Source organism: Treponema sp. OMZ 855 (assembly GCF_024181145.1).
Classification (GTDB): domain Bacteria; phylum Spirochaetota; class Spirochaetia; order Treponematales; family Treponemataceae; genus Treponema.
The window spans coordinates 1,092,945-1,323,630 of the sequence record NZ_CP051194.1 but is presented as its reverse complement, the minus strand read 5'-3'; the positions used below and the strand labels follow the sequence as shown (position 1 = coordinate 1,323,630).

At 45.7% G+C, this 230,686-nt stretch carries 186 protein-coding genes and 1 tRNA gene (2 of these 187 only partly in view); 100 read left to right on the top strand and 87 right to left on the bottom strand.

What is annotated here, in order from left to right:
* From E4N65_RS05940 to E4N65_RS05855, 18 genes are all read left to right on the top strand, one after another.
* Positions 1-1,598, top strand: partial view of a formylglycine-generating enzyme family protein gene (locus E4N65_RS05940; RefSeq protein ID WP_253674762.1) — the 3' portion only. The gene continues 514 nt to the left of window position 1, outside the view; 1,598 of the gene's 2,112 nt are visible here — the last part of the coding sequence; its start codon lies beyond the left edge, outside the window; the stop codon is at positions 1,596-1,598.
* A gap of 402 nt (positions 1,599-2,000) precedes the next feature.
* On the top strand, positions 2,001-3,725 hold the full coding sequence (locus tag E4N65_RS05935) for a proline--tRNA ligase (protein WP_253674760.1): 1,725 nt from the start codon (positions 2,001-2,003) through the stop codon (positions 3,723-3,725).
* Positions 3,726-3,913: 188 nt separating this feature from the next.
* Complete coding sequence (locus E4N65_RS05930) at positions 3,914-4,543, top strand: DUF2715 domain-containing protein (RefSeq protein WP_253674752.1); 630 nt, start codon at positions 3,914-3,916, stop codon at positions 4,541-4,543.
* A gap of 101 nt (positions 4,544-4,644) precedes the next feature.
* Positions 4,645-5,229, top strand: coding sequence for a Maf family protein (locus E4N65_RS05925; RefSeq protein ID WP_253674750.1), 585 nt, complete (start codon positions 4,645-4,647; stop codon positions 5,227-5,229).
* 135 nt (positions 5,230-5,364) lie between these two features.
* Entirely contained in the window at positions 5,365-6,249 is an 885-nt protein-coding gene (gene rpsB / locus E4N65_RS05920) for a 30S ribosomal protein S2 (protein ID WP_044016267.1), read from the top strand.
* Positions 6,250-6,331: 82 nt separating this feature from the next.
* Positions 6,332-7,168, top strand: coding sequence for a translation elongation factor Ts (gene tsf, locus E4N65_RS05915; RefSeq protein WP_253674748.1), 837 nt, complete (start codon positions 6,332-6,334; stop codon positions 7,166-7,168).
* 9 nt (positions 7,169-7,177) lie between these two features.
* Positions 7,178-7,732, top strand: a complete 555-nt coding sequence (gene frr / locus E4N65_RS05910; protein ID WP_044016270.1) for a ribosome recycling factor — start codon at positions 7,178-7,180, stop codon at positions 7,730-7,732.
* Positions 7,732-8,412, top strand: a complete 681-nt coding sequence (gene uppS, locus E4N65_RS05905; RefSeq protein WP_253674746.1) for a polyprenyl diphosphate synthase — start codon at positions 7,732-7,734, stop codon at positions 8,410-8,412. The genes frr and uppS overlap by 1 nt, the downstream gene beginning before the upstream one ends.
* Positions 8,409-9,257, top strand: coding sequence for a phosphatidate cytidylyltransferase (locus E4N65_RS05900; protein ID WP_253674744.1), 849 nt, complete (start codon positions 8,409-8,411; stop codon positions 9,255-9,257). The genes uppS and E4N65_RS05900 overlap by 4 nt, the downstream gene beginning before the upstream one ends.
* A gap of 75 nt (positions 9,258-9,332) precedes the next feature.
* Positions 9,333-10,481, top strand: coding sequence for a 1-deoxy-D-xylulose-5-phosphate reductoisomerase (dxr, locus tag E4N65_RS05895; protein ID WP_253674742.1), 1,149 nt, complete (start codon positions 9,333-9,335; stop codon positions 10,479-10,481).
* A 263-nt stretch (positions 10,482-10,744) separates the two neighbouring features.
* Positions 10,745-12,097 (top strand): site-2 protease family protein, encoded by a 1,353-nt coding sequence (locus E4N65_RS05890; protein WP_253674740.1) that lies wholly within the window; start codon positions 10,745-10,747, stop codon positions 12,095-12,097.
* A 10-nt stretch (positions 12,098-12,107) separates the two neighbouring features.
* The gene (locus E4N65_RS05885) at positions 12,108-12,779 is read left to right on the top strand and encodes a CpXC domain-containing protein (protein ID WP_253674738.1); all 672 of its coding nucleotides are present in this window, start codon (positions 12,108-12,110) and stop codon (positions 12,777-12,779) included.
* Positions 12,763-14,892, top strand: coding sequence for a WD40 repeat domain-containing protein (locus tag E4N65_RS05880; RefSeq protein WP_253674737.1), 2,130 nt, complete (start codon positions 12,763-12,765; stop codon positions 14,890-14,892). The genes E4N65_RS05885 and E4N65_RS05880 overlap by 17 nt, the downstream gene beginning before the upstream one ends.
* A 55-nt stretch (positions 14,893-14,947) precedes the next feature.
* Positions 14,948-15,577 carry a TetR/AcrR family transcriptional regulator gene (locus E4N65_RS05875; RefSeq protein ID WP_253674735.1) on the top strand — a complete coding sequence of 210 codons (630 nt, stop codon included), beginning with the start codon at positions 14,948-14,950 and terminating at the stop codon, positions 15,575-15,577.
* Between the two features lie 147 nt (positions 15,578-15,724).
* Positions 15,725-18,118 carry an efflux RND transporter permease subunit gene (locus tag E4N65_RS05870; RefSeq protein WP_253674733.1) on the top strand — a complete coding sequence of 798 codons (2,394 nt, stop codon included), beginning with the start codon at positions 15,725-15,727 and terminating at the stop codon, positions 18,116-18,118.
* Between the two features lie 92 nt (positions 18,119-18,210).
* Complete coding sequence (locus E4N65_RS05865; protein WP_253674725.1) at positions 18,211-18,996, top strand: outer membrane lipoprotein-sorting protein; 786 nt, start codon at positions 18,211-18,213, stop codon at positions 18,994-18,996.
* Between the two features lie 496 nt (positions 18,997-19,492).
* A complete protein-coding gene (locus tag E4N65_RS05860; protein WP_044016293.1) occupies positions 19,493-20,008 on the top strand; it encodes a hypothetical protein in 516 nt (171 codons plus the stop codon).
* A gap of 92 nt (positions 20,009-20,100) precedes the next feature.
* Complete coding sequence (locus E4N65_RS05855) at positions 20,101-21,675, top strand: DUF1302 domain-containing protein (RefSeq protein WP_044016295.1); 1,575 nt, start codon at positions 20,101-20,103, stop codon at positions 21,673-21,675.
* 85 nt (positions 21,676-21,760) lie between these two features.
* Here E4N65_RS05855 and E4N65_RS05850 read toward each other — a convergent pair whose 3' ends face one another.
* From E4N65_RS05850 to E4N65_RS05840, 3 genes are all read right to left on the bottom strand, one after another.
* Positions 21,761-24,049, bottom strand: coding sequence for a methyl-accepting chemotaxis protein (locus E4N65_RS05850; protein WP_253674723.1), 2,289 nt, complete (start codon positions 24,047-24,049; stop codon positions 21,761-21,763).
* A 64-nt stretch (positions 24,050-24,113) separates the two neighbouring features.
* Positions 24,114-26,102: a transketolase gene (gene tkt, locus E4N65_RS05845; RefSeq protein ID WP_253674721.1), complete on the bottom strand. Its 1,989-nt coding sequence runs from the start codon at positions 26,100-26,102 to the stop codon at positions 24,114-24,116.
* 15 nt (positions 26,103-26,117) lie between these two features.
* The gene (locus E4N65_RS05840; protein WP_253674719.1) at positions 26,118-27,119 is read right to left on the bottom strand and encodes an AAA family ATPase; all 1,002 of its coding nucleotides are present in this window, start codon (positions 27,117-27,119) and stop codon (positions 26,118-26,120) included.
* Positions 27,120-27,265: 146 nt separating this feature from the next.
* On the opposite strand from E4N65_RS05840, the gene E4N65_RS05835 reads away from it, so the two are divergent.
* On the top strand, positions 27,266-29,059 hold the full coding sequence (locus E4N65_RS05835) for an InlB B-repeat-containing protein (RefSeq protein ID WP_253674711.1): 1,794 nt from the start codon (positions 27,266-27,268) through the stop codon (positions 29,057-29,059).
* Positions 29,060-29,452: 393 nt separating this feature from the next.
* Here E4N65_RS05835 and E4N65_RS05830 read toward each other — a convergent pair whose 3' ends face one another.
* From E4N65_RS05830 to E4N65_RS05805, 6 genes are all read right to left on the bottom strand, one after another.
* On the bottom strand, positions 29,453-30,592 hold the full coding sequence (locus E4N65_RS05830; RefSeq protein WP_253674709.1) for a vWA domain-containing protein: 1,140 nt from the start codon (positions 30,590-30,592) through the stop codon (positions 29,453-29,455).
* Positions 30,593-30,611: 19 nt separating this feature from the next.
* Positions 30,612-32,492: a RelA/SpoT family protein gene (locus tag E4N65_RS05825; RefSeq protein WP_253674707.1), complete on the bottom strand. Its 1,881-nt coding sequence runs from the start codon at positions 32,490-32,492 to the stop codon at positions 30,612-30,614.
* Positions 32,476-33,486, bottom strand: a complete 1,011-nt coding sequence (gene prmC, locus E4N65_RS05820) for a peptide chain release factor N(5)-glutamine methyltransferase (RefSeq protein WP_253674705.1) — start codon at positions 33,484-33,486, stop codon at positions 32,476-32,478. Before prmC ends, E4N65_RS05825 begins: the two co-directional genes overlap by 17 nt.
* Before the next feature lie 4 nt (positions 33,487-33,490).
* A complete protein-coding gene (gene prfA, locus E4N65_RS05815) occupies positions 33,491-34,558 on the bottom strand; it encodes a peptide chain release factor 1 (RefSeq protein ID WP_044016311.1) in 1,068 nt (355 codons plus the stop codon).
* A gap of 90 nt (positions 34,559-34,648) precedes the next feature.
* Positions 34,649-35,545 (bottom strand): ankyrin repeat domain-containing protein, encoded by an 897-nt coding sequence (locus E4N65_RS05810; protein ID WP_253674703.1) that lies wholly within the window; start codon positions 35,543-35,545, stop codon positions 34,649-34,651.
* A 38-nt stretch (positions 35,546-35,583) separates the two neighbouring features.
* Positions 35,584-36,816, bottom strand: a complete 1,233-nt coding sequence (locus E4N65_RS05805; RefSeq protein WP_253674701.1) for a cation:proton antiporter — start codon at positions 36,814-36,816, stop codon at positions 35,584-35,586.
* Positions 36,817-37,361: 545 nt separating this feature from the next.
* Here E4N65_RS05805 and E4N65_RS05800 point away from each other — a divergent pair.
* The 5 genes from E4N65_RS05800 (at position 37,362) to E4N65_RS05780 (ending at position 46,719) form a co-directional block, all read left to right on the top strand.
* The gene (locus E4N65_RS05800) at positions 37,362-38,042 is read left to right on the top strand and encodes a DUF4912 domain-containing protein (RefSeq protein WP_044017343.1); all 681 of its coding nucleotides are present in this window, start codon (positions 37,362-37,364) and stop codon (positions 38,040-38,042) included.
* A gap of 79 nt (positions 38,043-38,121) precedes the next feature.
* The gene (locus E4N65_RS05795; RefSeq protein ID WP_044016317.1) at positions 38,122-39,693 is read left to right on the top strand and encodes a 1,4-alpha-glucan branching protein domain-containing protein; all 1,572 of its coding nucleotides are present in this window, start codon (positions 38,122-38,124) and stop codon (positions 39,691-39,693) included.
* Between the two features lie 10 nt (positions 39,694-39,703).
* Positions 39,704-40,447, top strand: coding sequence for a 2,3-diphosphoglycerate-dependent phosphoglycerate mutase (gene gpmA, locus E4N65_RS05790; RefSeq protein ID WP_253674699.1), 744 nt, complete (start codon positions 39,704-39,706; stop codon positions 40,445-40,447).
* 20 nt (positions 40,448-40,467) lie between these two features.
* Positions 40,468-43,350, top strand: coding sequence for an excinuclease ABC subunit UvrA (uvrA, locus tag E4N65_RS05785; RefSeq protein ID WP_253674697.1), 2,883 nt, complete (start codon positions 40,468-40,470; stop codon positions 43,348-43,350).
* Positions 43,351-43,371: 21 nt separating this feature from the next.
* Positions 43,372-46,719, top strand: coding sequence for an LPS-assembly protein LptD (locus E4N65_RS05780; RefSeq protein WP_253674695.1), 3,348 nt, complete (start codon positions 43,372-43,374; stop codon positions 46,717-46,719).
* A gap of 116 nt (positions 46,720-46,835) precedes the next feature.
* On the opposite strand, the gene E4N65_RS05775 is transcribed toward E4N65_RS05780, so the two are convergent.
* The 4 genes from E4N65_RS05775 to loaP all read right to left on the bottom strand — a co-directional run bounded on the left by E4N65_RS05775 (position 46,836) and on the right by loaP (position 51,322).
* Entirely contained in the window at positions 46,836-47,585 is a 750-nt protein-coding gene (locus E4N65_RS05775; RefSeq protein ID WP_044016327.1) for an ABC transporter ATP-binding protein, read from the bottom strand.
* 210 nt (positions 47,586-47,795) lie between these two features.
* Complete coding sequence (locus E4N65_RS05770) at positions 47,796-49,235, bottom strand: C69 family dipeptidase (RefSeq protein WP_253674693.1); 1,440 nt, start codon at positions 49,233-49,235, stop codon at positions 47,796-47,798.
* A gap of 51 nt (positions 49,236-49,286) precedes the next feature.
* Positions 49,287-50,783 (bottom strand): polysaccharide biosynthesis protein, encoded by a 1,497-nt coding sequence (locus tag E4N65_RS05765; protein WP_253674676.1) that lies wholly within the window; start codon positions 50,781-50,783, stop codon positions 49,287-49,289.
* Positions 50,780-51,322, bottom strand: a complete 543-nt coding sequence (gene loaP, locus E4N65_RS05760; protein ID WP_253674674.1) for an antiterminator LoaP — start codon at positions 51,320-51,322, stop codon at positions 50,780-50,782. Before loaP ends, E4N65_RS05765 begins: the two co-directional genes overlap by 4 nt.
* Before the next feature lie 135 nt (positions 51,323-51,457).
* Here loaP and E4N65_RS05755 point away from each other — a divergent pair, with 135 nt between their 5' ends.
* The gene (locus tag E4N65_RS05755; RefSeq protein WP_253674672.1) at positions 51,458-53,533 is read left to right on the top strand and encodes a methyl-accepting chemotaxis protein; all 2,076 of its coding nucleotides are present in this window, start codon (positions 51,458-51,460) and stop codon (positions 53,531-53,533) included.
* A gap of 119 nt (positions 53,534-53,652) precedes the next feature.
* Positions 53,653-54,591 (top strand): AEC family transporter, encoded by a 939-nt coding sequence (locus tag E4N65_RS05750; RefSeq protein ID WP_253674664.1) that lies wholly within the window; start codon positions 53,653-53,655, stop codon positions 54,589-54,591.
* 158 nt (positions 54,592-54,749) lie between these two features.
* Here E4N65_RS05750 and sdaAA read toward each other — a convergent pair whose 3' ends face one another.
* Together sdaAA and sdaAB are read right to left on the bottom strand one after the other, a co-directional pair.
* Positions 54,750-55,688, bottom strand: coding sequence for an L-serine ammonia-lyase, iron-sulfur-dependent, subunit alpha (gene sdaAA, locus E4N65_RS05745; RefSeq protein WP_253674662.1), 939 nt, complete (start codon positions 55,686-55,688; stop codon positions 54,750-54,752).
* Between the two features lie 12 nt (positions 55,689-55,700).
* Entirely contained in the window at positions 55,701-56,363 is a 663-nt protein-coding gene (sdaAB, locus tag E4N65_RS05740; protein WP_253674654.1) for an L-serine ammonia-lyase, iron-sulfur-dependent subunit beta, read from the bottom strand.
* Between the two features lie 255 nt (positions 56,364-56,618).
* On the opposite strand from sdaAB, the gene tpiA reads away from it, so the two are divergent.
* From tpiA to E4N65_RS05705, 7 genes are all read left to right on the top strand, one after another.
* Complete coding sequence (gene tpiA / locus E4N65_RS05735; RefSeq protein ID WP_253674652.1) at positions 56,619-57,368, top strand: triose-phosphate isomerase; 750 nt, start codon at positions 56,619-56,621, stop codon at positions 57,366-57,368.
* A gap of 72 nt (positions 57,369-57,440) precedes the next feature.
* Positions 57,441-57,800, top strand: coding sequence for a hypothetical protein (locus tag E4N65_RS05730; protein ID WP_044016346.1), 360 nt, complete (start codon positions 57,441-57,443; stop codon positions 57,798-57,800).
* Positions 57,801-57,955: 155 nt separating this feature from the next.
* Positions 57,956-58,873 carry a nucleotidyltransferase family protein gene (locus E4N65_RS05725; protein WP_253674650.1) on the top strand — a complete coding sequence of 306 codons (918 nt, stop codon included), beginning with the start codon at positions 57,956-57,958 and terminating at the stop codon, positions 58,871-58,873.
* 311 nt (positions 58,874-59,184) lie between these two features.
* Positions 59,185-60,261, top strand: a complete 1,077-nt coding sequence (locus E4N65_RS05720; protein ID WP_044016350.1) for a methionine ABC transporter ATP-binding protein — start codon at positions 59,185-59,187, stop codon at positions 60,259-60,261.
* Positions 60,258-60,965, top strand: coding sequence for a methionine ABC transporter permease (locus tag E4N65_RS05715; protein ID WP_253674648.1), 708 nt, complete (start codon positions 60,258-60,260; stop codon positions 60,963-60,965). Before E4N65_RS05720 ends, E4N65_RS05715 begins: the two co-directional genes overlap by 4 nt.
* A 196-nt stretch (positions 60,966-61,161) precedes the next feature.
* The gene (locus E4N65_RS05710; protein WP_253674646.1) at positions 61,162-62,085 is read left to right on the top strand and encodes a MetQ/NlpA family ABC transporter substrate-binding protein; all 924 of its coding nucleotides are present in this window, start codon (positions 61,162-61,164) and stop codon (positions 62,083-62,085) included.
* Between the two features lie 83 nt (positions 62,086-62,168).
* Positions 62,169-63,362, top strand: a complete 1,194-nt coding sequence (locus E4N65_RS05705; RefSeq protein ID WP_253674644.1) for a M20 metallopeptidase family protein — start codon at positions 62,169-62,171, stop codon at positions 63,360-63,362.
* A gap of 25 nt (positions 63,363-63,387) precedes the next feature.
* On the opposite strand, the gene E4N65_RS05700 is transcribed toward E4N65_RS05705, so the two are convergent.
* Positions 63,388-63,999 (bottom strand): hypothetical protein, encoded by a 612-nt coding sequence (locus tag E4N65_RS05700; protein ID WP_253674642.1) that lies wholly within the window; start codon positions 63,997-63,999, stop codon positions 63,388-63,390.
* An 82-nt stretch (positions 64,000-64,081) separates the two neighbouring features.
* Here E4N65_RS05700 and E4N65_RS05695 point away from each other — a divergent pair, with 82 nt between their 5' ends.
* On the top strand, positions 64,082-64,813 hold the full coding sequence (locus tag E4N65_RS05695) for a hypothetical protein (RefSeq protein WP_253674640.1): 732 nt from the start codon (positions 64,082-64,084) through the stop codon (positions 64,811-64,813).
* A gap of 184 nt (positions 64,814-64,997) precedes the next feature.
* Here the strand turns inward: E4N65_RS05695 and E4N65_RS05690 are convergent, their stop codons facing one another.
* Together E4N65_RS05690 and E4N65_RS05685 are read right to left on the bottom strand one after the other, a co-directional pair.
* Positions 64,998-65,339, bottom strand: coding sequence for a HepT-like ribonuclease domain-containing protein (locus E4N65_RS05690; protein WP_044016358.1), 342 nt, complete (start codon positions 65,337-65,339; stop codon positions 64,998-65,000).
* A complete protein-coding gene (locus tag E4N65_RS05685) occupies positions 65,329-65,652 on the bottom strand; it encodes a nucleotidyltransferase family protein (RefSeq protein WP_044016361.1) in 324 nt (107 codons plus the stop codon). Before E4N65_RS05685 ends, E4N65_RS05690 begins: the two co-directional genes overlap by 11 nt.
* A gap of 157 nt (positions 65,653-65,809) precedes the next feature.
* Between E4N65_RS05685 and E4N65_RS05680 the strand changes: the two genes are divergently transcribed.
* Entirely contained in the window at positions 65,810-66,928 is a 1,119-nt protein-coding gene (locus E4N65_RS05680) for a lipid II:glycine glycyltransferase FemX (protein WP_253674632.1), read from the top strand.
* A gap of 15 nt (positions 66,929-66,943) precedes the next feature.
* Positions 66,944-69,145, top strand: a complete 2,202-nt coding sequence (locus tag E4N65_RS05675) for a DUF4954 family protein (RefSeq protein WP_253674624.1) — start codon at positions 66,944-66,946, stop codon at positions 69,143-69,145.
* Between the two features lie 462 nt (positions 69,146-69,607).
* On the opposite strand, the gene E4N65_RS05670 is transcribed toward E4N65_RS05675, so the two are convergent.
* From E4N65_RS05670 to E4N65_RS05650, 5 genes are all read right to left on the bottom strand, one after another.
* Complete coding sequence (locus E4N65_RS05670; protein WP_253674622.1) at positions 69,608-70,387, bottom strand: outer membrane lipoprotein-sorting protein; 780 nt, start codon at positions 70,385-70,387, stop codon at positions 69,608-69,610.
* Positions 70,388-70,461: 74 nt separating this feature from the next.
* Positions 70,462-71,796, bottom strand: a complete 1,335-nt coding sequence (locus tag E4N65_RS05665) for an ABC transporter permease (protein WP_253674620.1) — start codon at positions 71,794-71,796, stop codon at positions 70,462-70,464.
* A gap of 34 nt (positions 71,797-71,830) precedes the next feature.
* The gene (locus tag E4N65_RS05660; protein ID WP_253674618.1) at positions 71,831-73,363 is read right to left on the bottom strand and encodes an ABC transporter permease; all 1,533 of its coding nucleotides are present in this window, start codon (positions 73,361-73,363) and stop codon (positions 71,831-71,833) included.
* An 84-nt stretch (positions 73,364-73,447) separates the two neighbouring features.
* Positions 73,448-74,200, bottom strand: a complete 753-nt coding sequence (locus E4N65_RS05655) for an ABC transporter ATP-binding protein (protein ID WP_253674616.1) — start codon at positions 74,198-74,200, stop codon at positions 73,448-73,450.
* 50 nt (positions 74,201-74,250) lie between these two features.
* On the bottom strand, positions 74,251-74,739 hold the full coding sequence (locus E4N65_RS05650) for a hypothetical protein (RefSeq protein WP_253674614.1): 489 nt from the start codon (positions 74,737-74,739) through the stop codon (positions 74,251-74,253).
* A gap of 230 nt (positions 74,740-74,969) precedes the next feature.
* On the opposite strand from E4N65_RS05650, the gene E4N65_RS05645 reads away from it, so the two are divergent.
* The 5 genes from E4N65_RS05645 (at position 74,970) to E4N65_RS05625 (ending at position 83,383) form a co-directional block, all read left to right on the top strand.
* Positions 74,970-76,031 carry a flagellar motor switch protein FliG gene (locus E4N65_RS05645; protein WP_253674613.1) on the top strand — a complete coding sequence of 354 codons (1,062 nt, stop codon included), beginning with the start codon at positions 74,970-74,972 and terminating at the stop codon, positions 76,029-76,031.
* Positions 76,019-79,075, top strand: a complete 3,057-nt coding sequence (locus E4N65_RS05640; protein ID WP_253674611.1) for an insulinase family protein — start codon at positions 76,019-76,021, stop codon at positions 79,073-79,075. The genes E4N65_RS05645 and E4N65_RS05640 overlap by 13 nt, the downstream gene beginning before the upstream one ends.
* A gap of 103 nt (positions 79,076-79,178) precedes the next feature.
* Positions 79,179-80,993, top strand: a complete 1,815-nt coding sequence (locus E4N65_RS05635; RefSeq protein ID WP_253674609.1) for a DNA topoisomerase IV subunit B — start codon at positions 79,179-79,181, stop codon at positions 80,991-80,993.
* A gap of 116 nt (positions 80,994-81,109) precedes the next feature.
* Positions 81,110-82,345, top strand: a complete 1,236-nt coding sequence (locus tag E4N65_RS05630; protein WP_253674608.1) for a M20 family metallo-hydrolase — start codon at positions 81,110-81,112, stop codon at positions 82,343-82,345.
* Positions 82,346-83,383 (top strand): KamA family radical SAM protein, encoded by a 1,038-nt coding sequence (locus tag E4N65_RS05625; RefSeq protein ID WP_371921828.1) that lies wholly within the window; start codon positions 82,346-82,348, stop codon positions 83,381-83,383.
* A 478-nt stretch (positions 83,384-83,861) separates the two neighbouring features.
* On the opposite strand, the gene E4N65_RS05620 is transcribed toward E4N65_RS05625, so the two are convergent.
* The gene (locus tag E4N65_RS05620; protein WP_253674604.1) at positions 83,862-89,477 is read right to left on the bottom strand and encodes an alpha-2-macroglobulin family protein; all 5,616 of its coding nucleotides are present in this window, start codon (positions 89,475-89,477) and stop codon (positions 83,862-83,864) included.
* A gap of 599 nt (positions 89,478-90,076) precedes the next feature.
* On the opposite strand from E4N65_RS05620, the gene E4N65_RS05615 reads away from it, so the two are divergent.
* The 5 genes from E4N65_RS05615 to pth all read left to right on the top strand — a co-directional run bounded on the left by E4N65_RS05615 (position 90,077) and on the right by pth (position 93,046).
* Entirely contained in the window at positions 90,077-91,198 is a 1,122-nt protein-coding gene (locus tag E4N65_RS05615) for a leucine-rich repeat protein (protein WP_253674602.1), read from the top strand.
* Positions 91,199-91,583: 385 nt separating this feature from the next.
* Positions 91,584-91,781 carry a type II toxin-antitoxin system VapB family antitoxin gene (locus E4N65_RS05610; protein ID WP_253674600.1) on the top strand — a complete coding sequence of 66 codons (198 nt, stop codon included), beginning with the start codon at positions 91,584-91,586 and terminating at the stop codon, positions 91,779-91,781.
* Positions 91,778-91,948, top strand: coding sequence for a PIN domain-containing protein (locus E4N65_RS05605; RefSeq protein ID WP_253674598.1), 171 nt, complete (start codon positions 91,778-91,780; stop codon positions 91,946-91,948). Before E4N65_RS05610 ends, E4N65_RS05605 begins: the two co-directional genes overlap by 4 nt.
* 12 nt (positions 91,949-91,960) lie before the next feature.
* Positions 91,961-92,413 carry a D-aminoacyl-tRNA deacylase gene (dtd, locus tag E4N65_RS05600; RefSeq protein WP_253674596.1) on the top strand — a complete coding sequence of 151 codons (453 nt, stop codon included), beginning with the start codon at positions 91,961-91,963 and terminating at the stop codon, positions 92,411-92,413.
* A gap of 15 nt (positions 92,414-92,428) precedes the next feature.
* A complete protein-coding gene (gene pth, locus E4N65_RS05595) occupies positions 92,429-93,046 on the top strand; it encodes an aminoacyl-tRNA hydrolase (RefSeq protein ID WP_253674594.1) in 618 nt (205 codons plus the stop codon).
* A gap of 233 nt (positions 93,047-93,279) precedes the next feature.
* Here pth and recA read toward each other — a convergent pair whose 3' ends face one another.
* The 3 genes from recA to E4N65_RS05580 all read right to left on the bottom strand — a co-directional run bounded on the left by recA (position 93,280) and on the right by E4N65_RS05580 (position 96,033).
* Positions 93,280-94,614, bottom strand: coding sequence for a recombinase RecA (recA, locus tag E4N65_RS05590; RefSeq protein ID WP_253674592.1), 1,335 nt, complete (start codon positions 94,612-94,614; stop codon positions 93,280-93,282).
* A 328-nt stretch (positions 94,615-94,942) separates the two neighbouring features.
* Positions 94,943-95,608, bottom strand: coding sequence for an ABC transporter ATP-binding protein (locus E4N65_RS05585; RefSeq protein ID WP_253674590.1), 666 nt, complete (start codon positions 95,606-95,608; stop codon positions 94,943-94,945).
* Between the two features lie 38 nt (positions 95,609-95,646).
* Positions 95,647-96,033 carry a DUF4418 family protein gene (locus E4N65_RS05580; RefSeq protein WP_253674588.1) on the bottom strand — a complete coding sequence of 129 codons (387 nt, stop codon included), beginning with the start codon at positions 96,031-96,033 and terminating at the stop codon, positions 95,647-95,649.
* A 215-nt stretch (positions 96,034-96,248) separates the two neighbouring features.
* Between E4N65_RS05580 and E4N65_RS05575 the strand changes: the two genes are divergently transcribed.
* From E4N65_RS05575 to tsaD, 3 genes are all read left to right on the top strand, one after another.
* Positions 96,249-96,322: transfer RNA gene (locus tag E4N65_RS05575), tRNA-Pro, on the top strand.
* Between the two features lie 218 nt (positions 96,323-96,540).
* A complete protein-coding gene (locus E4N65_RS05570; RefSeq protein WP_253674587.1) occupies positions 96,541-98,016 on the top strand; it encodes a divergent polysaccharide deacetylase family protein in 1,476 nt (491 codons plus the stop codon).
* A 44-nt stretch (positions 98,017-98,060) separates the two neighbouring features.
* Complete coding sequence (gene tsaD / locus E4N65_RS05565) at positions 98,061-99,074, top strand: tRNA (adenosine(37)-N6)-threonylcarbamoyltransferase complex transferase subunit TsaD (protein WP_253674585.1); 1,014 nt, start codon at positions 98,061-98,063, stop codon at positions 99,072-99,074.
* Here tsaD and E4N65_RS05560 read toward each other — a convergent pair whose 3' ends face one another.
* The 12 genes from E4N65_RS05560 to E4N65_RS05505 form a co-directional block, all read right to left on the bottom strand.
* Positions 99,075-100,073 (bottom strand): helix-turn-helix transcriptional regulator, encoded by a 999-nt coding sequence (locus E4N65_RS05560; RefSeq protein ID WP_253674583.1) that lies wholly within the window; start codon positions 100,071-100,073, stop codon positions 99,075-99,077.
* Between the two features lie 87 nt (positions 100,074-100,160).
* A complete protein-coding gene (locus E4N65_RS05555; protein WP_044016411.1) occupies positions 100,161-100,847 on the bottom strand; it encodes a hypothetical protein in 687 nt (228 codons plus the stop codon).
* Positions 100,828-101,937 (bottom strand): WG repeat-containing protein, encoded by a 1,110-nt coding sequence (locus tag E4N65_RS05550; protein WP_253674576.1) that lies wholly within the window; start codon positions 101,935-101,937, stop codon positions 100,828-100,830. The genes E4N65_RS05555 and E4N65_RS05550 overlap by 20 nt, the downstream gene beginning before the upstream one ends.
* Positions 101,938-102,010: 73 nt before the next feature.
* Positions 102,011-102,244: a hypothetical protein gene (locus E4N65_RS05545; RefSeq protein ID WP_044017355.1), complete on the bottom strand. Its 234-nt coding sequence runs from the start codon at positions 102,242-102,244 to the stop codon at positions 102,011-102,013.
* Between the two features lie 381 nt (positions 102,245-102,625).
* A complete protein-coding gene (locus E4N65_RS05540) occupies positions 102,626-103,414 on the bottom strand; it encodes a leucine-rich repeat domain-containing protein (protein ID WP_052185550.1) in 789 nt (262 codons plus the stop codon).
* Positions 103,415-103,426: 12 nt separating this feature from the next.
* The gene (locus E4N65_RS05535) at positions 103,427-103,834 is read right to left on the bottom strand and encodes a leucine-rich repeat domain-containing protein (RefSeq protein ID WP_253674574.1); all 408 of its coding nucleotides are present in this window, start codon (positions 103,832-103,834) and stop codon (positions 103,427-103,429) included.
* Positions 103,834-104,388: a leucine-rich repeat domain-containing protein gene (locus E4N65_RS05530; protein WP_253674572.1), complete on the bottom strand. Its 555-nt coding sequence runs from the start codon at positions 104,386-104,388 to the stop codon at positions 103,834-103,836. The genes E4N65_RS05535 and E4N65_RS05530 overlap by 1 nt, the downstream gene beginning before the upstream one ends.
* Before the next feature lie 37 nt (positions 104,389-104,425).
* Entirely contained in the window at positions 104,426-106,714 is a 2,289-nt protein-coding gene (locus E4N65_RS05525; RefSeq protein ID WP_253674570.1) for an AAA family ATPase, read from the bottom strand.
* 93 nt (positions 106,715-106,807) lie between these two features.
* On the bottom strand, positions 106,808-107,170 hold the full coding sequence (locus tag E4N65_RS05520) for a hypothetical protein (RefSeq protein ID WP_253674560.1): 363 nt from the start codon (positions 107,168-107,170) through the stop codon (positions 106,808-106,810).
* A 24-nt stretch (positions 107,171-107,194) separates the two neighbouring features.
* Entirely contained in the window at positions 107,195-107,407 is a 213-nt protein-coding gene (locus E4N65_RS05515) for a hypothetical protein (RefSeq protein ID WP_253674559.1), read from the bottom strand.
* Between the two features lie 257 nt (positions 107,408-107,664).
* The gene (locus E4N65_RS05510; RefSeq protein WP_253674557.1) at positions 107,665-109,380 is read right to left on the bottom strand and encodes an ABC transporter ATP-binding protein; all 1,716 of its coding nucleotides are present in this window, start codon (positions 109,378-109,380) and stop codon (positions 107,665-107,667) included.
* A gap of 129 nt (positions 109,381-109,509) precedes the next feature.
* A complete protein-coding gene (locus tag E4N65_RS05505; protein ID WP_253674555.1) occupies positions 109,510-110,523 on the bottom strand; it encodes a helix-turn-helix domain-containing protein in 1,014 nt (337 codons plus the stop codon).
* Positions 110,524-110,832: 309 nt separating this feature from the next.
* On the opposite strand from E4N65_RS05505, the gene E4N65_RS05500 reads away from it, so the two are divergent.
* The 6 genes from E4N65_RS05500 to hydA all read left to right on the top strand — a co-directional run bounded on the left by E4N65_RS05500 (position 110,833) and on the right by hydA (position 117,903).
* Complete coding sequence (locus tag E4N65_RS05500; RefSeq protein WP_044016429.1) at positions 110,833-111,435, top strand: MptD family putative ECF transporter S component; 603 nt, start codon at positions 110,833-110,835, stop codon at positions 111,433-111,435.
* The gene (locus tag E4N65_RS05495) at positions 111,435-112,175 is read left to right on the top strand and encodes an energy-coupling factor transporter transmembrane component T (protein ID WP_253674553.1); all 741 of its coding nucleotides are present in this window, start codon (positions 111,435-111,437) and stop codon (positions 112,173-112,175) included. Before E4N65_RS05500 ends, E4N65_RS05495 begins: the two co-directional genes overlap by 1 nt.
* A gap of 12 nt (positions 112,176-112,187) precedes the next feature.
* Positions 112,188-113,648 (top strand): ABC transporter ATP-binding protein, encoded by a 1,461-nt coding sequence (locus E4N65_RS05490; RefSeq protein WP_253674551.1) that lies wholly within the window; start codon positions 112,188-112,190, stop codon positions 113,646-113,648.
* A 216-nt stretch (positions 113,649-113,864) separates the two neighbouring features.
* On the top strand, positions 113,865-115,052 hold the full coding sequence (locus E4N65_RS05485; RefSeq protein ID WP_253674549.1) for a dicarboxylate/amino acid:cation symporter: 1,188 nt from the start codon (positions 113,865-113,867) through the stop codon (positions 115,050-115,052).
* A 3-nt stretch (positions 115,053-115,055) separates the two neighbouring features.
* Positions 115,056-116,348 (top strand): L-cysteine desulfidase family protein, encoded by a 1,293-nt coding sequence (locus E4N65_RS05480; RefSeq protein ID WP_253674547.1) that lies wholly within the window; start codon positions 115,056-115,058, stop codon positions 116,346-116,348.
* A gap of 151 nt (positions 116,349-116,499) precedes the next feature.
* Entirely contained in the window at positions 116,500-117,903 is a 1,404-nt protein-coding gene (gene hydA / locus E4N65_RS05475; protein WP_253674546.1) for a dihydropyrimidinase, read from the top strand.
* A 511-nt stretch (positions 117,904-118,414) separates the two neighbouring features.
* On the opposite strand, the gene E4N65_RS05470 is transcribed toward hydA, so the two are convergent.
* Together E4N65_RS05470 and E4N65_RS05465 are read right to left on the bottom strand one after the other, a co-directional pair.
* Entirely contained in the window at positions 118,415-119,107 is a 693-nt protein-coding gene (locus tag E4N65_RS05470) for a TPM domain-containing protein (protein ID WP_253674538.1), read from the bottom strand.
* Positions 119,108-119,134: 27 nt separating this feature from the next.
* The gene (locus E4N65_RS05465; protein WP_253674536.1) at positions 119,135-119,743 is read right to left on the bottom strand and encodes a LemA family protein; all 609 of its coding nucleotides are present in this window, start codon (positions 119,741-119,743) and stop codon (positions 119,135-119,137) included.
* A gap of 338 nt (positions 119,744-120,081) precedes the next feature.
* On the opposite strand from E4N65_RS05465, the gene E4N65_RS05460 reads away from it, so the two are divergent.
* From E4N65_RS05460 to E4N65_RS05450, 3 genes are all read left to right on the top strand, one after another.
* Complete coding sequence (locus tag E4N65_RS05460) at positions 120,082-120,735, top strand: TetR/AcrR family transcriptional regulator (protein ID WP_253674534.1); 654 nt, start codon at positions 120,082-120,084, stop codon at positions 120,733-120,735.
* Between the two features lie 184 nt (positions 120,736-120,919).
* Positions 120,920-122,656 (top strand): ABC transporter ATP-binding protein, encoded by a 1,737-nt coding sequence (locus E4N65_RS05455; protein WP_253674532.1) that lies wholly within the window; start codon positions 120,920-120,922, stop codon positions 122,654-122,656.
* A gap of 165 nt (positions 122,657-122,821) precedes the next feature.
* Positions 122,822-124,540, top strand: coding sequence for an ABC transporter ATP-binding protein (locus E4N65_RS05450; protein ID WP_253674531.1), 1,719 nt, complete (start codon positions 122,822-122,824; stop codon positions 124,538-124,540).
* A gap of 47 nt (positions 124,541-124,587) precedes the next feature.
* Here the strand turns inward: E4N65_RS05450 and E4N65_RS05445 are convergent, their stop codons facing one another.
* From E4N65_RS05445 to folD, 4 genes are read right to left on the bottom strand one after another with little or no spacing between them, the layout of a single operon-like run.
* Complete coding sequence (locus tag E4N65_RS05445) at positions 124,588-125,286, bottom strand: GntR family transcriptional regulator (RefSeq protein WP_044016458.1); 699 nt, start codon at positions 125,284-125,286, stop codon at positions 124,588-124,590.
* A 57-nt stretch (positions 125,287-125,343) separates the two neighbouring features.
* On the bottom strand, positions 125,344-125,952 hold the full coding sequence (gene ruvA / locus E4N65_RS05440; RefSeq protein ID WP_253674522.1) for a Holliday junction branch migration protein RuvA: 609 nt from the start codon (positions 125,950-125,952) through the stop codon (positions 125,344-125,346).
* Positions 125,953-126,003: 51 nt separating this feature from the next.
* A complete protein-coding gene (locus E4N65_RS05435; protein ID WP_253674513.1) occupies positions 126,004-126,720 on the bottom strand; it encodes an IMPACT family protein in 717 nt (238 codons plus the stop codon).
* The gene (gene folD / locus E4N65_RS05430) at positions 126,720-127,634 is read right to left on the bottom strand and encodes a bifunctional methylenetetrahydrofolate dehydrogenase/methenyltetrahydrofolate cyclohydrolase FolD (protein WP_253674511.1); all 915 of its coding nucleotides are present in this window, start codon (positions 127,632-127,634) and stop codon (positions 126,720-126,722) included. Before folD ends, E4N65_RS05435 begins: the two co-directional genes overlap by 1 nt.
* Before the next feature lie 91 nt (positions 127,635-127,725).
* Here folD and murG point away from each other — a divergent pair, with 91 nt between their 5' ends.
* The 3 genes from murG to E4N65_RS05415 are packed head-to-tail and all read left to right on the top strand — an operon-like array spanning position 127,726 to position 130,648.
* Positions 127,726-128,850 carry an undecaprenyldiphospho-muramoylpentapeptide beta-N-acetylglucosaminyltransferase gene (gene murG, locus E4N65_RS05425; protein WP_253674509.1) on the top strand — a complete coding sequence of 375 codons (1,125 nt, stop codon included), beginning with the start codon at positions 127,726-127,728 and terminating at the stop codon, positions 128,848-128,850.
* Entirely contained in the window at positions 128,847-129,335 is a 489-nt protein-coding gene (locus E4N65_RS05420) for a CvpA family protein (RefSeq protein WP_253674507.1), read from the top strand. Before murG ends, E4N65_RS05420 begins: the two co-directional genes overlap by 4 nt.
* Positions 129,336-129,349: 14 nt before the next feature.
* Positions 129,350-130,648 (top strand): hypothetical protein, encoded by a 1,299-nt coding sequence (locus E4N65_RS05415; RefSeq protein WP_253674505.1) that lies wholly within the window; start codon positions 129,350-129,352, stop codon positions 130,646-130,648.
* 55 nt (positions 130,649-130,703) lie between these two features.
* Here E4N65_RS05415 and E4N65_RS05410 read toward each other — a convergent pair whose 3' ends face one another.
* Positions 130,704-131,432, bottom strand: coding sequence for an adenylate/guanylate cyclase domain-containing protein (locus E4N65_RS05410; protein ID WP_044016474.1), 729 nt, complete (start codon positions 131,430-131,432; stop codon positions 130,704-130,706).
* Positions 131,433-131,546: 114 nt separating this feature from the next.
* Between E4N65_RS05410 and E4N65_RS05405 the strand changes: the two genes are divergently transcribed.
* A complete protein-coding gene (locus tag E4N65_RS05405; RefSeq protein ID WP_253674503.1) occupies positions 131,547-132,785 on the top strand; it encodes a CapA family protein in 1,239 nt (412 codons plus the stop codon).
* Between the two features lie 34 nt (positions 132,786-132,819).
* Here the strand turns inward: E4N65_RS05405 and dnaB are convergent, their stop codons facing one another.
* The 5 genes from dnaB to rpsF all read right to left on the bottom strand — a co-directional run bounded on the left by dnaB (position 132,820) and on the right by rpsF (position 136,109).
* Positions 132,820-134,145, bottom strand: a complete 1,326-nt coding sequence (dnaB, locus tag E4N65_RS05400; protein ID WP_253674501.1) for a replicative DNA helicase — start codon at positions 134,143-134,145, stop codon at positions 132,820-132,822.
* Between the two features lie 142 nt (positions 134,146-134,287).
* A complete protein-coding gene (gene rplI / locus E4N65_RS05395) occupies positions 134,288-134,872 on the bottom strand; it encodes a 50S ribosomal protein L9 (protein ID WP_253674499.1) in 585 nt (194 codons plus the stop codon).
* Positions 134,873-135,008: 136 nt separating this feature from the next.
* Complete coding sequence (rpsR, locus tag E4N65_RS05390; protein ID WP_044016481.1) at positions 135,009-135,320, bottom strand: 30S ribosomal protein S18; 312 nt, start codon at positions 135,318-135,320, stop codon at positions 135,009-135,011.
* Between the two features lie 12 nt (positions 135,321-135,332).
* Positions 135,333-135,812, bottom strand: coding sequence for a single-stranded DNA-binding protein (gene ssb, locus E4N65_RS05385; RefSeq protein ID WP_253674497.1), 480 nt, complete (start codon positions 135,810-135,812; stop codon positions 135,333-135,335).
* A gap of 15 nt (positions 135,813-135,827) precedes the next feature.
* A complete protein-coding gene (rpsF, locus tag E4N65_RS05380; RefSeq protein ID WP_044016487.1) occupies positions 135,828-136,109 on the bottom strand; it encodes a 30S ribosomal protein S6 in 282 nt (93 codons plus the stop codon).
* A 521-nt stretch (positions 136,110-136,630) separates the two neighbouring features.
* On the opposite strand from rpsF, the gene E4N65_RS05375 reads away from it, so the two are divergent.
* The 4 genes from E4N65_RS05375 (at position 136,631) to E4N65_RS05360 (ending at position 143,545) form a co-directional block, all read left to right on the top strand.
* Positions 136,631-137,923, top strand: a complete 1,293-nt coding sequence (locus E4N65_RS05375; protein ID WP_253674495.1) for a CobW family GTP-binding protein — start codon at positions 136,631-136,633, stop codon at positions 137,921-137,923.
* Between the two features lie 176 nt (positions 137,924-138,099).
* The gene (locus E4N65_RS05370; RefSeq protein WP_253674493.1) at positions 138,100-139,479 is read left to right on the top strand and encodes an MATE family efflux transporter; all 1,380 of its coding nucleotides are present in this window, start codon (positions 138,100-138,102) and stop codon (positions 139,477-139,479) included.
* A 122-nt stretch (positions 139,480-139,601) separates the two neighbouring features.
* Positions 139,602-141,482 (top strand): adenylate/guanylate cyclase domain-containing protein, encoded by a 1,881-nt coding sequence (locus E4N65_RS05365; protein WP_253674484.1) that lies wholly within the window; start codon positions 139,602-139,604, stop codon positions 141,480-141,482.
* Positions 141,479-143,545, top strand: coding sequence for an adenylate/guanylate cyclase domain-containing protein (locus E4N65_RS05360; RefSeq protein ID WP_253674482.1), 2,067 nt, complete (start codon positions 141,479-141,481; stop codon positions 143,543-143,545). The genes E4N65_RS05365 and E4N65_RS05360 overlap by 4 nt, the downstream gene beginning before the upstream one ends.
* A gap of 143 nt (positions 143,546-143,688) precedes the next feature.
* On the opposite strand, the gene ispH is transcribed toward E4N65_RS05360, so the two are convergent.
* From ispH to ftsH, 5 genes are all read right to left on the bottom strand, one after another.
* Positions 143,689-144,597 (bottom strand): 4-hydroxy-3-methylbut-2-enyl diphosphate reductase, encoded by a 909-nt coding sequence (ispH, locus tag E4N65_RS05355; protein WP_253674480.1) that lies wholly within the window; start codon positions 144,595-144,597, stop codon positions 143,689-143,691.
* A gap of 29 nt (positions 144,598-144,626) precedes the next feature.
* Entirely contained in the window at positions 144,627-145,799 is a 1,173-nt protein-coding gene (locus E4N65_RS05350; protein ID WP_253674478.1) for a cysteine desulfurase family protein, read from the bottom strand.
* Complete coding sequence (locus E4N65_RS05345) at positions 145,796-146,872, bottom strand: 3-dehydroquinate synthase (RefSeq protein WP_253674469.1); 1,077 nt, start codon at positions 146,870-146,872, stop codon at positions 145,796-145,798. The genes E4N65_RS05350 and E4N65_RS05345 overlap by 4 nt, the downstream gene beginning before the upstream one ends.
* Before the next feature lie 26 nt (positions 146,873-146,898).
* The gene (locus tag E4N65_RS05340; protein WP_253674461.1) at positions 146,899-148,839 is read right to left on the bottom strand and encodes an alpha-amylase/4-alpha-glucanotransferase domain-containing protein; all 1,941 of its coding nucleotides are present in this window, start codon (positions 148,837-148,839) and stop codon (positions 146,899-146,901) included.
* Between the two features lie 149 nt (positions 148,840-148,988).
* Positions 148,989-150,881, bottom strand: a complete 1,893-nt coding sequence (gene ftsH / locus E4N65_RS05335; protein WP_235619813.1) for an ATP-dependent zinc metalloprotease FtsH — start codon at positions 150,879-150,881, stop codon at positions 148,989-148,991.
* Between the two features lie 434 nt (positions 150,882-151,315).
* On the opposite strand from ftsH, the gene E4N65_RS05330 reads away from it, so the two are divergent.
* From E4N65_RS05330 to E4N65_RS05320, 3 genes are read left to right on the top strand one after another with little or no spacing between them, the layout of a single operon-like run.
* The gene (locus E4N65_RS05330) at positions 151,316-152,968 is read left to right on the top strand and encodes a PP2C family protein-serine/threonine phosphatase (protein WP_253674459.1); all 1,653 of its coding nucleotides are present in this window, start codon (positions 151,316-151,318) and stop codon (positions 152,966-152,968) included.
* Between the two features lie 18 nt (positions 152,969-152,986).
* Complete coding sequence (locus E4N65_RS05325) at positions 152,987-153,331, top strand: STAS domain-containing protein (RefSeq protein ID WP_044016499.1); 345 nt, start codon at positions 152,987-152,989, stop codon at positions 153,329-153,331.
* 14 nt (positions 153,332-153,345) lie between these two features.
* Entirely contained in the window at positions 153,346-153,885 is a 540-nt protein-coding gene (locus tag E4N65_RS05320; protein WP_253674457.1) for an ATP-binding protein, read from the top strand.
* 429 nt (positions 153,886-154,314) lie between these two features.
* Here the strand turns inward: E4N65_RS05320 and E4N65_RS05315 are convergent, their stop codons facing one another.
* Genes E4N65_RS05315 through ltaE form a run of 4 tightly spaced genes read right to left on the bottom strand, consistent with a single transcriptional unit; the run spans position 154,315 to position 157,833 of the window.
* Positions 154,315-155,154: a hypothetical protein gene (locus E4N65_RS05315; protein WP_044016503.1), complete on the bottom strand. Its 840-nt coding sequence runs from the start codon at positions 155,152-155,154 to the stop codon at positions 154,315-154,317.
* Positions 155,129-155,830 carry a hypothetical protein gene (locus E4N65_RS05310; protein WP_044016505.1) on the bottom strand — a complete coding sequence of 234 codons (702 nt, stop codon included), beginning with the start codon at positions 155,828-155,830 and terminating at the stop codon, positions 155,129-155,131. The genes E4N65_RS05315 and E4N65_RS05310 overlap by 26 nt, the downstream gene beginning before the upstream one ends.
* Entirely contained in the window at positions 155,830-156,798 is a 969-nt protein-coding gene (locus E4N65_RS05305) for a cation diffusion facilitator family transporter (RefSeq protein ID WP_253674456.1), read from the bottom strand. The genes E4N65_RS05310 and E4N65_RS05305 overlap by 1 nt, the downstream gene beginning before the upstream one ends.
* The gene (ltaE, locus tag E4N65_RS05300; RefSeq protein ID WP_253674447.1) at positions 156,799-157,833 is read right to left on the bottom strand and encodes a low-specificity L-threonine aldolase; all 1,035 of its coding nucleotides are present in this window, start codon (positions 157,831-157,833) and stop codon (positions 156,799-156,801) included.
* A gap of 146 nt (positions 157,834-157,979) precedes the next feature.
* Between ltaE and E4N65_RS05295 the strand changes: the two genes are divergently transcribed.
* From E4N65_RS05295 to E4N65_RS05275, 5 genes are all read left to right on the top strand, one after another.
* Positions 157,980-158,396: an iron dependent repressor, metal binding and dimerization domain protein gene (locus E4N65_RS05295; RefSeq protein WP_253674439.1), complete on the top strand. Its 417-nt coding sequence runs from the start codon at positions 157,980-157,982 to the stop codon at positions 158,394-158,396.
* 150 nt (positions 158,397-158,546) lie between these two features.
* Complete coding sequence (locus E4N65_RS05290) at positions 158,547-159,497, top strand: metal ABC transporter substrate-binding protein (protein WP_253674437.1); 951 nt, start codon at positions 158,547-158,549, stop codon at positions 159,495-159,497.
* Positions 159,498-159,581: 84 nt separating this feature from the next.
* Positions 159,582-160,460 carry a metal ABC transporter ATP-binding protein gene (locus E4N65_RS05285; RefSeq protein WP_253674435.1) on the top strand — a complete coding sequence of 293 codons (879 nt, stop codon included), beginning with the start codon at positions 159,582-159,584 and terminating at the stop codon, positions 160,458-160,460.
* Positions 160,461-160,748: 288 nt separating this feature from the next.
* Positions 160,749-161,579, top strand: coding sequence for a metal ABC transporter permease (locus tag E4N65_RS05280; RefSeq protein WP_305879868.1), 831 nt, complete (start codon positions 160,749-160,751; stop codon positions 161,577-161,579).
* 173 nt (positions 161,580-161,752) lie between these two features.
* Entirely contained in the window at positions 161,753-162,616 is an 864-nt protein-coding gene (locus tag E4N65_RS05275) for a metal ABC transporter permease (protein WP_044016519.1), read from the top strand.
* Between the two features lie 7 nt (positions 162,617-162,623).
* On the opposite strand, the gene E4N65_RS05270 is transcribed toward E4N65_RS05275, so the two are convergent.
* The 6 genes from E4N65_RS05270 to E4N65_RS05245 all read right to left on the bottom strand — a co-directional run bounded on the left by E4N65_RS05270 (position 162,624) and on the right by E4N65_RS05245 (position 169,508).
* Entirely contained in the window at positions 162,624-163,073 is a 450-nt protein-coding gene (locus E4N65_RS05270; RefSeq protein WP_044016521.1) for a 2-thiouracil desulfurase family protein, read from the bottom strand.
* 76 nt (positions 163,074-163,149) lie between these two features.
* Positions 163,150-165,642, bottom strand: coding sequence for an ATP-dependent Clp protease ATP-binding subunit (locus tag E4N65_RS05265; RefSeq protein ID WP_253674433.1), 2,493 nt, complete (start codon positions 165,640-165,642; stop codon positions 163,150-163,152).
* Between the two features lie 13 nt (positions 165,643-165,655).
* A complete protein-coding gene (locus E4N65_RS05260; RefSeq protein ID WP_253674432.1) occupies positions 165,656-166,756 on the bottom strand; it encodes an ATP--guanido phosphotransferase in 1,101 nt (366 codons plus the stop codon).
* 1 nt (position 166,757) lies between these two features.
* On the bottom strand, positions 166,758-167,264 hold the full coding sequence (locus E4N65_RS05255) for a UvrB/UvrC motif-containing protein (protein ID WP_253674430.1): 507 nt from the start codon (positions 167,262-167,264) through the stop codon (positions 166,758-166,760).
* Between the two features lie 107 nt (positions 167,265-167,371).
* Positions 167,372-168,823: a sigma-54 interaction domain-containing protein gene (locus E4N65_RS05250; RefSeq protein ID WP_253674428.1), complete on the bottom strand. Its 1,452-nt coding sequence runs from the start codon at positions 168,821-168,823 to the stop codon at positions 167,372-167,374.
* 25 nt (positions 168,824-168,848) lie between these two features.
* Positions 168,849-169,508: an HlyC/CorC family transporter associated domain-containing protein gene (locus E4N65_RS05245; protein WP_044017378.1), complete on the bottom strand. Its 660-nt coding sequence runs from the start codon at positions 169,506-169,508 to the stop codon at positions 168,849-168,851.
* 102 nt (positions 169,509-169,610) lie between these two features.
* Here E4N65_RS05245 and E4N65_RS05240 point away from each other — a divergent pair, with 102 nt between their 5' ends.
* Positions 169,611-170,801, top strand: a complete 1,191-nt coding sequence (locus E4N65_RS05240; protein WP_371921827.1) for a two-component system sensor histidine kinase NtrB — start codon at positions 169,611-169,613, stop codon at positions 170,799-170,801.
* 3 nt (positions 170,802-170,804) lie between these two features.
* On the top strand, positions 170,805-172,181 hold the full coding sequence (locus E4N65_RS05235; RefSeq protein ID WP_253674424.1) for a sigma-54-dependent transcriptional regulator: 1,377 nt from the start codon (positions 170,805-170,807) through the stop codon (positions 172,179-172,181).
* Positions 172,182-172,229: 48 nt separating this feature from the next.
* On the opposite strand, the gene E4N65_RS05230 is transcribed toward E4N65_RS05235, so the two are convergent.
* The 4 genes from E4N65_RS05230 to E4N65_RS05215 form a co-directional block, all read right to left on the bottom strand.
* Positions 172,230-175,079 carry a hypothetical protein gene (locus tag E4N65_RS05230; RefSeq protein ID WP_253674422.1) on the bottom strand — a complete coding sequence of 950 codons (2,850 nt, stop codon included), beginning with the start codon at positions 175,077-175,079 and terminating at the stop codon, positions 172,230-172,232.
* Positions 175,080-175,095: 16 nt separating this feature from the next.
* Positions 175,096-175,926: an HAD family hydrolase gene (locus E4N65_RS05225; protein WP_253674421.1), complete on the bottom strand. Its 831-nt coding sequence runs from the start codon at positions 175,924-175,926 to the stop codon at positions 175,096-175,098.
* A gap of 79 nt (positions 175,927-176,005) precedes the next feature.
* On the bottom strand, positions 176,006-177,670 hold the full coding sequence (locus tag E4N65_RS05220; protein ID WP_253674419.1) for an SPOR domain-containing protein: 1,665 nt from the start codon (positions 177,668-177,670) through the stop codon (positions 176,006-176,008).
* 19 nt (positions 177,671-177,689) lie between these two features.
* Positions 177,690-178,184 (bottom strand): hypothetical protein, encoded by a 495-nt coding sequence (locus E4N65_RS05215; protein ID WP_044016539.1) that lies wholly within the window; start codon positions 178,182-178,184, stop codon positions 177,690-177,692.
* Between the two features lie 222 nt (positions 178,185-178,406).
* On the opposite strand from E4N65_RS05215, the gene E4N65_RS05210 reads away from it, so the two are divergent.
* The 3 genes from E4N65_RS05210 (at position 178,407) to E4N65_RS05200 (ending at position 180,413) form a co-directional block, all read left to right on the top strand.
* Positions 178,407-178,745: a ferrous iron transport protein A gene (locus E4N65_RS05210; RefSeq protein WP_253674410.1), complete on the top strand. Its 339-nt coding sequence runs from the start codon at positions 178,407-178,409 to the stop codon at positions 178,743-178,745.
* Complete coding sequence (locus tag E4N65_RS05205) at positions 178,742-179,854, top strand: 4-hydroxybutyrate dehydrogenase (protein WP_253674408.1); 1,113 nt, start codon at positions 178,742-178,744, stop codon at positions 179,852-179,854. The genes E4N65_RS05210 and E4N65_RS05205 overlap by 4 nt, the downstream gene beginning before the upstream one ends.
* A 67-nt stretch (positions 179,855-179,921) precedes the next feature.
* Positions 179,922-180,413: a DNA-deoxyinosine glycosylase gene (locus E4N65_RS05200; RefSeq protein WP_253674406.1), complete on the top strand. Its 492-nt coding sequence runs from the start codon at positions 179,922-179,924 to the stop codon at positions 180,411-180,413.
* 90 nt (positions 180,414-180,503) lie between these two features.
* Here E4N65_RS05200 and E4N65_RS05195 read toward each other — a convergent pair whose 3' ends face one another.
* Positions 180,504-181,493: a hypothetical protein gene (locus E4N65_RS05195; protein WP_253674398.1), complete on the bottom strand. Its 990-nt coding sequence runs from the start codon at positions 181,491-181,493 to the stop codon at positions 180,504-180,506.
* A gap of 169 nt (positions 181,494-181,662) precedes the next feature.
* Here E4N65_RS05195 and E4N65_RS05190 point away from each other — a divergent pair, with 169 nt between their 5' ends.
* Together E4N65_RS05190 and E4N65_RS05185 are read left to right on the top strand one after the other, a co-directional pair.
* Complete coding sequence (locus E4N65_RS05190; RefSeq protein ID WP_044017386.1) at positions 181,663-182,439, top strand: exodeoxyribonuclease III; 777 nt, start codon at positions 181,663-181,665, stop codon at positions 182,437-182,439.
* Between the two features lie 84 nt (positions 182,440-182,523).
* On the top strand, positions 182,524-183,036 hold the full coding sequence (locus E4N65_RS05185; protein ID WP_253674396.1) for a hypothetical protein: 513 nt from the start codon (positions 182,524-182,526) through the stop codon (positions 183,034-183,036).
* On the opposite strand, the gene E4N65_RS05180 is transcribed toward E4N65_RS05185, so the two are convergent.
* The 4 genes from E4N65_RS05180 to E4N65_RS05165 all read right to left on the bottom strand — a co-directional run bounded on the left by E4N65_RS05180 (position 183,017) and on the right by E4N65_RS05165 (position 187,722).
* On the bottom strand, positions 183,017-183,421 hold the full coding sequence (locus E4N65_RS05180; protein ID WP_044016562.1) for a YbaN family protein: 405 nt from the start codon (positions 183,419-183,421) through the stop codon (positions 183,017-183,019). The two genes, E4N65_RS05185 and E4N65_RS05180, sit on opposite strands and share 20 nt — an antisense overlap.
* 9 nt (positions 183,422-183,430) lie before the next feature.
* The gene (gene lptB, locus E4N65_RS05175; RefSeq protein ID WP_235619814.1) at positions 183,431-184,162 is read right to left on the bottom strand and encodes an LPS export ABC transporter ATP-binding protein; all 732 of its coding nucleotides are present in this window, start codon (positions 184,160-184,162) and stop codon (positions 183,431-183,433) included.
* Between the two features lie 176 nt (positions 184,163-184,338).
* Complete coding sequence (locus tag E4N65_RS05170) at positions 184,339-185,055, bottom strand: LptA/OstA family protein (RefSeq protein WP_253674394.1); 717 nt, start codon at positions 185,053-185,055, stop codon at positions 184,339-184,341.
* A 48-nt stretch (positions 185,056-185,103) separates the two neighbouring features.
* Entirely contained in the window at positions 185,104-187,722 is a 2,619-nt protein-coding gene (locus tag E4N65_RS05165; protein ID WP_253674392.1) for a heavy metal translocating P-type ATPase, read from the bottom strand.
* A 110-nt stretch (positions 187,723-187,832) separates the two neighbouring features.
* Between E4N65_RS05165 and E4N65_RS05160 the strand changes: the two genes are divergently transcribed.
* Positions 187,833-188,435, top strand: a complete 603-nt coding sequence (locus E4N65_RS05160; RefSeq protein ID WP_253674390.1) for a hypothetical protein — start codon at positions 187,833-187,835, stop codon at positions 188,433-188,435.
* Between the two features lie 134 nt (positions 188,436-188,569).
* Here the strand turns inward: E4N65_RS05160 and ygfK are convergent, their stop codons facing one another.
* The 6 genes from ygfK to E4N65_RS05130 all read right to left on the bottom strand — a co-directional run bounded on the left by ygfK (position 188,570) and on the right by E4N65_RS05130 (position 196,746).
* A complete protein-coding gene (gene ygfK, locus E4N65_RS05155; RefSeq protein WP_253674388.1) occupies positions 188,570-191,599 on the bottom strand; it encodes a putative selenate reductase subunit YgfK in 3,030 nt (1,009 codons plus the stop codon).
* Positions 191,600-191,726: 127 nt separating this feature from the next.
* On the bottom strand, positions 191,727-193,052 hold the full coding sequence (gene ssnA / locus E4N65_RS05150; protein ID WP_253674381.1) for a putative aminohydrolase SsnA: 1,326 nt from the start codon (positions 193,050-193,052) through the stop codon (positions 191,727-191,729).
* 140 nt (positions 193,053-193,192) lie between these two features.
* Positions 193,193-193,927 carry an alpha/beta hydrolase gene (locus E4N65_RS05145; RefSeq protein WP_253674379.1) on the bottom strand — a complete coding sequence of 245 codons (735 nt, stop codon included), beginning with the start codon at positions 193,925-193,927 and terminating at the stop codon, positions 193,193-193,195.
* On the bottom strand, positions 193,890-194,831 hold the full coding sequence (locus tag E4N65_RS05140) for an ABC transporter substrate-binding protein (RefSeq protein ID WP_253674377.1): 942 nt from the start codon (positions 194,829-194,831) through the stop codon (positions 193,890-193,892). Before E4N65_RS05140 ends, E4N65_RS05145 begins: the two co-directional genes overlap by 38 nt.
* Positions 194,832-194,936: 105 nt before the next feature.
* Positions 194,937-195,701 carry an ABC transporter ATP-binding protein gene (locus tag E4N65_RS05135; RefSeq protein WP_006189453.1) on the bottom strand — a complete coding sequence of 255 codons (765 nt, stop codon included), beginning with the start codon at positions 195,699-195,701 and terminating at the stop codon, positions 194,937-194,939.
* A gap of 1 nt (position 195,702) precedes the next feature.
* Positions 195,703-196,746: a FecCD family ABC transporter permease gene (locus tag E4N65_RS05130; protein ID WP_253674375.1), complete on the bottom strand. Its 1,044-nt coding sequence runs from the start codon at positions 196,744-196,746 to the stop codon at positions 195,703-195,705.
* 278 nt (positions 196,747-197,024) lie between these two features.
* On the opposite strand from E4N65_RS05130, the gene E4N65_RS05125 reads away from it, so the two are divergent.
* From E4N65_RS05125 to rsmG, 4 genes are all read left to right on the top strand, one after another.
* The gene (locus E4N65_RS05125) at positions 197,025-198,251 is read left to right on the top strand and encodes an SPFH domain-containing protein (protein WP_253674373.1); all 1,227 of its coding nucleotides are present in this window, start codon (positions 197,025-197,027) and stop codon (positions 198,249-198,251) included.
* A gap of 276 nt (positions 198,252-198,527) precedes the next feature.
* The gene (locus E4N65_RS05120) at positions 198,528-199,676 is read left to right on the top strand and encodes a TFIIB-type zinc ribbon-containing protein (protein ID WP_253674371.1); all 1,149 of its coding nucleotides are present in this window, start codon (positions 198,528-198,530) and stop codon (positions 199,674-199,676) included.
* On the top strand, positions 199,670-200,596 hold the full coding sequence (locus E4N65_RS05115) for a TPM domain-containing protein (protein ID WP_253674369.1): 927 nt from the start codon (positions 199,670-199,672) through the stop codon (positions 200,594-200,596). The genes E4N65_RS05120 and E4N65_RS05115 overlap by 7 nt, the downstream gene beginning before the upstream one ends.
* A gap of 120 nt (positions 200,597-200,716) precedes the next feature.
* Positions 200,717-201,409: a 16S rRNA (guanine(527)-N(7))-methyltransferase RsmG gene (gene rsmG, locus E4N65_RS05110; protein WP_253674367.1), complete on the top strand. Its 693-nt coding sequence runs from the start codon at positions 200,717-200,719 to the stop codon at positions 201,407-201,409.
* Here rsmG and E4N65_RS05105 read toward each other — a convergent pair.
* The 4 genes from E4N65_RS05105 to E4N65_RS05090 all read right to left on the bottom strand — a co-directional run bounded on the left by E4N65_RS05105 (position 201,406) and on the right by E4N65_RS05090 (position 205,819).
* Positions 201,406-202,155, bottom strand: coding sequence for a biotin--[acetyl-CoA-carboxylase] ligase (locus tag E4N65_RS05105; RefSeq protein WP_253674366.1), 750 nt, complete (start codon positions 202,153-202,155; stop codon positions 201,406-201,408). The genes rsmG and E4N65_RS05105 overlap by 4 nt on opposite strands.
* Positions 202,152-202,802 (bottom strand): 3'-5' exonuclease, encoded by a 651-nt coding sequence (locus tag E4N65_RS05100; protein WP_044016589.1) that lies wholly within the window; start codon positions 202,800-202,802, stop codon positions 202,152-202,154. Before E4N65_RS05100 ends, E4N65_RS05105 begins: the two co-directional genes overlap by 4 nt.
* A complete protein-coding gene (locus tag E4N65_RS05095; protein ID WP_044016591.1) occupies positions 202,802-204,559 on the bottom strand; it encodes a phospho-sugar mutase in 1,758 nt (585 codons plus the stop codon). The genes E4N65_RS05100 and E4N65_RS05095 overlap by 1 nt, the downstream gene beginning before the upstream one ends.
* 207 nt (positions 204,560-204,766) lie before the next feature.
* Positions 204,767-205,819, bottom strand: a complete 1,053-nt coding sequence (locus tag E4N65_RS05090; protein WP_044016593.1) for a hypothetical protein — start codon at positions 205,817-205,819, stop codon at positions 204,767-204,769.
* A 108-nt stretch (positions 205,820-205,927) separates the two neighbouring features.
* On the opposite strand from E4N65_RS05090, the gene E4N65_RS05085 reads away from it, so the two are divergent.
* Positions 205,928-208,783 (top strand): penicillin-binding protein 1A, encoded by a 2,856-nt coding sequence (locus E4N65_RS05085; protein WP_253674867.1) that lies wholly within the window; start codon positions 205,928-205,930, stop codon positions 208,781-208,783.
* Positions 208,784-208,807: 24 nt separating this feature from the next.
* On the top strand, positions 208,808-209,299 hold the full coding sequence (locus E4N65_RS05080; RefSeq protein ID WP_253674364.1) for a deoxycytidylate deaminase: 492 nt from the start codon (positions 208,808-208,810) through the stop codon (positions 209,297-209,299).
* A 296-nt stretch (positions 209,300-209,595) separates the two neighbouring features.
* Here the strand turns inward: E4N65_RS05080 and E4N65_RS05075 are convergent, their stop codons facing one another.
* Positions 209,596-210,966: a PALP domain-containing protein gene (locus tag E4N65_RS05075; protein ID WP_253674362.1), complete on the bottom strand. Its 1,371-nt coding sequence runs from the start codon at positions 210,964-210,966 to the stop codon at positions 209,596-209,598.
* Positions 210,967-211,064: 98 nt separating this feature from the next.
* On the opposite strand from E4N65_RS05075, the gene E4N65_RS05070 reads away from it, so the two are divergent.
* From E4N65_RS05070 to E4N65_RS05015, 12 genes are all read left to right on the top strand, one after another.
* Complete coding sequence (locus E4N65_RS05070) at positions 211,065-213,830, top strand: tetratricopeptide repeat protein (protein WP_253674360.1); 2,766 nt, start codon at positions 211,065-211,067, stop codon at positions 213,828-213,830.
* Between the two features lie 19 nt (positions 213,831-213,849).
* The gene (aroA, locus tag E4N65_RS05065; protein WP_253674359.1) at positions 213,850-215,319 is read left to right on the top strand and encodes a 3-phosphoshikimate 1-carboxyvinyltransferase; all 1,470 of its coding nucleotides are present in this window, start codon (positions 213,850-213,852) and stop codon (positions 215,317-215,319) included.
* A 27-nt stretch (positions 215,320-215,346) separates the two neighbouring features.
* The gene (locus E4N65_RS05060) at positions 215,347-216,660 is read left to right on the top strand and encodes a sodium-dependent transporter (protein WP_253674358.1); all 1,314 of its coding nucleotides are present in this window, start codon (positions 215,347-215,349) and stop codon (positions 216,658-216,660) included.
* Positions 216,661-216,879: 219 nt separating this feature from the next.
* Complete coding sequence (locus E4N65_RS05055; RefSeq protein ID WP_253674357.1) at positions 216,880-218,391, top strand: phytoene desaturase family protein; 1,512 nt, start codon at positions 216,880-216,882, stop codon at positions 218,389-218,391.
* On the top strand, positions 218,372-219,388 hold the full coding sequence (locus E4N65_RS05050) for a phytoene/squalene synthase family protein (RefSeq protein ID WP_253674356.1): 1,017 nt from the start codon (positions 218,372-218,374) through the stop codon (positions 219,386-219,388). Before E4N65_RS05055 ends, E4N65_RS05050 begins: the two co-directional genes overlap by 20 nt.
* 1 nt (position 219,389) lies before the next feature.
* Positions 219,390-220,847: a DUF92 domain-containing protein gene (locus E4N65_RS05045; protein WP_253674354.1), complete on the top strand. Its 1,458-nt coding sequence runs from the start codon at positions 219,390-219,392 to the stop codon at positions 220,845-220,847.
* Between the two features lie 151 nt (positions 220,848-220,998).
* Positions 220,999-223,947: a chromosome segregation SMC family protein gene (locus E4N65_RS05040; protein WP_044016613.1), complete on the top strand. Its 2,949-nt coding sequence runs from the start codon at positions 220,999-221,001 to the stop codon at positions 223,945-223,947.
* Positions 223,916-224,260 (top strand): hypothetical protein, encoded by a 345-nt coding sequence (locus E4N65_RS05035; protein WP_044016615.1) that lies wholly within the window; start codon positions 223,916-223,918, stop codon positions 224,258-224,260. The genes E4N65_RS05040 and E4N65_RS05035 overlap by 32 nt, the downstream gene beginning before the upstream one ends.
* Positions 224,257-226,152 carry an outer membrane protein assembly factor BamD gene (locus E4N65_RS05030; RefSeq protein WP_044017394.1) on the top strand — a complete coding sequence of 632 codons (1,896 nt, stop codon included), beginning with the start codon at positions 224,257-224,259 and terminating at the stop codon, positions 226,150-226,152. Before E4N65_RS05035 ends, E4N65_RS05030 begins: the two co-directional genes overlap by 4 nt.
* A gap of 244 nt (positions 226,153-226,396) precedes the next feature.
* Positions 226,397-226,996, top strand: a complete 600-nt coding sequence (locus tag E4N65_RS05025) for a DbpA RNA binding domain-containing protein (RefSeq protein ID WP_044016617.1) — start codon at positions 226,397-226,399, stop codon at positions 226,994-226,996.
* A complete protein-coding gene (gene lptC / locus E4N65_RS05020; protein WP_253674353.1) occupies positions 226,997-227,554 on the top strand; it encodes an LPS export ABC transporter periplasmic protein LptC in 558 nt (185 codons plus the stop codon).
* A 206-nt stretch (positions 227,555-227,760) separates the two neighbouring features.
* Positions 227,761-229,491 (top strand): YifB family Mg chelatase-like AAA ATPase, encoded by a 1,731-nt coding sequence (locus tag E4N65_RS05015; RefSeq protein WP_253674351.1) that lies wholly within the window; start codon positions 227,761-227,763, stop codon positions 229,489-229,491.
* Between the two features lie 13 nt (positions 229,492-229,504).
* Here the strand turns inward: E4N65_RS05015 and pbpC are convergent, their stop codons facing one another.
* On the bottom strand, positions 229,505-230,686 hold the 3' portion of the coding sequence (pbpC, locus tag E4N65_RS05010; protein WP_253674350.1) for a penicillin-binding protein 1C. 1,140 nt of this gene lie beyond the right edge of the window; only the last 1,182 of its 2,322 coding nucleotides appear in the window; its start codon lies off the right edge, out of view — the gene reads right to left on this strand; its stop codon occupies positions 229,505-229,507.

Below are 230,686 nucleotides of genomic sequence, written 5' to 3'. Positions count from 1 at the left end.
TTGCAAAAACGAAAATACAAAAATATAAGCCTCATTATGAGCTTAAAAACTGGCGTCTTAGTAATGCTTTAGGGCAGGTTTTGGATGACAGCTATATAACTTCGTTTAATGCCAATACTACCGTCTTTATAGAAACAAAATCGGTAGATATACAGCTTACCATTAAAGGAGAGCATGTCGATATAACTTCTCCTGCCGAAATGTATGTACCCAAGGGCACAAAATGGAGCGAAATAAAAACCAGAGTTATGGATAAAGTTAGTCAAAAACCCGGTTTTGTTATACTTGCATGGAAAAAAGGCAGTAAAACCGGTATCGAATTTTACGATGACTTTCAATTTAGAGGCAAAACGACGATATACGTCGAAGCAAGACCGACAAATGTTACCATCAGGATAAAAGGAGACGGTTATGTTCAGCTCGGTGCGTCGCCTACCATCACAAAGCCATATGGCGTAAAATGGCGAGAAATAAAAGACGAAGCACAAACTAAGATATCCTGTAACCCAGGCTATGTGTTTGCTACATGGAAAAAAGGCAGCACAACCGGAAAAGAGCTGTTTGACATTGATGATTTTGAAGAAGATACCGACATATATGCGATAACACAACAAGTTCCCGTTCCCGACGGTGTAAAGGTAACGCCTCCTACAGGAGGTATTACCGGGCATGCCATTTCGTATACCTTGCCAACCGCCGACGCTTCATGGAAAGGCGTATTTATCAATGGACGCACAGTCAATTTAAATGCCTACACTATAGGTAAATACGAAGTTAGTGTGCAAATATGGAATGAAGTGTGCGAATGGGCTCAAAGGAACGGTTATTTGTTTGAATTTGACCCTAAAAACGACGATACTCCTACCCAAGCTAATCAGCCGATGGCAAACATAAGCTGGACTGACTGCATAGCGTGGTGTAATGCGTATACCGAGATGAAATTCGGAAACACGGAACAGTGTGTATACCGCGACGGATCGCCATCGGGGAAGGTCATAACACAGGCTTTTCATGGTGATAAAGCATATTGCGATTTTTCCAAAAAAGGATTCCGTTTGCCGACGGAAGCCGAGTGGGAATACGCTGCCCGCTGGCACGGTACTGACAGTACCAATGCCGAAAGCTACGGCGCTGTCTATCTAACCAATGTGAATTCGGCAAGCGGTGCAACAAAGCCAATCGGCTTTGAGGGTATGGCAATGCCGTCCGATGAAAGCTATGAAACCTTAAGCGCAGAAACTACTCGTGTTGCAGTTTTCAATAAATGGTGGAACGGCACTGGATTTGCATCACAAAGTCCCTCCGTTACTGGTAGAGCAAATGTCGGAGACAAACCTGCCAACAAATTGGGACTTCACGATATGAGCGGTAACGTTGCAGAATGGTGCTGGGATTTATATACAACCATAAATGCAAGTACCGAAGCATATCCTACCGGTCCTTTTCCGGACTATGAGACACAACGGGTAGTACGCGGCGGCAACTGGTCTGAAAGTACCGGACAAGCTGTATACGATTGCATGACCGGCAAGCGAAAATCAAAAGGTTCCAGTGGAGCTGATCCTATCAGAGGCTTCCGCTTAGTCTGGCAAGAGTAGCCGGTAGTCATTTCCCAACGCGGACAGTTTGTTCGTGTGTGCAGGGATTCCGTATGTTTTTATTCGTGCGGAATCCCTGTCAGCCTCTATATGCTCTACTTTACATAAAAAAAGAAATTCTATATGCTTCCACTCTGGTTTAAGGCAGTGAGGTATCAGGGCAACCGTATCGGAGATATTTCAAGCGGTTGCATTCCTTATTGTGCGAAATTTTTCTAAAATTTCGCACAGTTTATTTTAGAAGAAGGGTAATCACATCAGGTATATACATAAAAATCGCAGAATAATATAGGCTGGGCGACCATTTGAGCCGTGAAGCGGCGAAACTCTGGTTGAACGGCCTATATTATTCTGCGGGGTTGTAAAAAGAGTCTGATGAGATTACCCTGAGTGAGGCATAGTGTGAAAAGATCTCAAACGTTTATTCCCACATTACGGGAAATACCTGCGGAAGCAGTCGTTGTCAGTCATCAATTATTATTACGCGCCGGAATGATCCGTAGATTGGGGAACGGGCTGTTTAATTATCTGCCGCTCGGTTTACGCGTGTTCAGAAAGGTTGAAAATATCGTACGGGAGGAAATCGACGCTACCGGATGTTTGGAGTGTAAAGCTTCGGTTGTCGCTCCGGGCGAGATTTGGCAAGAGTCCAAGCGCTGGTACACGATGGGAGACGGGCTTTTAAGGATGAAAAACCGCCTCGGTCAAGATCTCGTTGTCAGCCCGACAAACGAAGAATCGTTTACCGCCCTGATGCGGTACGAGCTCGGTTCGTACAAGGATTATCCGCTTTCCGTATATCATATTAATACAAAATACCGGGATGAAATTCGTCCGCGCTACGGGTTAATGCGCGCCCGTGAATTTACGATGAAGGATGCGTATTCCTTTCATACAAACGCTGACTGTCTTGATAAAACCTATCGTGCATTCGGCGAAGCATACGAAAAGATATTCCGCCGTTTCGGTTTAAGTATTATACGGGTTCGGGCGGACTCCGGTTCTATGGGAGGCAGCGGCTCCGAGGAATTTATGATTGAATCTGCCATCGGGGACGACACACTCATCCTCTGCCCGCAATGTCGCTATTCTGCAAACGAAGAAAAGGCTGCCTGTGCACCCGATCCCTACACCGAACTTCCCGAAACAGCGGAAAAACGTACGAAGCTGCCGACACCCGATGCCCGCACAATAGAAGAATTAGTTGCGTTCTTGCACACTTCGCCGAAAGCATTCATCAAAACCTTAATCTATCGTGTAAAGGATTCCGAGGTTATCGACTCGGAGTTTGTTGCAGTGTGTATCCGCGGTGATTTGGAAGTAAACGAAGCAAAATTAACGGCGGTACTCAAGGCCGCGGAAGTTGAACTTGCCTCTAATGCGGATGTTGAAGATATTACGGGTACCGTAGTCGGGTTTGCCGGTCCTGTCGGCTTAACCAAGGCTCCCGTATTGGCTGACGAAAGTGTCATGCTGATGCATGATGCCGTTGCGGGTGCGTTGGAAAAAGATATGCACTATGTTCATGTTGAACCGAAACGGGATTTTACTCCCGCGATGGTGTGCGATGTCCGTGTTGTAAAGGCAGGCGATCTTTGCCCCTTGTGCAAAACACCGTTTTACAGCAAAAAAGGCAATGAGCTTGGACATATCTTCAAACTCGGTACAAAATACACTGAAAGTATGAATATGACTTACCTTGACGAAAGCGGTCAACAGCAGTACCCTTTAATGGGGTGCTACGGTATCGGTATCGACCGTGCTCTGGCATCGATTATCGAAGAGCATCACGATGATAACGGAATTATCTGGCCGATGAGTGTTGCCCCGTATCATGTCGGTATTGTACCGATACAATATGAAGGAACCATGAAGGCTGTTGCTGACCGGCTGCACGATGAACTCACAGCTCGCGGTATTGAGGTATTGCTGGATGACCGTGTAGAACGTCCGGGGGTTAAGTTCAAGGATATGGATCTTATCGGCTTGCCTATCCGGCTTGTTATCAGCGATAAGAAACTGCCTGATATTGAATTTAAGTTCCGTTCGGATAAAGAGTCGATGAATATGCCGCTTGAGGGTGTTATCGATTATGTTGTGCAACGCGTTCAGCGCGAATTAAAGTAGGTATGGGGTGTCTCTCTGATCTAAACGAATTGGGGTGTCAGAGAGTACCGCATTATAGTAATCATAAAACTCTAAGGAGGGTTGTGTTATGAAAAAGACGATTTTATGTATGTGGTTTAACACTTATGGCGCCGCTCGTGTTTTCCGATGGGGTCGGTTTTTCGGCACAAGTGAGTCCTGTCGGATTTATGAATTTTAATGTGTGGACAAAGTATGATAAAAATACTATCGCCGATGCCCATGCAAAGGTGAAAAATCTATTCACTGGAGATAAATTCTTTCACGACGGCTATAATATGTATGCCTTAGGAGTAGATCTCAGTATGAGTGGTGCATATCTTACACTGAATGTGGGACTTCCCAAAAAAATTAGTATCAATGATATAAAAAATTTTGGGGATACATTAAGAGGCAATTCATTTATTTTTAACGGGCAGCTTGGCTATGGGGCTACTTTCTTTAAAGACCTCCCTGTCAATTTATTTGTTGGGGGTGGTGTAGGATTTGATGTCATTAAAACAACGAGAGATATTCCGGCAGGAATATTAGATGCCGCATCATGGACAGAAGACCGCCTCATTGCTTTATTGGGACTCGGTCTTAATGTCGGGGTAAGTTTTTACTTTCTGCCTCATGTAGGTGTTTTTGCAGGCGTTACGGATAATCTCTCGTTCATACAGATATCTAACCAACGCTATTATACAAATACTAATGCTAGTATTTACTTCAAGAATGGTGCTAAGGATATTAAAAAGATGACATCCGGGCTTTTGGCAAACAATTTTACCGCACGGTCAGGAATTGCTTCTAAGCTGTAGAGACTCCTTGGGCAATATCTTTGTTGCATTGTGTTTGTGCGCTTAATTCGAATTTCTTGTCCTGCTTGTCTTTTTATTCTTCCTTTCGTATACTGTTGTGAATGGAACCGATTATTCTTGCATCAAAGTCACCCCAGCGGCAGGACATCCTTAAGCGTTTAAACATTCCGTTTATCAGTATCCCGTCGGAGGCCGATGAATCCATCGCCTCCGATCTTCCTCCCGAAAAAGCAGTAGAACAGATCGCATTGCGGAAGGCTGAAGCAGTGCTCCGTTCGCCGCTAAAAATCAATACACCGTGGATTATATCTGCCGATACACTTATCTTTTCTAATGGTACGCACATGGGTAAACCTGCCAATATTGATGATGCCCGTAAGATGCTGCAATCGTATTCAAATACGGCACATAAGGTTATAACGGCGATTTGTTGCTATGACGAAAAATTACAGCACATTTCAACCCGAATCAGTAGTTCTCACGTATTTTTTAAGACATTATCAGAGGCTGAAATCGATTGGTACCTGAGTACCGGGGAATGGCAGGGGGCTGCAGGAGGATACCGTATACAAGGAACCGCAGCTTGTTTTATTACAAAAATAGAGGGTTCATACAGCGGAATTGTAGGCTTGCCTATTTATGAATTATATGATATTTTGACCGAACACGGCTACAGTTTTACCTAAGAACAGCAGCCGTGCAAATATCCTAAAATGCAGAGGAAAATTTCTAAAATCTCACTACGTTTTCAGAAACGCCTTGAATGCATTTTTAGAGAAATAGAGAAGGATGGGCTTAAAAAAGCTCGTGAAGGAGTAACCATGGCAGTAGTAACCATGAAAAACCTGCTTGAATCCGGTGTTCATTTCGGACATCAGGTAAAGCGCTGGGATCCGCGAATGAAAAAATACATTTTTGCGGAACGGAACGGTATCCACATTATTGATTTGCAGAAAACCATCACTGCAATCCGTGAGGCGTATGACGCGGTACGGAAGACAACCGCAGCAGGAAAATCTGTCTTATTCGTTGGAACTAAAAAACAAGTACAGCAAACCATTGCAAAAGAAGCTGAACGCTGCGGTATGTTCTATGTTAATAACCGCTGGCTCGGGGGAATGCTGACAAACTTTTCTACCATCAAAAAAAGCCTCGCTCGTCTTAAGAAAATCGAAAAAATGGAAAACGACGGCACTTTTGACAGCCTGACTAAAAAAGAAGTCGCCGTGCTGCAGAAAGAAAAAGCCAAGCTCGAAAAGAACCTCGGCGGTATCAAAGAGATGAAAGATCTCCCGGGCATTATCTTTATCATCGATACACGGAAAGAAACTATCGCAATCAGCGAAGCCCGCCGCATGGGAATCCCGATTGTTGCAGTAGTTGACACAAACTGTAACCCCGAAGGTATCGACTATCCGATTCCGGGTAACGATGATGCTATCCGTTCGATTTCTTTGTTCACTCAGATTATTGCCAATGCCGTTATCGAAGCTGATAACGAAAGCGGTCTCAAGATTATCGAAAATCTGCAAGACGGAGAGGAAGGATTCAGTGATTCCAATATCGATCCGTATCAAGATCGTGAAGATGAAGAGATTACCGATTATTCCAACTATACCCCTTCAGAAAAGAACGATCATGAAGAAGATTCGGATGACGGAAGCAGTTCTTTAATTGATGAAGATGAACTGTACGGCGACCGCTAAAAAACGTATAACCTGCCGCTGAAAGATGTGCATACTTTCGGCGGCATCTTACTATGCACAAAGATTTAAGGAGAAAACAGTTATGGAAATAAAAGCATCTGACGTAAAGGCGCTGCGCGAAAAAACCGGCGCCGGTATGATGGAATGTAAAAAAGCTCTGCAGGAATGTAACGGTGATGCAAAAGAGGCTGAGAAATTCTTAAAAGAAAAAGGTCTTGCTGCTGTTGAAAAGCGGGCAAGCCGCGCAACCAGCGAAGGTATCATTGTTGTTAAAACCGCCGATTCTAAAGCGGTAATGGCCGAATTAACCTGCGAAACCGACTTTGTCGCAAAAAATGCCGATTTTATCGCGGTCGGTGATAAAATTGTAGAAACTGCTCTTGCAAAAGGCTATACCGATGTTCAAAAAGAATTGAGCGATATGGTGCTAGACCTTGCGACTCGTGTACGCGAAAATATGGGCTTACGGCGCTTAACTGCCGTACAAGCAGGCAGCGATGAATACATTGCGCATTATGTTCACTCCGACAAAAAGACCGGCGTTATCGTCATGTTAAAATCCGATAAGACCGACGTATTTGCCGACAAAGTATTTCAGGAATTTGCGTATGACTGCTGCCTCCATGCAGCGGCATTTACCCCGCTCTATGTAAAGAAAGAAGATGTCGATGCTGCCTATATCGACGAGCAACTCGAAGTATTCCGCGGACAGGTTGCCGAATTGCAGAAGCCTGACAATGTAAAAGAAGGAATCGTAAAAGGAAAGCTGAATAAGCATTTAGCCGAGATATGCTTCCTTGAACAAGCCTTTGTTAAGGATGATAAGCTTTCCGTGACGGCAAAAATGAAAGAAGTCGGAAAGCAGCTCGGTGCGAATATCAGTCTTTCAAAGCTTGTATTGTGGCAGCTTGGCCAATAGAGGGCGGATATGAGCGATATTCATAGTGTCTATGAAGAAAAAATGAAGAAGTCGATTGCGGCGTTAAAAGACGATTTTAACGCCCTTCGGACAGGCCGCGCCTCTGCTTCTTTGTTCGACAAGATACGGGTGGACTGCTACGGGGAATCGACACCGCTCAATCAAGTTGCGGGTATCTCCATTCCTGAAGCGCGCTTGGTTGTTATTCAGCCGTGGGATAAATCGTTGTTGGGAGAAATCGAAAAAGCTATCCTAAAATCGGAACTTTCGTTAAACCCTGCCAATGACGGTAAACTTATCCGCATTGCGATTCCGCCGCTTACCGAAGAACGCCGGAAAGAGCTTGCAAAACAAGCGAAAAACTTTGCCGAACAATGTCGTGTAGCGATTCGCAATATTCGGCGTGACGGTATTGATGAGGCAAAGAAGCAGCAAAAAGACGGTTTGTTGAGCGAGGATGCCTTAAAAGCAGCCGAAGAAAAATTCCAAAAAGCAACGGATGCTCATATCAACGATATTAATAAGCTCCTTGCAGAAAAAGAAAAAGAAATTATGGAAGGTTAATGACAGTGCAGCATATTGCCGTCATTATGGACGGCAACGGGCGATGGGCTCAGCAGCGGGGGTTAGCTCGTACAAAAGGACATCGAGAAGGATTGGAAGCAGCAAAGCGGATTGTCAAAGCTGTTGCCGATTTGCATATACCATACATTACTCTGTATGTGTTTTCGACGGAAAATTGGAAACGCACGGAGGAAGAAGTCGGTTTTTTGATGGGGCTCATTCAACAACATCTCCGTGCGGAGCTCGCCTTTTATGCTGCAAATAATATTAAAGTGAGACATATCGGTGATGCAGCGGCGCTGCCGCGTGCAATTCAAACAGAGATTACCGATATAGTGAAAAAAACGGAACACTACACGGGAACAACGATGCAGCTTGCCATCAACTACGGTGGTAAAGATGAAATTATCCGTGCAATAAAAAAACTGAGCATCGGAGAGCTTGAAACCCTTACGGAAGATTCCTTTGAACAGTTGCTCGACACAGCCGGTGTTCCCCCTGTAGATCTTGTTATTCGTACCGGCGGAGAAAAGCGTTTAAGTAATTTCTTATTATGGCAAACCGCGTATGCTGAATTTTACGGTACGGATGTTTTGTGGCCGGATTTTACGCCTGCCCATCTGATGGAAGCATTGGACGCTTACAGTAAACGTACACGGCGCTTCGGAAGGATCGTATGAAAAAGATTATTGAACGGATAATAATGTTTGTCGTCGGCTTGCCTCTTGTAATCAGTTCGGTATATTTTTTGCCGTATCAACATTTTTTGGTGTTGCATCTCGAAATATTTATTGCTACGGCGCTTTCGATCATAGAAATCCGTACTATGTTTTCCCGAAAAATTGCCGTATACTCGATACCGATTGTTTTATTTGCCGGTATGCTTATTCCCGCCGCTGCATATTTTTTTATACTTGGGCTTTTATCCCGCGTTGGGATGGTTTTGGTTGGTATCGGCGCTCTTTATTTTATATTTTTTGTTGAAACTTTTTATTCTTTTTCAAAACCGTTTGAAAAAAGTATTCAGCGTGTGTGTTCTGCCGTATTTATTGTTTTTTATCCCGGAATTTTGGTCATGTTTCTATCAGCTATGACACGCTGGCCGGACGCTTCTAATATTATCGCAATGTTTTTACTGATGGTTTTTTCCTGTGATTCGCTTGCGTGGCTCTTTGGTATGTTGTTTGGGAAGGGAAACCGTGGCTTTGTACCGGCAAGTCCGAATAAAAGCATCGTAGGTTTTATCGGCGGGGCTGCCGCTGCAACTGCGGTCGGCTTTCTTGCCTTTAAGCTGTTCCCTGCTGACTTTGGGAAGAGTCTCAGCGGCTCTTTGTTAACGGGGTTTTGTACCGGTTTGGCAGCTATCATCGGGGATCTTATCGAATCTATTTTTAAGCGTTCTGCTGAGGTAAAAGATTCCGGAGCGCTCATACTCGGACGCGGTGGAATCCTCGACAGTGTTGATTCTATTTTACTTGCTACACCGGTATTCTATCTTTGCTATCGATTTTTCATTGGGGTGTAAAAGCATCTTTAAAAGTTCGGCATCTCGGAAAATGAACCATCTGTTTTTAGATGCCTCATGATATAGGGCAAAATAATGAAAAAAATAATCGTGCTCGGAGCGAGCGGAACAATCGGACAAAATACTATCGATATTATACGCCGGTTTTCAGACCGTTTTGAACTTGCCGGTGTTTCCGTGCACACCAAGACCGATGTATTGGATGCCTTACGTGCCGAATTTCATTTCAACGATTTTACAGTAACGGATTCTGCCGTTAGTATTTGGTATGATGCAAAGCATCGCAGTCTTGAACGGTTTCTTACCGAAACTCACGCCGATATTGTGGTGAACGGTATCGCGGGCGCAGTAGGGTTACAGGCGTCTCTCATTGCGGTTAAGACACACCGGACACTCGCTCTTGCGAATAAAGAAAGTATTGTGATGGCGGGGCATCTTTTGCAACAAGAAGCCGAAAAGTATCATTCACTCATTATACCGGTAGATTCCGAACATTCAGCCATTTACAGTTTAATACAAGCACACGGGCGGGAGGCTATTGAACGCTTGATTATTACCGCTTCCGGCGGTCCGTTTAGGACATGGACGAAGGAGCGTATTCAAGAGGCGACATTACAGGATGCGCTGAAGCATCCGACATGGACGATGGGCGCTAAGATTACCATCGATTCCGCTTCGCTTGCCAATAAGGCTTTGGAAGTAATCGAAGCGGTGCATCTTTTTGATATTCCTGCCGACCGTATTACCGTTGCGGTGCATCCGTCGAGTATTGTACATTCGATGGTACAGCTTACCGGCGGTGAAATCTATGCGCAGCTTTCTCCGCCCGATATGCGCAATCCTATTTTTGCTGCGCTGAGCTATCCTGAAGAGCCGCCGCCTTATCTTGCACCACTCGATTTTACCAAGCCTGTAGATCTGCACTTTGAACCGCCACGGACGGAGGATTTTCCGATGCTATCGCTCGGGTTTACCGCCGCCCGTAAAAAGGCAGGATATCCGATAGCATTCAATGCCGCCAATGAACAGGCGGTCGCGGCGTTCTTGGACGGTAAGCTGCGTTTCGTTCAGCTTGCGGAGATTACCGCACAGGTGATGCAGGAAGATTGGAGCGCCGCACCGAAGGCTATAGCGGATGTTATGCGCATCGACGAATCCGCCCGCCGCCGCGCAGACGCCTTGATACAGTTTATTTTAGAAGAGAAGGGAAAACGAATCAGATAAATAAATAAGAATCGCAGAATAAGTGAGTTTATGTCTGGTAAAACAAACTTTTTCGTTAGCCTTTTGAGAATAGTGGTACTGGATACAAGGCGCGAACAAAAATAAAGCGCAGGCGTACTTGTTGTATGTTGAGCATTTATTTTTGTGTAGCAACGAAGTAGACGGTATGCATATTTTCAAAAGGGAAGGTTGAACAACCCTATTTATGCTGCGGGGTGTAAAAAAAATAACCTGATGCGGTTACCCTGCGAAGGACTATATAGATGTTAAAATTTTTGATCGGATTGCCGGTGCTCGGCATTGTCGTATTTATCCATGAGCTGGGGCACTTTATCGCTGCTAAGCTCTGTGGAGTGTCGGTAGAAAGCTTTTCCATCGGCTGGGGGCCGGTACTGCTGCATAAAAAGTTCGGTGCGACCGACTACCGGCTGTCGGCGATTCCCCTCGGCGGCTATTGCGGCATGAAGGGCGAACACGCGTTTAGAGAGGCATACGAAAAAAAACTGCCCAGTGTTCCCAAGGAAGAGGGGAGCCTTTTTGCCGCGCACCCTTTTAAGCGGATACTGATAGCGTTTGCGGGACCCTTTGCCAACCTCTTGCTTGCCGCCGCCGCACTTGCTATGATAAGCGGACTCGGCAGGACATACTACACCACTGATAACCGTATCGTGCCGGTGTACCGCCTCGATTCGAGCGATCAATCGCCTGCGCGGACAGCCGGTCTACAGATAGGCGATCGTATTCTCAAAATCAACGATCAAAAGACAGCGAACTTCGCTGATATTCAGCAGATTATCGCGCTTCATCCCGAAGAATCGCTCACAATGCTTATTGAACGGGGCGGCGAACAGCTCAGTATGACTATACGCCCTGATTTGAATAAAAAGACCGGTGCGGGGCAGGTCGGTATTTACCGTTATGTGCCGCTCGAAGTTGCATCTGTACGGAAAGATTCCGCTGCCGATTTAGCAGGAGTAAAAGCAGGCGACCGTATCACCGGCATTGACGGGACGGCGCTCGATAATCAGATGGCGCTGATATACTTTTTCCGCGACTATACGCAAAAGACCGCGCTTTTTGAGCTTATCCGCAACGGAGAGCGGATTGAGCTACCGGTAAACCTTGTCCGCACGGAAAACGGCAGTGTCGATCTCGGTTTGAATTGGACATATATCACCGTAACCGAGAAAGGAACCGGTTTTATTGCCAGTGTGCGCCAAGGGATAGTGCAAACCGGAGAACTGACGGCTGTTACGCTGAAAAGCCTCGGTCTTTTGTTTAAAGGGGTGAGTATGACCGAAGCGGTTGCGGGGCCGGTACGAATCAGTTCGATGATCGGCGGTCTTGCAGCAGACGGCTTTAGTGAGAATGTACGGGCGGGCTTTGTGAATATCGCTGAAATTGTCGCGGTAATATGCGTGTCTCTCTTTTTAATGAACCTTTTGCCCATTCCGATTCTGGACGGCGGATTGATCTTTACCGCCTTTGTCGAATGTATCGTCCGCCGACAAATACCGCCTCGCATTTTATATTACCTACAGTTTGTAGGATTTGCCTTTATCGCAGTGCTTTTTTTCTTTGCGCTCTGGGCAGATATCTTATATATTATGAAATAAGGAAAAAACTATGCAAAAAATTACTTGTAAGTGTGACTGTTCGTTTGATGTGGAATATGAAAAAACAATCGATCTTGATGCCCGCCCCGCAATCAAAGAAGATATAAAGAAAGGGGCTTTTTTGTCTTTTATCTGCCCATCCTGCCATTCAAAAGTCAATATCGAGCTTGAAACGGAATTTGTATGGAAATCAAAAAAAATAACGCTATTATTTGTACCCGAAAAGAAGCGTATGGAATGTCTTGCTTTTTGTGCAGGTGCGGTTCGAATCGATGCCGAAAATAATAAAAAGTTAAAGACTGAATTTCTGAAAAAAGGACAAACACCCGTTATCGGTTACCCTGAACTTGCCGATCGGATTGCCGTACTCGATTCCGGCTTAGACCCGGAAATTGTGGAAGCGGTAAAATTCTTTTTGCTGGATAACGGAAAGAATATTAAGGGTAAGCAAATTCAAATCCTGTTTGAAAAACTCCACGATGATACTATTGAATTTCATGTGCATGGCTTACGGGAAAAAGAAGTTGCAGTAATGCGTATTCCTCTGAATCTTTACCGTTCGATTGAAGCGGATCGTAAAGCGAAAAAGCACAAAGAGGTATTTCAAGCCTTATGGCTCGGTCCTTATCTTTCTTATAAGAATATTCATGCCGAAGGAGATGATCATGATACGGCAATTTAAACGATTTTCGTTTTTGTTCCTGTTTATATGCTTTCTTGCAAGTGCAGCAGCTCAGACAACCGGCAGTATCCTGACATCTCCAGGAGATTCCGAATCTGAGACCTCTGAAATCGAACAAACTGCTCCCGATGAACAATCGAAACCTGATTCTTTAGAATCGGATGATACTGCATCTCCTACCGATAAAAACACTCCTGATACGGAAGATTCTCATAACCCTGAGTCAGAGGCTGAATCCGATTCTGATGACAACATCCCTAATACGCAAAAAAACGGAGTACGGGGGCAAGACCCTTCTTTAAAAAACAGTTTGGAACGGGCACGCATTGCTCATCGATTTGAGGGGGGCGTAACTGCTATTGCCGATTCTTCCGTGACGCGTTCTTTTTTTGCTGCAGGAAAAGACGGTTTTATCACTCGGTTTTCGTATGGAACAATGAAACCTGAAACGTGGCAGGTTTCGACCATGCCGGTAAAGCGCATTGCTGCACATCCTAAAAAAGCGATGGTTGCCGTCTATGAAACAGACGGTTTCAGCATTCATAAAATTTCTCTTTGGGATTGGCAAACAAAAAAACAGCTGTATGCAAAACGTTTTGCCAGCTCAGTCCTCTCCCTATCGTGGTCGGCGCAAGGGACATATCTGTTTATCGGAACTGCCTCGACGGAAGGTATTACGGTTCTTGATATCAACGGAAATGTAAAAAAAGTGTATCCGCGTCCGCCGGGAATTGTGCTGCTTGCAGCAACGGGGCCGAGTGAAAAAAGCATTGTAACGTATGGGGAGACCGGCAGGCTTGTGTATGCCGATATTGCGAAAAAATCTATTCTTACCCAATACGAGACAGAGGATCGGTTGGAAAGTCCTGAGCTTATTAAGAATTACACGCAGATTATCGGCTATAAAAACGGGAATGTCGTAGTTGTGAAAGCTGCTTCAGGTGAGGTACTGGAAAACTATCCTGCGCGTTCGGCGTTGTTTGCAGGGAAAATTACGGATAGCTTACCGGTGTGGATTGAAAAAGGCGATACGCGGCAAACATGGCATTTATCTCAGGGGAATAAGAAATCTCCTGCTTTTAGCCTTCCGTATCCGGCCGCTATTACAGCTGCCAGGCATGTTGACTCGACGGTTGTCATCGGAACCGATGACGGTAGACTATACCGGTTAAAGCAGAATAGTGATGCGGCAATTTCGCTGACGGAGTTGAATATCGACACTTCAATTCAAGTGAGCGATATATGCACAAAGGATTCCAAAATCTATATGCTGAGCGGTTCGACGCTCTATGCCGCTGCTTCTCCGACGGATAAGCCGGAGCCTGTCATCCAATCCGTTTCGGGAGAACGGTGTACGGTATACGGCAACGGGTTTTTATTTTGGTCTGCAGAAAAAAATGTGCCGCTCTATTATGCAGAAGAAGGTCAAATACCTGCTATTCTCTACCGCCCGCGGGAACGGCTGAATTCGGTTTCGGTTTATAAAGATACTATCGCGGCGGTACGGGCATTTAGCGGGCTGGTCTTACTGGATGGTAAAAGCGGTGCGCAGTTATTTACGTATCAAGCTGCCGGATTGCAAGATGCCGTACAGGTTGACGATACCTATGTGCTTATCACTAAAAGTACCGGCGGTATTATCCGCCAGCCGCTCCTTCTTATCGATATTAGGACAGGGGAAACCATTCCGCTTAATATGGACGGAGACATTGCGTTTTCTGCACAGGCAAATAATAAAGTAAAAAATACGTTTTCCTGTTTTCGGTTAAAAACAGAGAAGGCGGCTCAGACCGATTTAATGACCATGAAGATCGATACGGTACATCCCGCCCGCAGCAGTTTTACCGCGGCACTGTCATACGGGGATGAAAACTTACACGCTTCACTCTACGATGACGGATACGCAGTGCTGACCAACCTCGGGAAAAATCAGCTGAGTTATTACGATAAAAGGCGGCGAACGATTCGGCAGCTTCCGCGGGATTACGCCCTTCCTCGTAAAGCGCTGATGACGGATACATACATTGTCAGTGTGAACTATGACGGTTCCCTTTCATGGTTCAACCGCCGGACGATGCAGCTGTTGCAGCATAAAACGCTGAGTGAGGATTGAGGTTAAGAAAGTTGCCCTCTTAACAATTTGCAAACGGCAATCTATACTATCAGTAATGAAAGAATCGAAAAAAAAGCACGATACTTATACTGAAATTCTCAAAAATGCAGAAATAGAGTTTTTGCAAAAAGGCTTTGAAAAAGCATCCATGCGTTCCATCGCAGCAATGACGGGAATAACGGCAGGTGCTTTGTACAAACACTTTCCGTCAAAGGCTGCAATTTTTGAAGCGCTCGTGCAGCCGCTCATTGCACAAACGTTAAGTATCGGCACCGATTTTTCCGAAACCGTAGTAGAGCTATTCAAAACAGAAAATGGGGCAGCGATAAAAGAAGTTATACGCACATCGATATGGAATTTGTATAATCTTGTTTATAGCCGCTTTGATGAATTTAAACTGTTGTTTAACCGTGCGACAGGAACAAAATACGAAAATATCCGCCATGAATTTGTAATGGCGGATGTTACAGCATGTAAAAAATGTATCACCGATTTTAAAAAACATGGAATCAATATCCGGCCTTTAAGCGACGATCAGCTTCATTTGATTTACAGTACTGCCTTAACACCATTTTTTGAAATTATCACCCATGAGTATTCTTACGAAAAAGCTCAAGGATTTATCGATATATTAACTGATGTCATGTATTTCTGCTGGAATAAAATTATGCAGCCGGAAATATGATCAAGGTAATGGCCTCAGATTGTTTTAACGGATCCGAAGAATAACTAAATCGCAAATTCAATCATACCTATTGACAATTCCTAGGGGAATCTTATACTGAAATAGTAAACAGTGTTTACTATTTCAGTATTGTAAGAGGTTCATGGCATGAAACTTGAAGGGATGCATCTATTCTTTAAAAAGATTGCAAAGTTTCAATTAAAATACCGCTGGCTCTGTTTGGTTCTGCTTGCGACTGTAACGGTTGCGGGGCTTATAGGCGTAAAAAGTTTTAAGGTCGGCTCGGCTGATGAAGACGAGTTTTTAACCGTAAAAGAAAGCACAAAAAAGAATGATGCGCGGTTTAAGGAATTGTTCGGCAGTAACGATTCGATCGTGCTGCTCTTTGAATCAGACGATGTATTTAAGCCGGAGGTGCTCCAAGCGATTAAAGATATCGGCGCGGAACTTTTGGAAAAAGTACCGTATGCGGATTCCATCACTTCGATTACCGATACGGATATTACCGTTGGTACGGACGAAGGCATAGAAATCACCAATCCGTTTCGGGACGGTATTCCTTCCGATCCTGCCGCATTAAAAGCTGCCAAAGACTTTATCCTTTCGCGTAAGTCGATTGTTAATAAGCTCGTAACACAGGATGCGACGGAAACATGGCTGGTACTGTCGCTCAAGGCGACACCGCCTGAAGAAGTCTGGAGTAAAACTTCGACAACGGCGCCGATGTACGTTATCGGAGAAGCGGCAATCGACATTGTTACCGATTCTAAATATCATAGCGCCGCGTATACGATAAAACCTGCGGGGCTTCCCTATACCGAAACGGAAGAAAAAGTAGTGATGGGACAGGAGACCACAAAAAGCGTGGGCTTGAGTTTTCTCTGTATGATTATTTTGCTCATCATATTTACCCGCTCTCTCCGCGGAACAATCGTGCCGCTATTTGCGACTTTCTTCGGTATTACCACGGTGCTCGGCATTATGGGCTTTTTGCACATTACGGGAAAGTCCGAGATGATGTCTGTGCCGATTGTGCTTGCGATGGCGCTTTCGGTCGGTTATTCAATTCACCTCGTCAATTCATTCAAAACGAGTTTTTATGCAATCGGCAAACGGAAAGAAGCCGTTATCGATTCTATTGAAAACACCGGCTGGCCGCTCTTTTTTACCGTGGTTACAACCGTTGTTTCGGTTCTGTCGTTTTTAACGACTGACCTTAAGCCGATGCGCTGGATGGGGGCCGCAAGCGCCGCGATGGTGTTTGCCGTGTATGTCTATGTCAGTGTTCTTATTCCTATTTTGATGAGTTTCGGCAAAGATATTGAAGCCGGTAAAGATTCGGCAAATGCTCATACAAAAAGAGCTGTACGTGCGCAAAAATTGGATAAATGGTTTGAACGGTTCGGACATTCCGTTATCAAAAGACGCAAAGCGATCATGGTTGCATTTACGCTCATCACTGCGGCTTGTATTCCAGCGTTGTTTAAAATCGATGTCAATATGGACAGCTTTAAATTTATGGGCTTGCGCATTCCGTATATTAAGCGTCTTTATGAAATTACGCAGTCGCAGCTCGGCTCTTATTTTAACTACAATATTATGCTTACCTTTGATGAAGATGATGCGGTTAAGAATCCTGATGTACTTAAAAAACTTGATGAGCTGAGCACACTTATCGGAACCTTTAGACTCACAAAATTGAATAACGGTGTACCGAAAATATTTTCGATTTTGGATGTGGTCAAAGAGATGAATCAAACGATGCACTCCGATGATCCTGCGTTTTACACGATTCCTGATGATGAAGAGTTGCTCGCCCAGCTGCTGTTCTTGTACGAAATTTCAGGAGGTCAAACTTCACGTTGGGTTGACGAAGAATTCCGTACACTCCGTATGTCGATTGATGTTGCCTCGTATGATGCAAACGAGCTTGCGGCAAATCTGAAAACTATCGAGCAAACATGCGCGGAACTGTTTCCTCAAGCGGATTGCCATTTAATCGGAGCTGCCGTGCAATTTGCAGAATTGAACAATAAAATCGTATTCGGCGAATTGTATTCTTTTTTAACTTCGCTCGTTGCGATTGCAATATTAATGATGCTTGTGTTCGGCAGCGTTAAGATGGGACTGATCGGGCTTATCCCCAACATCTTCCCCGTTATTGTCATCGGTGCAATTATGGGCTATCTCGGTATTTCGCTGGATCTTATGACGATGGCAATTATGCCGATGATTCTCGGTATTGCGGTTGATGACACCATTCACTTTACCAACCACACCAAATATCTTTTTGACAAAGAGAAATCTTATGACCGTGTAATTTTCGAGACGTTTTATTCCATCGGAAAGACACTTGCGATGACAACGATTATTTTGTCTGCAACATTTTTAGTGTATCTTACGTGTAAGATTGATGCGATTCTACGTCTCGGTGTATTGGCTGCGGTCGGTCTTCTGTCTGCGCTCGCCGCCGACTATTTGATGACGCCGGTATTGATTTATATCAGCAAACCGTTTGGAAAAGAGGAAACTAATGGGTAGTGCGTAATTGATAATTGGTAATTAAAGCGATTTACGTGCAGCAGTAATTACCAACTACGCATTACAAATTACCAATTAAAAGAGGAGCATATATGAAAATTATAAAACACGTAATCGCGCTGACTGTATTTGCAGCGATGGCCGTAAGCCTTGCATTTGCACAAGAGTTGACGGGTAAAGAGATTATGCAAAAGGTTGATAAACGCGAAAAAGCTGCAACCGATTCGTTTACGATGCGAATGACGCTCATCAATTCCGGCGGAAAAAAACGGGTACGCGAAGTTACTGCATATTCAAAAGATTACGGCAGCGAAAAGAAAACGGTGATGGTGTTTATGCTGCCTGCCGATGTAAAGGGCGTTGGCTATCTTTCTTTCTCGTATGATGATGCTTCGAAAAACGATGACCGCTGGCTTTATATGCCTGCGCTTAAAAAGGCGAAGCGCATTTCCGGCTCTTCAAGTCAGGACTATTTTATGGGTACCGATTTTACCTACGATGATATAAGCGGGCACAAGATCGACGACTACACGTATACGCTGCTTGCGGAAGAGACTGTTGACGGGAAAAACTGTTGGAAAGTTGAATCGGTTCCGGTAAAAAAATCGATGTACTCAAAGTATGTTTCCTGGATTGATAAGGAATCGCTGGTGCAGGTAAAGGCGGAATTTTACGATGAGCAGGGCGCGCTGCTGAAAGTGCTTACGGTAAGCGGTATCGAAAAAAAAGACGGTTTTTGGACTGCGGGCAAAATGGAAATGAATAATCTGCAAAAAAAGCACACAACCGTTATCGAAACGCTCAAGCACGAATTCAACAAAAACATCCCCGATTCGTATTTTAGGGTGAACTCATTAGAAGAAGGGAAGATTAGGTAATCCTTTTGAAATATGCGGGGCATCTGCGTTGTCGCTTAACAAAAAACAGTCCTCGACGTACAAAAAGTACGCCTGCGGGTGTTTTTTGTACGCTCCTAGCATCTGCACCGCCTATTTCAAAAGACTGACGGAAAAGCTATGTACCGTGTGTCGCTACTGAAAATCCTCAACGTATCAGTACCGCCACGGATGGCGGTGGTTCTAATCAGTAACGTGTTTGCCTTGCAAACACGTAGGTAAAAAATGTACAGGGATGTACATTTTTTACCGTGCCTGCGGTTAATTTTTTCTCGCGCCTCGGATCTACACCGTCTATTTTCAAAAGGCTTACGGAAAGGGTTATTTTTTATATGCTGCTACTGAAAATGTTCAATGTATCAGAAGCGGCACGGACGCCGCTGGTTCTATGCAGTAACAAGTTTGCTTGCAAACTTGCAGCTCAAAAATGTACACGGATGTACACTTCTGGACAGGTTTTTTCAAAAAGAGGTTTTCAATGGATATAATCAGGGCAGTATTGGATGGTATAGCGATGGCTGCCATATTTAACGGTTCGGCGGCGGCTCTTGTAATAGCAAACCCGAGATATTTGATGGATTCATATCCTAAGGGGATTCAAAAAGCTGCTCCTGAGCCAATGAATAAGAAAGAAAAACGGGTAAATAAAATATTTACGGTGATAGTAATGGGAGCGTGCTGGCTTTATGGAGTAATAAGTGCATTGCATGGCGGAATTCATACGTTTAGGGCATTGTTTTGGACTGCATATATTCATTGGATTGTTGTGAATTTCGGCGATTTTTTCTTGTTGGATTGTCTTTTATTCCAAAAGTGGACTAAGCTGATTGTCATTCCGGGAACGGAAGATCATCCAACCTATCAAACAAAAAATTGGATGAAGGTTATCGGAATACCCGAACATTTTTTATTGTGGCCGTTTATAATGGTTCCACTTTTTTCTTTAGTTCAAACAGGTATTGTAATGCTTATACAATTTTTGTTTTCTTTCTAAGGCTTACATGGAAAGTACATTGAGAAGCGGGAATACGGACAACCGGTAAATTGATAGGATACAACTATTGAAAAAAAAGGAGTAATGACAATATGAGTATAATACGGAAATACGGACAATCATTCTTGTTAGGCATTACATTTTGTACGCTGTTTTTTGTATTGACGTTTCCATGCAGTGCGCAGGAGGCTGCAGGTGTAGACGGAAAGGCAGGAACAGCTCAAGCAGCGGATTCGTCTCCCGGTACCGGCTCTGAATTACAAACCGCTGATGACATAGTCGGTGATTCAACAGATGATGAATTTTCTACCGATTTGGAAGATGACACTGCAAAACCTGTCTTTACAGTAAGCGGCAAAATTGAAACGCTGCACGGAGTGCGTTGGAACGGTGCTGAAAAGAAGCTTGAATACGGCGCGTCCCGTTCTATCGCACAGATAAAAGGTGAGGTCTCTGCCGGTTCTTCTTATGCGGTTATGTCCGCCGCTACCGAATACAATTATCGTAATCCTGCGCGCACGGGCTTTCGGCTGAACGAAGCGTATTACCGCTATTCCGGCGATATCTGGGATATCAGTGTCGGGCGGCAGGTTATTGCGTGGGGACAGGCTGACGGATTTAGACTCACCGATGTGTTAAGTGCGCGGGACAGCTCGGAGTTTATCGCCTTTAGCGGCGATGATGCGCGGCTTCCGTCGGACAGCGTCCGCCTACGTTTTTTTCACGATCTGTTTACGTTTGAAGCGGTCGCCGTGCCGTTTTTTACGCCGAACAAGCTGCCGCGCTTCGGCTTTGAAGAGGGCGCCAAAGACGGGCTGTACTACATCGACACGCCGGATACTTTTAGTACGCCGTTCGGAACAGTCCCTGTTCATTATACAAAAACGGAAAGCGCAAAACCAAAGATGTTTACCGACACGGAAGCCGCCGCCCGTTTCTCCTTCTTTTTGCCCGGCATCGATTTTTCCGTTTCAGGCTTCTACGGCTGGGATAAGATACCTGAGTTTATGAAACGGGGTGAATGGGAAGGGCAATTAGCTAATCCTTCGCTGCCTTTTCATCCTATTCTGAATAAGTTTATCCCTGCAAAGGAAAAAGCGGAGCTGATTCTTGATACTTGTTATAATCGTATCTGGATGGCTGGATTTGATGCGGCAATTCCGGCAGGTGATGTAACAATACGTTTGGAAACAGCTTTGGTGGGAGACCGTAAGTTTGAGCCAAAACAAGCAAATTTGATAAAGGGTATTACATTTACGGATCGTGCAATGCATGTTCAGTTTGATCAAGCAATAAAAAAACACCAGCTGCTGATGCTCGCCGGCATTGACTGGATCAAGAGTTCGTGGACGCTGAGCGCTCAGTATTTTGAAGACCTCATCCTCAATCATAAAAACGATATAGAGCGGCCGATGCACAAGGGCTTTGTCAGCCTCAATGTAAGCAAAACATTTTTGCGCGATACGCTCAAGCTTTCGGCAAGCGGCGTTATCGATATAAACTACGGCAGTACATCCAGCACCTATTCGGTTAGCTATGCCCTCACCGATAATATCAATTTTGCACTCGGCGGGGATGTGTACACCAAAGGCTACGACGGCAAGGGCGACTTTGCGGCCTTACACAAGATCAGCGCTCTATGGTTGAAGGGAACGTTTACGTGGTAGAACATGGGCATCTCGTAAAAAATGATCCGCCCTCCGCAAAGCCGATAGGCTTTCAGTTTTTAAGGGATGCTTTCATTCATCTAAGCTATTCATTCATTTGGATGTTGTTCAGATGATCGGTGTGTGTAATCAGTGCATTGAGCGTACCGATTGATTCGCTCGTTTCAGCTTCTACCCCGCGTGTTGTCTGAACTGCATCATTGAGGCTTTTGATATTTGTGAACATAGCCGCGATTTCCGTATGTACTTTTTCGGTCGCTTGCAATAAGTTGGTAAAGCTTTCATTGATTTTATTTCTGAGTTCGGCTACTTCCGCTTGTTCCTCTTGTACATCAATGGATTGATCCGCCAGCGATTGCATAGCGCTGTTCATTTCTTCGGCCTGTACATCGACGTCTTTTAAAAACGATGAAATATCTCCTAATATTGTCTGAAAGTTATTGACCTGCATATTGATATTTTCAAAACTTTTTCGCAACACATCCGAAGCCTCTGCGGAATCTTTAATGCTTTTATTGATGTGCTTTAAAATCTTACCGGTATTATCGGCCTCATACGCGGAGTTTTCTGCAAGTTTCCGTATTTCATCGGCAACGACCGCGAAGCCTTTTCCCGCTTCTCCGGCATGAGCGGACTCTATTGCCGCGTTCATTGCCAATAAATTCGTTTGCTCTGCAATGGCGGTAATAATTTGGTTTGTCTCCAGTAGACTTTCCGAGCTTTCGTAAATAGCATTGATGATATCCGTAACCGTTATCAAATGATGTTTACCGGCATCGCTTGCTTCGCGGATGTATGAAAAATTATGATTTATTTCGTTGAATTTTTCCGTTAGTCCGTTAGTAGCATTGTTCAACTGCTTAATCTGTGTTACCGTTTCTTCTGCCGCATCCGATTGCCGTTCAATTCCTTGCCGCATTGTATTCAAAAAAGCATTAAAGCTGTCGGTTGCATTTTGCGTACTCCGAAGTTGATTGCTTTGCTCGGATATTTCAGATCTTAACGTTTGAACTTGAAGCGATAATGCCTGCATTGCCTGTTCTGCTCCGTCCATGTTTTGTGACAGAACCGTCTCTTGCCGCTGCAGTTTATCGCTGGTGTGTCTGATCTCATTAAATAAAAGTGTTTTCTGCTTGTCGGAATCCGACAGTTGTATTTTTATCTCCTCGCTTTGACGATTGTAAATGTGCGTTTTCCATGCAAAACCGAACGCCTGCGCTAATAAAAATGCGGAAAAACCGAACGGCAATAAATTTCCTGTAGGAACGAGCATCATACTATAAAATAAATCGTTTAACGTGAAAATTGTCAGAATGATAATACCGATAACAATAAATATTGCTCCTTCCCGTTTACGTATGAGCAGCTTGATGATCAAATAAATGACATAGACGATAATCATAACAATCACTAATTGATGAACTTGTATGAGTTTTCCGTAGATATAAGACGGTGTTACACAAATAAACGCTGAGTACCCCAACGCCTCAATCATAATGATACGGTTAATAATTTTATGAGTATCTTTAGGATAGAGAGTCGCAAAATAACCGACTACGGAAAAGCTGAGCAATGCAAAGGTAAGGTAGTCGATTTTAGTATCGATATTCCATGATAAAGAAGAAAAGAGGATTCTAAAGACGGGTCCTTTTACCATGTTGCGGAGAACGACGAGAATACTGAAGAACACAAACCATAAGACGCTTTTATTATCAGGTTGAAATAGATAGAGCGCAAGATGATACAGAATAATTGCGACACCAAAGCCGAACACGAAAATCTCAATAAAAAGGAATGCTAAATTGGCACCGTCGGCTTTTGTCTTTGTCGAAAACTTAATGGTTTGGTAAATACCGCCGCGCGAATGGAAAAAGTTTGAAACTTGAATAGCCATGCATACTTCGGTTATGTCTTTCGGAATATAATAGAGAATATTTGCTTCGCCGCGGATCGATGTTTCTCGTGAAGACCCGACTTGTCCTGAATGGTCTTGCAGCTCTCCATTTACATAGAGACTCCATGCGGAAACTGGAGAAGAAAACTGTATTGCTAATTCAGGATGCCGTTCCGGTAATAAAATCTGTAGAGTATAAGTACCGTATCCGAACGCAGACATCTTTGTTCCGTCGGATAAAACGGTTGTGCTCCATTCTTTAGGAGATTCGATAAATACCGTAGGGTTACGTACATCTTCCGGTGAAGAAAGTAACTGACGATTATAAAATCCCATCTTACCGCTTATTCCGATACTTTGCGCGTCATTGAAGTTGTTCCGGCGGAGATCAAGTATTCCGTTTTGAATGGTTTCGGTAAAAGCAGGTGCAAAGCATATACTCAAGACTAAAAGCGCTGTAAGTTTTTTTATATGTTTCATTATCTCTCTCCTTTTAAGTTTACCAAGACTGCATAGGGTGAGCAGCCTTGGTAATCCTTTGCTTCTATTCTTTGATACGGGCGGCAAGCGCTTGGGCGGTAAATCCGAGATGTTCCGCAACTTTTTTTGCGGGTCCTGATTCGCCGAAACGTTCTATTGAGAAAATATCTTTCTCCGGCGACTGTACCCAGCCTTCCCAGCCCTGTTTAACTCCGGCTTCTGCAACCATTACACGGACGGCACTGCTTCCCACCAACTGCTCTTTATATGAAGATATTTGTGCTTCCAGAAGCTCTTTCGACGGAACGGAGACTACCCGTACTTTTTTCGGGGCGGCAAGCTGAGCGGCTTCGCAGGCAAGGCTGACCTCGGAACCGGTTGCAAGTACTGTTACATCGGGCGTACCGTCGGTGCCTTTTACGATATAGCTGCCGGCCGTTTTCATCAGAGCTTTCCACTGAGGTTCGGCTTTTTCCAGTATGGGCAGATTCTGACGGCTCAGTATTAAACAGACCGGCCGGTCTTTCTGCTCAAGCGCAATTCTCCATGCGACGGCGGTTTCTTCCGCATCGGCAGGGCGGAGTACCAACAGATTAGGAATGGCGCGGAGACTTGCGAGCGTTTCCACCGGCTGATGGGTTGGGCCGTCTTCGCCGACAAAGATGGAGTCGTGGGTTAATACAAAAATAGAAGGGATGCGCATCAGTGCCGCGAGCCGGAGCGCAGGGCGCAGATAGTCGGAGAACACGGCAAAGGTTGCGCAGAAGGCGCGAAAACCGCCGTGCAGCTGAATACCGTTGGTAATCGTTGCCATCGCGAATTCTCTGATACCGAAGTGGATATACCGTCCCTGCGGTGTTGCGGCGGTAAACGATTGGGTATCCTGCAAGGCGACCGCATTCGGTCCCTGCAAATCCGCCGAACCACCGACGAGATTCGGGAATGCCTTTGCAAAAGCGTTCAGTGCGGTTTTGGAAGCTGCCCGCGTCGCAATCATCTCATCTTTTTTAAAGACAGGATCGGCAACACCGTCGAGTACGGCTTGGTCGATACCGCCTTGTACAAAGCTGCGATCCCATTCTTTGCGCTGCTCGGGATAGGCAGCACTCCACGCGGCAAAGCGGTTATTCCAGTCCGCTTCCGCTTGAGCAAATTCCTTTTGCCGCTCTTCAAAATAACGGTAGGCTTCGGGTGCAACAAAGAACTGTTCTGCAGGATCAAGCCCCAGCGTCTTCTTTGCCTGCGCCAGCTTCTCTTGACCGAGCGGCGCTCCGTGTGCGGCGGCGGTTCCCTCAACGGCGGGCGCTCCCTTTCCGATTACCGAATCAAGTATGATAAGCGAGGGACGGGAATCTTTCTTCGCCTCCGCAGTGAGTTTTTCTATATCGCTGTAGGAATACATCGAACCGTGCAGCACCTGCCAACCGTAAGCCTCGTACCGCTTTGTAACATCTTCGGTAAAGGCGATATCGGTTGAACCGTCTATCGTAATATTGTTTTTATCATAGTATACAATGAGCTTACCGAGTTTCAGCGTACCGGCAAGGCTCGATGCTTCGGAAGAAACGCCTTCCATTAAACAGCCTTCTCCCACCAGCGCATAGGTGTAGTGATCGACAATGCGGTACTCTTCGGTGTTGAACCGCGCTGCAAGCATCGCTTCGGCAATCGCCATACCGACTGCGGTAGAAATGCCCTGACCGAGCGGCCCGGTGGTGGCTTCGACGCCGGGGGTGAGGCCGTATTCGGGATGCCCTGCGCAGCGGGAACCGATCTGCCGGAACGAGCGGATATCGTCGAGCGAAAGATCGTAACCGGCAAGATGCAGCGCGGCATACAGGAGCATAGATCCGTGTCCTGCCGACAGTACAAACCGGTCGCGGTCTACCCATTGGGGATTTTTCGGATTATGCCGTAAAATTTTTGCATACAGCGCCGCTGCGAGTTCGGCGGCTCCGAGCGGAAGCCCGGGATGGCCGGAATTGGCTTTTTCGATTGCATCAATTGAAAGGCTCCGTATCGAAAGTGCTACGGCGTCAAGTTCTTTATTCATAGTTCCTCCAATATGTTACGGCTGCGGAATAAGTTCGAGCAGCTCGGCGATAATTTCATCTGCACTGATATTTTCCGCGCTCGCTTCATACGAAAGTTTTAAGCGGTGGCGCAGAATAGGGTAGGCGAGAGTCTTTACGTCTTCGGGCAGGACATAGTCACGTCCGTTCAAAAATGCCCGTATTTTTGAACACCGATAAAGGGCGATACTCGCGCGGGGAGATGCCCCGACGGTGATATAGCTAAGGTAACTGCCGCGGGGCAGCTCTTCCCGTTTTTCGATAATGGGACGGGTTGCCGTAACCAACGCGATAATGTATTCCTGTAAACCTTCGGTACAGCGGACGGCTTCGACGCCTCTGCGGATAGTATGGAGCATATCGACGGAAAGAATTGCTTCGGTTTCGGGTGTTTGCATTTTTTTTACCGAAGCGGTGATATTCTCGCTTTTTAGCATGATGATGAGTTCATCTGCCGGTTTAGGGTAGGGGACAAAAAGTTTAAACAGGAAGCGGTCGAGTTCGGCTTCGGGAAGGGGATAGGTACCCTCCTGTTCAATCGGATTCTGGGTTGCAAGCACGAAGAACGGTTCGGGGAGGGGATAGCTCGTTTCGCCGATGGTAACCTGACCTTCCGCCATCGCTTCAAGCAATGCGGATTGAACCTTTGCCGGAGCGCGGTTTATTTCGTCAGCCAGTACTGCGTGCGCAAACAGCGGCCCCTTTCGTACTGAAAAACGATGTGCGGTAGAATCAAAGATGAGCGTTCCGGTGAGATCGGCAGGCAGCAAGTCGGGCGTGAACTGGATGCGTTTGAAACTTAATTGAGAAAGTTCCGCGAATGTTCGTACCGTTAAGGTTTTGGCAAGGCCGGGCGCACCCTCCAGCAACACGTGTCCTCCTGCAATATAAGCGACGAGGATATCGTCAATCAGCTGTTTCTGCCCGATAACTGATACGGCCATTTGTTTTTTAAACGCAGCAATCCGCTGCATCGCTTCGGTTTGTAAACTCTCCATAATAAAGAAGTGTACGCATATTTTTCATTCTATGCAAGATAATGTAATTCTGTAACTTCTTATAATCTTATTCCTTGTGTGTAGGCTGCATTTTACTTTTAATCATATTGATAGTGTTAGAAAGATCGATTTTAAAGGAGCCGCGTGTGAAAAGATTTTTTTCCCTTGTTTTTATTCTTGCCGGTGTGTTTATAATTGCCGGCTGTCGCAATCCTTCTCTGAGGGCGTATACGGTTACCTTTAATACGCAAGGCATTGGTACTGCTCCGGCGATGCTTACGGTTGCGGAAGGGAGTAAGCTCACCGCAGCGCAAATACCTTCGCCTACGGCTATCCCCACAAATAAAAGCTTTGACGGCTGGTTTAAAGACCCTGCCGGTGCACAGCCGTGGAACTATAATAGTGATACCGTTACAGCGGATATTACGCTCTATGCAAAATGGAGTGATGTTCATTTTACCGTAAGGTTTGATACGCGTGGACTTACCACTCCACCGGCTCCGGTAACTGTTATTAAAAATCATACTATTCCTGCAACTGATATACCGAATCCTACGCACCGGACATGGAATTTTTCCGGCTGGTATAAAGATAAAAATTGCAATACTCAATGGAATACGGCCTCCGATACCGTTACGGCAGATATAACGCTGTACGCAAAATGGACTCCTAAAAGTCTTTTAAAAAAGGAGTTATGGGAAAGTAAGAAAACTGAAGGACTGACAAACTATTTTCGAATTCCGGCATTGGCGCAGACAAAAGACGGGACGCTGATTGCCGTTACGGATTTACGGTACAATCATACTGCCGATATAGGCAGGTTCGGGCCTAATGGGGAGTGGAATCAACACTCCGATATCCATCGCGTGGATGTAATGGTTAAACGCTCTACCGATAACGGCTTGACATGGGATAGCAGCAGTACAAAAATTACAAATACACCGGATAATCCCGTGAAATACGGTTATGGAGATGCCGCTATCGTGGCAGATAGGGACTCGGATAATGTACTGATTATTTGCGCTCATGGGGACACCCGTTACGGAGATTATACAGCAGGAAATGCAAGTACACGGCTTAAAGTCGTCAGGATTCGTTCCTCAAACGGAGGCAGAACCTTTACATCGCCTGAGGATATTACGACTTCCATTTACGGTTTAAACGGTAATTGGGGAACGCTCTTTTTCGGTTCCGGGAAGATTATGCAGTCTCGCAAGATAAAAAAGGGTAGTTATTATCGTATTTATTCAGCAATTTTGATTACAGATACGGCAAAGCACCTCTTCGGAAATGCCGTATTGTACTCCGACGATTTCGGTGAAACATGGCAGGTTCTCGGTGATGCAACGGTGTCGCCGATACCGAACGGTGATGAAGCCAAGGTTGAAGAGCTTCCCGACGGTAGAGTATTGCTTTCAAGTCGCACTGAGAACGGACGTCTTTTTAATATCTTCACTTATATAAATGAAGGAACCGCAAACGGGCATTGGGAAAATGCTCAAAGTATGCCGCTCGAAAATGAACGCGGTACGAACGGTGAAATATGTATTATAAAGGTTCGTAAAGCTGATACGAAAGCTCCGGTATATCTTGCATTACAGTCTATTCCTTTATCCTCAAAACGGCACCTCAAGGGAGGACCTGAACCGAATATCCGTATGGATGTAGGCATCTATTGGCGCGTAATAGAGGAGAATATCAGCCTTTCGGCATTGGCAGACAGTACCAAGTGGAAAAAATATCAAGTATTTACCGGAGAGAGCGGGTATTCGACAATGGTAATGCAGCAGGATCACCGGATCGGCTTCTTATATGAGAAATATGATCATGATGTTACTTATTCTACAGATATGAATGACGTATACGATATCCGCTATGAAAGTTTACCTATCAGTACCATTACTAACGGCGAATTCGAAGCGGCCTTTTTAACGGAGTAGCAACATAGTTTCCGTAAGCCTTTTGAAAATAGACTGTCCAGAAGTGTACCTCCGTGTACACTTCTGGACGCGAGTTTTTGTATCGCAAAAACATCGCTGCTGCATGGAACCACGGACATCCCTGTCCGTTCTGATACGTTGAGGATTTTCAGTAGCAACATAGTTTCCGTAAGCCTTTTGAAATAGACGGTACAGATACAAGGAGTTAGGCAAAAAAGTACCGCAGGCGTATCTTTGATACGTTGAGGACTTTCAGTAGCGGCACGGATGCCGCTGGTTTATATCAGAAGTGATGTTTCGGCTGCTGCCGAAACTCACAGTCAAAACTATACACGGATGTATAGTTTTGACGATGCGACAACGCAGATGTGCCGTATATTTCAAAAGGTTGGTCTAGTAGGTCTTATTATGCGGCAGTATAATCGGGAATAGTTTTACATCCTTTGCCTTTGCCGCTTCGATAACGCCCTCTTTCGTAATTGAACCTTGGGGGCGGGGATGGGGCGGGGCATCGCCGATAAGGATCAGTTTACGGTCAGTATCCGCATCGGTGCGCCATTCAAGGTCGAGTCCCGCATCGATGCCTTCGTAAACCGCTTCGGGGATGTCGCGGCCGCCGAATACGCTAAAGCTCTTGAGCGCAGCGGAAAAACGATCGATATCCGAGGTAAAATCGGATGCGGTTTTAGTCAAAAAATCATCATAGTAGTCCTTATAAAGGACAAGCCCTATCCGGTATGAATCATACTTGGGAAGTATCTTTTTCAATGAGATTGCAAGCAGCTCTCTGACTTTTTGTATATCATCCTTCATACTTTCGGTTGCATCGATGACAAATACCACATCGAGGTTTTTGTGCTTCTTCGGTGTCAGTATTACTTCAATCGACGGCATAATACCGTCAACATTTTTTGAATAGATCAGTTTATTGCCGCTCAAGCGGGCAAGTTCCGAAAAAGCCGTAGCAGCGGGTTCGCTAAAAGCAGGATCATGCACTTCCTTAATCGATTTTTGCGTTACGCGGAGGACGAAGGGATTATCGCTAAAAGAGCCGGTATAATCGGCATACGGCTTTTCAAATGCGCGGATATTAAAAAACGTGCCGTCTAATACCTGCACTTCGCCGTGTCTGTCCCATTCATAGCCGTAACAGATAATGTATGGTACCCAGATATGAAACGCTTCGCCGAGCGGCGTATCTTTTTCGGGACTGGAGTCTATCAGGCTGTAAAGCCGCTTTCCGCGGGTATCCAGCTCTTTGCCGTTCAGAATACGCTTTTCATCTCCGTTAATGCTGTTGTATTGGAAATCGCGGTATGCAAAGTTATCGAGCCGATTTTGAGGATCCTTTGTCGTTTCCGTCATTAAGATGGAAGCGATATCGGGCTTTTTTCGAATATAAAAGTGATATCCGGCGCCCTTGGGGTCTTGAATAACCGCGAGATCGCTTTGGTCAAGCTCTAAATCTGCCCCGAATACGGGAAACAGGAAGCCGATAAGCGCAATAACCGTAATAATACCGTTCTTTTTCATACCTTTAATATCGAACGGATTACTTATGCGGCTTAATTTTTTTCTGCATTTTTTCGGGATTTTTCTTTTTGCTTTCTTTTATATCCCACTCAACGTCGATGAGGCGGGCTTCCAAATCAGGAATTCTTTTGAGGTTGATACAGTTTTTTCGATGGATGATAACACCTCTGCCGTTGGCAACATAGCCGCAAATCGAGGAATCGGAGGTCGGCTTGCAGCACCCTGCAAAACGCACCGGAAAGTTGGTAGAACCGCCAATGCGTATCCGCAATGCGGGGTTTTTTTGAGGATCCTTTTGAGCTGCTTCAAGTTCTCGTTTTGCCGTTTCAGCTTCTTCCGGTGTTTCTTTGGGCGGCCGCGGCGCTTCTTTTGCCGAATCTTCGGTAATATCCGTTCGCTGTCCTTTTTCTTCTTTTTCAGTGTGAAGGAGGTTTTCGTGCAATTGGAGCCATGCGCGGATTTTTTGGCGAGCCCGCGTTGTATGGGCGTTTTCGTACTGGTTATGCGTGGGATGCGCATTCGGATGCGTGATAACCTCTACCACTTGCGTGTTTTTGAGCGGACGGGAAAGCGGGATGATGGCGCCGTCTGCCTTCGCGGACACGAGCTTTTCCCCTATCGACGAATGGATACGGTAGGCAAAATCGACGGCGGTTGCACCGGCGGGCAGCTCGATAATATCACCCTTAGGAGTAAACACAAAAATAGAATCGCTTAATAAGTCGCTTTTCAGTTCCGCGAGGAATTCTTCATTATTAAAACGCTGCTGCGCAAGCGACTTGACCTGCTGCACAAAAGATAATTCCTGCTCGTTCGCTGTTTTGTTCTTGCTGTGTTTTTTATACACCCAGTGGCTTGCAACACCGCGCTCGGCTATTTCGTGCATTTCGTGCGTGCGGATTTGGATTTCTAAGGTTTGCCCGCCTTTACAGATAACCGTAGTGTGGAGACTTTGATAGCCGTTCGCTTTCGGCATCGCGATGTAGTCCTTAAAACGTCCTTCAAGCGGCTTCCACACCGTGTGCATCAGGCCGAGGATGGTATAGCACTCGTTCACGGTGGTGCATAAAATCCGCACTGCGAGGAGGTCGTACAATTCATCCGCCGCCTTGTTCCGCTTTTTCATTTTTTGATAGATAGACCAAAAATGTTTGGCGCGGCTTTGCACCTTAACCTTGATTCCCGATTTTTCCATCGTTTGATAGATGGTTTTTTCGGCACTCTGCAAAAAGGCTTCCCGTTCTTTTTTCTTTGCTGCAACAACGGTTTTTATCTGATCAAAGGCTTCGCGGTTGATGTATTTGAGGCTTAAATCTTCAAGCTCATTTTGAACGGTGGAAATACCCATCCGCTGGGCAAGCGGCGCCCAGATTTCACTAATTTCGCCGGCGATACTGCGCTGCCATTCCGCAGGATATTCGGAAATATACCGAATCTTATCGAGCCGGTCGGCAAGTTGGATAATCATAACCCGTAAGTCACTTACGAGGGAAAAGAACATCTTGCACACGGTATCGGTATGTTCTTTGCTTTTATTATACAACTTCACATCAGAGAACTTTGCCGCCGCATTCAGAATATCCGCTACCGTATTCCCGAATTGAGCGCGCAGTTGCTCATCCGGTAACGTAAAGCTGCCGTCTTCGCTGTAGAGCAGCGCGCAGATGATACTTTCGGAATCCATTTCAAGCGCGGCAAGGTTGTGCGCCATGCGCAGCGAATGAGCGGCATCGTGCGGAATGGGGGCGTCTGCAGCCGTATCGGATATACGGTTTGTAAGCAAAAGATTCCACGCCGCGGTAATCCGTGCAGCGTCTTCCGCGTTTTCCGCTTCCGCATAACAGGGATACTGCGCAAAAAAATGTTCAAGACTGCTTAAGTTTTCAACTTTTTGTATCATCGTATACGCCTTCGATTAGTCTGTCTTGGCCTGCTAAGTCCTGATGGATACGAATGTCCGAAAAGCCTGCGGTTTCAAAGAGCCGACGGGCGGCTTGGGCATGGTATTCTCCTACCTCGCTTAACAGGACTCCGTTGCGGTTTAGGACAGTACGGGTATTATTTGTCAAAATCCGTATAAAATCAAGACCGTCGGATCCGCCGTCGAGGGCTAATGCCGGTTCATTCCGGCCGTCTTTGAGCAGTTCCTGCGTCAGTGCAGAGGGGACATACGGCGGATTGGCAGCGATGAGGTCGAAGCGGAGATATTCGGCACTCAGAGGTGGTGAGGATGTTCTATCGGCACCTTTGGGAAAGGGGGTTGTGCCCAATTGCAACGATTCTTCAAAGCGGGTGATGGTTTCCGGCAATGCGTGCATATCTCCTTCGATGATGTGCAGCCGCCTTTGTGTTTCAGCCGACAGGAGCTGCTGTGCATTGCGGCGGGCTATGGCGAGGGCGGCGGGAGAAATATCGGCGGCAATGCAGCAGAGATTTCGTATGCCTTCAGCTTCAAGCGTATGTAAAATGGATATTGCAACGCAGCCCGATCCGGTGCAGGGGTCGAGTATGAACAAGGTTTGATCCTGCCGGAGAGCCGCCGTTTTTTCTCTTATGACGGTGAGGCTCCGCTCTACCAGCAGTTCGGTGTCGGGCTTGGGGATCAGTACATCGGGACTCACGTGGAAGGGAAGCCCCCAAAAGTCTTTTTCGCCGGTGATATAGGCAATGGGTAAACCGGTGCAGCGCCGCTCTGCCGCCGCGTAAAAGACTTCCCGTATTGGAGAAATATCGGTGTCATCATGGGCAAAAAGCCATGCCCGCGGCTTATTAAGGAAGTGCTGCAGCAGGACGTCCGCATCAAGCGTTAAAGACGAGCGTGGCTGCGTTTTCAGTATTGTCGACTGCATAAACAAATCGACGGCGTAGCGGCGGGCATCGGCGACGGTAAACATCCGGTTATGCTTGGGCTTTCATCATTTGCTCGCGGGCGGCAATGCAGAGCGCTTCGACGATTTCATTGAGGTCTCCTTGCATAATCGCATCGAGCTTGTAGAGAGTTAGATTAATCCGGTGGTCGGTTACGCGGTTTTGCGGGTAGTTGTAGGTACGGATGCGCTCCGAACGGTCGCCCGAACCGACTTGATTTTTCCGATCTTCCGCCCGCTCCGATTGCTTCTTCGCTTCTTCCATATCGTAGAGGCGGCTCCGCAAGACGCGCATTGCCTTCGCCTTGTTTTTAATCTGGCTCTTTTCGTCTTGACAGATAACGACAAGACCGGTCGGGATATGGGTAATCCGCACGGCGGAGTCGGTTGTGTTGACGCACTGACCGCCGGGACCGCCTGCGCGCATAACGTCGATGCGCAAATCTTCCTGCTTGATAACGATTTCCGTTTCTTCCGCTTCGGGTAAAACCGCAACGGTTACCGCACTCGTGTGGATACGCCCCGAGCCCTCCGTTTCCGGTACGCGCTGTACGCGGTGCACACCCGATTCATAGCGAAGGCTTCCGTACACATATTTGCCTGAAATGGACAGCGTTACTTCTTTAAACCCGCCCAGCTCGGTTTCATTTGAGGAAAGAATTTCGTATTTCCAGTTTTTCAATTCCGCATAGTGCGTGTACATTTTTAACAGATCCGCTGCAAAGAGTGCCGCTTCTTCTCCGCCGGTACCGCCGCGTATTTCCATAATGATATTTTTTTCTTCGAGCGGGTCGGGCGGAATGAGCAACACTTTAAGGTTGTTCTCGCTTTGCTCCAGTTGAGCTTCAAGGTTATGGAGCTCCTCCCGCGCCATCTCTTTCAAGTCATGGTCGGTTTCTTCCTGCATCATTGCGCGGGTTTGTGTAATGTCTTTCTCCAGATGGAGATACTGTGCATATTCTTCCATTAGCTTTGAAAGATAGGCATGTTCCCGCATCACTTCTTTGTAACGGCTTTGGTTTTTGATCAACGCAGGGTCTTGTATTTCTTCTTCCAGTTCTTTCCAACGAACCGATAAGCTTTCAAGTTTTTCTTTCATAATAATTCACCTTATCACACACTTTTAGCCGAATAGAACGGCTGATTTTTTTGAAGGACATTGATATTGATAGTGCCGGATTAGACGTAGCTAAGGCTGCTGCATAGCTTCTAAAATCTCTTTATTGTGAAACAGCTTTGCATATCCCAACGCGGACATACCTAAATGATCGGAAATATTCCAATCTGCCTTGTGCTTGATGAGGGTCTGTACCATTGGGACATCCTGCCTGCCGACGGCAAGTATTAATGCCGTTTGTCCATCCTTGCTCTGAATGTTTGTATCGGCATTTTTTGAGAGCAGTAATTCTGCAGTCTTTAAATCGCCGATTTGAGCGGCTTCCATCAATGCCGAATAGGAACGGTCTTCGGCACGGAGATTTATCTCTGCTCCATAGGTGAGCAGGAGTGTGGTAATCTCATAGTGTGTATTTCTGACGGCAAGCGAAAGTACCGGAGTACCGCGCGTGTCCCGCTGTGAAGCACTGAATCCGGCCTCCAAAAACAGCTTGACAATTTCGTATTTGCCTTCTTCTACTGCTGTCGTAAAGTTTGATTCAAAACAAGGACAGCCGATATCCAGCAGCTGTTCGCGGGCAAGCCGCTTTCGTTCTACTGTTAGAAAATTCTGCTGCTCTTTAACAAAAAAATCTTCAAATATATCAAGTGCCAACGGGATGATAAATTGTTTACAGTTTTCCGGTAAGGGTAATGACTTTCTCTGTCCCAGCGTTAAGATAGGAAGATGCTTTCCAATACCAAGACCTAAAATGAAAATAAATGCAGGATCTAACGTAGGTGTATTCTTACCGAAAATAAATAAAATATGCGAGGCATCCTGCAGCAGAGCTGCGGGAGAGCATGTATTGTCTTTCCATAACCTTTCGGCTTGACAGTGTTTGACATCGCATTGATGAGATTCAATAATGTGTGCGGCTGCTTCGGCGGTTTTCTTTTCCGCATTTTCATACATAATAACGATTTTCATGATACTATTCGTTAATATATCGTAAAATGGAAATCATTTCAATGATTCTTGATATTCTGAGGTTTAATTGCTCCTGAGCGTATCAGTGCTATTTTTGCAGTTACCGGTCCCATCAACTCATATAACACCGAAGAAGCCAGAATGATATTGAATAAGATGAGACCGTCCTTTTCAGGCAGCATCGCTTTCCCCATAAACGCGAGTCCGATTGCAACACCCGCTTGCGGCATCAGAGCAAACCCCATATTGTCCGTTATCTTCTTATCGATAGACAGTATTTTGCACGATGTGTATGCGCCGATATATTTTCCGATTATTCTGATACAAAAATACGCGACTCCGATAATCCCCGCCGTTACGATAATGGTCAGATCCATATTCATACCGGAGATGATAAAAAAACTGCTCATCACCGGAGGAGAAAAATTATTCATTTGGTCGAATAAGGTTTTATCGTTTGTGCGGTTGTAATACACAGCGCCGCATACCATACAGGCAAGCAGCGGGCTTACCTCGAAGTATGAACAGATACCGGAAATCAAAAAAAGAAATGCGACGGCTAAAATCAGGCGATTGTCAAAGCTCCGTTTTTCCGTAATGAGAAACTCCATACACAGAGCGGTCATGAATCCCAACATCAGCATTGCGGCATTAAGAGCAATCGGCATCACAATACTCATAATATTAAACACATCGCTTTCCTGTGCATTGACGACGGCAACCATGATACTGAACACAAAAAGGCAGACAACATCGTCAAAGGCGGTGATACGCAACAGCAGATCGACAAAGGGGCCTTTACCGTTGTATTCCTTTATCGTCATAATAGTGCTGGCGGGGGCTGTTGCGGTTGCAATCGCACCGAGTAAGAGTGAGAAAGACAGCTTCATTTTAAATACGAATATCATAACAACGGTCACTAAGCATCCCGCTAACAGAGATTCGCAAAGCGTGATAAAAACGACATTCCGGAATTCCTTTCTGCCGTCGCTCCGTTTAAAGTATCTCCCCATATCAAAAGCGATAAAGCTGAGTGCGATAATCGAAATAACGTCCAAGTTGACGATAAAATGCCGATGGATTAAATGCAATCCGCTTGGGCCTATTAAAATACCTGCTAGAATATAGCCGCTTACCTTCGGCAGCTGAATCCTTTTTGTGAATCGAGTGACTAAAAAGCCGCTTATCAATATCAACGCAAAGGATATCAGTATTGTGGTAGGTAAATTGAGACCTTTAACAATGTTGTAAATAAAATCGATTATATCCATCTTTTTGCTCATCTTTGATACGCATAGGTGCGCCGCCGAAAGGGCGATTGTGAATTCAGCGGTGTTCTATACTATAGTATATACCTAAAAGACGCAACCTCCTTTTGAAATAGACGATGCATCTGCGTTGTCGCTTAACAAAAAACAGTCCTCGACGTACAAAAAGTACGCCTGCGGGTGTTTTTTGTACGCTCCTAGCATCTGCATCGTCTATTTCAAAAGGCTTACGGAAAGGCTATTTTATTATGGTCCTACTGAAAATGCTCAACGTATCATTTCCGCCAAGGATGGCGGGGAAATAAATCAGTAGCGAGTTTAGATTTGAGCTAAACTCGTAGCCACAGAATGTATAGGATGTACATTCTGTGGCGTGTCTCCGCTTTATTTTGGCTAGGCTCCTAGCATCTTCAGAACTGCCAAGGATGGCAGTGGTTTTATACAGGAGCGAGATTTGTGTTATGCACAAATCTCGTCGTTAAGCAGTTGTACACGGATGTACAACTGCTTAACAGTCTATTTCAAAAGGCTTGAGTCTTGACATAACGATGAATATTTTAGATGATGCCTCAATGGGTAATGCGGTGAAATTTACCAGATCTTATTTGCAAACACTGTCGACGGATGCTCTTTTTGCATTGGCAGACCAATATGGGCTGTTTTTGTCGTCGGATTTGACCAGGCATCTTTTGATCGGCGAATTGCTCGATCTTGATGACGGTACTGCGAATGATGAATACAGTGGTGATTCCATTGCGGCGTCTGTAAAGCCTCATGAGGCAACCTATAGCTATAATATGACCGAAATACGGGTTATCTTAAAAAATCCGCTGTGGTTTTTTGTCTTTTGGGATTTTCATAAACGCCTTTTTACCGAATTAACGGAAGCGAAAGATTTTTCTTTTTTTTCACTGCGTGTACATTCCCTCGATCCTGAGAATACTTCAAAATCATTAGACTTTTTTGATATACAGGTACTCAAGGAAGACCGTAGGCACTATGTGCATGTCTCTTTTGACGAATACCTGCATCGTATCGATTTAATGGCTCATTTTACGAACGGCCGTGAGCAGATATTGGCACAATCGAATATCGTCGGCATGCAGCGGAAGAATATTCCACAACGGCTTTGCATTTCACAAAATGCGGTGAATAAGATAATCAGTCTATCGGGATTGGCTGCTTTAAAGAAGTCCCACTTTAGGCATTACCGGCAGGCCTTTAGATAAAAAAGCTTGGGGATGTCTTGAAAGTCGGTTGCTGTTTCGCCATCCCCGTGTTCGAAGAACAGTATATTCGAGGTACCCGATGATTAAAAAGACCTTACTTTTTATTTTTCATGCTCACGTACCGTATATCCGTCATTCGGAAGAGAATGAGCCGCTTGAAGCGACACAGTTATATGAAATGCTATCGTACGGTTTTTTACCGTTTTTACGGATATGCAGCCGTTTGGATGCCGATGCTGTTCCGTTTAAGTGTGCGCTGGTCATTTCTCCGCTTTTGTGCGAAATGCTGAAATCTCCTTTGTGTCAAGAACGGTACGGCGTGTACTTGGATCAGCATATCGTATTTGCACAGCAGGAATTAAAGCGGGCAGCAGGCTCACCTCGGGAAGCTCTTGTACGGCTGTCCCTTGAGTTTTTACAGATGAACCGAGAAGATTTTTATGTCCGTTATAAAAAAAATATTTTGAGCGGAATAAATTCCTTTGCCGCTAAAGGCTGTATTGAACTGCTTGCAACATCGGCGACGCCATGTTTTTTCCCGTTTTATCAGGCTATGCCCGAAGCGCTTACCGTTCAGATTGAACAAGGACTCAGCAGTTTTCGGGAGGATTTTGCAACGGTTCCCGCAGGGTTTTGGCTCCCATCGATGGGGTATGATACGGGGCTGGACAGTATGATCAAGTCGTACGGTATCGATTATACCGTATTGGAAAGCCAAAGTTTCTTATTTGCCGATCGGCCGCCGGTGAATGGTGTCTTTTCTGCCGCGATGGGAGAAAGCGGGCTTTCGTTTTTAGGAAAAGACAGTACCGCATACACCGATATTGCACATTCCGAAACCGGTTTTTATCTGCACCCCGATTACCTCGATACCGATAAAGATGCCGGGTTTGAACTGGATGAACAAGCGCTTTCGCCCCTGTTCGATGTGAAAAAAGGACGGCGTACAACAGGATTTTGTTATCATCGGCGAGGCGGCGGCGACTATGACGCAGCGGCAGGCGCACTGCAAGCGGAAAAAGATGCCGAGCGGTTTCTTGCAAACCGTGATGCGGTATTAACGGAGGCTGCAGAATTGCTTGATATCGATCCCGATCCGCTGTGTTCAGTTTCCGTGCTTCCGCTAAGGTTTCTCGGCAAAACATGGACGGAGGGAATGTGGTGGCTGGAAGCTGTATTCCGCAAACTCGCACAGCGGCATGATATGCAATGCGCTTTACCCGCCGAATACCTGAAAAAAGTGCGGCGGATACAGAGTATTAATCCTTTTTATGCTTCTAACCTGCCGAGCGGATATGCGGATGAACTGATCAACAGCTCAAACGATTGGATGTTTCCCCGTATTCAAAAGGCTACCGAACGGATGATCGACCTTGCCGGACGTTTTCCCAGTGACCAAGGTATTAAAGAGCGGATGCTGAATATGGCAGCGAAAGAGTTGTTGCTTGCCCAATCGACTGATTGGCCGTTGATGGCGGATGCCCAAACCTCTGCCGAATACGCCGCTGCAGAATGCGAGGAGCATCTTGCTGCCTTTACCGATGTGTATGATTCACTCGGTTCCGGCTCGATCGGTACCGATCGGCTGATTAAAAGAGAAAAAGAATATCCGATATTTTCGGAGATGAATTACCGTTTTTTCATATCATAGGGGGTAGAAAATGAAATTAGTGCTTATACGGCATGGCGAAAGTGAATGGAACAAGTTGAACCTGTTTACCGGTTGGACTGATGTTGAACTGTCGGAAAAGGGCGTAGAGGAAGCAAAGGAAGGCGGAAAAGCGCTTGCCACAGCCGGTTTTGACTTTGATATCTGCTATACCTCATACTTAAAACGGGCGATTCATACGCTGCAATTCGTATTGGATGAGCTTGACCGCAACTGGCTTCCCGTCGTTAAAACATGGAAGCTGAACGAACGACATTACGGCGATCTGCAAGGATTGAACAAAGCTGAAACGGCTGAAAAATACGGAGAAGCGCAGGTAAAGATTTGGCGCCGTTCCTTCGATATTGCGCCGCCCGTCCTTGCCGAAAACGATACACGCTGTCCGTATCTCCAAACTGCATACCGCGGCATCGACAAGGCCGAGCTACCGCGTACCGAAAGCCTGAAAGATACCATTGCACGGGCTGTTCCGTATTTCGAATCGGTAATTAAAAGAGATATGCTGGCAGGTAAGCGCGTACTGATTGCCGCCCACGGTAATTCGCTCCGTGCACTTATTAAATACTTCGAGCACCTCAGCGATGAAGAGATTATTCAGGTAAATTTGCCGACGGGCGTTCCGCTTGTCTATGAATTTGATACTAATTTTAATGTGGTGAGTAAGGCCTATTTGGGAGATCAGGAAAAAATCAATGCCAAGATCAACGCCGTTGCGAATCAAGGCAAGGCGAAATAAGCGTTAATTTAATCTTTATCATGCAAGAAAATGAAGTACAGAATCGTGCGCACGTGAATAAACTCATTGTTAAAGGTGCGCGCGAGCACAATCTCAAAAATATCGATGTGGAGCTGCCCCGCGACAAGCTCATTGTGGTGTCGGGGCTTTCCGGTTCGGGGAAGAGCTCTCTTGCTTTTGATACCATCTTTGCCGAGGGGCAGCGGCGGTATGTGGAATCCCTTTCGGCGTATGCGCGGCAGTTCTTAGACCGTATGGATAAGCCCGATGTCGATTATATCGAAGGCTTGTCTCCGGCTATTTCCATAGAACAAAAGACCACGCACCGTAATCCGCGCTCGACGGTCGGTACGGTAACGGAAATTTACGACTACTACCGCCTCCTGTATGCCCGAACGGGGCATCCGCATTGTCCGCAGTGCGGGAAAGAAATTCAGGAGCAAACGGTCGATCAAATTATCGATGCGATTATGAGCTGGGAAGACCGTACCCGTGTTCAAATTCTCGCGCCGATTATCAAAGGCAAGAAGGGCGAACACCAGAAGATTATCGAAGACGCCCAAAAGGCGGGCTTTCTCCGTGCGCGCATCGACGGATTGACGGTTAATTTGGAAGACGGTATTAAGCTCGATAAACAAAAAAAACATACTATAGAGATTGTCGTCGACCGTATTCAGCTGTCCGCCGATGCCCGCAAACGGCTTTCGGAGTCGGTAGAGACTGCGTTGGAAAGTTCCGGCGGAACGTTGATAGCGTTGCGGCAAAAGACAGCGGATGACCCGATAACGGAAGTGTTCTTTTCGCAAAAGAATGCCTGTCCCGACTGCGGTATTTCGATGCCGGATTTGCAGCCGCGCCTTTTTTCGTTTAACAACCCTTACGGCGCCTGCCCCGAATGTACCGGTCTGGGGCATAAGCAGCGTTTCGACTTTAAGCTGATGGTTCCCGACACCTCGCTGTCCTTTAACGAGGGGGCGTTCTTGCCCTATAATCCCGATTCTGCGTGGAACCGCGCCCGTTTTGAGTCGCTTGCCCACCGCTTCGGTTTTTCACTCGACACGCCGGTAAAAGATTTATCAAAAAAAGATTTAAAGATTATCATGGACGGCTCCGGCCTTGAACCGATTGAATTTGTGTACGAACGGCAGGACGGGTCGGGTAAGTCAAAGTACCGCCGTCCGTGGCTCGGTATCTATGCCGATATGCAGCGCCGCTATAACGAAGCGTATTCGGCAGCGCAGCGGGAATCGTACGAAAAATATATGGCGGTTACGACGTGCGAGCACTGCGGCGGTAAGCGTTTAAAGCCCGAAGCCTTGGCTGTTACCGTCGGCGGTAAAAATATTTACGAGTTAAGCAGCCTTTCCGTCGGCGATTCAATTACGTTTTTTGAAAAGCTCAAGCTGACCGCTACGGAAAAGACTATTGCACACCAGATTTTAAAAGAGATAACCTCCCGCCTCCAATTTATGAAAAACGTGGGGCTTGACTATATTACCCTTGAACGGAAGGCGGCGACGCTGTCCGGCGGGGAATCGCAGCGGATACGGCTTGCGACCCAAATCGGCTCCAGCTTAATCGGAGTGCTGTACATCCTTGACGAACCGTCCATCGGATTGCACCAGCGAGATAACCAGCGGCTGATCGATACGCTGCTGTACCTGCGCAACCTCGGCAATACGCTCATCGTAGTAGAACACGACGAGCAAACCCTCCGCGTTGCCGACTACATCGTAGACTTAGGCCCGGGTGCAGGGGTGCACGGCGGCGCTGTCGTAGCGGCGGGTACACCCGACGAGGTGATGCAGGTAACGGAAAGCCTTACCGGTCAGTACCTTGCGGGAACGCTCTGCATGGACCTTCCTGTAGAACGGCGGAAAGGGAACGGCTCCTTTTTAACTTTGCAGGGTGTAACCGAGCATAATTTAAAGAATGTTTCGGTTTCCATTCCGCTCGGAGCCTTTACCTGCATCACCGGCGTTTCCGGTTCGGGGAAGTCCACGCTCCTTTCGGATGTGTTGTATCCCGCCGTATCCAATGCGCTGATGCGCAGCGGCTTGCCGGAGGGCGCATACAAAAAGATAAAAGGGCTTGAGCATATCGATAAGGTTATCAATATCGACCAAAGCCCGATCGGCAGAACGCCCCGCTCGAATCCTGCGACCTATGTAGAGGTGTTCACCGCAATTCGTGACCTGTTTGCAAACTTGCCGGAAGCCAAAGCGCGGGGCTATAAGCCGGGACGCTTTTCGTTTAATGTGCGGGGCGGCCGCTGCGAGCACTGTCAGGGCGACGGCGCAATCGCAATCGAAATGAACTTTTTACCCGACGTGTATATCACCTGCGATGTGTGCCGTGGCAAGCGGTTTAACAAAGAAACGCTCGATGTCCGGTACAAGGGGAAGAACATCTCCGACGTGCTCGACATGACCATCGAAGAAGCCGCCGAGTTCTTCGCTCCCGTGCCGCAGATCGCCCGCAAAATGCAGACCCTCCTTTCGGTAGGGCTCGGCTATATCCGCCTCGGGCAGTCGGCGCTTACCTTGTCGGGCGGCGAAGCGCAGCGGGTTAAACTGGCGCACGAGCTTTCCAAGCGTTCGACGGGGAAAACGCTCTATATTTTGGACGAGCCGACAACGGGGCTGCATTTTGCGGATGTTAAACAGTTGATGGAAGTTATTCAGCGGCTGGTGGATCAGGGTAATACCGCCCTAATGATCGAGCACAACCTCGATGTTATCCTGCAAGCCGATCATATCATCGACCTCGGTCCGGAAGGAGGTTCCCGTGGCGGTACTATTATTGCGGAAGGAACGCCGGAAGAAGTTGCCGAAGTGAAAAATTCCTACACGGGGTTTTACATCAAAGAGATGCTTGACCGGCAGCGGCAAAAAAGCTCATAGGTTTTTATAGACAGCCGTATAATGAAAAAGCTGCTTGTTTCCTTTTTTTGCCTTTTTTTATTCATTCTCGCTTCTCCCTATGCGCAGACCGCGAAAGAACCGAAGGTTATTACCATCAATTCCGTGCGCATAATGGAGGTGTTTAAGAAAGAGAATAAGGCGCAGTATCGCACCAATCCGGATAAAAGTGAAACGGCAGGGGAGTCTTCTGCGGCAATAAAGGCTGATGCCGGTCAGCAGTCCGTTGCCGACACACTTCCTGTTACGGAAAGCACGGAATCTCCGGTAGAACAAACCGGCGGCACGGAAAATACATCCGACGCTCAGGTTCCGGTAACAACCGAAGAGGCTCAAAAAGCTATTGAAGGGAAAAAAGATGACATTATTGTCTTTACCGGCGGCGTTTCGGTTTCGGTAAAAGAAGGCTCATCCGTTTCTACAATTGAGTCCGATAAGTTGGTGTACAACCGTTCGGAAAATACGATCGAGGCAGAAGGAAATGTCCGGTACAGCAGGAAGACGGGCGGTTCCGAAGGGGCGGAAGAGTTCACCGGTGAATTGCTGCTCTTCAATATCGATGAGATGGAAGGTATATTCCTCGACGGTACGATTAAACAGGCTCCGCGGAAACAGGGGCAAAATCCTTTTACGATTCAATCGGCAACGGTCGGCCGCGATTCAAGTGGTACAACAGGATTTAAAGATGCCGCACTAAGTACCAACCCCGATCCGGACGAAGAACCGTTGTGGTCTATCCGTGCAAGCCGGATTTGGCTGTTGCCGGGTAACGAGCTTGCGTTTGCAAACGGTTATTTCTCCATTGGAATTGTACCGATATTATATCTGCCGTTTTTTTATCATCCTGCCGATGAAATGGTGGTTCATCCGGTGTTCGGCTTCCGCAGTCGTGAGGGCTATTTTCTTCAAACAACGACATATCTTCTCGGTCGTAAACCGCTTGATACCGATTCAAAAAAATCCGGTTCTTTCTCCAATTTCATGAAAAGTGATAGGCTTAAAAAGCAAGAACGAATCGGTTTGTTTTTTAAGAACCTTGATGAAGATGCGACTGATATAAGCCCTGCCTATATCAAACTCATTGCCGACACCTATTCACAGCTGGGTGGTTTAGTCGGCATAGACGGAAAGATCATCCCTAAAAATACGCCGATTAGCCAACTTGATTTTTCACTTTTTTTCGGAATGTCTCGGACACTCTTTCCGCTGAATAGAATCGGTATTGACGGTATTACACATACTACCTATTATACGAATGGAAAACGGTACTACAATAAAAGCTTTTTTTTAGGAATGCCGCTTCCGTTTCGATACAGGGCGCATATCAATTTCGGTATTTCGCAGGCGCCGTTTCAACTTTCGATAAATGTCCCCTTTGTATCCGACCCTTATTTTAAGAAAGACTTTTTTGATCGATCGGAGGACATGAATTGGTTTAATTATCTTTTGAACAAAGATAAGTTGGCAAAAGGCGCTGATATAGGAATGGAAAGTTCCTATTCGTGGAAGCTTAACGGTTCTATCCGTCCGTCATTTAAGAAAATCAGCCCATGGATTTCTTCATTTAATCTGGATACCGCATCACTGACCGTTAACTTTTCTTCAAAAGAAACAAACCCGCCGGCAACCGGTGAAGAAGCCTATGCACCTCAGCGGGTTTTCTTTTATCCGTCGCTTTTTAAGCCGGAGGGGAAAATCTCAATTGCAGGAACACTATTATCAAATACGCTGTTTAATGAAAAACCGGCAAAAAAGATCCCCGATGTTGAAGGTATCGACCATCCGTTTATAACGAAGGATAAAACATCATCGGATACAGGGAAAACCGAAAACACCGATAAAAAGGAATACTTTGATACCTTTGTTCCGGTGTTTAAGCCGGTATACGGCAAAGAATTCGATCATAGTATTACATATTCACTCACATATTCGGGAGATTTTTCCGCATTACAAGAGACAACCTTTGCTTCTTCACAGTGGAATAAACCCGAAGATATACGTTGGCAGGACTATGAATCGCGCTATTATCAGCTGAAGGGGAGTGCCGGTTTAAAAGGTACGCTATCCTATTCGCAAAATCTTATTACTCTCTCGAGTAACCTTATTATTTCAGGAAATTATCAGCGGCACCCCTGGACACGGGATGTAAGTAAAAAGCCGATTTTAGAGCTCAACAACTTTAAAGCGAATGTGTATACGCTGAAAAACGAAAACTCAGTAACGGTCAATCCTTTTGTGTATAACGATCTATTTAAACCTATATCCTTTAGCTGGAGTATCACGGAAATTTTAGCAAAAAATACGTTTACCGGTTCGTATAGTAATCCTAAATGGGAAACACAGGGGGTAAAGTGGAATAAAGATTTTATCACTGCCCATACGGGATCTGCGGTATTCGGTGTTATACTTGCGGAAAAGTATACGCAAAAAATTACTTTTTCTATGAATCTGCCGCCGCTTTTGCAAGCCTATAGTACTTCACTCAACGTATCATTTCCGTATGGAACATTGACAGCCTCGACAAAGTTGTTCGAAAAAGAGAATGTGGCAGATAAATGGGCGTGGGAACCATTTAAGGCAGATGTAACATGGACGCTTCCCCATGATATACGGACTGCCCAAACCTATATCTATAATATCCAAGAGAAGAGCAATGAGCGGCTGCATATCACTTTTGGGTGGAAATATATTTCAGCCTTTTATACCCAAAGTCGCGAAATACCGCAAAAACTTGACCCGTCGTTAAAGACATGGGTTCTGGACGGTACGGAAAAACGATTTATTCCCTTTGCTTTGGGCTTTTCGTTTTCCAATACTTCCAATCCCTTTACTATTTATGCATGGAAAAACCGTATCAAAATACAGCTTGGATTGTCGTCAACCTTACAGTTTAATTTAGTCCGCATTACGGATAGCTATTTTACGTTTGCACCTAAGATTATTTTTAATATCCATGAATTTTGGGATTTTTCTTTCGGTTCATCAAGCAGGAATGATGTCATTGCACGATATTTTCAAAAAGCACTCAATTTACCGATTGTTATTCCCGGCAATACCAATGTACTGACCGATTTGGTTGAGTCATTTTATTTTTGGGATACATCAAAACGGGAAGCATCAGGATTTAAACTCCAATCGCTGGATATAGGCCTTACCCATTATCTTAAAGATTGGACATTAAAATTCAATTGTGAAATTAAACCTCAGTTAAAGAATGTAGGCGCCCGTAAATATTATGAATTTAGTCCGACAATCACTTTTGCGGTCGAGTGGAAACCTATCGGCGATATTAAAGTTGAAGCAAAAAAGAAAGACGGAAAATTCTCCGTTGAGCGTGGCGAACTACAATAGCGCATCTCTAAGGGCAGTATTGTGAAATACACCGTCACAATAGCGCCATCAGTATAGCATTTTGAAATTCGGCAGGTATCCGAAAAAACGCTCCGGATTTTCAGGTACCTGCTGTTTTACGAAGAAGCAGCGGGTGAAGTGCCTCTTTCCGTCATCATAAGGAACAGATGCTCAAGTGAATCGTTTGTGCCGCGCTGTGCTTGCAGTTCAGACAGCGACCCGCAAAACAGCATCCGCCCCTTGTTGATAATCGCAAGTTTGTCGCATACCTTTTCGGCAATTTCCATGATATGCGTGGAAAAAAACACCGTCTTTCCCGAATCGGCATAGCTCCGCATTAGGGTTTTCAGGCGGAACGCGGATTGAGGGTCAAGCCCGACGATGGGCTCATCCAAAATCCACAATTCCGGCTGATGGATAAGGCTTGCCGCAATGAGCAGCTTTTGCTTCATGCCGTGTGAAAAACTCGCGATGCGCGTGTTCAATACCGTATCGATTTCAAAAAGCGCGGTATACTCTGCAATCCGTTTCTGCCGCTCTTCGGTTGAAACACCGTACACATCCGCGACAAAGTTGAGGTATTCAAGCGCCTTAAACTGCACAAACACTTCGGGATTATCGGTTACATACCCGATTTTCCGCTTTGCTTCCAGCGGATATTTCAGTATATCGGTACCGCCGATGAGAATATCCCCCGAATCGGGCGCAATGACACCGGTGAGCATTTTGATGGTCGTCGTTTTTCCCGCCCCGTTCGGCCCCAAAAAGCCGAAAATCTCCCCGCTTTTCGCCTCAAAAGAGAGATTATCAACCGCCTTTTCCCTTGACCGTCCATACGTCTTTGAAACATTCCGTATCGTAAGCATATTTTTACCTTCCATTTGTGCAAAATTTTAGATAAAATTTTGCACAATTTTTTTCAGAAAAAGGGCAAACGCATCAGAGAAATAGACAAAATTGCAGAATAAATAGGATGTGAGACCATTTGAGCCGTGGAACGGCGAAACTCTGGTCGAATAGCCTGTTTATTCTGCAGGGCTGTTAAAAAAACAGTCTGATGCGTTTGCCCTGAGTTTTTACAGGTTTTTATCCATTTTGAAGCTGAGCTTTGAGTAGTTAAACGATTCCAGCATCAGCTGCGCGATCAGGTCTTTGGTCTTTTTAATGACGTAAGCGGCGGTCTTTTCGTTTTCCGCGGTGAGGAATTCGGTCAGTTTTTCTCCGGTTAGGGCTTTGCCTGCTTCGGTAACCTCGTGAACGCGTTTGAACCCGTAGGTTTGCATCTCGTTCAGATAGGTTGTGTTTGCTTCGCGGAACGCGGGATAGCGGCTTTCGGTGAGGAATCCGAGGATTTTAAACAACCAATACGCATTTTCGAGCGAAACGGTCGCCGTCTTTTTTTTGTAGATTTTCGGCGTGTCGTTGATGTTGGTAAAAAACGGCACATAGGGGGTAAAGGCGGTGGTGCCGAATGCGAGCCACTGAATAGCGGCCATGCCTTTCGGTACGCGGGAACGCAGCTGGAGAATATGGGATTCCGCCGTGCGGGAAAGGGAGATGCCTCTGAATTGTGTTTTTTCGTAGTCGGTTCCCGCCTTGCCGAGCGGATCATAGACGGTTTCGTTGTAATGCGAACTCAAGATATACTGCACATCTTCTACCGAAATCAGCCTGCTCGCCTTTCGTATAAACGGGATATCGTTGGATACGGGGCTTTGCTCTATTTCGGGGTTTAAGTATTTTTGTGCAAACCATGCGCGCGGCGTGTTGTACACACGGTCTTTCTCGGTTGAAGTGCCGAAAATATGCCGGAAGTTAAAACCTTCGCGGTCGGGATTGAGCTTATGCGTATTGACAAATGCCTGAATGCCGTCCGCCCACATAAAATCACGCTCGTTTGAGAAATCGATGGTTTCGATACAGACCTGATTAGGTGCGACGGCATAGCAGTCGTCGGGGATGCGCTGCGCGACCCAGTAATGTCCGCACGGGATTTCCATATACCATGCTTCATCCGCATCGGCAAACAGGATCCCGTTGCCTTCCGCCGAACCGTACTGTGCGATGAGCTTACCTAAAAAGGCAACCCCTTCCCGCGCGGAATTGATAAACGGTGCTACGATGTTGTGGATAGCATCTTCTCCGATACCGTCCGGTACGAGCGGATCGAACGCAAGCACGCGCGGATTGCCGTATACGCTTTCGGTGGAGCTGACGGCAATATTCTTTTCGTTGATGCCTGCTTCTCCGTATTCGCCTTCCTCACCCTTCAGCAGCTGAAATGCCTGAGGCGTAGAAGTGCAGCGGAGCGCCTTCTCCGGCAGCGCAACGGTAACGCCGGTGTTCTTCGACGTATAAGTACGGTTTTTTACCTCGCTTGCGGGCATCACGGTGAACAGCTTAACCGAAACCGCTTCGTGAAAGTCCTCGTTACGGGCAATCATCACCGAACCGTCAACTGAGGCCTTTTTACCGACCAGCACGGTGGTACAAGCCTGATGATGTGTGTTATTCATATAATGTAATCTCCTATAAAACCTTTTAGATTTAATGTGCGAGAAATGTTTTTACTGCGCATCCCTAAGCGACTGACATGCGTCGCAGAGGATACGCGTCAGGTATTCTTTATTCCGATAAAGCTCCGAGTCACCCGAAGGACAGCATACGGGATACAGGGCTGTAAGCAGTTTGCCGAGAGTGCTGCTGTCGTATTCTTCACGGTTTTGGAGACGGAGAATTTTCGGATACTCGGTCGGCTCAGTGTACTCCGTTTCGGAAGTGAGCGGCTCTTCCAACCGTTCTCCCGGACGTACCCCGATGATTTCTATCGGTATGTCTTTTTCCGGTTCGTAGCCCATGTACCGTATCAGCTGACGGGCGGTTTCCAGAATATTGACCGGTTCGCCCATATCCAGTAGGTATGACTGCCCGTTGATGCCCACTCCGCCAGTCTGCAATACGAGTGAACAGGCTTCCGGTATGGTCATAAAAAAGCGCATCATATCGGGGGAGGTTACCGTTACGGGGCCTCCTTTTTTTACCTGTTCGACAAAGAGCGGAAAAATCGAGCCGCGCGAACCGAGTACGTTTCCGAACCGGACAAACATATAGGCATAATCAGCGCTGCCGTATTTTTCTTTGACGCGCGCGGCGGCTTCAAGTACCATCTTCTCGTTGAGCATCTTCGAAACCCCGTAAATCGATACGGGATTAACCGCCTTATCCGTCGAGATAAGCACAAAGCGTTTTACGCCGTTTTCGATACAGGCGTCGAGCAAGTTCTTGGTGCCGAACACGTTGTTTTCGATGACGGCGACGGGGTTCGCTTCCATCAGCGGTACGTGTTTGTAAGCCGCCGTATGAAAGACCGCATCGCAGCGGAGCTTCCCGATAATATACCGCATATACTCCCGGTCTTTCAGCTCGCCCACGATAGGCACAATCGTCGCCTTATCGCCGACACCTTCTTCTTGTAAGAGGTGTAGTTCTTTATCGATCTGGTAAATTGAGTTTTCTCCATGCCCGAATAGATAGAGCCGCTCAGCACCGCCTGAAAGGAGCTGTCGCGCCAGTTCGCTGCCGATGGAGCCGCCTGCACCGGTAATCAGTACCCGCTTTCCGCGCAGATAGGCAAGGCTGTTTTTTAAGCTGATTTTTATCGGTGTGCGTCCGAGCAGGTCTTGCGGGTTTATCTCCCGTGCTTGTACGAGGTGCGCATTCCCGTCTACAATCTGCGAAATACCGGGCAGTAATTTGATGGTGGTAAATCCTGCCTCTTTTACAATTGCATAGATTTCGCGTAATCGCTCTGCCTTTATACTTGGAATGGCAATCAACAGTTCATCCCGCGCTTCCACTCTGATAAGGCGGGCAACATCTTGAATCGGACCAAGTACCGGAATATCTTCAATTTTAGTACCGATTTTCTGCGGATCGTCGTCAAGGAATGCCGCAACACGGCCGAATACGCCTTTCCGTTTTATTTCGTGGGCAATCATGGTGCCCGCAAGCCCCGCCCCGATAATATACACGGTCGGCTGTACTTTATTACTTTGAGCTGTCATCTCTCCCCTCCACCTAAACCGGCAGCTGCCGGCTCTATCACATCAAAAGCCAAATCGATGGGAAAGCTGTCGGTGTACATATCGAGCAGTACCTTAGCCCGTTGCTTTCTTCTATCAACTTTGATAATTTTTCCTTCAAGCCCTTTCAGCGCCCCTTCTACAACACATATCCGTGCATTCGCGTCGAAGTATACTTTAGACGGAGCAGTAACTTCTCCGAATGAAAGAAAATGGCGCAAAAGCGCGAGGTCATTATCGGCAAGCGGCAATGGATTTTGATTATTCGGCAAAAAATGATAAAAATTCGGTGTCTTACGGAGCTGCCAGCAAAGCGGAAGCGATAAGTCAGCGATTTCTAAAAAAATATAGCCGGGAAATACCGGGGCATCAACTTTGTGCCGTATACCTTTCTTTTTAACATACAGTATGCGGCGCGGAAAATAGGCTTCTATTTCATGTTTTTCTTCATTTAATTTCCGTATTGTTTTTAACAGCTCCGGTTCCTTACCTGTTTTTACCTGCACTGCATAATAATCCATAGAGCATTCACTATAGCATAAAAGAAAAAAAAGCTCCATTGGGCGATACAGGGCAATGCCTATCTAGCTATAAAAATGAAAATACGGTACACTCATTCTATCGTCAAATTTTTCTTACTATGCTGGAGAGACTCTATGAAAATACGGACATCAGTTAACCTGTTTTTGGTAACGACGCTTATTATCGCTGTTTGCGGAGCCCTCGCTTTTAGCGTTATGCAAGCAAGGTCATATATGGAAAGTAATTTCTATAAGACCGTACCGTTTATGTTGGATGCTTCATGTTCTGAATTACAGGCAAACCTTGCAGTGGGCTTAGCACGTTCGCAAGACTTAGCGGAAGAACCGTACTTGCTGGATTGGTTTAACAGTTATGAAAAAGATAACGAAAATGGCGCTAAAGTTACCGAAAGACTGATTGATGTTAGTCAAGATGAACAGTTTTCTGCAGGTTTTGCCGCTTCGAATTTAACCGGTAATTACTATGTTGTTGATAGTAATAAACAGGTAAAAAAAGATATACTTACCGAAGCCGATGATTCATGGTTTTTTACCATGATGAAAAGTCCGCAGACGTTATTTTATAGTGTCGATTATAATAAAACGCTCAATAAAACGAATTTTTGGTTTAACGTAAAAGTATTTAATACGGCAGGGGAAGCTATCGGATTTGCCGGTATGGCAGTCGATTTACAAAAAACCGTTGCTAAAATAAATAAATCGCTACCGAGTCCGCAATCATGGGTCGGTATTATTGATAATACCGATACATTATCGCTTTGCTCAAATGCCGACTTTACAAATAAAAAACTGAATAAGGTGATCGGTATTCTTTCAAACTTAACCGGCTACAGTAATCTTCAATACTATGACGATGCTTCGCTCGGCAGAGTGGTTGTTGTAAAAAAACAGCTTGCCAATTTGCCTTATTATACTATCATGGCAGTTCCTGTAAAGGATTTTGCACCGCCGATTTTCGCGATTATGAGCTATTCTCTTTTATGGACGGCCGTACTGGTAATAGTTATGATCGCAGTCAATCAGTTTATGCTCCGCTATTTATTCGGACGATTTATTAAACTCCATGCTATTTTCGATAAAGTTGCAGAAGGTGATTTTACCGTTCAGGCAGCAGTACATTCCGATGAGCTCGGTGCCATCGCGTTATCCATGAATAATGCAATAGAAAAAATCCGTGCTTCTTTTTTGGTTATCACTAATACGGCAAAAAATATGCAAGCGGTTAGCCAGACATTGTCTACAAGAATGGTGAATTCTGCTGCAGCGCTTAATGAGATAACAGGGAATATTGAAAGTGTAAAAGACAGCGTCATGGTTCAGCATACGGAAGTTACTGAAACTGCTGCAAAGATAGATTCTATTGCTCAAACGATGTCAAGCCTTGATTTTCATATTGATAATCAAGCTAAAAGTATTTCCGGCTCATCTCTTACAATCGAAGAAATTATAAAAAATATCCGGACTTTACAAGAACGGGCTGAAAAAAATCTTCAATCGATTAAAACCCTTGAAAAAACAACTCATACCGGTAAAGAGACCGTTGCGATGGTTGTTGAGGTAACAAAGGTAGTAACGGAGCAATCCGAGAGTCTTCTCGATGCTATTACGGTTATTCAAAATACGGCAAGCCAAACAAACCTTCTCGCGATGAATGCTGCAATTGAGGCAGCCCATGCGGGGGAAGCGGGAAAAGGGTTTGCAGTCGTCGCCGATGAGATACGGAAGCTGGCTGAGGAATCGGGTGCTCAAGGTACAAGTATTACTAAGGTTTTGGAAGAACTTAAACATAAGATCGAAAGTCTTAATGGTGCAGGACCGCTGGTAGCGGAGCAATTTGAAAAAATCAGTGCTATGATGGACTTTATCTATCGACAGGAAGACGGCATGATCCGTACCATGAAGGAACAAATGCAGGGCGGTGAAGACGTCTTGAATGTGATTAGTGAAGTGAATGCCATAACATCGAAGGTTAAAGCCGATTCAAATAACATACTTTCCGAAGCTACCGATATTTCAGCCGGTATCAAAAAACTTGCCAACCTGTCTGAGATTATTACACAAAGCATGGCTGAAATGGCAGCCGGAATAGCGGAAGTCAACAATGCAATGCAAGAAGTAAATACTATTGCGATGAATAATCAGAAAAATGCGGCCAACGTTACCGGAGAAATCGGAAAGTTCAAGGTATAAGCAGTATGGGAACCTCTAAAAGACTCAGCTTTTTAGAGGTTTTGTTGAGATTTTTTTGCCCGTTTATCTAAAACGGGTATTCTCAGACAATTTCCAACCGGTAGCGTAAGGAGCATAACATGGGAAGTTTCTTTATAGCATTTAATGCAGTTATGCCGGTCGTTCTCTTAGTTGTTTTCGGCTATTTTCTCAAACAACAAGGGTATTTCAGCAAGACAACGATTGCCCAATTAAATAAGCTCTGCTTTGACTTACTTTTACCGATCGTAACCTTTAATAATATTAGAAAGACAAATTTAAATGAAGTTTTCGATTTGCGCTTCGTTCTGTATGCTGCAGGAAGTATTTTAGTCGCTATCTTCCTGCTTATTATCATTGTTCCCTTATTTGAGAAAGATAAAAAAAAGCAAGGCGTTATGATTCAGGGGACATTTAGAAGTAATTTTGTGATGCTTGGGATTCCCCTTTCTTCTTATATTGCAGGAGAAAACAGCGCGATCTTGGCATCGATGCTTATTATGGTTGTTGTTCCCATCTTCAATGCTGCAGCCGTTGTTATATTTTCAATCTATGGCGGATGCGCCGTCAACAAAAAGAAGCTGATACGAGATGTATTAAAAAATCACATGGTCATTGCCTCTCTTTTAGGAATTATGATGTCCTTGCTGCATCCTCCTATTCCCCATTTTTTCAATAAATCGTTGACGGATATCGGCAAAGTAGGCAGTGTATTTCCCATTATCGTACTGGGTGCAATGCTCGATTTTTCAAAAGTTTCGGCAAATTTTAAAAATCTGATGATTACCGTTGCGGGCAAGCTCATCGGTATGCCATTAATCTTTATTACGCTGGCTGTTTATCTTGGATTTCGAGCCAATGAGATTGTAGCGCTTATCGCGCTTTACGGTTCGCCTACGGCTGTTATTTCAGCGGTTATGGCTGAACAACTTGGCTGTGATCATGAACTCGCTGCTCAAGTCGTTATTTTCTCAACGGTACTATCGTGTATCACTATTTTTGGGATAGTCTTTGTACTGAGCTTTTTGAAGGTAATATAGGGAACCTCTAAAAACCTCAGTTTTTTAGAGGTTTTCCTTAGATTTACTTGCGATGTTTTGCTTTAAGTCATTACAATATAAAGATTTAAAGCAAAACTCGTCGGGCATCTCTAAAAATCTAACCGAGTTTTTAGAGATGCCCTATAGGCTTCCCCTCATCAGTTACCACATGATCCGCATGAGCCGCAGGTATTGCACGGACTGCCGGTAAGCGGTGAGCGCGTACCGAAGACCTGCCGTTCAAAGGCTTGTCCCGTCGGTGTTATTGCTAAACCTCCTTGGGCCGTTTCACGAAGCGATGCCGGAAGTCCGTCGCCGACCCGTTTGAGGGACTCGATGGTTTCATCCACGGGAATTGCGCTTTTGATACCTGCAAGTGCCAGTTCCGCAGCGGTAAAGGCAAGTGTAACGCCGGAAGCATTCCGTTTAATGCAAGGAATTTCTACTAAACCGGCAACGGGATCGCATACCAATCCCAAAATACACTTGAGGGTTATCGCCACAGCATGAGCTGCCATCTCCGGTGTGCCGCCTAAGAGTTCCACAATGCACGCTGCTGCCATCGCGGAAGCAGTGCCGCATTCAGCTTGGCATCCGCCTGAAGCGCCTGCAATCGACGCCTTGTTTGCAACAACCATACCGACAGCTCCTGCAGTAAACAGCGACAGCACTACTTCTTTCTGCGGAATACCGTGTACTTTTAGCAAGGCGCCCAATGCGCCGGGAAGAATGCCGCAGGAACCGGCTGTGGGAGTTGCAACAATTTTTCCCATCGCGGCATTTATTTCGGATACCGCCATTGCCATCTGAATAGCGTTTGACATAAGATCCCCGCAAAGGTGTTTACCTTCCGCAATCGTCTGTTTTAATCGGTATGCATCTCCGCCGGTTAATCCGCTGGTCGATTTAACCCCCGGTTTGCTGCCGTTTTCGATTGCTTCCAGCATGGCTGTCAAGTTTTCTTCCATCCGCCTAATCAACGCTTCTTCCGGCTGTTCAAGCTGTGCTGATTGATCTTCTAATACAATCTCTCTGATACGTTTATGCTGCGCTTCCGCTGTTTTATATAATTCGTTGATTGATTCATAACTAAGCATAGAGGACTCCGTTTAAAATGGTCTAACAAAAATCACCTTGGTAACACCAGGTATTTTTTCGATAGCGGCTTGCAAATCTTCTCCAAGGGAGCGTCCGTCAATCTGTAATGTCATGATTGCCGTTCCACCCTTTTTGTCCCGTGCAAGATTGAATTTGTAGACATTGAGTTTATACTGTGCCATCAGTGCAGTTACGGCGGCGATCATTCCCGGTATGTCATTGTGTACGACGATAATCGTTGGGGATTGACCGGTGATTTTTACCTCTCTGCCGTCTATGTGGGTAATAACAATGTTGCCGCCGCCGATGGATGCTCCCTGCACACACACGGTTTTGCCGCTTGCATCGGTTAAGGTGATTTCCGCTGTATTCGGATGAGCGTCGGGAATGACCGTCGGCTCAAAAGTAATAGTAAGACCGGTTTCTTTGGCAATTTGTAAGCTCTTTTTGATACGCTCATCATCGGTCTGCATACCCATAATTCCGGCTGCCAGTGCCCTGTCGGTTCCGTGCCCTTTGTATGTCTGCGCAAAAGAGCCGTGCAGTCTGATATATGCCTTTACTGCTGGGGCGCCGAGCAGCAGCCTGCTCATTAAGCCGATTCGTACCGCCCCTGCCGTATGAGAACTGGAAGGGCCGATCATGATGGGGCCGATTATATCAAATACATTCATCGCATCATCCTTCTTTTGCTTATTAAACCTGTTCGGAAACTTCCGTTTCGGGACAGGTTTATTATAACCGAGAATATATAATAAAAAAAGTCCTGATTCTGTTTGTGCTGCGCATGATAGAACGGCGGAACAGGCAGAACGATACCCTTTAATAAGCTGTAAAGGTGCGGTATAATGAAATATCTAGAAGTTTTTATAGGAGATATGATAAAAAGCATCGCCTAAAATTGCGTCGATGCTTTTATAGGAGAAGGTATGCGTAGATATTTTATTGCGGGTAACTGGAAGATGCACAAAACAAAGGAAGAGGCCGTGGATCTGGCAAAAGGTGTGGTAGAGGCCGTCAAAGGAGGAAAGCACAAATATATGATAGCTCCTTCCTTTACTGCCCTTGATGCCGTTTCTCAGGTAGTAAAAGGGACGAATGTTTTGCTTGGTGCGCAGAATATGAGTACTGATGAGCAAGGCGCTCATACCGGAGAAGTGTCCGTATTGCAGCTTAAAGACCTTGGTGTACAGGTTGTTATTCTCGGCCATTCGGAACGGCGTCATATTTACGGCGAAACCGATACGATGATCAACAAAAAGGTTCGGCTTGCATTGCAGCACGGGCTTGAAGTGATCCTTTGCGTCGGTGAATTGCTCGAAGAACGCGAAGCAGGTCATGCAGAGACTGTCTGCGCAACTCAAACCGAAAAAGGTTTGGAAGGTGTAACCGCCCAAGAACTGGCACGGGTAACCATTGCGTATGAACCCGTATGGGCAATCGGTACCGGAAAAACGGCAACCCCGGAGGATGCCGATGCGATTCATGCACATATCAGATCCGTCATTGCAAAGCTATACGGAAAGGCTGCTGCCGATGCAATGGTCATTCAGTATGGCGGTTCGATGAAAGCTGAAAATGCAAAGGCCTTACTTGCTAAAGAGAATATCGACGGAGGTTTAATCGGCGGTGCCGCACTTAAAGCAGACACCTTTGCTCCGATCGCTCTATGTGAATAACGCGGAACCATTGCAAAGAACGATTTTTCCGTATATACTAAACTTGTTTATTACTTTATAGGAGGATCTATAATGAACAAGAAAATACTTGCGCTGTGCGCATTTATGTTGCTCGCTGTTGTCCTGTCTGCGCAGACCATACAGCCTAAAAAGCAAAAAATAAAGGTTGAAGGGCGTGCAAATGCCAACCTTTATATGACCGAAATTTATAAGACCGACAACTGGGCGGAATACTATTGCGTATATGAAGAAGATAAGAACACTTTTGACGAAAATGAAGCTGAAAAGGTCATGTATGAATTCTTTTCAAATTACAAACGGGATAAAGGTTTTTCTTCCGTCGAAGTTGAAGATTTGAAAGGCGCTACCACCGGTAAGACAGTAACAACGATGGAAAAACGTGTTATTTTCCGTCACGTAAACAAGCGGTAAACAGACAAAAACCTCTAAAACTGTGAGGTTTTAGAGGTCGCCTTTAGCCTTATGTGCATTTAGAGTGCTTTTATAGTGTGATTAATGAACTTTTGAAACGCTGATTGATCCTGCAATGGGTTAATCGGCGTTTTCTTTTACGGAGGTACAATAGAATGAAACCTACATTATTGGTTTTAGCAGGAGGAATGGGGAGCCGTTACGGCGGCGTTAAGCAAATAGATGCGGTGGGAATGCATAATGAAACATTGCTGGATTATGCAGTCTACGATGCCATGCATAACGGTTTTGGAAAAGTAGTATTTGTTATTCGAAAAGATATTGAAACAGATTTCCGCGCCCGTTTATTTGACCGGATTGCACGTAATTGCGATGCAGAATACCTGTTTCAATCCATTGATTCACTGATTGATCCTAAAGAACTCCCGCAAACGGTAAACCGCAAAAAGCCGTGGGGTACCATTCACGCCGTACTGTGTGCGGAGAATTCTATTAAAACGCCCTTTGCCATTATCAATGCAGACGACTATTACGGACGCAAGGCATACAAAACGATGGCTGAACATTTGTCGACATTGGATACTCATTCTCCCAATCATGCGATGGTCGGTTATATTCTGGAGAATACGATGAGCGAATCCGGTTCCGTATCTCGGGGAGTATGCAACGTTGAGAACGGAATGCTGGTTTCTATGAAGGAACATACCAAGATTTCTTACGGTGAAGAAAACGGTAAACGGGTAATACTTTCTCAGCTCGAAAATGGAGTAACACATCTGACCGGCAAAGAAACCGTTTCTATGAATCTCTTCGGCTTTAGTCTGAAAGCATTTGAAGGTTTCCATGCATTCTTTGAAGAGTTTATTAAAAAGAATATCGCAAGCGAAAAAGCCGAATGCCTCTTGCCGGAAGGAGCGAGTATGCTGGTTACGAAGGGGCTCGGAACAATCAAATGTTATACCACCGATGAACGATGGTTCGGTATGACCTATCCCGAAGACCGCGAAATTGTAAAAAAAGAAATAGCGCAAAAAATTAAAGAAAACTATTATCCCGAATTCTTGTGGAAATAAAATAAGTTTAAATATAGATCGTATTTAAACCGATTTCCTTGACGCTCTTGTAAGCTGTTGTGTTATAACAACTTGTAAGAGCGTTTTTTATTTTCTGTTAATGTGTTATGGTATTTTTCTTACAACAAGAGATGTCGGAAACGATTTTTCTACGGATTTGTATATAAAAATGTATGCAGATATTCAATTTTCGGTATGCCGATATTGACGCGGTAACTGATAGCTTTTTACATAAATATTACCACCGGATTGTAATCGACTGTTGACAGTATTAAATAAACGAGCTATGGTAGACACCTACGGCGGTGTATATGGTAGAGTTGAAAAATCTTAATAAAACATATTATCTTGCGAACCACACGGTTGAAGCAATTAAAGATGTATCGCTTACTGTAAATGACGGTGAGGTCTTCGGTGTTATCGGTTATTCCGGAGCCGGAAAGTCCTCCCTGGTGCGGTGTATCAACTTGCTCGAAGTGCCGGACAGCGGAACGATTACGGTAAACGGTACTGCCGTTACATGGGAAGAAAACGGAGCCTTTAAGCGTCTTTCAAACCATGATATGAAACAGGTGCGGAAAAAGATCGGTATGATTTTTCAGCATTTCAATTTGCTGGATCGGTCTACCGTTTTTGATAATATTGCATATCCGCTCAAGTATTCGGGATTGTCTAAGGAACGAATACGGGATCGTGTACATGAGTTACTCGAACTGGTCGATCTTACCGATAAAATACGGGCATACCCGGCTCAACTGTCGGGCGGACAGAAACAGCGGGTTGCTATTGCTCGTGCCCTTGCCAATAATCCGAGTTTACTGCTTTCGGATGAGGCCACGAGCGCCCTCGATCCTGAAGCGACCGAATCGATTTTAAGCCTGCTAAAAACGCTGAATAAAAAGCTGAATCTTACCATTATCCTTATTACCCATGAAATGGCGGTGATTAAATCTATTTGTCATAAAGTTGCCGTGATGGAAAAAGGAAGGGTTGTTGAACAGGGTGATGTATATTCCATTTTTGCAGCGCCTGAGCAAGATATCACGCGAAAATTCATTGCTTCTCAGTCATCCCTTTCTAAAATCGGCGCCATTGCATCTTCCGCTCACCGCCTGATCGACACCGGTGCCGGCAGCCGCTTGGTTAGATTGCAGTTTGAAAAAGATGTTGTCGGAGATGCGCTGATCTCTGAAGTGTCTCGAAAATACAATGTAAATCTCAGTATTGTACTTGCGAATGTTGACCTTATTCAGGGTGTACCGCTTGGAGGCATCGTTGCGGTTATACAGGGCGACACATCAAATGTCGATAACGCACTTACCTATTTTCGCAGTAAAAATGTCAAAATATTTGAATATGCAAAAACTGATATATCGGAGGAAGTGTGATCGTGGAATTTCTTGAGCAGTGGTGTCCCAATCTTTATGCCTATTGGTATCGTTTTTTAGATAATTGCCTCGCAACCTTCCAGATGTTTCTTATTTCTGGAAGTATTTCATTCGTATTCGGAATGTTTTTCGGCGTCTTGCTTGTTGTGTTTAAGAAGGACGGCATAAGAGAAAACAAAATCCTCTATACCGTTATCAGTATCATTATCAATGTATTCAGATCTATTCCATTTATTGTGTTGCTTGTATTTTTAATTCCGTTTACCCGAGCGGTTGTGGGTACGGCAATCGGTGTAAAAGGAGCTGTTATTCCGTTGATTTTCGGAACCGTACCTTTCTTTTCGCGTCAGGTTGAAAGCGCCCTTGAAAATGTGAATCCGGGAAAAGTTGAAGCTGCCCGCAGCATGGGAAGCGGTACGGCCGGTTTGATTTTTCGAGTGTATCTGCATGAATCGGTTCCTGAGCTCATCCGTGCGGCAACGATTACGGCTATTTCGCTCGTAGGTTTGACCACAATGGCAGGAGCTGTCGGTGCAGGCGGACTGGGAGACTTTGCCATCAACTATGGTCAGGGCTTAAACCACGCCGACATTATCTACGCCTGTATCATCGTATTACTGCTTTTTATCTGTTTTTTACAGTTTACCGGCTCTTTTTTCGCCAAAAAGACGACAAATAGGGGATTGTTTAAAAAGACGTATTGATAATAGACCTGTTCGATAACTGCGTTTCCGAACAGGTTTACTCTGTGACAACAAGGAAGCAGGGAATAGCACGAACTGCACCCCTGAATGAAGAAGGTTATTAAAGGCTCTTTGGCTTTTAGAATATTGGGTATCTTCTCAAAATTTAGAATATGGATTTTTAGAGGCTCCCTATCACTTTTATAGGAGGATTTTTATGAAAAATGCGAAAAGACTCATAGGTATACTTTTTGTCGGTATCATGCTTGCGGGCGGACTTTTTGCCCAAAAGGCGGGCGTAACAACCGTCAAGGTTGGTGTGTGCGGATCTTCAAATGATCAGTGGAAGGCGGTTCAGTACCTGCTCGATCAGGAAAAGACCAATATCAAGATTCAGCTGGTAGAATTCAGCGCTTATAATCTGCCGAATGAGGCGCTCAATTCAGGCGATATTCATCTTAATGCGTTTCAGCATAAGGCCTATCTTAACAATGAGATTGCAAAAAACGGTTATAAGCTCACTGCAATCGGTGATACGCTTATTGCGCCGCTGACCCTGTATTCTAAGAAGTATAAAAGCCTCGATGAGGTAAAAAAGGCTGCGGGTACTAATGGAACCAAAAACGTTAAACGCAAGGCTTTGCAATTTGCTATTCCGAACGACGGCACCAATATGAGCCGCGGAATAAAGCTGCTGGAATCCGCAGGGCTGATTGAAGTGAATCCTGCAGCAGGGTATACGCCTGAGCTGAAAGACATTACCAAGTATGTGTATAATGTTGAAGTAGTTCCGCAGGCTGCCAATACGTTGCCGCAAACGCTCAACGACTATGCCGGAGCGACCATCAACGGAACCTATTCCATTCCGGCAGGTTTAATTCCTTCACGGGATGGGTTGATAATCGAAAAGCAATCCGAATCCGGCGGTAATCCGTATGTCAATGTTATTGTAGCCCGTACAAATGATAAAAATAATGCCGTTTATGCAAAAATCGTGCAGCTGTATCAATCTCAAACACTGGCAGAATATGTCCTTGCCAAGTATAAAGAATCTTTTTTCCCGTCATTTGCTTATAACAAGGTGAATGCGGACACCGCTGCAGCGACGATGAAAAAAGTTGATGCTGCGGTGCGGTGGTAACCGGCTGCTCAATGCCTAAGGTAGCTGTTTAAGACTCACCGTGAGTTTTAAACAGCTGCAATGCGTTATGGGAGAAAGATAATATGAACAAGACTGAACAGGAGTGCATCTCGGCACATATCCGCGAGGATCATCCGTACATCGTTGCATTACGGCGCTATTTCCATCAGCATCCGGAAATTGCAAAAGAAGAGTTCCATACTGCCGAACGGATTGAAGCTGAACTCGATAAGATCGGTCTTGCTCATAAGCGGGTCGGAGAAACGGGGGTGTATGCGGAAATTCAAGGGAAGCAGCCCGGCAAGACAATCGTGCTCCGTGCCGATATTGATGCGCTCCCTATTCAGGAAATGCATACCTGCGAATACACGTCAATGATTCCGGGACGTATGCACGCTTGCGGGCACGATGCGCATACCGCATCGCTTATCGGAGCGGCACGGGTTCTTAATGCGCACCGAGATCTATTTGTCGGAACCGTTCGTCTGACCTTTCAAGCAGGTGAGGAGATCGGATACGGTGCACGGGTCTTTGTCGATAGCGGCTATCTTGACGGTGCCGACCGTACGTTCGGTATCCATGTCGCTTCGGATGTGCCGGTCGGTTCCGTGGTTGTGATGCCCGGGCCGAATAATGCGAGTGTTGATTGGTTTAAGATAACGGTACACGGCGCCCCCGCACACGTATCAACCCCGCAGCTCGGCGTGGATGCCGTCTACATTGCAAGCCAGATTGTTACGGCGCTTCAAGCCCTCGTTACCCGCTGTACCTCACCGATGGATAACGTACTTATCGGGGTAGGAAAGATAACTGCGGGTGATGCCTATAACATTGTAGCGCAAAAGGCGGAATTGGAGGGAACCATTCGGGTATTGACGCCGGAGATACGGAAACAAATGAAAGAGCGGCTTGAAGCGCTTGCGTCACATAGCGCAGCCGCTTTCGGCGGAACCGTTACGGTCGAGTGGAAGGATTTTACCTCTCCGCTTATCAATGATCCTACGGCTGCCCGCGAGGTACAAGCTGCCGCGATTGCTGCTTTCGGGCACGAAAAGGTGATTACGCAACGGAAACCCAGCCTCGGCGGAGATGACTTTGCCGAATATATCCTTAAAGTTCCCGGTGTGTATGCATATATCGGCAGCGGAAATGCCGCCAAAAAAGAAACGGTCGCCGCTCTTCATGATTCTATGTTCGATATCGACGAAGATTGCTTAACGGCAGCGGTAACCTTATATGTGTCCTATACGTTAGACTACCTGAACGGAACCGTGTGAAGTAAATAAAACATACTTCAAAGCGCTACTGTCGAAGCATCATTTGTTCCCGCTCGATTTGTTCCATCTCTGCCGCATATACGCTATTCAGCTCGCGGTATTCATCGGCAAGGGAACCGCTGATGAGCCGCAATAAAGTCATGCGGTGCGGTACTTGTTCATACAAAAAACTATTAAATTCTTCCAGCTTGCTGTCCGTATCGATGGAGGCAAGATTTTCGCAACCGGTAAGAAAGGTGTGCGTCATATACAGGATGCGGGCAACGGGATCGGCAAATTGATAGCATTTACGTCGGTTTTTCCCCGCAGCTGTTTTTAGTGCATCTTCGGCCTCCACCATTTCACGGAAAAGTTTTACCGCTTTAGTATTTCCTGCCCGTTTAATGATTTCGCGCATTTCTTTTGATTGTTCTTCTGCCGGCAGCGGTTTAATACCGCCGGATTCCGTTTTTTCTGTCAACAATGAGTTTGCAGGTTTTTGCGGTGCAATATAGTTTGAAAGTTTGACAAAAGGGATTGTAAAGGAATCGGCAAGCGACCGAAGTTGTTTGATCTCCTTTTTTGATAATACAAAGGTAAAAATAACACCGATTATCATAACGGCAAAAGCAAGATGTACCGGATTGAATTGCAGCATAAATCCTCCGTATCTTTTGTACCGCAGTTCCGTTGACTCGTCAATAGAAACCTGCTACGCTGATCGAGGGGATGTATATAAAATGAAACAAAATAAAACAAATACCCGTGCGCGGGGCGGGGTTACGGTTATCTGTTTTCTAGTAATGCTTATCGGACAGTTCTATCTGTTACGTAATGTAATTCATACAGAGTCTTTTTCTTTTATTATGATGCCTTGGAGCGCCGAACTTTTTTTTGCATTGGTTTTGATTGCAGCGATTATCTATTTGTTTATTCAGCCAATGGGATGGTACACCAAAAGACGGCTTGCTGCGGCGTTTATACTCCTTATTGCATATAGTGCGCTTACTATTTCCTACTATGAGGCGTTTAAAACCGCTTATCTTACCGGTGCTTCTTTTGAATATGCGAGCAGTGCAGGCGGACTTGTCGGACTTAAATTAGTACTTGCAGTTGTCGGTGTGACGGCAGGCATCCCCGTTGCGCAATCCATCGATGGCAGAGAATATGCAAAACGCCTCCGCGAAAAGGTGGAAAAAAATAATGCTCAACTGACAAAAGAAACCGCGAGCGGTGCCCAACAAGATTTAATCCGTACAATCAATAAATTAAGAGAGACAATGTCCCCGGAGGAATTAGCCGCTTTCTTAAAGGAATTAAAGAGTGCCGATATCGAAACCGTCTGCAATTCCGCTACTCCCGTTGATATTTCTTCTGCCCCAGCGGATTCCGATGCTACTTCTTTGTGCTCCGCATCGGAAGCACAAACACCGCTTGCAGAAAAATGGCGCGGATGGGGCGGAGGAGTGTAAACGGATGGAAAAATGCAAGACTATGCATCCTTAGCTTATAGGCTACATCTTGTCAAGTATATACAGACTCAAAAACAGTCTTTATTTGTGCCTCTGGATGTTTATGTTGCACTTCCGCTCTTCATGGCGAAAATGATATGTCGAGAAATATTAAAATCAGCGGGAAAGAGTTTGAAGCAGGGCGCTAGATAAAATTTTTCGATTTTATCTGCTGCATTAACTCAGGAATTGATTCCGATGCAATAAGCCAAATTCGATCTGTTAAGATTTCCCCGTAATCATGAACGATTTTGTTTCTTAATCCAATAATTTTTGTCCAAGGAATATCTTGATTTTCTTGCATAAAATCTCTGGAAAGATGATTTGCGGCTTCTCCAATTATTTGTATTAATCTTTCAATTGCTAATCTTTTGATACGATTGTTTACAAAACTATTATGATTTTCGTCTTTTACAATATCAATTATTTCTTGTGAATACTTTAATATGTCGTAAATATAACTTTTATCGCGCTCATTATGCAACATAAAGAGGTTCCCGAGAATTCATGATTGCTTCTCTTCTATATGGATTTACTAAACTGGCGGGTTCTACAATATCAACATTTCTTTTTGTGATATTTTGAAGATAGTCTTGTATATCAAGTATATCAAAAAGTGATATTTCCTCAGAATTTCTAAATTCTATAAGAAAATCAACATCGCTTTTGCTTGTAAAATCATTTCGTATTGATGACCCAAATACAGATATTTCTTTAACATTATACTTAGAAATTATATATTCTAAATCTTTATGGGTCAAATAGATTCCATTGTTTGAAAGCTTTTCAAAGACTGTCATTTTCTTTCCTTTCTAAAGATACCACATCTTTATCAATATCGCAATATGAACTTAATTCCTTTGGGCAAAACCACCTTCAATCCTTTGACAAAAGCTCCATTTTCCGCTATCGTTCCTTCCAACTATGAATACATTGACGATAAAAGAATGTACCGATATGACGGTGAAAACTCCTGCACAGCATTTTTTGCAGAGCCGCTTTTGGGCGGAATTTAAAAAGGAACAAGGTTGGTCATATCGGCAATATGAGGTGCATAGTCCTGGTACCCGTTCTTTTTTACTCACGGTTTTATTGCGGCAATTGAATCCCTTCGGCTTTCTTGCCTATATTCCGATGGGTCCGTCTATCCTCATTACGAATGATTCACATCTCCCCGAAACGGTGGAAAGGCGGAGGCTTTTTCTGGTAAACCTTGCGGAAAAGCTTGTCCCCTTGCTGCCTGCTTATGTTTTTTTAATTCGCTTTGACCCTCCGTGGGAATGCGCAATGAGAAGCGGAAACACACAGGCATTCTCTCGCCAAGATTTTCCGCTTATTCCCTGTACGGGCGGAAAAACACCGTGCAGTCTGCGTAAAGCAGCTTCCGATATTCAGCCGCCGGATACCGTTCTGCTTGATTTACAACAACCGCTTGACATACTGCTTTCTCATTGTAAACCTAAGTGGCGCTACAATATCCGGCTTGCCGAAAAAAAAGGTGTACAGGTTCGCTGTTTTCCCGGAAGCCAAGCCGAAGACGTAATACCGATCTTTTATCGGCTTTATCGTGAAACTGCTGCGAGGGACGGTATTGCCATTCATAGCGAAAACTATTACCGTTCGCTTTGCCGGCTTGCTGAGAACGGTACATTCGATGCCGAGCGTATTCTTATTTCAATCTATATCGCTTATTTTGAAGAAAAACCGCTTGCTGCGATTATCACACTTTTTTCTCCGAGCGGAGCCGTCTATCTATACGGTGCTTCTTCAAATGAACACCGCAACCTTATGCCGGCATACCTGCTGCAATGGCAGGCAATCCAAGATGCACAAAAGTACGGGTGTCCATCCTATGATTTTTACGGGATTCCGCCAACCGACGATTCGAACCATCCTATGTACGGCCTGTATCGGTTTAAAACGGGATTCGGCGGGGCAATTATCCATCGGGTGGGAACACTTGATATTCCGGTACGAGGCTTCCGCTATCATCTCTACTCGTGTGCCGAACAGTTGCGGGCATTCTGGTTTAAAACCCTCAAAAAGAAGCTTCGCGTTCACAGCCGAAAATCGTAGCGCTTGGAGGAATCTGTGCCGGTACGCGTTATAACATCGGATGACTTTGGGGTCAATTTTGTCAATAAATCTTTTCTTACTTCCGGACGGGACGAATATACCGTCCGTTTTATGCAGAATCCTGCCGAAAAGCATAGATGGCGGCCACTTACCTTTAACGAAGTTGAAACGCTCATTAAGAACGGAAACACCTGTACTAATTGGAATACCTTTTTGGTGGAAGACCCCTTTACGCCATCGCTCATTAAAAACTCGCTTTTTGCGGGATTGGTGAGGATTTCCTCTTTAACCGAATGCTATCTGCGTTACCATGATTTTATTGTTCCCGCCGGGATTACCAACAGCAAAATTATCTCCTGCGATATCGGAGCGAACTGCGCCGTGCACGACTGCGCCTATCTTGCGCACTATATTATCGGGAATACCGTCATTTTAAGCAGAATAGATGAGATGGCGGCAACCGATCATGCCAAATTCGGCGAAGGGGTCATTAAAGACGGGGAAGATGAAGCAGTCCGCGTTACAATCGATGTGATGAACGAAGCGGGCGGACGGGAAATTCTCCCCTTTGCGGATATGATTTGTGCCGATGCGTTTATGTGGGCGCGGTACCGCGATGATGCAAAGCTGATGGCGCAGCTGAAAAAGCTGACGCAGGATTCTTGCGATTCAGCCCGCGGTTATTACGGTACCGTCGGCGATAACGCAGTAATTAAAAGCTGTAGGATTATCAAAGACGTTCGGTTCGGCGAGGCGGTCTATATTAAGGGCGCCAATAAGTTAAAAAATCTGACCATCCGCTCTTCCGCAGAAGAAGCGACGCAGATCGGGGAAGGGGTTGAGCTGGTTAACGGGATTATCGGATACGGCTGCCGTGTGTTCTACGGCGTTAAGGCAGTGCGCTTTGTGCTCGGAAATAACTGTACGCTCAAATATGGCGCCCGCCTCATTCACTCCGTGATGGGAGATAATTCAACCATTTCCTGCTGCGAAGTGCTGAATGCATTGATCTTTCCCTACCATGAGCAGCATCATAACAACTCATTCCTTATCGCTGCGATGATTCAGGGGCAGTCCAATATGGCGGCCGCCGCCACGGTAGGTTCAAACCACAATACCCGCGGCAACGACGGAGAGATTATCGCCGGTCGGGGATTTTGGCCGGGACTTTCCGCAACGCTCAAGCATAACTGCCGATTTGCATCCTTTGTGCTGTTGAATAAAGGCAATTATCCTGCCGAACTTGATATTCCTTTCCCGTTCAGCTTGGTCAGCGATAATCTGCGGGAGGACTGCCTCGATATTATGCCTGCCTATTTTTGGATGTATAATATGTATGCGCTTGCCCGCAATAACGATAAATTCAAGAAACGGGATAAACGAAAGACTAAGACACAAAAGATTGAAACCGAGGTGCTTGCTTGCGATACCGCCAGAGAAATTATATATGCGATGGAATTGCTTGAACACATCTTTGAAACGGCATGGACGGCGGCAGGAAATCAATCCGAAAGTGCTCAAAATCTTTTAGCGCATAAACGAGACGAGCTAAAAAAACTGCCCCTCACTGCCGAAAACATCGAACATTCCGACCGTCCGGTGAAAATTCTGCACGGCGTTGATGCATGGTATGCGTACCGCGATATGCTCGTATGGTACGGGGTAACCGTTTTGGCAAAATACATCGATGAAACCGGTGCCGGCGGTGAGGTGTTTAGCCGCAGTGGTGTATGCAGCCGGTTCAATCTTCAAAACGGAACAATCCCGTGGGTCAATGCAGGCGGGCAGCTGATACGCGAGGACGAATATGACCGTCTCCGCAGCAGGGTTGGGGCAGGGGAGTTCAATTCGTGGCACGCAATCCACGCCGAATACGACCGGCTCTGGGAACGGTATCCCTTTGACTGCGCAGAACATGCCTACAGCGTACTCTGCCGGCTCACCGGAGTTTCCGCCCTTACCGGATCACACTGGCAAACCTACCTTGACGAAGCGCTCCGCTTGAACCGCTACATCGAAGCGCAGGTTCTTATCACCAAGAAAAAAGACTACACCAATCATTTCCGCGATATTACCTACCGGAATAGGGCGGAGCGGGATGCCGTACTCGGTCATGTGGAAGACAACGCCTTTGTGCAGCAGTCCAAGCTGGATGCGCAGCGGTATGCCGAACTCTTTGCACGGGTAGGGGAGCGTCTCAAGTTATTGAGCGATTAGCTGCCGATACGTAGTTTATTGAACATACCGCGGTTACACAGCTTACGGAGACGGGGCCTTTTACATCGCCCTCCGATACCGACTTACCGTCAGTAGTCCAACTGGGCTTACAGAGTCAAAGTAAAAGACAATAAGGGACTCGTTTCTGAAACACTTACTACAGGTATCGCTCATTATTGTACTAAAGCAACCATGCGTCTGACAGCGATTATGATTGAAGATGCTCTACGCATAAAAAAAGAGGAAATAAGGATATAAAGCAATTTGTAAACTAAATAAATTTTGAGCCGGCTACTGTTTAACACCACCGCCATCCGTGGCGGTTCTGCTCCTCCAGCGCGTTTGCAAATAGACGGTACAGATACGAGGCACGAGCACAAATTAACCGCAGGCGTATCTTTGATACGTTGAGGATTAATTTGTGCGCAGTAACGAAGTAGATGTACCGTATATTTGCAAACGTTAATTGATTTTTTCCAAGTAAGCCTTCGTAAACACCACATCCGGTATGTCGGAGGTATCAAAATCGGAGAGTATTTGCGTGGTCTTTTCGCCCTTATTGATTTCGTTAATATAGATGGATTGAGCAGGCCAGTTGAAATTACCGATTTTGACGTATTTAGGCAGGAGCGTGGTGCGCATCAGCCGTCCGCTTGAGCCGTAGCTTTCGATTTTTAAGATAAGTGGATCAGTTTTACGCACGTAATATTTTTCCTGCGCATACCGCGCGTCAGAAAGAAGAGTCTTGAGCGTAACTGCATATACATCAAACTTACCGAGTTTTGATGCTGCTATATCGGTAATTTCGTAAGTCTTTCTAAATTCAGACCGTTTATTAACATCCGAAACACTTGCGTCGGAATCCCCGATAGCGCGCTTAAGCGAAGAGTGGGTAAATTGATGCGAGGTAGGATCATACACCCAGAGGTTATTCTTTTCCTGCATATAACCCGTTCCCTTATCCGCCTCAGGCGCAAGCTGCACAAGCGTGGTTTGATCTTTTGTATCACGCCGGAACAGTTTATACTGCTGTGCAGATTTCGGTTCGTTCGGTTTTTCGATAATGAGCGAAAGCGTACAGGTTATATCTTTATCAAAGTTACCTGCTTCGTACTGCTTTTCCAAAATACCGTACATCTCTTCCGTGCTCGGTATTTGTGCCGAAAGCGAGAGCGGCAGTGCACACAAGACCGCAGCAAAAAACACTATGGCATATTTTTTTATCATTGTCGTGTAATTCATTATATTCTCCTCTTAATAAATGCGAGATTCGTTTTTCCGCTTACACGCGGGGATGTTCACGGAATATATCCCGATTACTTACTCGACCGCAAGGCTTCCGCCGGAATCATGTTGGCAGCACGGATTGCAGGGCTGAGCGCTGCAAGAATTGCCAAGAAAGCTGTCAGCAGGAACTTTAAGCCAATAACTATAGGCGATAGTATCCACAAGAAATGCCCGTTTGTGGTGAGCATACTGAGTACCGAGTCAATCGATATGGGGATGAGGCTGATAATCAGCATAACGAGCAGTGCAAGCACAAAGCCCGCTGCGGCGCCGATAACCGAAAGAAAGCCTGCCTCCGCAAGAAATAAAAGGCTCACCTTACCTCTGCTGACACCGCAAGAACGCATGGTGCCGATTTCGCCCTTCCGCTCATGCACCACCATCCTGAACGTATTGGAAATACCGATCATCGTAACGAGCAGCAATACCAACAGCACACCGAGACTGACCCACTGTATCGTCTGAGACAGCGTTACCATCTGCGGCGCAAAATCATAGAAAGTCATAACGGCGTATTTCGTTCCGTCCCACTTTCCTTCATTCAACTGCCGCAGCAGTTCCTGCCCGGGAGAGGTTGGGTTAAACTGCGCCGCCAGTTCACGGCTGGTAACGGGACCGTATTCGGCAAGGCGCCTTTCAAAAATGGCAGCAACGGCATCCTGCTGGTTTTCATCTCTCAAGAAAATACCGAACTGAGCAACACACCCTTCGGGAATTTCGGCAATTTTATTGAGATAATCGAAGTTCGCATAAAACTGTATTTGATCAAACTGACTTTGATCTTGATAAATGCCCGCGATTTGAAATTCCGCAACCGTTGCCTGCCTGCTTAACGTAGTCATTTCATAAAGGATAACATCATTCAAAGCGACATTCAGCGCTTCGGCGGTTTTTTGAGGGATAAAAAGAGCGTTTTCTATGTTTACGTTCTCCCATCCGCCTTCTTTAAACGCGAAACTGTTGCGCAAGGCTTCTTCCTCATCGAATTTGCAGCCTGCAATTTGAGCAGTCAACTGATTCCCTGCAAAAATCAGCGTGCCGTAACGCTGTGCACGTACAGTTGTATACAATGCATCAATTTTTTCTTCTTTGATGATTCTATGCACAAGCTCAACACTTTCGGGAGGAAGGTATTCATTCGCCTTATCATCTTCTGTCTTGTCCGCTGCCTTTTCTGCCCCGGTTACATAGACATGCCCGCCGATAATCTTTGCAATCTGATATTCCAAACTCTTACGTGCACCTGCCGACAGTCCGTCGATCAATGTTACAATAAGAAACGCAAATACAATCGCAATAACCAACAACATACTGCGCCGTTTTTGCCTATTTAAATTCCGAAATGCAATCTTTAATATATTCATAATCTTTCCTTACAATACCTTCATTAACAATACCTTATTTGTTGATGGCTTCCAATGGGCTGATCTTTAATGCAAGTCCAACCGGATACCAATTTGCAATTACTCCGGCGGCAAGCATAGCCGCAAGTGTACTCAATACTGCAACCGGCGAGATAGCTGTCTGGATTTTATAACCGCCGAACATAACAGCCATCGTTTCATTCGGAAGTCTGATTCCCAACGCATTAAAGATGAACCCTGCGATAATCGCAAGAGCAATCCCGCATATAGCCCCAACGCACGAAAGTAAAAACGACTCCGTATAAAAGAGCCGCCTGACAAAGGAACGCTTTGCTCCGATGGCACGCATCGTACCGATTTCTGCCGTCCGCTCCATAACAGAAACGACAAGCGTATTCATAATGACGATAAGCACCACAACGGCAAGCAATACCAGCACCGCGATCATCAGCGTCCGTGTCATCTTAATCGCAGCAGCATACTGCACCAATGCTTTATCCCACGGAAGCGCTTGTGCTATAAGACCTTCTTCTGCAAACCATTTATTCAAATCTGTAATCACCCGGGATGTTTTTGAAGGATCCTTCAGCTTAACCGTTACAAAGTGCCATGCATCGGTGTCCGCCATATTGAGCTGATTGCGCAGCTCCGTACTGCCTAAAATATTTTCCAAATCTTCCGCAGTCGCTTTTTTTTCAGTGATGCTTTTCGCCTCTTCGGTAACACCGACTGCATCATCGGAGAACAAGTCGTCTTCGCTTTTCTCTGCAAGGCTGAGATCGATTGACTGAGGAATTTCCGTAACGGTACGAGCCCCCATCGTTACGCCTGCAAGCATACGCGCACTGTTGATATCCGTATAAAGCACATCTTGAACCGCCGTATCGGGATGTGCAAAGGTAAAAAAGCCGCTCACCTTTATTTTGCGCAGCTTTGCTTTTTCTCCAAAGCTCATCACCACAACTTCATCTCCAACATGCAATTCCCGTTCATAATATTTCTCGTACTTTTCTTTTACTTTTGGCGGCAATAAGATAAATTCTGCATCATCCGAATCAGGAAATTCACCTTCATACACCTTAATTGTCTCGAATGTTTTTTTATAGGAAGAAGACTCAATACCGAGTGTCGTAGCATACGGCATATACGCAAAGTTTTCGCTCTTAGGTTCCCACATATCCGGTAGGTCAGCCGGACGCAGCATACCATACCCGACAACCATTCCCCGCGTAAACACAGAAGCTTCCGGCATGTCATGTAACTTTGCCTCAATTTTTTCTATCTTTGATAAATACGGCATCGAAGGCAGCTTACCCGTGTTGACATTTTTATATGCACCGGTAATTGTTACAAAGACATCCTTATCAGCCGGTTTTCCGGTAATAAAAATATCGCCGCAAAAGTCGCTCTCGCATACATTCTTTGCCTGCCGTTCCGCGAAGTTCAGTATACCAAGCCCCAGCACCACCAAAAAGCTGCCGAGCCCGATCAAAATCATAATAATCAGCGTCTTTGTCTTATGCGAAAAAAGATTTTTCAACGCCAACTTAAAAATCGTTTTATTCATTATATCCTCTTCAATTTAATTCATAATCATGCAAATACTGCACTTCCGTCGGATAAATCATAATTACCCATTACCCATTACTAATTATCCATTAACCTTCGTGTCCTCGACGACATTTCCGTCTAAGATTTTGATGCGGTGGTCGGTCATATTGACAATTTTAGCATCATGGGTGGAGAAGATAAAGGTGGTATTAAACTCGCGGCTCATGTCCTTCATCAGTGCAAGAATCTGATCGCCGGTTTTGGAATCGAGGTTTGCAGTGGGTTCGTCGGCAAGCACCAATGCAGGCTTGGTAACCAAGGCACGGGCAATAGCAACGCGCTGCCTCTGACCGCCTGAAAGTTCATTCGATTTATGGTGCGTCCATTCGCTCAATCCGACCTTTTCGATGAGGTGCTCAATCCATTCCTTGCTCTTTTCTTTGCTTTCTTTTGCCTTACCGAACAAAAGGGGAAACTCGATATTTTCGTATACGTCCAAAACCGGAATCAGGTTAAAGGATTGAAAGATAAAACCCAGATACTCGTGGCGCAGCTGAGTGATCCGCTTGTCGAGCTTCGGCGGAATTTTTAAGCCCTTGTTTTTCCGTTTGGAAAGAGAGGCAAAGTCTTTTTCCTGATAAATTGTTTCTCCATTGATGATCAGCTCGCCGGAGGTCGGCGTGTCGATCAACCCAATCATGTTGAGCGTGGTGGATTTCCCCGAGCCGGACGGTCCGGAAATGGAAACAAATTCTCCGCTATCGATGGAAAAATTAATTCCCTTAACAGCTTCTACCAAAACCTTCCCTAAGGGATAGGTTTTGCGCAAATTCTTAACTTGTACAATGGCCATATATAATCTCCTAAATAAATAGACAATGTTGTGAGTGATATTACGATGCGCTATTTACTATCGCTTTCCGTTTCAATAGGTATCGGTTTGAGTAATTCAGACATTTCCGCATGGTATTTTTGCACGAGTTTCAAGTCGTCCGGATGAATTCCGAAAGGGATTGCGCCGTATTCGGAATTCAAAACGGCATAGGCAATCACCGTAATTTGCAATAGCCCTGTTTTTCCATCAAGTCCGTACTTACGGAAAAGCGCTTGCAATTTTTTTGGCGCCGGATTCTTTTTAAGAAAAGCTGCTGCTTGATTGGTGTCTTCTCCAAGTGCATCCCTAAAGGCTTCGACCCATTGAGCTTCCGTAGAATTCTCATCATTTTGAAAGGCATTGATACCTTCAAGCAGCTTGTCATGATTTTTGATAAATCCCTTCACGGCTTTTTCAGTTAAAATCGGTTTTACCTGAGACGTTTGCGTCTGTGCGTATAATCCGGTCATCGTGAAAACAACGAGCAGCAGTCCTGCTGTGATACTGTTTTTTGTCATATTATCTCCTACGTGGTTAACTATTGTAAACATAAGAAGGTTGAATACCGTTACGAAAAAATATGGTGTATTCCGTCTTTTATATGTGGCATCTGATGGAATCACTGTCTTACGAGCTCCATATTTTTTGAGATATTTAGGATAATGAGTTTGTAATATGAGGTCAAGTATAACGTCAGTAAAATGCGATGTTGATACTCGGTTGTTTTTCCATTATATTGGGAGACAGTATGAGTGATCTGGAAAGTGAGATACGGCGGCGCGGGCTGATAAAGGTAGCAAGTGAAGACGCTCAAAAAGAGAGTCCATACCGCCGCGTTGCAAAGTTTTTATATTTAATCGGAGAGGCGCAGGCGGCAAAGGTACTGCAAAAGCTCACCCGCGAGCAAATCGAAAAAGTAGTAGCGGAAATGCTGACCATCCGCTATGTCGACAAGGACGAAGCCGCCTATATTTTAAGCGAATTTACGGCGCTTTATAACGAAGCGAAGAATTCCGTTGGCGGCGTAGAAACCGCTCAAGGAATTCTGACGGCGGCTTTCGGCGGGGAAAAAGCGCAGGAGATTATCGAGCGGGCAATACCGCCGGCTGCCGAGCGGCCGTTCGATTTTTTGGACGGTATCGACGGAGAAAAACTCAAGCGGCTCTTAGCGGACGAAATGCCTGCAACACAGGCGCTCGTGCTTTCTCAACTGGAACCGAAAATAGCGGCCGCCTATATTACCGGCTTAAACGATGCGGAAAAAAAAGACATCGTGCTCCGCCTCGCGCGGCTTAAAACCATCAGTCCTGAAATTTTGCAGACGGTAAGCACTTCGATGCGCGAAAAGTTTACCCGCATACGGACAGGCTCGGCTACCGAAGCAATCGACGGTCGCGCGGTACTTGCCGCTATTTTACGGCGCAGCGATTCCGAAACGGAACAGTTTATTTTACAGAACATCGCAGAGGCCAATCCCGAACTTGAACAAAATATCCGCGAACGGCTTTTTACTTTTGAAGATGTGCTCATTGCGGACGACCGCTTTTTACAGAAAAAATTATCCGGTATGGAAAGCTCAGTAATTGCTGCATTGATTTCTTATAAACCGGAAGTCTTTGTCAAAAAAATCCTCAATAATATTTCTAAAAACAGACAGCAGTTCATTCTTGACGATCAGGCGTCGAACCCTGTTTCCGTGCGGGAATGCCGCGAAGTTACCAATCGTTTTTTACAGGAATTGCGGAAAAGCTGGGAAGACGGCGAGCTGCTCTTATTCGGAAAGGACGGAGATGACGTATGGATAACCTAATCCACGGGTTTAAAATTATTTCAAAAACAGCGCTTGACGAAATGCAGGCGGAGGGTATTCTTGCGCAGCATTGCGAAACCGGACTTGAAGTTTATCACATTCATAACGATGACAGCGAAAATTTATTTGCGTTTGCTTTTATGACCCCGCCTGAAAACAGTTCGGGCGTTGCGCATATTCTGGAACATTCGGTACTCTGCGGTTCAAAAAATTATCCGCTGAAAGATCCTTTTTTAATCCTTTCCAAGCAGAGCGTTAAAACGTTTTTGAATGCGATGACATTCCCCGATAAGACCGTGTACCCTGCGTCGAGCATCCTTGAAAAAGATTATTTTAATTTGATGTCGGTGTACGGCGATGCGGTGTTTTTTCCGCTGCTCAAACGGGAAACCTTTGAACAGGAAGGTCATCGGCTTGAACGAGATGAAAACGGAAACCTGTACTTTTCCGGCGTGGTGTTAAATGAGATGCGCGGCGCGTATGCGGATTTCGATTCCGGTGTAGACCGTGAACTGCGGCATTCTCTCTTGCAGGGGACGGTGTATGCACACGATTCAGGGGGCTTTCCGCCCGATATCGTCAAGCTCAGCTATGAGGACTTTTGCGCTTTCCATAAAAAATACTATCATCCGGTAAACTGCAAGGTCTTTTTGTACGGTAACATCGAAACCGAAAAACAGCTTGCCTTTTTGCAGGAACGCTTCTTGAGGTTTTTTGAATCGGCGGAAAAGCCGCCGCTCATTCCGGCTATTACGCCCTATCCCTCACCCCGCGTGTTTTCGGCAACGGCGCCCGCAGGAGAAGGAAAAAATCCCGACAAGCTCACGGTAACGATGAATTGGCTGTTGCCCGAAAGCGCCGACATCGACCGGCTGATGGACTGTATGTTTTTGGAAGAGCTGTTGTTGGGACATGACGGAGCGCCCTTGCAAAAGAAACTGCTCGACTGCCCCTTTGCGGAAGATGTGTATCCGTACAACGGCGGGCAGGCAGACCTGAAAAACATCTGCTTTACGCTCGGTCTTGCAGATATCGATAAAAGTGCGGAAGGGCAGTTTGAAGCCTTCATCCTTTCCGGCCTTGAAGACATTGTCCGGAACGGTTTTGAACCTCAGCTGATTGAAACCGCGCTCAATTCCCTCGATTTTTATAACAGAGAAATTACCCGTTCAGGCGGCCCCTTTTCGCTGGTTTTGATGCGGCGGGCGCTCCGCGGCTGGATACACGGTTTTGCGCCGGAGGCTTCGCTCCGTTCCATACCTGCTTTTCAGCGGCTGAAACAACGGCTTTCCCAAAACCCGCATTACGCTCAAGACCTCATCCGTACATTGCTGCTTAATAATCCCCATCGGACAACCGTTTCCGTACGGCCGGATATTCACTTTTGCGAGAACATCGATGCGAGGCTTGCTCAAGAAGCGCACCAAGCGGCGCAAAGCCTCGGCAGCGTAGAACACCATTCGGGTTCCGCCGAACAGACGGCCGCAACCGTTAGCGGGCAAAAAGCGGATGCGAATACGGGGCTTGATACCAATGCAGTGACCGATGCCCAAGCGCAACATCTTATTCCGCATATTTCAAAAGAGGAGCTGCCGCCGGTTGAACCGCCGATACCCGAACGCCTCGAATATTTCGGCAAGGTTCCCGTTATCATCCATGAACAGCCGACAAACGGTATCACCTATATGGACATCGCAGTTCCCGTCGATTCGCTTTCGGCGGAGGACTATACATACTTGACGCTCTATACGTCCGCGCTTTCCTCGATGGGAACAAAAACGCAGAGCTGGGATGCCGTTGCGGCGGAATTCGCTTACCTGACGGGAGGCTTTTCCGCGGTTACCTTTTCCGCAGGCAGACACCGGACGTCCGAAGCCGCGGTATTTTTCGATAATGCGCTCCGCACGGAAGATGTAGTGGACAGGGACTGGATTTTTATCCGCTCTAAAATGCTGCCCGAATATATCGAACCCGCGGTAAACCGTATTTTTTCGTATCTTAACGATATTTCTTTTGCCGACGAAAAGCGGTTGAAGGATGTTTTTATTCAGCTGAAAAATGATCTTGATCCGCTGCCATCGTATTCGGGGCATACGTTGACCGCGCTGTACGCGGCTTCTGCCTATTCCGGTTCAAAACGGGCGGAAAATCTCTGGATGGGAATTCCGCAGCTGCGTTTTCTGCGCGGGCAGTATGCGGCGCTGGAACAAAGCCCGGCGGCAATCGGCGAGCTTGCCCGCAAGCTTGAAGAAATACACCGCAAACTGATGCGCGCCGGCCTTATCGTGAAGGTGTGCGGAACTGCTGCCGATGTAAGCGTTATCAAAAAAGCGCTCACTTCCCATTTACCGCGGTTTGATTTTCCGCACCGCAGTACCGGCGGCTTTAGAACCGAAGCCTTTGAAAAACCGGCGGCGCTTTCGGCCTTTCCCAGCGCCGTGCAGGTAGGATTTGCGGCGCAGCTTCTGCCGGTTACGTTCGATGAAACAGAATACGGTGCTGCTATCGTTTATGCCCAGTGGCTTGAGACGGGGGCATTGTGGGAGGCAATCCGCGTGAAAGGCGGCGCGTATGGCGTTTCGGCATATCCCGATTCCGCAACGGCGCTGTTTACGATGACTACCTACCGCGACCCTGTGCCGCTTAAATCCTTGCGCAGTATACGGGATTGTATCGAAAAGAGCATCGCGGCTCCGCTTACCGACTCCGAACTGGAGGCCCTGATTACCGGCACGTACAGCACAGCGCTCCAGCCGAGAACCCCTGCGCAGAGAAGCGCGGCGGCGTTCTCGCGTCTCTTAAACGGGATAACTCATCAAGCGCGGATGCAAACAATCGAAGGTATTATCTCTTGTACGCAGGAACGTATGAATCGGCTTGCCGAGCGGCTCGCTGCAAGCGTATCGGGAAGCGCCGCGCTTTCGGCAACGACGGCGGAAGGTATATCCGGCGGTACCGCTGCAGTAATCTGCTCCGACGCGGCGCTCCGGCAAACGGCAGACAGCGCAGGGCTTCCGCCGCTCAGCATTATGCCCTCAATTTAAGGATAAAATGTATATGTGCGCAGCATGCGCACGGCTAAAAACTTTTTCGGATTTTCACCATCTTATCCTACAAAAGTTTTATGGGAGGAAAATTTAAAACAACATGGCTGCAAAGAATACGTATGATGAATCGAAAATAAAGACACTTAGCTCATTGGAGCATATCAGGCTCCGCACCGGTATGTATATCGGCCGGCTCGGAAACGGATCGAACCCCGATGACGGTATTTACATCCTGTTAAAAGAAGTGCTCGACAACTCCATCGATGAGTTTATCATGGGAAATGGGGACCGTATCGAGGCGCTGTTGAAGGACAACAAAGTTACCGTGCGGGATTACGGACGTGGTATTCCGCTTGGGAAGGTTGTAGAATGCGTGTCGGTCATCAACACCGGTGCGAAGTACAATGATGAAGTCTTTCAGTTTTCGGTGGGGTTGAACGGCGTCGGCACCAAGGCGGTGAACGCACTCTCCGAATATTTCCGGGTAGTTTCCATCCGCGACGGGAAATACGCCGAAGCGGTGTTTGAGCGGGGGGTGCTAAAGCACGAAAAACAAGGAGATGCCAAAAAAGGGATTAAGAACGGTACGCTCGTGGAGTTTATTCCCGACAGGGAAATATTCGGCGACTATACATTCAACCTCGACTTTATCGAAAAACGGATGTGGAACTACGCCTATCTGAACGCCGGTCTTACGCTCACCTTTAACGGCGCTTCATACATATCGGAAAACGGCTTACTCGATCTGCTCAATGCGGAAATCGGCGAAGAGACGCTTTACACGATTGCTCACTTTAAGGAAGCAAAGCTTGAATTTGCTTTTACCCACACTAACAACTACGGCGAAACCTATTTTTCGTTTGTCAACGGGCAATACACCTCGGATGGCGGCACGCATCTTTCCGCCTTTAAAGAAGGCTTGCTGAAAGGTATTAACGAATACTACCGCAAAAACTACAAGAGCGAGGATGTCCGCGAAGGTACCTGTGCGGCGGTGGCGGTTAAGGTGCAAGCGCCCGTGTTCGAAAGTCAAACGAAAAATAAGCTCGGTAATACCGAGGTGCGGCCGTGGATTGTCAACGGTACAAAGGCCGCTGTGGTTGAATGGCTGCAAAAAAATGCCGAAGCCGCGCGGAAGCTGGAAGAAAAAATCCTCGCAAATGAGCGGCTGCGGACAGAGCTGAACAGCGTTAAAAAAGAAGCGAAGGCTGCCGCAAAAAAAATTGCAATGAAAATTCCGAAACTGAAAGACTGCAAGTTTCACCTTGGGGATAAGCAGTACGGCAATGAGTCGATGATTTTTATCACTGAAGGGGATTCGGCTTCGGGTTCAATGGTTTCGAGCCGCGACGTCCTTACGCAAGCGCTTTTTTCGCTGCGCGGTAAGCCCGAAAATATGCACGGCAAAAAACGCGCCGCCATCTACAAAAATGCGGAGCTCTACAATATGATGATGGCGCTCGGCATCGAAAATAGCCTTGAAAGCCTCCGCTATAATAAGATTATCATCGCAACCGATGCCGATAACGACGGCTTTCATATCAGAAACCTTTTGCTCACCTTTTTCCTCACCTACTTTGAAGAGCTGGTGTTGAGCGGACGGATTTTTATTTTGGAAACGCCGCTTTTCCGGGTGCGCACCAAAAAAGAAACCTGCTATTGTTATTCGGAAAAAGAGCGGGATGCAGAAATGAAGCGGCTCGGCGCAGCGGCGGAAGTTACCCGTTTTAAGGGATTGGGAGAAATAAGCCCGAGCGAATTCGGTCAGTTTATCGGGAAGGATATCCGCCTGTTACCGGTCAGTATTCAGACCGTGAAAAAGATCCCTGGCGTTCTTGAGTTTTATATGGGAAAAAATACCCCCGAACGCAAAGCCTTTATTATGAAAAATCTTCTTGCGGAAGTCGATGCGTAGAGCGATCGATCTTCTTGTTTGCAGAATCGCCGCCAATATGATATAGTAGAAGCCTCTTTTGAGAGTGCTTTACTCTTTTGAAAAGAGTTTAATTTCATTACGTATGTGGAGGTTGTATGTCAAATTTTTTAACCGTAAAAGATTTTATTGCTCAACAAAAAGATAAGATGATTGAGCTTGAACGGCTTTTGTGCTCCATTCCTGCCATGGCTCCGGAGTCGGACGGTGACGGGGAATTGAAAAAATGCGAAGCGCTGGAAGCGTATTTAAAAAAGCTCGGCTTTACTCAATTTGAACGGTTTGATGCACCCGATACGCGGGTATCTTCCGGTATCAGACCTAACCTTGTCGTTACTATTCCGGGCAAAGATGATTCAAAACGGGTTTGGATTATGGCGCATACCGATGTGGTACCTCCCGGCGAGCTTTCAAAATGGGAAAGCGATCCGTGGGTACTGAAACAGGACGGTGATAAAATTATCGGGCGCGGTGTAGAAGATAACCAGCAAGGATTGACCGGAGCGGTATTCGCCGCTTATGCATTTCTTGCATTAAAGATTCAGCCTGCCCACACCGTAAAATTGTTGTTTGTTGCTGATGAAGAAGTGGGATCGAGATACGGCGTTATCTATCTTTTGAATAATCATCAGCTATTTAAGCCGCAGGATATTATCGTTGTCCCTGATGGGGGAGATCCTTCGGGTGAGACAATTGAAGTTGCGGAAAAGAACCTGTTGTGGTTAAAGGTTGTAGTGCATGGAGTGCAAACGCACGCCTCACGTCCCGATTTAGGAAAGAATGCGCACATTGCGGCGGCGGATTTGGCGCTTCGGTTGAATGCACTGGAAAAAGTATTTTCAAAGCAAGACAATTTGTTCGAACCGCCGTATTCGACCTTGCAGCCGACAAAAAAAGAAGCGAATATTCCGAACATCAATACCATTCCGGGCGACGATGTGTTTTATATGGATTGCCGTATCCTTCCTTGTTACACTGTTGCGGAAGTGATGGAGAAGATAAAAGTCGAGGCGAGTGCAATAGAAGCAAAGTACGGCGTACAGGTTGAGCTTATTATTGATGATTCGGCGGAATCTCCTGCAACGCCTGTTGATGCCGAGGTTGTTACGATGCTGTCAAAAGCTATCGAAAAAATACACGGCAAAAAAACGCAAACCATCGGTATCGGCGGAGGAACCGTTGCCGCTCCGCTCCGTCAGGCAGGCTTTAACGCCGTCGTATGGAGTACGCTCGACGATATGGCGCACCAACCGAATGAATACTGCATTATGAAAAACTTAATTGACGATGCACAGGTACTGGCGGCATTGATGTACGGAGTCGATGCGCTGTAAATGTGTGACGGAGGTATGAGCGCAGAACAATCCGATAACTGGCGGAACGAGAATTCCGCCGATACGGTTATCCGCTTGCCGGAACATATTTCGCCGGCGTTTAAAGCCTTGATTACCTCCGCAGAACCTGCCGCCGCTGCTGCGCTGCGTCGGCAGGTTCTTTCCTCCGACGACGAACAGGTCGTGTCGGAGGAAGAGCGGGGCGACCCGCTCGGCGAGGCGCGCTATTGCGTTACCCCGTATCTGGTACACCAATATCCGAACCGCGTGCTGCTGTTGAGTACCGGCCGCTGCATCTCGTATTGCCGGTACTGTTTCCGGCGTGAATTTACCGCCCGTTCAAGCGGCTTTATTTCCGATGAGCAAATCGGAGCGGTAACGTCATACCTTAAAGCACATCCCGAAGTACAGGAAATTCTGGTTTCGGGCGGAGACCCGATGAGCGGCAGTTTTGAGCAGATAAAACATCTGTTGGAATGCCTCCGTTCCGTTCGTCCCGATTTGCTGCTCCGCCTATGTACCCGTGCGCCAGTCTTTGCACCGGAGCTTTTTACCGAAGAGCTTATGGCGCTCCTCCGTTTCGTCCGTCCGCTCTGGGTGATTGCACATGTAAACCATTCGGCAGAACTCGGCACGGCGCAGCGGCAAGCCTTAACCCGCTGTATCGATTCGGGGATTCCGGTGCAAACCCAAACCGTATTGCTACGCGGCGTTAATGATGACGCCGCCGTTCTTGCGGAGCTTTTCCATGCGCTGGTATGTATGGGGATAAAACCCGGGTATCTGTTTCAAACGGATTTAGCACGGGGAACAGCGCATTTTCGCGTACCGCTTGAAAAAGCCGCGCTTATATGGAAAGCATTACGTAAACGCCTTTCCGGTTTATCGTTACCGCAATTTGCAGTCGATTTACCGAACGGCGGCGGAAAATTCCCGCTTTCCGCCCTACTGCTCTATGAAGATATTGTCTCCCCGTTAAAAGACGGCCGCTTTTCGGCACGGGGTATCGACGGAAAGAGCTATACTTATCCGAGGTAGGGGGCACTTTTGAAATATATGGCGCATCTACGTCAAAACTATACATCCGTGTATAGTTTTGACTGTGAGTTTCGGCAGCAGCCGAAACATCACTTCTGATATAAACCAGTGGCATCCGTGCCGCTACTGTAAGTAGTCTTCAACGTATCAGAACGGACACGTGGCGGAGATGATATGTTGAGAATTTTCAGCAGCAGCATATCGTAAAACATACTTTCCGTAAGCCTTTTGAAATAGACTGTCCAGAAGTGTACATCCGTGTACACTTCTGGACGCGAGTTTTTGCTGTGCAACAACATCACTGCTGCGTAGAACCACGGACATCCTTGTCCGTTTTGAAATTACAAGGCGCGAACACGTAAGCCTTTTGAAATAGACGATGCAGATGCTAGGAGCGTACAAAAAACACCCGCAGGCGTACTTTTTGTACGTCGAGGACTGTTTTTTGTTAAGCGACAACGCAGATGTGTCGTCTATTTCAAAAGGACACTTTGAGACCCGGATATACCGCCCTAATCTTATTATCGTACATTGCTTGCGCATGGATAGCCGGTATAAAGTACTCTCCTTTATAGGCAACCGTTGCATAGAACTTGTAGGTTACCGAATCCCTACGCGTTAAATCAAAGTAGGTATACACGACATCGTCTCTGATGTCCTGATAGGCAAAAGAATCCGAACCGTCGCTGCTGTCCAAGGCTATCCGGTCGTTACTGATTTCCCAGCAGGTTGGAATCGGGAACGTCAGCGCGATATTTTCAATCTTTTTTGCCATCCGGTTATCGACGCTTATTTTGATGACGAATGAATCGCCTACCTTTAAATCCGCGGGAGAAATCCTGTCGCCGTCGGAATCGGTATACCGGACATCAAGGTCGATATTTTCATTCTGCCGCTGTTCCGTTCCCGGTATGGACATACCTTCTGCGGTTAAAATGCCGTAGAGAATCGCTTTTCCGGTGTTCATTACTTCGATGGTCTGTTTGTCCGCCGTTCCCGCAGGCAAGGTTTCGATAATCGAGGCGTTTTTAAGCTGTCCCTGCCGCGCCGCGCCGTTTGCCGTAACGGTATAACTGCACGAGGCTGCATCGCGGTTTTTGTAATAGGGTAAAAGCGAGAATAGGAGCCATGCGGTCTCTTGCGTACTGCACCAATCATCGGAGGAAAGCACGGATGCAACTTCGCGGGCTGCTTTCGCTGCCTTTACATCATCCTGCAGCAGCGTACATACCATCAAATAGAGCGCCTGTATGCGGGTGGACGAACCGAAAGAGCCGCCGGTATACCGGTAGGATGTCTCCTGTTTAGTCAACGCGCCCAATGCATCTGCAAATACGTCTTCCGCCGTGTCATCCCTGCCTGTAAGCGAGTATGCAGCTGCCAATAGCAGCGAACCGGAAGCATCAAGCTGTTCATTTTTCAACCGGTTCATTGCGCCGATATTCGGGCTGCCTGCAAGCGCAAGCGAGAAGAGCCGGTATGCCTGTATTTCAGCCGAATCTTCACTATAGGATTCCCATTCCGCCGCGGAAGAAGCAAGCCAAGCGGTCAGCGGTTTTTTAATCGAATCGGGTACCGCATAGCCCTGCTTTTCTGCCTCCGTTAAGAAGTGGAGCGCATAGCTCGAACCCCATGCGGACGGCGCGCTGTTGCCCGGCCAGTATGCGAAAGCTCCCGATGCGGTTTGATACTGAGGATAGCGTTCGATAACCGATTGAATATGCTTTTGAATGCGCGTCTTTTCCTGCGGCGACAGCTGTACAAAGTCTGCGAGATACAGCTGCGGGAAACTGCCGGAGGTAATTTGTTCGATACATCCGTGCGGATACCGAATCAGGTAGTCGAGCCGGCTTGCTAAATTGAGCGCCGGTATGGAAGAAAGCTCCATCGAAAGTGTTGTCGAGCTGACCTCTCCCGGACTTTGCACGCTCACAATCGTTGTCTCCGAAGGTTTCAGCGTAAACGGTGTACGGTAGGTAACGGGAATACCGCGCGCTTGCACCCCTACCGGCGTTACCGACTGAGCAAAACCTTTGTCCGTTTTTACGGCGGCGGTGAAGTCGGCTGTACCGGCCGCTTCCGTTTTTACTGTGAACGTAACAGTCATATCCGAAGATGCGGGTACCTTTACGGTTTTTTCAGCGTTAAAGGACGGAATGGCGCCTTTTGTATTCAAGGTGATTTTTGCATTTTGTGCAGAGTCTGTCCCGTTGAATACCGTAACGGGTACATCGATACGCTCGTTGACACCGAGTGTGCGGGGGAGCGCGGCCTGTATCATAAGGTCGGCCTTTACGGGAACGGTCTTTTCCGCAATACCGTAAGCGCCGTTAAAGCCTGCAACCGCAATCGCCCGCACGGCTCCAACATACTCAGGCATATCGAACGAAAGCTGCTTCTTTTCACCGGCGGCGATCGTAAAGGGGCCGAGGTATTGCACAACCGGTTTAAACCGATTGCTGCCCCGTTCACGGTTATCGACAAGGTCTTCGGAACCGCCGATTGCAAGCAGCGTTTCAAGCTTTCCGCTGTAGGCGTTCATAACATACTGATATAAATCCCAGCTCGAAAGCTGCGACGCTTCTTTCTTATAGAATTCGCGTCTCAGCTCCGGTCCGTGATAGTTCGTTAATCCCAAAAGCCCTTCATCGACAACAGCCAGCGTGAATGTCATCGGTTTTCCGTTTTGTTCGGATACGGAGATAATCGCTTTTTCGTTGGGCGCATAGACGGCCGGAGCGGTAATCACCGGATTGAGTTTCGTGGCGGGATTATCGACCATCACCGGTACGATACCGTAAAGGCGGATCGGCAAACTGTTCGCCGTTTGCAAGTGTTGCTGCAATACCGTGATATGCACGTACACATTCGGCGCCATCGCTTCCGTCAATTTCAGTTTATACACCGTGGTATCTTTGGCGGTTTCGAGCCAATCCTGTTTGAGAATTTCGCCGTTCTTTTCTACCGTAACGAGCGCTCTGTTTCCGGCGCTTGAGGCAAACGAAACAGAAGCGGTTTCGCCCGTGCTATACTGCCGTTTGTCGGTGACGAGCGTAACCATCGCCGCGCTGCCCGAACCGTTTTCTTGAGCGCGTCCCGCCCATCCCGGCCAATCGATATACACGATTTTTGCCGCACTGTGTCCGTGCAGCCCGTCGGAAACCGTAACGAGGTACCGTCCCCATGAGGGATATTTTATTTCAAACTGAAAGCTCCCTTTTCCGTTTGTAACGGGTACCGAGCCGCGTACAATTTCATAAGACGAGTTGCTGGAGACATACGTTGCGTCGGTGAGGGCGTCTTTTTCCCACCACCACTTCCAATCCAATTTATGAATCGTATATGAAAGCTCCCCTGAGGAAACCGGCTTACCGTCTTGGTCTATAAGCAGTACATCGGCGGTATGTTGAACATCGGTTAAAAGCATTCCCCGTGCGGCATCTCCTTTCGGCAGCCGCAGACCGACATAGCGGCTGTACGGCGAATACGGGAATGAGCTTTGCTCGGTGGAAAAGGCTCCCGACGGTTCAAAGATGCGGCTGACAAAATGCGCCTGTAGTTTTCCCGGTACCGGATCATCTGCGCCGATGGTGAAATGCTCGCTGAATGTTGCCTTTGAGGCGCTATTCAGTGTTCCTTCCCAAATGGTTGAGCGGCCCAGTTCCATTTCTACCGACGGATTGGTAAAGCTGAAATCGGAATAACCGAAATTATCCGGCGCAGAGGTAAAGAACACGGCAACGTCTGCGTTGTAATTGGGCGCCGGCGCTCCGTGCAGCCATGCCCCCGAAAGCGTAAAGTTGTTCGTACCGCTAGTAAGCATTTTTTTCTCAGGTTCCAGTTTAACCGACAGGCGGTTCGGGACGACCGTTTCAATGCGGAGTGGCCGAGTCCATTCCTGTCCGCCGATTTTTACCTTGGCTTGCCAGAGACCGGTTACCGCTCCGGCGGCAGTTTTTGTTTCCACCGGATAAAAGCCGTTTACCGAATGTGTTAGGAGGCGCGACTCCGTTACCCGTCCGAGCGGGTCGGAAAGTTCAAAAGAGACCGGAATATCCGCCGGCAGGGTTTTCTGTAAATCCTGCAGCACAAAGGTAAGATAGAGCGGATCACCCGGCCGCCATACGCCGCGTTCTCCGTAAATGAATCCCTTTACGCCGCCTACGGTTTTTTCGCCGCCGGTTTCAAAATGACTGACGCTTAATCCCGTTCCGGCTCCAATTTTCAAATATGAAGTCTGTCCCTTATAGCTTGCCGCGATGAATACTGCCTTGGAAGCGTCTTCGAGTACTGCGGAGCCGTTTTTATCCGACCGGAGTTCGGCATTTTTTGAGCCGACATACGAATAGCAAGTAATTTCCGCTCCGCTGATAGGCTGCGCCGTTTTGATGTCGGCAACGCTGACGTACAGTTTCCCGCTCGTTGTCTTTTTTGCCATAATGCCGACATCTGAGATAAGAATATTCCGCTTTATCAAATTCTTACTATTAAAACGAGGGATATAAAAGGCCGGATGATAGGGGTTATTTTTATTTGACCAATAAGTATCCCGCTCATCATAATCCAAATCTTCCCAATAATTCCAGAAACTCTTTTCGTCGGGTGGCAAATCCGCTTCGATCATATCGGGAGGCTGCGGCAGCGAAGCAAACGCTTCATCGGCATCGGAGGGAATACGGTATTTGATATTCTTTTTTCTGAATGAAATGCGTATTTGAAACATCCCATGAGGATATTTTTTTGTGAGCGCCGACATATCAATTCCGCGCGGAATGTATTTATTCTGCATCGAATCGTCCCACTCGAATGAAACATTTTGCGTCCACACCGGTTCGCCCACACGGTACAGTTCATCGGTTCCGTCCAATTCGTTGACCTGCAAGAATTGAATGATGTTATGATCGTAAATAGCAAAAGCTTGTATTAAAAGACCGCTCACGTTCCGTGTTTCGATCGGCAGTACCGTCCCCTGTGATGACGGTAAGATAGTTCCGTCGGTCATAAAACGCACGGACGGCAGTTCCCAATTATCCGAAAGAGTGATAGTCCGCGCTGCGGCAAGGTAGATACCGTTCGAGCTTTTAATCCCGTTTGAAATGCGGATAGTTCTGATATTCCGCCAATTTGAATCGTCATAAATCGTCAGTACGTTACCTCTGACTGATACATTGACATCATCGCTCCGAGAACCGTCTTCATTGTGAGTCGAAATAAAATCCTGGATATCCTGGGAAGCGTCGAGTCGACCTGAAAAACTCACCAGTATGGTATTCTTTTTTGAAGTATTGATATCGATGATGGAAAATTCGTCTTTTGCCGGAATATCGAATGATTTTGTGCCTGCAAATGCCGCATCCTGTTTTTTCGACAAACCGAGCTTCCGCCCCTGCCACGAAACCGATAAGCTCCGCGCCCGTTTTTTAATGCCGATATTTTGGATAAAAAATTTCCACACTTTTCCCGACGAACCTTGTTCCCATTGCATTGGGCAGGAGCTTCCCCAAAAGCCTCCTGACTTTGCCGAAACACAGTGCCGGATGGTATCCGCGGTAACGGGAATGTCCGTAGTGATACTGCCGCTGAGCGAATAAGCATCCTCATCTTGATTCAGTGTTAACGTATCCAGCGTGACTTCATAGGAAGGGGTGTCTGCTAAAAACACATGGCGGTATGTACCCTGCGCCGTCTCCTTCCCGAAAAGCTTTGCACAGTCTGCGGATAAGATGATTTTACGGCTGGAAGGGTAGGGAGCTGACGGCGTAAACACAACCGTTTTGCTGTCTTGGAGTTCCCATGTCCCCGTCTGCCGGGGAGAAAACTGCAAAGCCTGTTCAGGTTCGCAGATAACATCGCAGGCAAAGCTGACAGCAATAGGAGCAAGCCTTCCGATATTGGTCGGAGAAATCGCCGTAACGAATTCCTCCGTTCCGCTGTCCGCAGCCGTTTGCCGCTTATCGGCGCATCCGGTAAAGCTCATAGCTGCGAACATAAACATTGCAGCGAGACACAGTGCCGCGGCAATGGGTATACGTTTTATTTTTTTGTTTTTGACGTTTCTTGTCAGTATGTAGGAAAAAAGACCGATATGTTTCATAGTACGCTCCCTAAAATAGATAATAAATCAAATCTATTCAGCGGTCAATTACGGATTTCGTATGTGTATGCAGGTACTCAATTTTTTTTCTTGCGTTTTCGGGTTTTAGGCTCTATAATAATACCTATGTTGAGTCGCAGAATTGGATTATCACAGTATAAAAATCTTATTTCCAAAGCGGACACCATATCGGCGCAAAATCGGTATACAGGGCTTGACACACTCATAGTCGGTAATACAATTCTCACAGTTCACAGTTCACAGTTCACAGTTCACAGTTCACAGTTCACAGTTCACAGTTCACAGTTCACAGTTCACAGTTCACAGCTCACAGCTCACAGCTCACAGCTCACAGCTCACAGCTCACAGCGAATCTTATTTAGATAGTTTTGTATATTTTAATCAAAAACATTCTAATTTTTTCTCATCGGTAAAGGCAAAATGGAATCATCCAATCCACTTTTTTCAGTTTGTATACATCATCAATAGAGCTTTGTATCGGAATGCCTCGCAAGCGATTTGGTTCGATACCGGATAATTATCTGCTATTCCTTCGATTATTTTGTAATTACGTAATATTTTATTTATAGGAGAAAAACATGAATATGCATATACATAAAATGGGCAAACATTTGAACTGGTTTGCAGGAGTGTTGATGTTTGCCATTGTCTTTACGCTAACAGGCTGTAAACCGATTAATGGACACGATACGAAGAAACCTGGTGTCCCATCTACGCCGGAGACCTTTTCATTAACGTTTAGTGCAGGAGAGTATGGTACTTTGAAAGTAAAATCTGATGGTATAGCAGAGGGTTCTACAAGTCCAATAAACATAGAATTTGGCAAGACCGTTGAATTTACGGCAGTCCCGTCTTCCGGATATCAGGTAGATCTGTGGACGGTAACACCGTTAGGTGCTCTGATGTCAGATGGAAGGCAGGGAGATACAACTGCAAAAGTAAAAATTACCGCAAATACAATAGTGGGTATTACGTTTAAGCCTGTATATACACAAGTCCCATATACCGACTTGGATAATTGCCTTAAAACGATAGAACCTGCACATGACGGTATCTGTTACATCGAAGTAACCGGTCTTACAAAAGATGATCTAAAGTACAATTCGGGCGGTGCAAGTTCTCAAGTAAATGCAAGCCCCCTGGGAGAAATGCTGAAAAAGTACAGTCAAAAACGAATCGCCTTAAAATTCGGTGACACACCAATATCCGGTCTTACAGATATGGACTGTTGTTTTTACGGATGTGCAAATCTGGTAGAAGTGTCAGATATTCCCTCAGGTATTTCTAATATGCAAGGTTGCTTTATCGACTGCACGAGCCTTGAAACAGCACCGATTATCCCTGCAAATGTCATAAATATCAAAGAATGTTTTGCTGGATGTACCAGTCTTAGTCGTGTACCGGTAATTCCTCAAAATGTTCAGCGTATGGGTGAATGTTTTTCTGGATGTATCAGTCTTGTCAGTGTGCCGGTAATCCCCGCAACGGTTGAGAAGATGAAGGAGTGTTTTAATAACTGCACAAAGCTTACTGCTGTTACACTCCAGTGTAATTACAATGATAAGTTTGAAAATGTTTTTCAGAATTGTACCGGTTTAACAGCGGGTAGTATAAAGGTCCCGACCGATCAACTGCAAATGTATAAAGATCATGCAGACGAACTGGGGGCGCAGGCAGAATGGTTTACAAAGGATGAATGATCCGCTGTAGGTTTCCATATGACAGGGCAGCCGAAGTACAAAGAAGCCAGACGGTTGCCCTGCCATGATATACGACCGCAACGGGACAGGGATGCCTGAAAAGTTGCTTGTTTTTTCGACATCCCTGTTGTTTTTTCATCTACGCCTTTACAATAGGCACCCACAGTAAAAGGGGAGGATATCTTTAAAAACTGTAAGTCTATCGGCTTGTTTTGTAAGGAAATTCATTGTTAGATTTTTAGAGGTTCCCGCTAATATATTTTTCTTATTTATTTGTGCAGGCATGTATTACAAAGTATCCGATTTGTTTATACTGATGAGTCGTTTAGACTATCGCTTGCTTCTACACAATGATATGTGTAAAATAGGTACGGAGGGTGATAATGTGGCGACAAATCTTGCAATAAATGAAGAATTACTCAATACCACTTATGAAATCAGCGGGTACAGCACAAAAAAAGAAACGGTAAATACGGCGCTTGAAGAGTTTATTGAACGGCGAAAATCCGAAGAACTCATACAGCTGTTTGGAAAAATCGAATATCATCCTTCTTATAATTACAAGAAGATGAGATCGCGATGAAGTTTGTATTGGTTGACACTTCCGTATGGTCGCTTGTTTGTAGAAAAAAGCGTCTGGATAATAACGATAAAAATTTATCGATACTTACATTAGATAAAGATTTTGAACAGTATCGGAGATATATCGATATTGAACTCGTAAATACGATCGGGAGATATACGGAATGAGGAGCGTGTGATATGCGAGCAGTAATACAGCGGGTACGGTCGGGAAGTGTGGCGATTGAAGGCTTTGAAACGCAGACCATCGGCAAGGGCTTTGTGATTTTGTTGGGGATTTGTCCTGAAGATACTGAGGGTGATATAGATTGGTTGGTTAAGAAAATCGTACAGGTGCGGATTTTCGAAGACGATGAGGGGAAGATGAACCGTGCCCTTGCGGATGTGCAGGGCGACATTTTATTGGTCAGTCAGTTCACCCTGTTTGCCAGTACCAAGAAAGGAAACCGCCCGTCCTTCAATGCAGCGGCGGAGCCTTCGATTGCAATCCCGCTCTATGAATGCTGTATCCGCAAATTGAGCGAAGCGCTTGGCAAGCCGATAAAAACCGGACAATTCGGAGCGGATATGCAGGTGGAAATTCACAACGACGGACCGGTTACGATCATAATCGACACGAAGGTAAAAGAATAATTACAGGTTAAAAAGATGATTTCGTTAATAGCATTTTTGGGAAATGTCGGGCGGGAGTATGAACGCACCCGGCATAACGCAGCGTGGATTGCTGCGGATCGTTTATCTATTTGCAGGGGAATTTCGTGGCAGCATAAATTCCGCGGCTTGTATGGGCGGTTTCCGGCAGCAGTGAGCGGGGGACAGGCTGTCCATGCTTTAAAGCCTGAAACATATATGAATCTATCGGGTGAATCAGTAGGGGAGGCTGCCCAGTTTTTCAAAATCCCCCCGGCGGAAATACTTGTCGTGCATGATGAGCTTGAACTGCCCCCTGCTGCCTTGAGCCTCAAGTGGTCGGGAGGGCTCGGCGGACACAACGGGCTTCGCTCAATAAAGGCGGCACTGGGTACGCCGGACTTTTGGCGGCTCAGGATCGGTATCGGGCGTCCCGGCGGAAAAAAAAGCAGCAGCGCCGATCATCCCGATATTGCAGGCTATGTGCTGTCTCCTTTTTCTCAAGAAGAATTCACCCTGCTGGATGCGGCGCTGCCTCAGCTGGAACCGCTTTTTACCGCACTCATCACCGAGCGGAAGGATCCGCAAACGTTGCTTTCCGCATGGACGAAGGTACTGCCCTGCACATCAGTGTAAGCTCCAAACTCTAACACAGGTCTTCCTTTTGCGTGAAATTTTCCTAAAATTTCACGCATCTTTTCCCTGCAGGAGAGAAATCGCATCAGACAGATAAATAAAAATCGCAAAATAAATAGGCTATGAGACCATTTGAGGCGCAAAGCGGCGAAATTCTGGTTGAATAGCCTATTTATTTTGCGGGGAAATATAGCAAAACAGTCTGATGCGATTACTCTGTGATATCAGGCCGTTCAAAAGAGCTCGTTGTCGCCGTCAAAAGCACTGCCCGGCTTTGATTTATGTGCAGCGGATACTGCTGCAGAATCGGCATCCAAACTTTCAGTTTTGCCGCTAGCGAGAGCTGCTTTTTCGAGCATGGATTTTTTCCCTGCCGGAGCGGTCTGGGCATCGGCTTCTTTATCAGTCTTTGTATCTCCCGGTTTTACGGAAGCTGCAGCCTTTGACGCCCCTGTCTTTGCCGCAGCCGATGCGTCGCCGGTACCGGAATCAGCTTGATCGGTTTTTACAAAACTCGACACGTATTTTTGGTTGGGAAACAGCTGTGCGCGCAAGGTCTTTTCAAGATCGATTGCAACATCGGGATTATCCTCCAAGAATTTTACGGCGTTGTCATGCCCTTGTCCAATCTTATCTTCTTTATACGAGTACCATGCGCCTTTTTTGTCTATCAATTCGTATTTTACAGCGCAGTCCAGCAAGCTGCCGTAGGGAGAAATTCCCTTGCCGAACAGGATTTCCAGCTCAACCTTTCGGAACGGCGGCGCGACCTTATTCTTTACCACTTTGATGCGCACCTTGTTTCCCCATGCTTCATCCTCATCCTTGCCGAGCACCTCGCCTTTACGGACTTCGATACGTACCGATGAGTAGAATTTGAGCGCATTACCGCCGGTGGTGGTTTCCGGGTTGCCGTACGCAATACCGATTTTCATACGGATTTGGTTGATAAAGATGAGAATACATTTTGACCGCGAGATAATTGCCGTCAGCTTCCGCAACGCCTGACTCATCAAACGGGCCTGCAATCCCATGTGTGAATCGCCCATTTCGCCGTCGATTTCCGCTTGCGGCGTAAGAGCTGCTACCGAGTCTACAACGATGACATCCACCGCACCCGATCGGACGAGGTTTTCGGTGATTTCCAAAGCCTGTTCTCCCGCATCGGGCTGGGCGACCCACAGTTCGTCGATATTGACACCGAGTTTTTGTGCATACTGGGGGTCAAGGGCATGTTCTGCATCCACAAACGCCGCAATACCGCCCCGCTTTTGCGCTTCGGCGACGACATGAAGAGCGAGTGTGGTTTTTCCCGACGACTCCGGACCGAATATTTCGATAATTCTGCCGCGCGGATAACCGCCGATACCGAGCGCTTCGTCGAGCAAGATACTCCCCGACGGGATTACTTCGATACCGCTTGCTGCCGTTTTTGTGCCGAGCTTCATCAAAGAACCCTGTCCGAACTCTTTTTCGATTTGTAGACGTGCTGCTTCCAACGCTTTCAGCTTTTCGTCGGCATCGGTAATATTGGTTACCTGATTTATTTCTGATTTTGTTTTTGCCATTTATGGCCTCCATAATTAAGTGCGCTCGGCCGGCGCCTCGTCAGAACATTATCATGACATTCTGCAAAAGTATTTTTTGCTTCCGGCACATTCCGGCTGCCGCATTGCTTCTTATCTTTGTTATATGTCTTTGGTGCGATTTTGGCTTAAAAAAACTGCTGAAAATCACTTTTTTTTAGAAATTTTTACAAAGAATCGAATTTTTTTTCTGACCGATGTGTTTTTAATCGGAAGGGCAGGGCAGCCGACAATACTGCTGCAATGATTTATAAAAAATGCCCGTCAATTTATAGCATAAGACACATAAGAAAGCAATATTATGGGAAAACTACACTTTTGAAAGGGTTCCGGCGTCCATCCGGTAAGTCGTACAATTCGGATCTAAGATATTGGAATCATGCGTTACGATAAGCACGGCAGTTCCAAGTTTGTTTATATCTTTTATAGCCTGCATGACACCGGCTGCCGTTTCCGCGTCGAGATTTGCAGTCGGTTCATCAGCGATGAGCAGCTTGGGCGCATTCATCAGTGCACGCGCAATAAGCATCCGTTTTGCTTCTCCGCCTGAAAGATTTTTCGGCATTTCATCTTTTAAATGAGCTATTCCCATCACTTCCAATAAGCTCAGCGCTCTCCCTTCGGTATCGCCGTCCCGGTTAAATAAAAAAAACGGTACGCGGACATTATCAAGTACCGAAAGATTCGGTAAAGCGCCGAGCGATTGGGGGACAAATCCTATCGACTCGTTACGGTAATAGCTTTTTTCAGTATCGTTCATCGTTGTGATGTCATTATTTTCAAATAAAACAGCTCCCGCAGTCGGTTCTAAAATGCCTGAAATGAGGTTCAGCAATGTCGTTTTTCCCGAACCGGAGCGTCCGACAATAAAGACAAAATCGGAAGAATCGATGCTAAAATCGGCATCTCTAACGGCAAAAAAATCGGAACCGCTTCTGGTAAACGTTCTGGAAAGCTGTTTTGTTTGCAATAACATACCGTAATAATCCTATAATATAGCGAGTATAGTAGAATTTATTTTTTTCTGTTAACGAACAGATATCCGGCATCAATGGCTATCAGCACGATTGCCAGCAGCAAAATGACGGGTTTGGTATAAACGTTACAAGGCATGGTCGCAGTCTTACATGTACCGATAACAACCGTTTGCAATAATATCAGACAAACACCGAGCCCGATATTGGAAAATGCGATACCGATGCGGGAACTCTTGAACAGTAAGAATACGACGCCTAATGCAGCAATTAAACCGCCGAGCATTCGGACAGCCTCGCCCATCCAATGGCACTTCATAAAACCGCCGTCAGCTTTCGGAAAACAGACATGTGCATATCCGAAGGGAGCAAAAAGAACGAGTAAACCGATGATAACGATTAACATTCCTATAATATATTTTTTCATAGTATAACCTCACAAGCACATTAGTAAACCTGTTCGACAACGAAGTTATCGAATATGCCTAGTATATACAGAATACGACAAAAGTCAATCTATGGTTACATTATTCTCCGAATATTCTATCGATTGCTTCAGAACAGAATGTGACGTGATGCAACACAGCGTATTGACATAACGGAACTTTATCGATAATATCTATTTCTGTTATTAAAACAAAACGGGCAATAGCGCAGTTGGTTAGCGTACAAGTCTGGGGGACTTGGGGTCGCCGGTTCAAATCCGGCTTGCCCGATTATTTTCTCTCTTTTATTTCTATCCCTATCATACTTTTATTATATCTTTCCATTAAAACGGCTCTATCTTAAAGTATAGAGATTTATAGCGTATACGATAAATGATTTCTTTACAGAACAAGCTGATAGGCTTGCGGTTTTTAAAGGCTCCGCGATAGCGGCTGCCCTGTACAAATACCGCTTGACATTAAGCCGTACTGTTTTTATGCTTTTGCCTATGCCCGAAAAAGAGAATAAAGTAAAAACAAGCAAAAAAACGTCGCCGAAAAAGACGGCCGGAAAAACCCAATCGAAAACCAAAAGCCGCACAGGCACTACCACTGCAAAGAAAAAGCCGCGCAGTTCAACCGCTCGTAAAAAGCGTTCGATAGTGAATATTATTGCCGCATTGGTGATATTGTGCGTTCTGCTTTTGGGGTTTAATCTTGTTTTAGTATTAAAATTAGTGCCTAATCTTAAAAATTCATTAAAACAGGGTACTGGTACGGCACAAACTCAAGTACAACAGGATAAAACCTCAACCGAACAAAAACGAAACGAACCGCTTACGGCAGCACAAGAACCTTCACCGCCGGTTATCGTGCCGCAGGTTGCTGCGCAAGCACAGCCGCATACCGATTCCGCGGTGCAGCAAAAACGGCAAAACACACCGGCAGCACAGCAAAAAACAGCGTCATCACAGGAGAAAGCGCCGACTGCCAACAAAACAACACCGGCTGCACAACCGGCGCCGCATTCACCTGCTGCTGCATCTGCGCCAGCATCCCATACCGCTTCTGCCGCACAGAAAGATACTGCGAAGAAAGAAAAACCGGTAGTCCATCCGGCTCCGCAAAAGAATCCCATACCGGAGAAATCCGTTGCACCTGATAAAAAAAATACTGCATCGAAAAAAAACACCGTACCCGAGAAACCTGCCGTACCCGATAAGAAAAAAGCCGTACAAGCAGTACAGCCAGTGCAGCCCGCTGCAAAACCGGAAAAGCCGCGCAAGCGTGCCCCTTATGCCGGGAACCTCACCTTTGTGTTCGATGACGCGGGGCATAACCTCGACCAGCTCGAACACTTTTTGCGACTCCCGTTCCCCTGTACTATTGCAGTTTTACCCGGATTGCGGTACTCTAGCGAGTCGGCGCGGCGGATACGCAAGGCCGGCAAACAGGTTATTCTGCACCAGCCGATGCAATCGGTCGATCTGCATATCAATCCGGGACCGGGGGCTGTTACGCCGGGACTTTCTGCGGAGCAAATCAAAAACATCGTCAGAAAAAATCTCGAAGAAATTTGGCCGGTAGCCGGGATGAATAATCACGAAGGCTCACTGATGACGGCGGACGAGGCTGCGATGAGCGCGGTCTTGGATGTCGTAGCGGAAAAACATATATTCTTTTTGGATTCGCGGACAACCGCTCGGTCAGTCGTTGCGAAGGTTGCAAAGGAGAAAAACATGGCCGTCTGGGAACGGGCAATTTTTATTGATAACGATAAAAGCCGCGCTGCAATGGAAACGCAAATTAAAAAAGGCTTGAGCATTGCGAGACAGAAAGGCTCTGCCATCATGATCGGGCATGTCTTTACGATTGAACTTGCAGAGCTTTTAACCGAAATGTATCCTGCACTTATCGAAGACGGATTTTCGCTTTCGGCAATTGCTCAAGTTGCACAAAAAGGCACGGTTAACTTCGGCAACTAAAAGAGGATGTCCAAAGTTAATCATGGAACAATAGGAATAACAGAATGAAGATACTTGGAATAGAAAGCTCCTGCGATGAAACGGCAGCTGCCGTCGTGGAGGACGGACATAAAATCATCAGTTCGGTAGTGGCAACTCAGATACCATTTCACGAAGCATATAAGGGTGTCGTGCCTGAGATTGCGAGCCGTAAGCACACCGAATGGATCTTACCGGTTGTCAAAACCGCTTTGCAGGAAGCGGGTGAAACGTTGCAATCGATAGACGGTATCGCCGTAACCAATCGGCCGGGGCTGATGGGGTCGCTGCTGGTGGGGCTGACCTTTGCGAAAACTCTCGCATGGGCATGCAATAAACCGTTTATTGCCGTAAACCACATGCTCGGGCACCTGTACGCAGCGCATCTTGAGCAGGACATTCCTTATCCCTACCTCGGTCTTTTGGTATCAGGCGGCCATTCGCTTATCTGTAAAGTATACGATTTTGATTCAATCGAAGTGCTTGGTAGTACCATCGACGATGCGCCGGGCGAAGCATTCGATAAGGTTGCGAAGTTCTACGATTTCGGCTATCCGGGCGGCGTAATTATCGACCGGCTGGCGAAAAACGGCGATCCAAAGGCTGCGAACTTCCCGATGCCGGTACTGCACGAATCCGGCCGCCGGTATGACGTGTCCTATTCAGGCTTAAAAACTGCGGTCATCAATCAAATCGATCAATTCTGGAATCCCGGATATGAAAAAACGCCCGAAAATATTGCGGCAGCCTTTCAATCAAGAGCCGTTAAAATATTACTGCGTTCCCTGCTGCGGGCGGTAGAAGACACGGGACTGCACACGATTGTCGCAGGCGGCGGCGTTGCGGCCAATTCGCTGCTCCGTGAAAAACTTGCCGAACAAAAAGGTTTAACGTGCATCTTTCCGCCGCTCAAGCTCTGTACGGATAACGCCGCGATGATTGCCGGCGTAGGCTATCGTTATCTGCAACGCGGAGACAGAAGCACTCTCGATTGTCCTGCAAGCGCCCGTGTCGAAGGATTTAAACGCCGGAAAATATAATTAGCGTATTTCCGCACATCTCTTGCTCCGTCGCACCATAGCCTGTATTTCCGCTTGCCAATCTTGCACAAAATCTTCCGGTTCAAGCGGCTGTGCGTTTGAGCCGTGAGATAAGACCCATTTCAATATCCGGTAGCCTTGCGCTGCGGAAAAGACTATTTCGGTTCTCCCTTCTTCATCATATTCGGTAATTTTTTGATCATCAGCCCATACGGAATCTTTTATTGCGAGACGAGATTCGCCGTAGAATGCAATGCGGTAGGTAACGGTTTCCGGTTCCATAAATGAGCCGAATCTTCCGCCACCGCAGCGGGAGATAAAGTCGTAATTTTCGGGCAGTGTAAAAAGCTCATCAGTGATGCAAAGATGTTCAATACGCGGAATATAAAAAAGCCGTTCCGCTTGGCGTTCCTCTGCATAGCCGAATAGAAAATATCGTCCGTCATCAAAAAGGAGCTGATACGGACGGACACGTCGATGTACCTTCCCGCTATCCAACACGCCGTAGTAATCAAATTCGATCGTGCGGTTTTGAATCATCGCTTGGTAGAGTGCGGTAAATACCGCTTCATCGATAATGGCATAAGGCATCGGCGGAACGGCGATACGGTCAATAAACGATCCCGCTCCTTGCCTTTGAGGAAACGTAATAACATCAATGGCGGCAACGAGCTCTTTGTAGATCGGTGTTCCCTGATATTGCTGCAGCAGCGTTTTTGCAGCAACAAGAGCCGTTACATCTTTTTGCGAAATATTTTGAATCGGCATTTCATATTTTTCGCTGTAATAAAATCCTTTCTTTTGCGCATTATATTCGATGGGTGCATTAAACCGATCCCGCAAAAACGTTATATCGCGGTTTATTGTCGGAATACTGTACTCCAGTTCTGCTGCAAGTTCGGATGCATTAGGAAAGCATTCAGCTTTTATCCGATTATGAATATACGTGAGACGTTCTAACATTTGATGAGTAATTGCACGGTTTGGGTTCTTTTTCATAGCACTATTATAGTAGGAAAGGGGAGATTTTGGAATCTGCAAAAAACGTAAAATGTTTTTGCAGATTCCGGTGCCTTATGGTTGTTTCTATAACTTCAATTCACTCAAATATCGGGAGACATCAAAGTATTTTTTTAAGAATTTATGCCATTCGAGAGGATAATACCCGCTCCTTGTGCCGCTTGTGTGCCTTAAAAAAATCATGTCGATAGATTCACCGTCTAACTCGATTTTAAAATATCGGGGATAGGCCTGATTTATTTTATCATCTCCCCATTTTTCTTGTTTAACAACAAGTCCATCATACTCCAAGCGTGCTAAAAAATTACTCGATTCTACACCCAATGAAATCACCATTTTAGGTTTAAGGACTTTCATCGTTTCAAAAATGATTTTCCAACCGTTTTTAAAATCATCCGCAGTCGGGCGTTCTTCGCTTGCGTTAAGAAGCCGCTGAATAATGACTTGGTAGACAAAGCTGTCAGAAATTGCCGTCATTTCTTCTTTGCTCAGCTCTTCATCATAATCTCTATTCAACAGTGTTTTTTCAAAATTGCGGATAACGTTTGTTCCTTCCTCGCCGTTTTGATGCATACCGATAAAGCTGCGGGTAAAATCGATGCCGTACTCATCAGGACTGTCGCCTGCGCAAAGATAGTGGCTTTCTCCCAATACCATCAGCTTTGTCTGACTTGCGGAATAGTTCTTTCCTATCCACGGCAGCCAGCAAAGATTGTTAATCCGTAAAAGTTGTTCATCGATCTTTTTGTTCATTGTTTTTCTCCTCATATTTTCGTACGACATTTGAATATTCTTGTCTCTTATCTTCTGACCCTAGGATTACTTCACCGTTCTCATCAAAGATAATATCAAATTCGGAAGAATATAAATATTTATCCGACCATAACTGTAGATTTTCTATCGGGATAGTTTTAATCAATTTCCCATCAAAAGAAAAAATATTACCGCCATAAAAAAAATTCTTTCCTAATTTTACAATACCTAAATTGTTAGTAAAATAATCACCTCTTTGAGTTGTTATCTCCGTATTGTCTTGAAGATTTCTAATTGTCAGTTCTTCATCATCGTAAATAAGATAACCATCTCTAAGATAAAAATATGATTCTGGAAAATCAGCTCCGGTTATTTTAAATTCATATACCACATCGCCCTTTTTGTTTATGATAAAAAATGAATTAAATGATTTTCTAATCCATGAATATCCACCGATAAACGGACTAGGCAACTTTGAGTGATGATGACATTTGAATTTTGGCTTTATTGCAATCTTTCCCTGATTATCCATGAATCCCCATTCTTCTTTTGCATTCTGAACAGCAATAAGCCCCTCACTGAAACCATACGTTTCAGGTACGTTACGTACATCTACATAAACTTCAAATAGTTCTTTAAATTCTTTATTTACTGCTATGGTTTTATCATCTGCATACACAATTGCAATATCTTCTGAAAATGGGTAAGCTCTATAATATCTTGGTGAAACAACTTTTCCTTTTTTATTTACAAAATATTTTTCCGCATACCATGTTGTTATTAAACCAACTTCTGAAGAGAAAGGTGTCAATATTGTTATCGGACCTCTCATGCCTGTAGTATCTATATCTATTTTTTTTCCGTCCGGCGTTATATAAAACTTATTTTCCTTAAAATCTTCTGCTATTGCCACGCCATTAATAAATGGCATGACTGTTTTATATTGAGCTTTTATGATAATTTTTCCGTTACGATCAATATAGCCATACGTATCTTTTTTCCATTCATCTTGATACGGAAATAAATCTTGGCTGTAGAGTGTTAAGACTACAGTGATACAAAAATAAAAAATACCGATAATTTTTTTCATACAGAACTCCTATTATTTTCAAAATATATGAACAGTTGGCGAATTTTTTATTACCAACTGTTCAATTTCCCTTTTATAACGCGGGATGGTGTTTCTTATACGGGCTCTTGCTACAGCTGCCGCTTGTCAAACTGAATAATGAAGAATATTTCGTTCCACAAAACTTACAGGTATACTGACTTTTTTCAGCCCCTTCATACAGCTCGTGGTATTTTCCTTCCGGATTACGAGAACAATGACCGGAAGTTAAACTTGAAACGCTTGAATAGTTTGTACCACACCATTTACAATAAAATTTCTGTGCCATAATAATCTCCTTTTGGCATTTATTTTTTGAATTGAATACGTGTAACCTATTTGTTGTTCCTGTACAAACAGCATGTGCTGAATTTACATGAGCCGTCATTTTGTTAACATCGCTCCAATTCAATGAAATCTCTTCCATAATACCCCCCCCCCCCCCCCCCTCAAAAGTCAAGTATGAAAATATTTTTTTGATTCACAAGTGCTGAAATAGTATCTATTGCTCTCAATCTGCGCTTTCCCTTCAATGATTGTCCCAACGACTATACTAATAGCATAGTTAGTCTATCAGGCGATGATAGAGGTAAAAAAATCTTTTTAACAACTGATATTGTTCGATATTGCCACATGGCGGGATTTCAGTCATAGCTTGTTTTCCTTGATTTTATTCGTGCGGAGGGGTGAGTACCTCGCTGCTCAATCGATTTACGACAATGTGTTCATCTTGTATAGAACTGTCAGAATGCTTTAGTAGTTTTTTTACTGCATTGCTTGCAACGATAAACTGTGCGTTGCTTTGAATATTACAAAAGGCATTATTTCCGATTTCGGTAACGCTGTCGGGAATTCTGATAACTCCTAAGCGGCTGCACGCACCAAAAGCTTCCTCACCGATTTGAGTAACGCTGTCCGGTATAGTAATACTTGTTAAACCGGTGCAGCAAACAAAGCTTCTATATTCAATTGAGGTAACGCCTTTTTCGATATTCAATTCCGTTAAACCGGTACAACAGACAAATGCCCACTCGCCAATCTTACGAACGCTGCTCGGAATTTTGATAGTTTTTAAACTGCTGCAACTCTTAAACGCGAGGTTTCCGATTTCGGTAATGCCCTGCGGTATGGTGATAGTGCTTAAATGAGTGCAATTAAAGAAAACACCGATACCGATTTTTGAAATACCACTTCCAATAATAACCTCTTTTAAATCGGTACAATCGCGGAAAAGCCAGTCACCGATTTTAGTAACGTTATCAGGTATAACAATACGTGTGAGACCGCTGCAGCTTTCAAAGGCGTGATGAGCAATTTCTGTAATTGTATCCGGTAATATAAGACTTCCAGTAAGGTAGGCGCTATTTGTTACGCCGATAACTATCCCGTCTGTGATTTCCAGCAACTGTACATTTGATTCTTCTTCAGCAGTAAGCCGTAATGCAGATATCTGTTCCATATTTTCATTATCCTATAAATTCGGATTAACGGTAATTTGTCCGTTCTGTAGATCGCTGCCGCAAGTTTGTAACAGCGCTTTTATCGATTCATTTTTTACGGTAAACCGTGCATCGGGTTTAATATGCGAAAAAGCATCGTATCCGATTTGCGTTAAACACTCGGATTTTATGATTATATTGTCTAACCTTTCACAACTGTCAAATGCACCTTCTCCAATTTCGGTAACCCCATCCGGTATGATAACAGTGGTTACATCAGTACAACCGGCAAGACAATAACCGCCTATTGCGGTAACGTGCTCCGGTATTATGAAAGTCTTTACGGGAGTTGCTTGTATAAGGGTCTTCATATCTTTTGTATAGAGTACATTATCTTTACTACGATAGACCGAATTCGCTTTATCGACGGTAATATCCATTAAGTTTGTGCAATACCAAAAGGTCCCATACCGATATCAGTAACACTGCTTGGTATAATAATATGTGTTAAACTGCTGCAATAGCAAAAAGCTCCCATAGCGATTTTAATAACGCTATCCGGTATGGTAATACTCGTTACGCCTCTACATCGGGAAAAAGCCCCATAGCTGATTTCAGCTACACCATAAGGTATGACCACACATCCTGTTGCAACAGCCCGTAAAAGTGTTTTCATATCTTTTGTATAAAGTATATTTTCTTGACTGCAATAGGCTGGATTATTGGAATGAATGGTAATACTTGTGAGGTTCATGCAGCGGAAAAAAGCGCCGTACCCGATTTGAGTAACGCTGTCCGGTATGGTAATGCTTGTTAAACCCGTACAGCCGCTTAATGCTTTTCTCCCGATTTCGGTAATAGTGTCCGGCAATATAAGACTTCCGGTGAGGTCGTCTCTATTTGTTACTCCGATGAGTATCCCATCCGTTATTCTCAACAATTGTACATTGGCTTTTTCTTCAGCGGTAAGTTGTAATGCAGATCTTTGTTCCATATTGTCCTCCGGTTATGTTCTATACATTACCTATCAGTTATGCATTGATACTAAATCCGATCATTTTTTGTACGCCGTTTTTTTCTTGCTGTATCTGTGCTAATTCAGTAATAATATATTCAGAAGTTATTTTTTCTTGCGGCATAAACCGTGCTTTTCCATAGAGTGCGTTAAAATCTCCCGGAGTAACGGATTGCCATTGGTTGAGCTTTTCTATTTGATCAGCATTAAATGACACATTACGAAAATATTTCATCAACAAAGTTTTTATTCCGTTTGCAGAGAGGGCTTGAAACTCAACCATAATATGAAAGCGGCGCTGCAATGCAGGATCCATGATGCTGCGCATATTGGTAGTGCAAATCAATAAACCGTTAAAGGCTTCTATCTGCATTAAAAATTCATTGACCATTGTCCGCTCCCAAGTATTTTCTGCATTGAAACGGTTAGTAAAAAATGAATCAGCCTCATCAAATAGCAGTATCGCATCCTGTCTTTCCGCTTCTTCAAAAGCCTCTTTAATATTCTGTTCACTTTCGCCAACATATTTTCCTAATATATCAGAGGCTTTTTTTAAAATAAGCTCTTTAGCCAAAGAATTTGCAATATATCGTGCAAATTCTGTTTTTCCGGTACCGCTTAATCCGTAAAACAGCATACGGATTCCGGCGGGAACTTCTGTTTGTGCAGAATCAGCATACGCTGTTGCATTTTTTATCATCGTGAGAATATCATCCGGTTCGATAGAGGTGTTGAGCGCTCCAATATCGTATGTCATCTGTATTTTTCTGCCGGCATGGGAACTACCGTATACAAGCCCGGAATTTGCTTCAAGCGTATTTTTTACATCAATAACGATTTTCTCTTCAGTTTGAGTGCTGCAATGAACACTATTCACCGCTTTTATCATATTATCAATTGAGGCTCCTGTTATACGGTAGTTGTCGCAGAGATCAACAAGTGTATGTAAGACTTTACCGCTTATGTTGCTGTTTTGTAATTTCGACTGTGCAATTTTTTTCAAAAGCGATTTCGGCATTTCATTAAACTTAATTGAATACGTAAAACGCCGCAACGTAGATATGTCAAGAAGATCAGTATAATTAACAATCCACACAACTTTATTAATATTATTATCAAGCATCTTATTTACAATTCCTTTTTGAGTAATGCTTGTGAACATCCTAAAATGCGGCTCTATTGTTTTTAAGATATTTTCAGCTTCGTCAATAACAAGCAGTGTATCTTGTTTAGGAATAGAAAGAATACAATGTAAGCGTTGCAATGCTCTATCTGTATCCAGCTCATTTTTAAATATAAACAGTCGCAGTCCGCTTTCTTTTGCAAGTGTTTTTGCAAATTCCGTTTTACCGGATCCGGGACTTCCATAGAGTAAAATATTTGACGGAAAGTTACTTTTTAGAAATTGTACTGCTAAGTTTGAGTACCCTTTTTTTATAGAGTAGCTATTGAGATTAAAGGCAGCGTTTGTTTTTTCTTCTTTTAATGTTCCGGAAAAAAACGCATCAAAATTTTTATTGTAAATACAATAAATACTTTCGTCTTCGATATACCCGCTATCTTGCATTAACCCGAATGAAATAAGCTTTTTATCATTCTCAAATAAGCTTCTTATTGCTTGTAAAGACGTATTAATACATTTTGCATATAGCGTTATTTTATTTTCTGTATCTTGGAATAATACATCTCCATAAAAATTATAGAGTTCATAGATTGTCTGTGTTCTATATGCTGCCGTAAGCAATACCGCTTCTTGGTGTGAAAGATGTAAGGTATCAAATAGAAATTCAACAGGAGTTATATCATTAAGTATCTTGGTTATCCGTGCTGAAACATTTATTCTCTGAGGAATGCTATACGTATCATTGTTATTTATCTTGGTGGAAAAGAAAATAAGCGCGATAATTTTAGCAAGGTTTTCTTTCTGCATAAAAACACAACGGCAAAGATTTATCGTAAAAATGGAATCGGTCGTAAAATTGTCGATAGCAGCAGCGATTTTCGTATCTTCTTTAAAATTTACATCCAATTTACTCCCGTATTCAAACGGATGATTGTAATTTTTTCCAGGCGTAAATACCGTTAGCTGTTTTTCCTTTATCCCTTTTTGAATAAATGCTTGCACAATTGTTTCAGCTTGTGTTTCTTTTTTTAGACGCACAATAAGTGCCTGTAATAACATCAGTAATGATTTATACTTATCCAGATGTTTGCTATTCGAACATAGATTATAAAGATACCCGGCTACAGCCATACATTCCTGCTTACTTTCATCATCGATAAATCTTATTATATCCGTCTGCATAGTTCCCCTCGCGTTCCCTTCAATAATTGTCCCAACAACTATACTAATAGCATAGTCAGTCTATCAGGCGGTGATAGAGGTGAAAAAATCTTTTTAACAACTGATAGTATTTGAATAGTGTTCGTCTTCTTCATAAATGATATTATTGACGGGAAGCTCAAATTTTTTCTCGATAATTTTTGCATGTTTTATTAAAAAACAATCGCCATGATATACATAATATTTACCAAGTAATATATTATATGAGACTCTGCCTCTTGGTAATTTCCAATACTCATCTCTGTACCTTTTTGGTAAATAGTGCAAATAACCATTTTGTTTTAATTTCTCCCATACATTACTATGGTCTTCTTGAGATAGTAGCCATTCACCATATTTTTGTGCAAATGCAATGTCTGTTTTATCGACATAAAATAAATCAGATAAATCGGGAAGGAGCCAAAATATACCAACCATACTTAATACCAATAGCAGGGCATTTTAGTTGCCTGCTGATTCTCTCCTCTGTTCTAAATTATTTTTTTCGATAGCGTCTTTCAAGAAGTCCGTGAATGTTTTTTTATCATGTTGTTTTTGAAACCAATTCGTATTTTTTTCCGCTCTTTCGAACCGTTTGACCCCAAAAACAGGTTCGATATAATGAGGGCCGCAATTATTAAGCCACTGTTTGCCGCACCAAATAACTTTGTCCATCGATGTTTCTCCTTAAAAATTTAACATACACTAGATTTTCAGTGATTGTCTCAATTAACTAATAGCATAGTCAGTCTATCAGGCGATGATAGGGGGGATAAAAATTTTTAAGCCGGTGTTGTATCTTGATTTTAATGCGGAAAATTGTGAAACAAGAGGTTCTAAATGTTGTGGATGTTGGATGTTTTTTCTAGTTACAAATATCTATAGACAATTTTTCACACACTTTTGCTAAAGCTCCATCATTTCTCTGTCTTTTAGCTCATGTTATTTTGTGCGTTATAGAGGGCAGCATAGACGCCGCCTTTTGCCAGTAGCTCTGTATGCGTTCCTTGCTCGCAAATGCCTTCATCATCAACTACTACAATACGGTCTGCATTGCGGATTGTTGAGAGGCGGTGGGCAATAATCAGCGTTGTACGTCCCTGCGCGAGTTCTTCAAATGATTTTTGAATTTTTATTTCCGTTGCGGTGTCAAGAGCCGAAGTTGCTTCATCAAGTATTAAAATCGGAGGATTTTTTAAAAAGGTTCGTGCAATCGCAACCCGTTGTTTTTGTCCGCCGGAAAGCCGTACCCCCCGCTCTCCGACAAGCGTATTATACCCGTCAGGCATCTGCATAATATCTTCATGGATTTCAGCCCGTTTGGCTGCATGTATTATATCCTGTTCAGAAGCGGCATTGTTTCCGTATGCAATATTTTCCTTAATAGTACCGGCAAATAAGAAAACTTCCTGTTGCACAATACCGATTTGCCGCCGTAAACTGTGCACGGTAATATCCTGTATATTCCGCCCATCGAGGGTAATTGTTCCTGCGGACGGTTCATAAAAACGGGGCAGTAAATTACATAAACTACTTTTTCCTCCACCGGAGGGTCCTACAAAGGCAATGGTTTGCCCTGCTTGTATATCCAGCTCGATGTTTTGTAATACCGTAACCCCATCTTGATACGAAAACGAAACATTATGATAGCGGATATTTCCATGCGCTGAAGTAATTTCTACCGCATTATCATAGTCGATAATACTATCATCTGTTTCCATGAGTTCTTTAAAGCGTTTAAAACCCGCCATACCATTTGCGTATAGTTCAATAAAAGCAGTAAGGCGGCGGATAGGCTGTAAAAATGCACCGGCAAAAAGTGTTGCAGTAATAAGGTCGGTAAGCGTCATCGTCTGCTGCATAATAAAAAAACCGCCGGCGGCAATAATCACCAAATGTAACATTGAAATAAGAAACTCTAAACGACTAAAGAAAAATGCCATATTCCAATAAAAACGTTTTTTTGCCGTATAAAATGCCTGATTGTTTTTTTCAAACCGATCTTGTTCATAGCTTTCATTCGTAAATATTTGTGTTACCCGTATTCCGGAGAGAGCTGATTCAATAGCGGTATTTATGGCAGCCGTTTCTTCCTTTACACGGCGGGATGCTTTCATAATATGTACACGGCAGCGGACAGTGTGAAAAAATGCAATGGGTATAAAGAGCGTCAGGAGTAGTGCGAGTTCCCATCTGATAGAAGCCATAAGAGCCAGCGATCCGGTCAGCGTTAATACAGAAATAAAGATGTCTTCCGGTCCGTGATGCGATAACTCGGTAATTTCAAACAAATCTGTTGTAATGCGGGACATCAGTTGTCCGGTTCTATTGGTATCAAAAAAATGAAACGACTGTTTTTCTATATGGCGAAAAAGATCCCGCCGCATATCCGCTTCAACTTTAACGCCGAAAAGATGCCCGAAATACGTTACAAAATACTGAGCAGCACTGCGGATCAGATATAATCCTATCATTATTACAATAAATGCATAAAAGGCTGCATAGTCAGCCTTGGGTAAAAAATGCTGGATGCTGTATCTGCTTGCCATAGGGAAGATAATATCTACCGCTGCAATAAAAGCTGCACAGCACAGATCGGCAGCAAAGAGTTTCCAATGAGGTTTAAAATATGAAAAGAATAACCGCATACGGCGTATTCTAACAAGCGTTTGAAAAAATGTATAGAAAGTGCATTGGGATTTAGAAAAATCCTCGAGATGTTCGACAACACACATATCGAAGAGGTCTAATACCTCTCCCAAAACCTATCAGCTCGGTCAATGCTCCTTATGAACCGATGCCCGGTATTCCGCCGGCGATTGATGATACCATTTTCGGAATGCACAAGAAAATTTACCGGCATTCGCATAGCCGAGATGTGCTGCAATGCTCCCGATTGACGCTGCCGGTTTAGATAGCAACAAACACGCATGTTGCATCCGTGCTTTTAAAATATACTCACGGGGCGAAAGACCGTAAAGGAGCCGAAATGTCCGGCGGAATTTTGTATGCCCCATAGCTGCTATACTGCATAATTCTTCCGAGCATGGCGGGTTTAGAATGGAGTGTTCAATAGCAAGTCTGACTCGCTCCAATGCCTTGCGTTCAATGGGAGAAAGACAAGCCTTCGTCCGGTTTATAGAAACACTTACTTGTTTCCCATGCCGCTGAACATTTCCTGCAGCAACAGAGAGCAGTTCCCCCACCTTACTTTCATAGTAGAGGCTTGACGTTTCTCCGGAAAGAATCTTGTGCTTAATCTGAAGAAAAATACTGCCGATTTCCGGTGTGTTATAATTACATTCGCACCAAGAAAACAAGGCTGCATACTGTAAGCCGTCAGACGCATATCGGCTTTGCAGGAAAGGAAGAAAGTAATCTTCAAGAAGGAGTACCGATATATAGCGAATGGGAATACCTGCCCGATAGAGCACCCGTCCTTTGGAAGGGCGATTTAGATACAGATTTATTCCTTCTTGGATTACGGCAGTGCGCTTGCCATTTTGAACGAGCCTTACTTCCCCTGATTCCAAATAATACATTTTTATCATTTTATGTTCGATTTGGTATCGGCGTTCCATATCGTGATAGGGAGTCCAGTCGCTGACGGAAAGAAAGATGCCCTCAGCCGGCTGCACCTGATACATGATACCGTGTCCTGCCTTTGCCGGAGGATAGTAGGTATGAATAGTTCCGCATTTTTCATCCGTTTCATTAAAATGGTAGTCTGTCATATAAAAGGAAGCATCTCCCAATTTATGAAATGCCTGCTGCTGATTTTTCTCTGTCACAGATGAGATTCCTCACTTTCAGTAATGTCCCTAAACATCTTTTTTTATGTCCTTAAACGCCGCATATATGGCAATACTAAAAATGATAAATTGATATATAACAATCATTTATCATATATACCAAAAGCTTGTAAGCTTATGAGGGCTGTTTGACAGTGCCTCACCGGATAACTATAGTAGCTCATATTCGTTAGTCGTGTCTAACTAGTAAAACATAGCATATTTTAGTCACGATGCAAACGGGTACGATGGGAAAAGATGAAACATTATTTTTTCCAAATACAAATAGAGTGTGAGGAGGATTTCTCTATGGCAAATGAAATGAGCAAAAAAGGTCTTACAACACGAGACCTGATTACTACCGGAATTTTAGCAGCGCTGTATGTTGTTTGTGCGTTTATCGGCGAGCTGATATTCGGATTTTTCCCCGTGTTGACGTTTCTGTGTCCTTTGTCGATTGCACTGCTTTGCGGACCAGTCTTTATGTTAATTATTGCTAAAGTCCCAAAGCATGGACCTATTTTCATTACCGGCATTTTAGTAGGCGGTGTTTTGTTCGTAACGGGAATGTATTGGCTGATGTGCTTAGCATATATCATTTTAGGAGTAGTAGCCGAATTGGTGGCTGGCTCTACAAATTTCAAAAGCAAGACCAGAAATTTATTTGCGTATATGATTTTTGTTATCAGTCCTATTTTTTCCTATGCAATGCTGTGGATCAATCGTGATGAGTATGTAAACTACCTCGTGAAAAATGGAACGGAACAGGCATATATGGATACGATGATTGCCAACGCGCATCTATGGGTACTGCCTGCTATGATTGCCGGCAATTTGATCTGTTCATGTATCAGCGGAAAATTTGGACAGCACTTACTCAGAAAACATTTTGAAAAAGCCGGGTTGGTGTAATGACTGCACCGTTTTCGGCGGATCTTTTTTGTAAACCACAGCACTTGGATCCCCGAACAAAGTTTTATATGCTGCTCGTCGGTACCGTAGACCTCTTTCTTGCACCGACAGTATATTATGAGGTTGCACTGGTAGCACTCATTACGATAGTCGGATTGAGCTGCGGAGAAAAACGGTTTACTTTGAAAATGACCGGAATATACACATCCCTTATAATCTTATATCATATAGGAATTTATGGGATGACCGGCTGGCTGCAAATCGCCATTGTAACATTTACCTTTTATATTCGGAAGATATTTCCTTGCGCGATGATGGGCGGCATATTAGTTGGAACCACGCAGGTTAATGAATTTATGGCAGCGATGCATCGTATTCATGTCCCTAAGTCTGTCATCATCCCTATGACGGTGATGATTCGATATATCCCGATGGTTCGAGAGGACTGGGGCTTTATTCATGACGCAATGAGAATGAGGGATGTCGCTCCTACCGTGAAAAGTTTGTTGACTCATCCTATTCGTACTGTTGAATGTATTTATGTTCCGATGATGATGTCCGCCCTCAAAGTGGCGGATGAACTTTCCGCAGCCTCTATTACTCGCGGACTGGAAAACCCGAAGCAGAGAAGCTGTATGGCGGATATTCGTTTTACGTGGAAAGATGTTGTGTGTACTTTTGCTTTTACCGTTTTTTTTGTGATTTCTCTCCTATTTATGATAGGCAGGAATCTCGCATAGGATGATTACAGCATGATAGAGATGGAAAAGGTATCTTTCAGTTACCATAGCTCCGCACAAAACGCGAATATATCTGATATTGACGTAACAATTCAAGCTGGAGAATGCGTATTGCTGTGCGGCCGGAGCGGATGCGGAAAAACAACCTTGATTAGATTAATCAATGGTCTTATTCCCTCGTTCTATTCCGGAGACTTATCCGGTTCAGTGTTGATTAACGGAAAGTCTGTGCAGGAAACGCCTCTGTATCAACTTGCGGAACACGTAGGTTCTGTATTTCAAAATCCCCGTTCACAGTTTTTTAACGTAGACACGGACAGTGAAATGGTATTCGGTATGGAAAATCTCGCTTGGACGAGAGAAAAGATGACAGAGCGATTGACCGAAACAATCCGTGATTTGCAAATCGAAGCACTGAGCGGAAGACGGGTTGCAGCGTTATCGGGCGGAGAAAAGCAAAAAGTTGCATTCGCTTCTATCTATGCGCTTTCGCCTGATATTTATTTACTGGATGAACCTTCTTCCAATTTGGATACGGCAGCCATCGAAAGTCTGCGAAAAATAGTGGTATTGTTAAAAAGGCACGGAAAGACTATTGTGATAGCTGAACATCGGATTCATTATCTTAAAGATATCGCAGACCGCATTCTCTATATGGAGCATGGAACGATCCGGCAATCCTTGACATCGGAGCAAGTATGTAGCATTTCAGAAGCTGATCGGTGCACTATGGGATTAAGAACAATGGACTTATCTCACATTTGTATTCCCGATAGAACACGGAACTACGAAAAAAACATATTAGAAATTCAAAATCTCTGTCTTGCACATCATGATCATACCGTACTTGCCGGAGTTAGTCTTTGTGCCGCACCGGGAGAGATTATCGGAATTATCGGACATAATGGTACAGGAAAGTCAACATTTTCCCGTGCCTTGTGCGGCTTACACAGAGAGACTACTGGAACGATTACGTGGAATGGCAAGATACTGAGTGCAAAAGAGCGTTTGCAGCATTGTTATATGGTGATGCAGGAAGTGGGGTATCAACTTTTTGCAGACACCGTGGAAAAGGAGTGCTGTTTCGGTATACAATCTCCGGATTATGAAGCTGCAAAACAGGCGATGGAACAGCTTGGTATTTGGGAGTATCGAGACGCGCATCCCAGCACGCTTTCCGGCGGACAAAAGCAGCGTACAGCAGTCGCGGTAAGCATGGTATGCCGGAGAGACATTTTACTTTTTGATGAACCGACCAGCGGGTTGGATTATGACAGCATGATCAATGTTTCCCGCCTCTTTCAAACCCTCTCTGCTATGGGCAAAGTGCTTTTTGTCGTAACACATGATTATGAATTTTTGATTTCCGCTTGTACCCGTATTTTACACTTGGGGAACGGCGGCATTGTGGGGGATTATGCCATGTCTCCGCAGAACGAAGAAAAACTTAGAGCTTTCTTTTGCTCATCATAGAGCGGTGTATTCGTATCATATCCTAAAAATTGGAAGTATATTTCTATTGCAGAACCGCCAAGGACAGCGGTGATTCCACACAGCTGCGATATTTATCATTTATAATTTGACAAATGGAAAAAAGCAGGTATATAATATTTTCTGTTGTGAATTGACCTGCTTCATGTTAATTGACGGGCAATCACTGTTGTAATTGTAGAGAGGAGGTCTACTATTATGGAAAAACAAAGCGGTAGAAAATTGGGACTGTTACCGCAGCTTGCTTTGGGGATTCTTGCCGGTGTGTTGCTCGGGTTGTTTGTACCCGCTCCGGTGATGGGGATTATTGCGACAATTAAAAAGTTACTCGGTTCGCTGATCTTTTTTGCCGTTCCGCTCGTTATCTTCGGCTTTATTGCTCCGGCTATTTGCGATTTAAAAGCAAATGCGGGGAAAATGCTCGGTGCATTTTTGCTGATGTCATATCTATCTGCGGTCGGCGCATCCTTGTTTTCGACTGTAGCCGGATATATTCTTATTCCGTTCCTGCATATTCCGTCACAGGCTGCCGAATTGGTGGCAGTACCGACGACGGCATTCTCCCTGAATATTCAGCCGATTATGCCGGTTATGACCGCACTGGTATTGGCTATCTTAGCCGGTATTTCGGTTATTTGGACAAAGGCCGCGACGGTTGAAAAACTCTTAAAAGAGATTCAGGCAATGGTGCTCGAAATCGTGAACCGTGTTATCGTACCGGTACTGCCGTTCTTTATTGCGACAACCTTTGCCGAACTTGCATACAGCGGCAGCTTAACCCGCCAGCTTCCGGTATTCTTAAAGGTTATTATCATCGTATTGATCGGGCATTTTATCTGGATGACGCTGCTATATCTTATCGGTGGCGCGGTTTCAAAGCAGAATCCGCTTGAAGTGGTAAAGCACTACGGCCCTGCGTACGCAACCGCTGTCGGTACGATGTCGAGCGCGGCAACCTTGCCGGTTGCATTACGCTGTGCACATAAATCCAGTGCTCTGCCTTCCGATATCGTTGACTTTGCTATCCCGCTGGGAGCGACAACCCATTTGTGCGGTTCAGTTCTAACCGAAACATTCTTTGCGATGACGATATCTCAGCTTCTATACGGCTCGATCCCCCCGGTCGGGACGATGGTTTTGTTCTCGTTCCTGTTCGGCGTATTTGCTGTCGGAGCACCCGGCGTACCCGGCGGAACGGTTATGGCGTCCCTCGGTATCGTTATCAGCGTACTCGGCTTTGATGAAATCGGCACCGGCTTATTGATTGCTATTTTTGCACTGCAGGATAGCTTCGGTACGGCATGTAACGTAACAGGCGACGGTGCGCTTGCACTTATTCTGCGCGGTATTTTTTACAAGCCGGACGGAACGGTAAAACAGGCGTAAGGTATGGAACTTACGGACTTTGACTGTAGTCAGTTCATTGTGATCCTTCAAGAAGAGTTGGTTCCTGCACTCGGCTGTACCGAACCGATTGCCATAGCGTATGCGGGCGCTCACGCCCGCGCTTTGCTCGGTGCCATTCCAGACCGTGTGTGCATCAAAAGCAGCGGTAACATTATTAAGAACGTAAAGAGCGTTACCGTGCCCAATTCGGGTAACATGAAAGGTATTCCGGCGGCGGCGGCAATCGGCATTATCGGCGGCAATCCCGATAAGGGACTTGAGGTTCTCGCCGACATAACCGAATCCGATATCGCGCGCACCAAGGAATTTTTAGAAAAAATTCCTTGTAAGGTTTCCTTGTTGGATACGGTCGCTTCTCTGCATTTTATTGTAGAAGTTTTTGCCGGCGCCGAGAGCGCATCGGTTGAGATTATCCATCAGCATACGAATATCGTGCGTACAACCAAAAACGGAAAAGACGTGTTATCCGTTCCGTTTGATCCTACAAGTGCAAATGCCGCGTTGACCGACCGGTCGGGATTGTCGGTAAAAAAGATCCTTGAGTTTGCCGATACGATAGACCTTGACCGCGTCCGCCCGATACTCGAACGGCAGATCGACTATAATACCCGCATCGCGCAGGAAGGGCTGGAGCACCGCTACGGTATTAACGCGGGTGCGAATCTTCTGAAGGCTGCTGAAGCGGAGCAGGCCGTTACCCTAAAAATCCGTGCGCAAGCCGCCGCTGCCGCAGGTTCCGATGCCCGTATGAGCGGCTGTACATTGCCGGTCGTTACCAATTCGGGCAGCGGTAATCAGGGCTTGACTGCTTCGTTACCGGTCATCGTGTTTGCCGAAGAAAAAAAGCTCCCGCACGACCGGCTGTTACGCGGTCTGTTGGTCAGCAACTTGATTGCGATTCATCAAAAGACGCGGATCGGACGGCTTTCCGCCTATTGCGGAGCTGTCAGTGCTGCGTGCGGAAGCGGAGCTGCTGTTACGTATCTTTCAGGCGGAAGCTATGAACAGGTATGCGAGACAATCACCAATACTCTTGCGGTTGTGTCGGGAATTGTCTGCGACGGCGCCAAGCCCTCGTGCGCTTCGAAGATTGCCTCATCGGTCGATGCGGCATTGAATGCGCATTATCTTGCAATGCAGAACCGAGTGTTTGAACCCGGAGAAGGTATCGTAAAAGGCGATATAGAAAAGACAATCGCCGGTGTAGGCGCCGTTGCTGCCGACGGTATGCGGGAAACCGATAAGGTCATATTAAAAATCATGGTGGAAGACTAGCGCTTACACCGATTATGCGCCGGGGACGTTCCGAAAGCAACCGATTTTCGCGGGACTTTCTAAAATTGCGTTTTTAGAAGATTGCCGTGAATTTCATTTGTGATCGTCTCCCGGCATTTTTACAGGCGATTTGTAAATGGAGGTTTACTATATGAAAAAGACATTGATAACGAGCGGTACGCTCGTAACCGAAAACGATACGTTTAAGGCGGATATTGCGATAACCGGTAGCAAGATAACCGGAATCGGGCATTTTAATCCCGTCGATTTTGATACCGTGTATGAAGTTCCCGGCTGTTATGTCATGCCGGGGCTGATCGATGCGCATACGCATCTTGAGTTGCAGCAGTCTCCGCAATACCGCGCCGTCGATGACTTTTACACCGGTACCGTTGCAGCAGCTTGCGGCGGTACGACCTCCGTTATCGATCATATCGCATTCGGTCCCGCCGGATGTAATCTGCATTATTCCATAGACCGATACCATGAGCTTGCAAAAAAAGCGGTTATCGACTACGGCTTTCACGGTGTTATTCAGCATGTGGATGATGCAATTTTGCAGGAGCTATCCGGCATCATTAAAAATGAAGGTATTACGAGCTTTAAGGCCTATACGACCTACGGATTTAAAATTGATGATACGGGCTTTTACCGCTTGCTGCAAACCGTGAAAGAAGCAGGCGGTATTTTAACCGTGCACTCGGAAAACGATTCACTTATCAACTATCTCCGGTCAAAATTTGTAAAAGAAAATAAAATACTTCCTATCTACCATGCACGCAGCCGCCCTAACGAAACGGAAGCCGAGGCTGTTTCCCGCCTTATTCATTTTTCGGAAATGGTGGAAGATGCGCCGCTGTACATTGTGCACCTTTCTACGGGAGAGGCGCTGATCAGCGTCGTAGAGGGACGGCAACATGTTAATCGGCTGTTTGTAGAAACCTGCACGCAGTATCTGACGCTTTCGGAAGAAAAATACGGAAATGAGGACGGCAGTCCCGATGATCCTGAAAATATCGAAGGGCTGAAATATATTATGGCGCCGCCCTTGCGCAGAAAGCAGGATATAGAAGCGCTCTGGATCGGACTTGCAAACGGCGATATCCAAGTCGTTGCAACCGATCATTGTCCCTTCTTATTAAAAGAAAAGATGGACACCAAGGGCGATTTTACCAAGGGGCCGGGCGGCGCTCCGGGTATCGAAGAGCGGGTGCGGATTATTTTCTCCGAAGGCGTACAAAAAAAGCGGATTTCGTTGGAGCGCTTCGTACAGGTGATGGCGGCAAATCCTGCCCGCATCTTCGGTATGTATCCTCAAAAAGGCTGCCTCCTGCCCGGCGCCGATGCCGACATTACGATTATCAATCCGAATGCGGAAGAAGTGCTGACAAAGAAAAACTTGAAAAGCGCCTGCGATTACTGCACCTATGAAGGAATGAAGGTGCAGTGCGCAATCGATTCTGTATTCAGCCGTGGAGAGTTAATCGTAAAGAATAACGAATTTTTAGGTGAGAAGGGTAGGGGACAATTTATCTTTAGAAAACCGCCGTTTTAAATGCGACAGCTCCTCTCCATCCGTGTCCGTTTTGATACGTCGAGGATTAATTTGTGTGCGGCACGAAGTAGCTGCACACTTTCCGTAAGCCTTTTGAAATAGACTGTTGAGCAGTTGTACCTCCGTGTACAACTGCTCAACGACGAGATTTGTGCGTAGCCCAAATCTCGCTGCTGGTTATCACCCCGGACATCCGTGTCCGTTCTGTAGATGCTAGGAGCCTAGTCGAAATAAAGCGGAGGCGTACTTGTTGTACGTCGAGCAGCGGCACGGACGCCGCTCGTATTAAACAGAAACAAGTTTGACACCGGTCAAACTTGTGTTCAGCGAAGTACATGGACGTACTTCGCTGAACAAGCGACAACCCAGATGCGCCTGACGTAAGCCTTTTGAAATAGACGGTGCAGATACAAGGAGTTAGCTGAAAATAAAGCGCAGGCGTATCTATGATACGTTGAGCATTTATTTTCAGCGTACGACGCAGTAGATGCCCCGTATATTTCAAAAGGGATTAGGATTCTAAAACAATCAGCCCATTAGGCAGCTCATTGAGATTTTCCGCTTTATTGGGAAAGTGCTCTTGCAGAATCCTGCCGCATTCTTTTACGGCAGAGACAAAGGCTTGAGCGGCTTGGTGTTCTTTTAATCCGGTAGTCATAATTTTGCAAATACCGTCCCATTCATTTTGAGCTACTTTCGCGGCAATTCCCGAATCGGCAATAACAAAAAACTTCCGTTCAAGTACGGAGGCAAAGATGAGAACACCGGAATGTTCCGTAGTCTTATACACACCGCTTTCCACAAAGTGTTGGAGTGCACGGGCATAGACGCGGCGGTTTTTTAATGTATTCGGGATAATCAGCCGGTCGATTGCGGGAATATTTACCAATAAATAAACGATAAGCACAACGGTAGCTGCACCGCTGCCGATAACTGCTGTCAACTGGGCAGGAGAAGGAAACCAAACAGTGCGTTCCAACAGGTTCCAGATGGGGGCAGCGCATAAAAACAAGATGAGAAAAGAGAGAAAGGACGCGCAAAATGCAACGAATAGCTCTACAAAGGCATAGGAATCGCTTTGGTACACAACCCCAAGGGCAATTTCTCCGGTTGTCTTTTTCTCAGCCTCCGCAACCGTATCCGCAATTTCTCTCATTTGAGTAGGAGAAATATCCATCAGTTTTAACAGTCTATTCTTTTTCATTGCGTCCATTCCTTAATCGATAATCAGTTAAAATTCAACTTTAGGCGCAGTTGTAGCTTGTTCGTCAGCCTTAAAATACGCCTTTTCTCTAAAGCCGAACATATTGGCGAGAAACGCTTGCGGGAAACGCCTAATCTGTAGATTATATGTCTGTACCGCCTCATTAAAACGCTTCCGTTCTACGGCAATACGGTTTTCGGTTCCTTCAAGCTGACTTTGCAAGTCGCGGAAGTTTTCATTTGCTTTCAATTCAGGGTAATTTTCCGCAACGGCAAGCAGCCGCTGCAGTGCACCGCCTAACTCGCTCTGTGCTTTTTGGAATTTTTCAAACGATTCGGGATTGTTTAATACTTCGTCCGAAACATTGATAACGCCACCCGCTCTGGATCGCATTTCCGCAATTTCGGTAAAGACTTTTTCCTCATGGCTTGCATAGCCTTTTACGGTGTTAACAAGATTGGGGATTAAATCAAAACGGCGCTGGTACACGTTTTCGACCTGACTCCATGCCGCTTTAACATTTTCATCCGCCGCTACCATCGAATTATACGAACCGGTAACACAGCCGTATAGTGAAAAAATAATCAGCACAATAATGCCGAGAACGATAAGACCTGTTTTGAGTCCTTTGCTCATAGCTGAATGCTCCTATCAAAAATTTTAAAGTATTCTTATGCATACTGATGTATGCCGAACTGACTCCAAAGTATAGACCATTTGACGAAAAGAAACAACGTGCCGAAAGTCCATAAGGTAGTTGTAATTGTTATTATGGCACAGAGACCGAGATATTACCCTTTTCCGTACAAAATTACAGTAGAAAAACGGATCGACGTCCTTTTGTCTGTACAAAAAATAGTTTTTTTATAGACATAGTGATTTCCCTATTTTGCATTATAAAAGTAACCCATGCTTGACATTATCAGTTTATTTTAATAACATTGTTATTAATTAATAGAAGAGTTATTATAAATATGAACAACCATGCAGAAAAAATATTAGCCGATAAGGATGAGCTAAACACACGGGCAAAGATTTTGCGCGCTGCAAAACAGGAGTTTTTTACTAATGGCTTTGCAGATACCAATGTGCGCACCATCGCCGAAAAAGCAGGTGTAACGACGGGGGCGCTGTATAACCTTTTTAATAATAAGGATGGTATATTCGAAGCTCTTGTAAGCGGCGTATTCGATGAATTATTGAACACAATGTCACACAGCGAGCTTCTTGAATCGCAGAACTTCGGTATGAAAACGAGCGACCTTTCCTCAATTACGGAACTATCGCAACGCCGGTTTTTACGAATGATAGATTTTTTTTATGATAATTGGGATGCAATGAAATTGATTGTTTGTTGTTCGAAGGGAAGTTCCTACGCGCATATTTTCGATAAGGCAATCGATATAACTGAAAACGACACCTTTCGATTATTGAAACTCGACGGCGTTAAAATGTCGCGCCGCATACGTTTTTTTATTCATGTCATGGTAACGTCCCACTTTGAAAATTTAAAAGAAATTTTTTATCATAATTTAAAAAAATCGGAAGCGGTGGAATATGTGCTCGACTTTAACATATACCATTGTGCCGGATGGAAACAATATTGGATGGAACAAGTAAAAGGCTAAAGAGGTATGGGGAATTCATAATTGGTAATTGGTAATAAGCGTTAGGGATTGGAGGGGCAGCGCAGCTGTTCCGAAGGAATGGAGCGTTAGCGGAACCCCGTAAAGCCCGACGGTTTGCGCAGAATGCGGAAACCGAAACGCCCAAAATAATTACAAATTACGCATTAGCATAGAAGGAGTTTATATGGGCACATATAAAAGGTTGTTTAAATATACGCCGGAGAAAATACATTGTGCGTATATTTCGGTGGTGTGCGCTACGCTGGGAGTTGCTTCTCAGATGGGGGCATTTTGGTTTTTATGGAAGTTTTTGTACGCGCTTTTGGTTACCAAAAACGTTACGGACGGATCGATGTACGCAACGGTGATTGTTTCGCTGTTGGCAGGCTATTCGGTTGTATACTTTTGTGCTTTGTGGGCGTCGCACGTGCTTGGGTTCAGGCTTGAATCGAATTTGCGCAAAACGGCAATCAATCATTTGATGAATGCATCGTTTGCCTTTTTTGATATGAACCCGTCGGGAAAAATCCGGAAGCTCATTGACGACAATGCACAAGAGACGCACATGCTGATTGCTCATTTAATTCCCGATAATATTTCCGCATTGTTTACACCGATTTTTATGTTTATCATTGTATTTGCAGTTGATGTAAAACTCGGTCTTTTGCTGCTTGGCGTTGCTCTTATCGGCGGTGCGCAGATGATGTTTATGATGGGCAATAAAGATTTTATGCGGAAGTATCAAGCGGCGTTGGAACGGATGAATGCCGAAGCAGTTGAATATGTCCGCGGTATGCAGATTGTAAAAATCTTTAGAAGCACGGTTGAATCTTTTAAAGCGTTTTACGAAGCAATTACCGGCTATTCCGATTTAGCATATAAGTACACACTCAGCTGCCGTACGCCATACGTGATGTTTCAAGTGCTGTTTAACCTGTTTGCGGTATTCACCATTCCTGCTGCTATTTATTTTATGAACAAGGGGGCGGACGCTAACCTCATCATTGCAAAGATCGTCTTTTTTGTCTGCATCGCCGGTGTGCTTTTTTCGGCATTTATGCGCGTGATGTATGTCGGTATGTATAACTTTCAGGCAAAAAGCGTTGTAGATAAACTCGAAACTCTTTTTGCAGACATGGAAAAGGATAATCTTGAACACGGTACGGAAGAAACATTTGAGAACTTCGGGATCGAATTTAAAAACGTATCGTTCGGTTACACGGAAGAAAAGATTTTAAATGATGTCAGTTTTACCTTGGAACCGAATAAAACATACGCACTGGTCGGCTCATCGGGCGGAGGAAAAAGTACAATAGCAAAATTGATTTCGGGTTTTTACAAAATAAATTCCGGTGAAATTTTAATCGGCGGAAAAAATATTTCGTCATATTCACGGAATGCGCTGATGCGCAGTATCGCCTTTGTGTTTCAAACCTCGAAGCTCTTTAAAACAAGTATTTTTGAAAACGTCAAAATGGGGAATAAAAATGCAAGCGATGAAGAGGTGATGAATGCGCTTCGGCTTGCCCGCTGCGAAGATATTTTAGCAAAATTCCCCGAACGTGAAAAAACGATTATCGGTTCAAAGGGTGTACACTTATCCGGCGGAGAAATTCAGCGTGTTGCGATTGCCCGCGCTATTTTGAAAAATGCGGATATTATTATTTTAGATGAGGCATCCGCTGCTGCCGACCCTGAAAACGAATACGAAATTCAGCAGGCGTTTTCCAATTTGATGAAAAACAAAACGGTTATTATGATTGCACACCGGTTAAGCTCGATTAAAAATGTCGATGAAATCTTGGTTGTCGAAGACGGAAATATCGTTGAACGCGGCAGCGATGCGGAGCTGATGCAGAATGGCGGAAAATACAGCCGATTGCAGAAGTTGTATTCTAAAGCGAATGAGTGGAGAGTCTAGCCTTTTGCAAATATGCGGGTAATTACTTTGTCGCTGCATAAAAATTAATCCTCAACGTATCAAAGATACGCCTCCGGTTAATTTTTATTCGCTCCGCGTACTTACCTCACCTATTTGCAAAAGCGTTGGAAGGAAAGAGATTTTTTCTTAATTAGGGAGTGATATATGACTAAACTACAAAAATGGTTCGGGGTAACCGAATCGGGGGCAAAAGGGATTGTTACAGCATCGGTATGGTCGATGCTTGCGGATGTTGCATTTATTTTACCGATGTTTTTAATGATGTTCTTTTTGCAAAGCTATTTTGACGGAACGATGCAGTCGGCGGGATTTTATATCGGTATTATTGCCGCCCTTGCGATTGTGATGTATGTGCTTGTGCATATCAATTACAATACGCTCTACACCGCGACATTTAAAGAATGTAAAGAACTGCGTGTGAATATTGCAGACAGGCTCAAGGAGTTGCCGCTTGCGTATTTTTCCAAACACGATGTTTCCGACTTATCGCAAGCGGTGATGACCGATGTCGCTACAATCGAACATGCGCTTAGCCACGCAATTCCGCAAACAATCGGTCTGGTATTCTATTTGATTATAATCGGTGCAGTGATGATTACCGCTCATCCGGGATTAGGCTTATGCGTATTTGTTCCGATTATTATCAGTTTTATTCTCTTAATCCTGTCGAAAAAAATTCAAATACGGGAAACAACGCGGGACTTTCATAAACAGCGTGAACGCACGGAATTTTTTCAAGAAGCGATAGAACTGCAACAGGAAATTAAAAGCTACGGTCTTACGGAAGATACAACGGAAAAATTGAACCGCAATGTTGATGAAGCAGAAAAACTACACTTAGTTGTGGAAGCGCATCAAGCGATCCCTCTCAACATTGCACTGCTGTTTTTAAAGTTTTCCATCGGCGTTACCGTATTTTTCGGACTGAAAATGTATTTGGCGGGCACGGCATCGCTTTTGTATCTTATCGGCTATATTATTGCGGCTTCCCGTGTTGTGGATGCGGTTGCAGGTGTTGAAGCAAACCTTGCAGAGATGATGTATATCGATGCACGGGTTAAGCGCATAAACGAGCTGCGCGAAACAAAAACGCAGGAAGGCGAACCTGCTTCGTTGCAGCATTACGGTATTCAATTTAAAGATGTTGAGTTTTCGTATAACGACGGACAAAAGATTATCGACGGTATTTCATTTACGGCGGAGCAAAATAAAGTTACCGCGCTTGTCGGTCCTTCCGGTTGCGGAAAAACAACCGTACTCCGGCTTGCATCTCGTCTTTATGATTACGGCAAGGGACAAATCCTCATCGACGGCAAAGACATTGCAACAATTGATACCGACAGCCTTTTCGATAAAATTTCGATTGTCTTTCAGGATGTAGGGCTTTTCAATACATCGATTATGGAAAATATCCGCGTCGGAAATAAACACGCAAGCGATAACGACATAAAAGAAGCTGCCCGTCTTGCAAACTGCGCCGAGTTTATCGAAGCGCTGCCGGACGGCTACAATACGGTCATCGGCGAAAACGGCAGCAGGCTTTCCGGCGGAGAGCGTCAGCGTCTTTCCATTGCGCGTGCTCTTCTAAAAAACGCACCGATTATCATTCTTGACGAAATCAGCGCCTCACTCGATGTGGAAAACGAAATGAAAATACAGGAAAGCCTCAACACACTCATAAAAGGCAAAACCGTGATTATCATTTCGCACCGCTTAAAGTCAATTGAGAACGCCGATAAAATCATCGTAATGAATCAGGGCAAAGTTGATGCAGAAGGTACGCACGCAGAGCTGTTACAAAAATCGGCGCTGTACCGAAGTATGATTGAAAAGTCTTCGGTAACGGAGAAATATACCTATTAAAAATAATTTTGCATCTCTAAAAGCTATACTGAGTTTTTAGAGATGCTCTATAGGATGTCTTTATCATTAAATATTTTATTTAGCGTTCTTTTATATGAATTGATCAAATGTTTTCTGATCATTCGTTTTGCTTTATCGGGATCGTTCTTTTTAATTGCTTCTGCAATAGCAAGATGTTCATTAAATACGGTTTGCGCATCGATCGAATTATTGTACACGGATTTATTTTCAAAGCGGAGATAGTTATCCAAGATCAATTCCGTTTCCCGATAAAGCCATTTATTATTTGTTGCTTTTGCTATTGCTCTGTGAAATGTATGATCCAATCGATAGAGTTTTATTCCATCTCTTGTTTCCAGTTGATCTTCAAGATTCTGTAAGCAGTTAAAAATATCTTTTACACTCTGATCATTTGCCCGTGCTGCCGCAAGATAAGCATTATTCTGTTCCGTTAATAACCGTATCTCTAAAATATCTTTGGCGATTTCATCGGTAACCGGAACAACTTTTACGCCTCTACCTCGTGCAAAAGCAACATAGCCTTCTTTTTGTAATTCTAACAAGGCTTCCCGCACAGGCGTTCTGCTGATACCGAGCTCTTCGCATATTTCATCTTGCGAGTATATGGCTCCGACTCTAAACCGGTTAAATAAAACAGCATCTTTTATAAGTTCATAAGCTTGTTCTTTGTATGTCAAAGTTTTTACAACTACACCGCCTATCAAAGACTCTTTTTTATCAGACATATAATCTCCTTCCGGAATTTTTTCACGGTTTCTCTATTTCTCCGTTGAGTTCACTATCTACGTTGAACTTAAATTGACAATCGCAGTACGGAATAACTCTTCTTCTTTTGCAGCAGGATCAATACCTTTCGCACGCATGGATTGCGCAACCGATTCTACCGTTTCTGCAGCACGCTTTCGATCGTATCCCATATTGATAAGAGCCGTGATGATATCCTCAAACTCCGATTTTTTTGCGGTTTCCGCCCGTCCCGTGTCGTGCAATCCGGTGAGTTGTCCTTTCAGAGCAAGCACCATCTTTTGTGCCGTTTTCTTCCCGATACCGGGGATACTTTGCAGCCGTGCAACATCCCCTGCCTCAAGAGCCGCTTCCAGCGCTGCGCTGTCAAGACCGGAAAGAATTTTCAACGCCTGCTTCGGCCCAATCCCGTCAACCTTTGTTAAGTCCAAAAAAAGACTCCGCTCAGCCGGTGTTAAAAAGCCGAAAAGCCTCATCTGATCTTCCCGATGATAGAGCCATGTATAGACCCGTACCGTGCTCCCCGCAGTTCCGAATCGGTCTGCACTCAGGGCTGATACAAAAACTTCCCATTCAATGCCATTGGTTTCTATGTAGATGGACTCCGCCGTTTTACCGGTTAGCGTCCCGCTGATGCTGTTGAACATCTCTTTCTCCTTCTGAAATATATCCGAGAGAACCTCTTTTAGGGTGAGTTGCTATTCTGAAAACCGAACCGAAGACGCTCCCTTGGTGATTTCCGTAACAAGCTGAGCAAGCTCATTGCAATATTCAAGTGGAATTGAGCCGCTCAGCCGGACGGTTTGTGCAAATTCCGTTTGTGCAAAGCTGATCGGCAGGTGTGCGGCGGCGCGGAGCAGCGGGTTGTGATTCTCATAGCTGCATTCGCAGGTGAACTCCGCTTTTTGAATAAGCGGCTCCGTGTGTACTTTAGCGAGCGCCTCTTTTGCCACCGTAGAATAGGCTTTGACTAAGCCGCCTGTTCCCAATAGAGTACCGCCGAACCAACGGGTAACGGTTACAAGAATATTGGTAATTCCGCTTCCTTTTAAGACGGCAAGAATCGGCTGTCCCGCTGTGCCTGCCGGCTCTCCGTCATCGCTGCAGCCGAGTACCGCGCCGCTTTCGCCGATAACAAAGGCGTGTACCACGTGCCGAGCATCGCGGTATTGGTCTTTTTGCAGCTTTACCGTCTCTTTAGCTTCCTGCGCATTGTCCGTATAAAACACCTCGGCGCGGAACACCGATTTTTTTACGGTAAGTTCAGCCGCACCTTCGGGTATGGGCGCCGATGCTTCGGGGATAGATACCAATATGTCCGGTAAAGCAGCTGCTCTATCCGTTACTCCTGCATTCGGCGCTACAGAGTGTTCGTGTCGAGCGGTTTGCTCCCGGCTGCGGCTGAGAACTAGCATCAGGCGAGGCCTGTGTTAAGCCCTGCTCCGGTTTCCATTTCCGGCAAGCAGCCGTGCCGGAGCTGCGCGGCACGTAGGGTATTCCGCAACACCATTGCTACGGTTAACGGACCGACACCGCCGGGAACCGGGGTAATCCAGCCGGCTTGTTCAGCGGCGCTTTCAAAGTCAACATCGCCGGTCAGCCTGCTGCCCTTGGATGCAGTAGGATCGGGGACGCGGTTAATCCCCACGTCGATAACTGCGGCGCCTTTTTTTATCATGCTGCCGGTAATAAGCGCAGGATGTCCCGCAGCCGCAATCAAAATATCAGCCTGCCGTGTCAGTGCGGCAAGGTCTTTCGTTTTACTGTGGCAGAGTGTAACGGTTGCATCCGCCGCAGTGAGCAGAGCGGCAAGTGGTTTCCCGACAATCGCAGAGCGCCCGACAATAACCGCATGAGCGCCGCTGAGCGGTATGCCGTATTGCCGCAATGCATACATAATGCCCTGCGGTGTACAGGGAATAAAGCCTGAACTGCCGGTAAGCAATCGTCCTAAATTCTCCGGTGTAAAGCCATCGACGTCTTTGGCCGGATCAAGCGGCGCCAGTATCCGTCTGTTGTCCAGCGGGTAGGGTAGGGGCAGTTGAATTAAAATGCCGTCAACGGTATTGTCAGCATTCAGGTTTTGTACGCACGCTGTTAATTCCTGTTCGCTTATCGTCTCGGAATATGGAATAATCCGGCTCTGCATTCCCGCTTTCTCCAATGCCCGCACCTTTGTTTTAATGTACACCTGTGAGGCGGGATCGCTCCCCGATGATACAATCACGAGGCAGGGCTGTGGGTGCTCTTTACAATATGCGGCATTTTCTTGTGTTACCGCTTCGGTCAATGCTTCGGCTAATTTTTTGCCGTCTATAATCTGTGCCATAATCAAGTTCTCTATTGTAGTATATTAAAATCGCTTTGGGAATATCCGGCGCATTGTATGACGGTCTTTTTTCTGGTATACTTGCCGAGTTATGAGCTGTGTTATATTTACCGGCGGCGGTACCGGAGGGCATATATTCCCCGGTATTGCCGTTGCAGAAGTGTTTAAAAAAGAAACAGGAATACCGATTGTCTGGATAGGATCCAATAACGGTACCGATCGATCGTATGTGTGCAGTGCGGATATCCCGTTTTACGGAATACCGGCAGGAAAGCTCCGACGATATTTCAGCCTTGAAAACCTCATCGATGTGTTTAAAATTATCGGAGGATTTTTCGCCTCATTGATTATCCTTTTAAGACTGAAGCCTCGCTTCGTGTTTTCTAAGGGGGGCTTTGTATCGGTACCGCCGTGTGCTGCAGCGCGGTGCCTCAAGATTCCGGTTATTACGCATGAGTGTGATTTTTCTCCCGGACTTGCCACAAAAATAAATACCCGATTTGCCGCTCAAATTTTTGTTTCATACACAAAAACGGCAAGTTTTTTTCCAAATGCAGTGCAGCGTAAAATTACCGTTACGGGAAATCCCGTAAGAATGCGTTTTTATGAGGCCAATGCGGATGCAGGAAAAGCATTTATTCAATATACCGGAGATAAGCCGATTCTGTTTATACAGGGGGGGAGCCTCGGCGCACTTCAGATCAATGTACTGGTAGAGCAAACAATCCTCTTTCTTGCCGACTCTTTTTTTGTTGTGCACCAAACCGGCGCTCAACATCGTGCTCAAGGAGAACGGATTAAAAAACGGTTAAAGGAAGAACGGCCTGATTTGAGCGGTCAATATAAACCGTTTCCTTTTATCGTTGAGCAAATGCCGGATGTCCTTGCTGCCTCCGATCTTGTGATGTCGCGCGCAGGTGCCAATACCATCTGGGAAGCTGCGGCGGCAGGGAAACCGATGCTTTTATTGCCGCTTGAAAAAGGCAGCAGCCGCGGCGATCAAATTGAAAATGCGGATTTTTTTACCGAACAAGGGGCGGCAATTACCCTCTCCGGTAAAGATACGACGCCGGATGTACTTTGCAGCGTATTAACTCGGCTCTTAGAAAATCCTCACGAGTTAAAAGCGATGGCTCAAGCATCAGCTGCTCTTGCCGATGAAAAACCCGCAGTTAAAATTGCGCATCTTTTACAACAGTGGATAACGGAAGAATGAGTATAAATATACTTGATATGGTATTATTGATTATCAGCATTATTGTCATCATTAAAGTTACCGTTCGGGGTTTTATCGATGAGTTTTTTTCAATGGCGGCTTTTTTACTTGCAATTGCGGTAGCCTTTTGGTTTTACCGTCCGCTTTCTTTACACACAAAGGTGAGCGGACTTTCCCCGACGGCAATGAAGCTCATTGCTTTTTTTATGATATTTATCGTCGTGTTTATTGCCATTAAACTGCTGCAAATGCTGATCTCCGCAGTGTTCGATAATGAAATATTAAACAGCCTTGACCATGCACTCGGTTTCTTTTTGGGCTTATTTGAAGCATATATTGTACTTATTATTCTAGTAGCTCTTCTGCAGCTGCAGCCGTTTTTTAATATCGATGCGCTTATTGCCCACAGTATGATTATCCGAATGCTGGTACCGCTTCCCGTAGACAGCGATAATGTCCTACAAATAATCAGAAACGGTATCTAAGGTGAGAGGCATATATGTTTGAAAATGTACTCGGACAGCCGGTTATTCAATTGCTCAGTGATGAGCTGGAGCAGAGAAAAGTACCTCCGGCATTGCTCTTTGCCGGGCCGGAATCAAGCGGTAAACTCACCGCCGCATTGGAAACGGCACGCATTCTTTCATGTGCTACAGACGGCAGTTGGACATGCACATGTGAATCCTGCAAACGGCATAAAGACTTATCGGCAAGCGATCTTTTAATCCTTGGAACACGGGATACCGTGCTTGAAACAAAGGCGGCGGCTCATGCACTCTGTACTGCAAAGACTATGGCAGCGCGGTACCTTTTTGTTCGCGCCGTACGCAAGCTTACCTCCCGATTTGATTCCCGCCTGTGGGATACGGATGAATCCCGTTTTGTTAAAGCAGCGCCGATTCTTACTGACATAGAAGAAGCTTTATCCGATCTTACGGGTCAATACGGTAATATGGAAACCATATCGGAAGAAGAAGCAAAAAAACTGGAAAAGCAGACTGAAAAAATCACCGATCTTTGCCAAAAGCTGCAAGAAGATTGTATGTATGACACGCTCCCCGTTAATCAAGTACGGAAAGCGTCCGCATGGGTACGGTTAATGCCCGTCGGAAAAAAGAAGGTACTGATTATTGAAAATGCTGATAAAATGCAAGAATCTGCCCGAAACGCATTTTTAAAAATATTGGAAGAGCCTCCCGAATATACTGTTTTTATTTTAACCACAACGCGCCGAGCTGCCGTTATTCCGACTATTTTGTCCCGTGTACGTACTTATCTGTTCATCGAACGGGATACGGAACATCAACAGGCGGTGGTCGAGCGGGTATTCCGCGATCATCATTTTTGTGCGGCTGTATCTCCATCGCAGCCAATCCGCATTGTTTCGTACTTACAGAGTTTTTTGCCGGTTGCTCCCGAACATTTTCGGGAAGCTGCCGCAGTCTTTTGGGAGTATTGCTTAAATAGGGGAGAGCAGCAAAAAAGACAATTCACAGTTCTTATTCAAAAACTTACGGCTTATCGAACCGAACATCCGTCAACCTATGAACCGTCGATTACGGCTGTACTGAAGCTACTGAATAATTGCAAACCGAGACGAATATATATTCTTTTTTTAGAAGCGATTATTGTTTTTTTACAGGAGAGTATTCACACCGGCGTATGTACACCGTACGAATTAGAACGCTATGCTGCCGTTTCTCAGTTTATTCACACAGCCATGCAATCAGTCGATATTTTTAACGGTACACCTCAAGCAGCCTTGGAAACCCTAAGCGAACAAATTGCTTTTGCCTAGAGAATTGTCGGCAAACTGTGCGGAATTTTAGTTAAACTTCCGCACAATGAGGGAACTATAACCCAAAGGTATTTGCCGGATTTACACCTGCATAAAAATACAGAGGCTGCTTATCTTCAGCGAACACACCTTTCAAGCGTTTTGCTTCTTCCACCAATGCAGGGGCATCCTTAATGACTGTTGTAAGTGCATTCAGATTTGCAAGGTTTTTATTGATAATCAATTCCGACTTTCGAGCAAGTCCTTGTAATCGGCACGCAAGGTTGATGCCGTAACCGACATAGTCGCGATATTTTAAGGCAGATGCTTCCGCAGAAATTTCATACTTATATACCTTTTCCATCACTAAAGCACCGCCAAGTCCCAATTCGGGATAGGGGCTGAAAAGCTCCTCACCGAGGAATTCGGTATAGGTTTGAAACACCATAATCGCTTCGCCTAATGTCGTCGGAGTTGTTTCATCCCAGATAACTAAAGCACCGTCGCCCAGGAGCTTATAGTATGAACATCCGTATCCGAATTGGTTTACACAAGATAAAAAGTTTGAAGTAAACGAGGTAATGAGCGAAAACACGGCCTTTTCGTCATGTGAACAAAGGAAATTGCTGAATCCGCGTACATCGACACAAAGGATAAGTGCATGAGGTTTTACATCACCGACATATACGTTATCGAATATATCGACAGGCATCTTTTTTAATCCGGCAAGGGTTGAAGCATCAAGCTCAACGGATCCGTTTTCAGCATTAGGAAATACCAGGTTATTAAGCGATACTGTATCCATTTGCGTACAATTTATCATATTTTATTTAAAAAGGCAAGGCAAAAATTCAGTTGTTTCGCAGCTTGAATATTTTTACTATTCCCCGCATACTAATGGGGTTAGGAGTAATTCATTATGCGCCGATTAGCCGCTTTCATATTTTCTATTCTTTTTTCGTGTTGTGTTATCGCAGCTTCTCTCCAAGTCGATGATAGTCAAACCGATCAAAACGCTCCCGAACTTTCCGTAAATAATAACACTTGTTCATCCCGGAATTCCTCTCATACGCCGTCTCTTGTGATGACCTTTGCCGGCGATCTTATGGCTCATAACGTAAATTTCAATATGAGTATGTATGATTTAATATATAAAGATGTAGAAAAAATACTACATGATGATGATTTAAGTTTTGTAAATATTGAAACACCGGTCTGTGACACACTCCCGCTTTCAACGTATCCTAATTTTAATGTCCATACGTCTTATTTACGCGCTGCTGTTCAAGCAGGTTTTGATGTGCTGAGTTTTGCAAACAACCATACAAACGATCACGGCAGAACCGGTATTGACGGAACGCTTACTGCGGTACGGACAGTGCAAAAGGAACGGCTCACCGCCGGTATGCAGCCCCCATTCTTGATATTTTCCGGCTTAAAGGATTCTGAAAATGACCGTATACAAGTAACCCCATTCTTTTATAAAGGGTGGAATATACTCTTTTGTTCCGTTACGGAGATTTTGAATTCTTATGATTCATCAAAGAATCGACTTTATCACAGTGCACCGACAAAACAGGGAAGGGAAGCACTTCTTTCGGTTATTAAAGAGGCTCGCAACAGATATCCTTGCGATTTATTTATCTTGGGGCTCCATCTCAATGAGCCTGAGTACGGACGGACTGTCTCCGAAGCAAAAAAAGCGTGGTTTAAACAGCTCGGCGAAGCGGGAATTGATATTGTTTGGGCTCATCATCCTCATGTAATGCAATCATGGGAGACTATTACGGTCGAACGGCCTCTCGTTTTACAAGAAGCCGTTATTTCGGAACAGTGTCAAATCTTTTGTATGTATTCGATGGGAAATTTTATTTCCGGGCAGCGTTGGCACACACGGTATGACGACCCTGCATTCTATCGCGAATACACCGGTGATGCTGTGCTGCTGCAGCTAACGTGTACGCGGAACGAAGCGGGTAGGGCGGACTTTTCGGTTTCCCCTCTGCTTATTACCCAATACAATGAACCGACATATCCGGTGGTCAAACGCTTTACGCAGGAGTGGATCGATACGCTCAACGAAAAAGAAAAAAAATATTTTGCAAAAAGACTTGAGCTTATGCAGGGATATCTTCCAATAAATATTTCAAACGAATAAGGTATTAATTTGAGAGGCGTCGTTTTCAGCAGTACTATTCATTTCGTGTCTTAGAGACAAAACGAGTACATTCACTGATAAATTCAAGGTTGACGGTCGCGACCGGGCCGTTACGCTGTTTTGCAACAATCAGTTCGGTATCGGGACTTTCGCGTTTTTCTCGGTGTAAAAACATAACAACGTCGGCATCTTGTTCGATCGCGCCGGATTCCCGCAAATTGGCAAGTGTCGGAGCAGTCCCTTCGGCATCGCGGCCTACCTGCGATAGCGCTACGACGGGAATGTTGAGCTCACGAGCGAGGCTTTTAAGCGATTGAGAAATCTCTGCAAAACGCTCATGACGCGGGATGAGGTTGTTTTCCGAAGAAATTAAGCCGAGGTAATCGATAAAGATAATCTTTACCCCTTCCTGCAAGCAGAGCTGCCGCGCCATCGCCCGTAAATCAAGCAGCTTCATATTGGGCATATCGACGATATAGAGCGGAGCATCATAGAGCCTTCCCGCTGCATCTTGAAGTTTTTGAAAATCAGCAGTTTGTAGATTCCCCGAACGGATTTTTGAAGAAGATACCCGCGATTCGAGAGAAAACAACCGGTGGATCAGCTGCATATTGGACATTTCAAGTGAAAAGAACGCAACCGGTATTTTTTTTGTTACGGAAATATAGTCGGCAATAGTGAGCGCCAGTGCTGTTTTTCCGATTGAGGGACGAGCCCCGATGATAATAAGTTCCGAGTTTTGAAAACCGCTGGTAAGACTGTCTAAAAATTCAAAACCGGAAGGGATACCGGAGAATTCATCACGGTGTTTTGCACGCGCTTCGATAATTTCAATAGCTTCAAGAATAAGATCTTTCGGAGTATGGAAGGTCGCCGATTGCCCAGCATCGGTTAAATCGAAGATATTTTTCTGTGCCTGTTCCAGTACAGAAGAGTAGGCAACGGTTTGGTCAAAGACATCAGCATAAATTTGATGAGAAACTCGTAAAAGTGATCTACGGATAGCTGCATCAAGCACAATTTTGGCATAATAGGTGACATTTGCGGTACTGGGAACAGCATCGGTAAGCGAAGCAATATAAGCAGTACCCCCTACGGAATCAAGAAGACCTTCTTGTCTTAGATGCTCACTAATCACAAGGATATCAACATTCTGTCCTTTATTGTAAAGATCAACAACAGCCTGAAAGATTTTCTGGTGAGCAATCGTATAAAAACTTTCTGCACGGATATACTGTAAAACCGTCCCGATAGCATCCGAATCAAGCAAAATCGCTCCAAGTATGGCTATTTCAGCCTCCGTATTATTCGGCGGTATTTTATCTTTTAATGAAGACAGTTGTTTCATCATATCCGACATTTTATTTTCCTCGATAATTTTTATATATGATTTAGAGATACCCATATCCCCAAAAAAATAAAAGAGAAGCCCTGACAGAACTTCTCTTTTATAATAGGGTGATACACCGTTTTCTCCTATAAGTAAATATAAGAGAAGTCGGCTATTCTTGTGTCTCGGCGGGTTCTTCAGCTTTTACGTTAGCTTGAACTTCTTCCGTTGTTTCCGTTTGAACTTCCGCTTCTTCCTGACGGCGGCGAGAGCGTTTCTCCGGTTTTGCTTCAACCGTTTTTTCAGCCTCAGGCTGAGCTTCTACCACGATAGGAAGTACTGCGACTGCAGCTTCATACAGTTTAAGGGTTGCGTTATAATGTCCCACGCTTTTAAAGGTAAGACCGGGGAGTTCAATGCGCTTCCGTTCGATTTCGAATCCGAGTTTCTGCAACTCGTCGGAAACCGTTTGATTGGTAACTGCACCGTAGAGCTTCCCATTGGGACCTGCGGGCATAACGATTGTCAGAGTCAGTGCCTCAAGCTGCTCTTTTAAACCGGCTGCATTTTGCCGCTTAACAGCCTTCCGCTGTTCTATTTCTTCCTTGCGGCTTTCAAAATGGGCAAGAGTAAAAGAATTGCAGGGAACTGCTAAATCCCGCGGAAACAGATAGTTACGGGCATACCCTTTAGCAACGTCCTTAATATCTCCCTCTTCTCCGAGGTGTTTGACATCTTCATTTAAAATTACTTTCATTTCAAGCTCCTTATAGGCGTACCGTTACAACGGTACATAATGATAAAAAGACAGCCGCCCGGTATTCCAGGAGTTGGAATCCGGCAGCAGACAATTTAAATACTCCTAAAAACACGGTTTTTAGGAGTATCAACTCTTAGTCCACAACGTAAGGGAGTAACGCAAGTGCTCGCGCACGCTTAATTTCGAGTGCAAGCTTACGCTGATGCTTTGCGCAGGTTCCGGTAATACGGCGCGGTAAAATCTTTCCGCGTTCGGTAATAAAGCGCCGCAAAGAATCGGGATCTTTATAATCGATCTTTGCTTTCTGTGCGCAAAAGCGGCAAACTTTCTTACGGAAAAACATTTTTCCTTTTTTATTACCTTGCCGTTCTTCTCCACCGCCTTCGCGGGGATTTTCCTGTGTATTTGTATCTACTTCAGCGGTATTCAGTATTTCATCTGCCATGTTAGATTCTCCTTAAAATGGAATATTGTCATAATTGGCATTATCAAAATCGGCTTCATAACCGTCATTAGACGGCGGTGTATTTTGCCGAGCCTGGTATGCCGAAGGCGCATTTGATCGCTGATATGTCTCCCGATTGCCGTTATTCATCTGCTGGCCACTTCCAGAACCGCCCCCTAAAAGCTGAAGATTATTCGCGATAATTTCTACTTTACTGCGGGCTTGCCCGTCCTGTTCCCATCGGTTTTGCCGAAGTTCGCCGTCAATAGCGACCTGCTTTCCTTTTACAAGGTATTGATTAAGAGCTTCGCCCTGTCTGCCCCAAAGTACGATGTCGAAATAGTTTGCTTCTTCAACCCATTCTTCACCGTTTTTCCGCCGCCGATTAATTGCAATCGAAAACCTGCATACGGCAGCTCCTCCTTGGGTGTATTTTAATTCTGCATCACGGGTAAGTCTACCGACAAGTACGACATGGTTTATATCTGCCATCAATGTCCTCCTGAATTATTCATCAATTTTGATAAATAAAAAAGTCAAAAGGTTTTGATTGAGCTTAAACTTGCGGTCTATTTCGATAATCTTATCCGGTTCGGCATGGATATTGAACAATACATAGCGGCCTTTTGTTCTTTTTTTGATTTCATACGTTAATTCACGGTCTCCGAACGGATCTTCGGAATCAATTTGGACGCTGAAGTCTCCCAAAACGGAGCGGACGTCTTCAATGCCCGGCTTGAACTGCGCTTCCTCAATGGGAAAGACAGTCATCAATTCATACTTTCTCATGTGCCCTCCTAATGGCCATTAGTCCCGCATTTGCTGCGGGATGGAGTATTTATCGGGTTTAACCCCCGAAATAGCATTTACAGCCTTTTAATAGCCAATCCTATAGTAGAAGCTATCATAAAGAGGCGTAAAAGCATATGTTCCAGTATAGTATAAAAAGACTTGTTCAGTCAATGCCGCAATTTATCATTCATGATTGTAAATTATTTGTTCAAGCCTTGTTGTGTCCCGTATGCGCTGCGAGGTATCGTCTAAAATTGTCCCATCAATATTTCAGCCGAAGTTTACAGTATGTAAAATTACACCTTCCATTTTATGCTGTTTTACAGTATATTCATGCTTTATTGTTTTTAGATAGGAGCTGTACGATACAAACTGCCGAATATATCGTCAGCTTGTATCTACTCAAGTTTGCGTTGCAAACTTGTATATCTACTGCACATTCTCATTTCATTGCGAATGTGCGTAAAAAGTCAATCGAAAGTTGATACTTTCTTCTTGACTTTTTATAGGAGAAATATATGAAAAAACCATTAGTACCGATTACCTTGCTCTGCGGATACTTAGGCGCGGGCAAAACAACCTTGATGAATATGATCCTTGCGAACCAAAAGGGTTACAAGGTGGCGGTGATTGTCAACGATATCGGTGAAATCAACGTCGATGCCAGTCTGATAGAAAAAGACGCCAATATCACGGATAAAAGCAGCCTTGTGCCGCTTACCAACGGCTGTATCTGCTGTACGCTTAAAACCGATCTTGTGATGCAGATTGAAAACCTCATCGCGTCGGGAAAGTTCGACTATCTGCTGATTGAATCGAGCGGCGTATGCGAACCGATGCCGATTGCGCAGGCTATTGAAACAATCGAAAACGGCTACTTGGATAATGTCGTCAGCGTTGTCGATGCGAAGCGGCTGGTGGATGAGTTTTCCGAGGGGGCACAGCTGTTAAAAAAGGATATCGGAGAAGAAGATATCGAATCGCTGCTCGTCCAGCAGATTGAGTTTTGCTCCACGCTCATTATCAATAAAAAAGATTTGGTAACGGAAGATCAGATGAAAAAGGTACGGGCGGTTGTTACTAAGCTCCAGCCTAATGTTAAGGTGATAGAGACAACGCGGTGTCAGGTGCCGTTAGAGGATTTGCTTGCGACAAAGCGGTTTGACTTTGAAAAAGTCTTTGAAAGTGCGGGTTGGGTCGCCGAGTTGGAAAAACGTGCGGAAGAATATGACGATGATGATGAAGAGTGTGATCATGACCATGAGCACTGCGATCACGATCATCATGACGAGCATGAACACTGCGACCATGACGAACACGATCACCACGATGACGGGCACGAACATCACGAACATGGTCATCACGGACATGATGAACATGGAGGGCACGGACACGGGCATCACCACCACCATCATCACGAACATAAACATGAAGGCGCGGATGAGGATGAGTACGGTATCGGCTCTTTTGTGTACTACCGCCGCCGTCCGTTTAGCAGGGAAAAGCTTGAAAAATATGCAGGAGTATGGCCGCGTAATATAATCCGCTCCAAGGGCGTCGTCTGGTTCAGCGATGAGCAGGATATGGCCTACGTCTTTGAAACTTCGGGACGGCAAATTCAAGCGGGGGCTTCCGGCAGATGGCTCGCAACCGCCTCTAAGCGAGAGCAGGAAAAAATTCTTGCCCGAGAACCTCGGATGAGGGAAGAATGGGACGAAAAAGTCGGCGACCGGATGATTAAACTCTGCATTATCGGGCAAAAGCTTGATAAAAAGAAGATTTGTGCAGACTTGGATGCCCTACTCGATTAACAAAATGCTGGACAAAAATCGTTTTTAATAGACCAAACCTGTTCGGAAACTTCCGTTTCTGAACAGGTTACTTTGAAATGCGATGTTCTAAATCGTTCTATTTGTGCGATTTAGAACTCGGCGACCTGTTCGACAACGCAGTTATCGAACAGGTCTGTTTTGTAAGGTGAGATAAGATGGAAGAAGTAAAGGCAAGACCTATCGGCCCCGCTGAAAATAAAATGGGCGTCATGCCGATTATGAAGCTCATCCTCAATATGTCGCTGCCGATGATGTTTTCGATGTTCATTATGGCGTTGTATAATATCGTCGACAGTATCTTTGTGGCAAAAATCAACGAGGATGCGTTGACAGCCGTATCGCTTGCCTTTCCCATCCAAAACCTGATGATTTCCTTTGCCGTAGGGACGGGTGTCGGTGTTAATGCGCTGCTGTCCAAACGGCTCGGTCAGCGGAATCAAGAGGATGTCAATAAAACCGCAATGAACGCCGTTTTTTTGGCGGCCTGTAACTTTATCGTCTTTTTTATTGCGGGAATTGTACTGGTACGCCCCTACCTTGCTTCTCAAGGAGTAGACGCCGGAATTGTTACCTACGGGGAAGCGTATTTGGATATTGTACTTCGATGGTCGTTTGCGCTCTTTTTCGGTATTACGTTCGACCGGCTGCTCCAATCGACGGGACTTACGCTGTATACAATGTATTCACAGCTTTCTGGTGCGATTTTCAATGTGATATTCGACCCGCTGTTGATATTCGGGATTGGGCCGTTCCCCAAAATGGGTATTCGGGGCGCGGCACTCGCAACCGTATTGGGGCAGATTCTCGGCCTTTGTGTCTCGGTTTTCTTTAACCTAACAAAAAACCGTGAAATTCAGTTTAAGCTTAAAAACCTTCTTCCCGAACCGCGCATCGTTGCGGAAATTTATAAGGTCGGCGTGCCCTCTATTCTCCTCAGCTCGATAACATCGATTACCACCTACTTTCTCAATATCATCTTGAGCGCTTTTTCGAGCACTGCGATTGCGGTGTACGGCGTGTACTTTAAGCTGAACAGCTTTATCTTTATGCCGGTGTTCGGATTGAATAACGGTATGGTGCCGATTATTGCGTACAATTACGGGGCACGGAACAGAAAGCGGATTACAGCGACAATACGGAACGGTCTTTTGCTTGCGATGGGGGTTATGCTATTCGGGCTGGTGCTTTTTGAATTGTTCCCTGCACAGCTTTTGGGGCTGTTCGATGCATCCCCCGCGATGCTCGCGATCGGTGTTCCTGCAATCCGCATCATCGCATGCAGCTTTCTCGGAGCAGCGCTCGGTATCACCTTTTCTTCGGTATTTCAAGCATTCGGCAACGCAGTCTACAGTATGATTGCGACCTTTGTGCGTCAAATCGTCGCACTCCTTCCGGCAGCGTATCTGCTTTCGCTGTCCGGTGATGTCAATGCCATCTGGTGGTCGTACCTTATTGCCGAAGTTGTCTCCATCATCGCGTGTATCTTTTTTATGCACCGCATTTACAAAGAAAAAATCGAGCCGCTGCCGGCGTAAAGTATCGGATAATGTTTGCCTTGAGCAATTTGACATCATTCTAGACATAACCTCATTTATATAGTAGATTAAGAAAATTTAGTAAAGTGGCTGTACCGGAATACAACAGTCAAGGATTAATTGTGAAAATTAAAAGTATAGCATTCATTCTTATCCTGCTCACGGTGAGTCTTTATACGATTTCTTGTACAAAAGAAGATAGGCTCTATGCTTCAAATGGAATTTATGATATCTCAGATATTGATAAGGATACAGTCTATTCGCTGAAAGGTTCATGGGCTTATGCAGAACAAGAATTTGTTTCTTCGGTTATGCCGCTCGAGGCATATATGCATTTCCAGCCGATTGAATTCGGCTGGACAACATATACGCCTGCACAACCGGTACAAGGATATGCTTCGTATGCGGTCAGAATCCGCGGTTTTGAGCCTCAGAAGATATATGCGATGCATTTTACCCGCACATCCTCGGCCTTCACCGTATATCTAAACGGTAACCTATTCTATACATCGGGAGTTCCCGGAAAGAATTTCAAAGAAGAGGTGTTTGATTGGCATTCCGATACGGTTATCTTACCGCTGAATAATGAAACAGAAGCAACCATTGTCATTCATTTGTCGAATTTTCATGATAGGAATCCGGGGTTGGAAACGCCCTTTCTTTTTGGTCTTTATTCAACATTGCAAACAAAAAAAGTATTGGATAAATTGATTTCATCCGGTATCTTTTCTATTCTCTTCAGTATGGCTACTTTCTTTATTTCGTTATTCCTTTTTTACCGAAAAGAAACGACTGCCGGTATCTTTGGGTTGCTTTGTTACGGTTTTGCCGTCAGAACACTTTGTTATAATGACTTTTTATTAAGAAGTTTCTTCCCCGATGTGTCGACAATTACTATGTACCGGTTGGGGTATTTGACATTTCCGCTTTGTGCTATTTTTACCTTTCTTTTTATTCTTAATTTATTTATCAAAAAACCGTCAAAGGTTTTTTATTTTTTGACTATTCCGCTGTTTTTGTACGGTTTAATGACACTTCTTGCGCCGATGCTGGTATTCGTCGGCATCTTGCTGGGTGTGCAGCTCTATATATTATTTCTTTCTACTATTGTATGCATAGTTGTTGCTTATGCATTAATCAAACGGAAACCGTATGCGTTGACATTTTTAATCTCATTTTTATTGTTTATCAGTGCAGCAATATTTGACGGATTAATTTCCAACGGTATTATCAATGCTCCCTTTATTTCTCATTTTGGCGTATTGCTATTGATGGTTCCGATGGCATTTGTTGTTATTCGGCATTTTTCTGCAGCTTTTAAAACACAAGAGCAGATGATTGAATCGATTCAAAACACCAATATATCTTTTCAACGATTCTTTCCGAATGAGTTCTTGCAATTTTTGAATAAGAAAAACGTTACGGATATTTCGCTTGGTGACAATACTAATAAAAATATGTTTATTGCTTTTATCCACCTCGGTATCAAAGCAAAGCTTTCATCAAGCAGTGCCCGCGAAGAATTATTGATTTTATACAACACTGTTATTCAGGCTGCTAATCCTATTATTAAAAAATATAAAGGATTTATTGATAAATATCTTACAGATGGATTAATGGTTCTATTTTACGGTACCGCAGAAGAAACGGTAGACTGCATTATTGAGATTACTCAACTTATTAAAAAGATCAATATACATAGACAGCAACAAAAACTGTCTTCGATTCATATCTCATCAGGGATTCATTATGGAAAACTGATGATGGGAACTATCGGAGAACCGGAGCGGATGGATACGACGGTTATTTCTGACGTAGTAAATATTTCTTCCCGTATGCACAGTTACGCAACTGAAAAAAAGGTGAATGTCATTATTAGCGAAACGGTTAGGGAGCAGCTTCTTGAAAACTACTGGCGCACCCACACCTGCTTTTATTATGGAAAAATAAAATTCCATGGTAAAAGAAATTTAATAAATGTTTATGAGGTCGATTTACTATGAAAAAGATACTCTTAGGGGCTTTACCCTTTCTTTGTATGTTTTTTATTATAACATTTATTCATAAAGCAAAACCGATACAACACATGAGGGAACATGCAATAACGGCTCAACATGGTCTATTGACATTGCCTGCACATGGCGACCGGGATATATTCAGCATTAAAGGGCAATGGCATTTTACCCCTAATCAGTTCTATTATTTTAGAGATAATACGCGGCCGTTATATGCGCCATTGCCGGGTAGACTCAGTGAAACTTCGCTGAAAACCGAATTCGGCTATGCCTCATACGGATTACGTATTGTCGGACTTAATCCTAATAAAGTATATGTACTTCAATTAAATCATATTCTCTCAAGCTGTACTATTGTTATTAATGGTATTGATAGGGCAGGGCAGGGGCAGCCCGGCGTATCCGCACAAACGGAAATCCCCGGAAAAACAATCAGTATGGCATCTTTTAAGCCGCTAAAAAACGGTACGGCTGATATTGTTGTGAATATATCTAATTTTCATAATCGGTATGGAGGAACAGATCAATCGATTATTCTCGGTTCTGCTGATATTTTAAACGAGTCTTTTGTATTCAATCTTTTATTCTATAATATCACAGCTACAGTATTGCTGCTATTCAGTATGTTTTTTATCATGCTGTACTTAAATTATAAGAAAATGCCCTATATATTATGGTTCGCGTTTGCCGCCATAACAATTAGTATTCGAATTAGTGTATTCTATCCGCATATTCTTGCTTATATTTGGCCGACAATGCCATGGAAGTTTTATTTTATTTTGCGCTATTCCTCTATGCCGTTAGCTGCATTGTTTTTTACGATATTTATTAATAAGATTTTTAATATTCAGTATGTATGGATTTATCGGAGTATTATTGCAATTTGTCTGTCATCAACCGCTTTTATTGCTATCGCACCGACGCTTCTTGTTTCCCGGTATTTATATATGCAGCAAACACTTATATTCATTGCTGCCATTTATGATGCAATAATTATTATCCGTGCATTATTTAAAAGAAAGAAGTCTGCGGTATGGATTGCCATGGTATTAGGTATTCTGGCAGGTTTTGCACTGTATGATACACTGGTCAGCCAATGGGTTATTTCAGGTAAATTACTCTTACAAGAAGGTGCTATAATTTCGATTATCATTGCCGTTATTATGAGTATTGACAACTATGCCACATCAATACATCAAATCGAGCAGCTTGTAGAAGAGCAAAAGAGAATTCAAAATGCATTGCGCCGATTTTTCCCCAATCAATTACTGATGTTTCTGCAAAAAAATAATATTACAGAGATAAATACCGGCGACTCGTCAGAATTGTCTATGACTGTACTTTCAATTGATATTCGATCTTTTACCAGTATGTCGGAACAACTCGAACCTGACGAAGTATTTATATTGCTTAATAAATATTTTGCCTTAGTTGCCCCTATTATTCGAAAATATGGCGGTGTTATTATGAAATTTCTTGGTGACGGTTTTACTGCCTTATTTTCCAAGAATCCTGATGCCGCAGTCGCATGCGGTATTGAAATTCAGAAAAAACTGCAAGAAGAAAATATACGATTAGGAAATCTCCCTGCTATTAGGGCAGGAATAGGGATTGATACCGGAAAGATTCTTTTAGGCGTTATCGGAAATGACAGCCGCTTAGATAGTGTCGTTATTTCAAATACTTGCTATACGGCGGAAGAGTTGCAGGCTGCAACAAAAGTTTATTCCAACACCATTATTATTTCTGAGTCGATTTTTAAATCGCTTCAATATTCCGAAAATTTTCATATACGGTGTATTCAAGAATCGCCGGTTATTGATACGTCAGAACAAACGGTTATTTATGAAGTATATGATTGTGATGCGCCTGATACTCAGGATAAAAAACAAAAAACAGCGTCATATATTGAAAAAGCATTAAAGAAAATCAAAGAAAAAAACTATGCCACGGCTCAAACTTATATTGCAAAATCATTGGAGATATTTCCGGAGGATCCGTTGGCATTGCATTATCAAAAAGTAATACGGGAAACAATATATAACCTTTGATTTATTATCTCAAAAAGGAGAGATGTCTGCGCTCTGCTGTTATGTTTATATATGTGTACGTTACACATTAAATCAGTTAGAATAACATTCTAGTAGACAGAACGCTCATTATTGACAGATTTAACCAGATATTATAGCATATTTCACAGTGGTTTGTCTAGTAACCGTTTTTCGATTGTGTCAATACTGCTGTCAGGGGTTGAGGCGCCTGCGGCAAGACCGATTGTTCCATATCGGTAAATTTCCTGCGGAATGCCGTCGGCGGATTCGGCGAGCCATGCCGGTTTGCCGCTGTCGAGGGCGGTTTGTAACAGGCGGCGTGTATTGGCGGAATTACCTCCGCCGATGACAAGTATCGCCTCAACCTCTTTAACGAGTTCGAGGAGCGCCTCCTGCCGTTCGTCGGTCGCCGGACAAATAGTTTCTAAAACAGTAAGGTCGGGAATTTTATTACGGAGGATTTCGGCAATTGCACGATATTCTTTCCGCTTAATGGTGGTCTGGGCAATAAGAACAGTGGGAGCTCCATCATATAGCACGTTTTCCGCTTCTGCAGCTGTCTGCACGGTAATACACTTACCATTTGGAACCGACAAGACGTATCCCTTAATCCCAATCAGTTCTCCGTGGTTTTTATCTCCGGCAAGAATAACCGTATAACCTTTTTGCGAATACTGTGCAGCCTTGAATTGGCTTGCGATGACGCGCGGACAGGTTGCATCGATAATGATTGCGCCACAGTCTATCAGTTCTTGCCGTTTTTGCGGAGCAATACCGTGTGCTCTGATAATAATCGGCGAATCAGGTGTAATCTGAGATTTAAGCTCTTCGTCGGGGTTTACAATACGTACCCCATTCGCTTCCAAGAGCTGCATTGTTACCGGATTGTGGATAAGCGGACCGTATGTATACACCGTTTTATCAGGATACTTGGTAAGAGCTCGATATACCGCTTCAACCGCCCTCCGTACGCCCATACAGTAACCAAGTACTTTTGCACGCTTTACCTGCCGATGCCGTTCTTGTGGATGATGCGATATATCGAATTTCATTATTCTATACCTTTTTACTGTATTCCAAATTAATTAAAATCTTTGATAATTTCTTTCACTGCGGAAATGAATTGTTCCAAATCACTTTTTTCCGTGCTATGTCCGATGGAAATCCGGATGGCATTTTGTGCAATTTCGGGACTAACGGAAAGAGCAGCCAGTATCGGGCGCACCTTTTTCTTTGATGAACATGCCGAACCGGCCGATACGAAGATTTCGCGATCGGAGAGGCATCGGGTCATAATTTCTGCAGGAACATTTGCAAAGCCCACTTGTATAATCCACGGTGAAAATGCATAGGCGCAGTTAGTCTCATTCGGTACTGATGGAGCCGGTACTCTTGCAGCGGGGATAATCGAACATTCAGGAATTTGAGACAGCGCTTCGAGGAGAAAACGCGATAACTCCCCTGCCCGTTCAAATTTTTGCTGAAAATCCGTATATGTTTTTTCAAGACAGCGGGCAAGCGCACAAGCACCGGCAAGGTTTTCCGTTCCGGGCCGAATATTACGTTCCTGTGAGCCGCCGCGGATACCGGAACTCACGGGCTGTTTTAAGTATAAGAGGCCGATACCGCGCGGTCCACCGATCTTATGAGCGCTCATCGATGCAGAATGTACATCGGCAAGTCCCAGCTCCGCTATCGGTAATTTTCCGATCGATTGCACCATATCAACATGAAAATGGATGGGCCTTTTCCCGGCGGTGTGTGTTTTGAGCGCCTGTGCAATGCTCTTGACAGGCTGAATGGATCCAATCTCATTGTTAACGCCCATAATTGCAACCAGCATAGTATCTTCCCGCAGGGTCTGGAGCACTGCATCGGGGGTAACGCAACCGTTCTTACCGGAAGGTGCGGTTAAAACTGTCCAGCCGCAGTGCTCCAATACGGCAGCTTGCTCCCGCACCGACGGGTGTTCGATGTTGCTGATTACCAGACTACCGGTTACGGGACGGGTTAATAATGACAAGAGAACAAGACTGTTTGATTCTGATGCGCCGGAGGTAAAATAAAGTGTTTCAGCAGGAACTCCGAGTACAGCGGCACAGCGGCTGCGAGCTTTTTCCAGCATCTCCCGCGCCTCTTTTCCGAATCGGTGCTGAGCAGAAGGATTTGCGAATACCGCTGTTGCCTCACGATAAGCAGCTTCAATCTCATCAGTATATGGAATGGCTGATGCTGCCCAATCCAAGTAAATCATATCAGTACCTCCCGTATTATAGACGTATCAACTTCCCGTACCTGTGTTTTCAGTATGTCTTCTTGAAGAACAAGCCGAATAATCCCGCCGCGGTTCTTTTTATCTTTTTTCATACGTACAATAATCTCATCTGCAAAAGAATTGCTGTTACACTGTCTATTAAAGTAGACAGGATTTGTACACCAATTATAACAGTTAAGAATCTTTATAAGAGAAGCAGCGTAGTCTTTATCAGTGAGCTGCATACGAAGACCTACAGCTAAGGCACGGGATATGCCCCAAGCGACAGCATCTCCGTGCGGTATGGAAAAATGAGATAAACTTTCGAGTGCATGGCCAAAAGTATGCCCAAAATTCAAGAAAGCGCGTTCTCCCTGTTCGGTAAAGTCCCGTTCAACAACAAGTGCCTTAGCCTCTGCAGCGCGGCGAATCATCAGTGAAAGGCAAGTGCTATCTCTGCGGATAATCTCATCATGCCGGGTTAGGAACATTTGATACAGTTCGGTATCGTAGAGGACGGCAGTTTTCAGCATTTCAGCAAGCCCTGATCGATATTCGGCTTCGGGTAAGGAACTGATTACCGGAAAACAGAGGATAATCGATGAGGCGGCGTAAAATGTGCCGATAAGATTTTTATAACCGGAAAGATTAACCGCCGTTTTTCCCCCGATGCTTGCATCAGCCATTGCCAATACGGTTGTCGGTACCAGAATACACTGTACACCGCGCATATAAAGGGAAGCGGCAAGAGCGGTTATGTCGCACACTACGCCGCCGCCGAACGCAATAAAACAAGCGTGCCGATCAAGTCCGTATTCGGCAGCTTTTTCGGCAATAAGCGCCAGGGTGTCTAAGTTTTTCGCCTCATCCCCTGCCGGCAGCACTACCAGTGGTACTTGAGCAGAAAAATATTCTGCCTGCCGCAAAAGCGGGAGCGTATGCTCATCGCATACATATAATGCATCTACTCTTCCCTTTTCCGGAAGTTGAGGGAGGCGGACGGTATCCGAATAGCACACGAGCGTGCGTCCATGCGGTGTAGAAAATGAAAACGATTGCGCTAATGGTATCATAAGCAATTTTGTTGTATCAGTAACATTTAATCGGCACGCACGGTGGTTGCTGATACTGCCGTTCGCGATGCCTTTCTATTTTTTATCTTTAAAAAGAGCATTTTTTCAGTTTCGTAATTTGAGTTTAAATCAGCTTTCCAATAAAAAAACATCCGAACACCGTGTATTCTCTGTTCAATCGTTTCCGTTTCTTTTTTGCACATACCGTAAACGGGAACAACGATGAGTCCCGGTACTTCATTTGCTTCCATTGTAAACTGTATCTTTCCTTCGGGATCTTCGAGCAATATCCATGAAACTTTATTGAATACATCAGTAGTTATGCTGCACTCTTTCTTTTGGTTTTCTTCGCAATCATACAGTGATAAGGAAGGCATAACGGAATCGGTTTCTTCCAATGCAATATCGATTTCAACGACAAAATAAGAAGAAAGATTAAAAGGGCTGTCGTTCTTTAATATGTATTGAACCTGTGTTCCCTCAGGGAAAAAGGTATATTGTTTACGCAGTGAAACCGGCTGTTCGATACTGGAATCAAATAAACCGGCAGTAGACAGTTTCAGCTCCGATCGAATAGTATTGATTTCAATTTCTTGATACGTATTATCGGAAAATACGGTTGTAAGCGCTTCCGGATGCCCATCTTTGAGGTGCTGCAAAGCAGCTTCCGATAAGAGATAGTCGATAAACATTCCGGAATGTTCGAGCGGCATATCGGAATAATTTTTATAAGCGGAGAATACGTCGCATTCAAAAATCTTCCCGCCGTGATGATGTACATACATATTTAATGATGAACGTTGAGATAAAAACTCTTTAAAACCGTCCATATCGATATCATATCGGGTAAGACCTTCGGTAAATATACCCGGAAGGCGTGTTTGTTTTTCAGCAACAAGCAGTTTTCGATACGCAATGCGGCGTAATTCGTTATGGTATTCGGGAATACAAGCTTCCAGCGCAAAAAGCTCGGCATTTTGCGCTTTCCATAGCTCTTGCAAGGCATATTTTTTACGCGCCTTATCGCCTTTCATACCGTTTGCCAACATATTCACATACATCATTTTAGAATAAATTTTAAAGGCATCGCGCTGTATCGTAACGGCGTGTTTTGTCGCATGTCCTGTCGGAGCATCACAGAGAACCGTATTCGGAGCAATATACATGGGCGGATGCGGTTGTCTCCGTTTCATCAATTCAGCCGTGTGGGTAAGCCGAACAACCGATTCAGGTTGATTACACAGCTCCACAAAGGAAGAAAACCAATTTGATCCGTCTTTATTCTTTTCAAGGCATTTTATATAGGTTTTAATCGGTAAGAACAGGAGATACATGGATTCTCCTGAAGAAGGGGCTGCGGCCGCTACTTTTTCATAAAATTCTTGCGGTGTACGGGTTGCAAAATCAGGATCATCGGGAATACAGGGAAATACCGTAATTGTTTTTCCTTTATCTTCAACAATCGCAGGAGAGAAACCGATATTTTGATTATTTCGCTTTATATCTGTCGGGAATAAACGGTAGTCGAGAAGGCAATATTCCATACCGCATCGGATAAGCGGGGTAATAAGCGACGGTGTCCATGCGGAAGCGGTTACAAAAAGCCCTCGCGGCCGCTTTCCGAAGTGGGTACGGATAGCAGCGGTCATCATCTCTATTTGACCGATAACATCTGAGGCAGGCAACAGCGATAGATAGGGCTGATGATATCCTCCACCCAGAAGCTCAATCTGTTTGCGGGAAAGCATATTGTTTAACAGCATGGAATAAGCTTGGCGCTTCCCTTTTTGCCATTCTAAAAAGCTGCCCGCCGCAAAAATAGTTAACGGCAGCTTTTCCTCCGCTTGAATACCGGAAAAAAAAGCCCTATACAGCGAAGCATTATCGTTTTTATCAATTTGCTGTAAATAGGAGATAGAAAGCTGTACGCAAAAGCATAAATGCACATTTTTTTTTGAGGTATTCACGGATCATCCTTACTAAAACAATATTTATTGTATACTATTTTCAGTGATTATGGAAGTATAAAATTCCGTTACATTTCTAGATATTAGTATCTCTAAAAACTCACTCGATGAGCTTTTAGAGATACACGATAAGTATTTTGAATGTTTGATTATTGCTGAGGCGCGGATGAATCCGAACTATCGGCAGCGAACGCACCGGCTTTTCCGGATACATCCGATTCATCCGACAGTGCTGCTTCCGGTGATTGAAGGATGGGTTGCCGCGGTAACTGAGACTCCGCCTTGATAATATCTTCAAACTCTTGTTTATCAATCGTTTCTTTCTCAAGCAGGCGCTTTGCAATATACTCCAATAGAGTCTTTTTTTCTTGTAATCGGTTTACGACAACGGCATATCGCTCTTCCATGATACGGGCAATTTCTTCATCGATATACTGCTGTGTTGTTTCGGAATATTCGCGTACCAGCTGAGGATCTCCTGCTCCGTAGCCGCCGCCCCGCTTTGAAAGTGCAACGTTTTTAAACCGATCACTCATACCGTAGTCGGTTATCATGCTGCGGATAATATCGGTAGCGCGTGATAGATCGCTTGAGGCGCCGGTGGAAACAACACCGAACTGCACAAATTCAGCTGCCCGTCCGCCGAGGAGACAGTCAACTTCTGCAAGCAGCTCTTTTTCAGTACTCAAGAATCGGTCTTCTTCGGGGATATTCAAGGTATAACCGAGTGCTGCAATACCGCGCGGTATAATGGAAACTTTATGCACCTTATCCGCTCCTTCGGTAAAGGCGGCTGTTATTGCGTGTCCGGTTTCATGATACGCGACGATTTGACGTTCTTTTTCCTTTATTACCCTACTCTTTTTCTGTAAACCGGCAATCGCTTTTTCTACCGCCTCATTAAGGTCTTCTGCGATAACTTCTTTACGGCCGCCGCGTACTGCAAGCAAAGCAGCCTCGTTAATCACGTTTGCAAGATCAGCGCCGGAAAAACCGCTGGTAATTCGCGCAGTATCGCTGAGATCAATTCCGCTGGAAAGTTTCACATTCTTGGCGTGTATCTTGAGGATTTGCTCCCGTCCTTTCATATCGGGGCGGTCAACCGCTACCTGCCGGTCAAAGCGGCCGGGGCGAAGCAGCGCAGGGTCAAGAACATCGGGGCGGTTGGTTGCCGCAAGCAAAATAAGCCCGGTGCTGTTATCGAATCCATCCATTTCTACGAGCAACTGATTGAGCGTCTGTTCTCGCTCATCGTTTGAATGAATGGAATTTAAACGGGACTTACCGATGGCATCAAGCTCATCGATAAAAATGATACAGGGAGCTTTTTCCCGTGCTTGCTTAAAGAGATCACGTACACGGGAGGCGCCCACGCCAACAAACATCTCTACAAAGTCTGAGCCGCTAATCCGAAAGAACGGAACCCCCGATTCCCCTGCAACGGCACGTGCAAGCAGGGTTTTACCGGTTCCGGGCGGGCCGACCAACAAAACGCCGCGCGGAATCTTACCGCCTATTTCGGTATATTTTTGAGGATATTTTAAAAAGTCTACAACTTCGACCAGTTCTTCTTTTGCCTCGTCAACACCCGCGACATCGCTGAAACGAGTGGTAACTTTTCCTTCCTCGACGGCTGCGGATCGCGCTTGCCCGCCGGAAAAGATACTGCCGCCCAGCCCTCCGAGATTTGAGGTAAAGCGTTTCATGACAAAATGCCAAAGAAGGAAGATAAAACCGAACGGCAGTATCCATTGTACCAAAAAGTCCACGAGAAAGTTGTTTTCTTTAGGACGTACTAAATAAATGACATTGTGCTCATCCAGCAATTGTAAAAAAGATTCCGAATATATTCCGACCGTTTGATAGGCATCCCCCGCATCCGCAGGTAAAAACGGCAACTTGCTTCGTGTTTGTTCGCTGCTCGCTTGCGTTTTCGTTTGTCCGATAAAGTATGTCGGCCCCATAATCACCTTAACGATTTCGCCTGATGCAACACGGTCTTTAAACTCCGAAAAAGGAATAATATTTGCATCTTGCTTCATCAAGAACTGGTTTACAATCAGTAGAATTATAAACACGCCTGCAATAATCGCGATAAAAGGTAATCGAGGTTTCTTTTGATCCTTATTATTATTGTTATTGGACGGTTCGGAGCTTAACTTGAAAAAATTAAAGGGATCTTGTTCGTTCGGATCCTTTTTGTTCTTATCATCATTCTGATTCATAACTGCCATTGCCTCATCTTTTACTCTAGGATTCCGCTCAAAACTCCGGTGAAGGTAGTGGAGGTTCCCTATTTATAAGGCATAACATACTCAAAAAAAACAATATAGACAAGCCGGATATTCAAAATGTCAGAACAAAGGCATCAGGTTCTTCAAAATGTATGTCCGCAGAATAACAGCGCTTGCGGGAATTTTATAATGTAGGAATTTTATAATTGACGATACCGGCAATAGATGATAGAATTGCCTTTATGAAAATGGTTTCTGCCGCAACGGTATTTCTTGCAATAAGCGTAGTATGCTGCTCGTTTTTCGTAATACGGGCTATAAAGGATAGAAAAACTACGCAAACGATGCGGGTATATAATATTGTATTGGCTGTGTTTATGCTTTTGTCTATAGCGGCAGCAGGTTACTTCCGGTATATTTCTTTTCCGTTTGCTTCATTGGCGCTTGGTATCCTCTGTTTTATCCTATTGTCGGTAGTTGCTTCAAACGATATGATGTACCGGCGGGAATATGCAGCATTAAAAGCAGAAATAGAATCGATACAGGAAGAACTGATTAACGCGCAACGTCCTGATGAAACCGCGATACGGGCAAAAGAGCTGCTGCCTATCGGCAACACCTTCTTAATAAAAGCAGCCGAAGCAATACGGCAGCAAAATGATGTATCCGCAATTCTTAGTTTTATCAATAAAATCATGATTGAACAGCTCTTTGCGGATGGAGGTGTTATCCTTACCATCGGTGAATTTGAAGACGTGCTCAGTGTTAAAGCATATAGCGGAAATTATCCGCCGCCGTATAAGCTGCCTAATGATGTGCCGCACCAGCGGGATCGAGTTGCCACTAATTTCAGATATGCGGAATTTCCGCTTAATAATTCATTTTTTGGTGAGGCTGCGCGATCGGCACAATCGATCTTAATTCCGTATGCACAGAAAGATAGCAGAATTGTTGTAAACGGAGAAGAACCGTTTCTTATGCCGGGCTCATTACTTACTCTTCCGATGGTATATCGGGATACGGTAGCCGGTCTTATTTCTTTATCACGAAGCACCGAGCATGCACCGTTTACCGAATCTGATGTGCAAATCGGCGAAATATTAACCAGCTATGCAACGGCAGCACTGAGACTGATATATGATTTGCATGAAGAAACGGAATTAAACACGATTGAAAATGAAACCGATATTGCGAGCCGTATTCAAAAGATACTGCTTCCTAAGAAGCTCGTCGATACAGCGGACTTGAGTTTTTCGGTGCTTTTTAATCAGGCGCGAGGCGTTTGCAGCGACTACTATGATATTATTCAGAATCAGAAAGATAGACTGTTCTGTATTACCGCCGACGTTGCCGGTAAAAGTATTCATGCTTGTATCGTTATGGTAATGATTCGCTCGTTGCTTTATCTTATCACCAATACGGCACAGAATACTCAGAGTATTCTCGATATTTTAAATAAGGGTATTACCGGAAAAATATCGATTGACCACTATGCAAGCATATCGTTATTGGCGTATATTCCTGTAGAGAAAAGCATTGAGTATGTGAATGCCGGAACGCAGTCTCTCCTCTTATGGAAAGCTTCGACAAAGAAATTAGTCCGGCTTGAACAAAAATCGGATCCTATCGGCATAGATAGTAAGTCGGTTTATACCTGCAAAAAGATTCAGGTTGAAACAGGAGATATTGCCGTTTTGTTTACTGACGGTGTTGTTGAAACACTCAATGAACGGGGAGAACCCTTTGGATTAAAAGCTCTTGGGGAGATTTTGGCTGCCAACGCCTCATTACCGGCAAAAGCAATTACCGAGAAAATTAACAAGCAAATAAAAACATTTATCGGGAAAACATCGCCTCATGATGATCAAACGGTGATGATTATTAAAGTGAAATAGGGATAAGGAGGACAGAGTATGGAACTGAAAATCCGAAAAAACAAGGATGTATACATTGTCGATGTAAGCGGAGAAATGGATTTATACAATTCGTATAAACTGAAGGAGTTAATTGCAAAGATGCTTGAGCGTCAGATTCAATGTATTGTACTCAATCTTGAAGAAGTCGAATATATCGATTCTTCCGGTATCGGCGCATTAATTTATATCTGTTCAACCTTAAAAAAGAAAAACTTAAAATTATATATTACTAATATTCATGGTTCGGTAAAAAAAGTTATCGAATTAACAAAGTTGATGGGCTTCTTTCCAATTACTAATAGTCTCGAAGAGGCGCTACAAAAATTAGCCGATAGCCAATAGGAGAATGTTACAATATGATCAAAGAATTACGCGTTGACGGAAAAGATCCGTTGTTTGATAAGACCGGTATGCTGTATAAGGAATTCCCTTCAGATTTCCGGCAAATTCGCTATTTCACCCTTTTGATTGTCCAGTCAGCTCCGTTGGAAATTAAAGGAATCAACCTGCTTGAGCAGCAAATCAGCGAGATCATTAAAAATGCCGTAAAGCATGGAAATAAATGCGATCCTAAAAAGAAAGTAAAGGTCTGGTATGAATTCAGCCCCGAACATGCTCACCTCATCGTAGAAGATGAAGGTCCCGGCTTTAAAGATATAGAAAAATGGAATGAATTTAACCGCAAACGGCTTGAATGTTTGTATAAGCAAGATTTTACCAATCTTGGCGAATATGTTTCCTTTAGAACGGCTCAAAGCGATGATAATGATGGCGGAAATGCGTTATTTGCTGCTCTTGAGTACTGGAATGGCGGTTTTGTATTCGGTGATAAACGTAATTCGATCGCGATGCTGAAGCAGTACCCCAAAAAACGCCACGGTATTGCAATAGAATAATACGGTTCTGCACTACCTGTTTTTCAAAAAATCATCTCCGTACGCCTTTTGAAAATAGCCTGTCCAGAAGTGTACATCCGTGTACACTTCTGGACGCGAGTTTTTGCGCTGCAAAAACATCGCTGCTGCGGGATCCACGGACATCCTTGTCCGTTCTGCAGATACAAGGCGCAAGCACAAATTAACCGCAGGTACGCCCAAGAATGTACGTCCTATACATTCTTGGGCTGCGTGTTTAGTCTTACGCCTAAACACGTTTCTGATTTGCATCACCGCCGTCCATGGCGGTTCTGCTACGTTGAGCACTTTCAAAAGCGGCACGGATGCCGCGCGTATTAAGCAGAAACAAGTTTGACACCGGTCAAACTTGTGTTCAGCGAAGTCACGGATGTACTTCGCTGAACGAGCAACGCAGATGCACCGTCTATTTCAAAAGGTCGAGGGGCTGTATTTCTCATGATACACCCGCTCATATAAAAAACGTTTATCTTCTTCGAAAAGCTCTTCAAACACAAAACCGAGAACAGCACGGTTGCTCTTGGGTAGAAAATGAGAAAATAAGCTGCGTCCCTTGCTATGAATGATACGGTGAGGAAAATGCAGAACAAATCTAAGCGATTGCCGTTTTCCGATTGAAACGGCATAGTCGTCTCTACATCCACAGATGAGTATTTTGCTATCTATAAATAATACATACAACCCGCTTGAAGCATACGGGTTAAACATCATAAATGTTTGCTGTTCAAACTCATGCAGCCGGTAAAGAAAAAGCGGGAAAATATTCTGTGTTACTGTTTTTTCCGCCGTAAATTGCGCGGCAGTTTGATACGCTGAGGGCAAAAAGTCGGTAAAGGGGGGCAGATGCAGATCTGTGTGGATAATCGAATCGAGGGGAAAATGTTCGTGTTCCTGCGCGGTAATCGGAGGATTATCCGGTATATAAATTTCTGCAAAAACATTATTTTGGGGCTGTTTTTCGGGGTCGTATTTATACGCAATATCCGGGAACATTACATAGCAGCTGCCTGCATCTGCATACACAGCCGTATGAAAGACAATACTTCGCTTCTTATGCTCAAAAAAAACGGAAGTTTTCTTCCCAATGAATTCAGAAAGCGGTTGAAAATAGAGCTTACTATTTTTTATCGTATAGGAGCCGGACGGTAACATATAAAAGAGTGCACCCGATTGCAGAAGGAGCGGAGGTAACTCTTGTAAAAATGCTTCAACGATATAGTCATATTCAATCCGTGAGAGCGGAATCTGCATATTCTGCCCCCTTAAAATCAATATAAGAAATTTTCCATACAGTATCTTCTTTTACTGCGCCGAATTCCACCATAATAAACAGCGGCTGTTCGTCTTCTGAAAAAAGGTTGGGGGCATCGGCTATATTATCCGCATCTCCCGTCTGCACAGCGGTATCTTGCTGTATAGCGGCATCTTGATTTGCGTTCGAGACTTCCGGAACAGCCTGTTTTACAGCAAGCCGCATCAGTATTATTGCACTTCCGTCCTGTTTAAAGGATGGGCGTCCGTAAAAAGCAGAAGAAAAATCAGGAAAATGTTCAAACATAAAACGTCCAAGCTGCGGTAAAAAAGCTTTTTGTGTACTAAATAAGGCGGAACCGAGCGATTTTGCTACAACTGCTGCGGCAATGCTATCGCAAAAGCTCAATACATCTTCCGGAATATTTTGATAGTCCAATATGCCGAGCTGCGGCAATGAGGGTAAAATATCTCCATCATCGATGGTATCTGCATACGGAACAGGCCGGTTACCTTCAATACTATACGGTTCGGAAATAGGCGGAATAACTAAATCATCACCTAATGCTTCCCATTGAATAGAGTCAAAATATGCCTTATTTTGATCCCGTAGAGATTCCGAACAGAGCGGCAGCAGTATCAATAAAAAAAGTGCGCCGCACCCTTTTTTCCGCACTATTCTATGCCCCCTACATCTTCCGCTGATAACCCATAACACTCCCCGTCCCTATCGGAATTATAGGGTTCAATGTGGATAACAATATCATAGACATTCCCAAGCGTATTTCTAATAACAAGTGAAGTCTTTTCTGCAATAATATGCGCCTCGCTTACCGGCATGGAACCGTCCACCTCGATATCCAAATCGATATCCCACAAATTCGCCATTTTACGTATCCGTGCCCGGTGAGGGTTTTTAACTTCAGGGATGGAGGCTACAGCGCTAAAAAGCTGTTCATAAAGCTGTTTATTGGTATTGCCGTCCATCAATTCCACATTGAGTTCGATAAAGAGTGTAATAGCCGATTTGATAATAAGACACGAAACAAGCAATGCAACAAGCGGATCAAAATACGGCGCGTGGAATAATAGAGAAATGACAAAACCGATAAGTACCGAAGATGAGATGACAATATCGTTTACCATATTGCGCGCGTTAGCAAGTATCATCAAGCTTTGCGCTTTTTTACCGAGGAGATATTGGTTGAGTGCGAGTAAGAGCTTACCGGCAATAGATACCGCCGTTACGATTATTGCAATGCGTTGCGGCATCGGAAGCAATGCTCCCTTATGAACTTGTATCAGTTTATTGATTGAGGCGATAAAAAGCTGGATACCGGCAAACATAATGATAAATGCCAACACCATAGAAGCGATGGTTTCTGCACGCTGACGTCCCCACGGATAGCGGGAGTCTGACGGCTTATTGATGACAAAGCTGACAAGGACTGCCATTACGGCGATGCCCACATCGGTTGCAGTATCGATACCGTCTCCCAGCACCGATAAACTTCCGGTTATAAGACCGACAGTGAGTTTTAGTACGCAAAGCAGCAAATTACCGCCGAGTGCGACAAAAGAGGCGGTACGTACAATCTTGGTGCGTGTATCCTGTGTAAGCGTATTTTGATTGGTATGCTGCATTTAGGCGTAAAACTCTTTCATTGTGTCCGCAATATATTGGATATGTTCTTTTGTTATCCAATAATGAGTTGCCAAGCGGAAATACCCGTCGCGGTCGCAAGGATTGATTAAAATATTTTTTTCATGCATATATTCGACAAAGGCTTCCGTATCCAATTGCGCATCTGCATTATTTTTGAAAAACACAAAGTTAATGTCCCTGCGGTCATGTGCAATCTCTATTTTATCGACATCGTTTAAGAGCTTTTCCAACATTCCCGCATTTTGGTGGTCGGTATCGAGGCGGTACCGCATCTCTTTTAAAGCAATTAAGCCGGCAGCGGCAAGAACACCTGCCTGACGTAAACCTCCGCCCATAATCTTCCGGTTCCGGCGCGCTTGGTCGATAAATTTACGGCTTCCGGCTAAAATAGAGCCGACCGGTGCGCATAAGCCTTTGGAAAGGCAGAACATAACAGAATCGACATGCTGCGTCAGTTCTTTTGCTTCAACACCTAAAGAAACGGCTGCATTAAACAGGCGCGCACCGTCAAGATGAATGGGAATATGATAGCGATTTGCACATCGCCTCACCTTCTCCATCTGCTCTATCGAAAATACTTTTCCGTTTGAGTGCGCATTTTCCAAACAGATAAGGCTTGTCTTAGGTTCATGGATATCGTCGCCGATACGTACCCGCGGTTCGATTGATTCCGGCAAAAGAATAGAACCGTGCGCATCGATCGTCCGCAATTGTACACCTGCAATAATACTTGCGGCTCCGCTTTCATGCTGCACGATATGACATTGATCGTCTAAAATGACCTCACTGCCGCGCGGACAATGCGTGAAAAGCGCCAACTGATTTCCGAATACACCGGAAGGCACGAAGAGTGCTGCTTCTTTTGCGGTAATACTTGCCGCATATTGTTCCAGTTCCTTAACGGTAGGATCATCTTCGTACACATCATCGCCGACCGGAGCTTTCGCCATAGCTTCCCGCATTGCCTCGGTTGGCCATGTAACGGTATCACTGCGTAAATCAATATAATTCATATATTCAAGTGTATCCCATAACCCCTTCCAATGCAATACAGGCGTTTTCAATATTCAAAATATTTTGTTACTTGAAAGACAGATGCCGAACCATATATTATAGGGCATCTCTCAATGGAGTATCTTGTAAAAAATCGGATTGAATAATGATGGAAGAAAAAACGGACGCATCGGCGGCATTTTCGCGGACACGAGCGGATCACGCAATAGAAATACTGGAAGATTATACGGAAGCTATCGCCCAAATCAGCAAAGAAAACGGGAAATGTCGCGTTATGGATCTTGCACGATATTTCGGCGTAAGTCATGTGTCGGTCATTCAGGTGCTGCAACGGCTAAAAGTCAATCATTTGATTGAAAGCGGTACCCATAAGCCGATATGCCTTACCGAAGAAGGCCGTGCATTGGCGCGCGAATGTGCTGTCCGGCATGGAATCGTACTTCAATTTTTACTGAAACTCGGTGTAAGCGAAAAAAACGCACTCCTCGATTCCGAAGGATTGGAACACCACATCAGTTCCGAAACATTGGAATGTATGAAGCAGTTTATAGAAAACCTCTAAACACCGGACTGCTATTATTACCATTCAAATTATGATAATAGTCTTGACAAAATACTGTAGTATGTACTACATTTATGGCAGAAATACGTAGTCTTAACTACTAAAAACAGATTTTTTTGTTCTTAAATATTTTTTTTCAAAGGAGATTGTATGAAAAATCATACACAATGGTCAACAATTGTACTCATAGTACTAACGTTTATTATCGGTGCAGCCGGTATTACCGGTTGTGCAAAAAAAGATGCGGCTGCAAGTAAAGCGGATGCTGCGCGCCCCAAACGGGTAGTAACAACCTTCACTATTTTGCAGGATATGGCACAGAATATTGCAGGCGATAAGCTTTTGGTAGAATCGATTACCAAGCCGGGGGCGGAAATTCACGAGTATGAGCCGACTCCCCTCGATATTGTGAAGGCGCAGTCTGCGGATTTGGTGCTGCGCAATGGTTTGGGGCTTGAACGCTGGTTTGAAAAATTCATGGGCAATGTAAAAGATGTGCCGAGCGTTACGCTCAGCGATGGGATTGATCCGATGGGGATTGGGGAAGGACCGTACAACGGGATGCCGAACCCGCATTCGTGGATGTCCCCGAAAAATGCGCTCATCTATGTGGAAAATATCAGAAAAGCCTTTGTGAGTTTAGACCCTGCGAATGCGGAAACCTATAATGCTAATGCAGCTGCGTACAGTGAAAGTATCAAAAAAATAGACACCTTCCTCACTGAAAAGCTTTCCGAAATCCCCGAATCGCAGCGCTGGCTCGTAACCTGCGAAGGGGCTTTTTCGTATCTTATCCGCGACTGCAATATGAAAGAATTGTACCTGTGGCCGGTTAACGCCGACGAGGAAGGCAGTCCTCAGCAAATTCAAAAGGTGGTAGATACCATCCGGCAGCATCATATTCCCGTTGCCTTTTCCGAAAGTACTATCAGCAATAAGCCGCAGCTGCAAGTCTGTAAGGAAACCGGAGCCTATTACGGCGGGGTTTTATATGTCGACTCTTTGACGTATGAAGACGGAGATGCCCCGACCTATCTTAAAATGCTGGAATACAATGCGAATGCAATCGTGAAGGGATTCCAGGATAGTCTTTCACGGTAAGCCGCAGAGATTTAGATAAACGGTGATGGCGGATGTACGGAAATATGCCCCCGCAATATCGGGCTAATAATTAAGGAGAGAATTATGGACGGTAAGCAGGAATATCCCGTTGAACTTACAGTAAAGGATGTCAGTGTTGCCTATAACAACGGGCATGTTGCCTTATACAATGCGTCATTTTCCCTGCAAAAGGGGACGATTACCGCATTGGTCGGGGTAAACGGCAGCGGAAAGTCCACGCTTTTTAAGACAATCATGGGCTTTATTAAACCGATGAGCGGATATGTAACAATCTGCGGAAAACCGATTGGTATGGCACAAAAACAGCACTTACTTGCATACGTGCCGCAGTCTGAAGATGTGGACTGGTCGTTTCCGGTTAGTGTGTGGGATGTAGTGATGATGGGGCGGTACGGCTATATGAACTTTCTCCGTATTCCGAGCAAAGAGGATAAAGAAATGGCCGAGCGCAGTTTAGAGCGGGTACAAATGCTCGATTTTAAAGATCGTCAGATCGGCGAACTTTCAGGCGGACAAAAAAAACGAGTATTTCTGGCGCGGGCGCTTGCGCAGCAGGGAAAAATCATATTGCTCGATGAGCCGTTTACCGGAGTCGATGTTAAAACGGAAACAGCAATTATCGAGCTGCTGCGTGAGCTGAAAAACGAAGGGCATCTGATCTTTGTTTCCACACACGATTTAGGTTCCATCCCTGAGTTTTGCGATCATGTTGTAATCATCAATCGGACAGTGATTGCCTCCGGTGCGACGGAAACCACCTTCACCGCCGAAAACCTTATCAAAGCATTTGGCGGAGCGCTGCGGAGTATTAAAATTGATCATACCGATAATCCGGAAGACACTGCTCACGAAATAAGAGTATTCACCGATGACGAGGGGGCTTTGATTACCAAGCAGGAGGGCAAACCGTACCTCAAGGGCATAAGAAATGTTGTTGAGTAGTGGTGGTTTTGAAAAAGCAACCGCGCCCGATATATTTAAAGCGGTTGCGTTCCTTTCTGTGGAAAATTTTATTAAAAATTTTCCACAGTTTATTTTGAAGAGAAAGGCAAACACATTAGACAAATATATAAAAATCGCAGAATAATGGAGGTTGTGAGACCATTTGAACTGCAAAGCAGTTCAACTCTGGTCGAACAGCCGCATTATTCTGCGGGGTGTTAAAAAACTAGTCTGATGCGTTTGCCTTGATGGAGTGATATGTTATTGATTCCTTTTCAGTATGAGTACATGGTGAAAGCAATTTTGGTGAGCGGAGGTGTCGGCGGGGTGTGTGCCTTGCTGTCGTGTTTTGTTGTGCTGAAAGGCTGGTCACTTTTGGGAGATGCGCTATCCCATGCGGTGGTGCCGGGAGTTGCGGTTGCTTATATTATCGGTATTCCGTTTTCTATCGGGGCGTTTATCAGCGGAATGCTTGCCGCGCTTATCATGGGCTTTGTTAAAAATAAGACACGGATTCGCGAAGATGCAGTAATAGGTATTGTCTATACCACGTTTTTTGCGCTCGGTGTGCTGCTGATCTCACTGTACCCAAGTAACATCAGTCTTACGACAATCATTATGGGAAATATTCTCGGTATCGCCGACAGAGATATTGTGCAGACACTGATTATTGCAGGCGGAAGTCTTATCATCATCTTGCTGAAATGGAAGGATTTGCGGCTTTTTTCGTTTGATCCGTCGCACGCCCGCTCGATAGGTCTAAACACCAATGCGCTCTACTTGCTGCTGCTCACTCTGCTTGCCGTTACGGCGATTGCGGCGCTGCAAACGGTAGGTAGTGTGCTGGTTGTAGCAATGCTCGTAACGCCGGGAGCTGCCGCATATCTGCTCACGGATAGATTTCCGATGATGATGGGGCTTGCGGCAGTAATCGGGACACTTACTGCTTCTGCAGGAGCCTATATCAGCTATTATCTGAACGGTTCGGCGGGCGGGTGTATTGTTGCGCTGCAATTCTTTTTATTTTTGGCCATTTTGTTCTTTGCGCCGCATCACGGCATCATCTCCGCGCGGCGGACGGCAGCACGTTCGCTGAAAGCCTTTTTGGGGCAAAACTGAGGAGAAGATTGTATTTTTAAACTGCCCAGCTTTTAATAGCGGCAAGGATTGTAGGGGCGGCGAAGCCGTTCCGAAGGAATGGAGCCGAGAGGCGGAACCCCGAAAAGCCTGATTTTTGCGAAGCAAAAAGCCGCCCAAAAGATTATAAAAAACACAAAAAAGAGGAGGGGTCTATGTGGTTAATGTCGGTTTTAGAGCCGTTTACGTATGGATTTATGATAAAGGCACTCGTAATAGCGGCGTTGGTTGGGGGTGTTTGCGCCCTTATTTCCTGTTATCTGATCTTAAAGGGCTGGTCGCTGATGGGGGATGCGATTTCTCATGCGGTACTGCCGGGAATTGTGGGGGCGTATCTTTTACATATTCCGCTTGGGGTTGGGGCGTTTGCGGCGGGGCTATTGAATGCGGCTGCGACGGGGTGGATAAAAGACCGGAGCCGTATCCATGAAGATTCGGTGATGGGGGTGGTTTTTACGGGGCTGATGGCGATCGGGCTGATTTTGGTGACGAAGGTGAGTTCAAATATTCATTTTATGCATATTTTGTTCGGGAGCCTTTTGGGGATTGAAAGGGGCGATATGATACAGGCGGTTGTATGTTCGGTGGTGACGCTGGTTGTACTGATTGCCAAACGGAAGGATATTCTGCTGTACTTGTTTGATAAAAACCATGCGCAGGCGGTGGGTTTGAACGTGCAGGCTATTCATTACCTGTTTCTTTCGCTGACGGCGCTGACCATTGTTGCGTCGCTGCAGGCGGCGGGGATTTTGCTGACGGTTGCGATGCTGATTATTCCCGGCTGTATTGCATATCTGTTGACGGACAGGCTGAACCGGATGCTCCTTATTTCCGCCTGCTCCGCGGTGATGAGTTCCTTGATTGGTACGTATGTGAGCTATTACCTGAACGGAGCGACCGGCGCGTGTATCATTTTAACGGAGTCGTTCTTTTTTGCCTGCGCGATGGTGTTTGCACCCAAATACGGCATGCTGGCACATCGCCGGGCAGCGCGGAAAGCACGTTTAGCGCTCGCTTAGAACTTGCTTAGTGCTTTAAAAAGCCCAAAGGGAGATCGATATCGCTCCATTCTTCTTCGGTCATTACGGTTATCCCATTCCTCATGAGCAAATCTGCCGTTTTCCCGTTTCCTGCAGTGAGTATTCCGGAAAAAGTCCCGTCATAAACCAAACCTTTTCCGCATGAAGGGGAACGGGCTTTAAGCAGTGCATCCGTACAACCATACTGCTGTGCTATTTCTAAAACTACAGCAGCACCTTTTTCAAATGCTTCGGTTACATCATCGCCGTCGGTGTTGATGACTTTTCCTGCTTTTATTTCTGCTGCCGAACGCGGTGTCGGTAAGCCTCCAAGCTGCTCCGGGCAGACCGGTATTGCTTTTCCTTCTTTTACAAGCTGCTGCACGGCAGGATTTATTGCTTTCTTTCCGTCATACCTACAAGGGAATCCTGCAAGGCAGGCACTTACAATGATCATAAGCGGAACGCTCCTCTTCGCGGATGTATCTCCGGCATTTTCAGCGCTTCCGATAATGCCGGAAGCACTGTTTTAACTACCCTTCCTGCGGTTCCGTGGAGACGGCAGGAAGTAAGGTAATGATTGTTGCCGGAATAGCCGGTATGTCGGTTTGAATGCTTATGGTAAGTGCGTTTCCATCAGTATCGACAACAGCGGTAGTGCCGGGGGTAAAGTCCCCTGTGATGATTTTGACGGCGAGGACATCTTCTATTTCGGTTTGCAACAGCCTGCGCATCGGCCGAGCGCCGAGCAAGGGATCATAGCCGTGCTTTATACAATAGGCGCGGGCATTATCAGTGATTCGAAGCTGTAACTGTTTTGCAGCGAGGCGGCCGGTTAATTTGGAAAGCTCCAACTCGAAAATAGCTTCTATCTCTTTTTCCGAAAGCGGGGTAAAGACAATCAGCGAATCGAGCCGGTTCAAAAATTCCGGACTAAAGATTTTTTTTGCCTCCAGTTCGGCGGACTTTTTCATGCCCTGATAGTCGATGGTGCGGTTTTCTTCCCGTGCAAAGCCGAGCGGTTCGTCCATCAAATTTCGCGTGCCGACATTACCGGTAAGGATGATCACCGTATTCCGGAAGCTCACCGTATGGCCGAGGCTGTCCCGCAGTTCCCCCTCCTCCAGCACCTGCAATAACAGGTTAAAGACATCGGGGTGCGCTTTTTCGATTTCATCAAACAGGATAACCGAATACGGATTCCGTCTGATTTTTTCCGTCAGCATTCCGCCGTTCTCAAAACCGATGTATCCCGGAGGCGCTCCGACCAAGCGTGCAACGGCATGTTTTTCCATGTAATCGCTCATATCGACCCTGATAAGGGATTCCGCAGAGCCGAAGAGGAATTCGGCAAGCGCCTTTGCCAGCAGCGTCTTCCCTACCCCCGTCGGTCCTAAAAAGAGGAACGAGCCGATAGGCCGGTCAGCTGAGGCAATTCCTGCGCGGGAACGGCGCAAAGCATTTGCGATAATACCGATTGCCTCATCCTGTCCGATAATGGTTTTATGCAGCTCTTTTTCGGTTTCGGCAAGGCGCTTTGCCTCGTCGGAGCCGACACTCTTGAGCGGAATATCCGTCATTAAAGAGACGGTTTCGGCAATGTCGGCAGGGTCTACTTCAAGCATTGTTTCGTTTTCTTGGTTCAACCACCGCATTTTGATTTTTTCCAGCTGAACTTTTAAGAGCTTTACTTCGTCGCGCACAACAGCCGCCCGTTCATAATCCTGTACTGCAACCAAGTCCTTCTTTTCGCCGGCAAGCTCCGCAATCCGCTGTTCGATGGTCGTGATATTTTGAGGCAGCTCGGTAGTATCCATTTTCTTCAAAGCGCCCGCCTCGTCCATCACATCGATGGCCTTATCGGGAAAGAAACGGTCGGGAATATAACGGGACGAAAGCTCTACAATCTTTTTAATGGTTTCGTCGGAATAGTGAACATGGTGATGCTGCTCATACTTTGCTTTAAGCCCTCCGAGAATCGCATACGTTTCTTCCTTTGTCGGCTCTTTAATCAGCACGGACTGAAAGCGCCGCTCAAGGGCGGAATCTTTTTCAAAATACTTGCAGTATTCGTCAAGCGTTGTTGCACCGATACACTGTATTTCCCCGCGAGCAAGCGCCGGCTTCAGGATATTAGCCGCATCGAGCGCACCCTGAGAGCCGCCGGTACCGATGAGGGTATGCAGCTCGTCGATAAATAGAATGATATTTTTAGCCTCGCTGACTTCTTTGATGATGCGCTTGATGCGTTCCTCAAACTGCCCGCGGTACTTGGTGCCGGCAATGACGGAGGCAAGGTCAAGCGAGATAACCCGCTTCCCGAACAGCGAGCGAGGTACCTGTTCATTCACAATCGCCGCCGCGAGCCCTTCGACAATCGAGGTTTTTCCAACGCCGGGTTCTCCGATTAAGACGGGATTATTCTTACTGCGGCGGGATAAAATCTGCATCACACGGCGCATTTCCCGCTCTCTACCGATAACCGGATCGAGGAGGCCTTCGCGGGTTATTTGCGTAAGATCTCTACTGAATTCGGATAATACGCTGTGTTTCTTTTTTTCCTGCGGCTGTTTATCACGCCGCGTATCCGTGCCTTGCAATTGATTCAATGTCTGCTGTACGTCATCCAGAAAAATTCCCTGCTGCAAAAAGAAATGTGCAAGAATACTCTCCTGTATCTGAGCAAAGGCCAGAATAAGATGCTCTGTTCCGGCTGCTTCTTGCTGCATAATCCGGGCTTGAGCGGCAGCGGTATCGACAAGCTGTTTGACCCTATTTGATGCAGGAATTTCTCCTCTCACCGGCTCGCCTTCCCGTATCGGCGTACTTTGCTCCAGCCGCAGCTGTAGTGTCAAAAAATTAACATGGAGATTCTCCAATAAGCGGTATCCACGCCCCAGTTTTTTTGTGATGAGCGCAAGCAGTATATGTTCAGGTTCTACCGTGTCGGCATTCACCCGCCGAGCTTCTTGTTGGCTAAAAACCGTTAACAATTCATAAAGATTCTGTGAAAGAGTATGCATCATGTATCTCCCGTTTCTACAGTCCGTTCTTTGCGGAGTTTTGTATCCGCAGCTCAGCCCGTTTTAAGATCTCCTGTACTAAAATCGCACGAATACGCTCAATACGGAGTTCATCCAGCTGAAAGGGTTCTTCAAGATGAAACGTGCCGTTCAACATCAAAAAGGCGATATGGGCGGTTTGAGTTTGATACAGAAGCGCGAGACAGGCTTCCGGACTTAAACCTTCGATAAAGCCGAGATTGATGCCGAGTTTTATCTTGAATACAAGGTCTATCGTATCTTTTACATCGAGCAAGTACGCATTTTTCGCAATACTGAACGCCTTAATGACATCATCTTGAATACGCCACAGTTGCGTTTTTACCAACGAATCCCGCAATTCCCGCTCTTCATTGATGAGTTCCCGAATCGCAGACGTTATCATACTGATTTGCACCTCATCGGTATAGCCCGCGGCGCTTTTAGTAGAAATGAGGTACAAATAACCGAGCAGCCGTTTGGTATTCTGCGCATAATAAGCGTGTACTTCAAAATTTTGCTTTGTCAGCGCCTCTATCTTTCCCTGTATTTTGTTCGTCAGCGAATGACCGGGCAGCGAACACAATACCGAACATTTCATTCCGCTCCCGATATTCATCACATCCGAAGATAAATACCCGAAATCCTGCACGGCACTAAATTCCAGCGTTTCAGCCAATGTATCGATGATATTCTTCCCCAGCGTAAAGCATTTTTGCAGTTCAAAACCTGCATAGAACGCTGAAAGTCTAATATGATCTTTCACATTCACAGTTGCCGAAAGAATACCGTCATCACGGACAATAACCCCCGTACCGAAATTCCGCTCCAGATTGGCAGGAATGATATTCCGCTCTTCAAAAATCTTTTTTGCTATTGCATCCAAGGTATCGAGCCGAATAGGATGGAATCCGTCGGAAGGAGGCAGGTCTTGAAATGCGGATACGACAGTCCGATACACCGTTTCCGCTTCTTCTTTTTCGAGCGTCGGCGGAAAGCGATAGTTCTTTAAATTCCGTACAATACGTACCCGTGAAGAAAGAACCGTATCGTTGTCGTTTCCGGAATAGGTATACCATGCATTCGAAGATGCAAACATACTAGGTTGAAACCTCCTGCTCTTTTATCTTATCGCGGAGGTATGCAGCCAATTCATATTCTTCATTTTCTACCGCCTTTTGCAGTTCCTCTTCAAGATGCTGCAATGAGACCGCCGTATCCGAAAACGTTTCCGTTTTTAAGGGCAGATTTCCTGCGTAAAAAACCTCTCCGGAAGTTTCTTGCATGAGTTTTAGTACGGTATCGCGGAAATAAAAAAAACAGCGGGGACAGCCGAGGATTTTCTTTTCTTTGACACGGCTAAACGGCATCCCGCAATCGGGACACGCCAGAGGGTGGACGCTATCCCTTGCTTCTTCCGAAGTGTCTAATTGAGGTACAAGCCCGTCAAAAATAGCTTTAAGTGAAAGATGCATTTCATTGTTATCAGAGTAAAGATGGTGCTTTTTAGCACATGATCTGCAAATATACAGTTCTTTTGTTTTTCCGTCTATAATTTGCCGCACGAGCATAGAGGCATTATGCTTTCCGCATATCTGACATATCATGCTGCACTCCTCAAGGTTATGGTATTTCCTTGCATATACGCTAGAAGCATACAGACAATGATTGATAAAATCAAGGAGTCGGTAGTATTAAGGTTTTGATTGCTCCGTTATGCTGAGGGTTTTTCGTTTATCTCGCGAGAGGCCGTATGCCGCTGACGCTTGCGGACAAAGGTTGCATGAGACATACCAAGACTCTCGGCGGCAAGCCGCACATTTCCGTATGTTTTATAGGCAAAGTCGATATACTCCGCTTCTATATCCGCAAGGGCGGCTTTTAAATCATGTACGCTGTCAGGCTGCTTTACCGGTATGTACAAAGGTTCCGCCTGCTGTTTACACGGAGTAATGAACGTATTCATTGCAGTAATCTCGTCGCTGTCGGTAACGATAACTGCCCGTTCCACAATATTCCGCAGTTCGCGGATATTTCCGGGCCACTCGTACTCAACCATCAGCCGGAGCGCTGCGTCGGAAAAGTATTTGCGGAATGCATATTTCCGGTTAAGCTGTTCAAGGAACAGTTCCGCCAGTGGGATAATGTCGTTGCGGCGTTCTCGGAGCGGTGGAATGTGCAGGGGAAACACCATCATCCGGTAATACAGGTCTTTGCGGAACTTCTTTTTTTTCACCATTTCTTCTAAGTTACGGTTTGTCGCCGCAATGACGCGTATGTCTACCGGAATGGGTTTTGTGCCACCGATACGCTTTACCTCATGTTCTTGTAAAACCCTCAGCAGCTTTACCTGCATATTCAGCGGCAGCTCTCCGATTTCATCGAGGAAGATAGTTCCTTGGTCGGCAACCTCAAAAAGCCCCGCCTTGCCGTTCTTATCGGCACCGGTAAAAGCGCCCCGTTCATAGCCGAACAGTTCGCTTTCTATCAGATTGGCAGGAATAGCGCCGCAGTTTACACTGATAAACGATTTTTTATTGCGGCGGCTTTGGCTGTGGACATATTGGGCAAATACCTCTTTACCGACACCTGTTTCACCGCTAATCATCACCGTTGTATCAAGCGGGGCAACCTTATCCGCCATACGGATAATCGAAAGCGTTACCTTATCGGCTGCAATAAAATCGGTTTTATCAAGAAATTGAGTCCTTATATGCTCCAATTCCTTATGCAGGCGCAGCCGTTCCTCATTTCGGGATTCTATTTCCTCCCTCAGATGATGGATTTCAGTCATATCCCGGACGTTTGTGATGACCATTTCTATTTTATTGTCGGGTCCGAATACCGGTGTACTGGTAATGAGCGCCTGACGTCCTGTGCTGAATTTTTGCTGCAATGTTACCGGCTTACCCGTTCTGATAGCGATTAAAGACCCCGATTGAGAAATAGTACCGCCCTCTTCAAGCTGCTTCATATTACAACCGATAACATCGTCGCGGGAAATACCGGTAATCACTTCATAGGCTTTATTTGCCCGCAGCGTATTGGCCTCACCATCAGTGATATAAATACCGTCAAACATATTTTCAATGATGGAATCGAGCTGTTTTTCCGCATCCAAGCGGATGGGGCAAGAATCTTTTCGTGAACATTTATACTCAGACATATACAGCCCTCCCTATAACTATTTTTTATGATTTTAACGGAGTTATCTTAATATGCCGGATGAGTTCTCCTTCCATATCATATACTTGGAACATATATTCACCGATTTGAGCTTCACATCCAACTGTCGGCGCTTTTCCTATTGCCTGTAAATAATTGAATAAATATCCTGCAACGGTATGCCCATACGATTCGTCAAAATCGGCATCAAGCCGCTTATTAACTTCTTTCATACTGATACCGCCGTTTACAATATAGTCGCCGCCGGTTTCGTGATTATGCACTTCAGGATCATTGAAATATTTGCGAACCGCAAAAAGAATTGCGATAGCGATAACACCTAACAAAGAACTCACCATACTGCTGTGATCCATAATGAGTGCACGAGCAATCGTATATAAAAGCACCTCGATAGCGCTGCCCGGCGTATGTTTTGTGAGCATCTTTACAAACTCGATACCGATAACCAGTTCAAATACAGTCGAAAGAAATTCCGCAAATGACGGAACCTCCGCACCGGCGAATGTACTGATGATAAAGCCTTTCAGTTGTACAAGAACCCGAATACAGAGGAGCAAAATCCCGATAATAACTACCAGAGCGAGCAGAATTTCCGTATAACTCGCCATTAAACCTAAATAACGCCTGAGATTTTGTTTGTTCAATTTCGCTTTTAATTTATTCATATACCGGATATTATACACTGAAATCCTCAAAAAGAAAGAGTAAATTTTTACTAATTTGCGCTTTTTATCGTTTTGCGCTATACTTGCCGCATGAGAGAGTTTATGAGCCGCGCACTGCGGAAGCTACCGCGCATGAACGATTCGCAACTACGCTCTTTTATCCAATTAATTGCCGATGACTACGCACTCTTTGACGCGATGATGGATTCGCTTGCGAACGGCGTTATCATTCTGGATTCAGATCATACGATTGTAAAAACCAACCGAGCCGCTTCGCGGATTCTCGGCATTCCGCTTACGGAAAGCCCCGACCGGCCGTTGTGGACATCAATTTCCGATGCAAAGTTAGCGGATTTTATCCATACGGTGATACGGAATGAAGAAGTCAGAACGGCAGAGGAATTCGTCATCGTTGCCGACGAGGGAAATCAATACATTGAGCTTTCGGTACTGCCGCTTGTTAAGGAAAAAAGGGTACGGGGAACAATTATCACCGTTGAAGATATTACGCAGCGGAAACGGGAAGAAATCAATAACCGGCGGCTTGAAAACCTGGCGAGCCTTACCAACCTTGCGGCGGCAGTTGCTCACGAAATAAAAAATCCGCTTGCGGCTATCAGTATCCACATGCAGCTGCTGCGGAAAAACTTTAAAGCGTGTAATTTGGAGATTAATGCAAAGGCGCAAAAACACCTTGACGTAGTGGAAGAAGAAATCGAACGGTTAAATAAGATAGTCGTAGATTTTCTCTTTGCCGTTCGGCCGCTCCAGTGCGAATTTGCACCGGTCAATGTTAATGAACTGATTGAAAATCTTTTTACAACCTTTCAGGAAGAATTTTCCGCTGCCGGTATTTCTTTTGTCTCTCAGCTTGACGATGAACTGCCGATTATTCAAGCGGACGAACGCTTTTTACGGCAAGCATTGATGAATATCCTGATGAACGCAAAAGCCGCGATGATGCCTTCGGGCGGAGAACTCGGCATTACAACGCGGTTTGATCAAGAGCGGGTATATATCATCATTACCGATACGGGCAAAGGCATTCCGCCCGACATACTGCATAAAATTTTTGAACCCTATTTTACAACAAAGCCGGATGGCAGCGGGCTCGGACTCACGATGACGTATAAGGTGATGAAAGAGCACGGCGGAGATATTCAGGTACATTCGGAAGTGGGTAAAGGTACTCGCTTTACATTCATGCTGCCCATTACCCGCAGCGAAAAACCGCTTTTATTGGAGGCCCGCACCGCACAAAGCGCCGACAGTACACACAGCACAGGAGTATAAGGCATGAAGTTTAAAATTTTAGTTATCGACGACGAAAAAAATATCCGTGAAGGGCTCCAGATGGCGCTTGAGGATGAAGGGTATGAGGTACTGACTGCGGAAGACGGAACCGACGGCCTGCAAAAAGCGCTGTCTGAGGTAGTAGATCTCGTTATCACCGACTTGCGGATGCCGGGCGTCGGCGGGCAGGAAATCCTCCGCAGGGTAAGTTCGGAAATGCCGGGCGTACCGGTGATTGTCCTGACCGGCCACGGCACCGTCGAAACCGCCGTCGAAGCGATGCGTATGGGCGCTTATGACTTTTTAACCAAGCCGCTCGACCTTGATCGGCTTTCCCTGCTGGTAAAACGCGCACTCCAGAACCGTGAACTGGTATTGCAGCACCGTGAACTTGTCGAGCAGATGCAGTCGGATAAAACATTTGAGCACATCATCGGGAAGAGCGCGGCGATGGAGCACGTGTTTGAGATGATCAGGAAGGTGGCGCCCTCCCGTGCCTCCGTGCTTATCACCGGCGAAAGCGGCGTCGGCAAGGAACTGATCGCAAGTGCGATACACAATCTTTCTCCGCGGAAAAATAACAGCTATGTTAAGGTACACTGCGCCGCGCTTGCGGAAAGCCTGCTGGAAAGCGAACTGTTCGGACATGAGAAGGGCGCATATACCGGCGCGGTCAGTCAAAAGCGGGGGCGCTTTGAACTCGCCGACGGCGGCACAATCTTTTTGGATGAAATCGGAGAAATCAATCAGAGTTTGCAGATAAAAATACTACGCGTACTGCAGGAAAAGCAGTTCGAGCGGGTGGGCGGCGAAAAGTCCATCACCGTCGATACACGTCTTATCACCGCGACTAACCGCGACCTTGAAAAAGAGGTTGCCGCCGGTACGTTCAGGAGCGATCTGTATTATCGCCTGAATGTCGTCCACATCCACGTGCCGCCGCTTCGGGAACGGAAAGAGGATATTCCGCTGCTGATTGCTGCCTTTATCAAGGAATTTACGGAAGAAAATGCAAAACAGATTACCGCCATCGAGCCGAAAGCCCGCGCGGCGCTTTATGCTTATGATTGGCCCGGCAATATCCGGCAGCTGCGGAACTGTCTGGAAAGCGCCGTCGTGATGAGTTCTGACGATACCATCCGCCTCTCCGATTTACCCGAGCCGGTACGCGAAGCGGAGCAAACGTCTTCCATCCGCATCCAAATCGGAACCCCCCTCGCCGAAGCGGAACGGCATATCATCATGGAAACCCTTGCCGCCTATAACGGAAATAAATCGAAAACCGCCGACATACTCGGCATCGGGCGTAAAACCCTTCATAGAAAGCTCGATGAATTTGTGGCACATGCTACCGATGCCGCCGATTCGGGTGCGGAGTAAACCGGGAGCACGGGAATGAATCGGTTAGCAACATTGAAAAAGATTTTGTTACAGGTTTACGCCGACGACAAATCGGAAAACTCCCGGCCGTAAAAACGTTCGAACCGGATGCATATACTCTCCGCCAATCTCCACCGATCTGTTTAATGCCACAAGGCAGTTTACATAGAGGGTATCCAAATAGAGAAAGCCGCCGGTATGCGCTTTTGAAGCGAAATTCCCTGTCAGTATCCATGCATAGCCGGTATGAAAGGATATACGGTTTATAAACAGCGGTAAGAAAGAGCTGCCGTTTTGCACGTCATAGCTGAAAAATGTAAGATCGCATACACCGGATATTCCTCCCGACACTTTACCTGTTCCAAGCGAAGCAAATTTCTGCCGCATTGCATCGGTATTATATGCCGCAAAAGAGGGAAAATAATTGGTTTCCGTAACAGGGTAATGAGCGGCAATATGCGAATAGGTTCCGTTTAAAGGATTAAACTGTGCATTGAATCCAAGATAACCGCTCAAAGTAAAGCGAAGCGGTACTACAGGGATATAGCCGTCAAACGATGCCTGAAAAACGGCAGCATTGGCTTTTTGTTCAACGCAGTATGCGTGAGCAAGAGAGCTTGATATAGTGATACCTTGAAGATCCTTTGCAAAGAAAGGAGACCGTATTATGCGGGAACTGCGGACATTTCGGTAATAAAGCTGCCCTTCATGTGCAAGTACCGTATACTTATATGGGAACGGATAGTAGGTTTTACCGGTATCGGATAAAGGCGCTATCCATGCTGCCGTTGCCAGATAAGAGAGTTTAAACATTTCCCATGAATAGGAAAGGGGAATAACGCTGCTTGCACCGACGCCAAATCCGGTTTTACGGTAGGTAAACGTCTTTGTATCAAGTTGATCAAAGACGTTCATATTTAACGAAATAGGCTTAAAGTGATAGGCTGCATCGGCTTTTATTTGTGTAAAAAAAGGCTTTAGCAGAAATAGCAATGAAGCATTAACTTCTATTGTCTCCGTAGGATCAAGCATAGCCAGTTTGATCCCAAGACCGTATCCCCCGAAACGCCGTATATTGGCAGGAATATTGGCTATCGGCCGTACCTTTGCCCGCCACAGCCATGTGAGCGGCTGATACCTGCTCGGATTGAGAAGCTCAAGGTTAGGAAGCTTGGTCGATGCCGGTATATCCCGTTGAACAGTTATAGCTGCCGGCTGGATAGTTTTTACCGTAAGATCCGCTTCTTGCATAGTATATAAACGGTGATAGGTAGCATGCTGCCCTACGTAAAGGATGGAATGATTACCTGCTTCATTTGATAGCTGCTGTTTCTCCGGCAGTAGAATGGGAAAGAATACACCGCCGGAAATATCGGTTTGCTGTGTTTTTACGATGCCGCTTTTAGGGTAATAAAGACCGAGCCGATAGAGCATATTCATCTCAGCCCAAGAGAAAGCAAGGATATACTCGTTACCGCTTTTTACCGATTGTAAGTAGCGGATTGCATACGGGGTATCTTGTTCGGGCAACACCGAAAGACTGCCTGTTTCGGTATCGATACGTAAAATAGTACGTTTTACCCCATTTGCTGCGATAAGAGCAACCTGCCCTTCTCCGATATAACAAGGACTATATAATGAGGCAAAGGATTGACCGGGACCGGCCGTATATAAAACTTTTTTAACTTCCTGTGTAGTGCGGTCAATCAACACTGCAGAAAACGATTGATTTTTTAACATTATTGAACAGAGTGTCTGATCGTCGACAAAGCACGCCGCCATACTTGATAGTATCGGTTTACCGATAAACCGACGTTGTTTCATGTCAAAAATACGTGAGCGTTTTTGCGATGTTTTACTACTTGTTTCAACAGAATCCGAGACAACGAGAAGAGAGCCGTCCTCCGAAAAAGACAGTTGATTTAACGAAAAATCCGCCGTAAACAGCTTGACAGGTGCGGAAGCTGCAATGGGACTGTCTGTATTATCGATGTTTACGTGCGTAAAATACACAGCTTGACTATCAAAATCATAATAGGCAAAACCGTCATGAGAAGCTGCAAGAGCGCTATATCCAGACTTCTTTGTCTGAGGAGCAAAGGAAACAGGTTTATTCAGTTTTTCCGGCAGCGGAATAGTATTGATAAATTGATTCCATGCAGCGCCTACATCCTTATCATAAATCGACTTAAATTTTCCCGGTATAAAAAGTCTCCAGCTCAGTTTCCATAGCTTTGAATACGCCTCCATCCCGTATGTTTTTTGTAAATAGTCGGCAAAATAACCGCCATAGATATACGGCCATAATCCGGTTGGGTACATATCCCGTGAACTTGCAGCTTCCTGCCACGTTGGAGTTAGACCATCGATTTTATTCTGAATTACATACTGTCTAATCAAGGGATCATTTAAACGACCTTGTCCATGCAAACTCTCAAATGAAACAGCCGCTCCTTCTACAAAAGACATCGGTAAAATATTTAAAAGAGAAAAAGGAACGTCAAGCGTAAGAGCGTGGGTAAGTTCATGGTAAAAAACTTGTAAGAGTGTGTCGGGCAAATTGCCAAGTGTTCCATCCGTAATACCGGTATCATAGATGACAATACGGCGATATGGTTTTCGGGTAAAATATCCGTTCAGTTCTTCCGTGTCGGATACAAGATACACCGGTATGCGTCCTTTAATTTTTTGCTGTAGCGCGGTACATATCTCATCGGCATAACCGTCGGCGTATTCCACCAGCAGCGCTGCAGAAGGCGCCGATGCTTCCCTATAGATAATTTCAAAATATTTGGTTTTAACAGACTGCAGCGATTCTGTAAACGCAGGAGCTGTTACAGAAATGAAAAAACAGAATAGTACTAATAATTTCGATATATTTTTTCTATACTGATTCACGGTTAATCCTCAAAAGTTAATCTTCAAGTTCCGAATAAAACCGGTCAATAAGCTGCTGCTCATACTCGGCATACCGTCCGTTGATAAAAAGCGGTATATAGGTATCTTTCAACTGAATCCAGCTTTCAGCTTCTTTTTCAGGAATAATCGGATAAAAGAATACGGTATTACTTTGCGCAGCCTGTAAATCTCCGGGAGCATCGCCCAGTTTTAACATACAGCCGTCTTTATATCCGCCGCTCTGTTTTAATGAGGCAATCACTTGCTTTTTACTGCCGTTTTCTTGCGTAAAAATACCGTTCACAAATTTTGTTAAACCGGCTTGCTCCCATTCGGCAGTCACGGCAGCATTATTGGCAGAACTGACAACAGCTATATCGGCAACGGCATAAATGGTTTCGATGCTTTCGTAAACATGCGGGAAAGGGATGCGATCTTCCAAAGGTATTGCAGCAATAGTCTTATTTACATTAATCGACCATTGCTCGGCAAGTGCAAAAATAGGATGACCGACAGTTTGATATGCCTGCCTGATGCCTTCGTTCGACAACTTTCCGCCCGAATTAAGAAAATGTTCATAGGCTTCCAATCCGTCAACGGGAATAAAATGCTTGTCGATAAACCGGCATACCTCAAAAAATCCCTTAAAGCGATTGATGGCACGCTTTTTGCTGAATAGATTTACCTTATTCCAATAGTGCAGAATCGGTTCCGCATGATCCTGCAAATTGAATATGTTTACCAGCTCCGGCCCGAAAGCACGGTAGTGCTTGAGGTTCATTGTATCCATAGCACAGCCGTCGCTATCGATACAGACTAAAAAATCTTTTTTCCGTTTGAAGTCCATTCCCACCCCTTATATGCTAGAGCGCCGCTCAAGTCTTGGTTATCGTGAGAGGCAGCCCTGTACCGCGTTGTGTTTTAGTTTAGGGAGCTTTTTTTAAGAACGCATCCTTAAAGCCTAATTTTTGGAAGGTTTCCAATGTTGCGCCCTGTTCATCTTTTTTCAGCGGTCCGACATATACCTTATAGAACACCTCTTGTGCCGTAGAAGATTTTTCTACCGCAATCGGATACTGTTTACCATACCGCTGTACAAAACTTTCCACATTCAGCATATCCTTAAACCGGCCTATCTGTACATAAAATGCTCCCTTTGTAAGGACATTAGCAGTATAGAGTTCTTCGGCAGGCTGTGTAACCACCGGTGCCGCAGCAGGCAAAGCCGGCTTTTCAGGTTCTTTAGGAACAGGGATAAATTCTTTCATCGGTACCCGGGGTTCCGATGGTACAAGCATAACATGATTTTCTGTAATCAAGTCATCTTCCGTAGTGTCATCCTTGGATTCTTTCTCTGCAAGAGCTTCCTCAGCGATAACAACTTCTGGTTCGTCTTGCAACTCCTTCGATTCTTCTACCGGTTCTTCATTAGGTTCAACGGCAGGAAGCTTCGGCTCAACTGTAGGCTCTTCCGTGTCTTTTTCAAGCTCAGCTTCATCGACCGTTACCGGTTCCGGTTCCGGTTCAATCGGAGTTGACACTTCCGGCACCGGTGAAAGTAACGCATCTAGCTCCGAAGCGGTCGCCGGAACGGCTATTTCTGCAACTTGCACTACCGGTTTTGTATACTCTCCGGAAGATTCGCCCCCCGCTTCTATCGGGGGCTTTTGAATGGGGGGAGCATCCAATACCGGTTTTTCAGCCTCTGCGGAATATTCGGATGATGGAACAAGTTCTATGGGTTCGGTTACCTCGGAAACGGCAGCAGGAGCCGGTACGATCTCCGGTTCCGGTAAAACAGGTTCCGATACTTCGGCTACAGGCGCAGTAGGTTCTGCCGGCACCACTTCAGGTTGGGTAGGCTCTTCAACTTCGGCAATCGGAGACACCGGTTCTTCCGGTTCCGGTTGTACCGTTTGCACCGGCGTTTCAATTTCAGCTACCGTTATCGGATCAACTTCTTTTATCGATTCAGCTTTTTCGTTTTTTTCTTCTTTTGGTTCGGCTGCCGGCTTCACCGGTTCGGACACTTCCGGAGGTGCCGGTTCATTCTGAATAGGCACTTCGTTTTGAATAGGTTCTTCATACGAATCTTTCCGGTTATTATCTTCTTGTACCGGCTCCTCTGCAGGTTGTATCGGTTCCTCTGCGGGGACAGCCTCTACAGGGGACACTTGAGGAGTCTCTTCTATCGGTGTTTCAGAAGTCGCCGTTGGGGCAAGTTGTCTCTCTTCAACTTTACCCAACAGTACCGGATCGGCACCTTCCTCGGCTACAAGCGGAGGTATGGAAACACGAACACGCACGGTACGCCCCTCTTTGATTGCCAAAATTTTTGCTAAATCAGGAGACACCTTTACTAATACTCCCTGTGCTCCCTCATTATTGATAACAACTGCACGGGATGTTATATTTTGTTCCAAATTGGTGATTTCGATAAGCGTATATTTAGGGAATAAATCACTGGAAGCAAAAAGCCCTGTAGGGAACTCTTCTTGTGATCCCGCAGCAGCATTACCTTCCCATACTGCCCACGTCAGTGCAGTGCTTAGTAGTAACATACTTAGGACAGTCATTATTTTTTTAATCATCTGTATCCCCTTTTCACCTCTATAAAGTTTCCAACATACTGGTACCGATAGATTGACCGGCGCTTTTTATTTTTTGTTTCAATTCGTTTTCCGACATTGTTTTCGGATCGATCTTTTCTTCAAAAATGATTTTTTGGGAGGAAAAATCAATGAACTTCCATTCAAGGTTCTTCCATTCAACAGCCGGTCTCTGTCTATGGACGGTATTGTTCAATGCCTGTTTATATTCACAATACAACACCGCCACATAGTCTACCGATGAATCGAACCGCTTGAGCAAAGAAGCAGTATCTTTGTACCGTTCATAGTTTTCCGCTGTACATTCGACACTGGTTGTTACCACCCCTCGGTCAAAACAGAATTCAAAAAGCTCGGTTTCGAGCGCTGTCGTCAGTTCAGCTGCTCCGGACGGTGCATCGGAATTATAGATACAAGCAAAACCGATTGTTTTTGCATATACCGCACCACAGAGCATAGTGCAGCATAAAAGCACTATCGGTATCCGCTTTTTCATAGTATATTCCCCGTAATCAATATCGGCAAAATAAAAAAAGGATAAAGAGCAAACGAGACAGCGTTTTAAAGGAAAAGTTATTGATTGATTGGGGTTTGTATCGACCCTATTGCGCGGTAAAAAGGGCAGCTCTAAAAATCTAACCAAGTTTTAGAGCTGCTCATACGTGTCACTGCACCCGGCGTAACCCCGGTCTAACCGGTATGAAAGGTTCGGTATGATATGATGACATTACAAGAAGCGCCCTGCGCCGTTTATACCGTCAAAAAAATAAGCGGCTCGCGCGATTTTAAAAGACGGATGGAAAATATGGGTATTGCAGCCGGCGCGGATGTAGAAGTGATCGAACATACCGAAACCGCTTGCCGGATTAAAACCGTTAAACGGGAAATAGAACTATCCATTGAAGAAGCCGCCTGTGTCGGTGTCGGCGAACAGTTTAAACGGAACGGCGACCCCGTTTTGTTCAGCTGCTGCTCTTACGGACGCGCAGGCGATCTCTGGGATAGGGCAAACGAAATTAATGAAAACGTACAACAAAAAGGAGATGAAAAGCAATGAAACAGCTTGCGGTAAAACCCGAAATTCACAAGTTTGAAACGGCGAAAGAATTTGCGGAAGCGTTCAAGCTCGGAAAAGATGATCTTGTTATCACAAATGAGTATATCTATAAACCGTTTTTCGGAGCATTGAACCTGCCCTGCGCGACGCTTTTTCAGGAAAAATACGGTGCGGGAGAACCTTCCGACGATATGGTCGAAGCAATGTACAAAGATGTACACGGCAGCTATAAGCGTATTATCGCAATCGGCGGCGGCACTGTCATCGACATTTCAAAGTTTTTCTCCTTAAAGCACACCTCACCGGTGTTGGACTTATACGACGGAAAGCAGGAAATCATAAAGAACAAAGAGTTGATTATCGTACCGACTACCTGCGGCACCGGATCGGAGGTAACCAATATCGCCGTCCTTTCGCTGAATGCGCGCGGTACGAAAAAAGGCCTTGCGCACGACGAAATGTACGGAGACTACGCGGTATTGATTCCCGAACTGCTGAAAGACTTGCCGTTCAAATTTTTTGCAACGAGCTCCATCGACGCATTGGTACATGCCGTTGAATCATCGCTTTCGCCCAAGGCGACAGAAAGCACAAAGCTGTTCGGATACAAAGCTATCGAGATGATTTTAAAGGGCTATAAAGAAATTGAGAAAAACGGTCATGACGCACGGCTCCCGCTGTTAAGCGATTTCTTGCTCGCCTCAAACTATGCAGGTATTGCATTCAGCATTGCAGGATGTGCAGCGGTTCACGCAATGAGCTATCCGGTCGGTGCGACCTTCCATGTCGCTCACGGTGAATCAAACTATGCGATGTTTACCGGTGTCTTGAAAAATTACCTTGAAATTAAAAAAGACGGCGAAATTGCAAAGCTTAACCGGTTTATGGCCGATATCCTCGGCTGCGATACGGAACACGTCTATGACGCATTGGAAAAGCTGCTCAACTGCCTGATCGCCAAAAAGCCGCTGCACGAATACGGCATGAAGAAAGAGCAGATTGCAGAATTTGCCGACAGTGTTATTGCGAACCAGCAGCGCCTGATGGCAAACAATTTTGTATTCCTTGACAGAGAACGGCTGATTAAAATCTATACTGAATTATTTTAAAATACAGGGAACCTCTAAAAACCTTGTTCGGTTTTTAGAGGTTTTTACTCTGTGTTTTTCTAACACAATGTCTGAAAGAATTGTACATCCCTTTTCGCCGGTATATAACGCCGAATCGCGTATTCTTATTTTAGGTTCTTTTCCCTCCGCCGCATCCCGTGCGCAGGAATTCTACTACAGTCATCCGCGGAACAGATTTTGGCCGCTTCTTGCCGCTTTGCTGGAAGTACGGGCACCGCAAACAATAGAAGAAAAAATACATATGCTGTTAAACCATCATATTGCGTTGTACGATGCCGTTACCGCCTGTACTATTACCGGATCCGCCGATGCTAGTATGCAGTCCATCATACCGTCGGATTTAAGCAGTATCTTTAAAGAAGCACCGATCCAAGCAGTCTTTGCAAACGGTACGAAAGCATACGAAGTATGCATCAAGCATATTGGAATTTCGGCTATTAAGCTCCCGTCTACCAGCCCTGCAAATGCACGGTTCGGCTTTGCAGAGCTTTTGGACGCATGGAAACAAATATTACCGGAAGCAGGGCTAACACATTAGGCCGTTTTTTAACACTTCCATACCGCCGGAACGAATACTCGCTCAACAGAGATAACACATTCGAAAAAATACCGGCCTATATTCTTCTGCTTATTCGGTTCCAAGATTGTCTACGCTGTAATCGTAAACCGTCCAAATATCATCGCGGGAAGCAAGGTTATAGGTAAAGCGCTTCTTTTCGCGGAAGCTGGTGTAGTCGAACCATTCGATAACCGTAACCTCAGCTTCGGTTGCACTGTAGGTTGTCCGCTCAACGGTAAACTCTACCGGAATCATTGCGATATCTTTATCGGCACGGGATTGCATAAGATCGTGCTTATAAGTGTCAAGCATGCTAATACGCCCCGCTTCGGCTTCCGCCTTATATCTGCGGCTCCGTATCGGATCACGGGCAATCATGCGTTCAATATCAAGATACAGGAAGAATTGATCCCACTGAGATTTTTGACGAGCAGTCAGCATATAGCTGATAACCTTGTCGGGTGAAATCGGCTGAGGTTGAAGTACTTCACGTGATACCGATGCGATGGGAACAGAGCCAAGGGCAGCGGCCGAAGGAGAAGGTTTTATTTCAAGTCCAAGTCTATTGGAAGATACATGCATTTCTGAGGAATCGCTGAGGCGTTTTAATTCGGGATAAAAATTGGCAGAAAGCATATATGCGCCCGGACTTTCAATCGTAATATAATCTTTCACGTTTTCAACAAAGGCATACGTTTCCCCGGTCTCTATCGTAATTTCCCGGAAATAAATCTGCTGATTGGTATTCCGTTTCCGAATCCACGGCTCAGTATGAGCAAGGCTCTTGTTTTTGGTATTCAGTACCGAAAAATCAATGCTAAACATACGATCGTTTGCCAGTTTAAACCGCAATGGTTTGCTCCCTTTATTGGTAATAGAGACCTTCACAAAAATAGGTTCCGTTCCATCGTTCCCGGGATAGTATACACGGCGATCGTAAAATCGGATTGCAACATCCGCATCAAAGGATTTGCTTTCACCGTCCGTTTCGGCGGCAAAACACCATGCTCCAAATAAAACGGCGGCGGCTACGATTAAGACTATTTTCTTTGCTGACATATTCCTCTTCCTTAACGGCATTGCATATCTACGATGCCCTCTTACGTTTATATCGGCAGTTTAGCCCATTCTCTTTATGCCGAATTGCTGTACCTCCGGTATTCTCCCCGCAGCCTACTGTAGGAAGTACCTCATTGCATATTTTACGATTTTATGGCATATACCGATTATGACTTCAATTATTTCGTGGAACGTAAACGGTATCCGCGCCGCCCAAAAAAAAGGTTTTCTGGAATGGCTTTATACCGAAAACCCTGATGTACTTTGTTTACAGGAAACAAAGGCTCGGAAAGAACAGCTGACTTCGGAACTGATCAACCCTGTTTGGAAAGAAGGGGTCTATAAAACATATTGGCAGGCGGCAAAAAAGCCCGGCTATTCGGGAACCGCCGTCTTCTGCAAAAAAGAACCGCTCAATATCCGCACGATGAACACTCCCGCCTTTGACGATGAGGGACGAGTGCTGGTAGCCGATTTTAAGACCGTATCGATTATTTCCGCCTATTTTCCCAATTCCCAAGAAGGAGGAGCTCGGCTCGGCTATAAGCTCAATTTTTGCGCTGCGATGCTTGAGTTTTGTAATGCACTGCAAAAAGAAGGCAGGCATATCGTACTCTGCGGGGACTACAATATTGCGCATAACCCCATAGATCTTGCCAATCCAAAGGCAAACGAGCAAAATCCCGGCTATCTACCCGAAGAGCGGGCATGGATGGATACCTTTACGCAGGCGGGATACACCGACACCTTCCGGCATTTTTGTGCGGAACCTCATCAGTACACGTGGTGGAGCTACCGTTTCCATGCCCGCGAGAAAAACATCGGATGGAGAATAGACTATCACTGTGTAGACAACGCCTTTTTACCGAATATTTGCGAATCATCAATTAAAGCCGATGTATTGGGTTCCGACCATTGCCCCATCAAGTTGGTCTATAAGGAATAATGCGGCAGGTTATGTTTGAGGTCTTGTGTATAACACTTGTAACCGTACCTTGACATTTTTTATGTCATTATTATGATACAACACATGAAAATTTTATTAACTTTTTTTTATTTGACTGCCGCTACTCTTGTATTCAGCGCTGAAAGCACTGTGTTATATCGTCAAATAGTCAATGTTAAGGCTCTTTCCAATGGAGCAGAAAAAACGATTTACAGTACTATAGACAAAGAATCTGTTGAAAACCAAGTAATGCTGATCGTAACTGCACTTCCATCGGGAGATATTGAAATACGGTCGGATAAATTCAAATTGGGAAAAATGCCGTTCTCTTCATCTTTTCAATTTATTATTCCTCAAGAGGAAATAATACAAAATACAGCCGGCGGATATATCATTGACGGTCTCACCGGAATATATAAGGTTGCGATGTCAAAACCTCAGGCTCTATTGACGGGAACGCTCAGCCCCGAATACTGTGACCTTACCTTGGCGGTAGATGGTATGGGAAAAAAGCTCTCTATGCAATTCTATTCCGAATACGAAATCTCATTGAGCGAGGAAGAAACCTCGTCCGGTTCTACCGATCAGAATCAATAAAAATCGCTTCCGTTTCTTTTGTCGGGTCGGGGGCGGTTTTTATCTTAAAGATAAATACATAATATTTTATGCATATCAGCAATATGATGATAATACGGGCATAGATATTCTTTGAAAAATAAAACCCGGCAATCAACATTGAAGAAGCGAACCCTAAAATAACTATTTTACTTTTAAGCGTCATTGAGCGGGTTTCATTAAATCGTTTAACATGATTTTGATAGAGCTTAGTGGAAAGCAGCCATTGATGCAGACGCTTTGAACCTTTTGCAAAACAAAAGACCGACACAATCACAAAGGGGGTTGTCGGCAAAATAGGCAAGGCCACACCGAGTAAGCCGAGTCCCAAAAAGAGGAAACCGGCTATAATCCAAATATATTTCATAGTATCTCCCTACATTCTAAATTCTTCGCCGAGATAGACCTTTCGTGCAATCTCGGATTCCAATATCTTCTGACGCGGCCCTTGTTCGACAATTTCGCCCTTATTGATAATATAGGCGCGGTCGGTAATTTCCAAGGTGTCGCGGACATTGTGATCGGTAATAAGCACTCCGATATTTTGGTGGGCAAGCAATCGGATAATCAGCTTGATATCGTGTACGGCAATCGGATCAATACCGGCAAATGGTTCGTCGAGCAATAAAAACTTCGGTTCGATAGCAAGCGCCCGTGCAATTTCGGTACGCCGGCGCTCTCCTCCCGACAAGGTATATGCAGGTTGTTTCCGATTAGCGGTGATTCCGAATTCTTCCAAGAGCGAATCAAGTTTTTCCTTCCGTTCCGCACGGCTTAAATCTTTTCGTGTTTCCAAAATAGCATCGATATTTTGCTCGACGGAGAGTTTACGGAATACGGAAGCCTCCTGCGGCAAATACGATATACCGATGCGGGCTCGCTTATACATCGGAAGATTGGTAATACAGCGGTCATCGAGGTATATCCCGCCGGAGTTCGGCGTATAAAAGCCGACAATCATATAAAAGCTCGTCGTTTTTCCTGCTCCGTTCGGGCCGAGCAGTCCGACAACTTCTCCCTGTGTCATAGAAAAACTGACATCACGGACAGCTTGTTTTTTATGGAATGACTTATTCAACCCCTCCACACGTAATATGCTCTTAGACATATAAGCATCGGTAAAATACCGAGAGGCATACAAGAAATCGCTTTGTACCGGCTCATCATTACTCTCGACATCTTGAAACGGTTCGGTGTTCAGCAATGCTATTTCCGTATTTTGTTCGGAATGCTCAATATTGTGATGCATTGTATCCTCTTCGGATAAATAGTTCAGGCCGTCACTCATGGCGTTTTTGTTTCTTCCTTTGACGAAATCTCTTCCTTTGGAGGAGTTTCCGTTTTATTTGTTTCTTCTTTTTTTTCTTCGGTAACCGAACCGCTCACCTTTCCTTCAAGTTTAATATCCTCGGTATCCAGATTGACTGAAATTCGAGCAGCCTTAAATTCATCTTTCCCTTTCTTAACCGTTGGCTTCCCCGTTAATTCAAGCATAGAAGTGTTCCGGTTATAAACGGCAAAAAGCGAGTCGCAAGCAATATCTTTACTCTTTAATTTTACCGCCATTTGTAAAAGGATAATTTCATTTTTTTGATTATATTCGATACGTTCAGCAGCTGTTTCTACCTTATTTTTGGTATCCTCAACCTTTGCTTGCCCCATAAACTCAGCTACTTCCGTTTCGCGGTCATAAGATAACGAAGCGGCGGAAAACGTAAAGCCTTTTTCCGCATCTTCTCCGGTTACACTCCCGCTTGCCTTAATATACCGGTAATCTTTACCGTATAGTTCGATACGCTCACCGTAAATAGTGAGAGAATCTACACTTACCTTTGCATTACCGGTCAGTGAGGTTGAGGTTTGTCCTTTTCCCCCCGATCCTTGTAGTTTATCGGCAGAAAAAGTAATTTTAACCGGAGCCGCCGACAGAAGTGAGGCACTCAGAAAAAAAGAAATAAAAACGCAGAGCGGCTGCCGTAATCGATACCTTAATCTATCCATAGTGAAGAGATGAGAGATGATATACACCGTACCTAACGTTTCGATTTTTTAGTGTGAGCCGGTTACTGAATAGCCTGCATCGGTTACGGCAGCTTTGAGCGCATCGATTGTTACGGAATCGGGATAGGTAACGGAGGCGGTTTTTGCACCCAAATCGACTTTTGCCGATACCCCTTCGATAGCGTTCAACGCTTTTTCAACCCGAGCGGAACAATGCCCGCAGGACATTCCTTCAACAGTCAACGTGATATTTTTCATATCGATATTCTCCTTATGCGTTATATTTTCCGGTTTTGTATCATCATGCTTTTCATCGGTAGGAACAGCGGAACAGTATTGCATATTATGAACATCCTGTGCAATGCGTTTCGGGCGGAATCTGTTCAACCGTAATGCATTGGTAACAACCGTCACCGAACTGAAGCTCATTGCAGCGGCGGCAAACATAGGACTAAGCCTAAGCCCGAATACGGTATAAAAGAGACCTGCCGCAAGCGGGATACACAGCGAATTGTAAAAAAGCGCCCAGAACAGGTTTTGTTTAATGGTACGCATCACAGCCTTGCTAAGCTGAATTGCAGTAACCGCCGTTTCGAGACTGTTGTTCATCAGTACGATATCGGCGCTTTCAATAGCGATATCCGTGCCGCCGCCGATCGCAATACCGACATCCGCAGCAGTCAGTGCAGGCGCATCATTAATACCGTCGCCGATAAAAGCCGGTGAAAACCCTTTCGAGCGATAGTATTCAACTTTTGCTTTTTTATCCTGCGGCAATAGCTCTGCTGCGACATCCCCAATCCCGACAATTTTCCGGATAGCCTCCGCCGTCCGCTGATTGTCTCCTGTCAGCATAACCGTATGGATACTCATTTCGTGGAAATCATGAATAGCCCGGATACTGTCTTCTTTTACCGGATCGGAGACGGTGATAAGCCCGACACATTCATTCCCTATTATAACCAGCAACGGAGAAGCGCCTTGTTCGGCAGCTTCTGCGAGCCGCATTTGAATCGCTTCCGATACGGGAATTCCCAATTCGTTGCAGAGTTTCGTATTTCCTGCACCGATCCTTAAATTACTAATCGACGCAGTTCCGTTAAGCTCATCGATTGCAGCCGTTCCGAAAATTCCTTTCCCGTGTACTGCCGCAAAACCGCGCACCTTAAACGGCGACAGTTTTTTTTCTTCTGCCGCCTTGATAATTGCATGAGCAAGAGGATGTTCGGATAAATGCTCAAGACTATAGGCAATCCACAGAATATCATTATCCGTATACTGTTCCGAAAACACTTCAATGTGCTGCAATGTCGGCTTTCCTTCCGTGATTGTTCCTGTCTTATCGAGCAGAACGGCGTTCACGCGGTGAGCGAGTTCGAGTCCTTCCGCGGAACGGATGAGGATACCGAGCTGCGCGCCCTTGCCCGTACCGGCCATAATCGCAGTCGGCGTCGCAAGACCGAGCGCACAGGGACAAGAAATAACCAACACGGAAATAGCGGTCGAAAGCGCGAACTCAAAAGAAGCGCCTGCGATAAGCCAGCCGATAAAGGCAGCGAGCGAAATCAACATAACAATCGGCACAAAATAACCGCTGATAACGTCAGCCAGCTTTGCAACCGGAGCCTTTGATGAGGACGCTTCTTCGACGAGCGCAATAATCCGCGCCAATGTCGTATCATTACCTACTTTATCAGCACGGAAGATAAAGCTGCCCGATATATTATGCGAGGCACTAATCACCGAATCTCCGACCGTTTTTTCGACCGGAAGGCTTTCACCCGTAACGGCAGATTCGTCAAGCGATGTGCTTCCTTCTATGATAGTACCGTCCACGGGCAAGGTTTGTCCCGGCCTAATAATGATTGCATCGCCGACCGCAATATTTTCTACCGGAATTTCAATCTCAATTCCATTCCGCACTATTTGAGCTGTTCGGGGGCGAAGCTGAATCAATTTTTCCAATGCTTCGGAGGTTTTCTTTTTTGCCCGTGCCTCCAAAAATTTTCCCAAAGAAATCAGCGTTAAAATCATCGCCGAAGATTCAAAATAGAGATCCTTTATATAGAGCAGCACGACATCTAATTGACCGTGCCCTAAGCCGTATCCGATCCGGTACAGCGCAAAAATCCCGTAAATAACCGCAGCTCCGGAACCGATGGCGATGAGGCTATTCATATTCGGCGCACGGTGTAATAAGCTCGTAAGTCCGTTAGTGAAAAAATGGCGGTTCAGTATAAGAACCGGCAACGTGAGCAGAAATTGCGTAAAGACAAAGATGAGGGCATTCTCGGTTCCTGCAAAAAAAGACGGAAGCGGCAGCTTGAGCATCCGCCCCATCGACACATACATCAATGGAATAAGAAAGAAAAGGGAGAAGATAAATTGTTTTTTTTCGGCATCGGCGATTTCAGAATCAGTCTGTTGAACAGACGGGCGCGCTGCATTTTCCTCAGACAGCGGAAATGCTCCGTAGCCGATTTTTTCTATCGTTTGTATGATGGTATCGGTATTAAGGGTATCGGGATTATAGGTTACAGTCATCCGCTTTGTTAAAAGATTGACCTGCACCGTCTCTACGCCGGCAAGACGACTTACCGCCTTTTCTACATTTGCGGAGCAGGCGGCACAGCTCATACCGGTAACGGTAAAATAACGTGTTTGCATATCGTTAGTATAATAGAATACGGAGCTAAAGGCAATACGTATTCTTGACCTTTCTCTCACCACCGTGTTACACTTTTTCAATCAGGAAACAACTGAAAGGAGACTTATGCATGAAAAAGCTTAATTTAAAGGGTTTATTACTCTTCCGTTGTGCAGCGCCGACCGTGCTGACTCTTGCCGTAGCGCTTATGCTGCACGGCTGTTTTTTGTTTGACGAAGCTATTGTACCAAGATCATTCGCCGTAGGTGATAGAGTGGGCAACAAGACCATTGTATGGGAAAACACAGGTGCAGGTTCGTGGCGGTTTCTTGCAATGGGCACTCCCTCCGAGCCGATGCCGTGGGATTTGGACAGCTCACGTCATATAAGCACAAAGAATATAGGCTCAAATATCGGGGACGGAAAAGAAAACAGTATTTTCTTAAAGCGCGAATTTGAATCGAACGGTTCTAAATTGCATACTGCGAAGAATTCTGCAGTTATGTACTGCATTGAGCGGGGCGGCTGGCTCCCCTCACGGGATGAAGCCGAAAAAATAGCTCAATTTACGGGCAAAGATTTTTGGACATCTCACTATGAGGCAAGCAGCAAGGCCTTTTATTACAGCCCCCTTCAGAAAGGACTGCAATCAAAATGGCGAAGCGATCGCGACCCGGTTGTTACGATTCCCGTATACTACCTTGATGCACAGGGCAATATAACGGAACCGTAATCCCCTCACCCATGCACAGCGTTGCCGAGAAACGGCAGACATTACGGCCTCCGCACGAATAACTGAGGCCGTCAAGCAGGGCAACCGCATCTTCCGATACGGTTGCCTTTTAATTTCTAAACGCTCAGCTGAACCTACAGTAAATACGCGTACTGCGTCTTTACCGCATTGATAATCTGCAAAAGCTCTTTGGGAAGAGCGGTTTCCGTTGCAAGCGTGATATCGCGGACTTCTCCGGCAAGCCGTACTCTGCATCGGCTGCGTGCATCATCAAGATAGAGGAAACCTTCATTTGTGCTGTCGAGGAAATCTTTTTCCGAGTGGAACAGCGTGAATTTATCCTTGTACGGGGCGCTCTCGTAGGGGCAGAATGTCGCACAGTTGCCGCACTCGTTACACATACCGTCCACGTGAACAATCTGCTTCATACGCATACCGGGTACCGTGAGCGCAAGGTTTGCGCGGTTCGGGCATACATCGACGCAGGATTCGCAGACAGTCGAGCATTCCAAACAGCGGACGCTTTCTTTTGCAACGCCGTCGGAGGCGGCAAGGTTCATCGGCATTAAAATTGCCCGCTTTGAATACGCCGATGCGGTAACAGGGTTGTAGTTCAGTGTTGTAAACTGCGCCGTCCACGCCTGCGCCTTTACCGACTCGATAATCGCCTTTGCCGCTTTGGTTGCATTGGCAATAGCCTGCACCACCGTAGCAGGCCCTGCGGCACAATCCCCGATGACATATACATTTTTCACATTTGTTTCAAACGTAGCGGGATTGTATTGCGCCCTCCCCTTCCCGTCCAGCGCAATGCCGGATTCCGCAAAGAGATCGGTGTCGATTTTTTCACCGATAGATGCGATTACGGTGTCGGCAGGGATCTCTACAAACTCGCCCGACGGTACCGGTTTTTGCCGACCGTCTGTACCCCGTTCACCGAGCTTCATCTTTTCGCAGCGCAAAATTCCGTTTTCATACGAAACAGGCGCAAGCAGTTCTTTAAATTCAACCCCGTCTTCCAAAGCGAGTTCCAATTCTTCCGCATCGGCGGGCATAAACTGCTTGGTTCTGCGGTATACGATAAAGGAATGTTCGACCCCCTTCGTGCGCTTTGCAACGCGGGCGGCATCCATCGCGGTGTTTCCCGCACCGAGGATCACGACGTTTTTCCCCAGCTTGAGCGTTTCGGGCGCTTGCTTCGCCTGTTCAAGGAATTCGATAACATTTGCCGCCGCGCCTTTTTCCAAAGTCAGCGCACTCTGCTTCCACGCACCGATAGCAAACACAACATGGGTAAAGCCCTGTTTTTTCAGCGCTTCAACGGAACGCTGTTCGCTGTTATACACGAAGGAGGCGCCGAAGGAGGATGCAAGCTCAACGTCCTGCCCAATCGACGCGGCAGGGATTCTGAACTCAGGGATGACGTACTGCACGATACCGCCGGCGCGCGCTTTCTTTTCAAATACGGTAACGTCCGCTCCGTCGCGAGTTAAGAAATAAGCGGCTGCAAGACCGGCAGGGCCGGCTCCGATAACGGCAACCTTCGCTCCGTTTTTCTGCGCCGGTTTTTGCGCCTTTAGGTTTTGCTTCAAAGTTTCGATGGCATGGCGCGCCGCTTCGAGTTTAACGGCACGGATATGCACATGATCATCATAGAAATTGCGCGTACAGCCGGTCATACAGCGGTGATTACAGATCGTACCGGTGATGAACGGCAGCGGGTTTTTATCGGTGATAACACGGAGCGCTTCTTCGTATTTTTGCTCGCCGGTCAGCCTGATATAGGCAGGGATGTCCTGATTAATGGGACAGCCGGAAATACAGGGAGCGGCAAAGCAGTCGGCAAGCGGCACCTTTGCAGGAATCTTAAGGAATGCTTCGGGCTTGACCGATTTGCGATGGCGCGGGTTTTCAACAACGGCATTTGAAAGGTGGCGCAGTTTTTCCACGTTGATGGAAAAATCCTTGTTAAACGGCTTGGCTGTCAGCTCGCCAACCAACTGCTGACAACGCGCATATCCGCCCGGCTTCAAAATCGTTGTTGCAATCGTAATGGGGCAAATCCCCGTTTCGTAAATATCGGCAATGTTAAAGTAATCCGCGCCGCCCGAATAAGAAATACGGAGTTTTCCGTTAAAGACTTCCGACAGTTTTAGCGCAACGGCGATAGACAGCGGGAACAGCGACCGCCCCGACATATACATTTCCTGTCCGGGCAGCTCTCCGCGGGCAATGTCTACAGGGAAGGTATTGGTAATCTTAACCCCGAACATCAGCCCGCGCTTATCAGACTCCTTCAGCAAACGCTCAAGCATGGGTACCGCATCGCTGAACTGTAAATCGTCTTTAAAGTGATGATCGTCAAACTGAACATACTCATAGCCCATCTTGTTCATACGGTCGCGGGCAAACTCGTAGCCGAGCAGCGTGGGGTTACACTTGATATAGGTATGGAGATGTTTTTCCGTGATGAGGTACATCGCGATGCGTTCGATTTCGGCAGGCGGACAGCCGTGCAAGGTGGAAAGCGTAATCGATGTACACACCTGCGTCGGCAATCCGCGGAGGAAGGCTTCCGACACGGACGGGAACAAATCGGTATGGCTTAAAAGGTAGTCGGTACATTCCTTCCACACCGGCGTATTCGAGGCGTTCCGCATTCCTTCGATAAAGGCGTCAACTTTCGGGGTCTTAATCCCTTCAAGGTCGTAGCCGACGCTCATGTTAAAGATAAAACCGTCGGGGCTGCCGAGACCATATTCCTGCGAAATCACTTTAAGCGCAAACCACGCCTTTACGTATTCGTCAAAAGCCTGCGGCACGCGCAGCTCGGTAGACCATTCGACATTGTAACATTCGTCCGCCGCATTGATACACGGTTTTGCAACCGGCAGGTCTTCTCCGTCTAACTTTTGCACAGTCTTTAGCTCGAAGAATCGGCAGCCCGCAGCATATGCAGCCACGATATTTTGCGCCAACTGTGTGTGCGGCCCCGCAGCCGGCCCAAGCGGGTTTTCAAACCGTTGCCCGAACAGCTCCAAATAGCGGTTGGAATCGGCGCGGTACAGCTTTTTAACGCCGAAAATCGTCCCTTCGGTTTGATACTCCGTTCTAATCCATTCCATCAAATTCTTGAATGGTATCGGATTCATTCTATCACTCATACTCTATTTTCTCCCTTGTATCATCGTAAATTCGATACAATTGCAGTCCGAATAACTGCTCCGTTTGTATAAACAATCCCGGTATCCGGCAGATGCATACTCTTGTGAATACCGGGGCGATTACTTTCTACAGCCGTTTCCACAGGGCGGCGCTGACTTCCCGCGCTTTGGCAAAGACGGCTTCTTCATCGGCGACGGTAATAACGCGATCCTTCATCAGCACCTTGCCTGCCGCGATAGTGGTTACCACATTACGGCCGTTCATACCGAACAGGATGTGGCCGTTCGCGTTACCGGCTTGGAGAGGTGTCAGCGGGTTATAGTCGGTAACGATTACGTCCGCATTCGCTCCCGCTTTCAAGACGCCGAGTTCACCGTCAAAATACCGCGCGGCAATCTTTGCATTATTGGTAAACAGCATTTCGGGGATTTCCGTCCATGCGGCGGTGGCATCGCAGGTGTTGTGCTTGTGCAGAATATTCGCAACCTTGTACGATTCAATCATATCGCTCGTATATCCGTCCGTACCGAGCCCGATCAAAATGCCGCGTTTAAAGATTTCCAACACCGGCGGACAGCCGACCGCATTACCCATATTCGATTCGGGGTTATGCACGACCATCGTATCGGTTTCTTTCAATAAATCCATTTCCAAAGGATTGATGTGGATACAGTGCACGGCAAAGGTGTGTTTACCGAGTATGTCAAAATCGTAGAGGCGCTGTACAACCCGCTTTCCGTGTTTCTGCACCGAATCGAACACATCGGACATACCCTCCGCAACATGGATGTGGTACCCAGCGCCCGCCGGAAGCTGAGAAGCGCAGTATTCGAGTGTTTTATCTGACAGCGTAAATGCGGCATGAAGTCCCATCATCGCTGCTTGCTTGGGATTTTTCTTCTTTTGACAAGCGCGGATAAATTCGGCATTTTCGGTAACCGCTTTTTTCATCTCAGCCTCGCCGTTCCGGTCGGAAACTTCATAACAAAGGTTCACCCGCAACCCGAGCTCTTCGGCAACATCCGCAAGGGTAAAAAGGCTCCCTGTTGTTTCGCCGTAGCTTGCATGATGGTCAAAAACCGTCGTTACGCCGTTTTTAATACAGTCAATCAGCGTCGTGTAAGCGCTGTATTTCGTATCCTCTAAAAGAAGGTTATTATCAAGATGCCACCACAGCCCTTCCAAAATATCCAAGAAATTCTGCGGATTGTAATTTTTTAACGCAATGCCGCGGGCAAAAGCGCTATAAATATGATGATGCGTGTTAATAAAGGCAGGCATGATGCACCGCTTTTTTGCATCGATATATTCCGCTGCGGGGTACTTTGCCCGCAATTCGGCATCGGCGCCGACTTCTTTGATTGAACTTCCCTCAATGCAAACACAGCCGTTTTCGATAAAAGGCTTGTTCGGATCGCGGGTGATAAGCATACCGTTTCCAACTAATAACATAGAATTAACCCTCCGCTGATGTTTGTACTCTTTTCAGTATCCCATAGAATCGGAGAAAACGCAAGAAAAAAACTAAAAATATTTTGGAAGGCCTAAATTTTTTTATGACTAACTGATTCTCTGCACGAATCAATATCGCTCTACAGCTGCCAGCATTCGGTAAGCCACTGCTGTACTGCCCTGAAGCGTTCAAGCATTTTATCGTGATGCCCGAACGGATCGAACACAACGGTTGTATGTGCTATCTGCGTTCTAAGCGCCTGATGTACTTCTGCTGCGTATTTCGGCGCATTCTCTAACCGGTTGCCGTGTTTTCCACCCTCTCTCTTTCCGTTTAGCAAATAGACAGAGGCATTGCTATGCAAAACTTTGTGTTCACGGCAGTATTCCGGAAATCCGGGATACCAAAACGAACCGCAAAGGGAAAATATGTACGGTATATCGGTATATTCGAATAAACTCCACACGGCAGCTAAGCCACCGAGGGAATGACCCCCATATGCAAGCCTCGAATCGTCAAGGGGATATTTAGTTTTCAGTTCGGGCAGTAGTGTCTTGAACAATAGATGATGATATTCCGCGCCCTTGCCGCCGAAAGGAGGACAATCGGTGCGGAATGACTCGGCAGCCCATGGTGTATAGTCGTCAAATCGGTTGCGTGCGTGCAGCCCGAACAAGAAAATACTCGGTACCAGTGATTCCAGATATTCAATCTGTCCGTCGTTGACAAAAACCGCAGGATAACGGTGCTGCAGGTTATATTCTGCAGGTTCCGACACGGTAATGTCTATACCGGACAGACTGATATGGTTCGTTATATCGCGTTTCGTGCTGAAGCTACTTCCGCAGGAAGGCATCAACAGCTTCCAAGGCATTCAGCACAGCCGTACCATAGTCCATCAGCTCATCATAGGAAATCGTCATAATTTTACGCTGAGCAATAGCGGGTACGTCAACTAGTACTACATTTGCCTGCAAAGACGAAATCGCATTTGTGTCTAATTTTTTATTCCGGTCGCTCGTTACATAGATGATCAGTTCAGGATTCATAGTTATCAGATTTTCTGTCGTAAGCCCTGACGTACCCGTTGCAATATTGGTATAACCGAGTACATTTAGGAGACTTTCTTGCAATGCAGATTTATACGCCCCGAACGTTGTGCCATTATATGCACACATAATAAGCGCCTTCTTTAAAGAAGTCCCCTTTGTTGAAATATGTTGCAGCACAGCATTCAAACGCTGTTCGAGTTGCTTTGCATACGCTTCTGCCTTATCCTGTACATTAAAAATAATGCCAAGATTTCTCACATCTTCGATAATATTTTGAAGGTCTTGCTTGATATTTAAAACCGAAGCTTTTTGTGCATATATCGGGATACCATTTTCGTTCCAAAAGCTCACCGTACCCAAAGATTTTTCGGAAAACATCATGTTTCTACCGAGCACTGCATCCGGTTCATACGAAAATACCACTTCCCGGGAAACAGTTTTCTTATTCCCGATATGAGGGATAGAATCGATCGCTTTCTTATACTTACCGGTCACTGCATTATCCGGATCCAGCATACCGATAATACGATCCTGCAAGCCGAGTTCGATCAGCATTTCCGTCATTGAAAGATTATTGGTAATAACCTTTTTAGGCGCTTGCTTAAAGACCTGTGTTATCGCTTTGCCGTCTTTGTCATAGGTGGTAACACTGACCGGATATGCCGTTTCCGCACTCACTGCGGCAGCAAGAAAAAGAGCCAATGCAATACTAATACATTGCTTCATTTGAATAACCTCCTGAGAGTTGTGTGACTCTCTAAAAACTGAGATATAGATTTTTAGAGATACCGATATCTTTTCTATCTATCAAAGATAGCATAGCCAAAGATATTATAGCGGCCCCCTATAGTGAATCATCGCCTGCGAATCCTCTGTCCAGCTGATATTGCACCGGACACCGTAGATCGTCAGCATGGATTCTTCGGTAATAGTTGTGCGAGGACTTCCTTCATATAAAATATCCCCGTCTTTCATCAAATACAAATAATCCGAATACCGGCATGCCAACTGTATATCGTGCAGCACAGCCAGTACGTTAATCCGTAAATCTTTTACAATCTGCAATATCTCCAGCTGATATTTTATATCCAAATGGTTGGTCGGTTCATCCAGCAATAAGAGAGAAGGTTGCTGAGCGATTGCACGGGCAAGCACAACCCGCTGTTTTTCTCCCCCTGATAGCGATTGATACGGCTGATCTTTTCGAGTCAACATCCCGACCTTTGCCAGTGCATCCTGTATAATGGTAAAATCCTCTTCCCGTTCGGTTTGCATAAAGCGGATATGAGGTGTCCGCCCCAGCATCACAATATCCTGTACCGAACAGTTGAAATTCAGCGTATTAAATTGTGCGACAACCGCCATTTCCTTTGCCGAATCCTTGAGGCGGACAGCACGGATGTCTTTTCCGTCAAGATACACGGCACCCGAGTCCGGTTTGATAATCCGGTAGATATTTTTTAAGAGCGTCGTCTTACCGCACCCGTTTGGGCCAAGTATCGTATAAAATTTATGCCCGTCCGCATGGAGCGATATACCTCGTAAAATTTCTTTATGAGCGATACTGCAGTGGACATCCTTGCACATCAAATCCATATTACTGCCCTGCTCCCCGTTGGTGCTTTGCAACAATAAAGATAAAAAAGGGAGCTCCAACCAATGCGGTGAATATCCCGATCGGCAATTCCGCATTTTGAATCAATATTCGCGCACATACATCCGCCCAGATAATAAAAAGCGCACCCAAGAGTGCTGCGACGGGAAAGAGTCTACGATGGTTTGCTCCCACAAGTGCACGGGCAATATGCGGGGTAATCAGCCCAACAAACCCGATGATGCCACAGACAGACACCAATACACCGGTTATTACCGCAATGACTGCCATAAAAAGATACCGATAGAAGTAGAGCGAAATCCCTAACGTTATCGCGACTTCATCGCCCATCATCATTGCATTAAAAACGCGGTACTGTAAGAAGAAAAAAAAATACGAAAGGCTGACTACGAGCAGCGGTAACGGGAGTGATGACCATGAAGTACCGGCAAGAGAACCCATTGTCCAAAACTTAACCGTCATAATACTGTCAGAATTTGCCCCAATTGAAATGATAAAATTGGCAAACGCCGTAAACAGGGCATTTACCACGGTACCTGATAAGATGAGACTTGTCGTGGTCATCTTTCGCTGTGATGAAGCGATGATCAGCACCAATACGGTCGCGGCAATCGCGCCGAGAAAGGCTCCAAGCCCTACGGCAGAAATAAAGCTGAGAATGATACTGACAACAGCCCCGAATGTCGCACCGGCAGAAATACCCAAAATGTACGGTTCGGAAATCGGGTTGTTGACCGTTGCCTGCATAACGCATCCGCAAACGGCAAGCCCTGTACCGGTAAAAAACCCGAGTAAAACCCGCGGTACACGCATATTCCATACAATCGCAATAGCAGCGTTTGAAAGACCGGTCAGTAAATTGGGGGCAACTGCTTTTCCCAGCATAATCCGGTACGTATTTGCCAATCCGATTTTAACAGGGCCGAGCGAAACAGCAATAAATATAGAAAAAACCGTTATCGCTATCAGGAATAAAAATAAAACAAGATATTTTACTGTTTCAACAGAGAATTTTTTTTGCAGCATCAATGTATTCCTCTTGTTTACCCCGGTTTACAAACTGGTGCTGTTATAGCATATTTTAATACATTCTGCAAGAAGTTTACCTCCCGGCATTCCATGGGACATCATTCGTCGCAAACGTGTATCCCATCCCATCTTTTATTATTGCTTATTTTTTGAGTAGCCTTTTTAAAAACTGAGTTCCATGTTCTACTTATCTCCCCCTCTTTACCGATTCTTCATTTCTATACTAATATAGAGCTTATAAAATAGAGATCTTACAAACAGAGAGGAGTAATACTATGGGATTGATAACAGCGGCGCTTAGCGCGGTAGGCGGCGGTTTAGCGGATCAGTGGCTTGAGGTCGTCGAAGCGGATGATATGGGTGAGGGTATCGTGCTGGCAAAGGGTGTACCGGTGCGCACGGATAAGCGTAACAGGAATACCAAAGGTTCAAGTGATGTAATTTCTAATGGGTCGATTATCCATGTTAATCAAAATCAGTTTATGATGCTGGTAGACGGCGGAAAAATTATCGACTACACGGCGGAACCGGGATATTTTAAAGTTGATAACAGTTCGGCTCCCTCTCTTTTCAGCGGTAGCTTCGGCGATGCTTTAAAAGAAACGTTCAGCCGTTTTAAATTCGGTGGAACGACACCGATGAAGCAGGAAGTTTTCTATATCAATTTGCAGGAAATCAAGGGGATTAAGTTCGGTACGCCCAATCCGCTCCAGTATTTTGATAATTTCTATAATGCAGAACTTTTTTTGCGGGCGTTCGGAAATTACTCCATCAAGATAACCGATCCTATCAAATTCTTTAAAGAAGCTTGTCCCCGAAATGCAACGCATGTACATATCGATGAAATCAACGAGCAGTATTTAACCGAATTTTTAGAGGCATTGCAGGCGGCCATCAGCCAGATGTCGATGGAAGGCGAACGGATTTCGTTTATTCCGTCAAAGGGAACACTCCTCAGTAAGCACATGTCGCAGATTCTCGATGATTCGTGGAAAGATCTGCGCGGTATGGAGGTGCTGGCAGTCGGTATCGCAAGCATCACGTATGACGACAGCTCCAAAGAACTCATCAATATGAGAAACAAAGGCGCAATGCTCGGCGATCCTTCTATCCGTGAAGGGTTTGTGCAGGGTTCTATTGCGCGGGGGCTGGAGGCGGCTGGTTCCAATCAGGCAGGCGCCGGTATGGCATTTATGGGCATGGGAATGGGCATGAACGCAGGCGGAAACTTTATGGGACAGGCAAGCCAAACCAATATGCAGCAGATGCAAATGCAGCAAGCAGCTCAACAACAGGCTGGGCAGCAAACCGCCGCAGCGGGACAAGCTGCTCAAGGAAAAGCGGCAGGGGAATGGTTCTGCACCGAATGCGGACACAAGAATACCGGTAAGTTCTGTGCGGAATGCGGTACACCGAAACCCGCAGGAAATAATTGCCCTTCATGCGGCGCAGAAGTTAAACCCGGAACAAAATTCTGTTCCGAGTGCGGTTCAAAACTCTAGCACGACCGCGAATCTTAGAATTAAGAGGATTTAAGGCAACTGCAACCCAAAATCCCAAGCAGGTGCTTTCCTTATTCTGCGAAATTTTAAAAAAATTTCGCTTTATGTTTCAGAAGAAGGGTAAACACATCAGATGGATAAATCAAATTCCTCAGAATAAGAGGTTGGGCAACCATTTGAGCCGCAAAGCGGCGAAACTCTGGTTGAACAGCCTCTTATTCTGAGGGCGTATTAATTTATAAAAATCTGGTGTGGTTACCCTGACAGAGGAATGATATGAGTGTAATAAACTACAAATGCCCCGCGTGCGGAGCGCCGATTGAGTTTAACCCGCGATTGGGTAAATTTAAATGCGGATACTGTTTTACCGAGCATACGGAAGAAGAACTGACTGCCTATCTCGAAAAACTGCAAGCTAAAACTGCTGCAGCAGACGAAAGCGCCGACGCTTCTTCTGCCGGTAATAACGCCGCACCGGAATCCGATACGGGAAATGACAACAGTAGAAGCACCGATAAAGATACCGCTTCCGGCAACAGCACCGAAACAGGTGGACAGACGGTTAAGGTATACCAATGCGCTAACTGCGGCGCGGAAGTGGTTGCGGGCGACACCTCAACGGCGGCCTTTTGCTACTACTGCCACAGCCCGGTCGTTATAACCGACCGGCTCAAGGGCGATTTTAAACCCGACCGCATTATCCCGTTTAAGGTTGATAAAAAGACCGCTGTGCAGAAATTTCTGGACTGGGCGGGCAAAAAGAAATTTACCCCCAAAGGCTTTACGAGCGAAATGCAGCAGGAAAAAATCACCGGCATTTACCTTCCGTATTGGCAAGCAGACATCGATGCAAAGGTTGACTACCATGCGGTCGGTGTGAACGTTACCCGCTGGTCAAGCGGAGACCGAGACTATGTAAAAACCGACAAATACAAAATCGACCGCACCGGTGATATTGCCGTAAACAACCTGCAAAAGCTTGCGTTTTCAAAAATCGACGAATCGTTACTCAACACCATTACTCCCTACGATGAAGCAGAGATGAAAAATTTTTCCGCAGGGTATTTAGCAGGATTCTTTGCCGAACAATACACCGAAGATAAAGAAGCAATAAAACCTGCATTAATGACACAAGCAAAACAAACCACAACGGCACTTATCAAAGAGTCAACATCGTGTACTCATTTTGAATCGGAAAAAGATTCAACCGCGTATTCCGTCCGCGATCAACGGTATGTGTTACTTCCCTCGTGGATTCTTACCTATATCTATCACGGTAAGCCGTATGTATTTGCTGTAAACGGTCAAACGGGTAAAACCTGCGGTGAACTGCCGTTGGATAAGGCAAAAGCAGCATTGACATCGGGACTTCTCGGCGTCGTATTCGGTGCGCTCATGTTCTTAGGAGGGATGTTTATATGGTAACGATGATAACGCCGGTATGTTCAAAAAAATACGCCTATAAGAAACTGTTCGCTATAACACTTTTTTGCTGTTTTCTCCCCCTTATACTTCTCTATGCAGAGACGAGTACTTCGGACGCGGCTGATTGGAGCAAAATCGAATGGGATGCAGGCGATATGTCTGATGAGACAAGTACTGCTGCAGACGAACTTTTCGCCGCAATTAATCAATATGGAGGAAACCCCGTTGTCGATATGGCGGGCATTCTGACTCTCAGCGAACAACAGGAAATAGCGGCACGCTTTACGGAATTTTCCGAAAGCCTCAAAACGGATGCGTCAGTGGTACTGGTTCCCGACACCGGTGATTTGACGGCGGAAGCATACGCAGATGATTTCTTTGATTACGGCGGCTACGGCTACGGAGAAGACCGCGATGGAATCTTGCTGTTAATCGTAACGGGATACGGCGACGGCAACGGAAGAAAAGCGCATATTTCAACCTCAGGTAAGCGTACTATCAATACCGTTACCGATTCCCGTATTGATGATCTGCTCGATGCTCTCATCGACGGGGGAGCAGCGGATGGAAATTATGCCGCCGGTATCAATGCATATATCGATGAACTGCATACCATAATCCAATCACCTGAACAAGCGGCCGCCGCAAAGCTGAAAAACAGCATCTTATTTGCCATCGGCGCCGGTGTTTTCGTGTTTTTAATCAGCTTCTTGGTTTTATTAAAACGCTATAAAATCGCCGGTGCAAAACCGTACTACGATCGAGCGAAACAAACACAGGTACACTTTGCTTCTACGGACGACCCGCTCATCAGCACCAATACGATAAGCACCGTACGACCTAAAAACAAATCAAGCGGAAGCTCCACCCATACATCTTCGAGCGGGCGCTCACACGGCGGCGGCGGCAGATCGTTTTAAGTTTTAAGCAGGTACCTTTCGGGCATCTTAAAAAACTCAAGGTTAGTTTTTAGAGGTGAGCTTTGCTTACCGGTTTTCCTTAGATTTAATTTGTGATCGGCATTAGGAGCGCACTTTACAATGGATACACAAAACACGGAACTTTTACAAGCGGGATTAGCCGCATTACATATTGAAGACCGGCAAGACAAACTGGCAGAAATGTTAACGCGATACATTCGCGAACTTGAAACGTTTAATGCCGCATTTAATTTGATAAAGGTACAAAACACTCAAGAGCTGATTATCAAGCATATCCTCGACAGTCTTGCGCCGTGGGAAGCATTAGCGCACCGGCTCGATTCATACAAACGCGAAGACACCTGTACTATTGCGGATATCGGTTCCGGGGCGGGGCTGCCGGGAATTCCGCTTGCATGTCTGTTTTTACTTAAAGATCCCAGCATTAAATTTACGTTAATAGAGCGGATGCACAAACGATGCGCTGTTTTGGAAAACGTACAAGCAATGCTGGGGCTGACTAACACCGCCGTGCTGAAATCCGAAGCGGAAAAAGCTCCTGCCGATTATTTTGACATTGCCGTATTCCGAGCGTTTCGCCCGCTTGACCGCGCAATGTTTACGACCCTACAAAAACGAATTCGCAGTACCGGTATCTTAGCTGCCTACAAAGGAAAGCTCACTGCAATTGAAGAAGAGATGCAGGCATTGGGCGCTCATAAACCGGACTATCAGGTGATACCGGTACAAACACCCTTTTATGACGCGGAACGGAATCTCGTTATCATCCCTAAGTGCCGCGAGGATGATTAATAGATCAGTTCTCCCGAATAATACCGATGTTCCTTATCCTCTTCCGTAATGCACAGCGCCCCATCCGGAGCGATACCGGTAAGAATACCTTCGATAATATCGTCTTCCTGTTGCCCGCGCATAAAGCGAACCATAGAGCCTCGCTTCCAAAGCCGGCGGCTGATTTCTTCATTCCAATCGCGGCGACTAAGACATTCCTGTATTTGAGTCAGCAGCGCAGGAATAAACACTTCAAACGTGGGGCATTTATCCGCGCCGATAATCATTGCAAGCGAAGTTGCCGTGTGTTCTATACTCCGCAAAAAAGCCGTTTGAAGCAGGTTGATACCGACACCGGCAAGAACACAGCCGCCCGCGCTTTCGCACAGGATGCCGGCAGTTTTTTTACCGTTGATCAAGATATCATTCGGCCACTTAACGGCAGTCCGTACGCCGGAAGGCAAAAAAGAATCGAGTGTTAGACTAGCGGCTAAGCCTATCCGCAGCGTAAAATCGGTGGATGCGGGCTGCCTCAAAATGAGTGTACCGAGCAGGTTTTCCCCTGCAGGGGAAAACCATTGCCGGCCGGACATGCGGCCGCGACCTTCCGTTTGGTAGCCGGCATAGATGAACGTGCCGTCGGGACAACCGTCGGCAAGGCATTCGCGGGCGGCTTGTAAGGTAGAGTCGGTGCGGGCATAATAATACACGGGCGCCTTAAAAGGATTTTGGATTGTGGTCGTTTCTCGTCTTTGTTGCGGTATCAAAATAAACTCCGTGAATAATCTTTCTCTTTTTGCTCCGTTTCGGGGGCTAACAGGCTTGCAGCATCCGTTTCTGCACGGATTTTTTCTACCAGTTCGGGATTGTTTTTTAAAAATCTGCTTAAAATCTTTTCAAAAAGCTCCATGCAGACGCGGGCATCGTCTTCGGCTCGGTGAGCTTCCAGCGCTGTAATGCCGAACTGCACGGCAAGATCCTGCAATGCATAGCTGGAAAGTCCGGGAAATACTTCCTTTGCAAATATTCGCGTATCGATGGCTTTATTGGTTAAAGGAGATTTTCCGGCGCGCTTTAACTCCGCATTAACATAGTTTATGTCAAACGGAGCATTATGCGCAACTAAAACACCGGTGCCGATAAAATCGAAAAAGTCGGGAAAGACATCGGCTATCAGCGGCTTATCCTTCAGCATCTCATCGGTGATTCCGTTGACCTTGCCTGCTTCTTCCGGCATCGGCATTTTGGGATTGATAAGCACATTGTACCGGGCAATAACACCGCACCGGTCGAACTTTACCGCACCGATTTCGACGATACGCCCCGATGCAGGATCAAGTCCGGTCGTTTCGGTATCAAAAGCGATAAAGGCTGCCGTGTCGTATACGGCAGCCAACCAATCATAACTCGTCATTAGACAAGAGTGTCCAATGCTTGAGCAAAAATTTTAACCTGCTGTTCTGCTTTGGTCTGGGCAGCGGCAACATCCTTACCCTGTACCGGCTGCGGATGGATGATATAAAACTTGATCTTGGGTTCGGTACCGCTCGGACGGACACTGATAATTGTTCCGTCTTCAAGATAATACTGCAGCACATTGCTTACCGGAAGATCTACCGTTTCTTTCTTATCGGGAGTAAGCGGGTTGTAGGAACATGATTGATCGATATCGCGGATGGTGAGAACCTTTACACCGGCAATATCCTTTAACGCGGAAGTGCGAAGCTTTATCATCATATTTTTCATAATTTCTACACCTTCCGCACCGGGGAATACCTTGTTGATGGTTGTTTCGTAGAAACAGCCGTACTGCATAAAGAGTTCGTCTAAACGCTCTAACAAGCTCTTTCCTTGTTTACGCCAATAGAGCGACATTTCGGCACAAAGTGCGGAAGCTGCAATTCCGTCTTTATCGCGGATTTCCATCCCGAAATTATAGCCGTAGCTTTCTTCAAAACCATAAATATAGTGATACCCTTGTTTGGAAATTTCATCAGCCTTATTGCAGATCCATTTAAAACCGGTTAGACATTCAAAGGCTTCAACTCCGTAACCTTTTGCGATGCGATCACACAGATGGGACGTTACAATGGAACGAACAATAGCGGGTTTTGCCGGCATAACGCCGAATTCTTTTGCAGTCAGGCAGAGATAGTCGGTAAAAAGAGCTCCCATCTGGTTACCGGTAATAAGATGCATCTTTCCGTTGGCATCTTTTACCGCTGAGGCAAAACGGTCTGCATCGGGGTCGGTTGCCATTAAAATATCTGCGCCTTCTTTTTCCGCTAATTCAATCGCCATTTTAAGCGCAGCAGGGTCTTCGGGGTTAGGATAGCTCACCGTCGGAAAATTTCCATCCGGCTGGCGCTGTTCGGGTACGGTGATGATGTTAAAGCCCATATCGCCAAGCACTTTCTCGACATGCATCGCACCGGTACCGTGCAGCGGTGTGTAGACAATTTTTACGGACTTGGACATCTCTTTAATAAGATTACCGCGATGCAGCTTGGCCTTAACGCTCGCCCAATATTTTTCGTCTATTTCTTTATCGATGATGATGAGTTTCCCGCTCTTAATCGCTTCGTCACGGTTCATCATGTTCACTTTTTTAACCGTGTTTACCTTGTCGATAATGCCCTTATCGTGGGGCGGAATAACTTGCGCTCCATCATTCCAATAGGCTTTGTATCCGTTATATTGCGGCGGATTGTGCGAAGCGGTAACGACAACGCCGGTATCGCAGCCGAGCTCGCGGATTGCATAGGAAAGCTCCGGTGTCGGGCGTAATGCCGAAAACAAATAGACTGTAAAACCATTCGCTGCAAAGATGAGTGCGGTTGCCTCTGCAAACACATCCGAATAGCGGCGTGAATCATGCGCGATAACCGCTTTTAGTTGACCTTTCTTTGCCTTTTCAGGAAAGGTTTCGATAATATAGTCGGCGAGCCCCTGGGTTGCCTTTTTAATCACCATGGGATTCATCCGGTTTGTTCCGCCGCCGATAATCCCGCGCAAACCGCCGGTTCCGAATTCCAATTGACGGTAGAAGCGGTCAAACAGCTCTTTCTCATCGTTCTTTGTAACGAGTGCTTCCACTTCTTTTATGAATGTCGGATCGGTTTCTTCCGCCATATACTGCTTTGCATAAGCCAGAATGGTACTACTATCCATGATCGAGTCTCCTCTAATAATCAACATACCCCGACGCAGCACATCGGGGTATGTTGTTCTCATAAATCTGAATATTGCTAAGGCATCTTTAAAAACTTGAATCGCTTTCGGATACTGCTATTTATTTAGTGTAACCTTTTTTTATAGATTACGCAAGGTAAAATATCAAGAGCGTCAGGGGGTAATATTAAACTGCACGAATAAATATTATCCGTTTTGAAGTTTTACCGAATCCGCTCTAACCCAGCCTTTTTTTTGCTTGTTTTGGATATAGAGCCATTCAATACCACTCTCGGAATCTCCATCCTGTTTAATATATTTGCGGGTGGCAGTAGCCGATGCTCCTGCTTTCAGCATATTTACCGTTCTTGCAGAGTCTTCATCGGGAATACTTAAAAGATTGATATCGTCGATAGCCGTAACTTTTTCACTGATTTTTTCAGCTGTAAGCTCTTTCATGAAATTCTCTTCTTTTATCATAATTTCGGAAAGCGACTGTAAAACTGCAATGGTATCGCTATAAGGAGAACCCAGTTCAATTGCATTCTGGAACAGCTCCGTCCGTATGGTGTCGTTTTTCGATTCCATCGCAACCTGAGCGAGAATCATAGCCGAAACACTCATTTCATCCATTTCTACCGCATCCCGTTTTACATATTTATCCTTAATACTCCATGAACTAACCAGTTCCGGATTATACGCTGCAATTTTAATAAATTTACTGTCCGGCTTTTCAAGGCTGTCTTTATATACCGCAACAATAGCATAACGAGGGATAAACTCATCCGTCATAGCCGCAAGGGATTCCGATTTATACAGCACGACGTCCTGTCCCGAAATAAAAGCTGCGATGGTATCAGGTTCATAAGAATACTCTTGAATCCAATAACGCTGCCCGTTAAGCTCAACATGAAAAAATGTCCGTTTTTGTCCATCGGTTCTTACGGCTTCTTTCTTTTCTCCCAAATAGAGCGCCTTATCACCCAGTGAAGCTTCAGCAATCCACTTCATTTTTCCTTCGTCGTTTTCCGTATAAAGTCCCGCATTGTTCACATAAATAACTCCGCTAATGCCCATAGCATTCCCCATATCGGACGCAGACTCTTGTTTTGTATCCGTATGAACGGCTGCCGCTACTTCACCGGCAGGATTACTCTCATTATTCGTGCTTTGTCTTTCATTTTTGGCACATGATACAAATGATACAATCTGTATAATTCCGAATACGGCAAACAGAACTATCTTATTTAGTCTTTTCATTTTATATGCTCCTTGCAGCTATTATTATTTGATAGCGGTAAAGTGTCAATATTGTACAGACACAGGTATATGCTTGAAAAAAAAATGATTTTATGCTTTTATAGGCACATGCGCGGACGCACCGTCTTTTTATATATTTATCTTATTATTGTTTTTACCGTGCTTGTTGCAGGTTCAGCGATGCTGGGCTACTTACTGGCAGAAACGGCTGCCGTAAAGCAAAGTGAACAATTTACGGCTTTTAATCCCGACTTACCGACCCGGATACTTGATATACGCGGGGATTTGATTACCGAATTCTCTTCCAACGAAAAACGGGAGATTATTAAATTCGAGCAGATACCGCCGGCCTTGATCAATGCGCTCCTTGTACGCGAAGACCGCAGCTTTTATCGGCACCGCGGCTTTACCTTAAAAGCAATTTTCCGTGCCGTTATCGGAAAACTTACCCGTAAGACACTCGGCGGCGGAAGTACTATTACACAGCAAATCGCAGGTCTCTTGTACTGTGACCGTACCGATATGAGTATTTCGCGAAAGATTAAAGAACTGTGGTGGGCGGTTCAAATGGAACGCCGGTACTCGAAAGACGAAATCCTCGAACTCTATTTGAACAAAGTATATTTCGGCGGAGGTACCTACGGCGTAAGCGCTGCCTGCCGTTTTTATTTCGGACATTCCGTCGCGGAAATCACCCCTGCGGAAGCGGCGATACTGGTTATTCAGCTGTCAAACCCCGCCTATTACAATCCTTTTGAATATCCGAACCGTGTGCAGGAACGTCAAGGTTATATTCTCGACGAGATGGTGCGGCTCGGTTATCTCTCCAAAGAGGAACGGGACGAGTCCTACGATGAGTATTGGGCTCATTTCGATTACACCCGCACCGCTTCGTCCGCATGGTTTAACCGTGAAGATAAAGCCCGCTGGTTTTCCGAATATGTACGCCGCCAGCTTGAAACGATGATGTACGGCACAATGGATTTTTATTCCGATGGATATATCGTACATACCACTTGCGACCTGCGGCATCAAGCAGCAGCTGAAAAAGAGATGGGAGACTATATCCGCATTGCCAATAGCCGCGTAAGGAATACCCGTTCGCACCGATTTGCACAGAGCGAACTGTACAGCAACATTACTGCACTGGTTTCGCTTGCCTTTAATATTCCGGCACTCCATATCGATTCCGAACGGGTACAGGCAAAAACCCTTTCCTACTACCGCAGTGATTTAAATCCTATTGTTGACATGGCAGCAATGCTTTTCGGTTTAAACAACCTCAAAATTACCGGCACAAAAAGTACGGCAAAAGTTCAAGATGAGCTCGCAAGAAAAACGGTTGAAGGAACTCTCATCTGTTTGGAAAATAATACCGGATACATTACGGCGCTTGTCGGCGGAAGTAAATTCGATGAATCGAATCAGATAATCAGGGCAACTCAGGGACGTCTGCAACCGGGAAGCTCTTTTAAGCCGCTTTTATATTCTGCAGCCTTCGACACTAAATTGATTACGCCGGCAACCGTGCTGGAAGATACGCCGCAAGTATTCCAAAACCAGAGCGGTGTCCCATATATTCCCAACAACTATGCAGGGCATTGGCAGGGCACTGTTCTCGCATGGCGGGCGCTGGCAAAATCACTGAACATTCCTGCAATTAAGGTACTCGATACAATCGGCTTCGATGCTGCGATTACCCGCTCTGCTGCGCTGCTCGGTATCACCGATCAGGATGAAATAGACCGTACATTCCCGCGGCTGTATCCGCTCGCGCTCGGCGTTATCAGTGTTGCTCCCGTTCAGATGGCAAAGGCGTTTGCTATCTTTGGAAACCAAGGACGAAGGGTTGATCCTATTGCCATCCGTACCGTAGAAAACCGCAATGGTACAATTGTGATGGATCCCGAACGGGATTTACGGCTGGAACAGCGGCGGAGGGGAACTGCGATGCAAGTTATCAGCCCCCAAAATGCCTATCTTATGACATCGGTACTACAGAAAACGATTACCGCAGGAACACTTATGACTGCTTCCGGCAGCGGATCAAAATTCCGCTTTAAGGATAAAAAAACCGGTAAGTATTTTTCCATGCCTATTGCAGGTAAAACCGGTACGACCCAAAACTGGTCGGATGCATGGGCGATCGGTTACTCTCCGTATTATACCGCTGCAGTTTGGTTCGGATATGACAAGGGAGGTCAGTCGTTGGGACTCGACAATACCGGTGCAATGCTTGCAGGGCCCCCGTGGGCAAACTTTATGAAGTCGATTCATGAAGATATGCCGTACCGGGATTTTATCCGGCCTGAAACAGGATTAACCACTGTGTCGGTTTGTTCAAAATCCGGTATGCTGCAAACGCCTTATTGCGATGAGGGTACTGTGCCGCTCTACTTTTTATCCGGCACCGAACCGACGGAGGCTTGTACCTATCATGAAGCTAATAATGTATTGCTGGAAATTGCAAAAGACCGTCTGCGCAAAAGTAATTACAGCACCGGACAAGCGCCCGTTGACATTATTAAAACGGATGTACTCATTGACCCGCGTATTTTTGAAGACCCTGAACCGAGCAAGCAAAGGCGGACAGGAAATACCCCTTATACGGTAGATCCGTTTACAACCGATGAACTTACAGTACCCTCCGGCAATATTTTGGAATCAGATCCGTTGTTGCGTTCAGGTGAAGATAATTCTTCAACGGAGCCGCAGGTGCCTACTCCGCAACAAGAGCAAAATACACAAAATCCGGCAACTCAACCGGGACAGACTCCGGGCACCTCAGGAGCAACTAATACGACTAATCCTCCGATTCCTCAAACGCATTTGGGAACCATTGATGAGGGAACCCCGTTGCCGTCTTTCCCGCCTCTAGAATCTGAACCTGCCGGTACCGAATCCGAAACACAGGAACAGAACAACGGAACGATACAGGGTGAAGGCATCAACCCGTGGCTATAGGGAAATTTTCCAAAAGGATAAAACATGAGTCAAGAACCGTATGTCCGCCCGACATGGGACGAATACTTTATGGAAGTCTGCCGTGCAATTGCAAAGCGTGCAACCTGCGACCGCGGCAGATCCGGCTGCGTTATTGCACGGGATAACCAGCTCTTAGTTACCGGCTATGTCGGTGCCCCGCGCGGATTACCTCATTGCGATGATGTCGGACATCAATTTAAAAAGGTACAGCACGAAGACGGCTCTGTAAGTCAACACTGCGTCCGCACCGTTCATGCAGAGCAAAATGCAATTTGCCAAGCAGCAAAACGGGGTATCAGCATCGACGGTGCAACACTTTACTGCAAAATGACCCCGTGCCGAACGTGCGCAATGCTGATTATCAACTGCGGTATAAAACGGGTGATTGCCGAAAAACGCTACCACGATAGTGCCGACTCAATCGAGATGTTCAAACAGGCGGGAGTTACCCTTGAGCATTTGAGTGATACTATTGAAGAATATCAAGGCCAATAGACCTTTTGAAATATACGGTGCATCTACTGCGTCGCATCATTAAAAGTGTACATCCGTGTACACTTTTAATGGCGAATTTCGGCAAAGCCGAAATATCGCTTCTGTTTAAACCAGCGGCATCCGTGCCACTGCTGAAGATCCTCAACGTATCATAGATACGCCTGCGGTACTTTTTTGTCGTACTCCTTGTATCTGCACCGTCTATTTCAAAAGGCTTACGGTAGGACTATATACGGCGCATTGCGGACAGGGACGTCCGTAGTTCCACGTAGGAGCGGTGTTTTTGCAAAAGGTGATTAGACGAGAGACAAAAGCCACTCTTTTAAATCTTTTGCGGATGAACATTCCAGTGCCGGCTCATCTGTTATTTGGGGATTATATTTTAAGTAAGTAGGTACTGATGGGTATATTCCCGTTGCCGTTCTAACTGCTTCGGAGTGGAACACGGGATGTGTTATTTCCGGGATAATCGTGATACAAGAATGAACAGTGTGTTCATCGGATACCCAACGGGGCAGCGAACCGGTATTCATACAAAGACTTTCAATAGAATTATGTTCATCCGCTATTACCGAACCGTTTCTTACCGCGTTCCACCCCTGCCATACAGTCGCAATATCGGGACTGATAATACAACCTGTTCGATCTTTACAGTCTCGCATTGCCTCTAACACGGAATCTTGATTAAACCGAAATAAGGCAACCTCCGGGGCGCATCTTTCCGGAGCGCTGTGTGCATACAGCATTCTAAAGCGTTTACATTCTTCTTCGTAGTCTTTTTCAGGAATACGGCAAGCAGCATTAACTGTCGTAATACAACCGTTTATGGGCGCGCCCATCTCTTTTGCAAGTACGGCAGCATTGAGAGCATTCGGCTGCTTCAACGGAGTACCGATAATCAACTGCGGCCGTTCAATATTGTTATCATAACCGGCTCGTGAAAGTACCGCTAATGCAGCATACATACAGCAACACACCTGCGATAACAGATAGCCGATATGCACTGCATGAGGAATAAAAAGCTCCATCGAGCCGGCAATATCAGCATCTGCTGCCGTTTCTTGAACCATTGCTTTACAGTCAGCCAGAGAGCCGTTGACACCAAAGATATGTATGTGTTCGGGAAGCAAAAGAAATTGCTGTTTTATCATGGGCTGAAAAGCATCTTTCGGATCTTTAGGATATAAAAAAGTTGCATGAATATCTTCAAACTCGGAAAATGCTTTTGCAAGCGAAAGCGTTTCACACTCCGTCCCTGCAAAAAGAATATGCACCGGCTTCCCGCTGCGCTGATAGAAATAATCGACCAGCTGTGCAGTAAACCGCGCGCCGAAATCGGTATACGATCCGCCGTCTCCATGGGTAAGTTCAATGATATAAGTACGGGGATCAATCGGAAATACCGGAACCCTGAAAGGAAATGCGCGTGCAATAAGGGTGTATAAATCGGATTCGGGAATAACATCCCGAAAAAAGGATCGGAACACTTCAAATGCAACATCGCGAAAGGAAGGCGGCGGGTTTTTATATATCAGCGAATCGGGTAAAATCGGTATCTGCCGGGGAATATAATCTCCCCCTTCTTCATCGTTTATTTTTAACAGCGTCTCTAAAGGAATGCATACGGACGGGTCTTTCACATTATAAAAAGATATAGACGGTTGCATATTTATTTATAGCATAGATATACAGTGATTTCAATCGTAGAGTATATATTTTTCAGATAGACTTTTTTTCTTTTTTCCGCTATTTTTATCCTATGGGGATGTTCAAACTTTACATCGATTATTTTAAAAGTAAGATTAAAAATCTGCGGAAGCCTAAAGAAGAAATTCCGATTGATTACGAAGAAATCGTTGAAGAACAATGGCAGGCAGATTTTTCCAAGCCTGAGAACTGCCGCTTTGCTGCCGAAACGGGTGACGGATATACGGCAGCTTTTACGCCGCCTGAGCCTACCGGAAACAATACGGGCGGCATCACGCTCGAAGCGCAGCGGAAGCATCTCTATGCGTGGACGGTCAATCCGGTATTCCGCTATAAGGATGTGATTATCGAAGCCGATATGCGTTTGCCGGAGCCGGCAAAAAAGCCGGACGGGCAGGACACACCAACCGATAAGGCGGGAGGATTCGCTGCCGGAATCCTGTTCCGTTATATCAGCCAGAGTACCTTTTACGCACTGATGATCTCCGATGCGGGATGGGTACGGCTCGATGCAGTCGTCAACAGCACTCCGATGCCCCTCCTAGGCTGGGTAAAAATCCCCGGCTCCGCTCATCCCGATATCGATCATCATAGTTCAGATCACTCCGATCCAGATCAGTCCTATTCAGACCATTCAAATCATAAAGAAGAGACGGATACAAAACGTGCGTACTCAATCAAACTGATCGCGAATAATACGACTATCACTATTTTGATAAACAGCCATTGGGTTGCCTGCTGCGAGGATGACACCATTCAGGCAGCGGGAAAAATTGCCTTTGCAATTCAAAACTGGGAAACCTACCCGCAGGTTACCGCGCAGCTTTCCCGCTTTTCGTTAAACTCCATCCCGATGACGGTAGAAACGGCATACACGGAAGCAAACGAATTTTCCGCGGTGCCGCCGGATGCCCGCATCAGTCTTGCAAAAACGCTCTACGCGATGGGGCGGTATGTTCCTGCCCTGCTCCAGCTCCGGGCTGCAGCACGGTTAAAGGAACCGGAAGAAGCGGATCGGATACTGGCAGGCCGCATTTATTTTGCACAGCGGATGCTTGACGAAGCCGAGCGGGAATTTCAATCGGTCTTGGAAGCGAATCCTTCCAACGAGGAAGCCTTTGCGGAGCTTGGCGGCATTTACTATCGGGCTGAACGGTATGAAGATTTACAGCATTTACTGCAAAAAGTTCCGAAGCCGATGATGTCGCAATCCTCCTTCCTTTCAAACCTTGAAGGACATTTATTCCATGCCTTGGGCAAGCACGAAGAAGCAGCCGAAGCATACCGGCGGGCGTTTACAATCAATCCCGATCAGGGGCTTTTTGCCTTCCATCAGGCGAATGAACTCTACGATTGCGGGAAAAAGCCGGAAGCGGTAGATGCATATATGCAGGCTGCGCGCGCATTTTTACAGCAGGAAGCCTACGATGACCTTGCGGAAGTTATTACGATATTGGAACGTATAGCGCCGAATGATCCCCGAACGCTTTCGATTGCCGGAAAATATGCTTACGCAGTGGGCAGATACGATGATGCTTTGCTCAAATTAAAAACGGCGTGCAAAAAGGGTTCGGAAGATTCCGCTGACTGGTACCTGTACGGCCTCTTGCTCAAAACCGAAGAACCGAAAGAGGCAGTCAAAGCATTCAAAAAAGCATGTACCCTTGAACCGGAGTACGGATTATATCAGTTCCGATTAGCGGAAGCGCTCTATTTAAGTAACGGAAAATATCAGTCGGCATTAGAACAAGCGCTTGCCGCCGATCCTCAAAACGGTTGGGTGCATAATTTACGCGCATTAGCAGCATTGAGCGAAAACGATATTGAACAAGCGGAAGCGGCGGTCGCGGAAGCGCGCAGGCTGCTGCCCGATGAAGTATCCCTGTTGGTAAACTACCTCGAAGTACAACGCAGGAAGGGACAGCTTGCAAAGTGCCTGCCGCTCTTCGATATTGAAAACGGAACCGCCGACCTTGCCGTGGAGCGAAATCGGGCAGCTGCGTTCCACGCCTTAGCAAATGCATTTGCCGATGATGATTCCCGCGAAGAAGCGCAGCAGTGGTATTATAAGGCATTAAAACTCGATCCGAAAAATCCTGAGCTTCTCACCGATAAGGCTGAAAACGACTATGCGCTCTTCCTCCTCAACGAAGCCGATGACGGTTTGGTTAAGGCGCTCGATATTCAGCCGTCCGTCCGGATATATCAACTGATTGCATCCATATCCGTTCAAAAAGGCGACTATGCCCGTGCGGAGGTAACATTGCGGACAGGACTTGAAGCCTTTGCCGACAGTGCCGACCTGCACTACGACCTTGCCTGTGTATACCGCAACACAAAACGGTTCGAGCAGGCACAAGCACAGGTTGTACAGCTTAAACGGTACGAAACGTCGGAACGTGTCGATGCGCTTGAACGAGCCCTCGTGCAGGATACCGGGGCAACCGCCGCTCAGCCTGCCTCAGAGCAAAACGCTGAACAAAAACCCAAGAAGACATCCTCGGCAAAAAAAACAAGCAGAGCTTCCAAATCCGCCGCGGATGCAGAGGAACCTGTTAGCAGCACCAAGACAACAAAAAAGGCAAGCGCCAAATCTGCTGCAGGCGAAGAAGGAGCGGACGTAACAAAACCCGCTACCGGTACCAAGACAAAAAAAGCTGCACCTACTAAGTCTGCTGCGGACACTAAGGCTCCTGCAAGAACCAAGTCCGCTGTAAGCAAAAAAAGAACGGCAGCGACTGAGTCTACCGCAGAAGAAAAGGCCGATACAAAAACCGAAAAAGCGGCGGTAAAAAAGCCCCGAACAAAAAAAACAGCTGAATAACGGAACGAACTGTATCATAATGAATCTCAGAGTAAGTACGCCGTCTTTTTGCGGAACGATGACGGCGCCGTCTTCCAAAAGCCATACGCTCCGCGCCCTCATCTGCGCCTCTTTAGCAGACGATACTTCGTTTATTACCGCGCCCCTTATCAGCGGGGACATGGAAAGCGCCGTACAGGTACTGCGGAAGCTCGGCGTTACCATTACGGAAGTATCGAATAATCCGCTTGTACTCAAAGTTACGCCACCAGCCGGTGGTCTCCTCTCCTCCGCAGAGCGCGATGCAGCTGGCACAAACACCGGACACAGCGAGCAAAGTGACAAACCAACAGAACTCGTCCTCGACCTCGGCAATTCGGGTTCCCTCCTCTACTTTTTAGGCATGATTCTTGCCGCCGCCGATATCCCGGTGTGTCTCACCGGAGATGAATCCCTTAGGAGCCGCCCTGTAGAGCCGCTCCTTTCGGTATACCGGCAAGCGGGCATCCCGTACTCGGCGGCAAGTATTAAAAACGGTACAGGCAGCATGGAAGTCCCGCCGCTCCGTTTTTGCGGCCCGCTGCCGGCCGGAGCATATCAACTCGACGGCCCCTTTTCTCAGCCCGTAACGGGGCTTCTCCTTGCAGCGCCGCTTTTAAACGGGATAAGCCGCATTACCTTTAACAATGCCGGGGAACGTCCGTATCTCAGAATGACCTGCGCTTGGCTCCGCATTGCCGGTATCGAGGTACTAAACCGCGGCAATTGCTATTTTGAGGTTGCAGGCGGACAGCGCTATCGTGCCTTTACGCAAACAATCCCGGGCGATTGGTCATCCGCCCTCTTTCCCCTGACCGCAGCTGTCATCTGTAATGCGGCGCTTACGCTGACCAACCTCGACCCCGCAGACACGCAGGGAGATTCGCAGGCACTTTCCATCCTTAAAGCGATGGGCGCTGACATCCGCTGCGATACGGAGCACCGCACGGTTTCGGTATTTCCCATATCCAGCACACTAAAAGGCGGACGCTTCGACTGTGCGGATATCCCCGATGCGGTTCCCATCCTCGCCGCTGCCGCCGTGTTTTGTAAGGGAGAAACACTGCTGCTCAACGCCGGTGTGTGCCGTTTTAAAGAATGCGACCGGCTTGCTGCCTCGGCGGAAGAACTCGCAAAATTCGGAGCGGATATCACCCAAGGAGAAGATTTTCTCCGCATCGGCGGCAGCGACGGGAACAGCAGCACCGTAAACGGCAGCGGCGGACAGAAACTCCATCCCGCACGGGTACGGAGCCGCGGCGACCACCGCATCGCGATGATGCTCGCCGTTGCTGCCTGCGGAATTGCCGCACGGTATCACAGCGGACAACAATCGGATACAACGAAGGAAAATACCGAAAATTTTTCCGAACCCTCTTGTATAGAAGATTTTGATTGTGTAAGAATATCATACCCTCAGTTTATCGAGGATATGAATGCGGTAGGCGCCGCTTTTAAAGAAACAAGGTAAACAGTCGCAAAATTATTGAGGTAAAAAATGAAACAAAAACGAGAACTTTTTAAAACAAACATCGGAATGCTCCTTGCCTGCGTAGGCTCGGCAATGGGCTTAGCAAATATTTGGATGTTTCCCGCCCGCTTAGCGGAGTTCGGCGGCATCACATTTCTTATTCCGTACCTCATTTTTTTATTCGGCTTTTCCACCTTCGGACTGATGGGAGAATATGCATTCGGACGAAAGATGCGTAAGGGGCCGGTACTTGCCTTTGAATCGGTTATTGCGCAAAAAACCGCGAATCCCCTACTCCGTGCCGTCGGTTGGTTTCCGGTCGTAGCCCTTATCGGCATTTTATCGTTCTACACCGTTATCATCGGATGGATACTGCGTTATCTTGTATTGGCGATTACCAATACATTTCCAGTGCTGCATCCCGCTTTTTTCGAATCCTTTGCAGGAACGCCCGCCAATATTCCGTGGACGCTCGCCGCCCTTGTTGCAACGGCGCTGATCGTCAGTCTCGGCATTCAAAAAGGCATCGAACGCTTTACCACCGTGATGATGGCAACTTTTTACATCGTTGTTACCGTGATGGTTATCCGTGCGCTCACCCTGCCGGGCGCATTACGCGGAGTTGCCATAATGCTGAGGCCTAAGTGGGAAGTATTCGGTCATTTCAGAATCTGGATATATGCGCTGGGCATGGCATTCTTTACCCTCAGTCTCGGCGGAGCTGCAATGCTTATATACGGAAGCTATATGCCGGAAGGTTCCGATGTTCCTCGTACCGCCCGCCAAACGGCAGGTTTGGACTTTCTTGCTTCGGTGATGTGCGCCCTGTTCACCGTTCCGGTCGCATTCTCTTTGGGCATCAATCCGCAAGCGGGTGCGGCGCTCCTCTTTATTGCCGTACCTAAAATTATCGCACACATGCCGGCGGGCTATATCTTCGGCATCCTCTTTTTTCTCTGTGCACTGTTTGCAGCCCTCACCTCTTCAATTGTTATGCTTGAAGTCCCGGTCGAGTCGCTGATGTCCAAATTCAGAATCGGCAGAAAAAAAGCCGCGATTATTATCACCGTGTTAGCGGCATGTATCGCCGTCCCCCTCAACTTTGACATGAAGGTATTCGGCACCTTCACCGACACTGTCGCTATCATCATTTTTCCGCTCGCAGCAGTTACGGCGGCCTTTGTCATCTTTTGGGTATACGGAGCAAAGCGGATACTTGAGGATATCAACCTTCATGCCAAGCATAAAATCGGCACTTGGTACGCCCCCTATATGCAGTATGTCTTTGTGCCCGTATGCCTAATTTTAGTTATTGCCGGTATCTTCCTCGGCGGACTGTAAATCGGGTACTCCCCGTACTTACAATTAGTTCTTGGGAAAATTGTTTTTATATTGTGTGCTCTGCCTCTGTATGTTGATTTTCTTGCTTGCTTTTACTTATTATTATCTTCTTGGTATCTTTTTTATTAAAATTTATCTCTGCGAATCAAGATCATCAGAATGATTACTAATTGACAAAAAACAATTCTCGCTATATATGTAGAGAGAAGGAGAGATTACATGAAAAAGATTATCGTTATAGGCGCCGGAATGGGCGGTCTTTCAGCGGCTATACGCTTGCAACATGCAGGCTATCAAGTCGAAATTTATGAAAAAGAAAAGGTCAGCGGCGGTAAAATGCATCCCATACATGAGGACGGCTACCGCTTCGATGTAGGACCGACTATTGTGATGATGCCGAGCGTCTACCGCGAGGTTTTTGAACTTGCCGGTAAAGATCCCGATGATTACATACCTATGACGCGGCTTGACCCGATGTACGAAGTGTATTTTAAGGGAGAAAGGCCGCGACATTATAAAGTCAATAACAATCTTGTTGATTTAATGAATATGGCTGAAGCAAAGGGAACCGACAATTCGGCAGGTTTTATTTCTTATTTGAATGAAATATACCGGCGCTACATTGTCGCCGTAAAACATTTTATCACTCGCCCTTTTAGAAAGCCGCTCGATATGTATAATCCCTATACCCTGTATCAGGCGCTGAAATTAAAAACCTTTACCAGTGCGGATAAAATGATGGCCTCGTTTATTCCGGATGCCGACCTACACAGTATGTTCAGCTTTCAAACTCTGTACATAGGCGTATCACCTAAAAAAGGACCTTCCTTATATAACATCATTCCGATGATAGAACTCTTTTACGGTATATGGTTTATAAAAGGTGGTATGTACACCATGGCTGAACAGATGGCAAAGCTGTTTCAGGAATTGGGCGGGAAAATTCATTACGACAGTCCGGTCGAAAAAATCCTCATAGAAAACGCAAAGGTAAAGGGTGTCCTCATCAAAGGCAAAGAGATTGAAGCTCCCTATGTTATTTCGGATGCAGACTTCCCCTATACGATGAAGGAATTGATCGACGACGAAAAAACGCGCGGAAAATATACGGACGAAAAAATCAAAAACATGGATTATTCGTGTTCCTGTTTGGTATTTTACTGGGGAGTCAAAAATCCGCACAAGGATTTGAGCGTTCATAATTTTGTCATTTCCGAAGATTTGGACGACAACCTGGCATCGATTTTTACGGGCGATTTGCTTAAAGATCCGTCGGTATATCTTCATGTGCCTTCAAATGCGGATCCCGATACCGCGCCACAGGGAAAATCGAGCTTTTATCTTTTAATACCGGTATCCGAACTGAAAACCGTAAAGTATGAGTGGGATGCAAAGACTGTTGATTATTATCGCGAAAAAGCCCTCGAATCCCTGAAATCGATTCCCGGACTTGAAAACCTGAAAGAAGAAATCGTTTCGGAACACGTATTTACACCGAATGATTTTAGAAACCGTTTTAATGCACACTACGGGGCAACCTTCGGTCTACAGCCGACCTTACGGCAAAGCAATCACCTTCGCCCTCAATCGAAGGCAAAGCACTGTGAGGGCTTGTATTTTACGGGAAGCAGTACCCATCCGGGGGCGGGTGTTCCAATCGCTATCGAAGGGGGAAAGATATGTGCTTGCGAACTGAGAAAAGACAATCCCGATGATAGCGGCTCAAAATGAGGATAAAACGATAACAGTTCTGGAACAATCCTACCGGGCTACACGGATTCTGATAAAAAACAGGGCAAAAAGTTTTTACCGTGCCTTTTCGCGCTTAAGCGAAGAACGGTTTAATGCCATTGCCGCAGTCTATGCTTTTTGCCGCTATGCTGATGATCTCGTAGACGATATGTTTGCATCTCGTACAGCGGCTCAAACCGAAGCCCTTCTTGAAAATCTTGAAAAAACTGTTTTATCGTTGTACGGCGGTCGCGTGCAGGATGCTTCCCGAACTGCCGATGAGGCTTTAAAAACTTCTATGGAAGAATGGCTCCCCGCACTTACGGATACGGTACAAAGGTTTTCAATCCCGAAAGACGGCTTTTTAGCCCAAATACGGGGACAATACCTTGATCTTCACTTTCAAGATATAAAAACGAGCGACGAACTTATCGAATACTGCCGTCTTGTTGCGGGCTCGGTAGGCTTGATGCTCGCCCCCATATTGGCGGATGAGAAAATCAATCCCTGCGATGAGGATTTTCTTTCAGCCTGTGAAAATCTCGGTATCGGTATGCAGATAACCAATATTTTGCGCGATATAGGAGAAGATATACTGACGCGCAATCGGATCTACCTTCCTCAGGACATGATGATCACGCATAATCTGACAAAGGATGACATTTTACACATGAGCAAAGCGGCAGTACAGGGCAACATTGCGATACCTGCACAGTTCACAGCATTGTGGGAAGAACTTTCAAGGCTTGGAACAGGTTTCTATAACGATTATGTAAGATACCTTATGTATTTTCAAAGCTCATGCCGGCTTTCCGTAGCGGCAGCAGCCCTGATATATCAGGCTATTGAAGATGAGGTGAGAAAAAACGGGTATAACTGCTTTTCAAGACGCTGCTCAACATCAAAGCTCACAAAATTCAAACTCATTTTAAAAGCAACACAACTTATCACAGAATTGCAGTCCCGTAAGGCGACCGCTGTTTCAAAGGAGAGATAATATGCAAAATATGGTCGCCTTGGGCATTTCGATGGCTTATATTTTAGCCGTTATTTTTGTATCGGGAGTTATTGCAAAGTTGAAAAACGGAAGCAGTGAATTTACCCGAAAATTCGTACACATCCTGGTAGGGAACTGGGTGTTTATCGTTCCTTTTTTTACTGACTTATGGGCTGTAGTACTGATACCCTTTATTTTTATAATCGTAAACAGTTTGAGCTTAAAGTATAAGCTTATTTCATCGATGGAGCGGAACGATGACAGTTTGGGAACGGTTTACTATGCGGTTGCCATGTTTTTTCTTTCCGGTATCGGCTTTGTGCTGAATTGGCTGATGCTGCCTCTGATAGGCTTATTGACTATGGCCTACGGCGACGGTCTTGCGGCAATCATCGGAAAAAAATGGGGAAGGAAAAAGCCTTTTCCCTTTGCGCCAGAAAAATCACTTGTCGGCTTTTTTACCGTTGTTATTTCCTGCCTTATCGTTAGTTTGGCGGTGATGTTTTATTTCAATCTCCGTTCCGATTTTCCGCGCCCGTTCCCGATTTTAGCTGTGATAGCTCTGGTAACAGGCTTATTTACGGGTTTCATCGAATTGACCGGAAAGCGCGGTTGCGACAATCTGTCGGTTCCGATAGGGTCGGGACTCTTGGCATCATTTTTATACTATCACTGGAGCCTCGGCTTTGCCCTGTATTTGCTTGCGGCGGGAAGTATCCTCTATATCGCATACAAGAAAAGGTCTATCACTGAAGACGGCATTGTCGCCGCGGTTTTAACAGCGGCAACGCTCTATACCTTCGGCGGAATATGGGTGGCACTAAGCCTACTTTTGTTTTTTATCCTCGGAAGTTTCAGTTCAAAACTTAAAAACAGTACAAAAGCGGAAGCCGAACGCACTCAAGAGCAGGGCGGGAGACGGAATTGGAAGCAGGTTTTGTGCAACTCTCTTCCTGCAACGGTTTCCGTGTGGTTTTCAGCTATGATGAAAACGGATAATCCCGTTTTTACCCTGTTAGCCATGTCTGTGTTTGCCGCCGCCTGTGCAGATACCTTTTCTTCGGAAGTCGGTATGCTGTGTAAGGGACGGGTTTTTAATATTATAAATGGAAAAACTCTTCCGCGGGGCTTATCGGGCGGCGTTTCGTTTTGCGGATTTTTAGCAGGTCTTACAGGCAGCGCCCTTATGTCCCTGCTTGCTCTTCCCGCCTTCGGCGTCAAAGGATTTGTTATAACCCTGTGCCTGGGTTTTTTCGGTTCGGTTATAGACAGTATTTTAGGCTCAACCCTCCAACGAAAGTACGAGGGCTTAAATGGCTTACTACAGGATAAGGCGATTTACATCAACCAATTACCGGCAGCAGGCTTAAACTTTGTAACAAATAACACTGTTAATTTATTGAGCCTGTTTATCGTCGCCCTCACAGGCTCCCTTATTTTTATTGGTATGCCGTTGTAAAAGGCAGCGAGCACAAAGCGTTATAGGGAACCCCTAAAATTTCCTTCGGCCGGATGTTCACAATCTCCCTAAAAAAGTATAGAATATAAGAGATTGCCGATTATCTTGAATGAATGGAAAACGGCAAGTTCTTGAGGAGTTAATAGACAGGGTGTTTCTTAAAAGTCTTGAAATATTCGGATTTAAATCGTTTGCGGATAGGACGCGGATAGAATTTGCGGAAGGTATTACCGCCTTGCTCGGCCCGAACGGCTGCGGTAAAAGCAATGTCGTCGATGCGATGAAGTGGGTACTGGGTGAGCAGGCGTCAAAAACGCTCCGTGCGGAGAAGATGGAAGACGTTATCTTTAACGGTACCGAGTCGCGAAAGGCACTCAATGTGGCGGAAGTTACGCTGACTATCAGCAACGAAAACGGATTATTAAATCTTGAAGTAAGTGAAATTGCCATAAAGCGCAGGCTCTACCGGTCGGGAGAAAGCGAATATTTTATCAATAATACGCCGGTGCGGCTCAAAGAGCTGCGGGAGCTTTTTTGGGATACGGGTGTCGGAAAGGCGGCGTATTCAGTCATGGAGCAGGGAAAGATCGACCAAATTCTTTCCAGCAAGCCGGAAGACCGCCGCTATTTGTTTGAAGAAGCTGCCGGTATTACGCGGTTTAAAGTACGCCGCGCCGAAGCGGAGCGCAAACTGCAAAAGACCGAAGAAAATATGCGTCAAGTGGAAGGCGTATTGGGAGAGGTACGCCGCTCGTATGACGTTCTAAAGGTGCAAGCGGAAAAGACCGTCAAGCACCGGTCGCTGCGAGATGCCATCTTTGAACACGACCTCGATATACAGCTGCTGCGCCTTAAAAAATTCACCGACGACTACGCGCAGCGCGAAGAAAGCATAAAAGAAGCAAAAGCAAAGCGCGACGACGTGCAAGCAAAAATCGATTCCATCCATACGATGCTTTCCGAGAACATGGACGAAGTAAACAGCTTGGAAAAGAAGCTCGACGAGCATCAAAAAGAGATTTACGGGCTCGCCATCGAAAAACGCGGAAAGGAAAATCAGGCGCGCTTACAGGCGGAGCGGCAAACCGAGCTTAAAACCAAACTCGGTCAGCTGGAGTTGCGCAAGACAGGGCTTGAAGAGCGTATCGAAAACCTTGAAGAGGACGCCGACGAGCAGGATGCGAAAGTGCACGACTTCCAAAAGAAGGTGCAGGATATTCAGAAAAACATCGACGACTTTGAAGAAAGCCTCCGGCTCGCCTCGCAGAAGATTACCGACAACGACACCACCCGTATGACGCTGCAGGAACAGATTGAAGAACTCGATAAAAAACGAGCCGGTATGGAAGTCGAACTCCGCGCCATCACCGAAGACATCGTTACGGAGCTGGATAAAAACCTTTCCGCAGCAGGCTATTCGGCGCAGGGACGCAGCAAGCTGGAAAAACAGGTGTTCGACTGCATCAGCCAAATAAAGGTGCTGCTGAACGGCCGTAAGAATATCTTTTCAGACTTTGCCGCGTTAAGCGATCATACCGAAAAAGGGACCGCGCAGTTTGCTCAAAATGCCGTACAGTCGTTTACGGAACTGCTCGGTTTAACGGAATCGTTGGAAACGTATTTACAGGAGTACAAAAAATCGTCCGCAAGTTTTATCGACGATTTTTTAGCGCCGGAAGGTATCATCACTCAAAAGCGCAGTATCGACGCTGCAATCGAAGCCAATCGGAATACGATAGAAGAAAAACGAAAAAACATCGCGGATCTGCACACCGAAAACGAACAGCTCGCGGTCAAAATCAATGAGTACCGGAAAACGCTGGAAGACCTGCGCATCCATAAAACCAAGATGAAGGCGGAATCCGATGCAGCCGAACAGCAAGCGGCGTTTTTGCGGAAGGAATTGACGGTACAGCAGAACGCACTCCGAGACCTTGAAAACGAACTGTATACGGAGCAAAAACGCTTTGACGAGATCAAAGAGCAGCTGCTCGAAATCGAAGGGGAAATCGCCTCGATAGACCGCAAGGGGCGGCAGCTGACCGAAGCGCTTGAGCAGCTGGAAAAAGAAATCGCCTCCCGCAACAACGAGCTTTCGAGCAACGAAGGAACGCTTAAAACGCTCAATGCGGAACTTGCCAAGCATAATTCGCTCATCGAAAAATACTACGTCGATACGGCGACCCTCGAAATCGAGATTAAGAACGTCAAAGATAACTTTAGGGAAACCCATTCGCGCGAATTGATGGAGTTTGAGGAGCGGATGTATAAAATCACCGCTTCTTCCATGGATTTACGAACCGAACTCGCGGAGCTGCGCCGCCAGCTGAAAGAACTCGGCAGCGTCAACCTGATGGCTCCCGAAGAATTTCAAGAAGTAAAAACCCGATTCGATTTTTTGACCGGACAGATCGGCGACCTCGATAAAGCCCGATCTGATTTGCAGCGAATTACCGATGAAATAAAGGCGGAGTCTACCGAACTGTTCCTTGTTACCTACAATAAAATCAAGAAGAACTTCCACAATATGTTTAGGCGGCTCTTCGGCGGCGGCAGGGCGGAAATCAAACTGACCGATCCAAAGCAGGTACTTGAGTCGGGTATCGAGATTTTCGCGCAGCCTCCGGGGAAAAAGCTGGAGAATATCAGCCTCTTGTCGGGCGGTGAAAAATCCATGACGGCGGTGGCGCTCCTTTTTGCGACCTACATGGTTAAGCCTTCCCCGTTCTGCCTCTTGGACGAGATAGATGCAGCGCTGGACGAGCAGAACGTCAGCCGCTTCGTTACGGCTCTATCCGGCTTTGCGAATGTCAGCCAATATATCGTCATCACCCATAACAAAAAAACGGTACTCGGCGCAAACACCATGCTCGGTGTTACGATGGAGGAATCCGGCGTCTCCAAACTCATTGCAATCAAATTGGACAATGATATTGAGTTATTAAAGCAGGAGAAAGCGGAAGAAGATGCCGATACTTTTATAGAAGAGGATGTAGAGCCGGAAGAAGGCATCTACATTCCCTCACGGCCGCCGAAGCGACGACATACAACTCAGGAGGAACAGCCGGATGAACATCATGGAAACGATTCGGACGCATAAGCTCATCGTTCTAGCTTCTGCACTCGGTTTACTGATTATCATGTTGATTATTTCCGTGATTATTTTACTAAGCGGAACAAAAAAGCCGAGTGTCGATCCTGATGAAGTAATGATTTCAATCGATCCGGTGATTTTTATGCTTCCCGACGAGCCGCTTGAGCTTCCGCCGGTACAATATTCGCGCAAACAAAAGAAAATCTGGACTGATTCGGATTTGCAGTATTGGTATACGATTCCCGATGCGGAGCAGATGCAAAAACTGCACGATATAAATGAACGGCAAATGAACAAATTATGGGAGAGTGTTCCGTGAAAAAATCGATCTATCCGCCCTGCCTTATCCTTCTCGTATTACTCCTCGTGCCAGTTACCGCCTGTACGACAAAGACTGCTGCAGAAAAGCCGCAGGATACCCCTTCGTGGCAGGAACAGCCTGCTGTAGAAGCGGATTCTCACACCGGCAATACGATATCTCCGCAGCCGGCAGCGGTAGACCCCCAGCAGTCAAAACAAGCATCGCAGCCCGATGCGGTATCGGGTGCGACAATCGATACCGTGTCCGGTGCAACCATATCCCAACGGCAAAAAAGAACACCTGCATCGGAAGCAGTAGGAACCGACAAAAATATGGCAACCGGCGGCGCAGCCGTATCGAAAAAACAACGTACTCCGGCCGCCCCCGCAGATAAAATAGCCGGTCAAAAGAACACTACCGCAGATAAAACCGCCGCGAAAGTACAGAGCGAACCAACGGTAGCAGCAGTTGCACAGCATTCCAAACAGGACAGCAGCGAGACAGTTGTACAAAACGATGAAGGAAACAGCGGCAAGACAACCGCACAGAATCCGACAGCGGCTGCCTCCCCTGCCCTTGCTGCCGCTGATACGTCTGTCCCTACAAAGACCGCCGGTGAGGCAGAGCCTACTGCAGCAGCCGGTGAGCTGAAATCGGCCGCTTCCGCTTCCAATCCCGACACTGCCGCCGCTGATGAACCGGCACAGCCCGCAGCGGCAGCTATCGCTAAAGCCGTCGAGAGTCCGGCACCGCCCGCAGCGACGGCAGATACAGCCGCCGAGCAGATTCCGACAGCTCCGTCCACCGGCGAACCGGTACCGCTTGCAGCCGCAGCAGATACTTCCGATACGCCCGCCCCTTCTGCAAAGCAGAACGTACCGGCGTACGAAACAACGCTTGCGGATCTCATCACAGCTTTTGAAAAACAGGGCGGTACACACGGCTACGAACCTCCGCCTACCTTTCAGGAAGAGATGCGCGACTTTTTTTCTCCGCAGATATTCACCGTTGCGCTTTCAAAAGAACCGGAAACCGAACAAAAACCCAAAGTATCCCGCATGGTAGCAGTCGAAGAAAAGCAGCGGCTGGAACTCACCTATCCGGGGCACGGATGGGTCTATGTCGGTGAGCAGACATCCCAACCGGGATTAAAATATGAGCAGCGTAAACTGCAAGACAACACTTCGATTTTTATGTTTACGGCGGAGAAAAAAGGCGATTATGTACTGCATTTCTCCTATTTTGATGTATTTACCAACGATTTTGTCACTGATGCGGTAGCCGTATCCGTCAGCGCCGCCCGTTCAACCGCAGCGAAATCAACGGTAAAAGCACCGGACTACCAAAACGAAGCGGATGCGGCAGAAACACAAGCCCAAAAAAATACGAAAGAAACCGCTTCCCAACCGTCAAGCAATTCGACCGCAAACACCGGAACCGGCACGACAACACACACGGCACAAGCTGCCTCTGAAGCTCCGCAAACAGCAGGCAGCGGTTCTCAAAGCAAAAATTCGGAGCAGGTCATAGCTGCCGGAACACCGGAAGCCGCATCCCCGGTTATGGGGAATACCGGCAGTATAACCGCACAGAACTCCGCAGCAGCGGACGCAGAAGCACCGCTCAGTTCCGATCAATTGCTCGAAAAGGCGCGTACGGCAATCGCAGAAGCGGATGCAGGCACCGCCTTAACATATCTGGATAATTTCTTTACCACCGCGGAAGAGAAATTGGATGAAGGCTGGTTTTTAAAAGGACGCGCGTATGAATTAAACGGTTCCATGCGCAATATCAGACTCGCCCTCGACGCATACAGAACGCTCACAGAGAGCTTTCCGCAGAGTAAGTATTGGGCGGAAGCGGATGCACGGATACGGTATATCACCGGTTTTTATATCAATATCCGATAAGGCAGATGGCGAAAAGTAACCACTTTTCAGATATTCCCATCGGACATATCACGGTAAAATGCATGGAGAAATGAATGAACATATCGTTTTATATTAAAAACAAAAATTAAACCTACCCTTGAGTAAATTATCTATCTATGGCAGTATTGTCGCATTCCAGTGTCGGCTAATCCGGCGCACGATGAATGATTTTCAGTTATGTTATGCTCCGATGAGGCGGAGCTAAGTTGAAGAGGAGAATATTGTGGTAAAACAGACACCCGCATTAAATGAAGAACAAATCACCGCATTTCTTAAAGAAGTAGTAGAAACCGTTAAGACGGAAGAAGATCCCGATGTTCTTAACGCTTATCGTAAGATTTTTAGAAAGAACGTACCCTTTACACTGCGTTCTTACATTGCCGCCTATCTAATCAAAGAATTTGAAGGTTCATCCTTCCCCCGCTCGAAACCGTATAGCCGGCGTCCGAATCCCCGCTTCGGCGATCGTTCACGGGGATATGTTTCCGACCGCCCGCCGGTAGAACGCCCGATGCTCGATCCGTCTGAATCGGTAAGTATCTTTATGAGCATCGGTAGAAGCCGCCGTGTGTTTCCCCGTGATATTATTACGCTGCTCATCCAAAATGCGGATATAAGCCGCGAACGAATCGGCGATATCCGTATTCTCGACAATTACTCATTCGTGCAGGTTATGAATGAAGATGCGGATAAGATAATCGAGAAGCTCAATGATTTTCCGTACCGCGGTAAAAATATTTCCGTAAGCTATTCCCGTAAACCGGAAGCGGAAGAGATCATTACCGAAACCGTTATCGAAACAACCGGAAGCGATGCGGAATAAATGAAGCTGTGGCCTGTCCTTATTATCTTTATCTACACAGCGTGCTCGTTTAATTATCAGGAACTGCCTGAACAAACGGCGCCTCAACCTGATATGATATTTACAAACGTTACATTAAAACGATACGAGAATGCGATCGTCGATTTAAGCGTGTATGCGCAAGAGCTCGAAATGTATGATGAGGAAAAAATTTGGGCGGGCAAGCATATCAGTTTTGTCCAGTATGATAACAAAACACAAAAAGAGTCTATGAAGGGGCAAACCGGTATTTTATACATCGATGAAAAAGCTGAAGAGTACTCGCTTGGCGAAACGGTATCCTTTCAGCTGATTGAAGATGATTTTTCTATCCGAAGCCCCGCCCTTATATGGAAAAAAAAAGAAAACCTCTTATCGGCGCCTGCTGATGAAACGGTAACGATTACTCAAAAAGAGGAAGTTACCGTCGAAGGCAAAAGCTTTGTCGCAAATACCGCTGCAAAAGAATTTGCCTTTAACGAAGGCACTACAGGAACCATCTTGATAAAAGAAAAAGTACATACACAGGTGTCCGATTGATATGGAGTATCCTGTCTTAAAGATTTATTTCCATCGTTTTTAATCCCCACAATACTAAAACAGTACATTTTTTCTTAACATTTTCATAAAAACAGCAATTTTTTCCTCAAATCTTTAGCCGAATTGCTGCTTATGCCCTATATATCCTTTAAGAAACTGCAACCATCGTGTTTTTTATGAGACGGTCGCAGGATGAGGAGCTGAGCATGACTATTATGAGTTTTGCCTCCTTCGGCTATGAAGGGGAGATTATCAAGGTTGAAGCGGATTTGCGGCGCGGACTGCCGATTATCGATATTGTCGGACTGCCGGGTTCCGCAGTGAAGGAGGCGCGGGAACGGATGCGCGCTGCTATCGGTAATTCTGATTTGCCTTTCCCGCAAGAACGGATACTGATTAATTTAAGCCCTGCCGACCAGAAAAAAGAAGGCAGCGGGTTTGACCTACCGATTGCCCTTGCCGTATTGCAGGCAGAGTGTGCGCTCGATATGCCGGTTATGGTCATCGGAGAGCTGGAACTATCGGGGAGGGTACGGCCGGTTCGGGGTGTATTAGGAGCTTTGATTTCGGGATCTGCCGCCGGAATCGGGTACTTTATCGTACCGAAAGAAAATGAAGCGGAAGCCCGTATCCAGCAAGGCGTACGCATATTCGGTGTTGAAACGTTGCGGGAAGCTTTGGAATGCCTCTATGCGATTGAAGCGGAGCTGCGTGTGGAAAACAATAGCGAATCAAACGGCGGCGACAAAAACAGCGGCGCACCGGCACGGGAAGCTATCGGACACACAGGCAACTCGATTTCCACAGCCGCTTCATGGTCGGAACCGAGTCAAGCGGATGCCGCGGCAAATACGGGTACGGGCGGCTTTTTTGAGGAGGTGTACGGGCAAGGCGAGCTGATACGGGCATTGCATATTGCGGCGGCAGGCGGGCACAGCGTGCTCGCCTACGGGCCGCCCGGCTGCGGTAAAACGCTTTCAATGCAGCGCTTTGCCAGCTTACTACCCGACCTAGACCCGAAAACAGCGGAAGAAGTTACCCATATCTATAGCATCGCAGGTCTTTTACCGAGTATGCGCGGTCATGATGTGCGGATTAAACGCCCGCCGTTTAGAATGCCGCATCCGAATGCCAGCCTTGAAGGAATGATCGGAGGCGCGGGAAAGTGTATGCCCGGCGAAATCTCCCTTGCGCACGGCGGAACCCTTTTTTTGGACGAAGCCGTACAATTTAAACAAACGGTACTGCAAACGCTCCGTGCGCCGCTGGAGACGGGAACCGTCACTTTGAGCCGTGCCGGCAGGGCAACTACCTTCCCTGCCCGCTTCCAGCTGCTTATGGCGCTCAACTCATGCCCATGCGGAAATCTCGGCGCAGACGGTAAGGTATGCACGTGTATGCCCGCCGTGGTTGAACAATACTGGAAAAAACTGACAGCACCGTTGATTGACCGCATCGACTTGCGGATTCCGGTGTTTCCGACTCAAGCATACGGGCTGCCGGAAAAGCCGTGTTACAATACCGCCGATATGCGCAAAAAAATCGCGGCTTCGGATAACATACAAAGAGAACGGTATGCCGCATATATGCGTAAAGGATTAAGCGGCGGAGCGGCGGCGGGAACACCTGTACACAACAAGACGGTAGACTCCAACCTCGCCGGTACTGCGCAATCGGCAGCACAGCTATCCTACAAAAACGTACATCTAACTCCGTCAGCCCTGTCGGCATTGTGTCCGCTGACCGGCGAGGCGGAGCGTATTTTTACCCATAATGCCGAAAAAAGAGAACTTTCGGGAAGGGGCAGCCATGCCATTTTAAAGATTGCACGTACCATTGCCGACCTCGCACAGGAAGAAGTCATTGCGGCACCGCACATCGAAGAAGCAATCCGTCTCCGCGAATGGAGCTCCTTTTTACCGTTTTTTATGCACTGAAAGGGTGATGAACTTATCCCGCGTCGAGGATTTCGAAGGTGCGGACACGGCGGGCGCCGAGCGAATCGGTTACGGTAAGAACATGGGTACCGATCTTAGGCCGAACGGTCATTGTGTGCGTTCCCTGCGTGCTGCCAAGATATACGCCATCGATATCCCAATAGATAACCGTGCCGATATCACGCGCAGCAGCCTGCATAATCATGGCGCCCGCACTGCCGTCGATTTCTATCGGAATAACGATACGCGCCCCTTGCTCGGGAAATAAAATTGCCAACTGCGAAGGATGAGCGCCTTGGTGCCCCGCAACGAAGGGCGGCAGTTTTTTATACGTCGCTGCAAACCGGGTATAATAATACTCTACTGCCGGCGGCAATACAAAGCGGTTTTGAATGAGCGGAAACCGGCCTTCGTATACCCCCGTCATGTCCGACATATCAGCCTGAAATCTTCCGTCTGGGGTAAACGATACGGCGGTGCAATACGGGCAAAGCGTACCCTGCGGCGCTTGAGCGGGACGAAAACCCTTTACGATACGGCTGCAGTACCGTCCCGCCATATATCCGGAATCGGCACAGAAAGTTTCTTCCTTTACATTCTCGGATGGTGCCGCAGGCCAATGGGCTGCGGGAAGGGAAGCAAAAATTTCAAACAACACCGGCGCTGCCGTGCGGATACTTTGGAGGTCTTGCCTCCCCTGTCCTTCCGCATTGCCGAACCACACACCGACCGTATATGCTTCTGTGGTTCCGATTGCCCAGCCGTCGCGGTTTCCGTTGCTGGTACCGGTTTTCCATGCGATTCTTTTGGAACCGGCAAAAACGCGCCAGAGCGATTCATCATCGGGACGCACCCCCTCGGCCAATGCCTTGAGCGTCAACCATGCAGCGCCAGCTGATACGGGAAAGACGTGTTCACCGGAGTACCCGCTCCGGCCGCATGCAGCGTTCATAAGCTGTGCATAGGCATATACCGCTTCGTAGAGCGTAATCTCACCGCCGCCGAGGATGAGCGGCAGGCCGTATTCGTCGGCCGACCGCGTAAAGGTGGTAAAACCGCACCGCTTCAGATAGTCGAGAAAATGACTGATCCCATATTCACGAAGCATTCTAACGGCGGGGATATTTAACGAGCGTGAAAGCGCTTCGGAAGCAGGAACTGCCCCGCGGTAGAGCGGCACATTGTTATCGGGTTT

What these genes read in the sequence shown, in the direction of transcription:
- E4N65_RS05930 (WP_253674752.1), top strand. Translation starts at nt 3,914, where the DNA reads ATGAATTTTAATGTGTGGACAAAGTATGATAAAAATACTATCGCCGAT.
- E4N65_RS05925 (WP_253674750.1), top strand. Translation starts at nt 4,645, where the DNA reads ATGGAACCGATTATTCTTGCATCAAAGTCACCCCAGCGGCAGGACATC.
- rpsB (WP_044016267.1), top strand. Translation starts at nt 5,365, where the DNA reads ATGGCAGTAGTAACCATGAAAAACCTGCTTGAATCCGGTGTTCATTTC.
- tsf (WP_253674748.1), top strand. Translation starts at nt 6,332, where the DNA reads ATGGAAATAAAAGCATCTGACGTAAAGGCGCTGCGCGAAAAAACCGGC.
- frr (WP_044016270.1), top strand. Translation starts at nt 7,178, where the DNA reads ATGAGCGATATTCATAGTGTCTATGAAGAAAAAATGAAGAAGTCGATT.
- uppS (WP_253674746.1), top strand. Translation starts at nt 7,732, where the DNA reads ATGACAGTGCAGCATATTGCCGTCATTATGGACGGCAACGGGCGATGG.
- E4N65_RS05900 (WP_253674744.1), top strand. Translation starts at nt 8,409, where the DNA reads ATGAAAAAGATTATTGAACGGATAATAATGTTTGTCGTCGGCTTGCCT.
- dxr (WP_253674742.1), top strand. Translation starts at nt 9,333, where the DNA reads ATGAAAAAAATAATCGTGCTCGGAGCGAGCGGAACAATCGGACAAAAT.
- E4N65_RS05890 (WP_253674740.1), top strand. Translation starts at nt 10,745, where the DNA reads ATGTTAAAATTTTTGATCGGATTGCCGGTGCTCGGCATTGTCGTATTT.
- E4N65_RS05885 (WP_253674738.1), top strand. Translation starts at nt 12,108, where the DNA reads ATGCAAAAAATTACTTGTAAGTGTGACTGTTCGTTTGATGTGGAATAT.
- E4N65_RS05880 (WP_253674737.1), top strand. Translation starts at nt 12,763, where the DNA reads ATGATACGGCAATTTAAACGATTTTCGTTTTTGTTCCTGTTTATATGC.
- E4N65_RS05875 (WP_253674735.1), top strand. Translation starts at nt 14,948, where the DNA reads ATGAAAGAATCGAAAAAAAAGCACGATACTTATACTGAAATTCTCAAA.
- E4N65_RS05870 (WP_253674733.1), top strand. Translation starts at nt 15,725, where the DNA reads ATGAAACTTGAAGGGATGCATCTATTCTTTAAAAAGATTGCAAAGTTT.
- E4N65_RS05865 (WP_253674725.1), top strand. Translation starts at nt 18,211, where the DNA reads ATGAAAATTATAAAACACGTAATCGCGCTGACTGTATTTGCAGCGATG.
- E4N65_RS05860 (WP_044016293.1), top strand. Translation starts at nt 19,493, where the DNA reads ATGGATATAATCAGGGCAGTATTGGATGGTATAGCGATGGCTGCCATA.
- E4N65_RS05855 (WP_044016295.1), top strand. Translation starts at nt 20,101, where the DNA reads ATGAGTATAATACGGAAATACGGACAATCATTCTTGTTAGGCATTACA.
- E4N65_RS05850 (WP_253674723.1), bottom strand. Translation starts at nt 24,049, where the DNA reads ATGAAACATATAAAAAAACTTACAGCGCTTTTAGTCTTGAGTATATGC.
- tkt (WP_253674721.1), bottom strand. Translation starts at nt 26,102, where the DNA reads ATGAATAAAGAACTTGACGCCGTAGCACTTTCGATACGGAGCCTTTCA.
- E4N65_RS05840 (WP_253674719.1), bottom strand. Translation starts at nt 27,119, where the DNA reads ATGGAGAGTTTACAAACCGAAGCGATGCAGCGGATTGCTGCGTTTAAA.
- E4N65_RS05830 (WP_253674709.1), bottom strand. Translation starts at nt 30,592, where the DNA reads ATGAAAAAGAACGGTATTATTACGGTTATTGCGCTTATCGGCTTCCTG.
- E4N65_RS05825 (WP_253674707.1), bottom strand. Translation starts at nt 32,492, where the DNA reads ATGATACAAAAAGTTGAAAACTTAAGCAGTCTTGAACATTTTTTTGCG.
- prmC (WP_253674705.1), bottom strand. Translation starts at nt 33,486, where the DNA reads ATGTTTACCGTCGCCGATGCCCGCCGCTACGCCGTCGATTTGTTTATG.
- prfA (WP_044016311.1), bottom strand. Translation starts at nt 34,558, where the DNA reads ATGAAAGAAAAACTTGAAAGCTTATCGGTTCGTTGGAAAGAACTGGAA.
- E4N65_RS05810 (WP_253674703.1), bottom strand. Translation starts at nt 35,545, where the DNA reads ATGAAAATCGTTATTATGTATGAAAATGCGGAAAAGAAAACCGCCGAA.
- E4N65_RS05805 (WP_253674701.1), bottom strand. Translation starts at nt 36,816, where the DNA reads ATGGATATAATCGATTTTATTTACAACATTGTTAAAGGTCTCAATTTA.
- E4N65_RS05800 (WP_044017343.1), top strand. Translation starts at nt 37,362, where the DNA reads ATGAATATTTTAGATGATGCCTCAATGGGTAATGCGGTGAAATTTACC.
- E4N65_RS05795 (WP_044016317.1), top strand. Translation starts at nt 38,122, where the DNA reads ATGATTAAAAAGACCTTACTTTTTATTTTTCATGCTCACGTACCGTAT.
- gpmA (WP_253674699.1), top strand. Translation starts at nt 39,704, where the DNA reads ATGAAATTAGTGCTTATACGGCATGGCGAAAGTGAATGGAACAAGTTG.
- uvrA (WP_253674697.1), top strand. Translation starts at nt 40,468, where the DNA reads ATGCAAGAAAATGAAGTACAGAATCGTGCGCACGTGAATAAACTCATT.
- E4N65_RS05780 (WP_253674695.1), top strand. Translation starts at nt 43,372, where the DNA reads ATGAAAAAGCTGCTTGTTTCCTTTTTTTGCCTTTTTTTATTCATTCTC.
- E4N65_RS05775 (WP_044016327.1), bottom strand. Translation starts at nt 47,585, where the DNA reads ATGCTTACGATACGGAATGTTTCAAAGACGTATGGACGGTCAAGGGAA.
- E4N65_RS05770 (WP_253674693.1), bottom strand. Translation starts at nt 49,235, where the DNA reads ATGAATAACACACATCATCAGGCTTGTACCACCGTGCTGGTCGGTAAA.
- E4N65_RS05765 (WP_253674676.1), bottom strand. Translation starts at nt 50,783, where the DNA reads ATGACAGCTCAAAGTAATAAAGTACAGCCGACCGTGTATATTATCGGG.
- loaP (WP_253674674.1), bottom strand. Translation starts at nt 51,322, where the DNA reads ATGGATTATTATGCAGTGCAGGTAAAAACAGGTAAGGAACCGGAGCTG.
- E4N65_RS05755 (WP_253674672.1), top strand. Translation starts at nt 51,458, where the DNA reads ATGAAAATACGGACATCAGTTAACCTGTTTTTGGTAACGACGCTTATT.
- E4N65_RS05750 (WP_253674664.1), top strand. Translation starts at nt 53,653, where the DNA reads ATGGGAAGTTTCTTTATAGCATTTAATGCAGTTATGCCGGTCGTTCTC.
- sdaAA (WP_253674662.1), bottom strand. Translation starts at nt 55,688, where the DNA reads ATGCTTAGTTATGAATCAATCAACGAATTATATAAAACAGCGGAAGCG.
- sdaAB (WP_253674654.1), bottom strand. Translation starts at nt 56,363, where the DNA reads ATGAATGTATTTGATATAATCGGCCCCATCATGATCGGCCCTTCCAGT.
- tpiA (WP_253674652.1), top strand. Translation starts at nt 56,619, where the DNA reads ATGCGTAGATATTTTATTGCGGGTAACTGGAAGATGCACAAAACAAAG.
- E4N65_RS05730 (WP_044016346.1), top strand. Translation starts at nt 57,441, where the DNA reads ATGAACAAGAAAATACTTGCGCTGTGCGCATTTATGTTGCTCGCTGTT.
- E4N65_RS05725 (WP_253674650.1), top strand. Translation starts at nt 57,956, where the DNA reads ATGAAACCTACATTATTGGTTTTAGCAGGAGGAATGGGGAGCCGTTAC.
- E4N65_RS05720 (WP_044016350.1), top strand. Translation starts at nt 59,185, where the DNA reads ATGGTAGAGTTGAAAAATCTTAATAAAACATATTATCTTGCGAACCAC.
- E4N65_RS05710 (WP_253674646.1), top strand. Translation starts at nt 61,162, where the DNA reads ATGAAAAATGCGAAAAGACTCATAGGTATACTTTTTGTCGGTATCATG.
- E4N65_RS05705 (WP_253674644.1), top strand. Translation starts at nt 62,169, where the DNA reads ATGAACAAGACTGAACAGGAGTGCATCTCGGCACATATCCGCGAGGAT.
- E4N65_RS05700 (WP_253674642.1), bottom strand. Translation starts at nt 63,999, where the DNA reads ATGCTGCAATTCAATCCGGTACATCTTGCTTTTGCCGTTATGATAATC.
- E4N65_RS05695 (WP_253674640.1), top strand. Translation starts at nt 64,082, where the DNA reads ATGAAACAAAATAAAACAAATACCCGTGCGCGGGGCGGGGTTACGGTT.
- E4N65_RS05690 (WP_044016358.1), bottom strand. Translation starts at nt 65,339, where the DNA reads ATGTTGCATAATGAGCGCGATAAAAGTTATATTTACGACATATTAAAG.
- E4N65_RS05685 (WP_044016361.1), bottom strand. Translation starts at nt 65,652, where the DNA reads ATGACAGTCTTTGAAAAGCTTTCAAACAATGGAATCTATTTGACCCAT.
- E4N65_RS05680 (WP_253674632.1), top strand. Translation starts at nt 65,810, where the DNA reads ATGACGGTGAAAACTCCTGCACAGCATTTTTTGCAGAGCCGCTTTTGG.
- E4N65_RS05670 (WP_253674622.1), bottom strand. Translation starts at nt 70,387, where the DNA reads ATGAATTACACGACAATGATAAAAAAATATGCCATAGTGTTTTTTGCT.
- E4N65_RS05665 (WP_253674620.1), bottom strand. Translation starts at nt 71,796, where the DNA reads ATGAATATATTAAAGATTGCATTTCGGAATTTAAATAGGCAAAAACGG.
- E4N65_RS05660 (WP_253674618.1), bottom strand. Translation starts at nt 73,363, where the DNA reads ATGAATAAAACGATTTTTAAGTTGGCGTTGAAAAATCTTTTTTCGCAT.
- E4N65_RS05655 (WP_253674616.1), bottom strand. Translation starts at nt 74,200, where the DNA reads ATGGCCATTGTACAAGTTAAGAATTTGCGCAAAACCTATCCCTTAGGG.
- E4N65_RS05650 (WP_253674614.1), bottom strand. Translation starts at nt 74,739, where the DNA reads ATGACAAAAAACAGTATCACAGCAGGACTGCTGCTCGTTGTTTTCACG.
- E4N65_RS05645 (WP_253674613.1), top strand. Translation starts at nt 74,970, where the DNA reads ATGAGTGATCTGGAAAGTGAGATACGGCGGCGCGGGCTGATAAAGGTA.
- E4N65_RS05640 (WP_253674611.1), top strand. Translation starts at nt 76,019, where the DNA reads ATGGATAACCTAATCCACGGGTTTAAAATTATTTCAAAAACAGCGCTT.
- E4N65_RS05635 (WP_253674609.1), top strand. Translation starts at nt 79,179, where the DNA reads ATGGCTGCAAAGAATACGTATGATGAATCGAAAATAAAGACACTTAGC.
- E4N65_RS05630 (WP_253674608.1), top strand. Translation starts at nt 81,110, where the DNA reads ATGTCAAATTTTTTAACCGTAAAAGATTTTATTGCTCAACAAAAAGAT.
- E4N65_RS05625 (WP_371921828.1), top strand. Translation starts at nt 82,346, where the DNA reads ATGTGTGACGGAGGTATGAGCGCAGAACAATCCGATAACTGGCGGAAC.
- E4N65_RS05620 (WP_253674604.1), bottom strand. Translation starts at nt 89,477, where the DNA reads ATGAAACATATCGGTCTTTTTTCCTACATACTGACAAGAAACGTCAAA.
- E4N65_RS05615 (WP_253674602.1), top strand. Translation starts at nt 90,077, where the DNA reads ATGAATATGCATATACATAAAATGGGCAAACATTTGAACTGGTTTGCA.
- E4N65_RS05605 (WP_253674598.1), top strand. Translation starts at nt 91,778, where the DNA reads ATGAAGTTTGTATTGGTTGACACTTCCGTATGGTCGCTTGTTTGTAGA.
- dtd (WP_253674596.1), top strand. Translation starts at nt 91,961, where the DNA reads ATGCGAGCAGTAATACAGCGGGTACGGTCGGGAAGTGTGGCGATTGAA.
- pth (WP_253674594.1), top strand. Translation starts at nt 92,429, where the DNA reads ATGATTTCGTTAATAGCATTTTTGGGAAATGTCGGGCGGGAGTATGAA.
- recA (WP_253674592.1), bottom strand. Translation starts at nt 94,614, where the DNA reads ATGGCAAAAACAAAATCAGAAATAAATCAGGTAACCAATATTACCGAT.
- E4N65_RS05585 (WP_253674590.1), bottom strand. Translation starts at nt 95,608, where the DNA reads ATGTTATTGCAAACAAAACAGCTTTCCAGAACGTTTACCAGAAGCGGT.
- E4N65_RS05580 (WP_253674588.1), bottom strand. Translation starts at nt 96,033, where the DNA reads ATGAAAAAATATATTATAGGAATGTTAATCGTTATCATCGGTTTACTC.
- E4N65_RS05570 (WP_253674587.1), top strand. Translation starts at nt 96,541, where the DNA reads ATGCCCGAAAAAGAGAATAAAGTAAAAACAAGCAAAAAAACGTCGCCG.
- tsaD (WP_253674585.1), top strand. Translation starts at nt 98,061, where the DNA reads ATGAAGATACTTGGAATAGAAAGCTCCTGCGATGAAACGGCAGCTGCC.
- E4N65_RS05560 (WP_253674583.1), bottom strand. Translation starts at nt 100,073, where the DNA reads ATGAAAAAGAACCCAAACCGTGCAATTACTCATCAAATGTTAGAACGT.
- E4N65_RS05555 (WP_044016411.1), bottom strand. Translation starts at nt 100,847, where the DNA reads ATGAACAAAAAGATCGATGAACAACTTTTACGGATTAACAATCTTTGC.
- E4N65_RS05550 (WP_253674576.1), bottom strand. Translation starts at nt 101,937, where the DNA reads ATGAAAAAAATTATCGGTATTTTTTATTTTTGTATCACTGTAGTCTTA.
- E4N65_RS05545 (WP_044017355.1), bottom strand. Translation starts at nt 102,244, where the DNA reads ATGGCACAGAAATTTTATTGTAAATGGTGTGGTACAAACTATTCAAGC.
- E4N65_RS05540 (WP_052185550.1), bottom strand. Translation starts at nt 103,414, where the DNA reads ATGGAACAGATATCTGCATTACGGCTTACTGCTGAAGAAGAATCAAAT.
- E4N65_RS05535 (WP_253674574.1), bottom strand. Translation starts at nt 103,834, where the DNA reads ATGGATATTACCGTCGATAAAGCGAATTCGGTCTATCGTAGTAAAGAT.
- E4N65_RS05530 (WP_253674572.1), bottom strand. Translation starts at nt 104,388, where the DNA reads ATGGAACAAAGATCTGCATTACAACTTACCGCTGAAGAAAAAGCCAAT.
- E4N65_RS05525 (WP_253674570.1), bottom strand. Translation starts at nt 106,714, where the DNA reads ATGCAGACGGATATAATAAGATTTATCGATGATGAAAGTAAGCAGGAA.
- E4N65_RS05520 (WP_253674560.1), bottom strand. Translation starts at nt 107,170, where the DNA reads ATGGTTGGTATATTTTGGCTCCTTCCCGATTTATCTGATTTATTTTAT.
- E4N65_RS05515 (WP_253674559.1), bottom strand. Translation starts at nt 107,407, where the DNA reads ATGGACAAAGTTATTTGGTGCGGCAAACAGTGGCTTAATAATTGCGGC.
- E4N65_RS05510 (WP_253674557.1), bottom strand. Translation starts at nt 109,380, where the DNA reads ATGCGGTTATTCTTTTCATATTTTAAACCTCATTGGAAACTCTTTGCT.
- E4N65_RS05500 (WP_044016429.1), top strand. Translation starts at nt 110,833, where the DNA reads ATGGCAAATGAAATGAGCAAAAAAGGTCTTACAACACGAGACCTGATT.
- E4N65_RS05495 (WP_253674553.1), top strand. Translation starts at nt 111,435, where the DNA reads ATGACTGCACCGTTTTCGGCGGATCTTTTTTGTAAACCACAGCACTTG.
- E4N65_RS05490 (WP_253674551.1), top strand. Translation starts at nt 112,188, where the DNA reads ATGATAGAGATGGAAAAGGTATCTTTCAGTTACCATAGCTCCGCACAA.
- E4N65_RS05485 (WP_253674549.1), top strand. Translation starts at nt 113,865, where the DNA reads ATGGAAAAACAAAGCGGTAGAAAATTGGGACTGTTACCGCAGCTTGCT.
- E4N65_RS05480 (WP_253674547.1), top strand. Translation starts at nt 115,056, where the DNA reads ATGGAACTTACGGACTTTGACTGTAGTCAGTTCATTGTGATCCTTCAA.
- hydA (WP_253674546.1), top strand. Translation starts at nt 116,500, where the DNA reads ATGAAAAAGACATTGATAACGAGCGGTACGCTCGTAACCGAAAACGAT.
- E4N65_RS05470 (WP_253674538.1), bottom strand. Translation starts at nt 119,107, where the DNA reads ATGAAAAAGAATAGACTGTTAAAACTGATGGATATTTCTCCTACTCAA.
- E4N65_RS05465 (WP_253674536.1), bottom strand. Translation starts at nt 119,743, where the DNA reads ATGAGCAAAGGACTCAAAACAGGTCTTATCGTTCTCGGCATTATTGTG.
- E4N65_RS05460 (WP_253674534.1), top strand. Translation starts at nt 120,082, where the DNA reads ATGAACAACCATGCAGAAAAAATATTAGCCGATAAGGATGAGCTAAAC.
- E4N65_RS05455 (WP_253674532.1), top strand. Translation starts at nt 120,920, where the DNA reads ATGGGCACATATAAAAGGTTGTTTAAATATACGCCGGAGAAAATACAT.
- E4N65_RS05450 (WP_253674531.1), top strand. Translation starts at nt 122,822, where the DNA reads ATGACTAAACTACAAAAATGGTTCGGGGTAACCGAATCGGGGGCAAAA.
- E4N65_RS05445 (WP_044016458.1), bottom strand. Translation starts at nt 125,286, where the DNA reads ATGTCTGATAAAAAAGAGTCTTTGATAGGCGGTGTAGTTGTAAAAACT.
- ruvA (WP_253674522.1), bottom strand. Translation starts at nt 125,952, where the DNA reads ATGTTCAACAGCATCAGCGGGACGCTAACCGGTAAAACGGCGGAGTCC.
- E4N65_RS05435 (WP_253674513.1), bottom strand. Translation starts at nt 126,720, where the DNA reads ATGCTAGTTCTCAGCCGCAGCCGGGAGCAAACCGCTCGACACGAACAC.
- folD (WP_253674511.1), bottom strand. Translation starts at nt 127,634, where the DNA reads ATGGCACAGATTATAGACGGCAAAAAATTAGCCGAAGCATTGACCGAA.
- murG (WP_253674509.1), top strand. Translation starts at nt 127,726, where the DNA reads ATGAGCTGTGTTATATTTACCGGCGGCGGTACCGGAGGGCATATATTC.
- E4N65_RS05420 (WP_253674507.1), top strand. Translation starts at nt 128,847, where the DNA reads ATGAGTATAAATATACTTGATATGGTATTATTGATTATCAGCATTATT.
- E4N65_RS05415 (WP_253674505.1), top strand. Translation starts at nt 129,350, where the DNA reads ATGTTTGAAAATGTACTCGGACAGCCGGTTATTCAATTGCTCAGTGAT.
- E4N65_RS05410 (WP_044016474.1), bottom strand. Translation starts at nt 131,432, where the DNA reads ATGGATACAGTATCGCTTAATAACCTGGTATTTCCTAATGCTGAAAAC.
- E4N65_RS05405 (WP_253674503.1), top strand. Translation starts at nt 131,547, where the DNA reads ATGCGCCGATTAGCCGCTTTCATATTTTCTATTCTTTTTTCGTGTTGT.
- dnaB (WP_253674501.1), bottom strand. Translation starts at nt 134,145, where the DNA reads ATGTCGGATATGATGAAACAACTGTCTTCATTAAAAGATAAAATACCG.
- rplI (WP_253674499.1), bottom strand. Translation starts at nt 134,872, where the DNA reads ATGAAAGTAATTTTAAATGAAGATGTCAAACACCTCGGAGAAGAGGGA.
- rpsR (WP_044016481.1), bottom strand. Translation starts at nt 135,320, where the DNA reads ATGGCAGATGAAATACTGAATACCGCTGAAGTAGATACAAATACACAG.
- ssb (WP_253674497.1), bottom strand. Translation starts at nt 135,812, where the DNA reads ATGGCAGATATAAACCATGTCGTACTTGTCGGTAGACTTACCCGTGAT.
- rpsF (WP_044016487.1), bottom strand. Translation starts at nt 136,109, where the DNA reads ATGAGAAAGTATGAATTGATGACTGTCTTTCCCATTGAGGAAGCGCAG.
- E4N65_RS05375 (WP_253674495.1), top strand. Translation starts at nt 136,631, where the DNA reads ATGAAAAAACCATTAGTACCGATTACCTTGCTCTGCGGATACTTAGGC.
- E4N65_RS05370 (WP_253674493.1), top strand. Translation starts at nt 138,100, where the DNA reads ATGGAAGAAGTAAAGGCAAGACCTATCGGCCCCGCTGAAAATAAAATG.
- E4N65_RS05360 (WP_253674482.1), top strand. Translation starts at nt 141,479, where the DNA reads ATGAAAAAGATACTCTTAGGGGCTTTACCCTTTCTTTGTATGTTTTTT.
- ispH (WP_253674480.1), bottom strand. Translation starts at nt 144,597, where the DNA reads ATGAAATTCGATATATCGCATCATCCACAAGAACGGCATCGGCAGGTA.
- E4N65_RS05350 (WP_253674478.1), bottom strand. Translation starts at nt 145,799, where the DNA reads ATGATTTACTTGGATTGGGCAGCATCAGCCATTCCATATACTGATGAG.
- E4N65_RS05345 (WP_253674469.1), bottom strand. Translation starts at nt 146,872, where the DNA reads ATGATACCATTAGCGCAATCGTTTTCATTTTCTACACCGCATGGACGC.
- ftsH (WP_235619813.1), bottom strand. Translation starts at nt 150,881, where the DNA reads ATGAAGCAAGATGCAAATATTATTCCTTTTTCGGAGTTTAAAGACCGT.
- E4N65_RS05330 (WP_253674459.1), top strand. Translation starts at nt 151,316, where the DNA reads ATGAAAATGGTTTCTGCCGCAACGGTATTTCTTGCAATAAGCGTAGTA.
- E4N65_RS05325 (WP_044016499.1), top strand. Translation starts at nt 152,987, where the DNA reads ATGGAACTGAAAATCCGAAAAAACAAGGATGTATACATTGTCGATGTA.
- E4N65_RS05320 (WP_253674457.1), top strand. Translation starts at nt 153,346, where the DNA reads ATGATCAAAGAATTACGCGTTGACGGAAAAGATCCGTTGTTTGATAAG.
- E4N65_RS05315 (WP_044016503.1), bottom strand. Translation starts at nt 155,154, where the DNA reads ATGCAGATTCCGCTCTCACGGATTGAATATGACTATATCGTTGAAGCA.
- E4N65_RS05305 (WP_253674456.1), bottom strand. Translation starts at nt 156,798, where the DNA reads ATGCAGCATACCAATCAAAATACGCTTACACAGGATACACGCACCAAG.
- ltaE (WP_253674447.1), bottom strand. Translation starts at nt 157,833, where the DNA reads ATGAATTATATTGATTTACGCAGTGATACCGTTACATGGCCAACCGAG.
- E4N65_RS05295 (WP_253674439.1), top strand. Translation starts at nt 157,980, where the DNA reads ATGATGGAAGAAAAAACGGACGCATCGGCGGCATTTTCGCGGACACGA.
- E4N65_RS05290 (WP_253674437.1), top strand. Translation starts at nt 158,547, where the DNA reads ATGAAAAATCATACACAATGGTCAACAATTGTACTCATAGTACTAACG.
- E4N65_RS05285 (WP_253674435.1), top strand. Translation starts at nt 159,582, where the DNA reads ATGGACGGTAAGCAGGAATATCCCGTTGAACTTACAGTAAAGGATGTC.
- E4N65_RS05280 (WP_305879868.1), top strand. Translation starts at nt 160,749, where the DNA reads ATGGTGAAAGCAATTTTGGTGAGCGGAGGTGTCGGCGGGGTGTGTGCC.
- E4N65_RS05275 (WP_044016519.1), top strand. Translation starts at nt 161,753, where the DNA reads ATGTGGTTAATGTCGGTTTTAGAGCCGTTTACGTATGGATTTATGATA.
- E4N65_RS05270 (WP_044016521.1), bottom strand. Translation starts at nt 163,073, where the DNA reads ATGATCATTGTAAGTGCCTGCCTTGCAGGATTCCCTTGTAGGTATGAC.
- E4N65_RS05265 (WP_253674433.1), bottom strand. Translation starts at nt 165,642, where the DNA reads ATGATGCATACTCTTTCACAGAATCTTTATGAATTGTTAACGGTTTTT.
- E4N65_RS05260 (WP_253674432.1), bottom strand. Translation starts at nt 166,756, where the DNA reads ATGTTTGCATCTTCGAATGCATGGTATACCTATTCCGGAAACGACAAC.
- E4N65_RS05255 (WP_253674430.1), bottom strand. Translation starts at nt 167,264, where the DNA reads ATGATATGTCAGATATGCGGAAAGCATAATGCCTCTATGCTCGTGCGG.
- E4N65_RS05250 (WP_253674428.1), bottom strand. Translation starts at nt 168,823, where the DNA reads ATGTCTGAGTATAAATGTTCACGAAAAGATTCTTGCCCCATCCGCTTG.
- E4N65_RS05245 (WP_044017378.1), bottom strand. Translation starts at nt 169,508, where the DNA reads ATGAATAAATTAAAAGCGAAATTGAACAAACAAAATCTCAGGCGTTAT.
- E4N65_RS05240 (WP_371921827.1), top strand. Translation starts at nt 169,611, where the DNA reads ATGAGCCGCGCACTGCGGAAGCTACCGCGCATGAACGATTCGCAACTA.
- E4N65_RS05235 (WP_253674424.1), top strand. Translation starts at nt 170,805, where the DNA reads ATGAAGTTTAAAATTTTAGTTATCGACGACGAAAAAAATATCCGTGAA.
- E4N65_RS05225 (WP_253674421.1), bottom strand. Translation starts at nt 175,926, where the DNA reads ATGGACTTCAAACGGAAAAAAGATTTTTTAGTCTGTATCGATAGCGAC.
- E4N65_RS05220 (WP_253674419.1), bottom strand. Translation starts at nt 177,670, where the DNA reads ATGATTAAAAAAATAATGACTGTCCTAAGTATGTTACTACTAAGCACT.
- E4N65_RS05215 (WP_044016539.1), bottom strand. Translation starts at nt 178,184, where the DNA reads ATGAAAAAGCGGATACCGATAGTGCTTTTATGCTGCACTATGCTCTGT.
- E4N65_RS05210 (WP_253674410.1), top strand. Translation starts at nt 178,407, where the DNA reads ATGATGACATTACAAGAAGCGCCCTGCGCCGTTTATACCGTCAAAAAA.
- E4N65_RS05205 (WP_253674408.1), top strand. Translation starts at nt 178,742, where the DNA reads ATGAAACAGCTTGCGGTAAAACCCGAAATTCACAAGTTTGAAACGGCG.
- E4N65_RS05200 (WP_253674406.1), top strand. Translation starts at nt 179,922, where the DNA reads ATGTCTGAAAGAATTGTACATCCCTTTTCGCCGGTATATAACGCCGAA.
- E4N65_RS05195 (WP_253674398.1), bottom strand. Translation starts at nt 181,493, where the DNA reads ATGTCAGCAAAGAAAATAGTCTTAATCGTAGCCGCCGCCGTTTTATTT.
- E4N65_RS05190 (WP_044017386.1), top strand. Translation starts at nt 181,663, where the DNA reads ATGACTTCAATTATTTCGTGGAACGTAAACGGTATCCGCGCCGCCCAA.
- E4N65_RS05185 (WP_253674396.1), top strand. Translation starts at nt 182,524, where the DNA reads ATGAAAATTTTATTAACTTTTTTTTATTTGACTGCCGCTACTCTTGTA.
- E4N65_RS05180 (WP_044016562.1), bottom strand. Translation starts at nt 183,421, where the DNA reads ATGAAATATATTTGGATTATAGCCGGTTTCCTCTTTTTGGGACTCGGC.
- lptB (WP_235619814.1), bottom strand. Translation starts at nt 184,162, where the DNA reads ATGTCTAAGAGCATATTACGTGTGGAGGGGTTGAATAAGTCATTCCAT.
- E4N65_RS05170 (WP_253674394.1), bottom strand. Translation starts at nt 185,055, where the DNA reads ATGGATAGATTAAGGTATCGATTACGGCAGCCGCTCTGCGTTTTTATT.
- E4N65_RS05165 (WP_253674392.1), bottom strand. Translation starts at nt 187,722, where the DNA reads ATGCAAACACGTTATTTTACCGTTACCGGTATGAGCTGTGCCGCCTGC.
- E4N65_RS05160 (WP_253674390.1), top strand. Translation starts at nt 187,833, where the DNA reads ATGAAAAAGCTTAATTTAAAGGGTTTATTACTCTTCCGTTGTGCAGCG.
- ygfK (WP_253674388.1), bottom strand. Translation starts at nt 191,599, where the DNA reads ATGAGTGATAGAATGAATCCGATACCATTCAAGAATTTGATGGAATGG.
- ssnA (WP_253674381.1), bottom strand. Translation starts at nt 193,052, where the DNA reads ATGTTATTAGTTGGAAACGGTATGCTTATCACCCGCGATCCGAACAAG.
- E4N65_RS05145 (WP_253674379.1), bottom strand. Translation starts at nt 193,927, where the DNA reads ATGCCTTGGAAGCTGTTGATGCCTTCCTGCGGAAGTAGCTTCAGCACG.
- E4N65_RS05140 (WP_253674377.1), bottom strand. Translation starts at nt 194,831, where the DNA reads ATGAAGCAATGTATTAGTATTGCATTGGCTCTTTTTCTTGCTGCCGCA.
- E4N65_RS05135 (WP_006189453.1), bottom strand. Translation starts at nt 195,701, where the DNA reads ATGGATTTGATGTGCAAGGATGTCCACTGCAGTATCGCTCATAAAGAA.
- E4N65_RS05130 (WP_253674375.1), bottom strand. Translation starts at nt 196,746, where the DNA reads ATGCTGCAAAAAAAATTCTCTGTTGAAACAGTAAAATATCTTGTTTTA.
- E4N65_RS05125 (WP_253674373.1), top strand. Translation starts at nt 197,025, where the DNA reads ATGGGATTGATAACAGCGGCGCTTAGCGCGGTAGGCGGCGGTTTAGCG.
- E4N65_RS05120 (WP_253674371.1), top strand. Translation starts at nt 198,528, where the DNA reads ATGAGTGTAATAAACTACAAATGCCCCGCGTGCGGAGCGCCGATTGAG.
- E4N65_RS05115 (WP_253674369.1), top strand. Translation starts at nt 199,670, where the DNA reads ATGGTAACGATGATAACGCCGGTATGTTCAAAAAAATACGCCTATAAG.
- rsmG (WP_253674367.1), top strand. Translation starts at nt 200,717, where the DNA reads ATGGATACACAAAACACGGAACTTTTACAAGCGGGATTAGCCGCATTA.
- E4N65_RS05100 (WP_044016589.1), bottom strand. Translation starts at nt 202,802, where the DNA reads ATGACGAGTTATGATTGGTTGGCTGCCGTATACGACACGGCAGCCTTT.
- E4N65_RS05095 (WP_044016591.1), bottom strand. Translation starts at nt 204,559, where the DNA reads ATGGATAGTAGTACCATTCTGGCTTATGCAAAGCAGTATATGGCGGAA.
- E4N65_RS05090 (WP_044016593.1), bottom strand. Translation starts at nt 205,819, where the DNA reads ATGAAAAGACTAAATAAGATAGTTCTGTTTGCCGTATTCGGAATTATA.
- E4N65_RS05085 (WP_253674867.1), top strand. Translation starts at nt 205,928, where the DNA reads ATGCGCGGACGCACCGTCTTTTTATATATTTATCTTATTATTGTTTTT.
- E4N65_RS05080 (WP_253674364.1), top strand. Translation starts at nt 208,808, where the DNA reads ATGAGTCAAGAACCGTATGTCCGCCCGACATGGGACGAATACTTTATG.
- E4N65_RS05075 (WP_253674362.1), bottom strand. Translation starts at nt 210,966, where the DNA reads ATGCAACCGTCTATATCTTTTTATAATGTGAAAGACCCGTCCGTATGC.
- E4N65_RS05070 (WP_253674360.1), top strand. Translation starts at nt 211,065, where the DNA reads ATGTTCAAACTTTACATCGATTATTTTAAAAGTAAGATTAAAAATCTG.
- aroA (WP_253674359.1), top strand. Translation starts at nt 213,850, where the DNA reads ATGAATCTCAGAGTAAGTACGCCGTCTTTTTGCGGAACGATGACGGCG.
- E4N65_RS05060 (WP_253674358.1), top strand. Translation starts at nt 215,347, where the DNA reads ATGAAACAAAAACGAGAACTTTTTAAAACAAACATCGGAATGCTCCTT.
- E4N65_RS05055 (WP_253674357.1), top strand. Translation starts at nt 216,880, where the DNA reads ATGAAAAAGATTATCGTTATAGGCGCCGGAATGGGCGGTCTTTCAGCG.
- E4N65_RS05050 (WP_253674356.1), top strand. Translation starts at nt 218,372, where the DNA reads ATGATAGCGGCTCAAAATGAGGATAAAACGATAACAGTTCTGGAACAA.
- E4N65_RS05045 (WP_253674354.1), top strand. Translation starts at nt 219,390, where the DNA reads ATGCAAAATATGGTCGCCTTGGGCATTTCGATGGCTTATATTTTAGCC.
- E4N65_RS05035 (WP_044016615.1), top strand. Translation starts at nt 223,916, where the DNA reads ATGAACATCATGGAAACGATTCGGACGCATAAGCTCATCGTTCTAGCT.
- lptC (WP_253674353.1), top strand. Translation starts at nt 226,997, where the DNA reads ATGAAGCTGTGGCCTGTCCTTATTATCTTTATCTACACAGCGTGCTCG.
- E4N65_RS05015 (WP_253674351.1), top strand. Translation starts at nt 227,761, where the DNA reads ATGACTATTATGAGTTTTGCCTCCTTCGGCTATGAAGGGGAGATTATC.